Genomic DNA, 230686 nt, shown 5'->3' with positions numbered 1-230686 from the left:
TATTGTAAATCCCCAAAGTGGTAATTTGGGAGGAATTGATAGTTCCAATACTATTTTTGTAACGGACTTTGCTCCTAACGTAAAGCGCATTTATGATGTAGTAAAGTTAATGGACCAACCTGGTATTGATAAGCAACTGCGTGTGGTAAAATTGAAGTACGGTAATGCGCAAGAGCTCGTTACCCAATTGAACGAACTTGCAGCACAAGATAAAAAAACACGTAGAGGAATAGGTCCAAACCTCGAAGATGCAAAACTGGCCGCTGATGTACGTTTGAATGCCGTGATCATTCAGGCATATCCTTCGAAGATCGAACAACTGACGACGATTATAAAAAGTCTGGATTCGAATATTTTCAATGAGCCAGCGAAGTTTCACTATGTGCAGATTAAGAATATTGATGCGAGTACATTACAAGAAACACTAAGTAAGCTTGTTAAAAAACAAAATATTCAAGAAGGTGAGATACCGGTTGCCATAGAAACGGATACGCAGAACAACGCTTTGATTGTCCAGGCAGACGAAAATACATGGTCGCAAATAGCGGCGCTTATCGAAGTCGCTGATGTGCGTAAACCTCAAGTGCAAATAGAAGCAGCATTGGTGGAGGTAAACCCTAACGATGTTTTAGGACTAGGTGTTGAGTTGTTTTATGCCGAAAACTCCGAGGATGGCAAAACAACTATTGGTGGTGGATCTAACTTTGGTTTTACAAATTTAGTGGCGGTGAATGGTAATACAGCTGTACCTATTAACCAAAACCAAGCAATTACCGCGGAAAAATTTGGTAAACTACCCATCGTTCCTGCTCGTGACCCCTTTCAACGCTCGGGTACTTTTTTTGCAAATTACGATGACCTATTCACACTACCTATTTTACTCAACGCTATTCAAACACAAACCGATACACGTGTTGTTTTTCTACCGAGTATTGTGGTTAATGAGAATGCAACGGCGCAACTAAAAGTCGCTGATTTTCAACCATCTCTTGAAACAAAAATAGATGATTCGGGAGCTTTCATAGATTCTTTTGGAGACTTTCAAGAAGCAGGTACTACATTAATTGTGACACCTCATATTAGTAGCGAAAATAACTACTTACGTCTTGATATTAGTCAAACAGTCGAAGCCTTTGATCGAGCTTCTCTTGCCGCAGGAGGTGTCCAGGCGAAGACCACGCGGCAATTGGTTTCTTCTGTGAGTATACCCGATGGTCATACAGTCGCTGTAGGTGGTCTTACGTTTGATCAAGATGTCTTAACTGTAGAGAAAATTCCGTTACTGGGGGATTTACCTCTCATTGGATTTTTATTTCAAACGCGTGTTGTCACACACCAACGTCAAAATGTTTTTCTGTTTGTGACGGCCAAAATTTTGAAAGATGAAAATTTTGAAGATTACAAAAAACTATCTCATGAAGTTAAATTAGAAACGAGTTCCTTTGGGGTTGATATGGATTTAATTGATAAGTCGTTTCGTCGCTATCAACAAAAGTATGGACTCTCCAAAGAAGAACCTGAGCCACTGTATATGTTGGAATACCAAAGTCCGAATAAAAACTAAGGGATTTTGCAGGCAAATATAAATCCGCAATTTTCTTTTTAAAAGCAATATTAATTTATATAATATTGTCTTTGATAAACTCTAAGATTATTTACATGGGACCTTTAATATGAATAACAAAAACTTTGTTGAAACCATAAAAGTCATATGCATTGTATTCGCATTGTCTTTTGCTTCGCTGTTAACAGCACAAAACGAAGATGAATATACCATCAACTTTGTAGGTGATGAGCTCGAACTGTTTATAAAAACAGTAGGAGAAGTGACAGGCAAAAACTTTATTATCTACGATCAAACGGTCAAAACAAAAAAAATCTACCTTGTCTCATCAAAACCAGTCTCCAAAGAACTTCTATACAAAATATTTCTTTCTGTAATGGAATACAACGGCTACATCCTTGAGACAGTAGGTAGCGGTGAAAATGAAATTATTAAGATCAAACGTAACATCCAGGGCCCATGGACACCAACTGTTACGATATTTGATGAAAGCGAATTAAAGAAATACGAAGAAAAAGATTTCTTTATTACAATGGTGATTAAATTGAAGTATATCTCCGCCCGTGAAGTTCAAACCACTTTGCGCGCTTTGCGAATTGTAAACCCGCAAGGAGGTAACTTGGCAGGTATTGAAGGTTCAAATACCATTCTTATCACTGACTTTGCGCCTAACGTAAAACGTATTTATGATGTAATTCAAATCATGGACCGTCCTGGACCTGAAAAAGAATTGCGTATATTTAAAATGCAATACGCTGATGCAACGTCTCTCGTGGATACTCTAAACGAACTTACTGTAAAACAAACGCGCTCATCGGGAATCGGATTAGGTCCAAACCTAGATGATGTAAAGATTGTGGCAGATCCACGTTTGGGTGCTCTTATCGTTCAAGCATATCCAGGACGCATGGCAAGACTAGCGCCTATTATTGAAGAACTCGACAAAAAATTAGACACCGAGCCTTCCAATTTTCACTACATCCGTCTGAAACACGCCGATGCAAGTACACTGCAAGAAACATTGGCGAAACTAATAGAAGAAGGAGGTTTTAGCGGACAAAGTGGTGCACGTCCTGCAGGTTCCAAGGTCTCTTCTGGAGGAAGAGATGAAGATGAAAAACCAGCGATTGAAACCGATACACAAAATAACGCACTTATCGTAAAAGCATCACCACGTGAGTGGAACGAAATTTTAAATATCATTCGTCAAGTCGATGTTCGCAGACCTCAGGTACAAATCGAGGCAGCTCTTGTTGAAGTAAGTCCTCAAGACATACTTGGTTTGGGAATTGAATTGTTTTTTGCCGAGAATGCGGAAGACGGCCAAGCCACAATCGGTGGTGGAACCAACTTTGGCTTCACAAACCTAGTGGCGGTGAACAACAATACCGCGGTTCCTATTAACCAAAACCAAGCCATTACTGCACAAAAGTTTGGTAAATTACCGATTATCCCTTTTCGTGATCCATTCCAACGTTCGGGAACCTTTTTTGCAAACTACGACGATCTATTTACATTGCCTATTTTGTTAAATGCTATTCAAACACAGATCGATACAAAAGTTGTCTCTTTACCAAGCATTGTGACAAACGATAACCAACAAGCGCAACTAAAAGTGGCAGATGCGCAACCGTCGCTTGTGAACAATGTTGATGATGCTGGTGGGGTTCGTGAATCGTTTGGTGACTTCCAAGAGGCGGGAACCACTTTACTTGTCACACCGCACATCAGTGGTGAGAAAAATTATTTGCGTCTGGATTTAAGTCAGACAATCGAAGCTTTTGACCGTGCTTCTTTGGCTGTGGGTGGTGTTCAAGCCAAAACTTCACGCCAAATTGTGACTTCTGTAACCATTCCTGATGGTCACACCGTGGCGATTGGTGGTTTAACTTTTGATTCTCGTACCATTAGTGTGGAGAAAATTCCTTTATTAGGTGACCTACCTCTTATTGGATTTTTATTCCAAACACGTATTGTGACACACAATAAACAAAACATTTATCTCTTCGTAACCCCACGAATTTTGCGCGATGAGAATTTTCAAGATTTTAAGAAGTTTTCTCACGAAGTTAAGGTGGAGACGAGTAAGTTTGGAGTCGATATGAATTTGATTGATCCGTCATTTGCACGCTATCAGCAAAAATACGGTCTATCCAATGAGGAGCCAGAGCCACTCTATATGCTCGAATATCAAAGTCCCAACTCCAACAAGTAGTAGTGTTTTACCTCAAGAGCATTTAGCTCTAATTAAAACAAAAATTGATAGGCGAGCTCGCAGACCAGCGGTTCGCCTTTTATTTTGAATTTGCGAGGAGACGGTATGCAAAACTTAAAAGATTTAATGTCTATTTTTGTTGAAAAAGAACTGATTGATGAGAGCAAAGTCGAAGAAGTGATCAAACTGACGGAAGAAGAAAATCTTACGTTAGATCAATGTTTGGTTCAACATCGTTATATACCAGAAATGCCGCTATTACAAGCAATGAGTGATTATCTTGGATATGAATTACGCGAAAAGCTCGAAGGTATTAAAGTGCCCAAAAGTTTTTGTGAAAAAGTGCCCATTAATTTTGCGCGTAACTCCTCTTTGATTGCGATAGATGAAAAACATGGTTTTTACTATATTGCTACTTGTACGCCTCTATTGACATACCCTCTCGATGAACTTGCAAGTTTACTCGATAGTGAAGTCGAGATTATCTTGGCACCGCGAACCGAAATTTTAGCTCTTATCAACCAAGCATATCAACAGCACATGTCCGATGGCAACGCCGTTGATGAAATGGAAGAAGATTTTGATTTAGATGGTATTGGTGAATTTGAAGAACGTTTTGACATTGCTGAATCGCAGAACAAACCTCCGGTAATTCGCACGGTGAATAATATTCTCTTGCAGGCACTGCGCAAAAAAGTAAGTGATATCCATCTACAACCATACGAGGAAAAGTTACAAGTACGTTATCGCATTGACGGTATTTTGTACGACGTCCAGAGTATACCTAAACGCTATCAGGACGCAGTTGTGAGTAGAATTAAGGTAATGGGGCGTATGGATATCGCAGAGAAGCGTTTGCCCCAAGATGGTCGTACTTCTATTGTTATGGGAACTAAGGAAGTGGATTTGCGTATTTCGTCGTTACCAGTTGTTTCCGGAGAGCGTATCGTAATGCGTATTTTGGATAAGTCGAACAAAGTATTTCGCCTCGACGATATTGGTTTAGACGAACGCGATCTAAAAGTTCTCAACCACTTCATCCAATATAATCACGGAATTATTCTTGTGACGGGACCAACAGGTAGTGGTAAGTCGACGACGCTGTATGCTTGTCTCGCGGGTTTAAATGCCGTTGAGAAAAATATTGTCACCGTAGAAAATCCAGTAGAATACCAAATGCGTGGTATTAGCCAAACTCAAGTGGCGGTGAAAAAAGGTTTGACGTTTGCCAAAACTCTCAAGACGTTACTTCGCCAAGACCCTGATGTTATTATGATTGGGGAGATCCGCGATGAAGAAACAGGAAGAATTGCGATTCAAGCGGCACAAACAGGACACTTAGTACTTTCTACCATCCACACCAACGATTCAGCAAGTACGATTACACGTCTTTTGGATATTGGGATCGAGCCATACATGGTATCGTCTTCTCTGGTGTGTGCTATGGCGCAAAGACTTATGCGACGTATCTGCGATGACTGCAAAACCGAGTACAAACCTAGTGAAGCCAAACTTAAGTCTGTGGGACTTGATTTTAACGATTTACCGCATGGCGTTTTGTGGCAAGGTAAGGGTTGTGAGCAATGTATGGGAAGTGGATATAAAGGACGTTGTGGGGTTTACGAAGTATTGCCGATTACCGAAAAGATTAAGGCCAAGATCGTAGAACGCGCAAGTGCCAGTGAGATAAAACAAGAATGCGTAGAGCGCGGTTTACGCACCTTGCGTATGGACGGTGCGGCAAAAGCAGCCAAAGGTTGGACCACAATCGACGAAGTACTGCGTGTGACACAAATGGATTTGTTCTAGAGGACGAAAGGTAAAAGAAAATGTCCTATGATTTTCTACCACTACAATTCACCGAGTACTCTGCGGAGAATATGGTTAGGCGTTCGCGAGAGTTTTATGAAAATGTACAAAAACGTCGCACGGTACGTCATTTTTCCGAACGCAAAATACCACGCGAAGTCATTGAAAATTGTTTGTTGGCTGCGGGAACAGCTCCCAACGGTGCTAACTTACAACCATGGCATTTTGTGGTGGTAGAAGATACAAAAATCAAAAGAGAAATTCGCCTGGCTGCGGAAACAGAGGAGCGTGAATTTTACGAAAACCGCGCTCCCGATGATTGGCTAGAAGCTCTTGCCCCACTTGGTACAGATGCTAACAAACCGTTTTTAGAGACCGCGCCATACTTGATTGCCATTTTTGCGCAAAGCTATGGTTTAGATGAGAATGGCAATAAGAAAAAACATTACTATGTACAAGAGTCGGTGGGCATCGCTACAGGAATTTTGATTACCGCTATTCACAATGCGGGACTCGTGTCACTCACTCATACTCCAAGTCCGATGAATTTTTTGAATAAAATTTTACAACGCCCCACCAATGAACGACCCTATCTCATTCTAGTTGTTGGTTACCCGCAGCAGGATACTCAGGTACCGGACATTCAAAAAAAATCATTAGCGGCGACAACTACTTTTATGTAGGGGAATGGATTGAGCGAGTTGACATTTACCATTGAAAACAAACAATACCAAGTGACAGTTGATGCAAAGGAGGCTATTCTCGATGTCCTCCTAGAAAACGGTTACAATATCCCCTACTCTTGTCGTTCGGGATTTTGCACGGAATGTAAGGCAAAACTACTTTCTGGATCTGTTGACTTAGAAGTAAAAACAGGTCTTGATGAGCAAGATATAAAAGAGAATTACATCTTGACCTGCCAAGCATATCCCACATCGCAAAAATTAGAGATTACATATGATGGAATTCCCCTTCCCCCAGAGTTTTTAGATTAGGATTTGTCTATGTTCGCCAAAATCAAAATTGCTTTGAAAATACTCTTTGGACTATTTTTTATCGCCGCAGGTATCGGGCACTTTGTGAACACCGCGTTTTTTATGAGTATCATGCCTCCATACTTACCTTGGCATCTAGCGTTGGTTTACATTAGTGGAGTTATTGAAATCATCCTAGGGGTGTCACTGATGATTAAGCGATTTCAAGCCTTGGCTGCCTGGGGGATTGTCGCACTGTTGATTGCTGTTTCTCCCGCCAACATCCACATGGCAATGAACCCCGAACTTTTTCCTCAGTTTGGCGTTACAGCTTTGTATGTGCGTTTAGTGATACAAGTCGGTTTGATTCTTTGGGCATACGCGTATACAAGAAAAGCTCAATAGCCCATTTGCATCGCTTTAGAGGAGTGGGCAGATAGTACCCACTCTCTAAAGATTTGTATTACAACCGTTTCTTTCCGTGCTTCTCACTCCGCCACTACTGGCACATCTATGATAAAAGGTCCTTTTCCCGGCACTACGGTGACCGTTGTGGTAAAGGGTTTGTAACCTTGACATTTTATTTCTACTTGTAACTTCTGCCCCGGAGAATAGCGATCATTAAACGATGCTTGTTTTGCGTTGACCATAACGGCTTTGGCCAAAACCATTTTTTTGGTTTTGCTATTGTGGATATGGAAGGATAATTGTCTTTTCTTCGCTTGCATGGCAAAAACTGTCTTTGCTAGTTTTTTGACAAACTTTTTTTGTGGATAATATCCGGGATGCTGCACGCTTATATCGAAAGGGGCCGTAAACTGGAGACGCATAGTATATTGGTTATTTTCTTTTTTTTGTAAAGCGTAGCGATCGCTTTCTGTTATTTTACTTTGAGGATCTTTATGCGTGATAATTACAGTGAACTTCTGATTCTCAACAGGAGGATGATCGTAAGTAAATTGTAGTGGTAACTCGTATATTTCGTTCGATGTTGAGCGGTACTTATCTTCGTGATCAATAACAATAATCGAATTTTGGTAGTGGTAACGACAGTCGATGAGAGAACAAGCGATTTGTAAGATGTTTTTTGCCGATACATTTCTCAAACTTAGATTAATTTTTTTCCCTTGTGCTTCTTTGGTAAGAACAATGTTTAGATCAAGCGTTTTTGCGAAAAAATTGAAAAAATCTTGCGAAGGTGTCTCTAAGAAATCGACATTTAATAAGTTATTTTGCAAATAGTCTTCTTTTTCTTTTGTTGTCGCAGGTACGCTGTCTGAAGTACTATCGATCCTCCACTCTACCGGCAAGTTTCCAATAATGATAATTCCATTCCAGACTTTATAGGATACACCGGTGATACTCGGTAAAATATCCAACAGAGCTTTCACGGAAACCTTTTTGACTTTTAGCGTTATAGGTATTTGCATTCCTTCTACAACTAAAATGTTAATATCCGCAGTTTTTGCCAAAAAGCGTATGAAATCTTCCAGAGGTGCTTCTTTAAAATCCACTGTGATTGTGGTGGTTTTTATTTTATCCAAAAGTGATGCCGAAGAATCTGCGGCACCGTAGTACTCCTTTAGTTTTTTTTGTACTTGCTGGCAAATTTCTTTTTGTTGTGCAAAGTTTTTGAGTATTTTTTGGTAGGTTAATTTCGCCTGTTTATTTTTGTTTGTTTTGCGATAAATTTCAGCGATACGTAAGTGGCATCGCGCGGCCAAATCGTCTTCGGGATTGAGAGCTAAAACCGCTTCATAGACCGTAAATGATTTTTGTAGATCTCGCTGCGCTGTTTCTAAAAAGTAGGCTTTTTCGTACAAGTTTTCGAGGTCTAGTTGTTGATTTTGCGCGAATAAAATACTTGTAAAACATAAAGTGATAAATATTAATTTTTTCATAGTGTAGCTCTTTCAAAATATAGTAAGATAATAATCTTATAAACTAGGTTCCATTTCGAACAATGAAAATTTCATTTTTTATAGGTTATTCCTGACTTCGGTATCTAAGAATAGCAAAACGAATTTGGCTGTTTGTCATTACCAAGTAAAAAAATGTAAAAAAATGTAAAAAAGTCTAAAGCAACTTGAGTCTGGGAAGGAGATGCGGAGTATTCTGGGAATGTTATTCCGTTAGATGATGAAAACAATTTTATTGGTGGAAGATGAGAAGGTAATTCGCACAGTACTTAAAATCCTTTTGGAAGAAAAAGGGCATGAAGTGTATGAAGTGGATAACGGAAAAAAAGCGCTATCTATACTCGAAGATAAGGATTTTGACTTAATTCTGATGGATTTACACATGCCGGTGATGAGTGGTTTTAAGGCAATACGAAAACTACGTGAGAACAACTGTCATACACAGGCAATTGCGATTACAGCATCAATGACAGAAGAAGATAAAAATAAAGCCGTTGAAGCAGGATTCAATGATTGTATTGTGAAGGATTTTAATGCGACGTTTAATGAAAGTATCGAGCGCTTTTTACAATAAAAGGCTTCTTAGACAAAACTAAGAAGCCTTTTTTTTATTCTAGATAAGCAATCGTAATTTGGGTTACTAATTGCTTGTGATAAGATGATATAGGCTTACGATAGATGTGGCTAAGGTGTTGCTTTAAACTAGTTATATCCTGTACATCTTCTGAGCTACCTATAAAATCTTTTTGGGAAAGTTCTTCTATATTTTTTACTTGGATTTCCGCGATTTTTATCTTTAATTTAATGTCATTAAATGTCGGTGGTATTTTTTTTGCATCATCACCTACTTTTTCAATAACACGCAAGGTAACAACTTCACCCGGTTTATAACCACGCCAGTTTGGATAAATCCTATTTCCTGGACGAAAAATGGTCGTGAGTTTTCGTTGCAATACTAGTCCTTGGTATTGTTTACGGAAAGCCATTTCATCACGTGGTAGATTCATTTTACAACGCCGCTCTCATAATCCTTTCCAATTCTTCATCTGCTTTATCTAGCTTTGTCATGATCTTAAACGCGGGAACAGCTTGGAATAAGTTCATATGTTGACCATTGTGTACTCGGTTTCCGTGTTCTTTCGCCATTTTCAAAGTAAGAGTTTCGTCTTCGAGTAAAATGTCCGCAATAATTGCAGAATTTGATAGGTTGGATAGGTTGCTTAAACTTACTTGCATATCTTTTTCTGGGTCCCCAGTCATTGGGCCAAAAGCAGAGTATTTTTCATTGGGTTGCGCACCTTTATTAGAGGTGTTAATGACGAGCTCCGCGTCTTTAAACTCCTTGCCAATTTCTTGTTCACCTGCACCATAAGCGGCACAATATCCGCCGATGAGGTTTGCAATTTTTTGGGCTTTGGCAACGGTGCGATTGCAAATCACAATGAGACTAGGTTTCTTCTTCGCTAACTCATATGCAATGGGGAGAGCGGTTCCGCCAGCACCAAGAATGACCACTTTCTTTCCTTCGATACAGCCAGGGTATTCGGAAAGTAATCCATTGACAAAACCAATACCGTCGGTATTGTAACCAATGAGTTTACCATCTTCTTTGGCAACGACATTCACACTACCAATTACTTTGGCGGAGTCATCAAGGCCGTCTAAGAAAGGGGCTACTTTGTCTTTAAATCCAGAACCTACACCACCACCCACATAACGCGAATCTTTGCGGAATGTTGACATAATTGTTTCCGCGTTTGCAGGGTCTCCTACAACAAAGCTTGTTCGATAAGGTAAATTATGGTGCTCAAAAACAGCATTGTGCATCGCTGCGGAACCACCTGGGTAATCATGATCAATGGGGATTAGTAATAGATTTTGTCCTTCACAATTCTTTATGTCCAGGGCATTGTTTTTTGGTTGCGCGGCTATTTTTACAAGGTTTTGTTCGAATAGTTTATCTATGTGTTTTTCCGAATCTGTACTCGCGGTAGCTGCCGCAGGTGTGGCAGAGGCTGGTGGACCGTATAGCGCCTCACGCATGATGTTTTCGATGTCTTTATCTGGAGTATCAATACCCGTCATTATTTTAATGGCAGGAATGGCCTGATACAGGTTCATGTGTCGTCCACTGTGTGTACGATTGCCGTGGTTGCGTGCCATTTGTAAAGTAAGAGTATCGTTTTCTAGAAGTATATCTGCAACAATTGCCGTTTCCGGCATACGGCCAACATTTGACAAAGCAACCTGCATATCTGCGTCAGGGTTACCGGTCATTGGCGCATAAGCCGAATACATTTCATTTGGTTGGGCACCTTTATTTGAAGTGTTGATGACTACGTCGGCGTCTTGTAGCTCTTTACCAATCGCATCTTCTCCACCAAAACGCGAATTTGCATAACGTGTAATGAGCTTGGCAATTTTTTCTGCTTTCGCAACGGTGCGGTTCAGAATAACAATCTCTCCCGTATCTACAATTTCTGTGGAACTATGTTGTGAAAGTTCATATGCGATAGGTAGCGCGGTCCCACCTGCACCAAGAATCACAACTTTTTTTCCAGAAATGCAATCAGGATATTCTGCTAACAAACCGTTAACAAAACCAATACCATCGGTGTTGTAACCAATGAGTTTTCCATCGCGTTTGGCGACGACGTTTACACTGCCAATTGCTTTTGCTGATTCATCTAGATCGTCTAAAAATGGAGCCACTTTATCTTTAAAGCCTGAGCCCATCCCGCCACCAACGTAAAGTGGGTCTTCGCGGAAAGCATTGACAATGGCCTCTGCGTTTGCTGGATCAGCAACGACAAAACTACTGCGGAAGGGAAGATTGAATTTAGAAAATACCGCATTGTGCATAGATGCTGAACCGCCTGGGTAGTCGTGATCTATAGGTAAAAGAAGAACGCGTTTGTCTCCCAAGTTATCGATGTCGAGTGCGTTGTCTTTTGGTTGCGATGCTACTTTGATAATGCCTTGAGAAAACAACTCTTTTATCATCATGGATCATTTTCCTTTCTGAAATTGTATGCGCAAATCAACATAACAATGTTGATTTGCAAGAACCTATGATGCAAAATTGTAACAGCATTTTTTACAACAATCAATTTGCAAATTTTTAAAAATTTATATTTGTAAAAGATCACCAAAAATACCATGGAATTTTACTCCATTATTTTTGACTTTGAGATCTATTTACAATGTTGAATTATATGCTATGATAGTAAAAACTTGGAGGTCAAGTTTTTGTTGGGCATGTAAAACCAATTTTATTGCTACAAGAAAGTTATGATTAATGAAGATACTTAGATATATACCTCTTTTACTACTCAGTGTCTTAACCCTGAATGCCGAAACCGAAAAATATCGCCTCATATGGAATGGTGATCCGGCAACGACGATGACAATTGCCTGGAACCAAGCTAAAGGTGAAACAGCTGCTGTTTACTATGGACAAAAAAAAGACAAGTCCGATTGGGTTATGCATAAAGTAGATCGCGAAATCGCATATCGAGGTATGCAAAACAAATTTGTACGTTTAAAAAAATTACAACCAAATACCGCTTACTATTTTGAAATACGCGACAACAGCAGTGATAGTGGTGTTATGTGGTTCCAAACAGCCCCAGATAAGCCGCAACCCTTTACTTTTATTGCTGGTGGTGATTCACGCACCAATAAAGAGCCGCGAGTGAATGGTAACAAACTTATCGCCAAAATACGTCCGCTGTTCATTGCTCATGGTGGAGACTATCTGAGTGATGGAACTGCGGAAGAGTGGCAGATGTGGCTTGATGAGTGGCAACTGACAAAAAGTGCCGATGGACGTATGTATCCGATTATGCCTGCACACGGAAATCATGAAAATGATGATCGTTATATGATATATAATCTTTTTGATATACCACATAAGGATGCTTATTTCGCATGCAATGTTGCTGGTAACTTACTGCGCGTCTATACACTAAACACAGAGTTAGAGCCGGGTGTTGGTTACGGTGCTTTTGCCGATCAAGACGACAAAATTTGGAAAGAACAAAATAAGTGGTTTGTCGAAGATCTACAAAAAAATCATGATAAAGTGACATGGAAAATCGCAAATTACCATCGTCCTTTACGTCCACATACTTCTGCAAAGACCGAAGGTTTGGGACGCATCGCGGCATGGGCCGATCACTTTTATAAATACGGAATACATGTGGCGGTAGAGTGTGACACTCACATGGTGAAATACACATACCCACTACGTCCGTCTGCTGAAGGCTTTGAAAGTTTTGTGCGCGACGATGCCAAAGGAACGATGTTTATCGGCGAAGGTAGTTGGGGAGCTCCCACAAGACCAACAGATGACGATAAGCCATGGACGTTAGCAAGTGATTCGTTTTGGCAATACAAATTGCTACATGTCACACCGCAAAATATAAAAATTCACACCGTAAGATATGGCAAACTCGAAGAAGTAAAACGCGGTATTCACTATAATCCCGATGAAGTTACTGCTTTGACGCAAGAACAACAAAATGCAAATCCTCTGGCAATGCCACAGGGACTTACTTTGTGGACACCTTTAAGTGGTCAAGCCGTACAAATTCCTTTTGTAAAACAAAATGTCGATCACAACACGTACATTCATCTAAAAAGTACATGGAAATACGCGACAAAGGACGCGGAGAATTGGTCGCAACTCAGTTTTGATGACTCTGGCTGGGAAGCAGCAACTGCGGATAAACTTCCACAACACAAAGTACTGTTTTTACGTAAAAAATTTAGTGTAGCGCACGACAAATATCGCACACTACGTCTAAATTTAAGGACGCTATGTAGTGATGGAGCCGTTATCTATTGTAATGGCAAAGAAATCGCACGTTATAATGTTACGAATGACAATCCCGCACAGGCTTTACGTCACATTGAAGATGTGGAGATTGTGGATATACCGCTTTCGCTCGATATACTACAGCAAGGAGATAATTGCTTGGGAGTTATGTTGGTGCAGTTTGGCGAAAATAACGGTAAGTGGGAGGCGGATTTGAGTGGAATTGTTTCGATTCAAGATAAACTCAACCCACCGAAAATGCCGCAGAACGTTTCTGCAAGTGTCGTTTCTGACAAAGAGATACATATTCACTGGGATAAAGTGGACACCGCAAACTACTATCAATTAGAAAGACGTGTTCGTGGTGGAATTTGGGAAGTGATCCAACAACGTATTATGATTACTTCTTATGAAGATCGTGGTCTTGTGGGAGATACAGCGTATCAATATCGTATTTGTGGTATAAATAACTATGGTGTTTCTAATGCGAACTTTATTAAAGTAACTACGCACAAGACACCAGAGAATGTTATGCTGCAAGAAAGTTTTACCAAAGGATTGGGGAAATTCAATGCGGTAAGTGTTGCCAGCAATGCGAAGTGGCAGGCACAATTTAAGGCCGACCGTCTTTGTGCCCTAATCTCTGGTTATGGTGCCGATAGCGATAGCGATGACTGGTTGATTTCTCCGGAAATGGATTTACGTAACCGTAAGGCTCCGCAATTGACGTTTGATATTTATTGTAAATACTCTGGTGGTAAGCTATTACTGAAAAAAACGTGTAATTACAACGAAAAACAACCGCAAAAGTCGGTATGGAAGGTACTCGAAGTTCAACTTCCCGAGCAGGATTCGCGTAAATGGACGACATGCTCTGTTGATTTGACAGAGTTTAATGACAGCAAAATTCGCTTTGCTTTTCACTACACTTCGGGAACGACCGGAGGAAATGCTGCCAGGTGGTGCGTGACAAGTATTGAAGTCCGTGATGGTGAAAGGCAGGACTTTCCCCAAAAGAAAGTTGAGCCACAACAATCATCATTGTTTCCAAAGTCAAAAGGAGACTTACGTGTCGCCACATTCAATGTCTCTTTGTATCGCAAGTCCGATGGTATGCTAAGCAAAGACTTGGAAACTTCAGCACATCCGCAAATCAAAAATATAGCGGAGGTCATTCAACGTGCTAGGGCTGATGTCATATTACTCAATGAATTCGATTATGTGGCCGATGGTTCTGCGATCGAAAATTTTAAGAAAAACTATCTGCAAGTGTCGCATAATGGTTCGGAAACTATCGACTATCCATACCACTATATCGCACCGTCGAATACTGGTGTGGACTCTGGTCATGACCTGAATAACGATGGAAATTTAGGCGGACCAGATGACGCTTTTGGTTATGGCGAATATCCTGGCCAGTATAGCATGGCGGTTCTGTCAAAATATCCTATCGATCATGATAAGATACGCACTTTTCAAAAGTTTCTATGGAAAGATATGCCCAAAGCGCTGTTACCTATCGATCCGCAAACCAAGAAACCGTGGTATAGTGAAGACGAAGTCAAGGTATTGCGTCTTTCCTCAAAAAACCACTGCGATGTACCTGTCAATGTAAATGGCGAATTTGTTCACTTACTTATTAGTCATCCAACGCCACCAGTTTTCGATGGTGAAGAGGATCGCAATGGAAAAAGAAACCATGACGAGGTGCGTTTTTGGCACGATTATGTTCACTCTGATCTTGCGGAATACATATACGACGACAACGGAACCAAAGGTGGGTTGTTAGACAAACGATTTGTGGTGATGGGAGATTTAAACGCAAGTCCGACAGAACGCGACGCCCTCAAAGCTATGATCAACAAACTCATTTCTTGTGATAAAACTCATAATTTTGTTCCGAAAAGTCAAGGTGGTGAAGAAAACGACCCGCAAAATAAATACTCCCCTTCACATACCGCTGGCTGGAAACTTCGCGTTGATTATGTTTTACCATCTTCTCTTGGGTTTAAGGTGCAAAATGGACAAGTATTTTGGCCTACAATACAAGATAAGTACTATCGTTTAGTTAGTTCTCCCGAACTGAGTTCTGATCATCGTTTGGTATATGTAGATCTGAGCATTGAAGCTATCAAATAGAACGAACAGTGTTCTCTGAAACTAGTGGGTCATTCGATTTGCCTATGTATATTAATTTGTCATTCTGAACCTGATTCAGAATCACTTATTTTTGTAGACTCCTGATCAAGTCAGGAGTGACACTCAGTGTAAAAAATGTCATTTAAAGTCGGATGGCCCACTAGTATATCCCGATTTTTAGTTTTAGAGAACTATCTACGACATTCTTCATAAATCGCATCATTTGCTATTTAGGAATTTACTATGTCCAAGGAAAAACAAGCTCAAAACAATTATCTTTTGTACAATTATTTGCGTAACAAGGGTTTAATTGATGAAAAAATCTTGATGTCTTTTGCTCAAAGATGCAATCAAGACGGAAGTAACCTTGGGCATACACTCGTACAAAATCGTTTGTTATCCATGAACGATCTCTCCACTTTTTTTCAACACATTTCGACAAACCTCCACAATATGAAGTCAACCTCTCTCGATTTAAAGGTAGGGGTTAATGGAAAAGACTTTGGTAAGTATGTACTTGTAGAAGAAATTGCGCGTGGTGGTATGGGTATTGTATATAAAGCCATGCAAAAAGATATCAAAAGAGTAGTGGCTCTAAAGGTGATGATGGATAGTGAAAAGCTCCAGCCGCGCTTTCTTCGCGAAGCGCAAGTCTGTGCAACTCTAAATCACCCGCACATTGTTCCTATATATGAGATTGGCACTTTTAATAACGTTCAATTTTTTTCGATGCAGTATATCGAAGGAATTACTTTGGCCGATGTTTTAAAAGAAAAAGAAGTCATCGAAAAAACGACGCGTAATGTTGAGTGGCTGGTTAAAATTGCCGAAGCTTTATTTCACTCTCATGAAAAGGGAATTATTCACCGTGATATTAAACCTTCAAATATATTGATTGATAAAAGTGGTTGTCCTTTTCTTGCGGATTTTGGTTTAGCAAAAATGAATAGAAGTGACAGCTACAAATTGACAAAAACCGGAGAGGTGATCGGTACACCTTTTTTCATGTCGCCGGAGCAAGTCAATGGTCACAAACTCGACGCACGTACGGATATTTATTCCTTAGGGGTCATTTTATACCAAGTTCTAACAAGCCAACTTCCGTTTTCGGGAAATAATCTTTCGCAACTGTATCGTAAAATACTTCGAGAAAGGCCTGTTCCGCCCAAGGTTTTTGGAGCGCTAGCGTCGTTGAGTAGTATATGTTTAAAAGCCTTAGAAAAAGATCCGCAGTTGCGCTATCAAAAAGCAGACAAATTTGCCCAGGATTTGCAGTCGGCGTTGGCGGGGGAATACCGTGAAAAGCGCATAGATAAAATCAAAAAGGTGTATCATCTTGGCAAAAAAAATATGCTGTTTGTTGGCATCACATTACTATCGATGTTGATTGCCGTGAGCATGTACTTTTTATGGGATACTTTTCAATTCGCAGCGCAAAAAGAATTACAACACGTTGAACATCTCATCGCGGAGCATCAATACAATGATGCAAAAATACAGGTAGAAAATTTACTAAAGAAGTCGCCTAACAATGCGGAAATACATGCCAAACTAGCACAAGTTTACTTTCTCTTAAAAGACACTTCCCATGCAATCGAGAGTATCTCTACAGCGATTAAGTTGCAGCCAGATATAGGGTATAGGTTGCTAAAAGCTAGGTGGCTACGAGAAAAAAATCTCCATAAAGAAGCGTTGGCGATCTATCAATCGTTGTCGAAAGATACACCGCAAGTCGAGTTTGAAATTGCGCATACATTGTTTGCGATGAAAAAATATGATGAAGCACGCAACATATACACCATACTCCTAAAAAAGACAAACAACGCGCAGATAAAATTGCAGCTTGGAAAAATTTACTTTTTCAAAAACGATTTCGCCACAAGTTTAAACTATCTACAAGAAGTAGAAAAATCCCACGAAGTTTTACCCATAGTCTTAGAAGAAACATTTTATTATCTGGGAAAGATATACACAAAACAGCAGCTAACATCCCAAGCAATTACGATGTTTAAAAGAGTTGAAAAAAGTCGCGAAAAATTTACTGATATCAACTTATTGATCGGCTTCGCTCTGGCAAAACAACAAGAATTTTCCGAGGCTATATCGTATTTAGAGCTGGAAAATGAATATTACAAAAGTACCAAATTCTATCGCACATTAGCTTCGTGTTACCAACAAGTCAAAAACTATACAAAAGCCATTGAGTTTTATAGCAAATGCATAAAGCGCGAACCATGGCAATTTGAATTTTACACTATGCGCGGTTTGTGTTATGGAAAAATAGACAAGATGGACGAAAGCGGAGAAGACTTTCTCAAAGCAAGTATGCTTGGACCTAACAACGTAGACAGTTTAGCCAATTTATATCAAAATGTATTTCGTTATCGCTCTTTAGAGAAACGTTATGAATTAGAAAAACGTATTTCTCATTTACTTTTAATGCGTTATAAAAATCAATCGACAAATCTTTTTGACATTGAATATCAAAGGCTTGCACAGAAGTATATGGACGAATACGATAATATTGTTCTTGCTCCCATTCCACAGCCAAAGCAAATAGAACGTTTTATTACTTTGGCGATGAAAAAAAAATCGGAAATTAAACAAATTGCAACGAGTGCTTTGCATAAGTTATATCACAGTAAAAAAGTTTTATATCAAGTAGCAAAATTTGAAGTACTACAAGATTTACATAAAGCCATGTCCTTGCAATATGAAGAGTTACAACGCAAGTATGCGCGGCAACTTCTGGTTCGGTACTACATCATAAACGATGAAAGTGCTTTGAATACTTTACATAGCAGTTATATTGAAATTCTTAAAGATATTGCTGTGCGTGATAGCGAACACAATATTATGCGTTTTTTTGCATTGAAAACGCTTGTGCATATGCGTGAAGTAAACACTCATCATTTTATATTGCGTTATGTGAGATCATCACAAAATGCTATGCGTTTGATGTCATGCGCGGCACTAGTGAGTGAAAACATAAGCAGTATGGCTTTTGATCGTAGGTTCAAAAAAGAACGCGATCCTTTTTTACGGATGTTGCAAGTAAAGTATTTATTAGAGGAGCGTGGACAACTACGTTTTTTCTTACAAGATGAAAATATTGCTGTGCGTCTAACTGCGGCAAATAAATTGTGGCAAGCCGGGTATCTTGATGCCGAAAAAGTATTTATTACGGGTTTTTCACACCATAGTGCCGCGGTACGTGCTTTTGCGTGTAGCCATTTTTGGAACTTTAGATCGGAAAGACTGAGACAATACACAAAAGATAAATACTTACCTTTGTTGGCAAAAACATTACAAGACCCAGATGCGAAGGTACAGCGAATTGCGATACTGCGTATGTCTCAATTACCGAAAATAAAGGTGCTCGATTTTTTAAAGCCACTTTTGGATAGCCAAAACAATTTTGTAAAATTACAGGCCCTTATCGCCATTGGGGTGCGTGGTGATTTATCTACCGTAGTAGACTTTATCGAAGATAATGATGAGGCATATTTACAAGCGTCGTTATTTGCCATCACTAAGTTGACTTCCGAAAGAAAAATGCGCAGCTTGAGTTTGATTAGTCTTATTAGCAACGCTATTGAAAATAATAGCAGTGCTCATTTTACGATTTTTCTTTTAAAAGCAATCGGTCGTGCACAAAAAACCGGTGCGCGGTATATTTACAAATATATAGATCATCCTCGCGAATCAGTGCGTTTGGGGACCATTTTGGGTTTGTATCGCTACGGAGATGTGTCGATGTTACCAAAAATAGCACCATTTTTAGATAGCAAAATCCCCATTATTCAGGACGCGGCGGCGTTTACTACGATGTCGATTGTTTCGCGTGAAGGAAATAGCAAGTTGATGGAGAAATATCAAAAGATAATTCGCGAAAAAAAATTGCTACTAAATGGTTCTTACGCTTATGTACGCGATTTGCACATAAAAACAGAACTCGGGAGCGTTATTCGCTATCATAAATCTATCGAATGGGATGTATTGTATCCTTTATATTTCCGTAAATTGTACGCAAAGATTTTTGAGAACCAAGAGCGACGCGCCAATTTCATTGTTCGTAAAATTCATCTATTAAAAAAAGCGTTAAATCTGTCTCCTCAACACCATCGCTATTTGTTTTTTATCGCACTTCTTTACCATGCAAATCAGAACTATGGAAAAGCACGCGAATGTTTACAAAAAGCCATCACCATAAAACCTCTGACCGTTTATCACTACTGGTTAGCATTGGCACATTATGCAGAAGGCAATTATGATGCGTCGCTAGAGGCAATACTAAAATACCAAAAGTATTACTTTTTGGATATATACGCTGTACAGCTACAATTGAATATCTACCGCGCGAAAAACAATCAAGAGCAAGTGCAAAAAATATGGCAAAGACTGGAAATAATGAAATTGAAATAATATGAAAAAAATTGTACGTATCATCGACCGTTTAAATATAGGCGGTCCAACAATCCATGTTTCCTTGCTTTCAGCGAAATTAGACAACTACACAACGACATTGGTGAGTGGTTATGTGTGCAAAGAAGAAGGGGATATGAGCTATGTCACTCTAGATTACGGTGTGGAACCTGTGTATGTGCCACAATTAAGTCGTGAAATTCGCTTGGTGAAAGATGCGGTGGCGTTATGGAAAATATATCGCTTATTGCGACGCGAAAAACCACATATTGTACATACCCACAAATCTAAAGCGGGGTTTATTGGACGTATGGCAGCCATTTTAGCGGGCGTACCTATTGTCATTCACACATTCCACGGGCACGTTTTTCACGGCTACTTTTCCCCGCGAAAAACACGGCTATTTTTACGTATTGAACGCTTTTTAGCGAGGTTTACCGACAAAATTGTAGTAATTAGCCCGCAACAACAAAGCGAAATTTGCGATAAGTACCGCATTGCACGAAAAAATAAATTTGCCATTATACCTTTAGGATTTGATTTCGCTTGCCCGCAAATTGTAATGAAAGAACGCGGCTGGCTGCGCGAAAGACATCAATGGAAAGAGCAAGATGTTGTCGTCGGAATTATCGGTCGCCTTGCCGCGATAAAAAATCACGAAATGTTCTTAGACGTTGCGGAACGCGTGGCTAAGGAGCATATGCATATCAAGTTTGCGATCATAGGCGATGGAGAACTACGCTCTCAATTAGAAGAATCTGTAAAAAAGCGTAACTTACAACAACACGTAGTATTTAGTGGGTGGGTCAAAGAAACTGCGCAAATTTACAGTGATATCGACATCGTAGCGTTGACATCACGCAATGAAGGAACACCAGTTGTGGCCATAGAAGGGATGTACTACTCTAAACCCGTGGTGGCAACAAATGTCGGAGGGGTGAGCGATGTTGTGGATGAAGATAGTGGATTTCTTTGTGAGGTCGGCGACGTGGAAAGTTTTACGGCAAATGTATTGCGCTTGGCAAACAATACCCAGTTGCGCGAGCAACTAGGTAAGTCTGCTCATGAGAGATCTAAAAAGATGTTTTGTTATACGCGTTTGGTGGGGGATATCGAGAACCTATACGCGTCGTTGTAGTATTATTTGTTTTGAATGAGTTGAACCTGTTGTTGTTCATCGTCGAGATAAGTAATCGCAGGAGCATAAGATTTGACCATTTTCTTGGCTCTCTTTCGTCCAACTCTCACAATTTTCTCTCGCAGTATTTCGGCTCTTGGGTTAATTTTAACTAACTTCCATCCAGGAGTAAAATCGGTATGCAAACCACTCCCTGGAACCTTAACATGCAGCGCTTCGATCATTTCGCCTTCACGGATGACACATGTTGTTTTCATGTACTTTCCGTTGTAGTATTTACGTAATAGAATCATCGCAGAACAACTACCAGCACCAAGTAACTTTATTTCGTAGGCAGGCATAATCCGCAATTGTTTGCTGCGCAAAGTTTTGCTGGCAATCACTTCTTTACCAAGAATCGTTTTCGCAACACCACCAGTGGCTTTTGTGTTATATGTAAAGCTACGTAGTTGATAATTGTAGTCTGTTTTGAAAGCGATCTGTGTATCGAGATATTCAGTTCTGTCGTTAGTAAAGTGAAAGGTTTTTTGTTGCCGCTTACCTTTCGCATCTCGCCACTCTTTCACGAGTTGATAACCATCGTACTGCATATTGTATTTGCCATTATTCTTTGATTGCGGTTGTTTCCAACGCAGCTGAATATTTTTCTTGGCAATTTTCGCATAAAATTGTCGCGGCACGGCAATTTTGTACTGTTCCTCAACAAAAACAATTGTGACATTCGCCGATGGATAAATGTGTTCATAGCTTGGCGCTTGAGAAGCGCTTGTGCTCACATTCCAATTTTTACTAACCTGTTCGTAGAATGTTTGGTTCGATTTTGCTGTATCGTTGTATCGTTGTCTAGCTTCAAACATTCTGACTCTGCTAGTGGTTATAATTTTACGCTGCGTTGAGCATATTTCTTCTACTAAGTTCTCGGCATCGCTGTTTCCAGATGTTGAAAACCAGTAGGCGTTAAAAGTCACACATAAAACAAAAGCAACCTGGCATCCGTATTTGATGAGTATTTTTCGATAATCAGTCATACTTCCTCTCTTTCTTTGTAAATTTGACCGCAAAAATAATTTATTACAGGTATTACTAGATTAAGAGGTACGGTATGTTGTTGAGTAACAATACCTTACTGATATACATCATAGCATAATGGTTGCGTTTTTTGCAAGGGGGAGTTTGTTTATATTTTTTTGGTTGGGTTTTGAATTGGTATAGGTATAGGTATAGGTATAGGTATAGGTATAGGTATAGGTAATAGGTATAGGTATAGGTATAGGTATAGGTTTAGCACTTCCATGTTGGTGCCCTCACCATCGAATTTAAGGTTTTAGCTTCGCTAAAAGCCTTAATTCTCATGCCTCTCCCACGGGGAGAGGCGTAATGCGTCTGAGTTGATGTTTTTGATTTTTGGTGTGTGGTCTTTTTTTAGTTAGGTCTTTGTTTTTGAATTGGTTTAGGTATAGGTTTAGCACTTCCATGTTGGTGCCCTCACCATCGAATTAAAGGTTTCAGCTTCGCTGAAAGCCTTTATTCTCATGCCTCTCCCACGGGAGAGGCGTAATGCGTCAGTATTGACGTTTTTGATTTTTGGTTTGCGGTCTTTTCGAGTTTGATTTTCGTTTTTGAATTGGTTTAGGTATAGGTTTAGCACTTCCATGTTGGTGCCCTCACCATCGAATTAAAGGTTTCAGCTTCGCTGAAAGCCTTTATTCTCATGCCTCTCCCACGGGAGAGGCGTAATGCGTCAGTATTGACGTTTTTGATTTTTGGTTTGCGGTCTTTTCGAGTTATATCTTTGTATGTCGGTATTATCTCATGTTGTCATAGTTATGCGTATAATGGAAGCATTCACATTTTCATTATATGAAGGAATACATATGTCTAAATTAGAGAAATATAACTATACAACATCTGAAGATTTTTTATGGAAGAGACTTCGTAACAGACAAGTAAACGGATTTAAATTTCGCAGACAACATCTAATAGGTTGTTATGTGGTAGATTTTTTCTGTTTTTCTAAAAAGTTAGCTATTGAAGTTGATGGTTTGATACATAAAAATTATGAATCGCAAGATAAAAAACGCGAGATATATCTTGCTCAAAAAGGAATTTCTATATTGCGGTTTTCCAATTATGCAATCTACAACCATATAGATAAGGTCTTAGAAGAAATAGTAAAAGAACTACAAATGGAAACAAAGACCAATTAAAAAAGACCGCAAACAAAAAAACAAAAACATCAATGTAGACGCATTACGCCTCTCCCGTGGGAGAGGCATGAGAATAAAGGATTTCAGCGAAGCTGAAACCTTTAATTCGATGGTGAGGGCACCAACATGGAAGTGCTACATCTAAACCTATACCAAAACCCGACCGCAAACAAAAAAACAAAAACATCAATGTAGACGCATTACGCCTCTCCCCGTGGGAGAGGCATGAGAATAAAGGCTTTCAGCGAAGCTGAAACCTTTAATTCGATGGTGAGGGCACCAACATGGAAGTGCTAAACCTACACCTAAACCTACACCGATTATCTAAAATAAAACGTACAAATATTTTGAGACCTTCATTTTGAAGGTCTCAAAAGTCTTTTATTAACAATAGCTTACGGATTATCACTTCCTTTGTGAACCAGTGGCGCATCTCCCTCATGCCATTGTGGGTATTTTGTCATGACGCTCTTAAACAGTTCACTTTCTTCATGGTACTTCAACCACTGTTGCAATTCACTGTAAGGCAGTGCACCAAACGCCTTAATATCCACTTTGGAAAACTGGCGCACAAAGGGAAAAATGGCAATGTCAGCGAGTGATATACGTTGCGCAAATAGAAAACGATTTTGCTTTAGCTTGGTGTTTAACGTTTCGAGAAACGCGCAGCATTTCGCAAAATAAGGCTTTTCGTCTTCGATGTCATAGCGCTGTGGATACTTATAACGATCCAGATTAAATTTAAACTCTCCATCATTGTGTGTAATGAGTTTGTGTATCTCTTGCTGCATATTGTCAGTAAAATGTAACCAGCCAATATTGGTGCCATCAATCGCCCAATGCATAATCTCTAAACTCTCTTCGATTATCTTGTCAGGGCAAACCAGTACCGGTACGGTGCCCTTCGGTGACGCTTTGAGTAATTGTGGAGGTTTATCTTTTAATACAACTTCGCGAATTTCAAAACTGCGCCCGGCGGCGAAGAGAGCCATACGTGCGCGGATTGCGTACGGGCAACGGCGAAATGTATATAAAATTGTATCAGACATATATTGAGACCTCATATTTTTGTTATAATACATTTACGTTTATTTTATGAATTGTACCACATAAACATAAATAGAAAGCAAAAACGATGTCAAAATTACAATTTTCTCGCGAAGAAATGAAAAAGATGGGTTACCAGGTGATCGATATGTTGGTGGACCATTGGGATAATCTCCCACAAAAAAGAACGGCAATAACCGCTACACGTCAAGAAATGCGCGATAAAATTTCGCAGCCCTTTGTTTCAGAACCTGGTAACTTCGATGATATCTTAAAAATGCTGCGTGAAGATGTATTTGGCCATGCTCTTAATGTGATGCATCCGCGATTTTTTGCGTACATTCCCGGACCTAGTAACTTTGTCAGCGTTCTCGCGGACACTATGGCCGCAGGATACAATACGTTTGCGGGAACATGGCTCGCTGCCGCAGGACCGAGTCAGATTGAGTGGGATACCATTCACTTTTTATGTGAACAATTGGGACTGGGGCAAGAAGCAGGTGGAATATTTGTCAGTGGTGGTTCTATGGCAAATTTAACGGCACTTGCTGTTGCGCGCAAGCAAGTATTGGATGATCGTTTGCATAACGCTACGGTCTATTTTAGTGATCAGACACATACGGCAACGGACCGCGCGTTAATTATCCTTGGATTTCATCGCGAAAACATTCGTAAAATACCAAGCAATGACAACTTTGTTATGTGTACAGATGAACTTAGGTCACAAATACAGAAAGACAAACAAAATGGCCAACGCCCCTTTTGTGTTATTGCCAATTCAGGGACGACAAACACCGGAGCGATAGAACCACTCAACGATATTGCCGACATATGCGAAGAAGAAAACATGTGGTTTCACGTAGATGGTGCCTACGGAGCGGCGGCAGTGTTGAGTGAAAGGGGAAAAAAACAACTGCAAGGCATAGAACGTGCGGATTCTATTGCTCTTGACCCCCATAAATGGTTATTTCAACCTTTTGAAATTGGTTGTACAATTGTTCGCAATACCGAGCATCTAAGAGACACCTTCCAAATTCTACCTGAATTCTTACAGGATGCACACCAACACGATCGCGAAATTAATTTTTGCGATCATGGTATACAACTCAGTCGCAGTTTTCGCGCACTAAAGCTGTGGTTGTCATTTAAAGTATTTGGTTTAAAGGCATTTAGTGATGCCATTGATATGGGTTTTGATTTGGCGGAATTTGCTGCACAGCAAGTGGAAAAAAATTCACATTTGCAACTCGTCACGCCTGCGCAAATGGCACTTTTGAGTTTTCGTTACTATGATGAAGGTTGCGATGAGGAGGCACTAAATCACATAAACAACAATATTGTAAAACAAGTGATCAAGGAAGGTTTTGCAATGATGAGTAGTACTGTACTGAAAGGCAAAACTGTATTACGACTATGTACCATTAATCCACGTTCTACGGAAGACGATGTGTGTCAGACATTGATGAAGGTTGTGGAATACGGCCAAGGGATACAAAAAAAAATGTAGTTTGAGTACAAGTTTCGACTCGAAACTTATGTACTTTTGTTTGTATAAAACGAAAGTGTAAAGCCTCTCTGTTACCGGAGAGGCTTTAAAATGTGAACTCTACACAATGGAAAATTGAGCCATTAAATACACTCTAGGACAATATTGTTTGCAAGTCCTGTGAAGCATTTCCGATTCCCATTAGGTTGTATTTCTCTTGCAAAACTTTTAGAACGTTTGGCGTAATGAAGGCTGGAAGTGCAGGGCCAATACGTATGTCTTGAATGCCAAGATAAAGTAGTGTTAGCAATATACACACGGCTTTTTGTTCGAACCATGATATAATGAGAGACAACGGTAATTTATTGACATCGGTTTTGAATACTTGTGCTAGGGCAACGGCGACTTGAATCGCGGAGTAGGCATCGTTGCATTGTCCCATGTCTAAAAGTCTTGGTATTCCTCCGATATCACCGAATTGCAATTTGTTAAAACGGTATTTTCCGCATCCTAGTGTTAGAATCGCACAATCTTCGGGAACTTCTTCGGCGAAGTCGGTGTAGTAATTACGTACGGACTCAGCACCATCGCATCCACCGATTAAAAATAGGTGGCGTAGGTGCCCTCCTTGAATGGCTTCTACTACTTTATCAGCAACACCCATTACCGTATCATGTCCAAAACCCACCAATATCTTTTCATCGGTACTATCTTCTGTAAAACCAGGTAGTGCTAAAGCAGAGTCAATTAAAGCCGCGAAGTCTCTGTTTTCTACGTGTTGTACACCAGGCCATCCCACAACTCCGCTAGTGAATAGTCTACCCTGGTAAGATTCCTTCGGTTTTTGTATACAGTTTGTGGTCATCAAAATAGATCCAGGGAATTCGGCAAATTCTTTGCGCTGTTCCATCCACGCCCCACCAAAGTTTCCAACTAAATGCGAAAATTTCTTTAGCTCTGGGTATGAGTGTGCGGGTAGCATTTCGCCGTGGGTATAGACATTAACACCTTTGCCTTCCGTCTGTTTTAGTAGTTCTAAGAGATCTTTTAAGTCATGACCTGAAACTAGAATTGCCTTTCCTTTGACAGGGTGAATTCTTACTTCAGTAGGTTCCGGCTTTCCGAAATTTTGTATATGACCGCGATCCAAAAGTTCTAAAACTTTGTAATTGATTTCGCCGACAGCAAGAGCATTTGCGAGTAGTTCGTCTACAGCAAATTCTTCGTTCGTTAGAAAATCCATTATCTCAAGTACTTTGTCGTAGACTTGCTGATCTTCGGCACCTAAAATTTTTGCGTGATGCGCGTAGGCCACCGTTCCTTTGAGTCCATACATAATGAGTTCTTTAAGACCTGCAATATCGGCACCGTGTTTTTGTATTTGCAAGCGCACTGATGCTTGAATGCCTTGTTCAATTAAACCATCGATGCTATCTGCCATTTGCCATGTGGCGGGACCACCTAAATTTTCGGGAGTTGCTTGCTGCTGTTGGCAGGTTTGTAAGTAAGTATTGCGAGCGTTTTGTAATTCTAAGTGTTGTTTCTTTATCATCGCGGCAAGTCGCTTGGGATCAAAGTTTACATTGGTAACTGTGGCAAACAAAGATTCCATAATTAAGTTGTTTATTTCTGGAGTATCTACTCCCAATTTTCTTAGTCTATGACCATACATTGCTAAACCGCTACTTGCATAAACGATTAAATCTTGCAAGGCGGCAACGTCAGGGTCTTTTCCACAAACACCAAAGTTTGTGCATCCTGTGTTATGGGATGTTTGTTCACATTGATAACAAAACATGCTCATGAGTTTCTCCTTTTTTTGTATTATTGTTAGGTATTGGGTTTGTTAGTGCAAAATGTATACCTGATAGAGGGATTTAGGAAAGAATATTTAGATGCCAATAAGTATGAGGCTTGTAGAGTTTTTTTAGGGGACGTATGAAGGTTAACAGTGTTCAATTTTATATGATGTTATAAATTAAACAAGAAGGACAAAAGCAAAAAGGCACAAAGCGACTCCAAATGTAAGGCGGACTTTTTTGTGCCCGCCCGTTTCTACAAATGTGCACTTTTAACGCAGGTCGCTAACGCGAACGGCTTTTCCGCCTTCGCATCTTGGTATAGACCCTGGAGACATTAATTTTATGTGAGCGTTGAGTCCTAGTTCTTCACGTAAAGAGTGTGCTATTTTTGCGGTGAGGGTTTCTGTAATTTGTTCGCTGATTTCTATCTGTGGTTGTACCTCAACTTGTACCTCTAGTGTATCTAGACGTTGTTTTTTGTCGACGATTAATTGATAATGTGGGGCAATCTCCGGCATGGAAACCAACGCCGATTCAATTTGCGAGGGAAAAACGTTGACGCCACGAATAATTAGCATGTCGTCATTGCGTCCGATCACACGCGACATTCGCGCATGAGTGCGTCCGCAAATACATGGTTCTTTGGTCACGGAAGCGATATCTCGTGTACGGTAGCGAATGAGAGGCGAGGCTTCTTTCGTTATGGTGGTAAACACTAATTCACCCGTCTCTCCTTCTGGTAGAACGTCTCCACTATCTGGGTCGATCACTTCTACGATAAAGTGATCCTCAAAAATATGTGCGCCGTTTTTCGCTTGATGACATTCGCAAGAAACACCTGGACCAATGATCTCACTTAGTCCGTAAATGTTTATGGCATTTACGTTTAGCTTGTTTTCGATTTCGTCACGCATAGCTTCTGTCCATGGTTCGGCCCCTAAAATTAGTGTTTTAAGAGCTAAATTTGTCACTTGTTGTTTCTGTAGTGAATCTATCAAGGTTAGGGCGTATGAGGGAGTACAAGCAAGTACTTGTGGACCAAAGTCTTGTAAGAGTAAAATTTGTCGCGCAGTATTACCTCCTGAGATGGGAATAACAGCCATGCCCAGTTTTTCCGCCCCATAATGCATGCCCAGTCCACCGGTGAACAATCCGTATCCATACGCGTTTTGAAAAATTTGTCCTGGTTTTGCACCGCTCATGACTAAAGAGCGCGCACAAACTTCTGCCCAGGTTTCTAGATCTTGTTTTGTGTAACCGACGACTGTAGGTTTACCTGTTGTGCCAGAAGAGGCGTGGATACGATGTACTTCGCTGGTGCTTACCGCAAACATCGCAAATGGATAATGGTCACGTAGGTCGGATTTTGTGGTAAATGGTAGTGAGGATAGGTCTTCTAGGTGTTTTATGTCGTCAATTTTTTGCAACTGTTGTTGATAAAAAGGAACGGCCTTCTTTACTTTAGCAATGGTTGTTTGTAATCTTTGTAGTTGTAGTTTTTCTATTTCTATGCGTGGAAGGGTTTCTTGATGTTTGTTGTATATCATTTTGCCACCTCGGTTTTTTGCAAGATTTTTTTGTTGTAATGAGAGCCTGTTTATAATTATAAAATAATCACTGTAAAAAGGAAAAGATTTGACGGGGAAAGTTGTGAAGATTTTAAAAAAAACGATTACGACAACACTGGAAAGTGGCGTTTTTTATAACGGTTGCGCTATTTACACCTCCGAGCAGAGCGTGTTGGAAAATACTAAGTTCGAGAATTGTAGTTTTCGTAACTCTATTGCGATGAAGCAAGTGTCTCAATGTGAATTTACCAATTGCCATTTTCGCGAGTTACAGGTGGGAATTATGCAAAATACTCAATTCTATGGTGGATATATCGACTTTTTTGACCTTCATAAAGGAAAAGTCGATTACCTAGTTGTTAACACTACGATACAACGGTTACGTATCTATCAAGTATATGAATTTTTACTAAGTAATGTCGATACCTTGCGGGTAAATATCATTGGCCGGATAACGCCTGCCAACGTAAGAGGGTTGGTTAGTGTGTTGTATGACAATTTAGACCACAGAACCGCTAAAGTGAAAATTTATACAAAATTTTCCGAGCAACTAATGAGCTTGGAAGCCTTTTTAGATGTATATGAATTTTATAAAGAGAGAGAACGCGATATTGACTTTGTTGTTGATGAGTAACACGTTATTTGTTTTACACTTACATTTTTTAGACATGTGAAAAGAGAAAATATATTGCCTGTATAGATGTAAAGTGGCATCAAATTTGCTTCGTAACTCGAATGCCATCGCAAATGGTTTTTGCGAAAATGTCTAGAGAAAGAATGATAGTTGTATGCGCTGGTTTGACTGCGAATTATTAAATATAGCTTCTTGTAGTGAAGGATTAATTTGTTATAATCAGCATATGAACAATGTTATTTTGATTATTTCACAGTTTCGAGCTTATTCATGGAAAAAGTAAAGCAACATTATGAAAAAATAGCCTCCCAATATGATACCTCCTTACAAAAGTGGGGCTACAAAGATGTAATAGAGGAATATATTACACAGGCGAATATAACGCTTCCCGAAAATCCTCATATACTCGATGTAGGATGTGGAACAGGAATTGCACTAACTAAGTTAAAGGAGATGTATCCAGATGCCAAAATCACAGGCCTCGATATATCTGCCAGTATGTTGGGGTTATGCAAGACAAAAATTTCGGATGTAAGATTGATACAGGGGGACTACAATAAACAGGAGTTCTATGATTTTGAGAGTGGGGAAGAATTTACTTTTGAGCCACACTCTTTTGATTTGATTATCAGTACCGGATCTTTGACTGAGTACGGCAATTTGAAAATAGTACTTCCTTTTTTATTTTCCTTGTTAAAACCCAAAGGTTATCTTGCAAATATTGGGCACCAAAAGGGAATTATTAATTGGATTGTCCTATTATTTTGGAAGGGAAAAAGCACAAGTAAAAAAGAGTTTATCAACAAGTGCATTCATTGTGGATTTGAATCTGCGCATTCCGTACCTATGTCTTTAGGAAAAAATATCTGGGCATGGCGAAAATATTGTGCCGTAGCTAGAACACCTGAAAAAACGAAAGTGGAGAACTTTAAGCTAGATTCTAATTCTGCGCATTCGGAACAAAAATTAGAAACATCAGTTAGCTAAAGTGTTGTGGTTTTGCACATAGCAATAAAAAATACGCTCGTGTCTAACGTGAGCGTATTTTTTAATACTTTAGATATACAACATGCCATTACTTTTTCAACTATTTATTGTCTGCATGGTCCCCATTGTTAATTTTTATCAAAAGACACACCTCTTTCTTCTAGAATTTTTTGTACACGTGGACCATACAAGTATACATTTACTTCATTCGTGGCTTTGTAATCAGGATTTTTGTGATAACCTAAAATGGTTGTAATGCGTTTCTTTTTGCCATAAGTACAACGCACACGATGTAAAGAATTGATTCCCTGAAACAATACTAGAGTTCCCGCTTGCTGTTTCATAATTTGTAAATGGGAACTAGACCCATTGTAAACCTTCGCGACATCATCGTAGTTTTCTTCTCCAGCGTCTTTATTACGAAGATTAGCGGCATACTCAAATTCACCACCGGAAAGAGGCTCTTGTAGTAGTAAAGTGACTACAAAATCATTGAGATCGTAGTGCCAAGAAAGCTGATCACCGTCGCCCATGTACGTTACATTCAAAGCTTGAAACTCATCGGCAAAACGATAGATTTTCTCTAACCCTAAAGCTGCGGCAATAAATTCTGTTAAGGCATTGCAGTTGTAAAGTATGTAGATCTTATCCTCTGTAGGAATTTGGTCGTAAGCAACCGTGCATAAACTAGATGGAAACCAACGGCGACGTGGGTGATTTTCAGGGAGAGAAGTGTCGTCATCGTTGGTGTAAGTATTTAAAAACCACAGAGAACGTCTTGATTTAGAGGCTAGTTTTTCACTTTCTTCGACCATGGAATCCATAACACTTTTCTTGAGAAAACCCGGCAAAGCACAGGCTCCATTTTTTTGTAGTTGCGAACGACAATTCTCGATGACTTTTTTTGCTAAGTCACTTTGTAAATCGTCAATAGGATAGCGTTCTAAATTTACCAGATCCAATGCTCGAATACTCATTATTTCGCCTCTTGTAAATAACGGTTTGTGAGATCCATTAGACAGCAATAATTACTGTCATCGTAGTGGAACTCGCAAATATATTATGGTTTTAGTTTAAAAAATCTACTTTTTTAAATTGGTGTTGTGGAAGAATTTTTTGTAGATTATTGTTTCCCAAATGTGTCCCCACGACTTCGGCAAGTACGTCGCGAAAATCTATGGTGTGTTTTAAGTCTCGGCCTTGGTATAACTGTTCTGGCGCTAAACCAGGCCAGTTGGCAATAATTGGTTTTTTCTGCTTTTTTACACCGCCACCCATAACAAACATGCAGTTTGCCCAGCCATGATCCGTTCCCCGAGTTCCATTCTCTCTTGCCGTGCGTCCAAAATCGCTTATGGTAATGACCAATACATCATCCAATTTGCTTTGTAAATCTTTTGCAAAAGAAGAAATGCTTTGGCTAAGGTTTTGTACCATATTCGCGTAGCGACCGTTTACTCCGCCTTGTTGACGATGAGTATCCCAGCCTCCATAGTCTATCTCAACCACCTCAATGCCAATATTGGCCTTAATGAGTTGTGCTGTTTGTTGTAGCTTTTTTCCCAAAGGTGTGTTCGGATATGTTACTTTTGGATTGTAGGGATTATTGGCTACCTTTTGTAGTATTTCGATACTATCTAAAGTTTCTTTGCCCGCTTGAGAGAGTTGATACGCGGCGTTGTTTTTATCTGTGGGTGAAGAATAGGCGCTTTCCAAAGCGGCCATCATTTGCGATTCTTGGAGTTCTTTGGGTATGGCGAGATTATCCAAACCTCGGATAGAGTACGCCGGGGCTTTGCCACGTAATATGCGCGGAAGATTATCACCGATAGAAATCGCACGTATAGGGCCGTGGCCTTCGGAAGTGAGTAGATGTCGATTTAACCAACCATCCGAGTTTACAGTGTTACCAATAACACCGGTTTCCCATACATCTTGCTCTTCAAAATGTGAACGTGTGTTTTGCGAATATCCCACAGCGTGTAAAGCCACTGCTGAACCCTCAGCAAAGAAAGGAGCTAAAGAGGCGGCTTTCGGATGTAAGCCAAAGAAACCATCGAGATCAAGAGCGGCATTTTCGCCGCTTTTGGGAATCGCTAAAGAGTTACGCAGTTGATAGTAATGAGGATCGTTATAAGGGACGATGAAGTTCAGACCGTCCATACCCCCGCGTAAAAAAATGACAACGAGGGTTTTATTACGTGTGACTTTGACATCTTCTATGTCAGCAAGTATAGGACTCAACCCACAGTAAAGACTTAGTAGTCCTGCTGACTTTAAAAAGTAGCGACGTGTCATTTTCATGGCGTTACTCCTTTTTCATTGTTTGATTTAACTTAAGTATCTTTGGTAGCTAATAGTTTTTCCAGTATATCTTTATCCGGAATAATGACTAAGTTTTTTTTGCTGGATAAGTACACCAAACCTGGTTTGGATTTTTTTGGCTTGGAGACATTTTTGCGTTTTGTGTATGAAATGGAAACTTTTGGATGATTCTTGGCCTTGCTATAGTACACCGCTAGTTGCGCAGCGTCGAATAGTGTGCGCTGGGGAGGTTCCTTTTTTTCACGATTGAGTACGACGACATGCGCACCTGGGTAATCCTCGGTGTGTAGCCAAATATCGTTACCTTTAGCTACCTGGAAAGTTAGTTGATCATTATCCCTGCTTCCACGACCCACTAATATTGTGACGTTGTCTTGCGAGGTAAATTTATAGTAACAATCGCGTTGTTTTTGTGGAATATTTTGTGGAGAACTTTTCGTTGAAGACTTTTGTAGCTGACGTTGCCATTTAGGAGGAAGTTGTGATATTGATGGTATGTTACCTTTTTGTAGTTCTTCGAGTCGTTTGTTGTTGATCTCTTTTTCTCGTTGTGCTTTTTCTATTTGTTTTTTTAGAAAAGGTAGGCCATCTTGTAGTTTGCGATAGCGTTTAAAATACTGTTGCATATTTTCTTTGGCATCTTTGCGTTCGTCGAGTTCTATTTGCAAAAAATCGTTGGGATTTTCTGCAAAGTAATTGATCACTTTGATATTTTTTGTACCGCGCTTTGCTAAATGCATATTACTTTTTAATAATTCGCCTTTTACGCGCAAGTCATCGCTATTTTTGGCATCTTGTAAACTATTTTGTAATTTTGTAATTTTATTTTTTAATTTCTTTTGTTCCTTGTTAATCAAAGATGTGAGTAGCTGTATTTGTCTACTTTTCTTTTGTTCTTCTAGATGTCGGGAAAAAAAATAGTCCGCCGCTTCATTCCAAGGAAACTGTGCTTGTTGTGTACAGTACTCTTCTAAAAAATTCTTTTTAGGTGTCGTCTTTGTCGATTTGGGTTGTTCGTCCATAACGGCGAAATAGTCTCGAGGCTTTTTGTTGGGATAAAGAGACCCCAAGATGTTTTTACTCTCATTGAGCAGATAAGCATTACCACTACGTCCCCACATTTCACATAGGAGAAAATGCACATGCAAATTTTCTTCGCGGCGCGTTTGGACTTTTATGGTCAACAAACGATCATTCTCCGCAAGGGAAAATTCGGTAATACGCCCGTTGAGGATGTATTTGCGCAGTAGTTGGCAAAAGAAAGGTGGAGAAGAGGGATTTTGCCATGATTTATTTGTGAGATAAAAAGCGATATTTTGTTGTTCAAAAGAAAAAAACAAGCGATGGTTGATTTGTGGTTTGCGAATTTGCAGTAGCAAAAATTCTTTCTGTGGCTGATGTATTTTCTGAATCATTCCATCGGTAATCACATCGCTATTTTCTTTGTGTATGAGTGAAAGCTGTTGATAGCTCAGACTAGGCATTTTGTTCCTTGTCCATAAAAGCCGTTTTTATCACAACTGTATTTGCCCAAAAATACTCAAGTCCGGAATAAAGAGTGATCACGGTTGTCATCATCATGAGTGAATAGTTAATTGTTGTGAGATGAGGGACAGGAGTCCAGTCGTTTATGGTCACTAAAAGAATAATAAAAAAAGTGGCGGCTGCTTGAGAAAGAGCTTTTAATTTTCCACTTAGGCGTGCCGCAAGAATTTGATTTTGAGAAGCAGCAATGGTGCGTAGCCATGAAACGATCGCGTCGCGATAGAAAAATATTGCCACCATCCATATTTCCGCATATCCTTGTACGAGAAAACATAAGAAGATAGAAAAACGAAATAATCTATCGGCAAGAGGATCTAGTAGTTTACCAACATCGGTAACTAGCTTGTATTTACGCGCTAGGTAACCGTCTAGTAAATCTGTCCATTCTGACACAAAGACAATAGATAGCGCTATAATTCTTGTTGTAGGAGTGCCCCACAAGAAAAATACCATAAATATTGGACTTAGCGCTATGCGAAAAATTGTAAGCATATTTGGTAGGTTCATGTAAAATATCCATAAAAAAACGATAGGGCACTATTGTGCCCTAATGTGTTATTGAGTCAGATTATTCGAGTCTTTTTTTACCAGTTTACCGTGCTCTAGTTGATATACATCGTGTGCTCTGCGCGCTATATTTAGGTCATGAGTCACGATGATAAATGTTTGCTGAAATTGTTCGTTCAGTTCCCAGAGAAGATCTTGAATGGATTTGGAGTTTTCTTCATCAAGGTTTCCGGTTGGTTCATCGCACAAAACGATTTGCGGATTGTTGACAAGCGCTCTGGCAATAGCCACTCGTTGACGTTCTCCACCAGAAAGTTGATTTGGTAAGTGATTTAAACGATTTTCCAAACCGAATTGGGTGAGTAGTTTTACTGCTTCTTCTGTCTTTTTCTTCTTCACCATCGGCCATGAAAACATGTCGTTGCTTACCATCGTGGCAAGAAGAACATTTTCCAATGCCGTAAATTCAGGAAATAAGTGATAAAATTGGAAAATAAAACCAATTTTACCATTGAGAATCTTACAGCGTTGTTTTTGTGATAGAGAGTCTAGGTTGATTCCATCAAGATAAATTTGTCCTGATGTGGGATCATCTAATAATCCTATCAAGTGTAACAAAGTACTTTTTCCAGCACCAGAAGGTCCAATGATTGCAGAAATTTTACCTGGGGCAAACTCGATATCGAGGTCATTTAAGATATGTAAGTTTTGTGAACCCATCATATATTCTTTGTTGAGTTCCTTTGTCGATAAAACACCATCTTTTATGGTTGTCAAACTTTGCAATACGCGTGGGGTGTTTTTTCGCGAACTTTTTTCGCGTTTGCGATCAGCTAAAGCTTCTACGGGCGTCATTCGCGAGGCAAAAAATGCAGGAATAGCACAAAAAATTAGCGAAGCAAATAGTGTGGGAAATACAATCCACAATACACTCGCTAGATTTAATTCGGAGGGAATTTCGTCGAGATAGTAAACATCTCGTGGAAAGACTCTAAATCCTGTATATTCAAATATAATATCGGCAATGTGATTGACATTGCTACTAATAAAGGTTCCTAAACCGCAACCTATCAGCGCTCCTAAGAAACTAATGAGGACTCCGTTAAACAAGAAAATCCACATAATGTCGTATGTGGAGGCCCCCATCGATCTTAAAATACCGATGTCTTTGGTTTTCTCTTTTACTAACAGTACTAGTATGATCATTAACATGGTAATGGCAAGTATTACGATAAAGAACAAAATAAAATACATGACGCGTCGTTCCATCTGAATGGCTGATAGAAATGTACGACGTCTGTCTTCCCATCTTTCCACGCTAAACGCAGCACGTAGACTGCTTTTGTTGAGCATATCGTAAATTTCATACTTGGTTTGCTCGGCAAGTGAAGGGTCTTTTAAAGCAACACAGACTTCCTTGACATCATTGGGCCAATCTATAAAACCATGGAGGTCTGAGCGGCGTGTATAACACATGCGCGCATCAATTTCTTGCCAACCAGAACGGAAAGAACCTACAACGACAAATTTACGCGTAATGGGTTTGAGCTCATTTTGCTCTTCATCGCGTTTTCCGGTCATTAAACCGATTTCGTCCCCGCGTTTTAGTTGCAGGTTTTTCATCAATTCATGACCCATAATCACAGGTCGGACACCTTCTTCTTCTGTAGAAAAAGGATTTTGTGGATCTACGGCACCTAACATTTCACCATTATGAGTACGTAGGTTTTCATCAAAGTGCGCTAGATATTGTAGTAACTCGCGTTTACGGAAGTGTTTTGCCATATTGTTGAAAAGTTGTTGCCATTTTTGTCGTCCTTCGTCGGATAGCCTGGCGGCGTCTTCCAGTTCATCTAGAGGAAGATCGTCTTCAATGAAAATAATTTTATTTTGTTTGTTAAATGTGTAAGCGACTAAACTCGTCGAGGGGCGTGTTTCTTTAGAGCCTTTAGGATCTTTATTTACAAATTTGACAACTTTTTCACAAATGATACGTGTACCTGCTGGATAGATACCGTCTTCGGCGACGACACTTCCTGCTTGTACAACCCAATTGACATGCATTTCATAGGAGCGCTTGACATTGTCCTCAAATATTTTTTCGCTGCGTAGTTTTTGCGATTTATACGAGGTAACCAAATAGTCGCGCAATTTTCCGACTTTATATTCTTTTTCGTAGTCGATACCGAGAACGATTCCCCCTGCATAAAAACGTCCTGTTCCTATGAGGACCAAACCGTCTAGGTGTGGAGAACATGAGCGAACATTGGGATGTTTTTTTACCACATCTTCTATTTGGTAGTAATTCATTTGCGGAGTGCGTACCGTTACGATGACATCAGATAAAGCACCTTGTAGTCTAGATTTAAATTCCTTGATAAAACCATCCATTACTGAGATAACAACCAGGAGTACCATTACTCCAACAGCGATGCCTGCTATGGCAAACCGCGTGACCTTTCGCGTTTTTATGTAGCGTAAGCTAATAAAATGCACAAACTTTTTAAACATCATACAACTCCAAACATAATGTAAACGATGAAGGAAATTCTTGGTGGATTAATCTACAGGATCATATCCCCCTTCGCAAAAAGGATTGCAACGCAGTATGCGGTAACACCCCAGGCAAAAACCTTTGAATAAACCTTTGCGCTGAAGTGCTTCGATAAAGTAACTTGAACAAGTAGGTTGAAATCTACAGCAGCCCGGAAATAACGGGCTGATAAATTTTTGATATATACGTATCATCAATATAAATGTGTAGCGTATCATGACTTTTTATCGCCTAGTTGTCGATAACTTTTTTCTAACAATTTGAACATGTCTTTTGCTAAATCTTCGTATTTTAGGCTCTTGTTTCTTCTGTTAGGTAAAACGACAATATCCATGGAAACCCCGCGATTTTTATATAAACGGAATGTTTCGCGGATGATGCGTTTAAACCTGTTGCGTTCGTATGCTTTTCCGTATTTTCTACTTACTACAATACCAAGCCGTGCCGTGGAAAGCGAGTTTTTTCTATAGTAACAGCGTAAAAAACGAGCTGCATGGGACTTTTTTGCGGCAAATACGGCAGAAAATTCTGATTTTGCACGTAAACGGCTTTGTTGTGGAAATGATTTGTCGACCACTTTTTTTACTTTCGTTTAAAGGGAAATTCCATCTTTTTCATGGGGTTGTCTATTTTCTCTTTTACCGTAATCGTGTCTCTATTACAGCCAGAACCCACTTTGCCATGATAAACGATTTCCAATTCTTCAAACTGGGCTTCAAATGAAAATTTACGCCAAATGTAATTGCCTATTTTATTTACTTCACTTTTTAAATCTGTATCGTTATTTATACTGGATTGGATAAGCACTCGACAGCGATGCTCCGCTTGATAAATAGAAACAAACTCTAAGTTTTGGTCGAATTTTATTTGGTTGGACATATCCACTATTTTTTTTATTTCCGGAGAGCTTTCCAGAGTGAACAACATCATGATAACAAGTAAAAATGTTGTGAAAATTCCCAAAATCGCAATAGCGTTAATACTTTTCATGAGGCATCATCCATATCTTTTTAGAGGTTGACCGAGGTGTGGTAAGGTGAGAATACACAGAATTGCAAAGGTTCTATTCCTGGCTTGACCAGGAATTTACAGAGTAAAAACAGTAAAAAATTTTTATCTGTATCCCTGCATTTGCAGGGATAAAATCGATATTTTAGACGTTCTAGTTTAGAACAACTTATTTGATTCGCGAGTTGAATTTGATCACTACTAAGGTCAAGTCGTCTCTTTGGGCAGCCCCTTGGCAAAAATTGGTTACCGCGTTGTAACATTCGCGGATGATTTGGTTTGCAGATTTTTGGACGTTATTTATGATTACCTGCTCAAATCTTTCTTGGCCAAATTGTTCGCCTTCTGGATTCATTGCCTCTGTAATTCCATCGGTGGACATGATAAGTACGTCACCTTTGTTGATCGCGATAGTTTCTTCTTCGTATTCTTCCTCATCATCAATTCCAAGAGGCATACCTGTTGCTTCCAACTCTTCGAATTGTTTTTGCGCCACACGATACAATAGGGGATTGTCGTGTCCAGCGTTGGCAAATGTTAACTGCATTGTTTTTGGATCGAACTCTCCGTAGAATAGAGTCATAAACTTGTCATCATCCATGTCTTTTTCTAAAAGAAAATTGAGTTCGTTTATTAAATTTGTCACATTATCTGCTTTTATCGCCAGTGCTTTCAAAAATGCGCGCGCTGTTGCCATAAGTAGTGCAGCGCCAATACCGTGGCCAGTGACATCTCCTACAGTAATTGCCAATCTATTGCTAGGTAGTTCAAAAAAGTCGTAGTAGTCGCCGCCTGTTTCATCACAGGTCTTATTCCAACCAACTAAATCGTATTCAAAACTATCAGGGACGCAGTCGGGCAGCATGCTACGTTGGATATTTTGTGCAATTTCCATCGCTTGATGCAATTTTTCTTTTTCCACAGCCGATTCTGATAAGATGGCACGTTCGATGGCGACACCTGCTTGAACTCCCACAGCTGTGAGTAGGTCTAAATCAGACTTGTTAAATCGGTTTGTACTTGCTACCGAGTCTATGTATATGGCTCCCAGTATTTTACTTTGGGATTCTAGAGGTACGCACATCACCGACTTTATCTTTTGTACGACAATGCTCATTCCGCCAGCTAAATCTCCGTCCATTGCCGCGTTTCCTGATCTTACAGAAACGCCATCTAGTATAGCTTTGGATAAAATTGTTTTAGATATCTTGCGCTGGTCGCCGATCGTATCTCTTTCAACAGCAACGTGGAAGGGATTTTCTTCTTCTTTTTTGTAAAGTATAATGTAGGCGCGGTCAGGTTTAAATACATCCATAATTTTTTCGAGAATCGCATCGAACATTTTCATCTGCGTTTGTTCTTTGTTGATTAAGTTACTTAACTCGTATATGGTCGATAAGTAATTCGCTGCAGAGTTTGCGTTCGTACTGGCGCTGGCGCCACCTGTCTGTTGTCGTAGATCTTGTAGAGAAACACCGCATAGTGAGTTTCCTACATCTATTTTTTCAACAATACTATTGGCGGGAAGAAATTCGTCAATCATTCCCACTGAACTTGGCGCTACCTTTGTCTCGGTTTCTGGTTCAACAACGCGATATAGCAGTTCCGTTTGTCCTATTTTTATGATATCTCCATCAGCAAGTATTTTCGAGATGATGGTTTTGTCATTTACAAAAGTACCATTTGTACTTCCAAGGTCTACGAGAAGAAAGTGATCTCCCTTAAATTCGATGAGGGAGTGGTTGCGAGATGCCCCTTTGTCTAGAACTTGGATGTTACAGTTAGTTTCTCGCCCAATAATTTTCTTTTCGTGCTTAGATAGTGGAAAAACTTTATTTGCTTGTTTACCGTTTCTGATAATTACCTGAGCTGATGTCACGTTTAACCCAACTTTATATAAAGAAGTTCTATTTAAACCACATTAACTATTCACGATAGTACATAATTTTGACGAACTTTTCAAGCCGGATTATAAATTTTTCGCAGATTTCTCTTGCATTACACTAAATATTTTTTTTTGATGTTTTAAAATTTAGCACTTGTAACTGCTTTTGCCCTTACTCTATATTAAAGCTATCAAACATGATCAAAAAAATATCGCCTTTACTCATTATTCTTGCAGCGTTGTTGTGGAGCTTAGATGGCATTCTACGCCGTGAGCTACGTACAATTCCTGCCGCAACACTTGTTATGCTCGAGCACAGTGTTGGTTTACTTTTGTTTTTACCCTTTGCACCACTCACCATTCCCAAGTTACGCAATATTTCTCGCAAAGAGTGGGCGATATTGTTTGCAGTTTCGATTATTGGTGGGGTTTTAGGTACTTGTTTTTATACGATTGCGTTATCCAAAGTCCAGTATATCCAATACACTGTTGTGGTGTTATTGCAACAAACACAACCAATTTTTGCGATTGTGTTGGCGCATTTTCTACTCAAAGAGGGGATTACCAAGAACTATATTATTCTCGCATCTATGGGAATTCTCGCTGCGTACTTTTTGTCTTTTCCACGCTATGTACCGCAGATTATTGGAAACAAAGAAGAAATTTTTGCGGCTCTTTTTGCTTTAGGCGCTGCCGCCTCTTGGGGATCTGCTACAGCTCTTAGCAAACTTATTTTAACCAAAATAGATTTTCTAACGGCCACAATCGTGCGTTTTATTATTGTTATCCCTTTTTCTTACTTAATGGGCCTTATCATGGGAGATTATATTCCATTAAGCGAAGTTTTTAGTGTGATTACATATACTCAATGGCTGTACTTGTTAGGGATTGCTTGTACTGCGGGGGCCGTGGCGATGTCCATTTACTACAAAGGCTTGCAGCATACACCTGCTCAGACCTCGACCATTCTCGAATTAGTGTATCCGTTATCGGCAGTGTTTATCGGTTACCAATTTTTGAATGAACGTTTATTTTGGGGACAAATAATAGCTGGTGTGGTCTTACTATTTGTTATTTTTAAACTCGCTTGGACTCAGATAAAAAATTATGAAAACCAAAAATTATCGTAAAGCCGTTCAATCGCTTTTAAGTCAGTTTAATGAAGACGAAAAGGCTCCGATTACCCATTCTATTTTCACAAAAGCCCACGCTGCCGACATTGCTGAGATTATATCCAATGTAGCAGAAGATCGCCAGTTGAAGGTTTTTCAAGCATTGGATGAAAAACAGCGTGGAGATGTTTTTGTCGAGTTACCCGAAGATCTACAGACGGAATTTATTGAAGAGACGGACGATAATCGTTTATTAACTCTTTTCAATGAATTAGAGCCTGACGAAGCCGCTGACTTTCTGAGCTTGTTACCAAAAAATCGCCAGGAACAGTTGTTAAATAAACTACCCCGAAAACTCCAGCACAAATTTCGTACGTTGCTACTCTATGGGGAAGAAAGTGCTGGGGGGATTATGACCCCTATTTTATTGGCGGTTCGCGTGGGGGATACCGTTGATGCTGTTATTGATCAAATTCGCAAATACCAATCCGATGAAGTGATTATAAACGTATACATTGTCGACTTTGAAGATAAGTTGATAGGCTCTATTCCTTTACAAGATATTATCATTTCCGCTGGAAATGCAAAAGTGGAAGATATCATGGAAGTGCATCCTATTACCGTAAATGTAAACGATGACCAGGAAATTGTGGGACAAACGGTACGTAAATACAATCTTTTAGCCATTCCAGTTGTGGATGGAGAAGGTAAACTTCTCGGGCGTATTACTATGGACGACGTCATTGATGTTGTTCACGAAGAAGCTGACGAAGACGTTTTTCGGATGGCGGGTGTAGACTCGGATGAGTCGCATGTAGACTCTGGGTTTTCTGTTGCGCGTATGCGTTTGCCATGGTTGTGTATTTGTCTTGGTGGTAGTATGGTTTCTGCTTTTGTTTTGCAGAGTTTTGAATCTACGTTAGCTAAATCAACAATGTTGATTGCTTTTCTTCCTGCCATTTGCGCTATGGGAGGTAACAGTGGTTTACAAACGTCCACGGTCACCATTCGCAACCTCACTTATGAGGCCGTATTTCACAGTAATCGTCGCAAGCTGGCGCGTCGCGAACTACTCTCAGGCATACTGATCGGTATTACATGTGGATTTTTGGTGAGTATGGTATCTCTGTTATGGTTGGGGAATATAATTTACGGAGTTATTATCGGTTCTTCGATGCTGCTGACGATATTTTTTTCCACATGTACAGGGTTTTTTGTCCCTATTTTTTTTACCAAACTAAAGATAGACCCTGCTATCGCTTCTGGACCGCTCATTACCACACTTAATGATGCAATGAGTGCTTTGATTTATTTGACAATGGCGTCTATACAGTTAAAGTATTTTGGTTTACTATAATTTTCGATCTACGAGGTTTGCGATGACAAAAGTAAAAGGTTTATTGGTTCTCGTTGTTCTGGTGGGTATTTCGTTGTTTATGTACCACAAAAATAAAAAACCAAAGATAGACAAATCGTACCAACAAGAACTGACGATGCGTATCAACTTTGCCTTGAAACAAAACCGTATCAAAGAGGCAATTGATGCAATCAAAGAAATGCAACGTTTGTATAGTAACCATCCCGAAGTGCAACGTTTTAATTACATCTTAGCGCAGTTGTATTTAACGCGAGACGAGTTTGACAAGGCGATGCAGGCTATGGACGCTGTCATGAAACAGGATGAACGACCAGAGTATTTGTTACTAAAGGGTCGCATTTACCAACAACAACAGCAATACCAAGCGGCGCTCGATGTTTATGAAGATCTTCGCAATAAGGGATACATCCCCGGAATGTTGGCAAGTGCGGATATTTACATTGCGCAGTATGAGATAGATAAAGCGCAGCAAGTTATTGAAAAAATTCCCGAAGATAAACGTGGTAAATACGGTGACTTGGTGTTTATGGCGGGCAAAATAGAAATGACGAAGGGAAATTACGCGAAAGCAGAAGAGCTTTTTCATTCGTTTTTAGTTGGTCGCCCATATGTAATACCAGCTCACATATTATATATACGTGTTTTAAGTGTACAAGGTAAGTTAAATGAGGCACGTACTTTTTATGCGCGTTTTACCGAGAATGCGAAGAAATCAGATTATTCGTTTTACAAGTCGATGTCTGCAATGACGGTTTCGCCCTCTTCTGCAAACGAAATATATGCAACTCTTACAAATAAGTCTACGTTAGATCTCTATCATTCTTTACGGAATAAATTCTTATTGCAGCAATATACGGATGTCGTTGAAATGGGCGAAAAACTGTTGCGCAGAGTACACCGTGGTAAGATTCGTACAAGAATTCAGTCTCTAGTGGCAAAATCCTATGCAAATAACGGGGAATTTGATAAAGCCAATTTGGCTATCTCGGAAAAAGCGCAAGTCGCTGTGCGTGTAAAAATGTCATTGCTGAGGAAAGATGTTACAAAAGCCAAAAATATTTGTCGCCAAGTACAGGCGGCAAGCAAGAAACAACTTTTTCGTCTGCAAATTGCACGCAACATCGTGTCGCGCTACGAAGAAAATAACGCAGAAGTTGTGGAGAAAACCACAGCTTTAGAGAAGGACATGCTTGCGGGAATGAGCGAGTATGGGTTGTTGCTGCAAGACATTGCCCAGGCATTTCTCGCAGAAAAAAAATACGCAGAAGCGGGAGAATATTTTCGCAAAATTTACGCCACAAACACTAGCATACCACAATTACTATTGACTAGCCAACTATGGCACGGTGTATGTGAGTACCTACAAGGGAATAAAGACAATGCCAGAGTGATTTGGGAAAAGGCATCGCAAGTGCCATGGCAAAATTATATTGTCGATGAGCGTACGGTGCAACTACTTGACAGTATACTGCGTGGAAAGCCAAGCAATTGCGAGTTTGATTTACAAAACGATGCATTGTTTTTTCGCGGTATCTACTATATGGACAAAGAGGCAACTCAGTCACAAAAGTTTTTCCAACAAGCGCAGGAAAAATCTGTTGCGCGCGAATTTCCGTATGCCATTGCAAAGATGCTACAGGAGTAATTAATACTTTGTCGTCATCATTCACGATAGTTGAGGCAAGCTCGATTTTCGTTGTGCATGATTGTTTTACATTAGGGCGGTTATGAGTCCGCCCTAAGATTTATGCCTCATCTATGGGAATTTTACACACAATTGTGACAAAGTCTTTTTCAATCGATAAATCAAAATCCGCATTCGTTTCATAGCGAATACGAGAGAAACCGAGCCTACTGACTTCGGGGTTTTGTGCAACGCGGGCTAAATTTTTCAAGTACGCTTCTTGAGGGGGTAGTGAGTTAACTTGATCTAATTCTTGCTTCAGTATACCAGTATTCTTCTCTTCGCTGTAGTTACTCACACTGATATTTACACTGCGTGTTTGTGGAACTATTTCCATTCGAAAACTCACATCTTCGCGACAACTGTACTTTACCGCATTTTCTAATAGCTCACTGGCAACAATCATGATTTTGTCTGAGATACTATCTGAAAGTTGGCTATTCATACAAAAGTTTTTCACAAAGTCGCGAATGTTTTGTACGTAAGCCCAACGTGGAGAGTAGCTAATTTTCACATAGCTGCTTAAAATTTCCGTCATAATATTTCCTTACTTTACGATAACGATTTCTGGAGCCATCAACGATAAAACATTAATGCTAGAGCGCTGCCATGTGTATTGCTGGTTCGTAACAAGGGTTACTTTATATTGCTGTTCTTTGCTCGATGACTTTATTTTTAAAATCCAATTGACAATACTTTTTATTCCATTGGAGTTTAGAAATTCTAATTTTTCTAGATTACATACGGCATTGTGGATTTTATCTGTTAAGGCTTTGTTATGTAACGCCAAAAAGTAAGGATCTAAACTTTTATCTGGGTTTGGCGTATCAATTTTTCCAATAAATTCCAATTCCGCGTTATCTTGTGTAAAATGACATTTTACTTGGAAACGTTCTTCATTTAATTCCATTTCTATCCTCATTCTCAATATTACAATCGAATTTACTGTCTACTTTAGGACGTGTCATCAATTAATTTTAATGGATGACACGCCCTAGGTATTTTTTTACTTTGACGAATAGATTTGTTTGCTGTATTTGTAAAAGTAACCTATCGAAATCTAGAGGTTTTGTAATGTAAGATATGCAGCCAGCTTCGAAGGCTTTTTTCTGTAAACTTTTTATGGTAAAAGCACTACAGGCAACAACGGGAATGTCATTGCGACATTTCATGTGTGTCATTGTCTCAAAGCCATCCATATCTGGCATGGCGAGATCCATTAACACTAAATCGATATCGATGTTTTCCATCAAGTTAAGTGCTTGTTGTCCGCTATTTGCTAAGTGTACCTTTAAGTGTGATTCTTGCAGTGTTCGTTCCACTAAGTCCAGGTTATTTATGTGATCATCCACGACGAGTATATTTTGCCAATTTTTACCTGGCAACAAAGATAACCATGTGGTGACAATATTTTCTTTTGTGATTGTCATTAGGTCGGTTTTTTGTGGTGAGGAGTCGTTGTCTGTGCAAACAAAAAGAAAGCTTTGTGGATGACTTTTTTGAATTTCCTCACATAAATCTCGTTGTTGTGAGGTGAGAAAAAAAGCAAAAATTTCTTGTTGTTTATCTGCCGGAAACTCACACATTTTAAAAGAAAAATCATGCAACGAAGTTTTGACAGAATCATAAATTTCACTCGCGACACAAATGAGAGGTTTTTTTTCCCACGCAGGCATTATAAGCGCGCTAGTTTTTATTCGCGAAGTATTTTTGACACTGTGATTTTTGCTATACTTTAGTGGAATACTCAATGAAAAAATGGTACCGCTTGTTTTTCCTGGACCTACGTCTATGGTAATACCTAAGATATTGCAAATTTTTTTGCTAATTGTCAACCCCAATCCTGTTCCACCAAACTGTTTTTTTGTGGAATCGTCTACCTGGGAAAAGGAGTCATATATCACCTGTAGTTTTTCCTTTGGTATGCCGCATCCTGTGTCTTCGACTTGAACAATAACTATGTCATTTTCGGTGTAAGCGTGAACGGCAACATACCCTTTTTTGGTAAATTTTGTGGCGTTACTAAGTAAATTTTTTACCACTTGTTTTAATAGCATGAAATCAGTGGTTACCTTGGGGAGGTCTTCTTGAATATCGCAGGTTTTTATTACCACGTCTTTTTCGACAATAAGTCCCTCCGCTTCTTTACAACAGTCTGACAGCATATTTTTTAGCGAAATTTCTTCGATGTAGACACTCATTTTTCCGGCTTCTATTTTTGAGAGGTCGAGAATGTTATTGATGAGCTCTAGTAAGTCTTTTGCCGACTTTTGTGCGCGTTTTAGCAGTTTATGTGGCTTTGTTTCTCGTTCTAAGTATTTTTTAAGAACGAGAGAGAGATAGCCAATCACTGAGTTTAATGGTGTGCGCAGTTCGTGACTCATATTCGCTAAAAATTGACTTTTGGCTTGGTAGGCTTTTTCGGCTGTTTCTTTGGAGCTTTGCAACTCTTGTTGAATTTGTTCGCTCTCTAAAATTTTTTGTTGTAGAGTGTAGTTGGTTTTTTGTAATTCGCGTGTTCTTTCTTGTACACGATGCTCTAGTTGTTTGTTGATTTCAATTAAACGTTCCGCTTGCAGCCAACGGTCTATCGCTAAGGCCATGTGTACCGTGAAAGTGACGGCCATTTCTATATCTTCTATTTGGAAATGATCTTTGTTTTTCGCCGCAAAAGCCATGGCACCTATTGTGGTATTGCTAATTTGTAGCGGTAACGACAACACCGATGGCAGCAGGGACTGCGAAAACAAAAGACTGTCCTGCTGTGCTTGGCAGTCACCCGATAAATACATCAATTGGTTTTCAATCACCCAACCACAAATACCAGTTGATAACAATATTTCTTTAGGGTATTTGATATCATTTTTGGCAACGTCAAACAATAGTTGTAAGTTGTAAGTTTGCGATTCGTCATTGACAAGCGCCAGCCAACAGCGATCAAATTTAAATACATGGTAAATCTTTTCTACGGCTTCGGAGAGCAAAGTTTCCAAATTTTTTGCACGCGAAACAGCGAGAATAATTTCTGATAGCCGGTTATGGCGGTCTACTTCTTGTTGTAGAGACGTTTGGTTCATGAGAGTACTTTCGCGTTTAATGTTTTCTTGATTTCAGCTATGGAATTTATACAAATGTTTATTTCTTCGCTGGTCGTATATTTCCCAAAACTAAAACGCAGAGAATTACGTGCCTGTGATTGTGAAATTCCCAAAGACAACAATGTGGCAGATGGCTCCTGAGATTTGGAATTGCATGCTGCGCCACGGGAGACAATAACTCCTTTTTCGTCCAGCATCATCATTAGTGTATCTCCGTCGATTTCCGGAAAGGAAATGTTTAACGTTGTGGGGAGAGAAGTCGGTAGTTGATGATTTAACTTGAAAGTGATTTGCTTTTGAGCGAGCTGTTGCAAAAAATGTTGACGCATTGTATGGAAATGGCAGCTATTTTTTTCCATTTCGCGAAGAGCAATTTGGCATGCTTCTCCCATGCCGATAATTCCCGGGACGTTTTGTGTTCCCGCGCGCAGTTGATATTCTTGACTCCCACCCCATATAATCGGAGATATGTTTACTTGCTCGTTGACATAAAGTGCTCCGATGCCTTTAGGACCATAAATTTTGTGTGCGGAAATAGATAGTAAATCTACATGGATTTTTTGCACATCTATTGGTATTTTACCTAAGGCTTGAACGGCATCTATGTGCAGAAGTGCAGGTGAATTTCGTACAATTTGTCCTATTTTCTCTACAGGCTGTATTGTTCCCACTTCGTTGTTTACGTGCATTAAGGTGACGAGTAAGGTTTGTTCATCAAGATATTCTTCTAAAGCAGAGAGTGATACTATGCCATTTTCAAGAGGTAAGTATTTGATCTTAAAACCCTGGCTTTGTAAAAAAGCACACGTTTTTAATGTCGCGCTGTGTTCTGTTGCCGCAGTAATAATGGTATTGCGCTTTTGACTATTTTTTTCGTGGCGCACAACACCCAACAATGCCATATTAATGCTTTCCGTACCCCCAGAGGTAAAAATCAATTCGTGTGGAGAGCACGCGATGATTTTTGCTACTTTACTACGCGCTTTTTGTAGTTCGTCATTTACTTTTTGTCCTAGTGAGTGCGCGCTGTGGGGGTTGGCATACAAGTTTTGTAAAAAAGGCATTATTTTTTGTAATACTCTTGGATCGAGAGGGGTTGTGGCGTTGTAATCGAAGTATATTTTTTCTGCCAGATTTTCTTTTGCCTCTATGCCCAGATCTATGTCCAGTTTTTCCTCGTGTTTTTGCCAATGTTCGTTTTTGTAAGATACGCTAAACTGATAGCCATCTATAATTCCTTGGATCAAAAATTGGTGTGGAACATTGACCTTATATGTTTTTAATAATGGAAATGTTTCGACTTTTGCGTATTTTTCAAAACGCATGATCATATGCGAAGACATGGGAGTAGTGCTGTAATATTTTACAACTCTACGCTTCATACAATCGGTTTGCACAACTTTGCGAAACACACCTGTTCTCCGTATTTAAAATTTTCGTATTACCATAAGGGACATATCATCTTGTGGTTCCAAGGTGAAATTAGCCACGTCTTGTAAAATTAGATTGCGCAGGTCTGTAACTTCCAGCTGCGCATTGTTTTCTATCAGAGCCACAAGGCGATCGATGTCATACATTTCTCCTTGTGCGTTTTGCACCTCGATAATTCCATCTGTAATAAGTACCAAAACATCATTTTTATCGAGATGGAACGTTTGTTCTTTTGTCGTGCCTTCGATATCGGGAATGATTCCGAGCCACACTCCCTCTGTTTGTAGTAGCTCACATTTTTTTTGTTTGTCGCGATAGACGATGAGATCTATGTGTGCGCCCACATAGTGAAAATCTCCTTGTTGGTTACTTACCAAAAGAGATAGCGTCATGTAGTGACTTTTCTGCATTCTTTCGCGGATGTTGGTGTAAAGTACTGTATTTAATTTGCTATACATGTCTCGTGGGGATATATCGGGAGACAATACCGTTGTTGTCATGACCGCAACTTGTGCCATCATCATGATAAGCCCCGATGTCAATCCATGACCGCTCACATCACCAATGGTAAACCAATAGCGACCATTTTTAGAAAAAATAAAGTCGTAGTAGTCACCTCCGACTTCGTCTGAAGGGATCATTTGTGCACTTATGTCAAAGTACTCTTTTGCATCCGCGAGCACCTCTTCCGGAGGTAGAAGTGTTGTTTGTATGCGCTTGGCGATTTCAACTTCTTTTTGCATGGCCTCTACACGGAACTTTTCGGCCTCGATTTCTTTGGTAATATCGTGAAGTAAAAATGCAATTCCAACAAATTCATCGTGAGCGGTAAATATAGGAGAGTAGGTAATTTGTAAAACGAAGTTGTTGTTTTCCAACTTGCAGCGACATAACGCTTCTGGATGTGTGGTAAAGTTTTCTATGTCAGCGCTAATTTTTGTATAAAGGTCTTCGGGAAAACAAATTTTTATATTTTGACCAATGATTCCCTCATGTGACATGACAACTCCATGAGATGTTCGTAGGTCGAGAAATTCCATGGCTTTTTTACTGATTAAGGTTATTTGGTTTTGTGGATTACAAACGATAACTCCATCACCGAGGTACGTTAAGATTGTCTCTAGTTTTTTCTTTTCGTTGTGCACTTTTTCTAAAAGTTCCGCTTTTTCCGAGGCGTCTTCTACGGCACAAACTTTATAGCCTTTTTCTTGGTGGATATTGAACCAAATTTTGACTTCTTTCGGACCATCTTTTTTGGTGTTGATTTGTATTTCTTGGGTAAAACTTACATTACCTAGAGTGTTTTTTTTGTTGTGAAATAGAAATAAACGCTTTTTATCTTGTTTGTAAAAAAATGCATCAATGCTTCTTCCCTGCACTTCTTCCAGCGAGTACCCGGTAATCTGCTCAAATTTCTGATTCGTGTGGATAATTTTACCTTTTGAATCAGTAATGAATTGGGCTGTATGGTGGTATTTAAAAACTTGATCGTAATGAATTTCTTCCATAAAAGACATCTCAACAACCTCGAAGGAGTTATAATTTTTCCACGATAAATTCGCAATAAGGATCGCCCTTGGTAATGCACTTGTTTTCGCGCGACTGGTACTTTCCAAATTTATCTTCTAAAGTTCCCGAACTGTAGATAAGCTCCATAAGTCCAGCGCTTACACCTGTTAACATGTAACAACGTGGAACTTCTGAAATGCCAAACATTTTGCGATATCCCAGTGCTTCGTAACCGTTGTAGGAGCGAAGAACTAGCTTCTTCCCTGGTTGTAGGTCGACGACATGCCAATTTCCCCAACCAAAAGCATTGGTAATTGCAATTAACGCAAATATATTATCTTCGCGGTTTTGTATCATCGGTGCGACTAAACTTTCCCATTCTTGGGATGCCATAATACCATGGAAGGTATGTAAACCACAAACTTCTCCACCAAATACCAGGAGAGAACGGGCACTTTCTTCGGCATCTTTACCTTCTTTCGCCATTTGCTGCTCGTAGGAGTATGAAATTTGATTATAATAATCTGCGGGCACATTTGTGGCATAAATGCCAAACATGGGAATGAGTCCCTGTTCATCTCCATATACGGGAATACTGGCAATAGCCTCTATAATGGCTTGTTCATCGACATTTTCACTTTTTATAATGTCGGGATCTTCTAAAAAGGGAGTGAAGTTTAATGTATTTTTCTGTAAAACGGTTTCTTTTCTCTCTTCATCGGTAATTTCAAAAACACATTTATCTTCGCCCATAGCCATGCAATTTGTTTCGTTGATTTGCACTTTCTGCGAAGTAATGGTGTCGTAAGCCGTTTCTAAAAAACCACATGTTAATGAACAACGCGGTTGATGAGAAACACCAAACTTGGCTTTCCATCCTTCGGCGAAATGCGAAGAGGTCGATGTAATTTTTTTATCGGCAACGTTGGAATAGTCGAATGTGCCAAATCCATGCGTTTGGTACATTTTAAGTGCAAGTTGCCACTTTTCTTCGTCAGTATCTAGAGCATTTTTTTGCAAATAATGCGTGAATTCTTTGCCAAATATATCGTTGGCAGAGTCTTTGAGAAGACGTGGGCCATCGATAAATTGGCTAGATTCAATACAGCTTTGTAGTTGGCAATTGTAATGATGGCAATGAATTACAACTTCTGTTTCTTCTAAAAGTCTGCGATTATGAAGCGCATCAAAAGTAATCTCTAAATTTTTCACTTTTTACCTCTACAAATACATTTAAAATAGTTAAATACATAGTACACTTTTTATTTTAATAAATATGAGCAGAAACCTCAAACTTGTTTTAGTTGTGGATCGGTATTTTATAAAAATCTTCTGTAGATAGGATGGGTAAATGAGATATTTATTGTTATTGCTTTGTCTTTGTTCTATTGGCGCACAGCAGTTGGCAGAACCATTTTTTATTCGCCATGGTTATTTCAAGGATCGTATCAAGCATTTAGAGAGAGCTTATTACGAGAAAAATCAACAGCATTTGAGTTTGTTATTGTCGTGTTTGACAGATGCAGATGACTCGATTCGCTATCATGCCATAAAAGCGATACAACAGCTTTCCATTGGTGAAAAGCATATACCGCTTTTGGTCCGGTCTGTCTACGACACGTCGCGTAGTGTTGCTGAAATTGCTTGTGAGACTTTGGAAAAGTTTGCGGAATATTCACCGTCGCATATCGCAGATGTTTGGAAATTGGTTCATACAAACGATCGCTATTATGCGTTGCGTGGCTTTTTAGCTCATAAACAAAATATAGTGTTTTTGCAGGAGATATTGGAGGATACACAGCGTAGTGTAGAGGAAAAAAATTGTGCCTTGAGTATTCTCGGACGGTTAGGGAAAGAAGCGCTCACCATTATCTTACCATACCTAGAAGATGATCGATACTATCGAACTGTGTTTCTGGCTTTGAAAAGTTCGAAATTAGGTGTGGAACCTCTTTTAGAGTTACTGATGTTAAATAACAAGGATTTTGGCGATTTACGCACGTTGTGTCGTGCCGTAGGTCCACAATCACTCGACATCTTGGTGGCAAAATCTACTTTTTATAGTGTGGAACAGTACGTGCAAGTTTTACGCATTATTTCACGTATTTCCCCGACAACACAAATGGATTTTTTACTGGAGAGTTTACAGCACCCCCATGTCAAAATTTGTCGCGAAGCACTTTATATTTTAAGGCAGTTGAAAGATAAGCGCATTGTTCCACAAATAATGAAAGTGATGAAAACGCGTACGGATGTTACAGAAAATGCTGTTGTGGCACTAACTGCTTTGCGGGGGAAAGAAGCGATACCTGTTGTTGTCAAGTTATTGGGAGATAGTGATCAACAAATTTGTCGACAGGTAATTGTATTTATCGCGAGTTTACACCAAAAACAATATTGCGCAGAGATTGAAAAATTTATCGAAGAGCCATCGCTAAAATCTCAAGCAATACTTGCGTTATATCATATGAAGCCTGAAAAATACCAAAAGATGTGCGACGATTTATTTGTAGGCAAAAAATCATGGGAAATTTTTGATATTGCGGATAGTTGCGAATTTATGGTGTATAAACCCTTGGTTTCTCTACTAGGAGATTCCAGTATTCACGTACGCCGCAATGCGGCGAGTTATATATACGGAAAAAATAGTCATAAAGCATTACTTGAGGGTATGTATAGTAAAAATGACGTTCAGGCAAATAATTGTATTGCCGTTTTACAACGCGAAGCTGTGTTTCCCGGTGAATCCTTAGCGATTCTTTTGCGGATTGTGAAAAAACATCCTAGCGCGGTGTCTTTGTTGCTAAATGGTATTCAAAATAACGTTAGCGCGGCTGTAGATCTACTGGAAAAACATCCACATATTTGGAGAGACTTTTTACTGGTAGATAAGGAAAAAGTGGCGGTACATTTAGATAAAATTATACCGTACTGCATACAAGGCTTGCAGAATAATGAACGTGGGCCAAATTCTTTTACGATTACGGGTGCGTTAGCACGTTGGGAGGCCGTTGCTGCTATTGATGATTTAGTTGCCATACTTCCCAAAGTCAAAGGCTATGTAGCAGAAAATATTATAGAACTTTTAGATGCACTGTCCGCGAAACAAACATTAGACGAAATAGTAAAGTTAACGAAACACAAAGAGCAAAGTGTACGCAAGGCCGCCATTGCACTCGTAAGTAAGTGGTCACCACAACATCCGCAAATAGCACTTGTGGCGCTAAACGATGAACATGATGAGGCCCGTACAAAAGCAATCGAGTGCTTACATGGTTATGAGGAAGATAAAGCCATTGCTATACTGGGAAAATGTCTACAGCAAAAAAATGGTCGTGTAAAGGTAGCCGCAGTAAAGGCTTTAGGAAAATACTCCGCCGAAAAAACTGTGGATTTGTTACGAGGAGCGCTTGTTGATTATCAAACGATCAGTGGTTTTTTTCGCTCGGATCGCTATAGTGTCAGTAGTTTTGCTTCAAGCGTCTTGGCCGAAAAGGGTAATGCTGCGAAAAAAGCAATACCGGAGTTACTGCAAGTGGTGAGTAGTGCAAGATTACCTTATACTAGACGTGTGGCGGCGATAGCGTTGGGAAAAATTGTCGTTGAGAGTGAGTCGTCAGTAAAGGTGTTGATCGAAGCTCTTGATGATGGAACAAGTGAACACAACGCCGCAGTTTTTGCTCTGGCACGCGCTGGTAAAATAGCAGTAGCGCAGTTGACTGAAGCGCTAGAGAATGAGAACGATCTTATTGCCCGAGGAGCATGCATTGCATTGGGGGAAATGAAAACCCGTAGTAATGTCATCATAAATGCGTTGTTGAAGTGCGCGCAAAAAGAGGAATGTCGCTGGTCAGCATTATGGGCATTGTGTGAATTAGGAATTACGGAGGAGTTAGCGCCAAAAATTATACGTTTTCGCGATGACAAAAATTGGCACACTCGTTATTTGGTTTTGCAAATAGTGGAACCATTTGCAACATCGGATACACTCAAGCAATTTGTCGCTGATGAAAATTGGTGTGTAAGCGAGACGGCAAAGATGTTGCAGCGAAAACGAGAGAGTGATAAGTAGTTTTTTAGAACATTCAACCCAAGTTGTTACTCCTACGAAAGTACATATGGTGTTCTCTGGAGCTACAAAACTACCATCGGAGTGTCATCCCTGACTTGATCAGGGATCCACGAACAGAAGTCGACTTTATATTGCTGGGTCCCGCATCTATCCAAAAATCTATGATTTTTGGGTGCGGGATGACAGGTCTTGTAAGCCTTTTTTTCAGTACTTTACTTCTTAGCTTGGCACACATGTGCTTTTACAGGAATGACACTCCGGGAAGTTTTTTGTACATGATATTATTTTATCCACTTCATCGCGCGAAAACCTGATGTCGGCCATGCACTTGTTGGCCGTTTGAGGTCGGCAATATCTAATGGTCGGATTTCGTATATATAAGAATATGCTCCTCCACCGCGCAGTACCGGTGTTTTTGCGCGCCATATTCCCTGGCAAATTTCGTGGGCGTTTCCTGATACATTATACAAACGAAAAGGGTTTGGTGGAAAACTGTCAATAGATTTTAAGGTAGACACTTTCATAAAATCTTTGTAGCTCACGAATGCATCGCGTTGTGTGGAGGTCATGATACGTTTACGATAAAAATTAGCAATGCCATTGCACATACCTGGTCGCCATCCAAGTATGTCTTTTCTCTCGCCCCAATAAAAGTGCCCTGTTGTTCCACCACGTGCGGCATATTCCCAGCTTATTTCATCGGGAACTTGCAAATGGGTTTGTTTACAAAACCGTTTGGCATCGTTAAAGCTAATGTGCACCACTGGTAAATGATCACCTCTATACCTTGGATGAGTTTTTTTGGGAATTTTTCCCATGACTTGCTTCCATAACTGTTGCGAAGTTTCGTATTTCGCTATCCAAAACGGATTTCGTATGGTGGCAACGTGCTTTTCGGATGGTTTACCGCGCCACTCTCCCAGTTGTATTTTTCCTGGGGGAATGAGCACCATTTTCATTGTTGTGCTCGTCTGTATTTGGTAATCCTTCTCAAGGGGGAGTTGGTGATTTTTGGCATACCAGATTTGGTATTGCTTCGCACGAGACGCTTGCATGTAGGTGGGAAGCTTGTTCCAGTTAGGGTGAGTAAAGTCAACATACGATCCATTCCAGCAGACACTCCATAACTGTTGTGGCCATTCGTTCGGTATATCTTTCTTTTGAGGGCTTGACGGGTTATTTTTATTCTGCGTATTTTTAGGTGGCGTATTTTTCACAACGTTTTTTGGTGAAGAAGATTTTTGGGGCTTACGCTGTTGTTTACGAGGCGGTTTTTGATTGCTTGCCACGGAGGAATTGTTGGAGTTGTTTGTGGAGGTGTATACCGCGATAAGAGCAACCGCAACGCAACAAAAACCAATGATCGAATAAAGCATCGCCGGAGATTTTTTGCTTTTTTTCGCATTACCACGGATGACTTGTTGTAAATCTTTCGCCATTGCTGCTGCCGAAGAATAGCGATTTTCCTTTTTTTTGTGTAGGGCTTTTTTACAGATAGCGTCAATCTCTTTGGGAATACGCGGATTTACCTTACTCGGCGGTGTAGGGTTTTTCTGGGTAATCTCAGCAAGAAGTATTAGAGTGTTACTTCCTTGAAATGCTCGTTTACCGGAAGCCAACTCGTAGAGAATGGCTCCGAGAGAAAAAATATCACTGCGCGCATCGATTTGTCTGTGTTTTCCGCCTGCTTGTTCCGGAGACATGTAGCGCAATGTTCCCATCACCATTCCGGTTTTCGATAGTCCTTGGTCGCGGTGAAGTATTTTGGCAAGACCGAAATCCATAATATACGGATTTCCCGCTTGGTCCACCATGATGTTTTCTGGTTTCAAATCACGGTGTACAATATTTTGTTGGTGTGCGTAGTTCATGGCTTCTAGCACTTTTAGGAGTAACGCCATACCCTTACGAAAGCTGATTTTTTTGCGTGCGAGAAGTTCTTTTAACGAACTTCCCTCGATGAAATCCATGGTAAAGTAGTGCGTGTCACTAATAGAGCTGATTTCGTACACATTGATAATATTTGGATGTCTGAGATGAGCGACGGCTTGTGCCTCTAAAATAAAGCGTTTAATCTGCTCCTGTGAAGCTTTTTCTTTCGCAAGTAGAACTTTTAGGGCCACAATACGGTTTAGTTTTGTGTCAAGAGCTTTGTATACTGTTCCCATACCCCCTTCCCCTAAAATACAAAGTATTTGGTAATGACCAAACATTTGTGGTGGATTGTTCGAGGGGGATTGTGGTTGTGTATGGTCCATCATACATTCCTTTGGCAAAAATACAAAATGTGAAAGATTTATAATATCGTAAATAAAACGAACAGATAAATCAAGTACGTAGATATTCACTCATGGCGAAGGATAATTATCTTGTGCTGAGAGTTGTTTTCGGTTATTTTAATAACTACATCCAATATCAACAATTGTATAGGGAGAGGGAGAAATGATGAAAAATTTATGGGTGTTTTTTTTGGTACTACCTTTGTGTTTTGCACAAGATGTTTCGCAATTGAAAAGAGTACCGGGTAAGCTCATACAAATTTCTTCGGGAAAAACCGCCTGGGGAGTGAATGAAAACAATAAGGTATTTTGTTGGTACAATAGTTATTGGCAAAAAATGCCAGGTTCTTTTACACAAGTAGCCACTGGTCGAGATGGTACGGTTTGTGCTCTAGGTACAGATAATCGCGTGCACATCTGGAGGAATAAATATTACGCATGGGAGTTGTTGTCCGACGAAGAGGTCACCTTTATTGCCGTGGGTGGTAAGAAGCACATCTGGGCGATTTCTAAAAGTAACTCTGCCTTAGAGTGGGACGCGTCGCAAAATATGTGGATCGAATATCCCATCGCTGTAAATTCTATTTCTGTTGGTTCCGATGGCTTTGTGTGGGCAAGTGCTATTCAAGAAGGGTCTCTTTTTCTACAAGATGGTGCATGGCAACAAATACGTGCCGATTTCCGTGAAATTATCGTTGATGATGGACGCAATTTATGGGCGCTTGATGAGGAAAACGGTGTATTTCGTTTACAAAACGGCAGCTGGATACAAATTTTCCCTCCAGCACTAGAGTGTTTATCGGTGGCAAATGGAAAAGCATGGGGAATTAGTTCTAGCGGCGAGATATATCGCTTTCGTTCACCTGTTTTTATGGCCGAATCAGATGAATCGATTACTCCTATTGAGCAAACCCCATGGACATGGGAAGAGCTAAACGAAGTTGCCAATAGATATTTACCGTACTTGCATATGTGTACGGAAGACCCTTTTCATCCTTCTTCTGTCGCGTGGCTTTTAGATCGTGTGTCACTTGTCAAAAAACAAAATAATACCGAGACCACTGTTGCACAGCCGCCATACACAAAAGAAGAACTGGCAAAAATAACCAAAGTGCAAAAAGGCGCGCTGTACTATCCGCAAATTAATGGTACTGACGCCAAATCCGGTGATATTTCGAGCGCAAAAATATACGTCAATGCCAAAAGAATGAATTCCTTCCAAGATTACACCGATATCCAGTACTGGTTTTTCTATCCATACAATGGTAGTGGTACGCTCACTATATTTGGGGAAATCGTTCCGGTTTCACTCTTTGGTGCGCACCAAGGTGATTGGGAACACATTACCGTTCGCGTTCACAATACCACGCGAAAAGTGAAAGCGGTTTATTTTTCTCAGCATGCAGGAGGAGAATGGATTTTTGATCTAAACAAAATCACATGGCGCGATGGACGTCCTGTGGTGTTTTCCTCGAAACATGGACACGCCAGCTATCCCAAAGTGGGTCTCAATAAACAAGCGTTTTTGGACGTAGGCCTTGTAAATAAAACCAACCGTGGTCCACTTTTAGATGCCTCGGGACGCATGGAAATTATCGGGGTATGGAATGAGTTACAAGCACATGTCGTAGAACCCGAATGGTTAGATTTCCCTTACGATTGGGGAGCGCCGCGCCCGCCATACAGTAAAGAATTGCTCTACGAAAGTTTTCCACAGGTTCCGAAGTGGAGTATCGATCTGGTAGCACCGATTCTCAAAGAAGTGTGGACAAAAATTGTTTCCGGTGGACCAAGCGGACCAAAACAAAAAGGAAGCTGGTCAGGAGCAGAATAAACTCATTCACTCAAAGAGCAAAAAAGAACATAGGGCGGACATTTGTCCGCCTTTTGTGTTATATCATCATAACCAAAAACAAATAATGCACATGTATTATAAACAGGAATATTTATGTTTCGCGACCAAGAACTTTCGAAATTTTTACGTTCCACATTATGGGTTACCGTCGGCTTATTTTCTTGTGTTATGGTTTTTCACATTATTCACAGTTTTATCCACCTTGGCAAATTAACGTTTGAAACACATTTTATCTCAGAAAAACTCGATATAAATAACGTACGTAATGCTTTTTCTTCTGCCTCACGCGTGGCAACATTACTCCTTGCCATGTTAATAAGTGGTATGGCAATTGCCGTTCCTCTTGCAGCGAACAATTTTACTCCGCGTCTGATTAAGATGTTCCGCGAAGATGTGACCAATCTATGTATTTTTGCTCTGCTCCTTTGCTTCGGAACACTTACTATGTGGTTGTGTTTTGTGATTGATGAGCATTCGAATTTAAAATTCTACCTGCATGTGTGTTTTATATTGTTTATCATTTCTTTGTCGTCGATCGTTCCATATTTATCGCATCTTTTTAGCTTCCTCAATCCCAATAGTCTCATTTTTCGCTTGCGTATGAGTGCGCAGTATAAAATTATCCAAGCAATGCGTCCTGGGCATTCGCAAAAAGAGTTGACGCATCTTAAGCACCAAGTCGTCGAATATATGGATAGTTTGGCAAATATTGCCCTCAAAGCTTTAGAAAGAAACGACCGACAGAGCTTTACTGCGGCGATGAGAAATATTCAACTACTGGCGATTCATTATTGTAAATTAAAGCCGTATTTATCCCCGAAGTGGCATCATCTCGACAACATGGAAATTGGTATATTTATGGGGATTTTACCTCTGGCACGCAATGAAATTCAAAAACAGAAAGTTACATTGGAGTTACATATCTGCCAATTTTTATTAGAATTTTTTGAATGTGTGGAGGTGCGTACACGTGACGCTGCGGATTCGGTGGCGTTTACCATCTACAAAATTTCCAGTCAGTACATATACAACCAAGACCGTCACGCGATTGATATGTACAGTTCACTGTTTAACAGTGCGCTGCGTTTGGGCATTAACAATTCGAATATTCGCATGGTATACAATATTGCCTCTCATTACAGTAATTTGGCCATCGACATGATGTCAACAATGCCTGATCTTTCTCTGAAAATCACTCAAAAAATGTACTACTACAGTGACTTGGCGTATTGCCGTAAGGAATCATTGGTTTTTGTGGTCGAAGTGATGTCTTATGAAATACGCAAAACAATCGAAATGGCTGTGAATAAACTGGGGGCTGATGACAAGATGGTGGAAAAGATGATCAAAATACTTTTAGAAATTCCTTGTGAAAGTCGACAGCAACGACCTTTGGTGGGAGTTCTGAAGTCGCGTTTGGCACTCAGTTCGATTTTAGATAGATGTCCAAAATTACAGTACTACACACAAATACTATGTGAACCGCTGGAAAAAGTGGATATGCAAGTTATTGATTCTATTTACAACAGTTTACTGGAAAATAACCCGTTGTTGTATTGGGAGATTACACCGCGGCAAGTGAACCTTGATTATGTGCATGTGGAGAATCGCAATTATATCTACGATAAGATCACGGAAATTAAGCAAAAAATAGCTACTGCGGAATCGCAACCGTAAAGGTTGTATGGCAATTTTGGCAGGTGTACTGGCTATATCCCGAAAGATGGTTTGATCCGCAGAATGGACAGTAGATGACTTGCTGCATGTTTTTTTCCTTTGAAAAATAAACATTAGGAATTGCGGTGGAAATGTAGGGGCGGACCTAGTGTCCGCCCGTTCCCACAAATCCAGCTAGATGTGCGTTTGCGAGCTTGTAAAAATTCTCACTTCACCTAATTGGCAATGCCGTATTTCTTCAACAAAGCGTCTTGTTGCGGACGTCTTCCTCTAAATCTTTCATAGAGTACGAATGGGTTTTCACTTCCACCTTTTTCCAAAATATTCTGACGGAAACTTCGGCCAATTTCGCGGTTGAAGATACCTTTTTCTCTAAATAGCTCAAAAGCGTCTGCTTCCCAAACTTCTGCCCATTTGTAGGAGAAGTATCCGGCGCTATAACCACCAGCAAAGATATGATTGAATGCCGCGAGAAATAGAGTGTCTGGCAAGAGAGGAAAGAACGACATTTTGTTGTGTATTTCTTCGGAAAACTCGAAAAGTGGTTTGCCGTCGTAGTCGTAGTGTAGGTGCATATCCATTAAACCAAATTCTAACTGACGACGAATTTGTGTTGCACGATGAAAGTTGCGCGAGGCAATGAGCTTGTCGCATAAGTCATCGGGAATTTCTTCACCGGTTTCGTAATGGTGAGCGAACATCTTTAGTGCGTCCTTGTTCCATGCCCAATTTTCTAGAAATTGCGATGGAAGTTCCACCACATCCCAGGGAACACCGTTAATACCTGCTACACTATATTCATTGCACTTCGTAAAAAGAAATTGCGACATGTGTCCAAACTCGTGAAATAATGTCACAACTTCACGATGATCTAGAAGAGCGGGGGTATCTTCAGTGGCTCGTGTCGCGTTACCGCCAATGAGACCTATGGGTTTTTCGTAACCGTTTTCATTTCTTGAACGTCCCACCACATCCTGCATCCATGCTCCGCCGCGTTTATTCTTACGTGGGTGATAGTCGAGAAAGAATTCGCCTAGCATCTCTCCATCACTATGCGCGCGGAAATAACGAACTTCAGAACTCCAGCACTGGGGTGCCTCGACTTCTTTGACTTCAACTTCATATATTTTTTCGACGATTTCAAAAAGCCCCTTAAGAACGGAGTCAATAGAGAAATACGGCCGTAGATCTTCTTCACTGAAGTCGAGTTGTTGTTTGCGCAATTTTTCTAAATAGTAAGAGTAGTCCCAATGGTGCAATTCACCGCCCGTGGTTTGTTTCTTAAATTCGGAAAGTTCTGCGAATTCTTTTTTGGCGGGTTCGCTGGTTTTTTCTTCAAGGGAGTATAAAAATTCAAGTACCTCTTCGGGAGATTCCGCGGTTTTTTTGGCCAGTGACAGATGAGCATAGGTTTCAAATCCCAGTAAAGAAGCTAGTTCTTTACGTAGAGTAAGAATTTCTTTGATCAATGGTCGGTTGTCACGCCCTTCTTCTAGAGCACGTTTACTATGCGCCATGTATATTTGCTTGCGGATATTTTCGTCATCTACGTATTTGAGGATGGCGTTTACCACAGGCATCTGCAATGTACACAGATATCCTTCTTGGCCACTTTTTTGTGCTTCTTCCTTGAGGGATGCTTTGATCGATTGTGGTAGACCTGCCAGTTCGTTTTCATCTTTTACTAACAGCTGAAAACTGGCCGTGGAATCCAACACATTTTCACCAAAGGTCGATTGTAAGTTACTCAGTTCGAGAACGATTTCTTTGTAGCGTTCTTTTGCGCTATCTTGTAACGATGCTCCGTGTAGACGAAAATCGCGGGTATAATTTTCGAGCACTGTTTGTTGTTCTGTATTCAGTGAATCTTTCGAAAAGTTTTCTAGATGATTGTATATCATAGAGTTAGAACGCAAAACAGTTTCAAACTGTGTGAGCAGTTGACGTCCTTCGTTATACGCTGTACGAATTTCTGGAGAATTGGCTAGAAAGTTTAGCATCGTAACCGGAGACCACAAACGGTCGATTTTCAAACTCATGATGTCGAGCTGAGCAACGAGAGTTTCATAATTGTGGTTTTCGGTAGCGGTTATTTTTTCCATGATTTGTGTACAATCTTGAATTGTTTTTTCTACGGCAGGAACGACATGTTCTGCTTTTAACAACGAAAAATCGACACAACCATGTTCGATTAAAAGGGGGTTATTGTTCATAAATTTTCAATTCTAGGTTTTATCTAACAAAATATTTTGCTAAGTTATGTTCTATATCTGGCGTGTTTATGGCACGCTACTTTTCCCTCATGATATATTTTATTTGAAAAAGATACAACGGAAATCTGCGGTTTACAATTTATGGTAGCCCTACTACCAAATTGCAATGGTCTTACAGATGGGAGAAATTATGTTTTATTATCGTAATATATTGTTAGTTATTTTGTGTTTATGCGTCATTGGCTGCAATCCCAAGCCTGAAAATACTCCAGACAAGTCGCAAAATAATGAAAACAATACACAACAAGACAACAATACACAGGAGAAAAAAGTGGAGTTTACAACTATTTCTCAAGGTGCCAATTGTGGGCACAACGAAAAAAAAGACTATGTGATCACCAACGAAGATGAATGGAAAAAACTCTGGGCTCAAGTTCATGCCAATATGGAACCTAAGCCAGAACTACCAAAAATAGATTTTGAGAAAGAAACTGTTATTGCTGTATTCAAAGGGCAACAGTCAAGCGGCGGACATAGTATTAATGTTGCGGAAGTGATGATAAAAGGCGATGCGTGCACAACGCAAGTAAAAGAGGTAAACCCTGATCCGGGGGGAATGATGTCTATGGGATTTTGTCAGCCATATCACATCGTAAAAGTTCCAAAGATGGAAGCTAAGGTATCGTTTAAGCGTAAGTAATCCGCCGCGTTGTTGAATGAATTGGGCTGTTATCTCTTTATTTGGTAGGGATAACAGCCTTTTTTTAATGATCGATGTCAAAAGCCCTATAGTGAGCCTGTGATAAATTGCGCAATATGGTCGTAAAATTTTTGCAAAGAATTTTCATTAATGTAGTACATATGTCCTGCCTCATAAGCGTGATAGGCGATATTGGCATGACGTGAAGCATCTAAACGCATATGTGACAATGTATAATCCATGGCGAAGTATGGCGTTGCCAAATCGTAATATCCTATACCTACGTACAGTTTCATATGTGGATTAAGACTCATGGCTTTTTGTAAGGCCTGGCTCGTATCTGCATGTCCATTTTCCCATTTCCATGAAGTAACACCTGTTAAATTTTGATACGTCAGGTCGCTTTTGTATCCCAATTCCTCGGCGACGTATTGATAAAAACAGCTGTTGAAAGGTGGGATGATACTTGCAAGACTAGGGTCACCTGTTAAACTACCGACAACACTTTCGTAGGCGTTTAAACCCACGAAACGCGTATCTAAACGTCCGACAACCGTATTTTCTGGCTTCATGAGATTGTGACAAAATTCTTGAAGAGTAACACGCAGATCGACTTCACGAACTTTTTGTGGTTGTAATCCTGTGTACATGCATAGTTTGTCAACAATATTGTCGTAGTTTTCGGTCGTTAGTTCATTGCCTTCCATAAGAGCAAGTGTGTATTCGGTTTTGGCCCACTTTTCCACTTCTTGCAACACATCCTTTAAATCGCGTTTTTGTAGGTCGTCTGAAAGCTTTTTATGGTACCAAGCGGCAGCTGTGTAGGACGGAAGAATGAGTACGAACGGTAGGTCGTGTAAGCGATAATCTGGACCGATGTGTAGAGTATAAAAATTCAAAGCTCCAGAGATGAGCATGACACCATTAAACGTAATGCCTCGATGAAAAAGGTGGCCAGCAAGACCTGCAACGCGAAATGCCCCATAACTTTCCCCCGCAAGAAATAGTGGGGAAGACCAACGTTCAAATCTCGTTAAAAACAAACGGATAAATTCCCCCATTGATTCTATATCCCCATTGGGGCTAAAAAACTTCTCTTGAGTTTTTTCGTCTTTTGCCTCGCTATAACCACACCCTACGGGATCTATAAATACTAGATCTGTTTCATTTAGCCATGAGTGGCTATTGTCGACCATTTTAAACGGAAGTTGTGGAAAAAACCCTTCTGCGGTCATCTGTACTTTTTTTGGCCCTAATGCACCTAAATGAAGCCAGATGGCTGGTGAGCCTGGTCCACCATTGAATGCAAATGTTAGCGGACGTTGCTTGTCACTGGGAGTTTTTTGATAGTAGGTAAAAAATATTTGCGCATCAATTTCCTGGTCTTTGTTTTTTAAAGGTAAGCGTCCAGTTGTTGCTTGATAGCGCAATATTTGTGATCGAAAATCAATTTGTTTTTCCTGGCAGACAAGCTCTTCCTCTTGGAATTTTGGTGGCTTGTTTTCATTATCTTGTTTATCTGTCATGTCCTAAGTTACCTAATATAGAGTGTGTCACAAAGCATACAAAACCAATAAGAAGTAGTATGTATACTATTGTTTTTTTATCTGTAATTTTTAGATTTTTTTTATCGGTACTCGCGAATAAAATCGTTTCGGTATTCTCACTGTTCTGCAATATTTCTGTTGTGGAATTTAGGTGCAAAGTATTGTATGTTTTCTCAGAAATAAAGCGTGTGATATGCCGTGTTTGCTTTTTGTATTTTACCGCTACCGTATAGGTTTTATAACCTAAGAAAGAGTTACAGCTTTTTTCGACAACAGTTGCCGTTATTTTTTTGCCGTGCTCTTTGAAACGGTATAAAGTACGCGCATTGTTTTGTGTATAAAAAAACAACACAAACATCATTAAAAATGCACCAATTCCCACTATCAACAGCATTGTTTGAAAAATTTTTTTGCATTTTTGCATATTACTACCACAATAATAAGGTCATATATTCCTCAAAGTCCTGCCGCACTTTTTCGGCAATTTGTAAATACTCGTAGGGATTGCGTTCTTTGAATTCCTTTGCGATTTGCATCATGCTCTCGGCATATTGAATATCGCGTTCTATTATTTGCTGAAACAATCCGTCGCGAATCATCTGAAAACATTGGATGCGAATGCATCTTTTACAAACGTTATCAACAAAAGTTACCGGGATTATTTCGTCGCTAACACCACAATATAGGCATTGTTTTGCCATGCAACCTTCTTTCTAAGATGGAACATGCGAAGGATTTACTGATCTTCACATGACATTTGTTGTATTGGTAATTTAACAAATACTGTTGTTCCAACACCTTCTTTGCTCTCTATACTAATTTCACCATTCATGTTCTCTATAGATCTTTTTGTGATTGCCAATCCTAGACCACTGCCGTAACTCTTCGTGGAAAAGTTAGGCTCAAATAAATGTGGTTTTACATGTTCCGGAACACCACAACCGTTATCTCTCACCTCTACAACAACGTATGTCTGTGGTGAAGAGTAATTGCATATAATGTTGATATGTCCCTCGTCTTCTTTGTCCTCCATTGCATGTATTGCGTTGGTGACAAGATTGATAAATACACGTTTCACTTGATGTGGATCGACAAAGACATGAGGAATTTCATTTTCGATGTGCAGTTGAGTCGTGATATCCTTTTCTTTGTATTCTTCGAATAAATTCACACATGTGAGTAAAATATCCTCAAGGTTACATACTTCTAAATTTGGTTTGGTAAACTTGGCAAACTCTGAGAAGCTCGTCGCTGTCTTTGCCAGAGAGTCTATTGCTTCAATAATATTAGATATGCCTCTTTGTAAAATAACGGGAAATTGTCGTGCTTGATCTTCATATGCTCGCAAAATGTGTTGTGCAGACAAACGCATCGGTGTCAACGGGTTTTTGATTTCATGAGCAATTTGCCGTGACATTTCGCGCCATGCAGCGTTTTTCTCTGCTTGCACCAGCTTATGGCGACTCACTTCCAAATCTTTGGTCATGCGGTTAAAAGCAGCGATAAGTTGACCTATTTCATCGTTAGATGTTCGCGGAATTTCTACGGCTAAATCACCTGTCGAAACGCGATTGATTCCTGTGATGAGCTGTTTTAAAGGACGAACGATGTGGTTAATGAGCAAAAACGCCGCGACAATAATAATGAGGAGGCATATTACGTATATCGTGATAATATTGACTAAGATACTGGTGATTTCACTTTCCACACGGGATTTTTCATAAACCATGGGAATGGAAAGAATAAGATTTTGTACGCGTGCGTTGTCATGGAAGAAAGCGGCTTTGTAGCCCACGATAAAGCCGGTATCTTGAATATGTATAAACGTATCTCTTTTTAGCAAAATTAGATTGTAATATATCTCGCCAGGAAGTCTTTCACTCAACAACTCTGTTTGGAAAAAATCTCTCCCGTTGGAAACAAAAATTTTGTTACGCATGTACACGTTGAGAATTTGCCGGTTTTCTTTGTGCCACTGTTCGCAAAATTTTGTACCCAAATTATACGAAATGATGTTACCGTTTTCTGCGAAAGGCTGTAGTAGGTAGTCCTCTTCCTCCATCGCAGTATAAGCCCCTTCGAGGTAATTTGTCAATGTGTGACGATAATTTTCATGTACTTTTTGTACAGCATGTTCGCGGCTATAAATGGCAAGTAGCAGTACGGGAATTGCCGAGATTGTAAAAAAGCTGATGAGTAATTTGCGTTCAAAAGACAAGTTGCTAATTTTATTTTCGCGAATGATGGTGTGGGCACCATTCCACAAAAAGTTGGGTACAATGACACATAAAAGTCCCGCAAAAAATAGCTGTAAAAAGTAGAAGATCATAAAAATAGTCGATGGAACAGGGTAACCTATCAAACCTATGATTTTGCGAACTTGGTATTTAGGAAGTTTGTCATCGTTCTCATCATAATACGGCAATTGAATTTCATGAGGGAAATAAAAACAATCGTACGGGACGTTTTCAATATTTTGCGTTAGCCATACGCTGGTGTTACCTTTGCCGACATTTTCCAAAACCACCGGAGGTGGACTAAATGTTTTGGTCATGTAAGGAATACTTGTTTCGATAAGTTTTTCTTTATCAAAATAAGCACGAAGTAGTGAATCGCGTATACTTTCTTGGGAGAATCCGTATGCGAGATAATTGGTGTGCATTTGGCTAATTTTTTCATACATGGTCAAAATAGCAACATAACCAATGATCTCTTCTCCCTTAAAAATCGGCTTTCCTCCTAGAGTCAAAAGCGATTTCTTTTCTTGGGTCGAATATCCGTAGCCACTTACTCCCGCAAGAACAAACAAGCGATCGTGTGGTAAGTCTTTTTTTATCATCGCTTCATACCACTGTTCTTTCGCAACTCCAGAAGAAAAAGATGACAATTCGTAGTAAATTTCGTCGTCTCCCCAATAGAAAAAACGATTGGCATCTAATCCGAGAGGTAGTGGTTGTGGGACTTTGACATACACAGAGATGTATATGTTGCGAAAATAGCTATTGAGTATAGTATTATTGGCCCACAGCAAAAATGCCGCGTCGTCATTGAAGGATTCAAGTGACTTAATCAACTCTTTGTTAAACCACAATTGGTTGTCGAGTATTTGTTCGATAAAATCTTTACTTTTGTAGTTGGAGGCAATTTCTGCTTTTTCTTCCTGTTTACTCGAAATATTGTCGCGTATTTTCGCCTTACTTTCGTAGTACATAATCGGATAGATTGTCAGACATACAAAAAATAAAATGACCGTTCGGCGAATGGTTTGTACCTTAGGAAAATAAAAAACAAGAAGTGATATGGCCCAGCAAAAGCAGACGGCACCAGCCATGCACGACATCAATAAGTAAAAATTATTTGTCTCCGGCAACACACTATAATAGCAAACAAAAGGTAGAGGCACGAATAAATAGTATTTGTCCCATCCTTCGTATAGCCGTATGCAGTAACGGATGACTTGTGCGTTAAGGAGCACTAGGGCTAGGCCCAAAAAAATGACCGCAAGCATAAGAATAATTTGTGGCGAAGAGGGAATGATCTCATCATTGATGACAAATTTGACGCTGGAATCTTCGACAATAGAACGCGTTGCGGTGTGTAAAAAATAATAAGATAAGGTGAAGGCCAGACAAAATACACACAACATTCCTATTTTGAACGCACTAGTTTGTGTAAAACGGTTGCGGTTAATTTTTCCCACACCGTATTCTTGCAATAAGCGACATCCTAGAAATAAGAATAAATTTGTTAGTAGAAAATCTATGGGAGTACCGCTTAGTTCAAAATGATATATTTGCGAAGCAAAAATCATTGTGGATTCTGAGCAAAATTCTATGGGTAAATTCAAAAGTTCAAATAGTTCAATGGGAAAGGAAATGATAATAAAAATATAACGCGCTGCGATAAGAATACCGATAGACAGGAACAGCTTTGTTGTGTTGCGAAATGTACTACAATATATATTATATAAGAATAATATCAATAGTACAAAGCCAAAGACTCCCCATGTCGCGTTGCGTATGACACGGCCATTTTTATATATATTTTCAAGAACTGTTTCCTTGCTCTTGGAAACGAGAATCACCCACCCCATATGCTCCATGTTTAGGTTGAAAAAGGGTTGTTGTAAGCCATCCTCAAAAAAATCATTTTTTTGTGTAAAGTGAATCGCAATTTCCTGGATGTGTCTAGCCGATAGTTCTTTTTCTAAATCATTTTCTGTAAAATATTGCGTTTTAATATAGCGATGTGAAAGTAAATAGCGCGTGTTGAGGCGTGTGGATATGGCAAATGTTCCCAAGCATTTGCCGTTGTCGAAAATCGGTACAAAACAGCATAGCATGGTGTAAATTTTTTCTTGGCTATTCAATATGTAAGATGTGCGTACGCCTGACAGGGCTTCGTTGAGAACCGAAAATGGTAAGTCAATGGACCAGTTTTTCCACGCGATGAGTGGAGTATTTTTGTACGAGGCGAAAACGGCAATTCCATATGGTTCTATGACTTTACTGACATCTTTGCGGAATAGTTGCTCAAACAGAGCTGTCTTTGTCGTCTCTCTTTGACGTTGTGAGCGCGCTTTTAGGTGTTTGCGAAAACACGATTGTAACTCCGTTGTATTTATTAGATAATCTAACTTATGGCGCAATTGCTTTTCCAAAGAAAAGAAGCGCTGTTGCACATCAAATAAGCCGTCGTATAAAAAATTTTGGCGATAACTCTCCCAGTTTTTATCGACATAGGAAATACGGTAGCTATAAAAAATATAACTTAGTGTGGTTGTAATACACAGAAAAACAATTACAAGTCGCAGTTTTTTCCAACGCATAAAAATACTCACAAATGAAAGGACATCATCAATTAAAATTTTTCATGACACGCAGGTGTCTTATTAATTAATGACACACTCTATAGGCTCAAGTATGTAAATACTTTGAAATGTAGGGAACAGATCTCGTATCTGTTTCCAAAATACAGTTGATGCACGCTTGTTTTATGAACCATCGCGAAAGAAAAAAAAAGAGTAACTGTATCAACACAGTTACTCTTTTGTGAAACAAAGTATAACTTACTCTTTTGTCAATTCAATATCTAAAACAGTTGCGGCGAATTCACCTTCTTGTACTTTCACTCCGCGTACAGTTTTTGATTGGTATCCTGGAGCAGAAAATCGTAGGTCATAAGTTCCCGGTAAAAGAACGCGATAGTAATCTCCGTGAAGAGCACCACTTTTAATGGTAGAGTTTAAACCAGTTACCGACACAGAAGCGCGAAGTTTTTCACCTGTTGCTGCGTCGCGAACGGTTCCCTTAATACCTTTGTGTGTTTGTGACATATACCATAGTAAGGATTCTTTGTTATCTGCCCAATATCCCGCTAGTTTGTCGGCGTTTGGCCATTTGACATCTGAAACTTCTAATGTCAATTCTAAAGTGCCATACCAATGGTAGTTCCAGTCTTGCATACCACCGTTAATTTCGTACCAATTGTATCCATTGACAATACCTTGAGGAAAGGAGCCATTTTCGTACATTGGTTTATTGCGTGAAGAGTAGCCAAGGCTTAAATATTTGACCAACTCAATGTAAGGTGCATCGCCTGACTTGGTGTCCCAGGGATAGTTGACGACAAGAGCACCACCATGAAAGTTAATGGACAAAACAAAGTTGTGCTCTTCATTAAAACGCATCATGAGTTGTGTTTCTGTTGCACGACCGTCAGGTGTATTCTTTTTGTCATCTTCCAGATCGGGAAAATTACGGTTTAGATCTACCCAGTCGGCATTGTAACGTCTTTGTGCCTCTGTGCCATCGGGGTTCATACTTGGCATAATCCATATTTGTGTTTCGTTAATGAGGCGTGTAATATCATCGCGTTTGCCATAGTTTGTCAGAAGTTCATTGATCAAGTACATCATCATTTCTTTACCAACAACTTCATCACCATGCATACTTGAGATATACTTAAACTCTGGCTCTGCTTCGTTTTGCTCAACGTTATCAGAGATTTTGATGATCCACAATTCGCGACCTTCTACACTTTTGCCAATAGTGTGCAGTTGTGCTATATCACTATAGTCGTTCGCGAGTTTTTGTAGCTCTGCGGTTAGTGTAGCATATGTATGGTATGACGCATCACGCGTATTTTTACCGATAATAACAGGGTTAGCAACAACTTTATAACCTTTGTTTTTTAGTAAGTTTACTTGGTAAGGTGTTGCGTATACTTGCAGCTCATTATTGCGACAAGTGGCGCAATCTAGCTCTATACCTTCACCGACAATTTTTTTGATATCTTTGTTATTGTGAATGGTAACGGCATATCTTTCCTTTAGACTGTTGATATGCACATTATTATTGTCATCGGCGAAAACAAAAGCAATAACTGTAAAAAACAGTATAAGCCCTTTATACATAAATTTTGACCTCCTTTAAGGATAGTAAATTATCTTCTTTATGATAGCAAGATTTTGCCGCCAAAACCAGGTTTATTTATCTGTAAAGTGGAAAATTTGACGGTTGTATTTTGTGGCGTGGAACGTCCGTAAAATACAATCTTGCCAAGAAAGTGATTTTTACTTACAATTTATTAGCAGGTTAAAAAAACATTTTTCACAACTATTTTCTTATCGAGTAATTATATGAGCAAAAAATTTGCACTTATGCGTGACCTTACAACAAAAGCAAAGGAATCGAAGTTTTATTTGTCGATTCTCAACAAGTTGATGTGGACGGCGATACCATTTAATAAGCCGCATCGTTTTACGATCTCAATGATCAAAGACGATGAAGTAAGAGTCACGGCAAAGTACCGTAAAAAAAACTTAAACCATTTACGTGGAATACACGCATGTGCGATTGCAACTATTGGCGAATATGCCTCGGGGATTCTACTCATTTCCAATTTAGATCCCGCGGAGTATCGACTGATTATGGCAAAAATAGAAATCGATTACGTCTATCAAGCCAAAAGTTCCATCACTGCCGTGGCAAGTCTTTCCGAAGAAGAAAAACAAAAAAATATCCTTGAACCGCTACAAAAGGAAGAAGCTGTTTTCACCACAATGGAAGTTCCCATTCACGATATGCAAGACAATCTGATCGCGACAGTTAAAGTAAAATGGCAAATAAAACTATGGAAATCTGTGCGTACAAAATAGGAGGTCACTATGGAATTTTTGGACACCGTACAAAAAGTATGGGAAATTGTTTTGCAGTACAAATGGTTAACTTTTTTAGTTGCTTTTGGTGCAGTGAGCTTTCTCATATATCGTATTGTCGATTTTTTGCAGTACATGCATGTCAACAAGTTTACTAAGCCTGATGACATCACCATGAACGAAGATGTATTTAAGAAAAAACGTCAGAGAAAAGGTAGTCGTTCCATGAAACTTTTGTGGAAAGGGACATCGTCTTGGGGAGCGCAATTGGTCTTTATCGCCTCTATTCCTTTTCTCGTATATTGGTTCAACCAGAAGGGAATTTCTGACGGATACGTATACATGATACTTATCGGTCTTAGTTTTGTTCTAAACTTGACGTTATCTAAACTTTTTCCTCTTTGGACTCCAGCACGTCCGTATGCATGTCGTGCATTTCAACATGAAAAAGCCATCCAACCTGGAAATATGGCTTTTCACTTTTGGGGGGTTGTTTCGTGGAGTGTTCCCGCGTATTTCTTTTGGGAGTATTTCCAAGTAAACGGTTGGATTGGTAGTGTATTTTTCATTATCATTTCGCAATTGATCCAAGTGGTTATATTTATTTATTCGATCAAAAAATCAGCGATTCCCTACCTGGAATATCCTGGACTGAGTGACAATTTTAAGAAGAATATGCAAAAATACTTAAAAGAACATGGGATGAAAGATAGTGAAGTAGGTGTTTTGCGTATGAATATGGGGCCCAACGCTTTTGCAACGAGTTTAGCGGGTTACAAGCAAATCGTGATTACCGAAGAGCTAATACAAGGTTATAAAGATCCTACAAATCCTGACTTTACATTAAAACTGAGTGAAGATACCATTGAGGCGATTACTTCGCATGAAGTGGGGCATATTCGCCATCATCACGTAGAAAAAGGTATTGCGATGGGGATTCTTATTTCTTCGGCGGTGACTATCGCGGTATATCATTTGTTTTCGGCAGATCCTTCCAACTATGTTCTTTTTAAAGAAGGAACTTCACAACAGTTGTTGTTGTATTGGGGACAGTGTATCTTTAATACAATGCTTGTGTATCCGATAACGTTTATCACGCTTTTGGTTAGTCGCCGTAAGGAGACGCAAGCGGATACTTATCTGCTCAACACCAATGGTTGCAAAAATGGTAAAGATTTCTTTCACCAAATTCGTCATATCGCACCGGTGAATAACTTGGGGCTGTGGCATAGTTGCAATGGAACTCACCCTGCGGCACACGAACGTGAACAACGCATGCTAGAGTGGGAAAAAGAGCATTGTAAATAAGACGTAAAGAAAAAGGCTAGCCTAGCCTTTTTCTTTGTTACAAGACGATGCATTTTACATTTGTTAGGTGAACAATGACTCCGCAAGAAAAACTTTTTATTCAAATAGCTTTTAACAAAAAATATATTGATGAAGCGGCTATACAACAGGCCATACTGTGGCAAAATCAATATTCACAACGTGGGCTATCGGTATCTTTACCTCAGGTATTGTTACAGAGCAAGTTGTTGTCACCTGAACAAATGCAAGATATACAAACCGAGTACACATTTCGTACTTCGACCATTCCACCGTTGTCAGCTGTGGAAAAAGACAAACCAGCGCTTGGTCCTGTGAGTGCCATTGGTTCTAACGATCCTGTGAGTGCCATTGGTTCTAACGATCCTGTGAGTGCCATCGGATCGAACAAATATCCCACAAATCAATCGCGAGAAAGTGGCATTCATCGTTCTTCACAAGCATCTGCGACCTCAAAGACATTTAAGCCGGGAGATAAAGTCTTTAATCATTACACGGTGGGGAAAGAACTGGGGCGCGGAGGAATGGGGATTGTTTACAAGGCTTACGACACGAAGTTAAAGCGTACGGTGGCCCTTAAGTTATTATTAAGTCAACAAGTCTCCCCTGTACAGCAAGAACGCTTTACTCGTGAAGCGGAAGCGATGGCACAACTCAATCATCCAAATATCATCAAAATACACGAAATCGGACACTCTCCACAATCGTTTTTCACGATGGAATATATCCCTGGAAAGACTTTTTCGCAGCATATCATCGAAAACGACATGGATCTGCAAAAGCGTTTATGTATTGTTCGTGACGCTGCTTTGGCGATTCACTACATTCACAAAAAAGGATATGTACATCGCGATATAAAACCCGCCAATATCATGATCGATGAAAACAAAGAGCCCAAGGTGATGGATTTTGGTTTGGTGAAGTTTGATGACAGTAATCTTTCTCAAGCTTCCGATGTTTTAGGTACACCTGTTTTTATGCCTCCGGAGCAATTAGGAGCGGGAGAAGTAGACCGTCGTTCGGATGTATACTCGCTAGGCGCGACTTTGTACCAAGCCTTGACCGAACGTCCTCCTTTTCAAGGAGATACACCATTTAATATTATGTTTCAAGTCACCACGAAAGAACCTATTCCCCTACGTCAGCTCAACCCCGATATTCCGGTACAGCTTGAAGCTATTTGCCTGAGGTGTTTGGAGAAGAAAAAACACCACCGCTACAACACCGCAAAAGAATTGGCGAGTGATTTAGACAATTACTTGAATGGCAAACCGATTATTGCACGTCCACCAACGCAAATGGATCTAGCGCGTAAGTGGGTATGGCAAAATAAAGTGAAAACCTCTATTTTTCTTGTGATTTTGAGTCTATGTATTTTTTCAGGATATTATTGGCAGCAAGCAGCACAGAGTGCCAAACAAGCAGATGTGAATAGGAAGGATGCCGAAAAGAAGGCGATAGAAGCAAAAGAACAGAGAGATTTGGCAGAATTAAGAGCCGAAGAAGCACGCGAAAGTAGTTATTATTTAGCCGTTACGTTGTCCAATGAGTATTTAAAAGAAAACAACCTTGCCGGTATTGGTACTTATATGGATAAATTTCACAATGAAGACTTTGCACATTTAAAAAATTGGGAATGGGGATGGATTTCTGATTCTGTGAACCTTTCGCAAAGTAAAACAATTTTAGAGGATGCAGGGCATCGTTATTGTGTTTTTAGCTCAGGGATCTATCAACACTACGTTGCTATATGTGGTTCTGGTTATATGAATCTTCTTAACATCCATACAAAAAAGTCTCATTTTTTGGATGTACAAAAAGGTAATTCAAAAAATCCTAAAGAGCAAATAGAGAAGGTAAAACACTGCCACTTCAACTCCGACGGAAGTTTATTGGTTTACTCTAGCGAGCATGGAATTATTCGTTTGTATTCGGTGAAAACGAAAAAACTATTGAGGACTTTTCGCCATGGGGTTGTTTCCGACGAGAATGAAATCAGTTGCTGTCGATTTTCGCGTAACAGCAAATGGCTTGTTTCGGGAGATCACAACCACGTGGTAAAAGTTTGGAACATCCGTACTGGGAAGTCAGTGAATACTCTTGTTGTGAAAAAGCGCGTGATGTATTGTTGTTTTATCGACAACGATACAAAAGTTTTGTGTTTAGAGCGAGACGGAATCATCACCATTTGGGACTTTAAAAAAGACAAGAAATTAAAAGGAGATATAGGGATTGTCGAGTGCGAGTTTAACGACTTGGGTTATTTTAAAGGGCAACAAATTCTTGCCACATGTACCGCTAAGCAAGTGAATATTTGGAATGTTCGCGATTTGCTATCTCGAAAACCACAGGCTATTTTTGCCAAAAATGCTAATCGTGAATTTTTAGATATCAAGTTGTACAAGGACAAAATATTTGTTGTCGATAATAATGTTATCAAAAGATTTGACATAAAATCGGGAAAGTTAGACAAAGTATTGCGCGACGGTCGAAATTTTTCTTGTATTGCACCCCATACAAATGGTCGTTATTTAATTTCTTGTCAAGCAGGGGAAAAAAAATCATTCACCTCTCTATGGGATTTACAAAAAGAACATCCTGTTGCGATAAAAAAGCGTGATCAAGTTTGTTTTGCAAAATTTTCTACGCAGGGGAACAAATTTATTGTGGGCAATAAAAGATGTGAATTAGAAGTCTATGATTTCGACAAAAAATTTGTAGATACAAGAAACCGCATAACTCGCGGGGAAAGTTTTAAGCATACTACTCTATCGTTGGAAGGACTTTCTGATGGAATAATGTCAGAGAAATATGTCGTTTTAGCGGTAAAAAAACTTTTTGGACGTAGTAAAGATTTATTAAACGTGTACGATCGCAAAAGTAGAGAACTAGTTTATGCGATTAGAAAACCTCGTGGTGTCGACAATACGAAGAACAAAGTCGAAATTGTCAACTGTTTGTTATCTCCCACCAATGAGAGCCAACTGGCTGTTGTGAGTAACGAATATTTCTTGATGTGGGACATATCGCAGAAGAAAGAAATATTCCATAAAGCCATCGCTAGCTTAGTAAAAAAACAAGGGGGGGCCAATCCTGAGTCTCTCCATTTAGCGTATCGACCGGATGGAAAACAAATCGCTATTGTTGGTGAATTTCGCGATATACTCTTTATCAATTGCGAAGAACAAATTCCAAGTTGGGAGTATTCTTTGCTTGTAAATGAGCGTGTGAACATCAAGCCGCGTATTACGCATTGTACGTACAGCCCTGATGGGAAACTTTTGGCGGTATGTTCGGAAAAAAAGACGGTAAGGATCTATTTCTTAAATCCTGAAACAAAACGCTTTGATCAAGGCAATTGTATTGTTCTGCAAGGGCATGATCGCGAAGTTCTGTGTTGTGCCTTCAGTCCCGATGGCAAAAGACTTATTTCGGGAGGTAAAGATCAAACTCTTTTGTTGTGGAATACCGACTTTAAATACGATGCGCCAGGTAAAGTACAAAAAGCTTCGCATCATTATTTACCGCTTCTTGCACTTGAAGCCCACGAGAAACCCATTATAAATTGCGAATTTGACAAAAAAGGCACACGCATTCTCTCCGCAGACGAAGATAGTGTTTATTTTTGGGACATTACAACGCAAAATGCTAATGATCGTTAGATCTGTTTTTCTTAAATTGAGAGACAATAGCGGACCCTAGAACCGTAATACCTGCCAACACGAGTAGCAATCCCTGTAATATACCATGATCGACACCGAACTTTATAATATACACCAAAATATCTAGTATGAGGAACGTACTGGCAAAATAAATGTAAAAGTTTTTGTTGAAGATAAAACCTACCATTACACCTAAAAAGGCAATTCCTGCGAGAACCACGGCATAGGTGGGGTCTTGCAGTTGTAAGAATACCTGAATTAAAGAAGAGCCATAAATAAGAGACATGCCGCATATGCGTAGAGAAAGCAATTGCTTTGCCGAAACTTCGTTGCGATGAAATTCACTGATCCCCAATAAGGTAATACCAAGCGGAATGCCGTAAAATTGCGGGTCTACAATCATTTTTATTTGCCAGTAGTGATATAGAGCAACGTCGAGGAATACCAGAGAAGTAATCAACTGCCACATGCGTTTTTCACCTCTGTACATAAAGGCAAAATGTACCGCGAGTAGTATATATAAAACGCAGGCATTCATACCTAGTCGCCATGGTTCGTAGAGAAAAACAGTGAGAGGTAAAATACCGGCAAAAATGCGAAAAGCACGGAGTTCTTGTTTTTCTGTTAATAAGCCTATGTGTAAAAAAGTAATAGAGAAAATAAGGAGAACGTGTGGATCGTATCCATGTAAGAAATGTAGCCACTGTGTATAGTATTGAACAGAAAAATACAATGCCACAACGAGAATTTGTGCACAGTAATAGAAAAAGCTACGTTGCGTTTTGCTTCCTAAAAGAAAAGAGGTGCATGTGAGGCACGTCAGAGCGAGAATCGGAGGTTGTTCTGCCCAAATTTGCAATATTTCTAGCGCAGCAATAACACTTAGGATCATAGATGCTTGGATAAGAATCGGTCTGTTGTCGGGGTGAAGGCGTTTGTGGATGACGAAAACCGCAATACTGGCAAAGGCAGTGCTAAGTGAAAATAAATCCCACATTTGTATGCGATTTTGCGGATAAAAGTATAGCACGACAAAATATAAACTACACACAAAACTGATGATCGAAACGGGTAACCATGTTTTTTGTGTTTCGCGATTACTACGCAGCGTGTGAACAGTAAAATATATCGTGGCAAGGGCAAAGCAAATAAATGTAGCGCTATTGGAATAATTAAATTCCGTGCTCAGTAGGGCGATCCATAGGCAGTAAAAACTATAGAGACGTGTGGTGGGCAATAGGTAAAAAACGCAAGCCGTAAGCACCCACTCTAGAGAAGGTATGCTTCCCATACTTGGAAAAAAGTAAGCTAGCGGTGTACTCAATGCTATACCTACCATCGTGCTCATCACCAACAATAATGATGAACTTTTTTGCATACGGTATTGTGATATCTTGATGGCTAAAATGGCAACGACTGTTGTTGAAAACCATAAAAAGCGATACTCACTGGCGAGTGTTTGTGCCGTGGCGCTTGCTCCTGTCGAGGAGTTGACAAACAGCGTAACTCCACAAGCAATCACAATGTGCATCGTATGTTTTAACAATAGATGGCTCACTTGAACAATTTGCTGGTGTATTTTCGATTTATGTGTCGAAAGGAATAACAGAGAGCTTAGAAGCGAAATTGCGATGAGAGGAAACCATACAATTTCAACGGCACACCATTCGTGAAGCGCTAGTAAAATACATATGAGTAAAGACGCTTGTGTGTAATACAACGGCTTTTCGTCGCGATGGCGTATGTAATCAAGGGAAAAGCCGGCTGCTATAATACCCGCAGTGTAGCACAACCACTTTAAATCCGTTGTCACAGTGATGGCATATACGGAAATAACCGTCACGGCAAAACTGAGAGTTTGCACAAGACTGCTCAGATTTTCTTGGGAAAGAAAACGTTGTGCTGTGAGCGGAACATAGATGCTCGCAACAAGCGTTACCAGTGCTAAGTAGATTAAGTATGTACCCAGAAGCTGAACCGAATATGTGGAGGCGACAACCCATATAAATATGCATACCGCTGTTACCAAGGAGAAGTTTCCGATGGCCCTCTGCAATCGTTGTTGACGAATCAATGTGGTGAGCAGTGCGGGAAACAACGCTATGCAAACAAAAAAGTACATGTATGGGTTGGCAAAATTTAACCAGTTGCTATTAAATGACACAAAAACATGTATCATTGCCAACAAAAACAATCCGATATAGTATGCATAGAGGCTAGTTTGCCTCGCTCCCATGTAAAAACAAGCACTTGAACATAGAAGTAAGCTTAAAATACCTGTAATTACCATCATCGTAGTGCAGTAAGAGCTAAGTGACAAAGTGAGAAGTAGTGTCAGAGTAATTACTATGCAAAAATAAACCGCGTCGTAAACTTTTTTGTAACGCTTAACTAGGGCTAAACAGCTGGAGATACCAGCAAAAAATATGGCCCACATCGAAAGATCTACTTGAGTTGTTATTTGCTGCGGTGCATGATAGACAAACAAACCACAAGCGGCAAAGAGTAAAGCAAAAGTGCCGAGGCGCAACCATATATATTCATATACCATAAAAGCAAAGAGTATCGTACCAGCAGAAATACAAAGTGCAAAAATCGACGCCAATTGTGTGGAACTAGCCAGGGCTGCAATAACACTCATTGAAGTAAAAAGAGTTCCCCAATAGGAATAAAGTTTCTTCTGCATATAGTAGCCAAGCGCAATGTAAAAGCCACCGTATACAGCCCAATCGCTACTGGGGTAAATATAATTTTCTGTGAATAAGGATGTAACGACAGCATATTTGTGAAAAATAATGCCACCGATGAGGGCACAAAGACTTACGGCGATGTTTGCGCGCCATGATGTTTTTGTCGTGTACAGCAAATAGATGCTGTAAGCCCAAGCGATCAGACTTGTCCATAGAAATTCTGTATTCAGTATGGGAAATCTAAAAAGAGGCGCTAAATAAGAGAACAAGAACACTGCTAAAATCGCCAATGATGCGTCGATAGACGAAGAAATGATTATTTGTAGGCGACGAATAGCTTGTAAGATCAATAATATTAGCCACGATGCGACGATAAACGTGAGGATATACCATTGTGGTGTAAAATATATTTTTGCCACACAGCAAAACAGTGTTGTGTAAAAATATCCAAGGGATAAATAGCTAAAAAAGCGTTGTTGTGAATTGATAAACTTCATTGTAAAAGTTAGCGATAAAACAATGAGCCCGGTTCCGAGTACAATGTGGTAGCGATACAGTAACCAATAGTTGCTGTAGTTTTGCACATAAAAGTATGCAAAAATACCACTCGCAATTAACGCCGCAACATTGGCAGCATAATGGGCAACGACACTTTGCGGCAGCTTTTTAATTGGTAGAATTGTATATAGTATTGCCAAATAAGAAGAAGCGATGCCATAGTATATGAATGGATATTGTAAATAATCCACCAATAACACTGCGCATATCCCGCCACTGACGAATGAAAAAGCCAGAGCAAATGTACTTTTGGTGTTTAGATATATGTAAACATAAGAAACACCGCAAAGTAAGACAGGCAAGTATGAGGTAAGCGTCCACATGCTATAATCATGAAGCAAATGGAAACGTCCTAAAATGACGGCAATCGTGATACTGCTCAGAACAGTTAAGCTGTAACTGTACAATTGTGGAGCTTTGTAATGTCGTGCGACCCACAGTACGAAAAAAATGCCGCACACAAAATGACTCAGTATATGTTGGAATACAATGACATTATTAAATAGCAGTATGACAAAAGCCATCTGATGTATCAAAAAAGCAAAAATCCATACAAAGATTCTACTGTGTATACGAAATGCAAGAATGGAAGCATATGTTGTTACGAATCCTAGGGCAATGAAGGCTATGATATCTAATTGCCAAAATCCAAAAATGACTTTAGCACAAAGTGCGTAAATTACCATAGTGAGAATTGCGGAGTAAGTCACAAAACTTTTCATCGGTGCGAGTAGTAGTCGCTGTAAACGCCACCAAACAAAAGAGCATACTGCCAGCCCCAATGCGTGGATTTGCCACATGGTAGGAAAAAAGTATTCGCATGACAAAGTGATTGTCATGGCAATACACAAAAAAAATAAGAAAACTACGCCATTTTCGCGGTGCCGTAAATAGTGCAGAAAAGCCCATATGGTCGTTGCAAAAGAGGTGATGATGAATACGGCAGAACTGTGAAAATTTTGCACAAGAAGAGTTGACATACCAGCAAGACTTACCGCCCCCATTGCAAAACTGTACGTTTGAAAACAATAGTTGCTGTTTTTTTCTTTCACAAAGAAACACAACGTTGCATACAAGAGCGCTAGAGAAACAGCAGCAACCAGCATTACCTCATAAGAGAGGCCGCAGTAAACCATAAAGCGATACACCGAATACACTGTGGCAAAAGAACCTAAATATAAAGGGGGGATATTGTGCAGCGCAAAAGCAATACAAGCAAATAATATACTACCAAGGCAAAATGTGACGACTCCATACCACCATAAATTGACGCAAGCGGGTAAAGCGAAAAATACAAACAGTAGTTGCGTTAGCCATGTCAAAGTAACGGGAAAGTTAAAAGCAGAAGGAATTACCAGTGTCAAAATGCTCATCGACAGAAAGGTAACCATCACCCCAAAACTAGGTTGTAGAAAAGCTTTTTCGACTACGAGAATAACAAGAGAGGCTAATAACGGCATGGGAATTAAATACAAAAGTGGACGTGTGAGAACGTCGGTGGATACACGCCGAGATAAGCGCACTACGCGATTTTGAAACCATTGTAGTTTTGTATCGGCTAGTTTAATGATGCCACCAATACATGCCAAAACGTAACCCCAAATAGCAAAAGCATAGGCAAAATTATATATGGAGTTGGGGGTTTGAGGAAATTGATCAACTAAAGCATATACACCAAAGGAACTAGCTGCAAAAGAAGGAATCCATAACCATTTGTTTTGGTAGATCAATACGCACAAACTGATAAAGATTCCATTGATAATGAGTCCTATACTGTCATAGACGCCGAAATGAGCGCTTTGCGTTTGATAGAACGCGCAGAAAAATACTAATAACGTGTATATGTCCAACAAACACTTACGCATTGCATATCGTTTTTTAGGCAAAATGATCGCAATAAAAAGCCACAACGTAGCGATGCCAAGTAAACTATAAACGGCGACGGCGGGAGCATCTATCAAATAGTTGATAACATCATATCCCCAAATACTAAGGGCTGTAAAAATTAAATACGCAGCAAAAGGTAAGCGTAAAAATCTTGAAGAGAGTACATATAGCATTGTATACAGAGGTAAAGAAATGGCCGCGAGCGCAAAATCTCCCTCACTGAGTTTTACTAAACATAGTAAACCTACAGATACCAAGGTAAACCATAATTGTATAGGTCGCAACATATTCGGGATGAATTTTCCTATAACACACACCGCGACCAAATAGGGAACAAATGCTAAAGCACTGTAAGAAACAGGGAGCTTTTCGTAACCTAACTGTTCACCAAGCCAATGGTGAATTGCATGGGAAAATTCGGGAACTATCGTTGGCAGTAGTAAATAACCTACGCCAGACAAAACAAGTGCGATGAATAACAAATACTGTTTGCGAAACGCATATGTATACAAAGACACAAGAACAAAACTACTACAAACGCAACAGAAAAGTACTTGCGGATGCGAAGTGGAAATTGTTAAACCTAAAATACACAGCATTAGTCCAGATAACGGTAACACATTGAGTGGTAAGGGCGAACGAATGACAAATCGATCCAGCATGAAAGGAAAGTAAGCATAAAAACATAATAGTGGTGCGCAAAAGACAAAGACAGCTTCTCGTGTATAAGACAAATGATATAGCCAATGTCCAGCAAGAGAAAAAATCGCCACAAAGCTCAAAAACAAAGATGTCATCACAAAATAAGTGGAAGCGGTACGCAATTTCCAAAATCGATAAGCATAAACGACAATAGAACCATATACTATCGGCATCCACAAATATTGCACTGAAGAGCTGAATATTAAATGCATCGCACTTGTTGCGATAAAACTATTGACAAAGTGTTGCCCATGATCCTTGTCAATAAAACTTCCCACGCGACGCCCCATAATCCAAAATATAGCTAAAGTAGCTACAAAAATACCGATTTGCCAAGCCAAAGATGGGATATATAGAACGACAACAAAAGTACAAGGCATTAACAATAACGAAAGTAAGTATAAAAAGATACCCCCTTTTTCCACGCGCAATTTGTGAACGGTAATATCGCCAATAAAAAAGAAAAATATGCTAGAAGAAAAAACCAATAGATAGCTGCTAAACATTCGCATTTGGCCCGATAAATCGGCCCAAAAGTTAGCAACTAAAAATATTTCTCCTGCCATAATTAGAAACAAACCCAAAAATAGCAATAAGTTATCTTTAAAGTGGTTGTATTTAGCAACTACATTTTTTTTTGCAATAAATGAGTCTGATACCGTTGGTGAGTCTGACACCAGTGGTGCGTCTGACACCGTTGGTGAGTCTGGCACTTGTGGTTGTGTACTTTCTTTCTCAAAAAGTGAGTCTGACACCGGTGGTGAGTCTGACACTTGTGGTTGTGCACTTTCTTTCTCAAAAAGTGAGTCTGGCACCAGTGGTGAGTCAAAAAGTGAGTCTGACACCAGTGGCGATTCTGACACCAGTGGCGAGTCTGACACCGGTGGTGAGTCCAGTGGTGAGTCTGGCACTTTTGGTTGTGTACTTTCTTTCTCAAAAAGTGAGTCTGATACCGATGGTGAGTCTGACACCGGTGGTTGTGCACTTTCTTTCTCAAAAAGTGAGTCTGACACCGATGGTGGGTCTGACACCAGTGGTGAGTCTGACACTGGTGGTGAGTCTGACACCGGTGGTGAGTCTGACACCAGTGGTTGTGCATTTTCTTTCTCAAAAAGTGAGTCTGACACCGATGGTGAGTCTGACACCGGTGGTGAGTCTGACACCAGTGGTTGTGCATTTTCTTTCTCAAAAAGTGCGTCTGGCACCTCTGGTATTTTAGGTGTTTTTACTTCTGGTATTTCAAAAATTTGGTCAGTAGGTTGTACACTTTCTTCCTCAAAAAGTGCGTCTGGCACCAGTGGTTGTGTACTTTTTTTCTCGTTAGATATGAATGGTGTTTTTGGGAGGTTATTTTCTTGGATGGGTAGGTCGAGTTTATTATTAAATAAAAGAACTGATAGACTGTCGTCACAGATCATCTTTATTTGTTGGTATTGCGATGGACTTATCGTTTTTTGTTCTAGGCATTTTTGCGCTATTTTATTTAATTCTTTTATGTTTCGTGCTTTACTGCGTTCTTTTTCCCGTTTATTGTAATGGGATTCCCATATCATTATGGCAACTAGTACAATAAGTACACTAATAAAAAACTCCACCTTTTACTCCATTATGTTATTACCAGTTAATTTTTTGTCCATCGTATGCAAAAAAAGTTCCGCTGTCATTTATCGTTGCTTCACGGATAACTTTACGCATACCTTCTATACTTTCTTTTGGTTTTAGGAGAGCGTTAGGGCCTCCCATGTCTGTTTCTACCCAACCGGGGTGTAGTAGTAATACTGTGATACCTTTTTCTTTCAAATCACGACTCATGCTGACACCTGCCATGTTGACAGCCGACTTACTCGAACGGTATACATAACTTCCCCCACTGGTGTTATCTGAAATACTTCCCATTTTACTGGTAACAATCACGATGGTTTTTTTGTCACTTGCGGCCACATTATCTATTAGCGCTTCGCTTAGTTTTATGGGTGCAATGGTGTTTACTTTTAGTGTGTGAATCCATGAGTCTACATCAATACTTCCAAAACCGGATTTGCTGCCGTAAACTCCTGCATTGTGAATCAGTATGTCAATCGAGGTTTCACCCATTTGTTGTTTTAGATTGTCGATGTCTTCTGTTGCTGTGACATCTAGCTTGTGAGTAGAAACATTTTCTTTTTCTAATGTTTGTGGATTGCGTGAACAAGCAAATATACGATTTTGACTGTTTTCAGCGTATTGTTGTACAAATTCCAGCCCTAGACCTCTATTTGCTCCTGTGATTAAAATATTCATTCAAAACTCCTCTTTGCAACTTATTGTTATTGTTGTTATCATAGCGAAGATGCCGTTTATACTTGAGAAAAGTCTTTATCTTTCTGTGTTAGAGATTACTTTTCGCTTATAACGGTTACAATTATAAACTGTAATAACTAGCTTTCAATAAAATAATCATTTGGGGATTTTTAGATGGTTGATTTACTTATACGCAATATCGGGCAGCTTTTATCGGTTCCTTTAAAACCCAAAGGAAATGAGCCTTGCGATAAAATTGGTATGATCAAAAATGGTGCTTTGGCGATAAAGAATGGAAAAATTGAGTGGATGGGAGCGGATTGTGATGTCGCGAAGAATATTAGTGGCTCTCCACGAGAAATTGATGCCAAGAACCACGTAGTCTGTCCAGCTTTTATCGACGCACATACGCATATTAGCGGTTACCCTTATGGTCGCGCCGATGATTTTGAAGTGCGTATATTTGGGGAAGAAAGCTACGCGGGAATTGCGCGCAAAGGTGGGGGAATTCGCACGACGATTCAGTGTACACAGCAAGCCAGTGATGCTGAATTGCAACGAGTTTCTGGTACGATTCTCGATGAGTTTATGCGTCACGGTGTCGGTACTCTCGAAGCAAAGAGCGGTTATGGTTTGGAAAAAGAACACGAAATGCGCCAAATTAAGCTCATTAATGAGTTAGCATCTTCGCACGCGATGACAATTATTCCTACATATCTCGCGCATGTCTTGCACAGTAGCATTTCGCGTGAAGAATACGTGGCACAGATCGTAAAAGACTTTATTCCCCATTTTGCTGCTCATGTAAAATGTGTTGACGTTTTTTGCGACGCCATCGCATTTTCCGTTACCGAAACACAGCAAATTATTACCGCAGCGCTAGATAAACACAAATTTGTCTCGATACATGCCGATCAAACATCGCCATTTGCCGCGGCGGAAGCTTTGGCACCTATGGGAGTTTCCAGTCTCAGCCACCTGGAGAATATCAGCGACGCAGGGATTCGTGCTATGAAAGAAAACGATACCATTGCCATAGTTTTTCCCACATGTTCTGTACACTTGAATGCTCCATACTCTCCATATGAAAAGTTTGTAGAGGCAGGAATCCGTGTTGCCCTGTCTACGGACTGGAATCCCGGTTCTTCTCCTTGTTCAAATATTTTGTTGGTGGGATATTTTGCCGCAAAGTATTTACGTATGCCTTTGCATGAAGTATTACGCTCTATTACCGTTCATCCTGCCTGTGCACTTCATCTTGAATCGCATTTGGGGTCTTTGGAAGTAGGTAAGGAGGGAGATTTTTGTATCTTTGAATTGCAAGATTGGCGAGATTTATTCACCCAATGCGGAAATACACCGCGGATCACTTTGTACAAAAAGGGAGAAGTTGCTTTTTGCAGTTAAAACTTTCTGCCCATTGCCTCATGATAGAACAATGGGCTTTTATCATTTCTTAGACGATTTTTGACGCGAACGAGATACTTTTTTTGCCACTTCAGTCTTACGTTTTTTTGTTGTTGCTGGGGATTTTGTTTTCTTTTCAACACGTTTTTGGCCAAAGTCACATTCTTTTAATAAAATACACGAATTACAATCGTATCCAGTAGATACGCACACATCCTCTCCATACAAAGATAAATACACATTGAGCTGTGTCAGGTATTTTTCTGTATTTTTGTTTATGTTTTTATTGAGAGATGAAGGTGTTGTTTCATTCCACAAGCCAATTCTTTTACCTACTCTTACGCAGGTTTGTTGTACGGTTACGTACTCTGAATTTGTTGCGATATGAAGTAAAAGGGTTGCCAACAATTTATAATTTGAATCTATTTGAAGAAGTTGTTTATGCACATCAATAAACTCTTGCTCCAGCAAAAATGCTAGTTGTAGAGTATTGAACACATAAAATATTTCGCCCAGAACCTCTGTAATAGTTACCGCTTTCTGGTAAGTGTTGCCTTTGAGGGTATCTTTAAGTGCTTCCTCTATTTCTCGCGGATGGGTAACACGTACTTCATTCCAGTCGACAAATTCTTCCTTGAGCTTGTTTAAAGCCTTGTCGGTGTTTTTTTTCGTCTCCCCTTCGTTGAGGGTAGCATAAATTATGAGCTCTGTGAGCGTTAATTTAGATTTAACGGTAACACAGTCATATTTTTTTTGTAGAAGAGTAATTATTTTTGGGATTTTTTGTGTTTTTTTTGTTGTCATCACGCCTCCCAAAGGATTCCAAAAAAAAAGCAGCAAGAATATAAAGTTCTTGCTGCAAAAAACGTTTTAAGATTTCTTTTGTTTCTTTGCTTTTTTACCTTTTGGTTTTGCAGCTTTTTCTTTCTTTGCTTTTGCAGCTTTCGGCTTGTGTAATACAACACCAGCTTTTTTCAGGAGAATACCTGTTTTATGTGTTGGTAGAGCACCTACAGATAACCAATGTTGAACGCGCTCTAGTTTTACGCGAAGTTGGTTATCTTCGTCACCATTACAAGGGTTGTACCAACCTAAAAACTCTAGGCATTTTCCGTTGCGTGGAGCTCTAGAATCATAGGCTCCGATTCTGTAAAAAGGTGCGTCTTTACGCCCTATTCTTGTTAATCTTATCCTTACAGCCATATTTCATTTGTAGTATCTTGTTAAGAAACTACGTCCTCCGTTGACTAAAAACTTTTATAACATCTCCGGGATTGTAGGTCCCGTTACAAACATTTGACAATATTATTTCTTTTTTCTTTTTTTCTTTTTGCGCCGCGAACGTTGCTTGGCACCACCCATACCTGGCATCATTCCACCAAGACCTCCAAGTCCGCCGCCCATACCTGACATCATGTTGCCAAACATACCGCTTTTGCTCATATTTTGCATCATCTTGCGCATTTCACGGAATTGATTTAGTAGTTGGTTTACCTCTTGCACTTTAGTTCCACTACCTTTAGATATCCGTAGTTTGCGACTACCATTTATGATGTCGGGCATATCGCGCTCTTGTGGAGTCATGGAATGAATGATTGCTTCTATGCGTGAAAATATCGATTCGTCAATATCGACATTTTGCATTTGCACTCCAAGTCCACCGGGAAGCATTCCCATCAAATCGCGCAAGTTTCCCATTTTTTTAATCATCTGGAATTGATCGAGAAGATCATGCATGGTAAAGGAGGCATCTACCATTTTTTGGTACATTTCCTCGGCTTTTTCTTCGTCCATGAGTTGTTCCGCTTTGTCAACAAGCGTCACTATGTCTCCCATGCCGAGAATGCGATTTGCCATGCGGTCGGCGTGAAATTCTTCTAGGGCATCGAGTTTTTCACCTACACCGACAAACTTGACGGGTTTACCTGTTACTTCTTTTATCGAAAGAGCAGCGCCACCTTTTGCGTCACTGTCTAACTTGGTTAATACTACGCCGTCAATGTTGATTTGTTCATTAAATATTTTTGCGGAATCGAAAGCGTTTTGCCCTGTCATGGAGTCCATCACAAAAAACACATGGTCAGGTTTGGTTTTTTTGCGAATGCTAAGCAGTTCATCCATAAGAGCATCGTCAATGTGCAGACGTCCCGCAGTGTCGAGAATCACAATATCATTATTGTTTTCTTTTGCTATCGGGATGGCATCTTTACAAATTTTGGGTGGAGGATCTTGTGGAGCACTGTAAACAGGGACTTCAAAGTCTTCCCCTCTCTCTTCCGAAATTTGTTCCCCTAGTGTTTTTCCCAACACTTTTAGTTGCTCGATCGCCGCAGGGCGCTGTGTGTCTGCTGCTACAAGCAAAGGACGATGTCCTTTTTTGATGAGATAGCGAGCTAGTTTACCGCAGGTAGTGGTTTTTCCACTTCCTTGCAAACCAACCATCATGATGACGGTAAGGTCTTTGGTGATGGGTAGCCTTTCCTCATCATCACTTTTCATCAATTCCACAAGCTCATAGTGGACAATTTGTACAAATTGGTCCCCTGGTTTTACGCTTTTGATTAGTTCTTCGCCAAGAGCTTTTTCCTTAACTCTTTTCACTAAACCTTTGACAACGCGAAAGTTGACGTCAGCGTTAATTAGAGCTTCTTCAATGGCTTTAATACCATCTTGGATGTTTTTCTCGTTTATTTTTCCCGAGGAAAAAAAGTTGTTCTTTATATCATAAAATTTGTTGGAAAGAGTTTTAAACATAGGTCTCTCAGTAATTAATGTTTTGAGGGGGAAACACTAACAGCCGTGCAATGTTAACATTTTAAACTTGCTATTTCAATGTTTTTTTTGTAGAGGACGAATTTTGTGCGATATTATTGGAAATGATGTTTGGTGGTTGCCGCTATCCATTTTTCGATATAGGGAAAAACTTTACTTGGAGCCCGAAGCCCCATACACAAATCATTGTGTCCAAATTTATCGAAACATTGATATTTTTTTTGCGCACTTCCCATTTTCAAAAAGCCTTCGCGATACAAAACCGATGGTTTGGCTATTTTGTCTTGTTCTCCAGCAATGATTAAAAGTGGCAATGTAATGGCGGAAAAGTGTTCGCTGTAAATATGGGGTTTTTCATTGCCGTTGGGGAAAGAGCGAAATGTACGATGTTCTATCCAGTCGGCAAATTGTTCGAGAACTTGGGAACAGATATCGTTGAGAGATTCTCTCATCAAAGTCTGTACTAGATGGCGGTTCATGTTGGGAGGATACCAAAATAACGAGAAAATTTTTGTGGTTCCTATTTGGGCAATGGGAAAGTGAATCATTTTTTGAAACCACTTACCGCACATTTTTTCCACAACATCTAAAGTGGAGAAAACCGGAAGATAGGGAAGTTTATTGAGAGAACTACGTAAGAATTTACGATTGCTTAAAAATGAAAACACATGTAGCTCTTGCCATAATGGATGGTTGATAACCTTGGCGAGAAAAGGATCATGCGACCAAGTCATGGCCACAGGGGAACCAACAGTGATAAGTCCGTTGAGCTGAGCATTGCGCTCATCGGCTTTTTCTTTGCAGGCAACTACATGCGCACTGTGAACGTTTTTGTACTCGACGTGACCATCGATTTTGATACATTCTTTGGCAACGACGCGTCGTGTGTAAAGAGCCCCCTGTAAATACATGTATGCGAGAGTTCCTCCCATACTGTGACCAACCCAAAAAGGTTTTTGACTTGTCATCTGTAGTACTTTTTGAATAATAGCTGGAACATCGTAGATCGCTAGATCGTCGATATTCCAGCTCCAGTCGGATTTATTGTCGCTATGGAGTGCTCCGCGACCATGACCACGTAAGCAGGGTAGCCATACATCATAACCTTTGTCAAATAGATAACGCGCAAAACTGTGATTTTTTACAGGGAAATCCCAAAAAAAACTGTTTTGTGCCAATCCATGAGCAAGTATGACAGGTAAGCCGCCAGGGTTTTTATAGCGAGCTAGCGCAAGACGCACATTATCTTGGGTGTATGTATATTCTATTTGTTGCATTCAACGAACCACTATTTTCTTTTAGACTTTTTACGCTGTTTTTTTTCGCGAAAATCAAATATTTGTACATCAATGAAGTCTTGTCGACTTGTCGAACGCCTTCGGTTATTCAGTACAAATGCTTTGAAAAATTCGCTACTTGAAGTCACTTTGTTTGTAAAGCTCTTAAAAGTATTTTTGCGTATTGTAATATCATTGCGACTGGCTAAAAAAGAACGAAAACGTCGTGGGTTTTTAAAAACGACGTCCTTACCCTCTATTTTATCTAGTAAGAGAAAGTCCATCTTGTAAAAATTCATACCCACTTGACGCTTGCGTGCATGCACCAAAACATGCTTGAAATTTCCATTGCAAAAAATAATTAGAGCTTTCAATTCTGTTTCTACGACCACAACAACATCTTTTGTTTCTTCTGCAATCTGTTTGGCTTTGGAAATTTGTCTTTCGACAAAGAAGTTGTTATTGGCGCTATTCTGTGCACAAATACTGACACAAAGAATTAAAAAACAAGAAATTCTGATAAACATAGTCAATCCTATTCTTGTGTATATTCAATGCGAGTAATCTTGTAACCTTTTGCCTCTAGCAATTTAATTACTCCATTGTCTCCCACAAAGTGTGCGGCTCCCACAGCAATAAATACGTTGCCTTTTGCGATGTATTTTTCAATAGCAGGAATCCATTTTTTATTACGGTTTACCATCACATGTTCGATCATACCTGGAGCTTCTTTTGCTTCTTCGGACTCAAGAGCCATCTTTTTTATTTTGCCTAAGTCTCCGCTACGGTAAGCATTGAGAAGATCTAAAGTTTCTTTACGTGCCCCTTCTGTATCATCCAACATGCGTTTGATACTCTTTACATGCTCTTCTTCTGGAACAGAGTCGATAGCCTCTAGTTGGTCATCCATTGTCTCCAAAGCTTCTATTTTAATACCGCTTTTATTGGCTTTTTCCATAAGCGTCATTTCCACGGCAGGAGTTAACGGCATAAACTTTTGTGCAGCGATACTTTGGACAACCCATGGTTTAAAACCTTTGAATAAGGCTGCCGGTTGAGGTTTAACAAATTCTTGAAACTTCGACCAATAGTCGGCACCTAAAAGTTGATCTAAGGTTTTGCCCGGAGGTAACTGCATTTTCGTCATCATAGCAAATTGATTGACGTTGGACATATCGATTTCCAAAACAAGTGTTTTGCACTTTTGTAAATTTTCCCATACTTCCGCAGGGAATTCTTTTGCTGCATCAACTCCAAGATGAATGGTACCAAGTAAGTAAACTGGTTTTTCAGCCTCTATTTTCCAAAAAATTGGTGTGGCCTTGGAAGCTTCCTGGCAAACAATAGCGACGATAAAAATCGCTAGTAAAACAATTTTTTTCATAATGAAACTTTCTGTGTAAATGGTAAGTCACAACTTCACGTCAAAAACTGTATAGCAAACTTCTTGATAAATGACAAGAAACATTCTATTATTAGGGGAATCAATAGAATACTTGCAATATCCTTCCATCAAAATTCAGTATATTATACTAGAAAGGATGGGCGAGACCAAACTACTTTCTCATATCTTATGTGAGATACACAAATAAATAGGATTTATAAGCCTCTGAGCATTGTTTTTAAGAAAACACTATTTAAGGTAATTGTCCTTATTTATGTAGCTCGCCGCATAAATATCATGAAACCCGATTTCACTAAAGTCGAATATAAAGTTGAAAATATAAACAAATACCTAGAAAAATCTAACAGTGTCGATGTCGGTCAGTCATGGCAAACACCAGAGAAAATCGAAGTGAAAAAGCTCTTTTCCCAAGATGATATAGCCCATGTAGAACACTTAGATTTCGCCGCAGGTCTCCCTCCTTTTTTGCGTGGACCATATGCCTCGATGTATACCGTGCGTCCATGGACGATACGTCAATACGCGGGGTTTTCTACCGCCGAAGAGTCCAACGCTTTCTACAGACGTAACTTAAAGGCCGGACAGAAAGGTCTGTCTGTGGCATTTGATTTACCTACGCATCGCGGCTACGATTCTGATCACCAGCGTGTTGAGGGCGATGTGGGAAAAGCCGGTGTTGCTGTAGACTCCATTTTGGACATGGAAATATTGTTTTCGCAAATACCGCTGGATAAGATTTCTGTGTCGATGACAATGAATGGAGCGGTTTTACCGATACTCGCTTTCTACATTGTTGCCGCTGAGGAACAAGGCGTTTCCCAGGAGAAGTTGCGCGGAACTATTCAAAATGACATATTGAAAGAATTCATGGTGCGCAATACATACATTTATCCTCCGGATCCTTCTATGCGCATTATTGGTGACATTTTTTCTTATATGGCGCAAAATATGCCAAAGTTTAACTCCATTAGTGTAAGTGGTTACCATATGCATGAAGCAGGAGCCACAGCAGATATTGAGGTGGCTTATACACTCGCAGACGCTCTTGAGTACCTGAGACTTGGACTAAATGCGGGCATTGATATCGATTTGTTTGCGCCACGCATTTCCTTTTTCTGGGCCATAGGCATGAATCATTTTACCGAAATAGCCAAGATGCGCGCTGCGCGTATGTTGTGGGCAAAACTCGTCAAACAATTTGATCCCAAAAATCCTAAATCAATGGCTCTGCGTGTACACTGTCAGACCTCAGGGTGGAGTCTCACCGAACAAGATCCATTTAATAATGTTGCTCGTACCTGTATTGAAGCAATGGCAGCAGTGTGTGGGCACACACAATCTTTACATACCAATGCGCTAGACGAGGCTTTGGCACTTCCCACTGATTTCTCGGCACGCATAGCACGCAATACACAACTTGTGATTCAAGAAGAAACGAATGTCACGAAAAATATTGATCCGTGGGGCGGATCATACTACGTGGAAAAATTAACCCACGATATCGCACATCGCGCTTGGGAACTTATCGAAGAAGTAGAAAAAATGGGTGGAATGTCAAAAGCTATTGCGGCAGGGCTACCTAAAAAGCGTATTGAGGAAGCTGCGGCGCGTAAACAAGCGCGTATTGATAGTCGACAGGACATTATCGTCGGGGTGAATAAATATCAAGTCGATGAAAAAAGCGATTTGCAAATTCTCGAAGTGGACAACTCCACTGTACGCCAAAAACAATTGGAACGGCTCAAGGAGTTAAAACAACAACGCAACAGTGACGAAGTACAAAAGACCTTGGACGCCATAACGGAAAGTGCTTCTAGCGGAAAAGGAAACCTTCTTGCTTTGGCAGTGGAAGCTGCGAGAAAAAGAGCCACTCTTGGCGAAATTTCTGCGGCTTGCGAAAAAGTGTTTGGGCGCTATGAAGCTCATAGTCAGACAATAAGTGGCGTTTATGCACGCGAAATTGCCAACGATGAAGATTTCATAAAAGCACAACAACTCACCGATGAATTTGCAAAACTAGAAGGTCGCCGTCCGCGAATTATGGTGGCGAAGGTTGGTCAAGACGGTCATGATCGCGGCTCAAAAGTCGTGGCGACGAGTTTTGCCGATATCGGTTTTGATGTAGATATAGGACCTCTATTTCAAACACCACAAGAGGCGGTAAAACAAGCAGCGGAAAATGACGTTCACATTCTTGGGGTTTCTACTCTGGCCGGAGGACATAAAACGCTTGTGCCACAAATTGTCGCAGAGTTGCAAAAAATAGAACGCGAAGATATCCTTGTGGTCGCAGGAGGGACAATTCCTCCTCAAGATTACGATTATTTGTACGAGAAAGGTGTTGTGGGTATTTTTGGACCGGGAACAGTGATCGCTCGTGCAGCACAAGAAATTCTCCATTTGTTGTTGGATACCCTAAAGGAAGAAGAGAACGGTGGATCGTAAAAAACTTAGTGGTTGGCAAAAGTCTGTACGTGCACGGCGCAGAAAGCGCAGTGCACACGAGTACATTGCAAAAATCGCCGCAGGGGATCGCTATGTCCTTAGCCAAGCAATTACCTTAGTCGAAAGTGACAGTCCTCGGCATAAGAACTTGGCTGATGAGATTGTGAGCGGGTGTTTAAAAATACCGCAACATAACACAATGCGTATTGGTATAACCGGGACACCCGGTGTTGGCAAAAGCACTTTTATCGATAATTTTGGTTTGCACCTAGTCGATAAAGGCTACAAAATCGCGGTTCTCGCTGTAGACCCCACTAGTCAACACACCAAGGGAAGTATTCTCGGAGATAAAACGCGTATGGAGAAGCTGTCGCGCAGTGATAACGCCTATATTCGCCCTTCTCCCGCTGGTGATTCACTAGGAGGTGTAACGCGTAAAACGCGTGAGTCTATCATTTTGTGTGAGGCGTGTAAATTTGATATCATCATTGTGGAAACTGTAGGTGTTGGGCAATCGGAAACAGCAGTGCATGGTATGGTGGATTTTTTTTTACTGTTGCTTCTTGCCAACTCAGGAGACGAACTACAGGGAATTAAGCGTGGTATCATGGAAATGGCCGATGCCATAGCTATTAACAAAGCCGACGGCGAAAACAAGGCGGCTTCCGAGTTCGCGGCGACTAGGTTCCAAAGTAGCTTAGACTTATTTCCGCAACAATACAAATGGCGACCACAAGTAACTACGTGCTCTGCATTGACGAATTCAGGTATTGATAATATTTGGCATATCATCGAAGAACACAAAGAACTTATGCGCCGCCATAATTTTTTTCACCACAAAAGGCACTTGCAAGAAAAAAAATGGTTACACAATTTAATTGTGCAGAAACTCAAAGATGATTTTTATCAACACGACAAAATTAAAGATATACTTCCCGATATGGAAAGAAAAGTTTGTGATGGAAATCTTCTCGTTACAACAGCAGCCAAAAAGCTCGTTGATTTACATAAGACAAACTAGGCGAAACATCAATGCCGCATAAGAATTCTCATAAGTCTGTTGTTAAGTTTTTGTGGTAATCAAGTTAAATTTTGTTATCATAATCGAGCTAAAACAAGGCAGTGTTACACTCGCTGGTGGAAGTTTTTATCATTACGATGAAGGTATAAAAAGTGAAAGATGGCAATCTTTATATCAGTAAAAATAATAGTATAAAAAACGCGATAAAGAAGTTAGATGAGACAGGAAAAAAAATATTAGTCGTTGTCGAAGAAGACAGGTTAATCGGTGTTGTTACCGATGGAGACATTCGACGTTGGATTTTACAAAATGAGTCACTGAACGACAAAGTCGAAAAAATCATGAATCGTTCTCCTAAATATTTACATCAAAACGAAATCGATAATGCAAATGATTTTATGATAGAAAATGGCATAGACGCGGTACCGATAGTTGACGATCACCACCAAGTTGTTGATATGTACTTTTTGAGTAAATATTTAAACGAAAACTTCCACAAAGAAAATTTGGTTTCTTATAAAGTTATTGTTATGGCTGGTGGGAAAGGAACGCGTTTAAAACCGTATACAAATATCCTTCCAAAACCTCTTATACCCATAGGAAATATTACTATTCTTGAAAGAGTGATGAACGCCTTTCATAGCCATGGGTGCCAAGACTTTTATTTAACAATCAACCATAAAGCCAACATGATCCGTGCATACCTAAGTGAAGTAACAAAGTCTTACAACATTCACTATGTTGAGGAAGACAAGCCTCTTGGGACAGCGGGAAGTCTGTCATTAATTCCCAAAGAAGATTTCCAAGAAACTTTTTTTATCAGTAATTGCGATATTTTGGTCAAAGGTAACTATTCAAGCATGCTCAAATATCACAAAGACAATAAAAACAAAATTACTTTGATCACTTCACTAAAACATTTCACTATTCCCTATGGTGTTATCAACATATCTAATGATGGTGATGTGAAAGAAATCATTGAAAAACCCGAGTACGATTTTCTTGTAAATACAGGTATGTACATTGTCGAGCCAGAGTGCCTAAATGAAATTCCACGCGATACTTTTTTCCACATTACCGATTTAATTCAGCGATGTTTAGATATTGGATATCGAATTGGTACTTATCCCGTGAGTGAAAAATCTTGGCTGGACATGGGGCAAATGAAAGAAATGGAAAATATGTTAAAGTCTTTATCTCTAAATTTAGATTAAGGGGCAGAACAATTAATAAGAAAATTCTAGTCACAGGAGCGGACGGATTTATTGGATCTCACTTAACAGAGAAACTGGTTGCTTCCGGATACAAAGTGAAGGCCTTTGTTTACTATAACTCGTTTAACTTTTGGGGATGGTTAGAGGATCTACCACAGGATATTTTAAACGAAATCGAAATATTCACCGGGGATATACGTGATCCACATGGTGTTAAAAAGGCAATGGAAGGTTGTAGTGAGGTATTTCACTTGGCCGCATTGATTGCGATTCCCTATTCGTATCATTCCCCGCATACATATGTTGATACGAACGTCAAAGGAACACTGAACGTACTACAAGCGGCTCGTGAGTTAGAGCTAGAAAAAATTATACACACTTCCACCAGTGAGGTCTACGGAACAGCGCGTTTTGTGCCTATCACCGAAGAGCATCCTTTACAAGGACAATCTCCTTACTCTGCTTCTAAAATCGCGGCAGACCAGTTGGCGTATTCATTTTATTGTTCTTTTTCAAGCCCAGTTGTTATCGCTAGGCCTTTTAATACCTATGGGCCAAGGCAATCAGCGCGAGCTGTAATTCCTACGATCATTACCCAGCTAAGTCGCGATATTGACTACTTGGAGCTAGGAGCATTGTCGCCAACAAGAGATTTTAATTATGTGCAAGATACGGTAGATGGTTTTATCGCCTTGAGCAAATCTTCCGCAGCGATTGGAGAAGTTGTTAATATTGGTAGCAACTATGAAATCTCGATCGGTGATACAGCAAAGACGATTGCCAAACTCATGAATAGAGATGTGGAAATCAAATTAGCGAAAGAGCGTTTACGCCCTAAAAATTCAGAAGTCGAAAGGCTGTGGGCGGAAAATAAGAAAATCAAAGAGTTGACAAACTGGCAACCAGCATATGGTGATAAAGACGGTTTTGAGAATGGCCTACGTGAAACAATTTCATGGTTTAGCGATGGCGAAAACTTAAAAAAATATAAATCTCACATCTATAACATTTAGTGAAACAATATGGAAAAAATACTTCAGTTTATAAAAGAAATATATCCCAATAGAGATTTCATCCCGCTCCATGAGAGTAAATTTCTTGGAAACGAAAAAGAGTATCTTTGCAAGTGTATCGATATTAATTTTGTTTCTTCTGTGGGAAAATTTGTCGACGAATTTGAAGATCGTGTGGCGTCTTTTTGCGGTACTAAATATGCCGTGGCTGTCGTCAATGGAACCTGTGCACTGCAAGTGGCTCTTCGAGTGTGTGGTGTCAAAAACGACGAAGAGGTGTTGATACCAGCACTTACTTTTATCGCGACAGCGAATGCTGTTCACTATTTGGGAGCAAAACCAATATTCGTTGATAGTGAACGCAGATATTTGGGGATGTGCCCGTCTACACTACAGCAATTTTTGCAAGAAAACACTTATATAAAAGACCAACAGTGTTTTAATAAAAATACAAATAGGCGTATCGCGGCATGTGTGCCTATGCATGTTTTCGGACACAGTGTCGAAATTGAATCTATTGTGGAAATATGCCAACGCCATCACATCGTTGTCGTGGAAGATGCCGCCGAATCCTTAGGTAGTTTATATAAAAGTCAAGTAACGGGTACATTTGGTAAAGTGGGAGTTTTTAGTTTTAATGGCAATAAAATAATTACTTGCGGCGGTGGTGGTGCCATTATTACCAACGACGGTGACTTAGCGAAACATGCAAAGCATATTACAACGACAGCTAAAAAACCTCACTGTTGGGACTATGAACATGATGAAGTCGGTTATAATTACCGTTTACCTAATATCAATGCTGCCCTCGCTTGTGCTCAACTAGAACTTCTTCCCGATTTTCTAGAAGATAAAAGAAAAACAGCGCAATTATATTGCGATTTTTTTCGCAAGGAAAATGTTTCTTTTGTGTCGGAAGGTCCTGATCGTAAGTCAAATTATTGGCTAAATGCGATTATTTTAAACGATCAAAACCAACGCGATCAGTTTTTGAAGTATACCAATGAAAACAAGGTAATGACGCGTCCCATTTGGAAATTACTGAGTAGTCTCCCTATGTATGCAGATTGTGAAACAACGTCTTTGGAAAATGCCAAGTGGTTGGAAGAAAGAGTTGTAAATATACCGAGTAGTGTGCGTTTACATCAACAAATAAAAGGTGGGGAATGACAAATAGAGTTTTTATCATCGCAGAAGCAGGGGTTAATCACAATGGTGATATGAGCATGGCGAAAAAGTTAATTGATGCTGCGGTCCAAACCGGAGCAGATGCTGTAAAATTCCAAACTTTCAAAGCCAAAAGTCTCGTAACCAGAAATGCTGACAAAGCACAATATCAAAAAGAAACGACAAATCAAGATGAATCACAATTCGAGATGATTCGCAAACTAGAATTAAGCCATGAAGATCATGTAGAGCTTTACGAATATGCGCGAAATAATAATATTATGTTTTTGTCTTCGCCATTCGATATTGACAGCACAAATTTTTTAGTGCAGCTTGGCATAAACACCTTGAAAATACCTTCGGGAGAAATTACAAACTACCCTTACTTAAAACACATGGCTTCGTTGGGGAAAGACATCATTTTGTCTACGGGTATGGCAAATTTGACCGAGATAGAATTTGCGATGAATACTCTGACAAGTTGTGGCGCGACAAGGTCACGTATAACCCTCTTGCACTGCAATACCGAATATCCTACGCCGATGCAGGATGTGAACTTAACGGCAATGATAACTCTTCGCGAAGCTTTTAAGGTAAACATTGGTTATTCGGACCACACGCTGGGAATTGAAATTCCTATCGCCGCAGTGGCTCTTGGGGCAAAGGTGATCGAAAAGCATTTTACTTTAGACAATGACTTACCGGGACCTGACCACAAAGCATCTTTGTGTCCCAAAGAATTTACCGAAATGGTACGTTGTATCCGTAATATTGAAGTAGCTCTTGGAACAGGTTTAAAGCAGCCCTCTGCGTCAGAAGAAAAAAATAAACCCATTGCGCGTAAAAGTATCGTCGCGCGACAAGAAATAAAAAAAGGGGACATTTTTACGGAGCAAAATATTACAACCAAAAGACCTGGGACCGGTATTAGTCCGATGTCTTGGAGGGATGTTCTTGGAAAAACAGCCAAAAAAAGTTTTGTTGTGGATGAGATGATTGAAATATGAAAAAGAAAATATGTGTGATCACCGGTACTAGAGCGGAGTATTGTTTACTCACTAGATTGATCAAAAATCTCGACGAATCAACACAACACACATTACAAATTATAGCGACAGGAATGCATCTGTCCCCAGAGTTTGGTTTAACCTATCGTGATATAGAAAAAGACGGTTTCTGTATAAACAAAAAAATTGAAATTTTACTATCTTCCGATACTCATGTGGGGACCTCAAAGTCTGTTGCATTAGCCACAATTAGTTTTGCCGAAGCTTATGAAGAATTGTCCCCCGATCTTATTGTTGTATTGGGAGATCGTTATGAAATACTGGCGGCAGTGACTGCCGCTTTATTCGCGCAAATTCCCGTTGCCCACATTCACGGTGGCGAAGTTACCGAAGGGGCATTTGATGATTCGATACGACATTGTATTACCAAAATGAGTCATTTGCATTTTGCAGCAGCAGAAGAATATAAGAATCGCATTATTCAAATGGGAGAAAATCCCCAACATGTTTTTAACGTTGGCGGATTGGGGATTGATAATATTGTGAACACCGAGTTGATGTCTGCATCGCAACTAGAAGATAACTTAGGTTGCAAGTGGCAAAAGAAAAATTTTTTGGTTACTTTCCACCCTGTAACACTTAATCAATATGGAGAGTCCACGCAACAACTTCAAAATCTATTGGCAGCTCTAGATCAACAGCAAGACTGTTTCACTATTCTCACCAAATGTAACTCCGACCCTGAAGGTAGAAAATTAAACGCTATTGCTTCTAAATATGCGCAAGATAAACCTCTCAAAGCAAAATATTTTGATAATCTAGGATTAGTGCGTTATCTTTCTGTGTTAAAACATGTAGATGCTGTGATTGGTAACTCTTCAAGCGGTATTTTAGAAGCGCCTTATTTCAAAACAGCCACAATCAATATCGGTGAGCGACAAAAAGGAAGAATTTTGGCTGATAGCGTTATACAATGTGATGCCAGTGAAGAATCGATACGGAAAAGTATTTGTTACGTTTTTAGTGAAGATTTCAAAAAAATACTGTCGTCCTCTCAAAACCCTTATGGTAATGGTGGTGCAATAAAAAGAGTTATGGATGTATTAAATAGTTGTGATAATTTAGAGATAAAGAAGAAGTTTTTTGACATTGCGTTAGGGGTTTTTTGATGAAAGATCTATTGATTGAAAAAATAAACCACTTTGAGGCATGTGTGGGGGTTGTAGGTCTTGGTTATGTAGGATTGCCGTTGGTTTTACGCTTTCTAGAAGCTGGTTTTGCGGTAATTGGGTTTGATATCGATGAAAAGAAAACACAGGCTCTGCGCAAGGGCGAAAGTTATATCAAACACATTGATGCAACATTCATTGCCACAAAATACCAGGAAGAGAAGTTCGAAGCTACAACGGATTTTTCTCGTATAAAAGACGTCGATGCCATTATCATTTGTTTGCCAACACCGCTTTCTAAGCATCGCGAACCAGATTTGTCCTATATTACCAATTCCGCAGATGTCATGATTCCACATATGAAAAAAGGACAGGTTTTATCTCTGGAAAGTACCACGTATCCAGGAACCACCGATGAATTATTGAAGCCCAAGCTACAAGAGGCCGGTTTTACAATAGGTGAAGATACTTTTCTTATCTATTCTCCTGAGCGCGAAGATCCGGGAAATCCCAAATATAGCACGCGCACCATTCCTAAAATTTGTGGTGGAGCAACAACAAATTGTTTGGAAGTGGGAAAAACGCTTTATGAAGCCGTGATTGACGAGGTTATTCCCGTATCATCGACACATGTCGCTGAATTTGTTAAGATTTTGGAAAACACTTACCGTGCGGTGAATATAGCTCTCGTGAACGAATTAAAAATATTGACAGACCGTATGAATCTCAATATTTTTGAAATTATCAATGCCGCATCGACAAAACCATTCGGTTTTAGTCCTTTTTACCCAGGGCCAGGACTAGGGGGGCACTGTTTACCCATAGACCCTTTTTATTTAACATGGAAAGCGAAAGAGTTTGAATTCAATACGCGGTTTATTGAGCTTGCTGGTGAAGTCAACTCCTCTATGCCAAATTATGTGGTTCAAAAGGTCGGCTTGGCTCTTAATAGTCGCGAAAAAGCGATTAAGGGATCGAGCATTTTAATTTTGGGCATAGCGTATAAAAAGAATGTGGATGATACCCGTGAATCTCCTGCGGTGGTGCTCATTGACAAATTACAAAAGCTCGGTGCTAATGTTCAATATTCCGATCCATATATTCCTAAATTCCCCGATCTGCGCAAGTATCATTTCGAAATGACAAGCGTGGAACTGACCGCCGAAAATGTTGGTACGTTTGATTGTGTACTCATTGTGACAGATCATGATACATTTGATTGGCAGTTGATTCAAGAATCGGCACAGTTAGTCGTTGATACGCGCGGTGTCTTACCATGTGATAACGAAAATATTTTTCTCGCTTAGGGTGCTTTCATGTAAAACGGTAACCTGCGAAATAAAACTAGCTTTGCCAATAGGTATCGCGAATGCGTATACAATAGTCTTCTAAACAACTAAATTTCTTAGCGTACTCAGGTAGAGGACCTGGAACTGGTGACCATAAAATGGTGATAAAAAAACCGTACAATGTACAATCAATACTACGCGGTTTTTCGCCAAAAAAGTAAGTTTTATTTCCCAAGAATTCTATGATAGATCGTAAATTTTTGTTGCCTATGTGGTAAATTTCATCACGGGAATGACGTCCCATTCCCTGAAAATGCGCTTGGCGCAGTAAACGTTTGCGAATAATATGAATAATTCCTTTGCCTATAACGGGTGGTAAGAGAGGTGTTATTTCTTTTTTGATTTCGCGCCAGCCGTTTTCGTCTCCCCAACGAGAATAAAGTAACACCCAGTACAAGCTTTCTTCAATAAGACGTTGAAAGGCAAGCATAACGGCTTGCTGTTCTGCGGACATATTTGCGTCTAGGTTAGGGGTATAGTTTTGTTGCAGATATTCCATAATAAAAGACGAATCGCTTATCGTTTTTTCGCCGTCTTGGATAAAAGGCATTTTCCCTTTTGGTCCACGCCCTGGATTATTTTCCCATACGTTTGTATACGCAATTCCAGCCATACGTAAATAGGTTTCTACTTTTATGCAAAAAGGACTGGAGCTGGGAAGTCCCCATGAACCAGGGTATTGATGCAATGCAATCATTTTTTCTTCCGTAGTGAAAAGAGTATTTTCGGATATATTAGTGAATGTGCAGGCTTTGTCATGTGCAGTACTTCGAGAAAAGCTTGGTGAACACTTGGTTTTTGTGTCGCTGTGTGTAGAACGCGATCAAAAAAAGAGTGAATGACCTTAGAAGAAAAAGACTTGTTGTTTGCGGCAATGCGATTGTCTTCACTACTGGCAATTAACCATGGCATAAAGTTTGCTCTGTGCAGCTTTTTGTAAAAAGATTTGCTTAACTGGGTACTCTGTGAAAAGTTCTTACGCAAGCAATTGTCTAATTCTTGCACTGCAAGAGCACTCACTGTCATACCTTGTCCATACACGGGGTTAAAGGCACAAACACTGTCACCTAAACACACTAAGTTTCCCGGGAGTTTTTTTAGCTGGGTGAAGTGACGTAGCCTACTTTCGGTATTGCGATAACAATAGATTCGGCTTAGTGGCTGTGCATCGCGTATGGCCTCGTAAAACATTGGATTGCGTAAGCTTTTTGCGAAATGGAGAAAGGCCGTATCTTCTCCCGGGGGATAGTCCTTATTTGCTCCAATCAATGTTGCAATCCAGCGATTTTCTTCTATAGGCTGTAAGACACCACCACGAAAAGAATGTGGGGGATTCATTTGGATATAAAGTTGTTTCCAGTCTCTTTTACCCTCTGGAATTTGGTAGTGGCGACTCGCATACCCTAAATGCGAGTTTATTCGCGATTCACGAGGTGCTGGAAATCCATACTTTTCTAGAAGTTTAATGGTTTTACTATTTTTTCCTGTCGTATCGACAACAAAATCTCCGTGCACATCTTGTAATTCTTTTTTACCGCGATACGTACACCGCATACTTCACCGTTGTCGATGATTAGATCTTTATACTCGGCGTGGGGTTCAATTTTTACTTGAGGAATGGCCATGACTCTTTGACGAACGGTATGTTCTAACATCCATCGTGAAAATGTATAACTAACGACTTGAGAAGTAAAGCGCGGAGTCCAACCATATGGATTCAACCACAATGTATCTTTTCCCCAATCCATAGTAACCGCACCCTTGGCGATGAGATCTTTTTCGATTTCAGGGAAAAGTTTTTGTAAAATAAACAGTCCACGGCGCAACAATACATGTAGATGCATTGCTTGTGGAACACCTTTTCGCGGGCACACTTCTGTGGGAAAAGAGTCTTTGTCAATAAGCGTTACTTTAGTGAAATGTTCCGCAAGAACTCGTGCGCTTAATAACCCTGCTATTCCGGCGCCGAGAACGATGGCGTGATTTTTGGGTAAGTTCATATGTCACCTCGCATACTTGTATGGAGTTCATGGCGGTGGATCTCCATCACTATTCCGTGGCGCGGACGCGCAGTAATGGTCGTTTCTACTTCGATTTTTTGATGGGGAACAACTGTAAATCTATGGTTTTGCAAAAACATCGCAAGAATAATAACTCCTTCGATCATCGATAAACGCGCGCCGCTACAAATGCGCGGGCCGGCTCCAAACGGCAAAAAGGAAAAACGATGACGTTTTTTGCTATTTTGCGGAGAGAAACGCTGTGGATTAAATTTATGCGGTTCATCCCAAAATTCAGGGTGACGGTGTATTTCCCATATACTAAGTAGAATGTTGCAGTTCTTGGGAATTTTTTTGCCGTCAATTTCATCGGCGGCCAAGGGCTGTCGTGCAAGAATCCATGCTGGAGGATACAGGCGCAAAGCTTCTTGGTATACCATGGTGACATACTCTAATTTTGCGATGTCGGCATATTGTGGATTGCGTTTTCCGAGCACTTCTTTAATTTCCGCACGCATTTTTTTTTCGACTTGTGGGTGTTGACTTATTAAATAAAAACACCATGTTAGCGAGCATGCTGTTGTTTCGTGACCTGCAAACAAAAAAGTCATCATGTGATCGCGAAGTTGTAAATTGCTCATGGGTTCGCCAGTGTCTTCATCGTGCTCGGCCATCAAAGTTCCGAGCATATCATCGCCGAAATTCTGCTGTTTGCGGCGTTCATTGATCATCGCATAAGCAAATGTATCGAGTTTTTTCACCGCACTTTTAAACCTAAGATTGTTTGGGGAGGGTATGGGAGTGGGAAGGTGCACAATTGATTTGATGCGTTTACCACAACAACGATTTGCTTGCAGAAAAGCGGCGGTAATTTTTGCGACTTCGTCCTGTGTTTCTAAGCTAAACAACATACGCATCGCTGTTTTGAGAACCAAATCTGTCATTTCATCACACATTTCGAATTTCTTTTTGTTTTGCAGTGCTGTAAGAGATTGGTGTGTAATTTCAACAATGAGCGGTACAAAAGACTCCAGTGGTTGCGGTTTAAAACTTACGTTGGTAATCTTGCGGTGCTTTTTCCACTTTTCCCCTTCCAACTGCACAAGTCCTTTTGCGCCTGTAAGAGGAATGAGCTTATCAAAGATTAGCCGACTGTGTACATAGTTTTTTTGATTGGTTTGCAATATATGTTGTATATAATCAGGGTGAAAAACGAAAAAAAATCGCAACGGTCCCATCCACATTTGTACAAAATCTCCGTACTTGTCCTGCGACTTTCTCATTAGAGAAATGGGGTTGGTGGCAAAGCGAACCACATTACTCATCGCATGTAAAATACTTGGTCCTGGTATACCGGGCATAATGCCTCCTGCGTTAAAATGGTGGTTTGATCGTGAGGAAACCAATCACCCTCTTTCGTTTTCCACCTGTCCTAGAAATTTTACAAATAAAAAGCAACACCTGCTTGATTATAACCAACGCCAGAACCTATCAAAACCACCAAATCACCTTGTTTGGCTTTTTTTTCTTCTAAGGCATCGTGTAAGGCCATCGGAATACAAGCCGAACCGGTGTAACCCCACTTCTCCATCACACAATGCGTTTTTTCCCATGGAATTTCTAGCTTTTGCATGACTTTTTCGATGGTTCTCTTACGCACTTGAGTAAAAATAAATAGGTCAACATCACCAATCGAAAACTTACCGCGTTCGCATACATCATGTACTAGTTTTGGCCAGCCGTCTTCGTTAACAGATGGTGGGTACTTGTTGAGCATTTTTACTTGAGTGCGTCCGGCGGCGATGGCGTCGTTGTTGGCGGGCTCTACCGTTCCTCCGGCATAAATTCCCCAATCTTTTGCGTAACTTCCATCGGCCAATAGTGCCGAAGATACAAAGCCGGGTTTGTCTTTGGCTTCTAGTACCACAGCTCCTGCACCATCACCATAGAAAAACGACATTAGGTCACTTTCGTCTGCCAAACGGCTCATTAAATAGGCACCTATGACTAGAATATATCGATAACTTTCGTTTGTGGCCATCAGACCGCTAGCGATAGAAAACGCTGTGGGAAAAGAAGAACAAGCGCAACCAACATCAAATGTCCCCGCATTTGTTGCACCTATCTTATGTGCGGTGATCACACTTGTTGAAGGTGTAATGTAGTCAGGAGAATCTGTTCCTACGATGACAACGCTAATGTCTTGTGGTTTTAAACCCGCTGCGGCAATGGCTTTTTCGCCCGCTTTCGCTGCTAGGTCAGATGTCGCCATATTTGCGGCGGCACGCCATCTCGTTTGAATACCGGACTTCGCGGCCATTTTTTCTACGAATTCTGGGTCGTCTGGAAAACGTTGTTGTAAAACAGAATTGGGCAATTCTTGTTCGGGAACATATACCGCAGAACTTTTGAGTGATGCATATTTCATAGTTAAATCTTCCTAAATTGTTTCTCTAAAGGGTGTCAATAATGATCTTTGCCAACAACGGGCGGTTGTTTTATTTAGATGAAAACACTATAAACTTTTACAAATTTAAACTTGGCGTAGTGGTTTGTTTACAATAGAATGAACGAAAATCATCTTTGAAATTTCACTTTAAGGAAACTTGACATGGACATGATACCGGTCATTTTTAAATACTTCTTTATGCTGCTATATGTTGGTTCTACTTTTTATCTTTCCTACATTGGTATGAAAAAAACCAAAGATCTAAAAGGTTTTGCGATTGGAAATAAAGATATGAGCCCTCTTTTAGTGGGTGTTACCATGGCGGCTTCGATATCTTCTACGGCAACTTTTGTTATTAATCCTGGTTTTGTATACAACCACGGGCTTTCCGCATACCTGCACTATGGTGTCGCGGCAACTCTCGGAATTATCGCTGCACTTGTTACTCTCAGCAAAGGATTCCGCAAGTTAGGGGCCGAGAGTGGAAGTTTAACAATACCAGACTGGATTCGTCACCGTTATGGCAGTAAGATGCTTGCCCTTTTTTTTGCAATACTGAATTTATTTAGTATTGCGTTTATTGTGTTAATTCTTATCGGATGTGCAAGTATCACCGCGCAGTTATTTGGCATTTCCAAAACTCTTGCGTTGACATTGGGCTTAGTATTTACATTTTCCTATGTTCTCATGGGAGGAACATACGCCCATGCCTATACAAACTCTTTACAGGGTATTCTAATGATTGTGGTTGCCTGTATACTTTTTGTCAGTGGCTGGGAGTACTGGCAAAGTGGTTTCGTAAACGAACTGAAATCCGTAGGCGAGAATTTTGCTAGTATGTATAACCCTGAACCTTTTAACGACAAGACACCACTTTATTATAGCTTTTTTTCGGTATTTGCAAGTGGTTTTATCATTACTTTTGCTTTGATGTTTCAACCTCATATTTTGACTAAGGTGTTGTACATCAAGGAAGAAAAAGATGTGAACAAGTTTTTGATAACGACGTTAGTGGTTGGATTTACATTTTCCCTGGTACTTTTCGTCGGTTTTTATGCGCGTTTTGCTGGCTTGGAGATTAGCAATCAGGATGACACGGTGGGGATTTATATCACTCAGATTTATAGCCAAAGTCTCGGTGGGAAGTGTTTGTTGGCATTTGTCGCTGTAACTTTACTGGCCGCGGGTATGTCGACGCTGGACGGTATTCTCGTTTCATTGTCGGCGATGGTCGTGAATGACATTTATATGCCGTTTACCAATAGCCAGGATGGTATGTCAAAGTTTGGACTTGCACTATCGCGTTATGTTTTGATTGGTATTGGTTTAGTCGCTTTTATCCTGGCGTTAAACCCACCACCTTTAGTAGGAATTTTTGCACAACAGGGTGTATACGCCTTGGCCGCTGCGAGTTTTGCCCCGATCGTAATTGGTGTACTATCGAAAAGAAAAATACACTACTCGATTATGTTCACCGCCGCGTTTCTTGCTGTGGGAATTCACTTCTACCTCAACTTATTCGCTGGCGTAACCAACCCAAGTGTTTCTTCGAGTATTGCAATGCTTATCAGTATGGGAGTGACTCTGGTATTGTTGGCGGCTACGCACAAGAAAAGTGAAGCGTAAACTTACTCTGACACCATTATTTCACAATATAGTTATCCCGATTTTATGCGGGATAACTGTACGTTTCTTTACTTTTTCGATACACTTTTAATGCCAAATCAAAATTCTACATTTCAAATCACCTTTTTCTGTTTCAAAGCCAATAGTATTGCGTAAAGGTTTATTATTATGTAATGCAAAGGAAAACAACCATGAAATATTTGCTATATTTATTCTTACTATGTAATACTTTGTTTGCCGTAAACCATGAAGATGTGATTGAGGCTGCCAAGCATGTGCAAGAACAGGTAAAAAAATACGATGTCTTGCGTAAACAAGTTCTAGAAAAGTTTATTAATAAAGAGAAAGTTGTTCATCTAACGGCGCAGTTAGGAGCATTGGAAGGTAATATCAGTGCTGCGATCAAAAGTTACACGACAAAGCGCAAGATTTATTTGAACTCCATAAAAGGTTTGTTAGAGCTACGTAGTCAAGCTATTCTTGTGCAAGGTGAGGCAGAAAAAGCGAAGGCAGAAGAATACGGATTATTGGTGTTAAATGCCGTAAATTTAGATTTACCTAAGTTAGATCCGGCACACAATAGTTTTGTTCTTATACTAATGAACGACTTGAAAACAAAAAGTATCGTCGAGGAAGGACTCAACGGATGGCGTAAGAAGTTGACGCGTCTTCGTGAAAAAATGAACATTGAGGAGAGAGCCAAAACTACTTTTCAAGAGTTGATAAAAACCGATGTGTTTTTAGATGAGTATGTAAAAGAACACGTTATTGGAAATCTGGTTTCCAAGTTTAAAGATCGGTTGCCAAGGTTGAAAAAAGCGTTGAAAAAATTGGCTGATGTCGATGATAAAATTGGGCAAGTACTTGATACTGTAGAATTCATTGATGCGATGAAGACGCTTGGTAAGTTTGAGTTGAACATCGAGACCTTAAAAGTGGTTGCCAGTTTTTGGGCAAAGGTTGCGGCAAGTGTACCTGGTGGACAACTGGTTGAGGCGTACATTGACGATTTCGTTTTGCAAGCATTGGACGCTGTGGGGAATACGGTGGCTATTTTAGAATTTGCGGCTTCAAAGAAGAATCTTGCTAAATTGTTTGTGTACCTCGGGAACAAGAGTGTTTCTCCTCGCAGTACCAGAGGTTTTAGTGAGAAAAAAGGCCTTTTTTATTTGGCGATTCCACCCGCAAAGCTGATATTAAAAACACTTCCTAAATCAGGGAGTCGCTATGAAATGAACACTTTTATCGATGTGAAGTACAAAATTCCTTTTGAAATTCCCGAAAGAACGACAATGTACATAGATCTTGTTGCCTCGGAGATTGCGCATGGAAATGTTGCGGTAAATCGCGCGAACAGTTTACAACGATTTTTTTTGGAAAAGCGAGAAGGTATTCTGAAGAAAAAATTCAAAACACCTGCGCGTCCAGGAAAGTATGACTTACGACTACACGGCATATTTTCCCGAGAAATCACACACGTGAGTTTTGAAGTTCAGGCCGAAGGTCGTGGCGTTTTGCTATTAGCAAAGAAGGAGTTTGTCGCAGGAGAGAAAATAGTTGTCTCCTATCAACTTCCCAAATGGTATTCCAAAGAGACACAAGTCGTCATTTCTCCTGGAGGAGAAAGTAAGAGCGTTTCCTCTATGCCCAATGGTTCGGTGATTTTTGACACGCCACAACCTGGGAATTATGAATTTCACTTGGCCAATACTTTTTCTGGGGAAGATGAATACATCACTTTCATCGATGATCGTGTCAATTTTATCGTTTTAGAAAAGTTGCCTTGGGAACCTCTCATTGGCAATTGGTCGATAGAGTACAACGACAGTAAACACGAAAAAATCAAAGGATTTATGTTTATCACGAAAAATGGACCACACGGATATTTAGAGGTGTCGGGAAAAAGACAGGAACTCACACACTTTAAAGAAAACCTTCACTATACCACAAACGGAATCAAGGGAAGTTATATACAAAATGCGACGGCCACAAGACCTGTTTTTGTGAACCTGAAAATCACAAAGAATTTGCAAGAAATCTCCGGTAGCTGGCGTATTCGCGAGCGAATGAAGAAGCCATTTGCACTTCCACCATTACGCCACGCACAGCGCGAGTTTTTGGATGAAGAAAATGATTCTTATGCAATGAAAGGTAATGAAGTGTGGCGGCGTTTACCTACTCCGAAAATCGTTAGTGCTAGAGTAAAGAACAAAATACCAGAAAATATCATCAAAGGCCTGTGGAAACTTGGATACAAACACCGTGTTACACTGCAAGTAAAACTGAAGAAGGAAAGATTGTCTATGTTCCAAAAATCCGGAGGGAAGCATTACTTGTCCATCAAATTTGCGGACGTTCATTTACAAAAAGTCGGCGCTGTTATGGTGACGAAAAATGGTTTGGAATTTGACGTGTTTTTGCTACCAGGTGCTAAAGAAGGCGTGAAAGAAATAATCGTGAACAATAGTGTTTCTGCGTGGATGCTACGATTTGAAAGGTAAACAGGAGAAAGCTATTCTCCTGTTTACTGTCTAGCTCGTTTATTTAACACCGTCGTGCAAGTAGTACTCTGGTATGCGCTGTAGTAAATGTTTATCTATTTTTCCCCAACTTGCATGTGATTTTTGTAGGAAATCTTTGTTTTCTAAAATCAAATCAAATACTTTTTTGATCATCGTCGAGGATTGCGAACGATGGGTGATTAACAACGATAATGTATTGAGAACTACGGTATCTTTTGTTAGCCACGGATATGTTCCTGCGGCAATGACGGTTGTTCCGTATATACCTGTTGACTTTTTTTGAATACTCGCGATAAAATCAGGGCTTATTTCTAAAAGTGCAATGTGGTCGCGATAGCTTTGATCAATGTTTTTGAAAAGTTCTGCGGGGGCGCCTACGGTATAAAACATGGCATCAATTTCCCCAGACAGCAACTTTTCTACCGCTTTTTGTGGAGAAGAATAATCGGCGGTGATCGAGTTTATATCGACGCCAGCCATGTTGAGTAGTATTCCTGCGGTAATTGATGTTCCCGAAGTATCTGCTCCAAGGTGTACGGTTTTGTCTTGTAGATCTTGGAGCCGTTGTACTTTGGCGTCTTTGCGTACTAAAATATGAATTTCCTCTGTTCCCACAGGTGTGATGATGGCGACCTGTTCTATTTTCTTCTTGAGTTGTTTATCAATTGCCGTGGCCAACCAACTATCGAATTGTGTAAAGGCGATGTCCACTTCATTGTTGGCAATGCTCAGTAAGTTGCGAAACGCTCCTGGAGATTCGCGAAGTACAACCTCTATTTGATCTTTTGCCAAGAGTTGTTGAATCGAAAGACCTTTTTGGTAATAAGTTCCTTGGGCACTACCTACGGCCAAGTGTAATTGGGTTTTTGGTGCAACGGGTTTTGTTGCCTTGGTTTGTTGTAGGTTATATATTTTGAGATACACAAAGCGTACATGGGCATATTTAATAAAGGGAACCAAAAATACTTGCGTGTATTCTTTGGTTTCTCCTGGTTGGATCGTTTCTTTTGGATCGATAAAGACCACTTTTATGGTTTTTTTTGCTTGGTTTTGTAAATTGGCGTTGATTTTTATTTTGGTAACCGCCACGCTATTGTTGTTTGTAAAACGGAAGTCTACATACCACTTATTGTTTTTTGGATAAAATTTCATGGCCTTGACTACGCAATTTTTTAGCAAATGATCGTTGATTTTTACACGACTTTTTATTTGGGGACGAATGGGTAGCCATTTGTTTTTGGCGCGTAGTAACAAAGCATTGTAAATATCAACCGGGAGCTTAGCGGACATTTTGTATATTTGCTCGTTGCTGTAGGTAAAATTTAGATTTGCCACCATAATAATTCTCGCCACAACACGCGCAGGTTGGGTGAAGATGAGTTTGTTGAGCAGCGGTACGGATAGCGGTTCTAATTTTTTCCCCTGCAAAAACTTCTTGAGCACCTTGTCTTTGGGATTCGTCGCAAACGCTAAACAGTAGTAAGCATCACTGTAAGCATACTGTTTTGTTTTGAGGTATACATTACCAAGCCCAACATATGTATCAAATTTACCATCGTTGTCTACTTCTAATGACAAACGTGCGATGTACGCATTGAGAGCTATATTGTATTCCTGAAGGCTGTAAGCTAATTGCGCGATAGCTCTTAGCACATAAAGATCAGGAGTCATTTTACGCTTTTTATATATGGCCAATACTTGCTGGTAATGTCGTAGCGCTTTGGCTTTGTTTTTTTTGTGTGCATAGTAAAACTTCGCCACTTCGAGTTCCATTTGCACATTTTCAGGGTATTTTTTCAATAATAATGAATATTCCGCTTCGGCGGTTGTGTATGCGCGGGTGTATAAATAATAAGCAACTCTACCCAAATCCGCTGTGATAAATCGTTGATTTATGGCAAGAGCCTTTTTATATTGTTCCTGGCCTTCCACAAATTTCTGTTGTAGATAGTAAATTTTTCCCAAAAGAGCATGTGGCTCTGGGCTTTCGTGCAGTTCTAGAGCAATTTTGGCATCGTGTATGGCTTCTTTATAACGCTGTGCTTCGACAAGTAGTTTCGCGCGGTGAATATATGCATTGGCATTTTTGGGATAAAAATGAATTAAGTGATTGTAGTGCAAGAATGCATTTTTATTGTCTTTTTCGTTTGCGTAGTATTTTCCAAGAGTCTCTAACGCAATACGATTTTTCGCATTGATTTCCAAGGCTTTTTTTAAATACGCGACCGCTTTTACCTTATTTTTTAGCACGGCATTTTTTAATGAAGTTTGGCCTAAAAGCGCCCAGAATAAGTCATTTTTGGGTTGTAGACGTGTTAGGTGAAAAAATTCTCGTGATGCTCCGCGATACCATTTTCGTGATGCATAGTATGAGGCCAACTTATAATGATCTGCCATTTGTAATTTACGGTTACTAGGGTAAAAAACTTCGGGGAATTCTTCGACAGCTATAGAGACCGGTAATGTAATGTTATAACCATGCAAACTACCGGTGTGGATTGCGGTATTAATTCCAATAACGCCACCTAAATTGAGATCATAGCAAGGGCCTCCGGAATTACCTGAGGTGATTTGTGCATCTATGTAAATGACGTCTAGTTTACCATATGGATTTTCTACAAGACGAATAATCGTACCTTCAGTAATTGTGATGTCACTACTACCAAAAACATCTGTGCGGGGAAATCCGAGAGTGAGAATGCGGTCACTTTCTATGGTGTTTTGTGGATTGGCCATTGGCAAATACGGGTAGTTGCCACCTTCTATTTTTAGTAAAGCAATATCCTTATGCACCGGCTTTTCTTGGTACCACGCCGCGACTAATTTTGCACGTACTTTTTGATTGGCAACACCCGAATCCCAGGAAATGTGCAACTCTTTTGCTTGTTTGTAATCGTCTTTGTGGTCGAAACATACATGGTGATTGGTAATTATGTACCCTGCGGGGTGAATAAACCATCCGGTTCCCGTTCCGCGTTTTTTGCCATAGTTGGCGTGGACGAGTACAGTCGCTTTCTTAGCTAGTTTCACGACATCCGCCGTTGACATCGGTGTATCTTTGCGCTTTGCGATAAACTTTTCTGGAAAAAAACGCAGTGTTTTGCGTAAATGATGCCATATGTGTTCGTGCTCTGCGGTTAAATTGACACGTATGAAAAATTGTACGGCATTTTGTTTGTAAAAGAGTGCCCGCCAATTTTGTGCTTTATCTTCTGTGGTAAAATGACCAACAACTAGCTGTGTGTCGTTCCACGATTCGACGCGATGTGATTTTTCTCTAGAAAGAGGAGCGTTATTTAAAAAAGAGGGGAGTTTTCTTTTGTATTCCTCAAGAACAGATGTTGCTGTTTCGTCACCAAGCGTAACATGTACTTCAATACTCTCCATTTTTTTTGCTTGAAATTTTGTGGAAAAAGCCGAAGGCATTATGTCGTTGGTTACTGACCAACTATGGGGATATTGCAGTTCGAATAAACTGGTGATATCGCGGTAAGGAGTATATTTATGGAATTCGTTTGTGGCATTTTCAGAAGAGAACTCCACGACATCGCGATGTAGATCTTTTATTTCATCAATTCCATATTTTTCTCCAAGTAGTTGATATTGTTTGATGACTTCCTGCAAGTCCTTGATTTCGCGTTTGTATTTTTGAATGAGCTTATTCTTTGCGGCAAGTTGTTCCTCGTAGGCCTGTATTTTTAATCGTTGTTTTCGCGAATAGGCGTCTCGATCTTCATCGTCTTTGTAAGGTAGTGTGTGGTAAACAAGCTTAGTTACCCTTCCAAAAGATAAAGTTTGTTCTTTACCGGACAATACTTCCGCATCTACTACGAATTCATGGCGACCCACGAGGTCATTCTTTTGCAAGTCATTGTCAAAAACTTCCATACGAATTTTTTGTTTTGCGGCGATAGAAATTCTCGTGGGAAACCCCTTTTGTACGGCAAAGGTATCTTTGAATTTTTTGCTTTCAAAAATAGTAAGCCATTGACTATTTTGCCACACGGAAATGGATAACAAAATATCAGGTTTGCCATAGAAGCCATCCCAAGACTTTCCCGCGGCATTTTTTTTTGTAATTTCGATACTTTGTATGTAAACGTAGCGTTCACTTGCGAAAAGCATGGGTAATAACAACAACAGAGTCATCATTCTCTTCATAGCGATCATCCTTGCGTCAGGTAAAAATTTTCACCAAGAATAGAGGTGTTTCATCGAGATAAAACAATACGGAATCAATAAGTGGTGACCAAATTTGTAAAAGCCGATTTTTAATTTTATCAAAAACTACGCCAGAATAGCAATATATGTGTCAAATGTGCTACACTCAACAGCCAATATATAAACCAATGTAACGTTTTTTTTACGCTGTAAAGGCCGTTTTTCCTATGGAAAGAACTTTTGCAGTAAATGTTTCCATGCGCGTGGCATTTTTTTTGCTGAATATAATAAACGTATGTTGTATCGCTCGCCTACTTTGTGCGACACCTATTATCAAGTAATTGGAGATGGCCATGAGTGCAGATAAGAAAAATGAAAATGAATTTGTTGCGGACCAAGAACAGATAGAAAAAAATAGCGCACACAAAGAGCAAGAAAACACAACACCAAATCATGATATTCCACAAAATGACACGAATGAAAATCTTTCTAACACACCACCAATGTGCATAGAAAATACCGTATCGCAGGAAATAGACGCAAAAGAAATAGAAATAGACGCAAAAGAAATAGAAATAGACGCAAAAGAAATAGAAATAGACGCAAAAGAAGCGGACGCAGAAGAAATCGATGAAATACAAGATATAGAGCTAGATGCAGACGTAAAAGAAAACGAAAATGAAGAAAATGTTGATACGGTAAAAGATGAAAATGATGTAAGTGAAGAAAACACGGCAAATGACTTAGATGAAGATGATGAGCAAAGTTCTTCAAATGATCAACTTATCGTTGCGTCGGAAATTTTGCCGCAAACAATGCCGATTATACCTATTTTAGATATACCTCTATTCCCCAAAATGTTGATACCTTTAGTGATTAGCGATGTGTCATTACAGGAAACAATTGATTTGATCGATAAAAAAGAACGACCTGTTGTTGGTATTGTTTTGGCAAAAGACTCTCAAAAAGATTTATTGGAATCTGAGTTGTATGAATATGGCACCGCAGCACGCGTTCATAAAATATCTAGCGTAGATGAAGAACATATCCAGATTATGCTTGAAGGATTATGTCGTATACGTAAAAAGAAAGAGATAACCACTACACCTGTTATTCATTGGGATGTGGAGCATATCTACGATACGAAAGGTACCCCTGACGATGAATTAAAAGCGCATACCATGGCTATTATTTCTTCGGTGAAAGAACTTCTGAAATTAAACCCGTTGTTTCAAGAACAATTAAAGTTGTTTATTTCTCACATTTCATATGATGACCCAGGTCCTATTATGGATTTAGTGTCTTCGATGACTACGGCAACTCCGGAGAAACGTCAAGAACTACTCGAAACCCTTGACCTAACAAAACGCGCGCAAAAGTTACTCATACTACTACAAGAAGAAATTCAACTTGCGCAACTACAAGAAAAAATACGTAAAAGTATCGAAAATAAAATATCACAACAACAAAAAGAATTTTTCTTACGCGAACAACTCAAAGCCATTAAAAAAGAGCTTGGTTTGGAAAAAGATGACAAAACCGCGGATGTGGAAAAATTTGAAAAGCGTTTGGAAAAACTAACTCTTTCGCAAGAAGCACGTGAAGTCTACGATGAGGAGTTGGATAAGTTTAAAACTCTGGAACGTAGTTCACCAGAATATCATGTGTGTCGTAACTATCTAGATTGGATGACTCTACTTCCGTGGGGCGTTTCTTGTGCGGATAATTTAGATATCAAAAAAGCCGAGGATATTTTAAATGCTGATCACTATGGCTTAGAGGATGCGAAGGAAAGAATTCTTGAATTTTTGAGTTTGATTATTAAAACCAAAAAAGTAAATGGCGGGATATTGTGTTTTGTCGGTCCTCCTGGGGTAGGAAAAACATCTATTGGTAAATCTATTGCCAAAGCTCTTGGGCGAAAATTTTATCGTTTCTCCGTGGGGGGAATGCGCGATGAGGCCGAAATAAAAGGTCATCGGCGTACTTATATTGGCGCTATGCCTGGTAAAATAATTCAGTGTCTAAAAACACTGCATACCAATAACCCGGTGATTATGCTCGATGAGATTGACAAAATAGGCACAAGTTTTCGCGGAGACCCGGCGTCTGCTCTTCTCGAAGTATTAGACCCTGAACAAAACCAAGAATTTTTAGATCATTTTTTAGATGTGCGCTTTGATTTGTCAAGCATACTGTTTATTACTACCGCCAATCAATTAGATACGATACCCGCACCTCTTTTAGACCGCATGGAAATTATCAATTTGTCTGGTTACATACTTGATGAAAAATTAAACATTGCCCGCGATTTTCTCATCAAAAAGCAATTAGATAAGCACGGATTACAAACCGCAGATGTAAGTATTGGTGATGACATGTTACGTTTTATCATCGATGGTTATGCTCGTGAGGCGGGTGTGCGTAATTTGGAAAAAAATATTACCAAAATTATGCGTAAAGTCATTCGCAAACACGCGGAAGGTGATACCAGTTCGGTACAAATCAAAGATAAAGAAGATGTGATTAAATATCTCAAGCAACCACCTTTCACCGAAGAAGAGTTGTATAACAAAGATGTGGCTGGTGTTGCGTTGGGGCTAGCGTGGACGAGTTTAGGTGGAAAAACTCTGTATATCGAGGCCTCGGCAAAGGTTTCCAAGAGTGGCGGTTACAAGCAAACCGGGCAGCTAGGAAAAGTGATGGAAGAATCTTCGCATATTGCCTACTCTTATATTTGCTCACAAGCCGATAAGTGGGGAATTAATACGCGATATTTTGACAATCACTTCATTCATCTACACGTTCCCGCAGGTGCAACTCCCAAAGATGGACCATCCGCGGGTATCACCATGGCAACGGCTTTGTATTCGTTAGTAAAACAAAAGCCGGTTCGCTCTGATATTGCCATGACCGGAGAACTAACTTTGACCGGAAAAGTTCTGCCCATCGGTGGAGTAAAAGAAAAGGTGATCGCTGCTAAACGCGTAGGTATTACCCAGGTGATCTTGCCACTGGAGAACAAAAAAGACTACGATGAACTTCCACAAAACGTAAAAGATGGCGTTAGTTGCCACTTCGCGGACTACTTTAGCGATGTTTTACAGGTAGCTTTTGCTGAATAGATTTTGCTAGGTAAGATTTTGACCTGTCAAAATCTTACCTAGCAAAAGTTACTTACTGTATTCAACAATACGCGTTTCGCGTGTTAGGGATACTTTTATTTCTCCGGAGTACACCACTTCACTACTAATGCGATTGGCGATTTCGCGTGCCAGGATATAGGCTTTTTCTTCGGTTATGTTGTCAGCAGTGACCACACAGCGCAATTCACGCCCAGAATCTACGGCGTATGCCTTATCGACATCTTCAAATGACAACGCTACTTTTTCTAAATGAATAAGACGTTTTAGATGCTTTTCTAGCGAATCTTTGCGTCCTTCGGGACGTGAAAAAATAATGCTGTGTACAATCTGTAATACAACAGCATACAACGTTTTCGGATCGCCGTCTTGTGAAAGAATCGTTTCTACGACAATGTCGGATTCTAAATATTTTTTGGCGGTGTCACCACCAACAACAGCGGTATTGCCTTCTAGATTATCTTCCACAACACACCCTATATCGTGGAGTAAGGCGCAGCGCTTGGCCACATCGAGGTTTAAATTTAATTCTCCGGCAATTAAGGCTGCCAAATGTACGACTTCTAGAGTATGCTGTAATAGACTTTGTCCCATTGTTAGGTGGAATTTCATTTTACCGATGAGTTCGATCAAATGACTGTTGATATTCACCACATTGACATCACAACAAACTTGTTTTCCCGTCTTTATGATGGATTTTTGCATTTCTTCCCGTGTTTGTTCCACAACTTCTTCTATTCGTGAAGGATGAATGCGACCATCTAAAATTAATTTCTCCATGGTAATCTTTGCCACTTCACGACGTAGAGGATTAAAAGCCGACAGTACCACGGCGTTTGGGGTGTCATCAATAATAACGTCTACACCAGTTGCTTTTTCAAAAGTACGGATGTTGCGTCCTTCGCGTCCTATGATGCGGCCCTTCATTTCTTCATTGGGTAACTCTACTGTGGTAATGACATTTTCCGCGGTGTGTTCGACAGCACAACGTTGCATCGCTAATAGTAAAATATCACGTGCTTGGCGATTGATTTCTTGTTTGTAGCTAGATATATGTTTTTGTACCACGTCGGAGATTTCAAACTCTAGTTCTTTTTCGAGCTTTTCGACCAAACGAGTTTTCGCTTCTTCTTCAGAAATAGAAGCGACCTCTTGAAGCATTTTTTTCTCTTTGGAAATCAAGTTGTTGAGGTTTTGAATTTTTTTTTCTACGCCCAATTTTTCTTCGATAAGTTGTTTCTCCTGGGAGATCAACAATCCCTCTTTTTCGTTTAAGAAATGCAAACGTTTTTCTAGATCTTTCTTTTTTTCGCGAACGGCTAAGTCAGTTTGGGTCAACTCCTCTTTGATCGCCAACACCTCTTTTTCATACATGTCTTTTTTATAGCTAAACTCTTCTTGAATTTGCTTCTCTGCTTTTTGCAGTAAATGTCCCGCTTCTTTTTGCGCTTCTTCAATGATTTTTTGTGAATTTGATTTTCCTGTACTCTCCGAAAATCGAAAATAAATTTCGTGAAGCACAAAGCCTAGGATAACTCCTGCCAGAGATATTGCAATGTTAATTAAAATATCCATTTGCTTACCGTTTCTAATTTTGCTGCGAATTGTTATAATTGCTCTTGATTTATCACCCGGAATTATTTATTTTGAATGGATGAAGTTTTCCACCCCATCCAATTATTTTAATAAGGCACAAACATGGAAATACCTCGTAAATTTGGAAAGTATAACATTTTATCCGTCATCGGCCAAGGTTCCATGGGAACTGTTTGCAAAGCAGAACAAGATGTCATAAGGCGCATAGTTGCTATAAAAGTACTTCCCCTAGAGCTGGCGAAGGAAGACAAACGCAAAGAATTGCGCTTTGAGTACGAAGCTAAATCTGCTGCAAGGTTATTTCACCCGCATATTATTACTATATTCGAAATAGGAAAGCTATCCGTTCCTCCTGATGACATACATTATTTTGTCATGCAGTACTTTAAGGGGGAATCCCTCGCAAATTTAATCGAAGGTAAAAAGCTCCCTTTAATGACAGCGTTATCTATATTTGAACAAATTGCGAGTGCCCTTGATCATGCTCACACCAAAGAAGTGATTCATCGCGATATAAAGCCTTCTAATATTATAGTAAGTTCTGATTGGAAAGCCAAATTATTAGACTTTGGTATTGCGAAAATTATTAAGGAATCTCCACAATTAACAAAGCCAGGATATGTAATTGGAAGTGCCCCTTATATGTCTCCCGAACAAGCACGCGGAGAAACGGTGGATGGACGGAGTGATATTTTTTCACTTGGTGTCGTTGTTTACGAAGCCTTTACTGGTCAGAGAGCTTTTTTTGCCAAAAACAAAAGAGACATGATTCTCAATCGACAGAAGATGGACAAGCTTCCGAAGAAAAAACTTCCCACGCGTATGCGTCTTATTAATCCTGAAATTCCCACGTATTTGGAAGAAATTGTCCATAAATGTATGGAAGGGAATCCCGCAAATCGCTACCAAACAGCGCGAGAATTACTTGAAGATATTACAAAATGCAAATTACTGATACTCTCTGAAAGAAAATTTTACAATTTAGTTCCCAAGTATTACTATCTACCAAAGAAAAAACATTATTTAACTTTATTATCTATTTCGGCAGTTGCGGGTGTGATTATCTTTATTGCAGGTACTATTGCTATTTTATAACAGTGGATGACGAATTATGGCTATATTACGAATTGAAAAAGGTCCAGGTGCAGGAAATACTTTTTTCCTAAAAGAAAAGGAATTTATTGGTCGTGATGCTGCGCAAGCATCTATACACATACCAGATAATAAAGTATCGAGTTGCCATGCTCTGGTTTTAAAAAGAAATGAAAGTTATTACCTTGAGGATCAAAATAGTAAAAACCATACTTTTATCAATGGTCGTCCGGTAGAAAGCAAAGTTCGTTTAGAATCCGGAGATTATATAAACGTAGGTTCCACATGGTTGTGTTTCGAAGAAGAAGAAGAAGTAGAAAGAATTGCCAAAGAACTCAAAACTTATGAGGTGATTCAACAACTAAAAAAAATAGGTGGAATTGGGCATCATTACAAAGTGCGCCAAACAAAACTAGATCGTATTGTCGCTTTGCAATTGTTACCGCCAAATATTATCAAAGCACACCCTGATTTAAAAAAGAAATTTCGACTGCAAGCAAAGTCTCTGGCAAAATTAAACCATGAAAATGTCGCGATCATTCTCGACTTTGAAGCGAAAGAGTCACACCTATACTACACAACGGAGTATGTAGAGGGCGAGACGATTTCCAGCATGGTGGAAAAAGATCAGCCTCTCGAACTCGATCAGGCATTAGAAATAGGAATGGGTGTTGCCTACGGACTAGCCCACGCGCATAGCCAAGGGGTCATACACCAGGATATAAATCCAAATAACATCGTACTGAGTGGCGAACGAGTAATTTTAACAGGATTCGGTCTAGGAGCTATATTTTCAGACATCCAAGAACGTTTTTCCTCTCTTGTGGGTAACATCGAATATTTTTCGCCAGAGAAACTTTCGGGGAGAGACGTCGACTATAGAAGTGATATATACTCGTTTGGTATATTATTATACAAGTTGTTAACAGGACACGCCCCTTTTGTGGGAGAGACAATAGACGAAATCGTCGAGTCACAATTACACGACATTCCAGCGCTTACTAACTTCAATACAAATATTCCTGCTGAGGTGGAAAAATTAGTGTATCAATGTCTGGAAAGAGGTAAAGAAGCACGACCCCAAGATGTTGCCGCCGTAGCAAATACACTGGAAAATATACTATATAAGCACAGAGCCATTTCTCTTGCACAGTATGAAGACATATACACATCTTTGTGGAAATACGCCGTCACGAAGACATTTTATCACCCACTATTTACTGTGCTTGTGGGGCCTTTGATTGCAGGGTTATTGTTGTTGTTAATACACTTGTCGAAGTAGTGTAGCTGGTGATTTTGTATTTGGGGTAGGAACCTATAATATAAAGTTGAATTGTTCGTCAAGCTAAAAGTAGTTGCTTATTAAGACAACGCTATACCAGGTGTCATTCCTGCGAGTCAGGGATGACAACCTGATTTAGTTATGAGATTTACAATTTAGGAGAGAAAATTTTTCGCTTCTTCGTTGTTTGGATCTAAGGCGAGTATAGATTCATAGCTGCGTTTCGCTTCGTCAAAGTTACGCTTTTTGATGAGAGTTTTTGCATACATCGATAGTGTTTCGACAGCGTCTTGCACTTTACCTAAAGAAACGGCTAGCTCAACGTATTCACCTATGGATGCCTTATCCAGCGGATTTTGCTCTATTTTCATCGCTAGCTGTGACATTTTTCTTTTCGCGTTAGGAGGAGGACTGGCAACAGCGCCATCGGCAAAGTCATCAAACAAAGAAAGAGCATTGTCTATCTCTTCTTTATGGGCTGGCTGGGACGCGGGAGCGGGATCTTCTCCAAAAACGGCAGATAGTGCAGAGTCGATTTCATTGCCATCATCTGCGGGTGGATCTTCCCCAAAAACATTGGTCAAAGCAGAGTCAATTTCATTTTCTACTGGTGGAGCATCTTCTGGAAAAACAGATGATAGAGCCGTATTTATTTCATTACCGAGAGGAGACTTTTCTCGTTGTTGGGTTCCTTGTAAGGGAGACGTCTCACGATGTTGTGTCTTGATAATTTCCGACATAATTTCATTATCAGCTTTATCAAAAATAGTTTCCCAAACATCTGTTGTACCGATTTGTTGTGCGGATTTACTCTCACTGCTTGGTGTAGCAACGTTATTGATATGTTTTTCAATATTACTTAGTAAGTCAACGAAGAAGAATAGATCACAAGACTTGGTATTTTCTAGTTCTTGTATCATTTCTAATCTTGGTGGAGAAGTAATGGCAAGTGTGAGTGCTTCTCCAGACTCAATAACGGGGAAACACAAATAGCGTTTCATTATTGCCTGTGGGATACTACGTGCAACTTCTGGAGAAATATCGATGTTGTCTAATTGTAAAAATGGTAGACCAAGGCTTTTACAAGTAATTCTCGCAAGAGTTTCTTCATTGATTAGTCCATGATCCATTAAAATTTTTTCGATAGGAACATTGCGTTGTGAACTTTGAATAGACAACTTTTTTAATTTAGAAGTGTCGATAATACTTTTCTCCAGCAACAACTCTTCTAAATTTTTCTTTGTTAATTTTTCTAAATATTTCATATTTTATAAACCATATCAGCAAGGAATGCAATACGTGTAAAGGATTGATTGATAGTAACCTGTTTTTAATATTTTGTCAAATCAAAAAACTACGAGGGTATTTTGCAAAATATTTTTAAGAAAGTATCGACATGAATCAACTAGACATTTTAAAAGAAATCAAAAACGATCCCACAAACTGGTCTTTGTGGCACCAATATGGAACATTAACGGCACAAAACCAAGATTGGAAAACTTGTATTAGTGCGTATCTCGCAGCATTGCGACTAAATCCACAGCCAGATATTCTACAACAGTGCGTGGCGGCGTACCAAAATTATGTGAATTCACTGACAAAAGACTTTAGTTTTCGCTTTTTACAACTACCCAAAAAAACATTGGTTGTTGACATGTATGGACTGATGAATATGGATGTGACGGAGTTTGAACAACAAGTAAAGTCTCTATTGGCAAAAAAATATCAAGTCATCTTTTTGCATTTTACGTTTGTGCGCAATTTAACTGGCTTAGGTCCATCTACTATCAAAAAAATCATCAAGTGGAGCGGAGAAAAGAATATAGACATTGCGGCAGTAGCTGTGCACGATCAATTACGTACAACCTTTAACCTCAAAAAAATTGAAGTCCAAGAGTACAGCGATTTACTTCAAGCTTTTCAGAATAAATAGGGATAAATATGGATTCGCTACATTTACTTTTTGCAACAAGGCATAAGGAAGTAAGCAGACAAGTGAAAACGGCTATGGAGTCGCGATTTCGCACCTATACCGTTACTATTTGTGCAACGCTATTTTGGGTCGGTCTTTTTAGTTTCTTCCTACGTGGTTTTTACTTTTTTGCTTCTTACATACCAAATAGCTTTTACACGATTATCATCGACTACATTTTTTCCATTTTTTACTTTGCACTGTTCACCATGCTGCTCTTTTCTTCACTACTTATAGCGGTTTCGTTATTTTTTAAAAATAACGAAACGAAGTTTCTAATGACAAAGCCAATTCCTCACGAAGATATATTTTTATACAAGTTATCCGAAACTTTTCTTTTTGCTTCATGGGCGGTTTTCTTCCTGGGAATTCCCGTGGCTCTTGCCTACGGAATCCAACAAGGTGTTAATCTATGGTTTTATCCCTTGGTTATCATCAGTTTTGTACCGTACATAATTATACCATGTACCCTAGGAGCATTATTGTCATTCATTATCGTTCTGTATATTGCCAAATTCAAAAAAATACTCGGAGTGTTATTTGCGATTGTCCTGTCTGTAGGAATTGCTTACTTGATATACTCGATTTCTGCAGAAAAGGAAAACGCTCCCTCGTATTCCGCCGTGTGGCTGTTTAATGTTCTCGACTATTTTCAATTTACGAAATGGGCATTTTCTCCATCTTTTTGGATGTCGCAATGCATGTTATCTGTTGCCCATTTAGAATTTGCAGAATTTTTCTTTTACTTTCTGCTACTATTGTCGACCTCTTTGGCATTGGTATTTTTTAGCTACATGTTCGCGGTATCAAACTACTCGATTGCTTGGTCAAAAGTATATAGCGATCTGAGTTCGAAAAAACTGTGGAAACTTTCTCCCATTCGCAAAATACTCAATTTGCTAGTATTTGTTAGTAGCAGAGCTAAATTATTTTTAGAAAAAGATTTGAAAATATTTATTCGCGATCCAGTGCAATGGTCACAATTTGCCATTTTATTGGGATTACTACTGCTATATATATTAAATTTGCGTACTTTGAAATACGATCAGAAATCTACATTTTGGCGCGAAATTATTGCAAATTTAAATCTAATGGCAATATCTTTAACCGCATGTACTTTTGCAAGTAGATTTATTTTTCCGATGTTATCACTAGAGGGAAAACGATTTTGGACCTTGGGAGTTATGCCTATCAAACGTTGGTCGATTATTACCGCTAAATTTATTTTCGCAATGGTGGTTTTGACCTTGATGACGCAAACCTTGGTGTTGTTATCTGCGATTATGTTGAAGTTTCCTTGGACGTTGATGGTGTACCATGCGTTTGTAGCACTACTCTTAACGAGCGGAATTGCAGGGCTTTCTGTGGGATTAGGAGCTATTTACCCTAATTTTAGAGAGGATAGTCCATCGAAGATTGTTTCTGGTTTTGGTGGTACTTTGAACTTAGTGGTGAGTTTAGTGTATGTTTTTATTATTATATTTGCGCAAATTCTACCAAGTCACTTACTACTAGAGTCAACTCTTTCGATTTCTTTCTATGTTTTAACACTTGTGGTGATCTTGATTAGTGTTATCGTTACGTTACTGCCACTACTTATTGGCATTCGCAAGTTCAACAATATTGAAATTTAATATGTATCTATGTCGCAACTGTTTTACAGTTGCGACATGAAACAAGAGGTTTTATTCACATTGGACCTTTACAAGAGCGACTGTAATGTTGTCCGAACCTCCCGCCTCGTTTGCTGCATCAATTAGGTTATCAACAGTTTGTTGTAACCCCTCACTTTCGAGCACTACTTTTAATATGGCATCGTTTTCAACGAGATCACTCAATCCATCTGTACACAGTAAAAAAAGGTCGTCATGTTCTAATTTGTGTACTTTGGTATCGACCGTTACATTTTGCCCCATTCCCAAGGCGCGTGTAATGATATTTTTGTTCTGTAAGAACATTAAATCTTTTTCATGAATAATATTGTGTCTTAGCAATTCACCTACCAAAGAATGGTCCTCGGTAATTTGCTCTATTTCGTCGTTTCTAATGCGATAAATACGGCTGTCTCCGACACATGCCGTAATTGAGTGACCACAATGAGTAATTTGTAATCCGACAACCGTGGTTCCCATACTTTCGAGAGAGAACACTCCCTGGTTTTTTTCGAATATTTTAAAATTGGCTTGTTCTATGCTTTCGGCAAGAAATCTTTCTTGATTTTCAACTTTTTCCTCGTTGTCGCTTACTTTTTCCCCGTATAGGTTTTCATAACGTTCATTAAGTGTTTCTGTAACAATACGGCTGGCAACATCTCCGTCAACATGTCCGCCCATACCATCAGCAACAATCGCAAGTGAAAATTTTTCCAATACAATAAAGTTATCTTCATTACGAAAACGCTGTCGCCCGACATTTGTGTTGGCGACAATTTCACATTTTACATCCATAACAGCGTATATCCTAGCATATCTCTCGACTCTGTTGAGAAATTTTATTCATCTTCATCTTCCTCTTCGTCTTCGTCTTCTTCTTCGTAAAACTCCTCTATGTCATAAAGAAGATTTTTAGCTTTATTATAAGAAACCGAATTCACAAGTGTAAAGTTCTGTTTTAAATTTTTCTCTTTTCTGTTTTTCCATGTATTGATTGCTTCTGTTAGTAAGCTCTCAAATAAGGGCTTGTCAGAATAAAATCTTGCCAATGTTTTTGCATACTCTACGTGGATTAATAGTAATTTTCGCTGCGATATTTTAAGCGCCTTTTCAAAATAGCTTTTTGCAGCTTTGTTTTTGGAGTTGAGTTTACCTAAAAACATGAAAGGTATACCATTTTGGTATTTTTCATCCCAAGCAATCACTTTTTTCATTAAAGCTTCGACAAAGGGCAGTTCATCTAAAAGGGCAATACTCTCTGTATTGACGGAGATCCAACTTCCCCAAGTCATCGCTAACCAAAAAACCGCCTCGATGTCTTCTGGATTTAATCGATTTAACCGATTATTAAAACTTTGTTTGTTTACTTTAGAGGAAAAGTCGCATGCTTTGGCGGCATATTCTCTCGCTTGTTTGTAGTGCATACCTGCCCACGAAGAATTCTCTTCATTATCAATAAAAAGAGCAGCATAGGTGAAGTGCATTTGAGCACCCTGTAACAACAAAAATTGATCTTCGGGGTTTTCGGCAATGAAAGAATCTAGCATTAATAACATGGATGGAGTTGCTTTTTCAACGACGAAGAAGTTTTCCGTTTGTTGAACGTGTTGCTGTGTTTTTTTTATGTTATTGACAAATTGTTCTTTGGCAATTGCGTCGAAATTACATCCCGCAATCAAGAGGCAAAACATAGGTATAACTACAAGAGACTTCATTTTCCCAAATCTTTCTATTACTAAAAAAAGTGGCGTTTGAACGCCACTTTTTTTACAGGGTTAATACAAATGTGCTAGATCTTACCATTCTTCGTCGTCACCAGCGTCATCACCAGCATCGTCGTCGCCCCAGTCTTCGTCACCAGCGTCATCGCCACCAGCATCGTCGCCCCAGTCGTCTCCACCAGCGTCATCGCCAGCTTCTTCAGCAGCGTCACCAGCATCATCACCCCATTCGTCGTCGCCACCAGCTTCATCAGCGCGTTCTTCGCCACTGTCAGCGTCACCAGCGTCATCACCCCAGTCATCGCCCGCTTCTTCAGCAGCGTCGCCAGCTTCATCCATAGCTTCTTCACCAGCGTCCATAGCTTCGTCAGCAGCGTCACCAGCGTCATCACCCCAGTCATCGCCCGCTTCTTCAGCAGCGTCGCCAGTTTCATCCATAGCTTCTTCACCAGCGTCCATAGCTTCGTCAGCAGCGTCACCAGCGTCATCACCCCAGTCATCGCCCGCTTCTTCAGCAGCGTCGCCAGCTTCATCCATAGCTTCTTCACCAGCGTCCATAGCTTCGTCAGCAGCGTCACCAGCGTCATCACCCCAGTCATCACCAGAAGCTTCAGCATCATCCATAGCTGCTTCGGCATCGTCCATGGTTTCATCCATAGCTGCTTCACCAGCATCCATAGCTTCATCCATACCAGCTTCGGCATCTTCCATTGCATCTTCAGCTTCATCAACTGCTGCATCAGAAGCATCCATAGCTTCGTCCATGATGGCATCGCTTCCACCCATGTCGCCGCCCATGTCACTACCGCTGTTCATGTTGTTATTTCCGGTAGGATTTGCCGCAGGTGCAGAAGTAGAATAGCTACTTGCGTTTTCTGCAACCCAAACCGCGCCTAGGTCAGACCAGTCAGACTTTGTCCAATCGCTAACTGCAGCGTTGTTAACACCAGCAAAACCAGCATTGTACATAGCAGATACTTTTTGAGTAGTTGAGTGTGAAGAATCTGAGTGACTCGCACTATGATCAGTGCTTGTTGAATCACTTGTGTTTTGATTACTTACTGTTTGTTGCGTATCGCTCTTACTATTGTTCGTTTTTTGCGAACTAGAGCATGCAATCATTGCTGTGGCAACGATAAAACATAAAAATATTCTTAGCATTAAAAATCCCTTCCACAAAACAAGAAGGCGATTACGCACACACAATTGTAAGTCTTACATATGGTACGTGCGCATTTCCCTCTTGGTTGATATATAAATCTCATCTCGGCATTACACCGAGATGAGAAAACCATTTACAATTTCGTAAAAGGCGTAAACAATAGCAAAAGCTTACTTGTAGACACTTGTACCTTCTTCGTCGATAATAGGCTTGTCAAATTCAGCATATTTTAGACGAGCGGTGTTTTTCGCAGAACCTTCTGCAATTGCACGACAAACGACTTTAAATGTCAATTTATCACCTGGTTGCAGGATGGCTACAGCTGCGAAATTAACAGCACGAGTGGTTTCATCGAATTCAAATTCACCTGGTCCCTCAGCTTTTACAAATTCCATTTCTTCTGGAATTGTATTTTTGAGTTCTACGCTTGTACAAGCACTTGTACCTTCGTTGCGCGCTGTAATAACGTAAACGGTTTGTTGTCCTACTTCAACCGGATCGTCTGTGTCATATGTAGACAAGTGCATCGCAGATACCCCTTGGATTCTCAAGGCGGCCTGGTCTTCAACTTCTCTACCTTCACTTGTCACTTTTACAGTGTTTATACAACGAGGAACTTGTGCGATACCACGCGCTGTAACTTTGATATCAATGCTTTCGCCTGCGCCTAGTTTCGGGAACTGCCATCTTACTGTGGCAAGTTGTTCGCCTCTAGCAGGGCGGAAAGAACCTTGAGGCTCTGAAGAGATGTACTCTAGCTGTGAAGGAAGAGTATCAACAACATCTACACCTCGTGCATCACCACTACCTTCGTTTTTCACGGTGATAGTGAATACTACTGTTTTATTCAGGAATATTACACGTCCGCTAGCACGTTTTTTCACAGTAATGTTTGGGTTAACAACTTTAGTTGTGAAGCGTGCTTCGTGAACTACCTTACCGCCTGAGACCGCTTGAGCAACGTTTACAAAATCACCTTCTTGTTGAGTTTGTAGTACATAGTCAAAAGAACGCTCTTCATTGCGTTGTAGAGTTCCTACATTCCATTTTAAAGCAAATTTACCTGTGTCGCGTCCACGATACTTGAACCCTGCAGGTATTTGGTCTTTTACAATTACATTGCGTGCAGGTGCACTACCGCGGTTTTTGATGGTGATTCTATATGCAGGAGATTCACCCAATCTCGCCAACGCTTGACCGGTTTTTACAATGTAAAGTTCAGGAGCACCAATGAGTGTTTCCGCAGTGGCAGCTGGTCCTTCGCCGCGATCAGTTCTAACTTGCGCTTTGTTAACTTGTTTGCCTGTTTTCTTTGCCTTGACAACTAAGTTAATTTGCTTACTTTCGTTAGAAGCTAGCGTACCTAAATTCCAACGAACTTTGTTTCCTCTTACAGCCGCTGGTTCAGGTTGTGCGCTTTCGAACGCGAGGCCTGATGGAAGAGTATCTAAAACTTTTACATCGCGAGCTTCACCTTCACCAGAGTTTGTTACCGTAATGGTGTAACTAACATTTTCGTTTAAAATGCCTTCTGCTGGTCCAGTTTTTACGATACTCATTTGTGGTGAAATCCAGCGTTTGGTCACTTTGCGTACTGCGAGAAGTTTACCATCTGGATCGCGGAGTTCAATTTCAATATCGTTTTGTCCTGGATCAGGGTTGATTTGCGTTAAAGTAACTTTTGCTTCACCTTCTTCATTTGTTTGTACTTCAACTTCTTTATTTTCTTCGCTATCGTTTAGATATGCAGGAACGCCACCTTCGACGAGTTTCCAGCGTACGCGATAACCAGGAAGAGGTGTACGGGAAGAAGCTTTAATGAGTTTGAAGGTAAAAGTGTGAGGATCACCAACGCGGTTGATAGCGTTTACTGGCCATTGAATGTCAGCGTCAATCCAATATTTAACGGCATAAACTTTGTGTTGGCTTGCATCTTTTATTCCTGGACAGAAAGCGATGACATGAGTTTCCCCTTCGATAGGAGAAGTAATTGTGCACCATGTCTGTCCGACGGTTAGGTTTAAATCGTCATTGGGATTGTCATTACCGAAATCCAATGTTTTTGGTCCGTCGTTGGTGTATGTTACCGAATAGTGGTTCGATATTTTGTCAACTTTTTGACCATCGACAATTGCCCCTTTGTCATCGTGTTCAACGATGTCACCAACACAGATGTTACCGCGTGATAAAATCCACTCGACTTTTTGTCCACCAAGAGGATTTCCGTTTTCATCGTATACAGTAACGACGAAAGTGTGTTGTGTTTTTACAGGGTTGACAGCAGCTACAGGATCTATGGTTATTCTAGTGGGCTGCTGTGCAAATAACGCCACAGAAAAAACCATGAGAAGCGCACTAACTATTCGCTTCATTAAAATCTCCTCCATAAACTATGATGTTTATGCAATTTACATCTCAGTGCGTACAACGTACGTCCGAGGAGCGCTTAAAATCATTCAATCTTAGTTCGTAAGTGATTTAAGAATATAAGTTTAAATGACTTTAGCGCCCGAGTCTTAAATGCATATAATATCCAACTTTGTACATTAAGAAAAGTTTTCGTTCTATCTATCTTTGAGCTTGTGGAACACAGTATTTATGATGTCACCACTTTAGGTTCAGTGAAGAGTGAACAAAAACAATCCAATTCTTATCTTAATACTAAATTGTTATAAAACTTTTCTTTTTTAGAGGTAAATAGGTGGGGGGTAACCTCTTAGTAGTTTAAATATAACGATTGGCACTACTTAAGACAAGAATTTGCAAGCGTTGCGAGTATAGCAAAAAGAACTATCCTTTGCAAGTGATTCCAATAATTATTTTTCCATAATTATCAATACTTTCAAGATAAAATGTTTTTCGATTTAGATGGTAGAAAAAGCTTGAGACAAACGCGATCTCACGCTATGATGGGAGAAAGGTTTATTCATGATTCTAAAACAATGGAAAAAACAAAATGAGTGACAAAAAAATTCTCGCGGTAGTTGGTATGGCTGGCTCAGGAAAATCAACGGCTGTTGACTTGTTGGTTCAGAAATACCAAATGCCATATATTTATTTTGGTGACATTACCTTACAAGAAATGAAAAATCGTGGCTTGGAGCCTGGGCAAGACAATGAAAAAAAAACCCGCGTTGCATTGAGAGAGCAACATGGCATGGGGGCATATGCGAAACTATCACTGCCAAAAATTAATGAGCACTTGGAGACAAACAACTATGTACTTTTAGATGGTTTGTACAGTTGGAGTGAATATACTTTTTTGCGACAAAATACCAACGTACCACTAATTCTTTTGGCCGTTATCGCGAAGAGAGGCGTACGCTATGAACGTTTGCAAAATCGTCCTACACGTCCCTTGTCAGCTGAAGAATCTGAAAAAAGAGATTTTGCCGAGATCGAACAAATCGAAAAGGGCGGTCCTATAGCTCTCTGCGATTATTACATAACAAATGATGGCACATTAGAGAATTTTCAAACTCAACTAGAACAATTGACGCAAGAATTAGGCATTGTCGTTGGCTAAAAAAATCTACTCTTGACTATTACTGTTTTGTACACAAAAATTTACAGTGCGCAGTTTATTACAATCAATACAATCTCCGCAGTGTTGAACTTTTCGTCAACGCAAAAATGGCGGAGTACTTTATCACAAAATAATAACCCGTTTAACTCTACAAATAAAGGGTAATATAGTTAAGGAAATCTCTATGATCAAGAAATTAGTACTCATATTATCAACAGTACTTGCCTTCCATACGATTGCAGCTCAAGAAGCCGATACTCTATTTGTCATGCCCTTGAGTTTGGAGAGTAAAGTACAAAACGCCTATCATCGTAGTATTACGACAAATTTAAATAAAAATTTACTCAAAGCCGCTTATCAAACAAAAACATATACGGTCAAGCCACCAAAACAGGCGGCGGAAGAATTAAAAGCGCAAAAACTTTCTCCGAAGAAGTTGAGAAATATAAAATATCGAACAAAACACACTGCAAAAATATCCAAACTGTTTAGTTTTATTTTACAAGGAGAAATCGTTTTTCCTGTGGAAAACGAATTGGCCATAAGTGTGCGTTTAATCCAAACAGACAATAACGCCATTCTTAAGTCAACTGCTCTTCGTGGACGTGTGGACACATTAGAGAAATTGGCGAATGACATTGTCGCGAAAATACTTCCCTCTCAAGATGAGGTTCTCGAGAATATCACTAAGCGCTACCGAAAAGCTTTTAAGCAAAAAAAATTCGACAAAGCGGAATCTTTATGCAATTGGGCTTTAAAAATACGTCCGCTAAATCCTAGCTTTTTATATTTGAAAGCGCGTGTGTTGGAAAAACAACAAAATTACTTGAACGCGCAAAAGTATTATAAAGATGCGCGAAGAATGCGTTACAGTAAACCTCAGGACATTAACAAAGCTCTACTACGAATTCGTCCCTATGTACAAAAATCGAAACGTGGATATCGCGAAGAGTTGCAAAGTCTTTTTGATGAGTTTGATCAATTTGAAAAAGTAAATTATGCACGTTATATTGCTAGGGCGGCCGCGCGTATCCAATTAAACGTGAAAAAAGTAATGCCTTTGCAGAAAATTATTGACCGCGCTACGGCTTTGCAAAAAGACACCAAAGATTTTGTGGTGCTGATGAATAAATTGCACGGGAGTACTTTTTCGGATAAAAGACGCGAACAGATCAGCAACATGCGCCAGCATATTAAGAATTTTCGTCAAACACAGCAAGAAATGATCAAAGAGTTACAAAAATATGCGAAATACAATCGCATCTTTCTCGACAAGTGTGTTGAACTACAAAGTAAAAAGCAGTACGACAAAGCATTATTCCAAGCAGAATTGTCCATTCTGGTGGATGCCAAAGACCCGAAAGGCTATTATTATCGTGGTATTAGTTTGGGGAAAAAGTATAAGCATCAGCAAGCGGTGAAATCTTTTTCGTATGCCATCGAACGAAATCCAAAGTACTGGGAAGCTTTCTACAACCGAGGCGCTACTTATCTTGCCCTAGGCAATTCTGCAAAAGCGGCAGAGGATTTTCAGCGCGTACTCAAGATAAAAAAACACGCACCCACATACTACGAACTCGGGAAAATATACAACCAACAAAAAAAGACGAAAAAGGCATATGAGTTTTTTAGCAAAGCCATAAAAGAAGACCCGACACTTGCAGGGGCCTACTACGAGCGTGGAAAAATACACGACAAGAGAAATAATTTTATTGAAGCAAGCGAGGACTACAAAAAGGCGATGACTTTAGATCGAGCGCTTGCTCCTAAAGTTAGCGCATTATATGATAAGAGTAATTCTTACATCTCGCAGCAAGCGTATATCTATCTTGAAATGGGGCAAGACTATCAACAATATGGTGAGTTGCAAGAAGCAATGAACTTTTATAAAAAATCTTTGATTTTAAACCCGAAATTGTATCTGGCTTTTTTGTACCAAGGACAAATTTTGCATATACAAAAAAAATATAAAAAAGCGATAGAGAGTTACAAAAAAGCCATCGTGGTAGCTCCGGAAAAGTCAGAGATATACAAATATCGTTGCATTAGTTACCTTAAACTCAAAGCTTTTGAAAAGGCTATTGAAGATGTGGAATCGGCGTTGAAATATGATCCCGGTTTATCGGACGTCTATTTACTGAAAGGGCGTGCTTACGAAGGCTTGCATAAAAAGACCAAAAATCCATCGTATATCCGTCTTGCGTTGCAGAGTTATGATTTAGCGGTAAAGTTACTGCCAAGTAAATCTCATTACTATATACAACGCGCCAAGATATACCGAAAATTAAAACGTGATGAGGAAGCAGTACAAGACGAAATATATGCCCGAAATCTCAAAAAGTAAAGGTAACTATGGACCCTGCACAACTCCAGCACCATGCTTATAATTTATTAGAACAAAATTACCAACACCAAGAGTGGTTCATCAGGTTTAGCGCATGTGAAGCTTTTGCTCATGTTTGCGATGACAGAGGATTAGATACTGTTGTCGAAGGACTACAACATCAAAGTGCTCTAATTCGCGAACGTGCGGTAAAAGCGATTGCCGCGTCACAAAAAGCCGAATTTTGTTCCGTTATTGATAAATATGCTTCTCAAGATAGCGATGCCCACACTCGTGGGCAGGCTATACTTGCTTTTGCCCAACTAAACTCTGGTGAATATTTTACTCAAATAGCAAACGCCCTGCGTGACAAGAGTGATTATGTGAAAAAATGCGCAGTGGAGTCACTACCTATTTGTGGCAATAAAAAGGCGGTAGGCGAACTGAAAAAAATAGCAAATGGTGATTACGAATTGCCGTATTTACTCCGTTTAGAAGGGGCTTACCATTTGGCACGCAAGCATCAACAAGGCTATAAGTTTCTCTATGAGATGTTAGATTGTGCTGATGCTTGGGTGCAATTTCTTACCGCACAAAAACTCGCAGAACTTGGAAAACGCGAGGCTTTACCTGTGTTACAGAATATGATCGTCAGCGGTGACTGGGATCACAAACTCGCAGCGATTGAAAGTATACTCAAACTGGGAGAAAGCGCTATTTCCCCCACGGAGTTATTGAAACCTACCGAAACACCAGATATACGTACAAAAATTACGGCGACACTGATTTTATATAATCAGCATCCTGAAGCAGCGCAAAAAATAGTAAGCAATGCTCTAAACGCCAAAGACGAAGAACTACAGCTACATGTTGTCGAACAAATTTCACAACGCCAACACTATTCTCTATTACGCTTTGCGGAACCTCTGCTACAGTATGGTCGGGAAAATGTACGGGCGGCGATTGTGGTTGCTGTGGAAAAATCGCGACAGCCACAATTGGTGTATTTACTAGAGCCTGTATTACTTCGTTCTCACTGGATATTAGGTTTGCAAGCGGCAAAAGCGACTTTAAAGATTTTATTATGCAAATAAAAACGGCTATTATACTCGTTAACTGGAATGGTTGGCAAGACACAGTAGAGTGTGTAAAATCTTGTCAAAAATTACAAGACACCTCTTTCCATATGGTTGTTGTTGACAACAACTCTTCGGATCAGTCATATGAGATCTTGATGGAGAATTTTGGCGACGCTCCTGACGTTACGATCCTGCAAAGTGGTGATAATCTCGGCTTTGCGGGGGGCAATAACTTTGGCATTCGCTATGCACAAGAAAAATATAACTGTCAGTACTTTTGGCTACTAAACAATGATACGGTAATAGAACCGCTTACGCTCCGTGCTCTTATTGACACCGCGGAAAGTGATCCGCGAATTGGTATCGTTGGATCGAAAATTTATTACTATGATTCAAATAAACTGTGGTTTGCCGGAGGAAAGTTTCTTCAACGTACGGGTTACACACAACATATTGGTATGTTACAAGAAGATGGTCCACAATTTTCACAACAACAAGATGTGGATTTTATTTCCGGTTGCAGTTTATTGATTAGCGCAGAAGCCATTGCCAAAGTAGGTTTAATGCCCGAAGAGTATTTTTTATATTTTGAAGACAGCGATTGGAATTTCGCAGTACAACGTTGTGGATTAAGAGTTGTTTATGAACCGCGTTCGCGTGTGTGGCATAAGATATCGCAAAGTGTGGGGCAACAGTCGAAAATCTACTACTATTATATGTTTCGCAACTCTCTTGTCTTCATTCAAAAGTATCGTTGGTATCTCCTTCCTTACATTTTTGCCTTCAGAAGTTTGGAAATTTTACAATTGTTCTTGAAAGGTAATTCCACAATGGCACGTGTTTCACTCAAAGGTCTATGGCATTTTTTTAAAAAAAAGAAAGGAAAATTGTGATACTTCGCTTTTCTCACGTTATAATATAAAATGCCGATAAAGGTGCTACGATGTAGAATTTTGTGCTACTTTACAAACAGAGCAAAATTGTACGGTTTTAAATACCACTTTTAAACTTTATGAGGATAAAATACGAATGGCAAAAAAAAAGACAGAAAAAGTTGAAGAAAATCAAGATCCCGAGATAGAAAAAGCACAAAACACGAAGAAATCTTCCTCAAAAAAAACCACACGCAAATCAACCTCCAAAACCAAAAAGGCATCTAAAGTAGAAGATGAAGTTGAAGAGGAAAAGCCCAAAAAGAAAACTACACGTAAGAAATCTACCGCGAAGGCGAAGACCACAAAAAAAACAACAGAAGAAGATGCGGATTCTGTAGAAGAAGAAAAGCCGAAAAAGAAAACCACGCGTAAAAAATCTACCGCAAAGACGAAAACCACAAAAAAAGCGAAAGAAGAAGATGCGGATTCTGTAGAAGAAGAAAAGCCGAAAAAGAAAACCACGCGTAAAAAATCTACCGCAAAGGCGAAGACCACAAAAAAAGCGAAAGAAGAAGATGCGGATTCTGTAGAAGAAGAAAAGCCGAAAAAGAAAACTACACGTAAAAAATCTACCGCAAAGGCGAAGACCACAAAAAAAACAACAGAAGAAGATGCGGATTCTGTAGAAGAAGAAAAGCCGAAAAAGAAAACTACACGTAAAAAATCTACCGCAAAGACGAAAACCACAAAAAAAGCGAAAGAAGAAGATGCGGATTCTGTAGAAGAAGAAAAGCCGAAAAAGAAAACTACGCGTAAAAAATCTACTGCGAAAACAACAAAAGCTGCTGACAAGGATACACAGACCAAACCGAAAAAGAAAACTACACGTAAGAAGGCAGCAAAAGCAGAAATCATCGAAGTCACTGCTCTTGTTAAGCACAGTGACGTAAAGAAAAAACGTTTGAGCACACCTCTGATTTTTACTTTAATCATTATGGTCGCGATGATACCGCTTTCTGTATTTATGATGGAAACCACAACTGTTGACATTCCTTCTATTAGTATCTCGAACAAGGCAATGCAAATACTGACGATTTTTCCCATTTTAATCTTTGTGGTATTGACGTTAGTCTTTGCAAAATTTATCTATGAAAAAACCTATTCTTTTTCTTTAAAAGAGCAGCTCACCGAAGAAGACAACCCTGCGGTTGGTATTAGCCTAGCGGGTTACATGATTGGAATATCTTTAGCAATTATTGGTTCCGTCTCTCATGTGGCAAAAGATAACTTACTGGATAGTTTACCAAGTATCATGAGTAATTTGATTCCCGGTATATTAATTAGTATTGTGCTATTGGTTATTTCGCAAAAAGTGCTCGACAAGCTAATTTTATATCGTTTTTCCATTGAAAAAGAATTGGCCACGGATCGCAATTTAGGAACGGCAGCTATTTGCTGCGGTGGTTTTATCGCTACGGGTCTTATTTTGATGAACAGTTTCAGTTCTAGAATAGAACAAGGAGCTATTGAGTATATACTCGCCATTACCTCTGCTTTTATCGTAGGACAAATTATATTTGTTGTCAGCGGCTGGATCTTCACTAAAGTATCGCGTTTTGATTTTCATTACGAAGTAGAAATGCGCGATAATGTGTCTGCTGGAATTTTATTTGGTGGTTTTCTTGTCGGAGTAGGATTGGTAATCGCTGCCTCTATCTCCAATATTGAATGGAAAAACCCGCCTATTTTTGTTGCAGAACACAAGATGGAGGAAGACTTTTCGCAAAATGATATTAGTAATCAAATGATTGAGTTATTCGAAAACAAAGGCTGCCCTCTCAGTCCAAAAGCGATGGTGAAATCAGAGCAGCCAAATGTATGGGTCATTAAAAATCCTGGCTACTACATACAATATGTTATTAAAAGTAATGGAGATTCGATAGAGGTTTACAACAATAACCTACTGTTGATAACAGCGCACAAAGCAACTACGGCTCTTATTGCAGGGTTTTTGGCAATCATTCTTCTATTATTCATGGGATTATGGGCGTCAAGAATGTTGTTTTTTCGCATATCCATTACTCAGGAAGTGGAACAAAAAAATCCCGCGGTAACGTTAGTAATTATTTGTGTATACATAGTTACTGGTCTAGTGATACAAACGCTACTATAAATTTTTGATAAGGCGTGTACATGTGACACGCCTTATTGTTTGGTTTTGCCAAACGTGATTTTTTTGGATACAAATATGGATAAGAAAAAACTGCAGCAACGGTGGAAAAAATTAGAAGAGCAGGAGCAACAAGACCCTGGAAGTACCTATAAATCTCACGCTGTCCCCCCAAAAGCCAAGTCTTCTCTTCCTGCAATTACATTTTCTCAACAGGAAATGGACGAGCTATTTTCTGATCAGAAAATTGAAGAGCAAAACACTGTTATTGATCCCAACGTTTTTTCTTACAACTCCGACGCAAAACCTTCAAATGTAAATTATGACATTTCTGAGGAAATTGCTCGTGGGGGAATGGGCGTTATTTACAAAGCAAAGCAAATTAGTTTGCAAAGAGAAATTGCTATCAAAAAGCTCATCGACAACGATAGCGTTCCGCATTTAAAAGAAAAGTTTATCAACGAAGCGGTGGTGACCGCTTTTCTCGACCATCCTAATATCGTTCCCGTACACGAACTTGGCCAAAGTGAAAATGGCGATGTTATTTTGGCGATGAAATTAGTGGGGGGAACTTCGTGGCATAACATTCTGCTGAGTCCTGAGTACGATTTAAACGATCATTTACAAATACTTCTTAGTGTGTGCAATGCCATGGCTTTTGCCCATAGTAAGCAAATCATCCATAATGATCTCAAGCCGGAAAATATCATGATCGGCGAGTTTGGCGAAGTTTTAGTTATGGATTGGGGAATTGCCGTTGATATTAGTGAAGTGCCTGATGTACAGAAAAAAACACTATCGAAACATAAAATTGAATCTCCGATGGGAACGCCTCATTATATGCCGATTGAACTAGCGCAGGGCAAAGGTAAGAATATCGGGCCATGGACAGACATTTATTTGCTGGGAGGAATCTTATACGAAATTATTACCGGAGATCCTCCGCATATGGGGAAAGATGTTTGGGAGGTGGTGTCTTGTGTTCTCGAAGGACCTAAATTGCAATTTCCCCCCAAAACACCGTTAGAACTACAGGAAATTTGCCACAAAGCACTCAGTAAAGAGTTTCATCAGCGCTATCAATGTGTTCATGAGTTTAAAAAGGCCATTGAAAATTTTATCAAGCACCGCGAAAGCAATACCATCTCCAATAAGGCCTGTGAAATATTGGCCGCATGTGAGAAAAAAGTGGTGAAGGTGACATCTGCACAGCTTATTCTGCAAAAAGGCGAGCGCAGTCAACTCTACGATCAATTCGCGCAATCCATTGCGCGTTTTCAACAAGCGATCGAATTGTGGAAAGGGAATGAAATCGCTCGCGATGCGATGCAAAGTGCACGCCTGTTGTATGCTAAAATCGCCTTACACAATGGAGATATTGGACTGGCAGAGGCACAAATTTCGAAGATCACCACTCCACAAGTGAAAGAACTACGCAAAAAAATAAATCAGCAAAAAATTAGCAAGTTGCGCCAGATAAAAACCACAAATAATTTACGCCTAAGTTTAAAAGTATCGGTGATTTTTATCATCATAGGTTTAGCGGCCAGTACTGTTTTAATCGGCCGCGAACACTTACGCGCGCAACAAAAAGCCGTCGAGGCAATACGTCTACAGCAACAGAAAGCAAAAGATGCGCGCAAATCGCGCATCAAATTAGCCAAAATATCGATGAGCAAAGCGCGCGAAGCCCAAAAAAGGCAAGAGTGGGACAAGTTAGGGGCTTATGCGGCTGAGGCGTTAGAATTTATAAAAGATACCGACGGTGCAAACTCACAGATAGAAAACATTCAGCGCACCGCGCGTGGCCTAATCGCTACGGCAATAAAGAAAAACTTTGTGTTGTGGAAAAGCCCGGCCCCTCAAAATATTTTATCGCAACAAATATCCAAACTAATGGTTTGCGGTAAATACATTGTTTGTGCGGTTGAGGAGCATTGCTATATTTGTGATCTCCGTGGAAAGATTGTGCTGCATTTGCCTGAATGTCCTGAGAGCATACGTGACATTTCCATGACCAGTGATTTTGTGGCCATCGTTCTTGAAAGCGGAAGTATACAAATATGGAACTTGTCTATGGCGAAGCTACAACTTCATTTTGCGATAGAGACAGACCGCGTTTTTGCACAATTTGCGGCAAAGGATCTTTTGGTATACAATACGGCGACAACAGTAAACACCTGGGATTTAAAAAGCAATACGCACAACATTCTCTATTACCAAGAGAACATCGATGCCCTAAGTGTTTCGCAAAGTATTGTTGCATCCAACGCAAAAGACGGGATGATAACATATGATTTACAAACAGCGACAACCACAAATCACGAATATCGTGCCGAACACATCGCGGTGTATGAAAAATTTGTTTTCGCCGCACTTGATGCGCAAACGGCAAAGTTGTGGTCAGGGGCAACATTACTACACTCGTTGCACGACGAAAATGTAAAAATCAATGCCATTGCGCTCAATGCAACGTGGTTGGTGACTGTCTTTGCAAACCGTTCCATTGGGCTATGGGATATACAAACCGGAAAACAGCTATCCACGACACCACTTGACTTTGATGTACACAAAGTTAAGTTTCTCGACGAGAAGAATGTCATCATCATTACCAAAGACCAACAATTAAAAATATGGAATTGTGAGCATCAATTACCCAACTCGATATTTCCTGGGCATACACAAAAAATCAACGCATTGGAGTTTAGTGGTGACGGCGAAACCATCGCTTCTGTTTCTGACGACAATACCATGCGTCTATGGCAAACATCCACAGGGAAATTGCAAAAAACTTTGATTGGCCACAGCGCAGGTGTCAATTGCGTGGCTTTTTCCGCAAACGCGACCCTACTAGTTTCTGGATCTAAAAACAAAGACTCTACCTCTAAACTATGGAACCTCGAAGAGAATACGTCACACACTCTTTTCCAACATAATAACCAAGATATTTATAGCGTGGCATTTAGCGAGGACGATAAAATGGCCGCAGTGGGATCTGCCGAAACAGCGGCAACGATTTGGGACGTATCCACACGTAGCTCTTTAGCCATACTTTCTCATCCTGCGGCGATACGTAAGTTATTTTTTGTCAAAGAGCAACTTGTCACTGTATGTGGGGATTTTGACAATAAAATTCGTTGGTGGGACACCAAAACGCATCGCACAAGTTTTGAGGTATCCATTCCGGGAAATGTAACGGCAATTGCACTGTGCAAAAGTAACAAAATGCTGGCGTTAGTCGTGGACCATAATAAAATATATCTATGGGATACCTATCGCAAAACACTCGCGAATACTTTAGGGCCATATACCTACGCAATCAGCACGTTATCTATTTCGCAAGACATGATCGCCATATGCACCTCTAAATCGACGATGGAGCTTTTGTCGTTAAAAACAGGGTACCCTATCAAAACAATACCGACAACGACACCGATGGATTGTATTGCTCTGTCTCCTAAAGACCATGTGATTGCCGCGACAGCAAATGAACAGTTGCAACTATGGCGTATTCCAGCACGCGCACACCAAAGTCAGCCAGGCAAGAGAATACTGGTAAATTCCAGCAAGAAATACATCGTCTCTTCCCTACAAAACGATGTGTTGATTTATGACAATACATTGACAAAGCGGGCACGAAAAAGCACATCTGTTACTGTGGAGATGTTCCAACCACACAAAAATGCGGTGATTGCCAATGATGATAAGCAAGTGGTGATTTGGGATTTAGATGAAGATGAGCCGCAACAAACCAATATCTTCGGTAAGTTTATGAGTGTAAGCCCAAGTGGTAATATTATGGCGATCAACTATGGAGATGCCGATATTGGATTTTTTGATGTACGTGCGAACCAAGATCTCGGTAAAATTCGGCTCAACGCCCATTCACCTCAGCAAATATTGGTAAAGTTCGTAGATGAAAAAAACAGTGTCGTCGCCACACAAGATACTTTTTTCTTATATGATACAAGCGCAAATCAAGATATTCAGACTTTAATGAAAGACGCTCGTGCGATAAAGTTCACCGCAAATATTCGTAGTATCAAGGTATTTGAGGGAGACATTTTTGTGGCCACGCAAAATCATATCTATCGACTGGATAAAACGCTAATGACCACCCGTACAATCACCGCTGCGAAAGAAATCAGTCATTTCGCCGTAGGAACACAAAACATCATTCTCGCCGGGACAAATGGATCTATATATGTGTGGAATCGGAAAGATCAACAGTTTACGCATAGCTTTAACGCTAGTTACGGTGAAATAGACGATGTGTGTCTCTTGGACGACCACACCGCAGTTATTTCGGCCAATAATTACATAACGCGCTGGAGTATATCTCCCGCGAAAGCAGTGGTGTATTCCACAACGTGGACAAATGCACTCAAGAGCAAATTTCACAAAGAAAATCAGCACTGGGTTTTAGAAACACATCTAGACTTTTCACCGAAGGCAACGGCACAAAATCTCTTTGGTTTTAGTATTTCGGATAATCTTTCGACAAAGAAGGTTTCTGCGAAAAAATATATTTTTCCATAACCCGACTCCGTTCCCAATGTTGCTTATAAACACCTTGATAACTACGGATAAATAAAGTATGATAAAAATCAAAATATAAGCGATTTCCCATAGCCATAGACATGGAGTATCATGAGAGAAAAATTCCTATCCATTGGTCACACACAAGTGCGACTGATGTCGGCAAATGATTCGTTCTGGAATTTTGCCGATCGCCGTTACAAAAATTTTTATATCAATGGCTCAGATTTTGACGAAACAATAGAAGTGCAAGCTGTGGATCAAGTGGATATCCCAATACAACTGGAAAAAAAACTGATCCATACAGAGGGAGATGAAATTTATCTAAAAAGAGGTCGTGCGATCGCCATTTGGAATAAAAAGCGCGGTCATTGTGTTGTAAAACAAGCTTTGTCCGATTTTGCTCCCACACAAAAATACTCTGATTATGCTTGTGATTCTTTTTTGCGAATGGTTATGTCCTTCCGACTTTTGTCAAAAAACGGTGCATTGATTCATTCTGCTGGATGCCGTACTATCACCGTTTTATCCCACAAATATATTGGTTTTGTAAAACAATAAAGCGACTACGTTATGCTAACATTAAACGCCGACTCGCTCGACTTATCCGTAATCCATGAGCTGATAGAGCGACCGATAGAAAAGCGTCTCTTACCATGGCTACATCTCAAAACGCGACACAGATCTGATCTCACCCGCGAACAACACGAATACTTACGACAAAATTATCTCAAATGTTTACGCAAGAATATGCTGCTATTTCAAGAGTTACAAAAACTTTTGTCGTTATTTGCTGCGGCGGATATCGAAGTGATGCCCTTAAAGGGGTTACTGCTTACGGCGCGTTTGTATGAAAACCTTGGGAGCGCGTCCGTCCGCTGATATGGACTTATTTGTGAAACCACAAAAGTTTACCGCCGCACAATCACTTCTCGAAAGTCATGGATATAGTACTCAGGGAGCAACCAGTGGATATGCAGTACTATATATAAAACAGTCCCCTTTTGGGAATTTCAACATTGAATTACATCGGCAACTCATGGGGATTCCTTTTGGACAAAATTTTTATCCTTTCGGATTGAAAAGTGCCAGTGGTTTGGGCGTAAATATCTGGAGTCGCGCAAAACTGATTTGCGAAGACAATTCATACTGGCAAATGGATGTAAATGACGAGTTTTTATATTTATGTTTGCATCTAGCTAAACATATTCCGCGTTACCGAGCACAAGCAAAACGCAAAAATTGTTTGCCAAATCAAGGTATTATGTTGTGTTTAGATATCGCCCAAGCTGCGAAAATTTGGAAACAAGTGGATTGGGAACTATGTCAGCAACGAGCTGATGAGCTTGGTTTGCTACCTCACTTGGCAGTCGCCATTGCTTATGTTAGGGATTGGCTAGGTTATTTACCTATGCCTTTGCCAAAACTTTCCAAAAATATTGAAGTTCGTATAGAACGTTACCATAAAAAACAACAAAAACGATTTTCGTTAATCCACTATCTTCCATTTAAAATGTATTTGTTGCATTATCACTGGACACTTGCTTGTAATTTTCAGGCTCGCTGGGGAATATTTGTTTTGTCACTCCGTAAAATTTATCAGCGTATAAAAAGTAACATCACATCTAAAATTTTATTTCAAAATAATTCATGATAAAAAAAATGATTACGCACTTACACAGATATGTACTCATCGGAAAGCGTTTTTTTTACGGTTCTCTGGGAGAGAAAGAGCTAATCAGCAAAGTTATGTGTTCGCATGATGTCGAGGATTTGCTATGTTTCTTTGGCGAAGAGAATACTGTGGATACGCGCAAACGTTACTCGCATTCACTAGAAGATATTGACGGTTTTTGTCTGGGAGTATATTTGCACGATCAACTAGCTGCAGTTGTGTGGCTTGGTGAACAATGGCAACATTTCGGCATTGGTGGTCATTGGTTGGGCGGAATTAAAGTACTTCCCCGACTGAGGTGTCGTGGCATTGGTCGATATGCTACGAAAGAAGCTATATTAGAAGGACGACAAAGAAACATTTCGGAGTTTTATGTGAATGTTCGTTATGACAATACTCCTTCGTTAAAGCTTCTTGAAGCATTGCGTTTTCAAAAAGTCCATGATGCGCAGTGGCAACAAAAATTGGATACATATTACAAAGTACGACAAGTTATTTTGGTTTTCCGAAGAGAGGCCTAACGTAGTTTGTGGGAACGGGCGGACACAAGGTCCGCCCCTACAATGTATGTTGTTAAAAGAAGATAAATGTTAAACGTTATATTTGTTTCAGGCTTAGCAAATTGCCGACATCCCCGGCACCAGGTACTATGTAACCGTTGGCGGTTAATCCTTTTTCCTGTTGAACATGGCTTCCTAGTTTTGTCGCTAAAATTTCTTTTGTCGAAAGTCCGCGATCCAAGCGATGGCTGAAGATTTTTGTCTGTGGCCATTTGGCGGCCATGTTGGTAATGAATTCTGGCGTGACAATTAAATACAATCCCCAAATTTCATCGAAAAACTCCAAGCCACCCTGCTGTTGGTATTTTTCCTGATAAAAAGAGAGAATGGCATCCGTCGTGCTCGCGGTAGCGCCCATTGGTTCAGGAATGATCAGAATACGCCTTTGTTCGTCTTGGGTCATTTCTTTGGAACTCAGTTTGCAACCGCTTATTGCTGTTCCACTAATCGCACCGTCTTGCTGTGTAACGCGTTCTGCAACAACATAATCATTGTATACGCCTACGTTGGGTGAAAGCGCAAGGGTGTCACTAATGATCATCGCTGGTATATTTCCCGCACGTAATACCGACACGACAACAGCATTGCTGTTTTGCAATGTAGAGCTACTATTAAATCCACGCTCTTTTTCATAGACGTGCATTCTCGTTGCCGTGCATTGTGTCGTTACTGGAAGAGTACTTGTCGCTGCGAATAACAGTGAGTTGTATAAAGACGGTAAAAAACTCTGAGCTTGGCCGTAAGCGACTTTTTCATTACAAAATGCATGTAGCATACTAAGTGCGAAGGTAGAATGAAGAATATGAACTTGATTTTTGTAGTTTTCTGGATATAGCTGCGCATACTCATGCTCAACTTCGCATCCACAACTTGTTGTTTTTATATATTGATACTGGCAATCAACGCAATCCACAATAGCCCCTTCTGTAGAGATTTGCAATGGTTTGTATTTTTATAAATTTGTATATTCTATTATAACAACAATGCATAAACTTTCATTATCTTTATGTGTTTTGTTTGGTGTACTTGTAGTTATTTATTGTAATTTACATCACTTTTTTGTAAATTTTTTTATGTTTTCGCAGACATGAACAACTTGTGACCACTCTTTATAGTTTACCAAAAAACCATATAAAAACTTCTCATAAGGCGAATGAAATGAGTAGCGTACAACAAATGCAGCAACACATTTATCGTTTGTTACAGCAACAACAATGGACAGAAGTCGAAAAATGTGCTCTACAATATCTATCGACGTATCCTCAGGATGTGAATGTTCGTTATTATCTTGCTTTTGCGAGAAGTCGCTTAAATAAAATGGCAGAAGTACAACAAGACCTAGAGGCGATATTAACGATTTCTCCTGACCATGATCTTGCCAAAAATATGTTACGTCAGTTACGTGAAGTATCTGGGGTAAAACAAGACACTCAAGCCCCACCACGTTCCACAAAGTCAGGTGCAAATGCCCCACAACACTCCCATGGCAATTCACGCAAAATTTTGGGAAACCGTTATGAGGTGATCTGTAAACTCGGACAAGGTGGAATGGGAACGGTTTACAAAGTGCACGATCTACAATTGGATCGGACCGTGGCACTAAAAACGCTTATCGCCGAAACAGACAGCGAGGAGCAAATAAGTCGTTTTATTAAAGAAGCCAAAGCCACTGCCGCTCTTGATCACCCTAATATCGTTCGCGTTCATGACATCGGCGTTTTTGAGAAAACACCTTATTTCACCATGGACTTAGTTGCGGGGTCTTCTCTCAAAGAGTTTTTAAAAATGACTGAGGTGGAAACATCGCAAATTGTCGACATTATGCGAAAAGTGGTTGATGCGGTGCATTATGCACATGGCAAGGGAATTATCCATCGCGATATAAAGCCAGCCAATATTATGATCAGTGAAGATTTACAGCCAAAAATTATGGACTTTGGTTTGGCAAAAGTGGTGGGTTCACAGGACAATATATCCAAGACCGGGGACGTTGTGGGAACCCCGGCGTATATGTCTCCGGAACAAGCGCGCGGGGATAAAAAAGTCAATCGTCGTGCGGATGTTTATTCTCTAGGAGCAACTTTGTACCAAGCGATTACGGGGCGTGCTCCTTTTGAAGGCGTTACTTATATCAATATCATCCAGCAAGTATGGAACGATGAACCGATACATCCTCGTTCCCTGAATCCAGAGGCTTCTGTGGAGTTAGAGGCGATTATCTTAAAGTGTTTGGAAAAAGATCCCAAAAAACGCTATAAAAGCGCCGCGATGTTGGCAAAAGACCTCAGTAACTTCCTCGAACATCGTCCGATCATTGCCAAACCGCCTACCACATGGACGCGTTTGCAAAAACTAGCGCGCCGCCACCGTAGTGTATTTATGGCAGCCAGCGCTGTTTTGTTGAGTGTACTCGTCGGGAGTGCTATTTCTGTTTGGCAATGGCGTATTGCTGTTGAGGCGCGGCAAAAAGCCGAAGAGCAAAAGACAATCGCCGAGGACCAAAGAGAGAAAGCGCAACAAGCGCGTGGTGAAGCGATTACCGCAAGGCAAAAGGCAGAAAAAGACGCCAAGGCAAATGCCGTTCGCCTTTCGAAAATTGTGTTGGTAAAAGCAGAAGAGGCATATGAAAAGGGTAATTGGCGCGAGTGCGGTGTTTTCGCGGGCATGGGGTTGGAGGTGATCAAGAACATGCCCAAAGAAGAGGTGGCGCGTGAGAGGGAAAAAGGCAAGGCTTTGGTGCAAGCGGCGATGCACCGTTATCCACTGATTCGCAAAGTTTTTCCACAAGACAAAGAGGCATGGATGGGAAAAACTACGTGGCACCCCGACCACAAGACACTCGCTTTTTTTTCTTCCAGTAACAGTATCAGTCGCATTTTTATTTGGAATATCGATAGCAATCAACAAATCGCGCTACTCACGCAGCAAGGGCGCATCAACTCTATTGAGTGGTCGGGAGATGGGAAATTTTTGCTCGCGATTTCCACAAACATGATACGCGTTTGGGACATCGCCAAACGCGCCATCGCGAAGTCTCACCCTGGTGCCGCATTTTACAAGTGGTATAGCAGCAAACATATCATTACATCTTTAGAACCACTTACTGCCTTAGATATTTTTAGCGGGGCAAAAAAAGTTTTGCTACCCCTGACACAAGTCGCCAAAGCAGAGATGAGTCGCAATCGTAAATACGCCGCAGTTCTGAGGCAAAACGAAAAAGATATCGACATATGGAACATTCGCACGAAAAAGAAAATAAAAACCCTAAAAAATGCCACACATCGTGAGATTCCAGTGATGGGGAACGGAAAAAGTTATAAATCGGCGATCAATTTTTTGTCGTTGAGTCCCAATGGCAAGTTTCTCCTATGTTATTTCTACGAGGATGTGACGACATTGTGGAACGTACAAAGTGGACAAAAGAGAAATCTCAGTGGGCACGCAAAATACACCACGACAGGTGCTCAGTGGAGCAACAATAGCCAATATGTCGCGACGATTGCCCGCGACAAAACTATTCGCATATGGGATGCTAGTGGCAAAGGACAAATTGCACTTCTTCGCAGTCCAAATAAGCATGCGTTCGTCGCGGCGAAATGGAGCCCTGACGACCGTTTTTTAGCGACATCATCTTTCGATACCGTCATACGTTTGTGGGATGTCAGAGAGCAGCAACAGATTTCGACCTTTACCGGCCACAAAAAAATAGCTCATGGTGAATGGAGCGGGGATGGGGGAGCGTTTGCCTCATATTCCGCAGAAAAAGTTGTGATTTGGGATGTCGCGACGCCTAAATCTTTAGAGAAAATACCGGCACAAGAAGAGGGAACTATTAATACGATCTCTTGGAATAACAGCGGTACGCAAGTATTACATTCGGTGAATAACAATATATACATCACCACGAAAAGTGGAAAACAAGTGGCGAAATTTGTGGGACACAGTGATTTGCCTGTTTTTTTAGAGTGGAATCCGCAAGACACGATTCTCGCTTCGTCTTCGTATGACAAAACAGTTCGTTTGTGGCGTATGGGCTCACCGTCGTCCATAAGTACCTTGCCACATCAAAGTAAAGTCCTTGCTGCGGTGTGGAGTCCTGATGGTAAAATACTCGCTTCTCTGGCCTCGAAAGTTCACTTTTGGGATTGGCAACGCCAAACAAAAATAAAAACAATACAAGCCAGTGGTATACATTGGAGTAGTGATGGTGAACGCTTTATGACAACCCAGGGCAATGAAATAGATGTGTGGCGCAAAAAAGACTGGCAAAAAATCACCACGCTGCGCGGGCATAAAAATCCCGTGGGCGGAGGTGCGGTGTGGAGTCCCAATGGCAAATTCTTGAGTTCTCGGGCAAAAAATAGTGGCTTTGTGCGTATTTGGGATATGACAAAATACCAAATGATGGGGAAGTTGGTGCTGGATGGGACGAATTTTAATACCTTGGCGTGGAGACCCGATAGTCGTGTCATTGCTACGGGAGGTTTTGAGAAAACGATCTATTTATGGGATGTATTCAGCCAAAAGAAAATTGCAAAATTGCAAGCGGATTCGCCGGTGTATGCATTGCGTTGGCATAAAGATGGAAAAATTCTCGCCGCCAATACCGTACGCAATATTTCTATGTGGGAAGTTGATATAAGGAAAGCCACTTTAGGGGCAAAAATTTCGCAGGATTTTACTGGTATTGAGGAATTGCCCAAGTGGTATACGAAGATTATTGCGGATGTGCCGCGACATTTAGAAAAACCAATGTCTTCGCCTTTTGATTTACATCTCAAGATACCAGGACGTTTTATTGAGTACGCCATGGAAAGGCAGCCGCAAAAAACCACCCAGGAGTTATTTGAGGCAAAGGTGACCGAGGCGTTTGGTTTTGAGGAAACGGAAGTGTATACACCCACGGGTAGTGTGACAATCAAAATGCCGCCAGGTTTTGGACAGAAAAAATAGGTATCGTATTTAAAATAATCTACCTTTAACAAAGTGCGTTGTAGGGGCGGACCTAGTGTCCGCCCTTTCGCTCAAATACAGTTGGATGCACTTCTACTAAATACGAACCCACGAGCCACGAGCCATGAGCCACGAGCCACGAGCCATGAGCCACGAGCCACGAGCCATGAGCCATGAGCCACGAGCCACGAGCCATGAGCCATGAGCCACGAAATACGAGTCACTACTTTTCGCGCTTTTGCAAACCGACAAATTTGATCATTGCTTTGTCCAGCACACGTGTTGGTAGAAGTCTGGGAATAATCCAACCACTGATTGGACGGTCTGGTAAGGCGTAACGTGCTTTGGGCTTTTTCTTACGTAGAATTTTAACGACTTTACGGCTTATGTAGTCCGGTTCTAAGGCACCAGCGACGATTTTGTCGACTAGTTTTTGGAAAGAGTTGATGTTTTGCGCATAGTGTGTGTTGTCGTAGATACTTAAATCGTAACCACTGGATTTTTCCCATATGGGGGTTTTGATGGCTCCGGGTTCGATGATGACGACATGAATGCCATAAATATTTAGCTCAATACGCAAGACATCGGACATACACTCCAAGGCATGTTTGGAAGAATTGTAGGCCCCGATAAATGGGTTAAATAGCTTGCCGCCTACCGAACTGACATTGATGATTTTTCCCGGTGGAAATTTTTGCGGGAGTTCTGCTCCTAGCAGGGGAAGAAAAGCTTGTGTCACATCTAAAACGCCAAAGACGTTTACGTCAAATTGACGACGAAATTCGTCCACAGGGATGTGCATAAGTGGTCCGGGAATGGCAATTCCTGCGTTGTTGATTAAGCAAAAAAGACCGTTGTCGCCTACAATGTTTTGCACTTCCTTGACCGCTTTTTCGACATCTTCGCGGTTTGTCACGTCAAATACGAGTGGTGAAAAGCGCTGTGGAAATTCTTCGCTTAGTTTTTCTGCATCTTGCGCACGGCGTACACTGCCAAAGACAAAATACCCTTCGGCAATTAAGTGCTGACACAAATTCTTACCTATCCCGGTGGAGGCACCGGTAACGACAATGTACTTCACTTTACCTCTCCTACATGTTATTTGTTTTAATTTGTTGTGCAAGCCATTGTAGTGTATATGAACGACTCCAACCCACATACGCCGCTATTTGTTGTAGATATATTTGCGCATTTTTATTCTGTTTTTGAACAATGAGAATCAAAACTTTGCGTAGATGGTCTTCCAAAGTGTTGGCGCGAACTTTCAATGTTTGTAGATTTTGCATGGCTTGTTGATGATTATCTGTAGCAATTAAACATAGAGCATAGACCAATTTTTGTGCACTCTCTAATGGCTGGCTGAGACTCGCTTTAATGAGTTTTGTTGCACGAGAGTATTGGCGCTTCTCGTACATACAAATACCTTTGAAATACTGCGCCTTGATATCCTGAGGGTTATTGCGCAGTATCCTGTCAAAATAGTCATGGGCCTTTATTCTATCTATTTGTAACCAGTACGCCCCTAAAGCTTGTAGCAACACCTGATCGTCGTAAAGGTAAACCAAACCGCGATTTATTTCGCGAATGGCGTCGTGGTATGTGTAAATTGCTGATGTTTTTGCTGCGGCAGCGGCCAATACTTTTTGGCGATAAGTGTCCGCGATTTTTGTATAACTGCGATGCTTTTGTGAACTGTATTTGGCAATGAGTTTCATCCACCGATCTATTTCTTCGGGATGTTGCATAAACTTATGGTGGCGATAGGCCCGATACAAATGCTCTTCACGTTGCGCTTTTTTTACTGCGGCGGGGAGAATTTTCATGATCGAATCGATCGTCGCATCGTTTAGCAAATAATCAAAACGCTGCCATGCGTTTTCGAAGTCAACGATGGACTCTTGTAGAAGTGCCACCATACTCTGCCGTGCTTTCTTCGTTTTTTGAGTATTCCAATCACATAACATTAAGGCAAATTTGGCGGTGAAATGGTTTGGGTTATTGTTGATAAATCTCTGCAAGTACCTTTGCGCTTTTTCCCACTCTTTGTTTACGAAATAAGACATGGCACAGTGAAAAGAAAAGCGACTTGTTTGTTGCTGATATGTAAAAGCTCTTTTCTTTAGAGCGGTATGGTTTTGTAAACGCAACAACATATTTAAGTGAAGTTCTTTATTTACATTGTCGGCTTCATTGAATGGATATTGTGGTAATTGTAAACCTCTTTCTACATACGCGCGCCATTTTTGAATCCTTACGATATGACCAACTGTATTGATAAAGAAGATATCACAATCATTTTTGTCGCGCGATATCAGTCTGTTTTTTATAATTCCCAGCGCGTTACTGTATCCTAGAAGTCGTCCGTCGTCTCCACTGGTGACCACATAGCTATGATATGGTGAAGAACATACGATATCGCGTACTCCGTCGTTATTGTAGTCGTTCACGTAAGTTATTATTCCGCCATAAATGTCGTGTTGTATCCATTTGAGTTCTCCTTGACGAATGTCGACACATAATAACTTATAATCTTTTGTTCTTGCGACAATTTCTTTGTTGCCATCACCGTCAAAGTCATCTAGTAAATAGGGGGCAAGAAGCCCTGAAGAAGCATAGCGTTTGCTCCATACCATACGCCCGCTACCGCTCAAACAGTGTAGTGTACCTGCAACTCCACCAACAATAATTTCTTTTTGCCCATCGCCATTGATGTCGGTGAGGGTTAAATCTGATGATTCGGCGTGTTGTATCACGGTGGTTTTCCATTTCGCCTGCCCCGTTTGTGCATCGAAACAAACGACATAGCTGTCATTGTTTTGCATTTGCATGCCGTTTATCATCACTAACTCAGGTTTTTGATCTCCGTCGATATCGGCAAAAAGTGGAGCGGCAAATATGCGATCTACTTTGGCGCGCCATAGTAGAGCACCTTGTTCCTTATAGCAATATATATAACCATTGCGTGGAGAGACAACAATGATTTCTTCGTTGCCATCGTTGTCAACATCATAAAATATAGGAGCGATACTTGTTGTGAGACGTTCCGCGGCAACAATACGTTTTTGTTCTTTGCCGTAGAGGTCTAAAAAAACAATGTCGCGATTGCTTAAAACAACGATTCTGTCACCAACGACATTTACATGTAAATATTCATTGTTGATGTTAACTTGCCACAAAGTGTTACCATTTTTACCGTCAATACAGTGTAGATCTCCTTGGGATGTGGATGCCAACAACTCAATAACATTGTCATTTGTTAAGTCTTGAGAGCCGACGACATTACGAAAGGATTTGCGGGTAACTGTACGTACACTAGGATGATTCTGATACCGGTAACAATATAAATTGGTGGCTGATAAACAAATAATCTCCTGAAAACCGTCGTGATCTATATCTATAGTACGGCATTGTTTTAGACCAGCCACTTCAAAATGACTGATGTCTTCTCCTTTGTGATTTAGTATCCATACATCTTGATTGTTGTATAGAACTACTTCATGTAGGCCGTCGAAGTCGAGATCTGTGGTGAAAATTTTTGATTGTGGCGGGAACTTTTTTTTCCACAGTAGGCGCTTTGTCTTTACATCAAAACAATGTAGGCTATCAAATAATATCAGTATTTCTGGTCGAGAGTCTTCGTCGAGATCGGTCCATACCGGAGGCGTCATATGTGGAGAATCATCGTTCCACGACCATTTTAATTTGCCACTCGCGGTGTCAAAGATCTCCATACCGTGTTGTGGGATATGTACCGCCACCATTCCTAATGGTTTGTGCGCGGAAATCAGCGGTATATTTTTACTTTGACCTTGGTTCCAGGGGACTATCTTGCCTGATGACAAGTAGAGTAACATAAGGGAATTGTTCTTATTCGGTGTATTGGCGACAAACAGAGCTTTGTCGTGCGATATTTTTTGTACGGTATTCTTGATACTAGGGTTGTTGTACGGGATTTCCCATACGGTACGTTTACGGCGTATATCATGGCACTTGATACCGCGGTAGGTGGAAAATGTGATGATTTCTTTATGAGAGTCACCGTCTACATCGTGAAGTAGAAAGTGATATCCCCACCAGTTTAGTCGTTCGAACAACAGTGTATGCGTCTTGCCATCTATTACTTTAAAATGATAGTGGTGGCTATAGATGATATCGGCGGCTCCATCTGCATTGATGTCGTGTTGCTCCATTTTGCCGGAAGAAAAAGTCGTGTCTCCTGGTATTTCCCACAAACGTTTTTGCTGTTCAAGGTCAAGGCTCAAAACGCCACCGTTTCTTGCCGTATACACCACTTCACTATTTCCATCGCGATTGCTATCCACAAGAACCATGGTGTCCGCTTGTGGCTCTTGGAATAGTTTGATATTCCATATTTCCATCGCGGTCAACTCAATGTGTAAATTTGTTTCTTCGTTCGCCTGCACTGTAATATTGTGTTGCTCAGAAAAGTGATTTTTCTTACGGGCAATCACTTTGTAACGGCCGGTTTTTATCTTTAGTTTGTGAATAGGCGCCACGAAAACGGAGTGTTGGTCGTTGTCTAGGTTATATAAATGAACACTTAAACTCGACAAACTGGAATGAATATTGATAATACCTGTTTGTGGTTGTAACTCTTTTTCTAAAGAGACCTCTTGGTTCGGTAATATGCGAACAATAAACTCTTGCGCTTCGTAGTGAGGGGCGGATAAGAGAACTTTGTGGTAACCATTGGCAATGTGTATAGGGCGATTACTCTGAAAATGCATTTTGTTATCAACAGTTATATTGCAACGTATGGGTTGTAAATTTTGTTGTGCATCTCGTATCACCGTTTTTAAATGGATGACTCCGGGAGCTAAAAAGAATTGGTATATGAGTAGAACCACGGCAACGAATAAGCCACAAATCGCCGCAGAAAAAATTTTGTTACGCATGATCATTTGTTGCGTTTTGGTGATCGGCCCCACAGGTTTTGCTTTAATGTTGTCCCCGTTCAGGTAGCGTTCTATATCAAGCTCTAGTGCTTTGGCGTTTGTGTAGCGCTTTTTGGGTTTTTTTTGCAAACAACGCATACAAATCGTATTGATATCACTGGGTAAATCTTTGATTAACTTTTTAGGAGCGAGGGCTTCGTGGGTTAAAATAGCGACAAAAATAGCTTGTACGCTATTGGCGGTAAAAGGAGTTCTTCCGGTGATCATCTCATAGAGAACAACCCCCAGACTGTAAACATCGGCAGGTTTTCCGGTATTTTTAATATCGTCAATTTGCTCCGGAGGCATATATGCCGGTGTACCAATCCGCGCTCCGGTCATTGTCAAATCGTTTCCGGTGCGTACATGCTTTGCCAATCCAAAATCCATCAAGTACGGAGTGTGATTGCTGTCAACGATAATGTTACTCGGTTTAATATCGCGGTGGATAATATTCTTGCTGTGCGCAAAACTCACCGAGGCGACAATGGGCAACAATAACTTCATAATTTGCTCAGGATTCAATTGAAATTTACGCACGTACTCACTCAGGGACATACCTTCGACATACTCCATGGTGAAATAGCAAATTTTTCCTGCATTTCCCACTTCGTAAACAGAAACAATATTGGGGTGACTGAGCGATGCGGCAAGTTTTGCTTCGCGCATAAAGCGTTGCGTTTCACGTTCGTTGTTCATTGCCGACAAAACTTTTAACGCAACGATGCGTGACAAATTCGTATCACGTGCTAGATAAACCACTCCCATACCACCGCGGCCTAATTCTTTTAAAATTTCATAGTGCGCAATTTTGAAATCGGTCTTTTTTACGATTCTTTTATTTTGCAATTCTAAAATAGGCGCTTGTTTTACAAATTGTGTTTGTTCTTGTGCAGATGTATTTTTTAAGTAATCGCGAATGTTCATGCATTGTTCGACCGACAAGATCTTTCGCTCGGATAACAATTCAATCATTTGTTTGGCCACAGGCATGGTTGTACAGTTTTGTAGCACAACGTTTACTTCATCCAAAGTGACAATTCCTTGGATGAACAGTTTCTTTATGACAGCCAAAAAGGCAACATACTGCATTGTATTCTCGGCAGGTAGGTCAATGGTTGTCGTCAAAAAACTTTCGTATACATTTTGTACTTTTGTGGTATCCCATTGTAACTTTTCGCCTATGGTTTCCCATAAAGGTCTATTTATACCTGCGTTGGAAATGTGCTTCATGATCATTTGCACTTGTTGCGTATTTAGGATTTTTTTTTGCAAACAATATTGCAAAAATTTTTGATTGGTATTGTCCGACACGTTAGCTCCCATTACTCTGAAAATTTTATACGAATTTTGTCATTGGTATTCACCATCTTTTCCTGCAAAATATTATTCAAATAATACTCATTGCCGTGTCAATTGAGGTGTTCTTTCTATCCTGTTCTGTTATAATGATGGAGAATTCATTTCTCCATCATACTACAATTAGTAGACTATAATTATTGTACTGTCGTGGGCATAAAAAACAATGAAAATAAAACAACATGACGGCTGGTGGGAATTTAGTGAAAAAGAAAAAATACTGGCCCAATACCACTATCAACAAAAACATTTGTATAAAGTCGTGGATTCTTTTGTGTGGGCATGTGAAAAAGACGTTTCTGGCGGTGCACAATTGGTCACCTCAGTTGCAGATATATACGCGGAAGAGTCCCTTGATTTTGCCGAAGAGTATTTGCTCCTACATGGCGAAGACGAAAAAACTTTTTTTTGGGAAGCCTAAGAAATGGAAATTTTACAACAGCTTTTTGCCGTATTTGGTGGAATAGCGTTGCTACTCTTTATTTTGTATAAATTAGAAGTATGGACAACGCGAAGATTGACGAATAAACTGGGATGGAATGCGGTATTGTTAACCGGAATAATCGGTACGCCACTTCATGAGATCGGTCATGTTATTTTTTGCATTGTTTTTGGTTATAAAATCAATGAAGTAAAATTGTTTTCTCCCGATCGGCAAACGGGAACACTTGGGTACGTAAAATATTCCTACAACAGCAAAAGTCTGTACCAGAGAATAGGAACTCTGTTTGTGGGACTGGCACCTTTTGTAACAGGAATTACCGCGTTATTAATGCTGAGTTATTGGATGTTTCCTGAGTTTGCGATCGAATGGCAATTGTCTTCGTTTTCCAACATTATGGAAGCGAAGTTCTCCATATTTTGGGAAGAATTCTCCCATAACTTTTCGACGTTTATCCATGAACTCTTCACCAAAGAAAATATGCAACGTTGGCAGTTTTGGCTTTATTTATACATATGTTTGTCGATTGCGTCGCACATGGCACCAAGTTCCTCTGACTTAAAAGGCGCGTGGCCAGGTATTTTTCTAGTGCTTATCATGATTGCCTTCATCGCCATCATTTCCCACTACACACAATTTCTCCTAAGTAGAGAACAAATGCATACGATGAGAACATGGAGCCAGCCTCTCCTTTCGCATTTGATGTTTGCGGCCATTTTGTCGATTGTCAATATGATATTGACATATGTGGTGACCTTCTTTGTACGCCGGTGAAATAAATGATATAAACCGCGGTGGAAATGTAGGGGCGGACCTAGCGTCCGCCCGTTCCCTCAAATACAGTTGGATATAGGCTTACGAATCGGTATGGTTTTGAATTGATACATGTTTATTTTTTATTTCCTTCTTTAATGGCGGCCTGTATTTGAAGGATTTTTTTCTTGATAAAATTCTGTTGAGGAGAAGGCATTTTTGCTGCGTTTTCCCAGCATTGTAACGCTTTTTTTGAATCTCCCTTTATCCAATAACAATTACCTAAATCAAGATATGGACCAACACGATAAGGACTTATTTCGATCGCCTTTTTTAAATACCTCATTCCTTGGTCGTATTTTTGTAAAACGCAGTAACATGAACCAATGCGCGCATACACATCGAAATTGTTTTGTGTTAAGGGCATTGCTTTTTTTAGATAAGAAATGGCTAGTTGGAATTTTTGCTGTTGAATCAATGCCGTTGCGATGGAGACATAGCCTGTTTCTTTTCGGGGAAAATACGTTGTATATTGTTTGTAGTGGGATATTGCTTTCGCAAACTGTTTTTGATAGTGATAGTAATCTCCCCAAAACAAATATTTTTCTTTCTTACCAGAGATGGAAATTAGCTTGAGGAGATCTTCCTTCCACCTGACATCTTGAAGTTTCCAGTAAAGTTCCGCACGCCGATGATACACAAGTTTTGTTTCGTAATTTACTTTAATCAAAAAAGAGTAATCTTCTATTGCGTTTTTGTAGTCATAAATATTTTCTAATATTTGTGCTCTGTACAAATAAGCTTGCATATTTTGCGGTCTATTTTTTATCACAGCATCGAAATCTTTCAACGCCTTTTGGTAAGATTTCGTATGGAAAAAAGCCAATCCTCTGTTGAAGTAAATATTATTACGGTCAAAATCATGGTGATTTATCTTTGAATTTGCCTCTTTCTCTATTTTCAAAGTCGCCGATAAATCGGCGATGGCTTTGAGATACTGTTTGACACGGATATAAGCAAAACCGCGATTATAGTAAGCAACGGACAACTTGTTTTGTAGAGAGATCGCTTTGGTGAAATCGCTAATTGCTTTGTCGAAATCTTTATGACGTAGATGAATGATACCCCGACTAGCATAAGCGCGTGCATCTGTGGGAAATTTACTCAAAAAGTGAGAATATGCTTCGAAACCTTTACTCCTTTCGTGTTTATTGTCACTCAAACTGTAAACGATCGCGTACAACCATAGAATTTCTTGCGATTTCTCGTCAGTTAAAGACAATGCATTTTGTCGTTCAAGCTCACCAAATAAGTTTTTTAAACTACGAACAAGATTTTTGTCTTTGCGCAGCAGTTCGTATTTCCAATATACTTTTTGTAAGAAAGCAAAAGTCATCTGCGCATTTTTCACCGCAGCATTTCTTTCGTATTGCAATTGTTTATTGTGTTCAGAGGTTATATGCAAAAAGTAACCAATTGTAAGTACCGCAAAAAATACCAAACAGGTAACGACAGCATACTTTACTTTATTGCGAACAATGTTTTTTATCCATTTTTGTACCTCGGTCATTTTACGCGCTGAAATGGGACGATTTTCTATATAATTTTGTAAATCCACAGCAATATGTCGTGCATATTGGTATCTTTTTTCTATTTTTTTGTCGAGGCATTTTAAGCATATTGCCTCTAGTTCTTTGGGGATATCGGCGCGAATTTGCGTGGGAAGAATAGGTTCTTTTTCTTGTAAGTCTAACATGATTTTATGTGGATGTTCACCTTGAAAGGGACAACAACCGGTAAGAACTTCGTAAAAGGAAGCTCCTAAAGAATATATGTCTGTGGAGTGTGTAACGGCTTCTCCTCTTGCTTGTTGCGGCGACATGTAAGAAGGTGTTCCGACAATACAGCCTGTGTGTGATATTTTTAAGGTGTCGTCCACGGCTTTTGCGATACCGAAATCCATAATGATGGGCTGTTGTTCGGGGGTGATGACGATATTATCTGGCTTAATGTCGCGATGGATAACACCGCGTTTATGCGCGTAATCAAGAGCTTCAGCTAGCTTTTGAAAAATTTTGATCATATCTAAAAATGAGGGATGTTCTTTGATGAACTTGTCGAGGGTTTTCCCTTGCACATAGCTCATGGCAATGTAGTAGGCCGGTTCCTCTCCAAACCCCAGTAAACGAACAATGTTTGGATGGTTGAGTTGGGCAATTGTTTGCACTTCACGTAAAAATCTGCGGCGGTCAATCGATATATTTTCCACTTTTTTTACCGCAACCACGCAACGCAGTTTCTGGTCCCATGTTTTGTAAACTCTCCCCATACCTCCGCGACCAATTTCGTGATAGATTTCATAATGCCCAAAAATATTTTTTGGTGTGTTGCTCACCAAGGGGAGATTCTTAGATTCTTTGGGACAAAAAGGCGCAAGTTTGTAAGGTAGAAATTGTGTGGCCGCTCGCAAAGGTTCGTTGCACTCTGCACAGTTCGAGTTTATTTGTTCTTTGTGTACGTTAAAAACAATGCGACAACTGTCGCATTTGACGACTATTTTTTTTTGCTTTGCCAAGATAGTGGTCACTTGTTCCCAGGTAAGAAGATTGAGTTCCACAAGCAGTGAGCCAAGAGGTTGGCGCTTTTGTTGGTGTTGATGAATAGCGAGTTGTAGTTGTTGATCCGTTAGGTAATTCATGTCTCGCGCGAGTTCACCAAATAGCTTTTGGCTACACTTGGGGCATGTTTCGCAATGAAAGGAATATATTTCGTTGCAAAGATTACATCTAAGATTCATCTTCTACGCTTTCGATACCATTTTCTTGTAGTTTGCGGTATAAAGTATTGCGACCAATACCAAGGATTTTCGCCGCCTGTGTTTTGTCTCCACGCGTTAGATCTAAAACATGTTTTATATGTTTTTGCTCCACCTGCTTTAAGCTCATGATTTGCCCCGAAGACGCAGGAGCTTGGATCCATGCTGGTAGATGCTCCATTTTAATCTCTTTGTCCTTTATGGCAGAGTAAAGGGCCATTTTTATGGCAAATTTTAATTCGCGAATATTTCCTGGCCAAGAATAACGGTGTAAAATTTGGATAACATCTTCGGACATGACAAAGTCTCTTTGGATTTCTTGACTGTAACGGTTAAAGAAAAGGCCAATAAGGTGTAGTAGGTCTTCTTGGCGTTCTCTAAGAGGAGGCACTTCTACGACAAGTGGCATGCGATAAAACAAATCGCTGCGAAAAATTTTTGGGTCGCGAAGCTCTTCGAGTTGTTTATTTGTCGCACAAATAATATGAATATCACTAGAAACGGCTTGGTCACTCCCCACAGGATAGAATTTTTTCTGCTCAATAAGGCGTAATAATTTGGCTTGTAGTTGCAATGAAATCTCGCCGATTTCATCCAAAAACAAAGTTCCACCATTTGCGGCCAGCGCCAAACCTTCCCTACGAGTATTTGCACCAGTGAAAGCTCCTTTTTCGTGCCCAAATATTTCACTTTCAAATAAATTCTCCGCTATTCCAGAACAAGTGACTTCAAAAAAAGCTTTGCGCTTTTTGGTATTGTGGATCGCTTGGGCCAGGATGTTCTTTCCCACACCCGTTTCGCCCATAATGAGAAGCGGGTCAGGTAGTTTTGATAAAGCACAGGCTTTGTCTAATACATCGCGCATTTTTTGATTTTTTGTCGTGGATTGTAGTAAATCAAAAGTAACTTTTGAATTTGAGTACAATAACGACAAACTACCACAATTATTTTCTTTCATAACAATACCCGCTTAATTTCTATTACAAATAATGACCAATGTAAAGTGTTCTACATCAAGTAGTTTTTTTTAAGACTTATGATAGCAAGAGTTTTGACAACAAGACAAGGGGTTTTTTGCCGCTATTTTGCGACGTTCTATTTTGGAACAGTTGTTCTATTCTAGAACAGCTATTTGGTTTTGGGTTTTAGAGTGGGTTTTTTAAGGTGTTGAAAATAAAAGCCTTAAGGCTTTTGTGGCATGTTTGGCATGGTATGTGCTTTACGATACACCATGTGTTTTTACCTTGCCCGATAAAAATTATTTAGGATGGATCATGATGAAATTTATATGCTTACTACTACTATCGTTTACTTGGGTTATCTCTGAAGTACAAAAAATGGATGAAATACTTTTAACGAAAATAGGTATAGACATTCAACAGATTATCAAGTGGGATGAAACAACTATTTTAGCCGTATCCGCAGACAAACTATACTGGATTGAAATTGAAAGCAAAAAGATGATACGCACACAGGAAAATAGCTTTCGCGGTAAGTTGGTTGTGAGTGATCAATATATCATTGACGCTATTACTACAGATGAAACCACATTGCAATTTGATGTTTATCATAGAGACTTTTCCTATTTCAATTCTATTCGGACGTATTTAGATTCCGGAAGTTATTACCAGATACTTGTCGCAGAAAAACATCTTTATTTCTTGGATAAAAGCGACAGCTACGCTTTTTTATACGCTGTGGATTTAGTACAGGGAAACACAATACCTCTCTACTCTAGTTGGGGAACCCCAATGATAAATATTGCAAAGGGAAAAGTGGAGGGGGGATTTATTATTGGGCTAACTGACGCAGTAAAGGACATCGCTTTCTTTGTGCAAGATAGTGATCTTAGTTCTCATGAAATTAAAGTATTTCGACCAACTAACATTCAATTTCATAAAGAGTATTTTTATATATCACTTGGTATAGCAACCGCTTCGTCCGTACTTAGAACAAACGGAATGCCCTTCGAAGGCATTAACTACTTAGCTATTCCAGGAGAAACAATGAATTTTGACATTCAAAACGATAAAATTATTACGATGTTTAGTGTTGGTATAAAAGACAATTTTTTTGTCACCGACCTCAAAACAAACGAACAAGTCTTCATAAATGAAAGTCTTATTTTTGAGTCCTATGATGATATCATGTACGCAACAAAAAATTTAGTTGTAAACTGTAGAAGTTTACGGATTGAAATACTCAACTATAAAACTCATCAGAGTTATGATTTAGAGTTTCAATACTCTGATCCCATAAAAATAAAAGATATTGTTGCATTTCTTGACACAAAGGAAAAGATGGTTGTTTTTATTGAGGTTCTAAATTGAAAATTACGTCGGAAAGTTTGTTGTTGCTGACACTTACCATGCAATTTTAGTACATTTTAAATTTATAGGTCGGTGGACTTTGTTTGTTTTGCATGGAGGTGTCTATCATTGGAAAAATATTCGCAGTAGTTATTCATAGCAGCTCTGATTATTCTTTACTGTGTAGAGATGACGATGGTTTTTCGCTACAATTCAGCTGAATCTAACAATGTTAAACAAAATCATATTGTTTAATACTGTTAATCGCCTTTCTATGTGATATTTACAACAATCCTAACAATTCATAGTGTTTTATCTTCAAACCGCAGCACATCATAAATTTGAATTTATTTTATTGAGTGCTTGCAATACAAGATTTGTAATGCTGTTCTCGCCTCCCATTTACAACTTAAATTATCAAGTGATAAACGACGTCTATTGTAAGATAAGACTACCAATTTTATTTCATTGTGTATGTCAACTTGGAACAAAATTTGCCCATGAAACTATAGATAGCATCACTCAAAATTGTAACATTTCATGGATGAGAGAGGTTGTAAAATGAAAATCAAAATAATGGGAACAGTTGTCGTCATAATCTCTATATTTTTATTGTTTTTTTTGAAGTGTGATTCTCAGGAAAAAGAAAAACAAAAATCAGATTTTGATTATTTTAAAACAAAGGCCAATGAACTCTCTTTTGATGCTGAAAAAATCAAAGAATTTATAAACAAAGATATAATCACCCTTTCCTACAATGGTGATGTAAAAGGGGCTCTGGGAACATTATGGGATGGGGCAGGATCAAAAGAGGAAAAAAACGCATTAGAAGAAAAACTTCTTGCGTACAGTGAGAAACAAAACCCAAAGGACAAATCACAAAGTAATACGAATGTAAAAAAATATAAAATGAAAATTGTCCATAGGCTTTTACTTCCTACTGGCAAAGGAAATAAAGATACGGAAGTGTTCACTGGTCATATAGGACGTTTTGTGGGGAATATCCATTCTGTTAAAGTACCACTGTGTGGAAAAACAGCGATCACCATTCGAGCAGAAAAGGAGTATACAACAGAATTTTCGACGATTGGCTCCATAGGGGAAGAAATTATATTTACTATATCCCAACCAAATGGCAAATCCATTGAGGTTCGAAGAGAACTTTGGAATGCCACCAATAATGTTGGTCCATGTATTCCTCTAAAAGGAGATCGCCATGATTTTGTTGTTCTTCCCTGCCGCATTTCAAATTATGTGCTAGAGAAAGAGTGTATGCGGCAAAAAGCGGCTGGTATGGAAAAAACAGAGACATATAAACACTACAAAGCTATTCTTGAATACGTAAACGTTTCTGATCGTATAACAGAAAAAATTGAAAAAGAGGAAAAGGTAAGGGCAACCTTTGTTCAACCTAAAATCATTTTTCTTTCAAAATATGCGATACCTAAAAAATGGGGAGGACCAGCATATTCTTTGGATTTGCGTTTAAATAAAGCTTGTTTTACGTCCGAGAAATCAATAAACGCTTACAAAGCAGAGCTAATGAGGTCGTTTTATGAATCTGGTGCCGAACATGCATTTTTGAAAGAGTGGACAGGGAGACCAGTGACATCCGCTTTTGATATTTTCACGCGCATTCGAGATGATTTTCCCAACCGTCCTGCTATTCGTTTAAAAACTATACATGAAGCGCTTACTCATTTTGCTAAAAATAATCAACAAGAAGGATTTATTGATTTTAAATCTCATCGCTTAGGTGACAATAAAACACTTTCACAAATAAAGGTTTCAAGAACAACAAATAATCACTGGCTAATTACAGGCGATAAACTCAATAAAGAGCTACTACAGATTCTCAAAAACGATGGCCAAGACATTCCTGTCAAGGAGGGAAAATTATTCGCCACGATGGGGCAAGTCAACCAAGCAGCTCTTATGATTGAAAATGCTTTATTGGCCGCTGATTTAGATGAGATTACTCCTCCTGATTATCTTCTTGAGACAGCAATGAATATTGGTAAAACAAAAATTTTTGTTCCCGGTACCATATACAAAATGCACAACAAAAAAACAGGGGGGCAAGGAATTTTTAAATTCAAGGAAACAGACAAAAAACTTTCTGTAGAATTTAAAGTTTGGGGTTCTAGAATTTCGATTCCAGGATCACTCGTTATTACAGAAAAAGCGAGAAAAGAGGCGATAGATTTTTGTTCTTATTGGTATAACGAACATAGAATCTATAACGACAAAGTAAGCCTCATTATTCCTGGTCCAATGTACAAAAATCTCAAAGAGAATAAGCGCGCAAAATATACCAAAAATTCGCAAAAAACTATGAATGAAGTCACACTCAAGGGAACAAAAACTATCGCTATAAAGGTAAATGGAAAAAATACCAAATTTCCGGTGTTGATTGCGAAAGCAAAAAATGCTGACATTATCATTTTAGATAATCCCCATCTACCTTTGATTAACTTCGATAGAGCGGAATACATTTCCACAACCTTAAAGTGTAAACTTACGGATAGTAAAGGTGTAGGGATAAAAAATGCGGAGATAAAGATGTCTGGTACAGGGATCACCGCAACGACAGCCGTTGATGGCACTTTCCTATTACCACCTGCTCCTAATAAGGTGTATGGCAAAGTCCAAATGCAAGTCACTTGCAATGGTGAAAACTATGGTAAGGTGATGGTCGATCTTTCGTCTCCTGGTCTCGAAACTGTAAAAATATCGATTCCAAGAAAACGCATAAAAATTGCCTGGCTTATGCCAAAGGAAAAAACCAAGGTCAACAATTTGAAAATATCAAAAGAAGTACGTAGGCATATTTTACATCATATGGCAGATGCACGATGTATTGCTGTGCCGGAACGTATGATTTCATCAGGCTTTGATAAAGAGATCGCATTCTTTTCTTTCGACGTAAAAACAGGTTATATGTGTGCTGTTTCAGAAAATGGTCTTCATCTCTCCACAACAAATGTCAAAGATGCAAGATCACAAATATTGAATCAGGTTCATGAAGCTTACTCTAAGATTAAAAACCTTCCTTCCCATACAGATGGGCTTAAGGAAAGTTTTAGAAAGAGCTCTGAAAAATTGCTCCAGGAATCTGGACTTTCTCCAGAGGCTGCTGATGCGGTAAATAGTGTAGTAGATATTGTTTTAGAAACAGAGTTAGAGGTAAGTACAATTGATACTCTCCACATGTATCGCGGTTCACTTGCCGCTAAATACTCTTATTCTGGGCACCGTGTAAATCAAGAGGATAAAACAGATCATAAACTTGCGATAAAAAATACACTTCGTGATATGGAAGTTTGGGCTCATGCTTGCGATCTATTTAGTGGGATCGATGATCCGACAGGTGGATTTGCCTCCGATTTTGTAGAAAATATCGTAAATAAAACTTTTGTTGGCCCAATCTCAGGAGAACGAGCACGAAAGATGTTTAAATATGGTTATTTGGCAGCTGTTCGTGGTTTAGATAAACATTTTGGCGATAAGTAGCCATAAACTGTTTAGTTATAAAACCTAAGGATTAAAAGCGCCGCAATACGGCGCTTTTTTCCCTTTTCACTCTATGACAGTGAAGGAATACCAGAGCTCTTGTATCGATATACGAATTTATGCGAATTTAGCTGCTTGTTCGTGCACAATACAGTGGCGTTCGACTAAATGATCCAGATCTTTATGGTAGCCGCCTCCGATGACAGTTGCCACGGGAATGTGGTGTTCGTGGCATGTTTTCATGACTAAATAATCGCGTGCGGCAATACCTTGCGATGTCATGGCGAGCTTTCCTAGGGCGTCATCTACATGGACATCGACACCCGCATCGTAAATAACTAAATCGGGTTCTATTTCTAACATCTTGTGTAGTGCAAGTTGTAATGCCTCTAAGTATTCGGCGTCGCCGATATCTTTTTCTAAGGGAATATCCAAATCACTTTCGGTTTTTTTTAGGGGAAAGTTATTGCGACAATGGATGGAGCAGGTAAAGATATTTGGATACTCTTGCAAAATTGTCGCCGTGCCATCCCCTTGGTGAACATCACAGTCCAAGATAAAAATCACATCCGCCAATTGTTTTTTTACGAGAGTTAAAGCCGCAATCGTTAAGTCGTTAAAAATGCAAAATCCCGAGCCAAAATCAAAATGAGAGTGGTGGGTACCTCCGGCTAGGTGGCAGGCAATTCCGTGTTGCAATGCCAACTCCGTGGTAAGTAGAGTACCTGCAATCGAGTACTTGGTACGCGCCGCTAACTGCTCACTCCATGGTAATCCAAGTTTTTTTGCACGAGTTTTATCTAGTTTATTATTGAAAAATGCATCAATATATTCTTTACTGTGAGAAATTTCGATTATATCTGCTGCCACAGGTTGTGGCTCCAAGACATTGTTTTTGTGGATAATATTTTTTTGCAATAGTTTTTCATATAGCAAACGAAATTTGGCCATACGAAAACGATGTTGTGCAGGAAATGGTACGCTATAAATGGGATGATATACAAAAGGAATAGACACTCAGCTCTCCATTCAAAAATTTCCAAATTCTTTATTCGTAAGGATAACAATATGAGTATACAAAAAATGACACTTGTTGTGTTAGTAATGAGTAGTTTTTTATTTGCCGATATTAAATTAAAGCGTGCAAACTACATTGCAAAAAACGCTGGCAAAGTCGTGGACATTGAGCTAGTTGTACCAATGCAGAATACGCGTCTTATGGTGATTTCTGTTATGAAACCCAACAATAAAAGACAAGCACGCGATGCGCGTTTTCGCAATGTGCAAGGCTATGAAAATATCATGCTTGGTCTGTTGAGCAATTTACACCACTGGGGTAAAGTGCAAATTCGTAGCGAAAAACTCATCGTACTCAAAAATATACGAATTGTTGATGGATTGACCGTTTATATTGGCGACGACAGTCTTGTTATTTACAAAAAGCCGCAAAAACCAGAGGGGTGGCGTAAAAGAGTACAAAAACTCGAAAGCATAATTGCCGCACAGAATGTGCGCATCCAAGCATTAGAAGATGCGAATGCGTCTATATTACAGAGGTTACAGAGACTCGAACAAAACCAACAGCCGACATACACGCGGCCAGTTGTATTTGATATTAGTTATGATACGCAGCCTGTAAACGATGGTTACAGCGTAACGGCGACAGAGGTAAATAACCCAAAAAGTACACGCGTCCTGAAGCAAAACGATACAATGACACCAGGTTTGTATTCTATTGTGATCTCGATGCCAGGTTACCATACGTTACAATATGATCTTCATGTAGAAGCGGTAGATTCTCCCATTACGATTCAACAACAACTGCAAGCAAAACTGCGAAAGTTAGCGTTTTCTATCACCGCAAGTAGCGGCCAGAAATTGAATGGTTGCCGTGTGACTCTGACACCAGTGAACTCTAAGTATTGGAGTGGGGTGAAAGAAGGCGAATCGGTAAAGCCTGGTTGGTATTTTCTCAATATCAAAAAAGATGGTTATCTGTTTGAAAAAAAGAAAATTCATATTGCTCCAGCAGAGGAGGCGTATGTAATTTCCGAGATGTTGTTTGGTGCTAAGCGCCAACTGGCATTTAATATTCGCGACAAAAGTAGTGGTGCCATTGTCAATCCGCATACAATTGTCGATCTGGGTACAAATAAACTGGTTAGCGTGAATACATGGTACCCTACCAATACAAAGGTGAAATTGCGTTTTACTTTCCAAGAGTATGGTTCTGTGGATAAAGACATCATTGTCGGATCTGGTAGTGGTCCATATGTGGTTGATTTATGGCTAAACAATCGTTGGCGCAAAATCGAGTTTACGGTTCGTTACCATGAGACGGAGATGAATGGTATCAAATACCAATACAGTTTTTATGCGGACGGTAATCTTCTCGAAGGCCACCATGTAGTGTCGCGCAATGTCAATGGCTACGAATATTATACCGTGATGGTGCCAAGCAACGCCACTCATTTTCGCGCACAACTAGGCTATAAATTTCTCCAGGTATCGATGGCCGAATTTGTTTCGGGAATGACCTTGGGACGTTTGCGACAAACAGATGTTACGTCGTTGATTTCTCATTTTCAGAGGCTACACAAAAATGGAAAAAATTACGAAGCAGCGATAAGTGCCCTAGAAGATATGTTACAAGGGCGTCGTTTTCGTCGTAGATGGCAAGGTATGAACTCTCAAGACAGACAAAAGTTTATGCAACATTTGTATTCATGGCGCACGAAAAACGGCCAGTGGCGTATTCGTCTACAAATCATTATCTATGCATTGAAAAAATCGTAAAATCATTAAGTGAGGCCGTTGTACGGTCTCACTTTCTTTGGATGACAATATGAAACCAAAAGTATTTTTACTACTCACCGATCTAGAAAACCCCAAGTATTTTGGCGGCATTCAGATGTACAATCGTTCACTCATTGGCACCCTGGAAAAACAAAATGTCGCACATGCATTTTTAACTCTCAACGACATAAACTCTTACGGTTGTGGAAAGAACAAAGTGCGATTTGTGGCACGTTTTTATCAAAAAGTTTTCGCCTATAAGCCCACTCTGATCATATGTGGGCATATCAATTTTGCTCTTTTGTGCTACAGTATATGCAAAATGCTAAATATACCTTACTACGTAACATGCCACGGAATAGATGCCATAGATATGTCGCGTAGTAAAATATACGCTCTACAACGCGCAAAGCGATTACTACACGTGAGTGAATACACCAAGAACAACGTGCAACAGCAAACGAAAAACAGCGACGATACTTTTTGTTTCCTACCGCCATGCATAGACAGCAACAAATTTACCCCAACCCCACGTCCGCAACATTTGATGAAAAAATGGAATTTAAACAAAGACGACAAAATCATCCTGACCATTTGTCGTTTGTCAAAAGAGGAAATGTACAAAGGCTATGACACCATTCTTTCGGTATTACACCGCGTAGCGCAAAAAGTGAAAAACGTACGCTACATTATCGGAGGGAGTGGTGATGATATAGGACGTATCAAAGACATCATCGTCACCGAAAATCTTCATGACAAAGTCATCACCACAGGCTTTATTCCCGACGAAGAAATCACTAACTACTACAATCTTTGCGACGTATTTGCCATGCCCTCAAAGAAAGAAGGCTTTGGCATCGTATTCACCGAAGCGTCTTGCTGCGGCAAACCAAATTTAGCAGGAAACAAAGATGGAAGTAGTGATGCGGTACTGTATGGTAAAACCGGTGTTCTTGTAGATCCTGATTCCTCAGAACAAGTCGAAGAAGCGCTAGTACAAATTTTAAGTAACAAAGCGCGCCCCCAACTTTATGATGGCGACTATTTGCGCAGTGAAGTCATCAATGCTTACAGTCACTCTGCATTCGAAAAGCGCTTAGCGGATATTTTGTCGCTCACTTAATCCTATTTAACTTTCTGCGCTAAGCGCTCCATAACAATTTTTTTCTGTGCAGTGTTTAACCCATAAGTCGCAGGAAAGATCATATCAGAACACCACAGCGCTTTTTTGTAAAAGGAAAAGGCCTCTTTACTTTCTCCCAAGGCATCTAGTATTTGTGCATGCACGAATAAAAAATAGCTACTCGTGGGATATAAGACCAAAGCCTTTTGTGAACATTGAGCCGCTTGGCGTAATGCTTGTTGTTGTTTGTCACTTTGCTGCAATTTTTCCCATATATCAGCCACTTCGCGGTAAAACAACTGCTGTGCGTTGAATATTTTTAACTTCGTCTCTTTTATGATGGTGATGTGTTGCTCTATTTCGATTATTTTTTGCGCGACTTTTGATAAACGAAGCTTGTGATGTGGGATATTACCTATTTGTATTTGCAATGATTTTATTAGAAGTAACGCCATGCGTACATGTGCATCGGCATTGTCACTGTTTGTGCGTAATTCGCGTTGCAAAAACTCGTAATACTTTTGTGATTTCTTGGTGAATACTTCGTTTGTCTGTTGTATTTTGACCAATTGTGCAAAATGATTTTGCTGAGAGTTTTGTGGGGAAAGTATTGTCAGGTATAGCACAAACAATAAGGCAATACTGAGACATAGCACGTACAAGTATTTGGGAATATGCTGACTCTTATGCGATATCCGCGCTGCGTATAGGCCGAAGACGATCCAAAAATGTTGGCTTAGGTTATAGGTGTAGAAATGTGTGTCAATACATGCATGTATCGCAAAAGCAAGTAAAGCCATGCGTAGGCCTACGATGGAAAGGGGTATCTTTTTTACCAAAATCGCGATATACAATAGCACAATGCCCACCGCAATCACGCCATAAAAAAGAGCGCGTAAAATCAACTCATTGCCGAACAAGTATTGTAAATACTCTTCTCCAGAGTTGCTCATGGCGAGAGACTGCGTTACAAATAAGTACAGACAGGCAACTAGTGCGCTACAAAAAAATAATCGCTTTGGAGTATGATCGTTTTGCGAGGTAGAGTCTGTTTGCTTGCTGCATAATGCCTTCACAAAAACAACGCCAAAAAGCAGTAATGATATGGTACCCATGATTCCTGTTTCTACGGCAAATTGTAGGTAAAAGTTATGGGCATTGTTGACCTCCTCTAGCCACAGTGGTTTGTACTGATAAAAGTGTTGAGAGAAATTGTCAACGCCGATGCCAAACAGACTATGTTGTGAGAACATTGGTATGGTTGTTTGCCAGTAACCCATGCGGCTTAAGAATGTCAAACTGTGATTGCCCACAACATCTAGGTAAGATGTTGTGGTCATCAAGAAATAGGCTACAATCGCCGCTACGCCTGTTAATGCACTTGCCAAGTAGAAGAGTTTTTTCTTGTGAGAGAAACTATATGCCAAAAACATAATTCCACCCACCGCAATCATCGCTAATATCGCTCCGCGTGACTTGGTGATGTAAATGTTGATGATGCAAATCGCGGCAAGGGAAAGAATTAGCACGATGTTGCGCTTTGTCTTTGCCACTTTGTAAAATAACCCCATGACGACGAAACTATACATCACTAAGTAAGTACCGTAGTTATTAGACAGCGGAAAATGGGCAAAGGCTTGTAGTGAAAGAATTCGAGCCTCTAAGAGCTGCTGCTTCCCTTCGTCTGCGCCCATGTGAAAAATGTTTTGTTCTATTTGCCATTTCAAAGCCGGTAGTTCAAAATAGTATTGGTAGAAGCCATAGGTAATTTCGACACAAAATACGCAAAGGATAGCGAAAAATAGAATACGCCAGTTTTGCTGTTGTTTTCCCCAAAAATAGCAACAAAAAAACGTACAGATGTCTGCTGTCCAAACCATCATTGTGGTTTGTGCCTGGTGCATATCGCGGCAAAAAAGCATGGAAAGGAGTACACTCATTACCAAAAGAGAAATCGTCACATGTAGCCATATATTTTTGCAAATGTACTGTTGTTGCAAGAGCAAATACATCACCAAAAAAGTAAATGCTGACCACGAAAAAATTAAACACAAGTGGACGTTGGCAAAACCTTGTGCGGAAACGAACGTTCGCAGTAAAATCACTTGTAACAAGAAAAATAGCGATATGTTTTGCGTAACGAGAAGCAGACGATCTTTATTCTTTAGATTTAGAGACATAAGCCGTGTGTTCCAATAGATGAATAACAAATAAAATAGCCACAAGCTGTACGACAATTACCATTGCTCCCAACCAGTCGTCTACTTGATAGAGTAGGGTGGCGTTAATTCCCGTGGCAAAAGTGATAAAATAAATAACAAGAACTGCTTGTTTGGTACTAAGACCCAATTTTTTGAGACGGTGTGAAAAATGATTGGTGTCTCCTTGAAAAATAGGACGACCTTCACGCCAACGATAGAGTGATACGGTTACGGTATCAAAAATAGGTATCGCAAATGCTAAAATGGGGAGTGCGACAGCGTAGTATGGAAAGTTCGTTTGGTAAAAGTCGGCATAAATGGTGAGTGAGGCAAGCGTGTAACCGATAAACAAACTACCACCATCCCCCATAAAAATGGAGGCCGGATGGAAATTGTATTTGAGAAAACCGAGAAGTGCTCCGAGTAGTGCGCATAGTATAAAAACGACTTGCCACTGGCCTAGAGGAACCATTACCCAAATGAGAATAAGCCCAACAATAAAAGCAGTACCCGCGGATAACCCATCCATATTGTCGAGTAGGTTGAAAGAGTTGGTGATAAGTGTTACCCAAAAAACGGTGATGACAAAAGAAAAGATTTCGTTATTGACAAAAACCGTTAGTTTTATGTCAAAGGCAAATAACGTGGCAGCTACGGCGACCTGGGCCAATAACTTCGTGCGTGGTTTTAGGCTGATGTAATCGTCTATGACACCCACTAAAAATATAAAAAAACCGCCGCCGAGAATACACATCATTTGTCTAGATACATCAAGAACTGTGTTCGAAAATATGTAGTGGTATAGAAAGCTAGTAAAAATTAAAGATAATATTATTGCAAAAAAGATGGCAATACCACCGCCAAGAGGCATCGTACGCGTGTGAATTTTTCGTTCTCCAGGAGGATCTACGAGGCGTAGTTTTACGGCGTATTTTTTGATTATATACACCAATACTAAGGATATTAAAAAAGAGATAAAAAACAAACTAATGCCAAAAAATACATTCCATTTTGTTTTATGCTGTAGTAAAAAAGTTATCATATGATTCCGTTGTAAAAAAAAATTGACAATTGCGAATGTCCAAGTTAACCTGAGTAAAAATTTACCTACTTATATTTAACTATTTTTAAAATGAAAAATCATGTCTCTTTCTCACGAAATTATGAAAAACATTTGTGGATATTCCCGCGCAAAATACTCCACATGGTTTTATTATCGTCCTGATCATATTCTTTTTGATGCAGGAGAAGGCGTTAGTCTTGCTTTGCGTAACATGATCTATGGTATAGATCATATCTTTATTTCTCACAATCACGGGGATCACATTGGCGGGTTACCCGGTTTAATCAAATCGCGAGCCTCTTCTATGGGAGATATTACCAAACCTTTGAGTATATACTATCCCGAAAAAGATTCGCAAATTTTACAATTTAAAGAATATCTAGACGTTTCGATTCCTAAATTGCCTTTCGTTTTGACATGGAAAGGTCTTCGTCCAGGAGATCAAATTTCTCTCAATGCCAATCGCTTTGTAGAAGCCTTTGCTTCCGACCATATGGGAACTCTATCGTTAGGGTATAAAATTATTGAGAAACGCAAACGTTTAAAGAGCGAGTATAAAGGTTTACCGCAACAAGAATTGATTGCTTGTATAAAAGATCTTGGACGCGAAGCCATCCACGAAGAGTACCACAAAAATCTTTTGGTGTATAGTGGGGATACAATGCCTCTTGACGTTTCTATCGTACAAAATGCAGAAGTTTTACTTCACGATGCCACTTTTGTGTTAGGTAGTGATCGCGAAGAAAATACGCATGCGACAGTGGAAGAAGCATGTGAATTGGCCATAAAGGCGCAAGTGGCTTGTCTCGCTTTATTTCACTTTTCTTCTCGTTACTCTCATCAACAAGTGAAAGATAAAATTTACGAAATAATTACCGCAAATAATGTTGAAATACCCATACATTACATTTACCCACACTTCTATCCTTCCGATTTCAAGCAAATCCAAATAGAAAATTAAAGGATAAAAACAATGAAAAAAATAGTATTGATATTGTGCATGTTGTCTTTTGTGTTTGGCGAAGATTTGTATTATAAAGTTAGCATAGGAGACAAGGCGTCGGCAGGTTACATACATGTGCGCTTTACCGAGTTAGACTATCAAGGAAAGCCGGCTTTTATCAATGAAAGTTGGTCGGTTTTCAACGTACAAGGGAATAAATACGTTATCGATGAAAAAACCATCACTAGCAAAAGTACCAATAAGGTTATGGCCTATTTACTTGAGTATCAAAGGAATTTGGCGGCCGAACAACAGCAGTATTTGTTTTCTGAAAATAGCGTAAAAATTTTGTCCAATTCTTCGAAGCCAGCAATCAATGTAGAGTTACCTGTTCGTAGCGGTGTTACCGTGGTCACTAACTATTTTTCATTGTTGCCTATATTCGCAAAGTGCGAACAATTTCCCATATCTACTTTTGTGGTAGAACCGCAAAGTATCAATCCGAAGTCTTCGAGTATACCTTCGACAAAAATGACCATTATTCCCCTTGGGATGCGCAATATCAAAATTGCGGGTAAACGCCACAAAAGTCACGTTTTTAAAATGGAAAAACCAAATGCCAGCAAACTCACTTTCTGGCTATCACAGGACAAAAAAAGAATTTTACGGATAAAACAACACCAAATTAATAGTACTGTCATAGAGCTTAGTGATGAAAAAGTAATGGTCGAAGAAGATGTGATTTCTTTGCCAAAGATTAGAGAATTTCCTTTTAAATCAGGGCAAATGTATCGCTATGTGACCAAAACCGCAGGAAAAAAAACGGGAATTACGGAATTTTTTGTACACTTTGACGCGCAAAAAAAAGTTTATCAAGTGACTGCTCTTGGCAATTTGCAAAGATCTTCTTTTACTTCAAAAACAGAATATGACGAAAATTTAAAACCGTTATCTTACGAACTAAAGCAGAAAAATGAAGAGGGGAAGGTCACTGTCCAGGCATCATGTGTTTTTAAGAAAAGTGGTGTAAAGGCTAGATTCCAAAAAGATACACACATCATTGAGCGTTTGATTCCTCTTGGGGTGGATTATCTCTTTCTCGATAACAATTCCTACCATCATTTTGCGGCATTTGCCTCGCAACTCCCCTTTTCTTTGAAAAACGAAATTAGTGTATACATATTTCATCCTCGGAGACTGCAACTTACCAAGGCGTTGTTCTCACCACTAAAAAAGCTCAAAGGTGGTACATATATTTACGAGCTAAAGACGCCGTTCTATAAAATCAATATGTGGGTAGATAAAGATGGGCATATGGTAAAATATGAACAGGGTAATTTAGTTGCAAGTTTACAGAAGAAAAAATAGATTTATGAAGTTTTGTGCGGTTGTTTTGGGTTTGAAATCTTTGGTAAGTGTGGCGAAGACGACGGGACTCGAACCCGCAACCACCGGATCGACAGTCCGGTACTCTAACCAATTGAGCTACGTCTCCAAGTATTTTTTGATTAAATTTGGTTGAAGTGCGAAGACGACGGGACTCGAACCCGCAACCACCGGATCGACAGTCCGGTACTCTAACCAATTGAGCTACGTCTCCAAAAAAAATGGGCGATAGTGGACTTGAACCACTGACCCCCTGCTTGTAAGGCAGGTGCTCTAGCCGACTGAGCTAATCGCCCCATTGAGGTTGGAATATACTATCACAAATTTTTAGAAAGTCAAGTATATTTATGAAAAAAATTTTTATTATTTTTATAGTATGCTGTAGTGCTTGTATTTCTAACGATAAAATAACAATAGACTACGGAAAAGTAGAAGAAAAATTCATTATTGATGGTCCACGTTCGCGAATTATTTATGAGTACTGGGAAAAATATTTACAAATAACAAACGGCAATGATTGCAAAAAGCATTTTATAGAAAACGCCGACAAGTGGAAACAATCTCCAAAAACATACGCCGCGCTACAAATCACATTTTCGATGTTTTGCAAAGTGCATAATATCGAATAAACAATCCTCGGTTCAAGATGGAGCAAACATAATTTTTATTATCCATTTTGTCGGAGCTCTTGTTACAATAACTCGATCATAAAACTCTCTTCATATCCATAGGAGTAACATCGACAATGAGCAAAGATATGTTAAGTGCTCACGCACAACAATTTTATCAAGAAATGTATAACGATATAGTTAATGATGATGATGGAGTTGAACTTTGGGATAAATCCAAAGATGTACTTGAGGCTTACATGCGTAAATGGGCGCAAGAAAAAGCGGTCATTTTACATGGCGAAGATGTGAAACAACAGGTAAAACTCACCGTAGAAAAAGGGCAACAGCAAATTGCGTTTATCAAAGAGGGCCTTAGCGATCGATTTAAAGCTACGGCTCTGAATCGTCTCATATCGCGTATTAAAGACGTTTTTGCGAAATATATTGTTCCACATTTGCTGTGGAGAAAATAATATGATTGTGATTCGCGATTTGTCTTTTAGCTATGGTAATGATTTTGCGATAGAGCTTACTCATTTAGAAATTGCAAGTGGACAAAAAGTGGCTTTTGTGGGAGAAAGTGGTTGTGGTAAAACAACTCTGTTATCACTGATCGCCGGCGTTTTACGCCCGCACAAAGGAGAGATTAACGTTTGCGAGCACAAAACGCATCTTCTATCAGAGAAAGAACTACGGTTATTTCGTCTACAAAATATTGGTTTTGTTTTCCAAAACTTTGCGCTTCTCGATTACCTAAATGTTCGCGAAAATATTTTGCTACCGTTTACACTACAATCTAAAAAGATTACGCAACAGACATTGGACAGATTGGAATACTTACTCAGCGCTGTTGGAATTCGCGATAAAAACAAACAAAAACCACAGCATCTTTCCCAAGGAGAAAAGCAACGCGTGGCAATTGCACGGGCTTTAATCCATAAACCATCTATCGTGATCGCCGACGAGCCCACGGGTAACCTTGATCCGAAGAACAGTCAAAAAATTATGAACTTGTTATGGCAGGAAATAGACAACACCACGTTTTTGATGATTACTCATGATCACTCTGTTCTCGATAAGTTTGACCGTACTGTGCGTTTTGATGCAAAAGGAATTGTTGCATGAGGTCCATACTATTTCTCGCTTATAAGTACATCTCTCATAACTACCTAAAGACAATTGTTCTGACCGTTTGTCTGCTACTGACAACCGTTGTCCCCCTCGCCGCGTATTTTATTATAAATGCATATGAACAGCATTTTGAGGAACGCGCTCATGGGATTACCTTAATCGCGGGACACCGCGGCAATGATTATGATATTTTATTACGCTCATTGTATTACAAAGGGGCGTATCCAGGTTCTTTGTCAATGCAAGATTTTGCAGATGTACAGCATGCCGGGCAGGCCATACCAATGTACTTGCCGTTCACAGGACACAAACTATATGCAGCGCAAGAGCAAAATGTTTACTACGAGAACGTACCTATTGTCGGTACGCGACTTGATTATTTTTCGATGCGCAATATCAAGCTAACAAAGGGACGTTGGCCTGTCATTTGGGGAGAAGCTGTTGTCGGCAGCCAAGTGGCGCGGCGTATGAATATACGTATAGGGGATTTTGTCCTTTCCGATCAAAAAAATCTATACGATATTACCGCATCGTATCCCCTTAAAATGAAGGTCGTGGGTATTTTGCAGCGCACACATTCTCCTGATGACGATGTTATTTTTGTCGATATAAAGACCACATGGATTATTGAAGGCATTTTTCACGGACATGATGATCTCAGCGACAAGGTGCAAAAAAATGTCGTGGTTTCTAAAGCAAAAATTCATGAATATCCAGAAATTACGCCGCAAAATTTACACCTATTTCATCACCATGGCAAGGCGAAAGATTTGCCCGTTACGGCGATTTTAATTCTTGCGAAAGATCATAAAAGTAAAACCATTTTACTTGGGGATTACCAGGGGAACGAGCGCGTCACTCTGATTCAACCGCTCAAGGTAATCACGCGACTCATGTCTCTTGTTTTGCGTGTGCATGCATTTTTTGAAGCATACTTTGTATTGGTAATTTTTACTGTAGTGCTTTTTATCATACTCGTAGTGATGCTTTCTTTACGCTTGCGTACAGAAGAATTTTCTATTTTGTATAAAATGGGTTGTCGTAAACAAACATTGTATGCAATGGTGTTTATGGAATTTTTTTTGGTGTTTGTTTTTAGCATGGTGCTGTCTGTGATTTGCGTGGCTTTGTTTGAGTGGATGATACCACCGCGTTATATATTGCAGCTTTTTGCGGGGTAATGTTTTTCGGCTACGGTCACGGTCACGGTGACGATTACGGTCAGGGCACGGTCACGGTGACGATTAGGGCTACGGTGACGATTGGGCTACGGTGAAAATATGAGAGATATGCAGCGAAATATTTATTTGATATATATCATTCGCACCATCCGCACGTTCTTACTTCTCGTTCCCATTTTAGTTCCGTTTTTTCAAGAAAATGGACTTACGCAAACCCAAATATATCTTGTGCAATCCATTTACGCGATTGTCATTGTCATTTTGGAAATACCCAGTGGTTATTTTGCGGATTATTTTGGTCGCAAGTACAGCATGTTGTTCGGTGTGACTTTTTCTACGATTGGGTGTGCCATTTATAGTGTCGCTTATGGTTTTGCGGCTATTCTCCCGGGGGCTATTACTCTTGGAGTCGCGTATAGTTTTATTTCCGGTGCGGATTCTGCATTGGCTTATGATAGTTTACTCGCGATGTCTGAGCAGAAAGAATATCGTAAATTTGAGGCGTACAGTTACAGTCTAACAGGGATTAGTGAAGCCGTCGCCAGTATTTTAGGGGGATTTTTGGCTTTGATTTCACTGCGCGCACCTGTGTACGCACAAACAATTGTATATTTGAGTCTCATTCCCTTGGTTATTTTGTTGAAAGAGCCGCCGCGTACTAAAAGAGAAATTAAAAACCCGTTTCGCGAGATATTAAATATTTCTAAGTATGCCTTGATTGATCATCAAGAAATAAGGTGGTTGATTTTCTACAGCGCCACTCTTGGAACTTTAACGTACACGATGGTATGGCTTACACAGCCTTACTATCAGCTTTTGAACATTCCTTTGGGATGGTTTGGAGTTTTGTGGGCGATACAACTGGGATTTATGGCGATTTTTGCTCGTGCCGCCAACTATTATGAAATGCGTATGGGCAAAAAAAATGCTTTTGTTTCTTTTACCGTAATTGGTGTGATTTCTTATATGGTAATGGGAATAGTACCTTCGTTAATAACATTACCTTTTATTTTGGGGTTTTACTTTGTACGTGGAGTACACACTCCTATTTTCCAAGATTATGTCAATGCCATCGTTTCTTCGGAAATACGTGCTACAGTACTATCCGTAAAAAATTTAGCTCAAAAATTGCAATATGCTATTTTGGGACCTATGATCGGGGTTGTTGTTGATATGTATTCTATACAGATGGCGTTGGTTTTTTCTGGTATTATCTATGGAGTCATGGGAGGAGTTACTTTGTGGAGAATGTATAAACTCGAAATGCTGTAACAATAAACCACTGAACAGAAATGTATTTAAATAAAGTAATTGCTTTATGGAAGCAGGAATTCACAATGTGAAACTAACTTGTGAATGCCTGGATTTCCTTGCTTGAACGCGAATTATGCTTGTTCTTCGGCACAGAAAATATTATATAAATTTTCCATGACTTTCAAAATTCGTTCATCGCAAATACGATAAAACACAAAATTTTGTTCTTTTTTAGAGGCAAGAAAGCCTTGCAAGCGCATTCTGGCTAAATGTTGAGAAATAACAGACTGTGAGATTCCACAAATTTTTTGCAATTCACCGACGGATTTTTCTCCTTCCACTAAATTACACAAAATCATTAATCGCTGCGGATTGGCTAAGGTTTTTAATATCGCAGCAACAGTTTCACATTTTTCTTTGGTCTGTTCAAGCGTCATATTTTGCATATTAATTCCTTTTTCTAAGCATTCAATTTATTGGTAAACTGAAAAATCAAACTTCCCATTACCATCGCGGCAAAGAAAACAATTACTTGTTTGTTGAGAAGAGTTATATTTACAATTGCGGGTCCTGGACAAAATCCTGCTAACCCCCATCCGCAACCGAATAAAATAGCACCAATTATGAGCTTTTTGTCAAGGTCCTTATTGGAAGGAATAGAGAATTTGTCGCCACATACAGGGGCTGTACGCGATACAATCCACCTATATGACAAGCTATAAACACCTATTGCTCCCACCATTACGAAAGCTAAACTGGGGTCCCATTTACCAAAAATATCAAGAAATGATAGAACTTTGTGTGGATTTGTCATGCCCGAGATTATTAATCCTGATGCGAAAAAAAATCCACAAAATAAAGCGACTATTTTTTGCATTTTTAACCTCCCACAACATGTTTAACAATATAAATGGTAACCATACCAGAAATCATAAAAACACACGTTGCAAGAATAGAGCGTTTTGAAAAACGCGACATACCGCAAACTCCATGTCCGCTTGTACATCCATTTCCTAAACGCGTACCATACCCTACCAGTAAACCTGCACATATTAGAACAGTGGTTGAAGCATCGCTAACAAAGGCTTTGGTTGTTGGGAATAAGGTGAAAGTTACGATTCCTCCACATACAAGCCCGGCAAAAAACATTGTCCGCCATAAAGTATCGTGCCGTTTAAACACTAATATATTTCCTGTAATACCACTTATACCACAAATTTTACCGTTGAACAACAATAACATTGCAGATGATAGTCCAATGATAACACCGCCAATCAAGGCGCTATATGGTGTAAAATTGCTATAATCAATCATAATACATTCCTATACTAATTTTTACAAGATAATGTATATGATAATATATAAATATGCTTTTTTTTGCAAGACAAATATCAGGATTTATTTAAAATATTGTAATTACTTGAAAAAGAATAGCATAGAGAAAATTCGACGCGAATGGATTTGGCGAAAAACGGAAATGTTCAACGGAGATGGTAACGCTCACGATTGTTGGAAAATGTTTATGAGTCACATTTTCGAAAAGCGTGAGCGCGAACGAGTGGTAGGAAAAAGCACTACCGTTTTAACGTGCGGCAGTGAATTTTTTATCCATAAGCACCAAAATAGAAAACATTTACAGTAATTTTTTGATGTCGGACTGCATGGCAAACAACGTTTGATAACGCTTTTTCTTATCTATTTCAATTGCCTTATTGACTATTTGTACAACTTCACCAGGAACTCCCGTGAGAAGAGCCGGCTTTCGATTTTGGATATAAGCAGTGGCAATTTCATACATATTGCGGCATTCAAAATAAGGTGGACGTCCTGAAAGCATGAAATACAAGCTAGCGCCGATATTGTATATATCAGAACGCTGATCTATTTTGTCGGGTGCTTGTATTTGTTCTAAAGACATATAAAAATACGCATCGTTGTCGTTAGATTTCATTTCTTGTTCATTTATAATGCGATCTAAACAAAAACCACCGAGTTTCGCCGATTTGTTGTCACTGGTAATGACAATATTATCGGGACGAACATTTCCGTGAGTAATGTTCTGAGTTTGGGCATGGCGTAGAGCATTGAGTGCATAGTAAATTATTTTTAATGCCAATGGCGATGTGAGTTTATTGTGTTTTCCAACCATCTGTTTTACCGTCGTGCCATCGACAAACTCCTTGATTAAAGCATACTGATGATACGAAGGATAAAAACCAAAGTCATAGGTGGCGATAATATTTTTGTGGTTCAATGTTTTTAGAATGTTCATTTTTTCGCGGAATTTTTTTACTAGGTCCATGCTTATATCGTATGAGAATAGTTGCATGGCGATTCCTTGGTTTTTTTCGTCTAAAGCTAAAAATTCGTCATCGGTTAGCTTTTTGACAATGTTGTATTCTTTGAGAATAAATTCTTTATTTTGTGGAACAATGGGGATGGGCGATGTTCTGCGTAATAAAGAAATGGTCTCTTCGCGGTCAAGTTGAATGTCATCTACGGTTTTGGGTAAGCGAGGAACAGACGAAAATTGTTTCGCGACGATGTCCAATATAAAGTCTTTGTCTTCAGGGGAAAGAATGGTACTTTTTACCAAAAAATTGACAATTCTCACCAACAATGGTGAACTGAGTTTATCACCGATTGCGGAGGCAATATCGGTCATATTTTCGTGAGCTAAAGCAAATTGACAATCGAGTAAATGGATATACTCTACACGCGAAATAAAATTCTTGTGCTCGGCAATTTTGAGTATCGATTTCAAAATAAATAAAAGACGTACTGTATAGAGCTGTTTTTCGCTCAATAGAGCATTGAGCTGTACTTCTATTGGTTGCGGGGACTTTAAGATTCTACGTGCCTGTTCTTTTTCAATAAATTTGAGCTTTGATGCAAGGTGTAATAGCATCCGCGGCTTAACATTTTCCGTACTCATTGTCTAAACTTTCTGCAAATATCACATTGAACTCTCACAACTTTGGCGTTTTCAATTCTAACAAAAACTTTAGTGTTTCATCAATTTTAATCGAAAATTTCATGCAATGGAATTTGGTAAAATAGGGGCCGCAATGCGACCCCTAAAGTTTATATTGCTAAAGAATGATGATTTTTATTCCACAAATTGTAGTAAAAACCTTGCTGTTCTATTAGTTGATGATGACTGCCATCCTCAACGATTTGTCCTTTGGAAATCACCAAAATGCGATCCGCGGACCGTATTGTCGATAGGCGGTGCGCTATGATAAAACATGTTCGCTGTGACAAGATACGCGATATTGCTTTTTGGATATAAAACTCAGTTTCTGTATCGATATTTGCCGTTGCTTCGTCCATGATGATGATACTTGGGTTCGTAATCATCGCTCTGGCAAAAGAGATCAGTTGTTTTTGTCCACATGACAATAGATTTCCTTCTTCACCAACTTCGGTCTCATACCCTTTCGGAAAATCGGTGATAAAGTTGTGTGCGTATACAAGCCTCGCGGCATCTTCAATTTCTTGTTGTGTCGCATCTAGTTTTCCGTAGCGAATGTTTTCGGCAATCGTTCCACTGAACAAATGTGGCGTTTGTAGTACGATACCAAGTTGTGACCGGTACCAATCGACAGGATAGTGCTGATAATTTTCGCCATCGACACGTATTTCTCCCTGACTTGGTTGGTAAAAGCGATTGATTAAACTGACAATTGTACTTTTTCCGCTACCGGTTTCGCCAACTAGCGCAATTACTTGGCCAGGTTTTACATGTAAATTAAAGTTTTGTAGTACTGCTTCACCTTGTTTGTATTGAAAGCTGGTGTTGCAAAACTGAACTTCTCCACGTAACTTCAATCCCGTAATACCCTTTGCGGCGTCGTCGGTAATTTCGACAGGGGTATTGAGCAGATTAAATATTTTCTCCGCTGCGGCCCGTGCATTTTGCATTTCAGCAAAAACGCGCGCAATGTGATTGATTGGCTCGAAAAATAACTTCACGTATGAAAAAAAAGCGACCAATGTTCCATAAGTAATTGCTCCGGCAACAACGCCATTACCACCAAAATAAATTGCTAAAGCACAGCCTGCCATGGCAATGATCTGTACAATGGGGAAAAACATTGCCGCGTAAATAGATGCGCGAAATGAGGAATTGTACATTTTATTGGTAAATTTTTGAAATTCCTCAAAGTTTTTCTCTTCGCGCACTAAAGTCTTTGTTGTATGAACCCCCACAATTCCTTCGTTAAATGCGGCGGTAATTTGCGCATTGTTTTCACGAACACCGCGATAGTTACGCAGTATCAATTTTTGAAAAAACACACTCACCACAACAAGTAACGGAACAACCGTCAATACAATGCACGCCAATTTAACGTTGAGTATTAGCATGGCAATGATGACAAAAACTAGAGTCAATAACCCCCATGCGATATCGACGAGTCCCCAAGCGATTATGGCACCCAAGCGTTCACAATCTGATGTCATTCGCGCCATAAGCCATCCGACACTATTGCGGTCGTAAAACGAACACGACAGATTTTGTAAGTGAGAAAAACTTTTGCGGCGTACATCGTGGGCAACAGATGTCTCAATTTTTCCGGCCAAACTAATAAAGAGCCATATATTTATTGTTTGCATGACTATAATCGCGAAATACACAATGGCAAATACATACACTTCATCGAAATTTTTGGTAACGATAAACTCGTCGATGACATATTTTGTCAAAAATGGAAAAATCGCATCCACTGCTCCGACGAGAATAATGATGATGACCAAAGCAATAAATTGTTTTTTGTAAGGCGCCAAAAAAGGCAGAATTTGCCGCCACAAAGATTTATTTTGCATAACTCCATTTCCTTATAACAACATGATAACGTCTTTCGTATATTGCTGAAAAACGTTGTTAAATTCCCGTAATGTGCGCGTTCTTTAGAACCCGCACAAGTTGTTGTTATACGCAAGGTGGTGCATGTTCACGTGGAATAATGTCAACCTCGTCATTGTGTTGCATTTTCCAAATACGCTGGTATGCGCCAGGCTCATTCATAAGTTGTTTATGGGTACCTTGCTGTACAATTTTTCCACGTTCGAGAAAGACAATCCAATCAGCGTTGATCACGGTACTCAAACGATGAGCGATAATGAGCGTTGTGGTTGCTTTCATTTTATTGCGCAACGATTGCAATATCGAACTTTCTGTATCGGTGTCCACGGCGCTAAAAGAATCGTCAAAAATAAGTATCGGAGTTTCACGAAGTAATGTACGCGCAATGGCAGTGCGTTGCTTTTGTCCTCCGGAGAGGGTTACTCCACGTTCTCCTAGTTGTGTTTGATAACCGTCGGCGAAATTTTGAATCGTGTTGTGTATCGCTGCGGTTTCCGCGGCCTTGTACACATTATCTTCGCTAGCGTGTAAATTTCCCCACAGTAGGTTTTCATAAATCGTTTTTGAGTACAAAAATGGATTTTGCAACACAATACCGATTTGTTCACGCAGTGCTTTGCGTTGCACTGTTTTTATATCTACACCACCAATGGTGATTCTTCCGTTGTTACAGTCATACAAACGCATTAATAGTTTCACAACCGTACTTTTTCCTGCCCCCGTGGCACCTAGAAGTGCTACCGTTTTTCCTTTATTGACGCGAAAGGAGATGTTCTGCAAAGCAGGTCTACCTTCTTCATAGCCAAATGAGACGTTTTCAAAACAAACGTCACCTTCGGGAATCTCAATGTTGCTGTATTCACCTTGCTCCTGCGTCTCGTTGAGGACATGGGCGATTCGTTGTGCTGCGACGGTTGTTTTTCCGAAATCCGCCAAAATTCTTCCCATATGGCGAACCGGCCACAACAACATGGTTTCATAGGTGACAAATGTCACAAAAACTCCTAGGCTTATATGACCAGCTACTGTCCACAAACTACCAAAAAATAGCACCGCCGCTATCTGTATCAAACAAATGAAATCAGATATTGACCAATACCAAGCAATTAAACAGATTACTCGATAATGATGATCGCGGTATGTGGCATTTTTTTGCGAAAATTTTTCTATTTCGTAATTCTTACGTGCAAAGGCACGTACCACGCGACTCGCCGTTAAATTTTCTTGTATTGTTGTTGTCATACTTGCTTCTGCTTCGTCGGCAATTTTAAAAGCCTTTTGCATCTTACGAAAGAATACCAAGGTGAACAAAAAAACAATAGGAATGGTAATTGTTGCAATTATTGTCATTGCTCCGCTTAAAGATAGCATGATCGGAATGACTGCGATTACCATAATGCAAGAACGTGCTATTTCAGGTACGTGCATTGCCAAAAAACGACGAATTGTTTCCACGTCTGAAGTAGAACGCTGTACCAAATCACCGGTCTCATTAGCATTGTGAAAAGTACAGCGTAAATGCTGCATGTGGTCGTATAGTTTTTCGCGAATATCACGAACAATTCCTTCGGCAGCACGTTGCGCTAAATGACTGCGCGTGTAGCTAAAAATTCCCTCAGCTATTGCGAAGCACACCAGACTAATTGCCACAAGCCACAATCCGTAGTGTAGGAAAAACTGCTGCAATTGGCTCCAGTCTGTTGGTTTTTGTGCAATAACATGATCAATAACAAAACCGATTAACAGCGGTGTGGCGTATGCAAAGGCTGTGGCGACAACTGTCATTACAAAAGCTCCGATGTACAGTTTTCGGTAGCCATGCGTAAAAAACCACAAGTTATTTCTTTTCATAAAAAACTCACTTTACATAAAAAAAGCCATGTCATTTGACATGGCTAATTAAGTATTACGATACTAAAATAAAAAAAGCCACGAAATGGGGGGACACTTCGTGGCTTTTCTATTAGCCACAGAGTCTAACTCTGTGACCTATTTACTGATAACTTACTCTTTGATCACAGACAGACTTTTCCCTGTTTTGCCGAACATCGGTGTGTTTTTATAAGAGATAATCATAATTCTGTGCTCCAAAAATAAACTATCAACAGTTAAAATTTTTTTTGGGTATGCATGAAATTTTAGTTTTGCGTTTAACAACATATTAAACTTTTGTATAAGGTATTTTCAATGCGCGACGAATGTAACATATTTAAATCTTTTTGCAATACTTTTTTTATATTTTTTTATATTATATAAGATAGAGCGCGTCATCAATTAGCTAAGGACACTAAATGTATATAAAATATACACGGTGTCATTCCTGGCTTGACCAGGAATCTACAAATAAAAGTACAAAACCCAATAAAAATAAGACTTTCTTTTATTGTTTTTTCTCTTAAAAAACGTGGATCCCGCATCAAGTGCGGGATGACACAGTAAAGGAAATATTTCTTTAATTGATGACAATACCTATTATAACGTGTGTTACAGAAACGAATGCGGTTTATAAAAAAGTAAGCAACACTTTTAAGGAGGCTAGCTATGAGTGAATATATACCTTCCTGGCAAATTCGTGCACAATTTTGTAAATATTTGTCAGATTTATACGCAAAAGAAGTACCTTTGTATAACAAGCTTGCCTCGATGGTGCGGCAAATCAACAAAGAGGTTATTGTCAAACATCCCGAGTTAGGACTTAATATTCGCGATGTGGATGTCATTAGTGCGGAGCGGCATGGGGCAATACGTTTGGGAAAACCGCAAGAGTTGCACATGATGGCAAAAGTTTTTCGTGTAATGGCCATGTTCCCCGTCGATTTTTATGATCTAACAAAATCAGGTGCGAAAAGACAGCCTGTTATCTCAACGTCTTTCCGACCGATCTCCCTTAACGAAATTGAAAAGTCATCATTTCGCATGTTTGTGTCTCTCCTGCAACCAGATGACCGCAGCTTTTTTTCTGCGGAAGTCGGAGAACAAATTAAGAAGAACATCGAAAACCGCGATTTTTTTTCCAAAAAGCTTCGCGAATTACTCACTGAATATGAGGCTCAAGGCGGTTTTACACAACAACAAGTGGACACTTTTATACAAGAAGCGGCCAAAATATTTACATGGTCTCAGCAAGCCACAAATCGCAAATTGTACAACCATCTAATGGATAATGGTTTGGCTATCGCAGCTGACATTGCTTGTTTTGCGAATCCTCATCTCAATCACCTAACTCCGAATTCCTTGGATATTTCGAAATTATACGATTTTATGGCTGAGGAAATTCCCGAAAATTTAAAAGACAGTATTGAAGGTCCACCACTACGCAAAACACGTATTTTATTGCGACAAACGTCTTATAAAGCCGTTGTCGAAGAGGTACTGTTTATCGACGAGAGCGGAGAAAAAGCCAAGGCATTTCACAAAGCGCGTTTTGGCGAAATAGAAGAACGCGGTATGGCGATGACCATAAAAGGCAAAGAGCTATATGAAAAGGCTTTGAAAAAATACATGGAGAATGGTAATCAGGACGAATTTGCGATTATTCCAGACTCTTATGACGATTTATACAAAGAAAAATTGGGATATTACATGTATAACGCTGCGTCGCAGGCAAAAGACAATATGAGTTGCGACATTGATGAACTTGTGGCCAGTGGTGACGTGCATATTACACCTATTCGCTACGAAGATTTTTTACCGGTAAGCGCTGCGGGGATTTTTGCCTCAAATCTCGGCAATTACGGTGTGGAAAAAATTAACCAAGAAGAAACAGTGTACACGAAAGAGCAATTACAAGACATCATTGGTTCGAAGATACACAACTCTTTCGCCATTTACGAGCAGCAAAGCACACAGTCTCTTATCAATACATACAAAGAATTGGGAATTTGGGATAAGATTGACAACAAAGAAGAACTCGAAGCAAAAACAAACTATATCGAAACCTAAGGCGCGAAAAATATATAGAATTTCGTGATGAGACAAGGTCCACTTCGGTGGGCCTTTTTTTATGGTTTAAAAAACGAGAAAAATGTTACAAAAGTTTTATGAAAAATGATTAACGACAGAGGAGTTGTCGGGAATATTTTGCGGGTGGATAGAACTGAACATGAGAACTTTGGAGCAGAAATGGACAGAAAAGTAGTCAAAGGTAAGTCGTTACAAAAAGTAGAGCCGAATACCAAATACATGGGATGTAGTTTCTATTTGGACTATGTAGATGGCGAAGACCTGGAGGGAACAGAGTTCGACAACTGCTCTTTTCGCGGAGAATTTCGCGATTGGGGCAGAGATGAATATGGATTGTGGATGGCAATCACTTACAAAAATGTACGTCAGGTGATGCGCTGGATAAAACCGGGAACGTTTATCATGGGGTCTCCACAGACAGAAGAGGGGAGGGAGGGAGATGAAGTGCAGCATCAGGTAACGCTGAGTCAAGGATTTTGGCTGGCAGAAACGGCGTGCACGCAAGAGTTGTGGAAAGTGGTGATGTCAGAGAATCCAAGTTATTTTAAAGGTAATCAGCGTCCTGTGGAGCGTGTAAATTGGGATGATTGCCAGGTATTCCTGGATAAATGGAACAAGGAGATAACAGGAGGCGAATTGAGCTTGCTAACAGAGGCACAGTGGGAATACGCATGTCGTGCGGGAACAACAACAGCATTTAGTTTTGGGGAAACTGTTATACCAGAACAAGAAGTAAGTTACGTTGTATATGAAACAGTGGAAGTAAAGTCACTACCGTGCAACAGTTGGGGATTGTACGAGATGCATGGGAATGTGCTAGAATGGTGTAGTGATTGGTATGGTGAGTATAGTGACTCAAAAACGACAGATCCTGTTGGGGCTGTTAGTGGTACGTACCGCGTCCTTCGCGGCGGTTGCTGGTTCTACTCATCCAGCTACGTACGCTCTGCGTCCCGCGACCACCTCGAGCCTGACGACCGCGATGACTATCGCTGCGACAGTATTGGTTTCCGGTTTTGCTTGAGGTCACAGAAGTAAAGAGCGGAGCTATGGGTTTGGAAATGTAAAGGAGGTAGCGGAGCTGTCAGGGCAAGCCCATTGACTTAAGCGTAAGTATATAGTATAAAATAATTTAAAACAGTAAAAGAAGAGATTATGAAAAAAAAGAGTAATAGATAAAAGTAAAGAACTATTAGAGTCAGAGCGTTTCAAAAAAATGCATCGTAAAAACGAAAAAGACTTTACAAGAGAAAGAAAACTACCTTTTTCAAGATTAATGGTATTCATGATACGTAAAAGCATAAAATCAATACAAAATAGGCTAAACGAATTCGTAAAAGACTTGCTTACAAATTTTACAACGGTAACCTCAGGAGCATATACAAAAGCAAGGAAAAAGCTGAATTATACAGCCTTTATAGAGTTAAATAAGCAAGCAGTAGTTGAAACATTGTATGAAGATGAAGACTACAGAAAATACAAAGGTTTTCGTCTATGTGCAATAGACGGATCAAAAGTAAGACTTCCAAATGAAAAAGAGATAGAAGAACATTTTGGCACAATAAGATATAAAAATAAAAACATAAGTGTAGAAGGATCACACGCATTTGCAACAGTGTCAGTACTTTATGATCTACTAAACGAAATCGCAATTGATAGCGAAATAGGACACTGTAAAAAAGATGAAGAGCTATTTGCTTACAAACACTTTCAACATGCAAATGAAAATGATCTCATTCTCTTCGACAGAGGTTATTGTTCATATACCCTGTTAGCACATTTATGTAAAAAAGGTATCAATTTTGTAGTTAGATGTCCTGTTAATTCTTTCTATCAAGCAAACAAAATGTTTAAGCAGAAAATTGAGAGCTGTATTACAACTATTGAACCTCCTGACGATAAAAAGAAATTAGTTAATGACCAGTCTCTACCATCGAAAATTTCTGTACGTTTTGTTCGTGTTATGCTTGATACAGGTGATGTTGAAGTCCTTGTTTCTTCCTTAGTGGATGAACAATTGTACCCCACTGATGATTTTAAAGAGCTTTATTGGTTTAGATGGGGTATAGAAACTTTCTTTGATCGCATTAAAAACCGTCTTGACCTTGAGAATTTCACTGGCAAAACTACTCTATCTGTTCAACAAGATTTCTATGCTACTATTTACATTAGTGGTCTTGAATCTATTCTTATTGAAGATGCTCAAGATATTCTTGATCAGAAAACTTCTAGCAATAAGTATCCTCAGCAGGTCAATAAATCCGTTTCTTTTAATACCATTAAAAACTACGCTCTTGATTTACTTTTTGAAAATGACTCTGATTTACTTTTTGAAAAACTTACTCAACTTTTTCTTTCTTCTCCTACTTGCATTCGAAAAGATCGCCCTCGACCCCGAGTTAAATCTCCTCGAAAACAAGTTAATTACTATAAAAGAAAACGAAAACCTACTTACTAGATTTTCTTAAGTCAATGGGCTTGAGCTGTCAGGGATACATTTCACAGATGGATAGAACTGATACCATCTTTCCAGTTTTTTTCTATAACGGAATGTCAATGATCTTTGGTGATTTCGTCAAGAAATTTAATTGATTTTTTGCTTAAAAAATTGCTAAAATTTACAACACGGATTTTTAGTTTCATTGAGCTTTGATGCAGGGAAATTGATAATTCAGAAATAAACTTTTCAATTGTATCCTGGATAGATATTTTTTTGGGTTTATTGTGATGAGGCTCAATTCATGCTGTCGTCTTATTTGCTCTTCCCATATCGAAATCTAAACTACTATGCAAAAATTTTCTACTTACAACACCTACTTGGCCAAAAAACTGAAAGAACAAGATTGCGTTGCGATGAATCTTTTGGTGGAGGGATTGCGCTATTGTAACGAACATGAGCGCAATTTGGGTGAGTATATACTCGACAAAAAGTGGGTTACGGTGCTTGAGTATGTGGAAATTATGCACAGTTTACACGAGTATATCCCCTCACAAATGAAATTCGACAAGTATTTTATTGTTCGCGAGCTAGGACGTGGCGGTATGGGAGTGGTCTACTTGGTGGTTCGTGAAGATTCTACGCGTCTTTTAGTTCTCAAAACCTTACTACACTGCGACCGCGATTACATCAGACGTTTTTATAAAGAAGCGCGCGGTGTATCGACATTACAACATGCGAATATCGTTCCTATCTATGATTTTGGACAACAAAAAGGTATTCCATATTTTACGATGAAGTATATAGAAGGTATTGATTTTGAGCAATTTCTCAAAGCAAATCGCGATAAAATAGATGTATGCATTGATATACTCGTGACAATCTCCAAGGCGGTTGATTACATACACCAAAAAAATATAGTTCATCGCGACATTAAGCCCGCAAATATACTTCTCGATAAAAATTTTACTCCATACCTTGCAGACTTTGGCTTGGTAAAGCTTCCTGGGCAAGCTACTCTTACAAAGGATGGCGACATTTTAGGAACAATTCACTATACCTCTCCTGAACAAGCGCGCGGGGTAAAAAATCTCTCTTCCAAAGCCGATGTGTATAGTTTGGGTGTGCTGTTGTATGAGGTACTCACGGGGAAAACTCCTTTTGCAGATCATAATATGATCGCTGCCTATCGCAAGGTGATCAAAAGTATACCTCCTGAACCACAAAAGTATGCAAGCTCGATTCCCGATGCGTTGAATCAAATTTGCGTACGCGCGATGAATAGAAATCCTCAAAAGCGTTTTAATGCCATGGAATTTGCAACGGCTTTACAGAAATACAAAGACACTCCTAACCTGCCTAAATACCTCAAGTACTTGTATCGTGGTCAGCGTTGGTTCTTTTCCAAAGGGTGGCTTATTATCAGTAGTGTCGTTGTTATTTTTAGTGCGGTATTTTTGGGATGGCAGCAGTATTCTCCATCACCGCAGTGGTATAATGAGTATATTACAGATAGTTTAGAAGATGCAAAGCGCGGTAAAAAATTATTGTCGGAAGCAAAAAAACTTGTGGAGCACAACGATTTTGCACAAGCGTATCCGATTTTGCAACAAGCTCAAAAACTAGATCCTAACAATGTGGATGTTCCGTATTACTTGGCTTTGTGTTTGGAAAAACAACAAAAATACTCACAGTCGATCGAATATTTGACACAATGCATTGCTTTTGTTCCTTGGGAAGCAAAGTATTTCAAAAAAAGAGGTGAAGTTTTTCAGAAAGCAAAACGGCATGATGAGGGGATATATGATTTTTTGCGCTGTATTGAATTAGATCCACTCAATATATTTGCTGTCGAAAATATTTATGACATGGCCTTGAGCGGTACATCACCAAAGTTATTGTTCACGGTCAAGCAAGTCTTCAAAGAACGTTCATTTCTACAATATACAAGACGGCGTGTCGATTTATTTCAGCAGCAAAAAAATAAGCTGTGCACGGAAATAATGCAAAATAAATTTTTGCACTACGCGCAACAGCCTACGACAAAATCGCAAATCAAAAAATTTATCGACCGATTTTTCGAACAACACGATCCAGAGCCAAAAAAGAGTGCCTTTAAAGCAATGTTACTTCACCCCAAGACGTCGATTGCATACATTGACGATTTGTTGGCGACCACGCACAAAGTACCCACAAAAAAATTGCTACGACTGCGCGAGGATCTTCGTAAGCATTACATTGAAAATATGCGCGTTTTTATTTTGCGCACTATCGTGACCTATGTCCAATTACAAAGAAAGCATGGCCTCCGTAAATTGTACTCTTGGAGAAAAGATGTCTTTGGTATTTTACGCGAAATTATCTGCGATAAAAATGAAAATGAGATCATTCGTTACTATGCAGCGGAAATATTTTTTGAATTGGATTTAGTCAAGGCCTTTACATTCACCACGACAGTTTTGCATAGCGATGATTTGAATGTGGTTTTCATTTTAAAATCACTTGCGCGCGAGTATCAAAATAAACTGCTGCAGCTAGAGGATTCCTCGGTTACAGTGCGAGAAAGTAAATTGTACGTGAACGAGCAAGAGATCGCGGTGGACATCGGTGAAGAAATAATTGCTGCGCAAGTTATGCCATTTATCAAAGTAAAAGCAATCAAGTGCGTACACTCGCAAAGCATACTGCAACAACTGATCGCACCAGCACAAAGTCCGTTTGTACGACTCCACGCACTTGCGAAGATGAACGTCAACACCGACCAAAAAGCGTATGAGATATTGTCTTATTTTTTGAACTGTGACGACGAGCATCAACGAGGTTTTGCCTTAAATTTACTCACCCCACAAATGCCTTCTTACGAACTTAAATTATTGCGTGCGATGCAAGACCGTTCTTCTCTTGTCAGGTCTGTGGCCATAAGCGGTATTACAGCAGACTGCTCTCCTAAGATTTTTGTAAAACTTCGTGAGTACCTAAAAGAGGAATCAGATCTTTTTTTGCGTTTACAGTGTGTGCTGAGACTATCACCAGATCATTTTCTAAAGGATATTCTCGTCAATGCTAACGAAAATATCATCGTGCGTTTTGCAACTATGTTTTATTTTTCTAAAAAGAAGAATTTTAAAACGAAAGATTTAGGAGTGTTACAGCATTTAATGAGTGACGATAATAAAATTATGCGTTTTTTTATTACCTTTTCTTTGATGCGTCGCAAGTTTGGTGCAATGACTCCCATGGTATTGGCTTTCATGAACAATAAAGACTATTACAGTCGTCTTGGGATTGCGATGAGCACGAGTCCTGACCTTGTTAGTCGGTTAAGATCGTATGCACTTCACGCTCCCGAAAAGCGCGTTCGCGATGTTGCTTTAGTGTCGCTAGTGACCATTTATATCAACAATGGTTTTCATCGCATACAAAATCGCATGAAAAAAACCGGTTCTCTCGATCTTTCCAATGCAGAAAGATTTTTTCCCGAGCTGAATGAATTGCACAATATTTGTGAAAAGAAAAATGAGAAAGAGTGGCTATCCTTTGGATATCGCCATTTTTTATACGATGAAAATTACGAGATCGAAAAAATCCATGCCTCCATGCGCGACGAATTCAATGCCGATCATGCTGCTTATTTGCAGAGGCTATTAAATAAGGTGCTAATCGAAGACCAATTGACCGTTTTTCGGATTAATTTTTTAAGTTTTCGGGCGATGATTGTAGACGATGGTAGTTTGCGTAAACTAGAAAGAAGTGCTCTTGCATATGGTATTTTTAAAAGGGCCCCGTCACCAAAGCAATACCAAGAATGTCTCGATATCTTGAGAGGAATTGAGCATTTACAACCAATACAAAGATATTGGCTGGCAGATTTACATTTTAGCCAAAAAGAATATGCTGCGGCAAAAAAAGCTATTGATAGAGCTATCGCAGATGAACCGTGGAATGTACAATTTTTGAGATTGCGTAATGAGGTAAATAGACAAAACAACTAGTTTTAGTTGGATGGATTTTCGTCTTCTTCAAGTTCTTCGTTTAAGCGAAGAATGATTTCTTCTTGGGCCTCGATTTTTTCTCGTAGGTATGCATTTTCTTGCTTCAGATTTTCTAGTTCTTGTTGTGTTTCTTCTGAAGTATTATCTAGATAAAAAGGAGAGGAACCGTTGTTATTTTGACTTTGATTTTGGGTCTGGGCAATGAGTTTTGTTGTTTGTCCAAGTAAGTTGACAAACATGTGGCGAATACCCTCACACTCTTTGCGAATTGTCTCGTTTTCTTGTCTTAATAAGTCTATTTGTTGTTGTTGCAACGCAATTTTTTTATCAAGATTGTCTTCTAGATTTTCAATTGTTTTTAACCACGGAAAAATCATACGGCCTCCTGTAATGTATATTATATATATAATAGAATAACACGCTTATCAAAAAATACAACTGCAAAATTGCGTTTTTCAAAAAATAATAACTTTGTCTACCGCAAAATTCATAAAGACTTCGTCACCCTTTTCTGCTATTTTTTCATGACAGAAAACCATCAGTCGTTGCGCCTGTGTACGTACGTAAAATAAAAATCCTAGCCCATGAAATTCTATATCATCAACAATTCCCAAAACTCCCTGATGTTCAAGCGTAATGTGCTGCGCGCGTATGGCTAGAGTTATCTGGCCATTGGTCAAGTTCGTTGGAATTGCGGTTTGCTGGTTATCTATCTTTAATAGGCTGTTTTCCACTTGCGCATTGATAATATTCATTGGCGGGTCTCCCAGGAAAGACGCGACTTCTAATGTTTTGGGAAAATTGTACACGTTATGTGGAGTATCCAGTTGCTGTAATTGACCTGATAGTAAAATCGCCAATTTATCTCCCATCGCTAATGCTTCTTGTTGATTGTGAGTTACATAGACTACGGGAATTTTTAAGTCACGACATATTTGTTTTACTTTACTGCGTAAAGCGTATTGGGTTTTCACATCAAGATGTGCAAAAGGCTCATCGAGTAGCATTAGAGACGGTTTGCGGATGAGTACGCGTCCGAGAGCTGCACGTTGTACTTCGCCCCCTGATAGGTTTTGTGGATAACGATATCGCAAATTCTCTAAACGAAGGTCTTTGATAACTTTGACGATTTCCGCATTCTGTTTTTGGGGGGAATACTTCTTGGCACGACAAACAAAACGCAAATTTTCCTCTACGGTTAAATGGGGAAGTAAGGTAGATTCTTGAAATAACAAGCCTATATTACGTTGATGTACAGGCACGTGGGCCATATCCTTACTTTGAAAAATTACTGATCCACAATCGACATTCTGTAGACCAGCGATGATATGTAGCAAGGTAGTTTTTCCTGCGGCAGATGGTCCTAGCAACATTAAGATTTCGCCTTCGGAAACACTCAATGAAATGTTGTTAAGGACTTTTTTGCTTGCGAAGGTTTTGCTGATATTTTTTAATTCCAGAGACATGACTTCTTCTTACATCAAGTTGAAATGACACGACCTTTGAGAGTGCGTTTTAAATTCTTTTCCTGTAGAGTTAAAGCTGGGCGTAATTGTCGCAGTACTTTTCCTTTAGCTATCCCACTTTGCTGTTTCAGGATAATACCTTCCACATAGGAGTTGATGGCACCCAAAGAATCTTTTTTTATCACAAAATCTTTGGCGAAAATTTTGTGTTTGCGCGCTAAATAACCGCGCCAATCTTGCACGCGTTTACACAACATGTCAAAAAATGAATGACCAAACGGACGATCGTCGTCGTGGAACAAACTCCAGAAGCATTCTTCTACGCGCCAATAGTTTGTGGCAATTTGGTAACTGCTTGCTTGCGAAGATAACGATCGCTCTAAAACTTCTTTGCGTCGTTTGATTTCATCGATTATTTTTTGACGGTTTTCTACTGAGACCGGTACCGCTTTATTGCGATAAATACTTTCAATGGCACAACTCGTTTGTGGTTGCATACGAGCATGGATCGTCAAAAGCTCTACTTCCCCTAAAATCCCCCGCCAGTGTGTGGCAAAATTTTTTGCTTTGTGGTAATCGGGAAATGGAGTGTTACTCGGTAGTATGACCGTTGTCACCGGAGGCAAAAGGAGTTTTCCGCGTTTTTTTAGCCCTGGTACGACTAGAATCATTTTTTTGGCTTGGGCACGAGGAGAGCAGCAATAAATCACTTTCCCCACTTCTTTGGTTAAATTTCCCATTTGTTGCGGATGTAGAACATAACCAGCTTTTTTTAATTCGTTTAACCATCCGCCCCAACACTTTTGAAAAACTTGCATTTTTTCCTTGGGCAATTTCCCAAGGTTTAGTGCCGCAACTAAGTTACTGCGCACCGCCGAAATTGTTTTGACAAAAGAAATGGCGTCTTTGCTAGAACTAAGGTTGTACTTCGTTTGTATTTTGTGCCACACATCGGCTTCGCGATTCCAGTTATGTAACATGTTTACATCCTACTTTAAATTTTTTTCGAAAAGCTGAAAAATACGCTGATATTCATCACGCCAACTCTTTGGTTCGACAAAACTATGTCCTTCTAGTGGGTATACCGCGAGTTCCCAGTTGTCTTTTTCTAACTCTATGAGGCGTTGCGCTAAACGTACCACATCTTGAAATTGAACGTTACGATCTAGCATTCCATGACATATAAGAAGCGCTCCTTTGAGGCCTTCTGCGAAGTAAATGGGAGAGCTACGCTTGTAGGCTTTCTCATCTTCCGCCGGCGTGTTTAAAATATTGGAAGTATAAGGATGGTTGTAATGCGCCCAATCTGTTACCGAACGAAGAGCTGCTCCGGCTTTAAACGTATTTGCTTCTTTAAACATCGCCATGAGTGTGATAAAACCACCATACGAACCACCATAAATGCCAATGTTTTTTGGGTCTACATTACATTGTGCGATCAAAAATTGCGCGCCATCTACTTGATCGGTTAGATCATCTCCGCCCATGTGACGATATATTGCGGTACGCCAATCGCGACCGTATCCTGCGCTCCCACTGTAATCGATATCGAGAACTGTGTACCCATTGTCCACTAAGAAGTTGTGAAACATGTACTCGCGAAAATACGTACTCCACCATTTATGTGCATTTTGTAAATAGCCAGCACCATGAACAAAAATGACACCTGGCTTTGGGTTGGTATTTTTTGTATCGCGGTATAGTCGCGCGTAAACTTTTTTGCCGTGGCGATTTGGGAAAGTAACTATCTGTGGAACACGCCACTTATAACGACGAAATTGTTCCGAGGTCGAGTGTGTAACCTGTCGTGCGTTACTACCGGGTTTATTTTCCATGACAAATAATTCCCATGGTTTGTTACAGAAGGAATTGCGGATGGCAATTTTTGTTTCATCAGGCGAAATATATGTTTCGTTATTTCCTGGCATGGACGTCATTTGCGTCATCTCACCGCCCATTATTGGCATGCGAAAGAGGTGGCGTTCTCCAGGATGGGTTTTATTTGCGGTAAAATACCAATGTTTGCCATTTGCTGATATTTTGGGGGAGTAAATCTCAAACTTTCCCGATGTGAGTTGTGTTTTTGTGTTTTTTTGCAGATCGTAAATATAAAGATGTGAGTAGCCTGTTTTTTCTGACTGAAACCATAAATGGGAACTGTCAGGAAGAAAACCAATGTTGCCACTGCTCCAACGCCACCCACCGACACCTGGTCCTCCAATCCACGCTTCATCTGTCTGGCGATCGATGAGCGATAATTTACCATTGCTAAGGTCTAGCTTCATGATCCAACGATCTTTATTGTCGTGGGCGAGAACGACCACTACACAGTCGTTGGTTTTTGCAGACCAAAATGGACCATGTATAATAACATCTCTAGGGGCCTTTTTATTGCGTACATGCGATGGGTGATCTTTGATACCTGGAATATCCGATGTATCAACGAAGTACACTTTATTTTTTTCGCGGTCAAAAATCCCCATTTTACTCGTGTCTTTTACGGTACCTACTTTGCTACGTGCATTCATATTTTGCGTGTAGCCGGAGGTGGTGGTGTAATTGGGCACAATGGTTGATTTTGCTTTGCCCGTTTTAGATAAGCGAAAGGTTACATGTTGTTCATCGGGACTGAGTTTTACATTTTGTAGAGTATTATTTTCGGTGTAGATCTTGCAAGGTGTTTTTTCTTTTGAAGTCGATGTCTCTTTTTTGTCTTGGTTACGTTTGCGTAGAGTTTCTATCAACTCCAACTGTTGCTTTTCTAGCCATTGCGACGCCTCATCGTTACTTTGTTTTTCTGGTGGTTTATGTCCTTTGACAAAGTTGGTAATCTGCTCATAACAATGATTCTTTAAAGACCACAAGTAAAGGTTCTGTTCTTTTGTAAAAACAATACCACTATCAGAAAAGTAGGCCCCTGCCTCTCGTGCGAGTGTTTTTGTGAGACGTTGCGTTGTATTTTTTTGTATATCAATGAAATATATGTCACCGTTTTCTATGTATACTTTTGCGGTTTTTGCTTTGTTGGTACGCGCCGTTGGTTCCATTTTATCCACAGCTGTTATCTCTAAGGATTGTGCATCTACGCGATACAGATTATTGTCATTTACTTTTTTACCACGAAAGTAAATGGCACTACTGTCGCTTGACCAACGAATGGCCGATGGTAAAGTTCCTACAGATGTTTGTGGATCCGCCATAATTTTTTTGATGGAAAGTGACATTGTCGTGTTTTTGTCGTCCGCGAAAAGCAAACCATAAACAAACATAGAAAATAGAATTATACGCAACATGATTATCTCACTTTCCATTTAGGCTATTGTAAGCAAATGCTTTTGCACATTGCTTTTTGAGAACTTGTAGACTTTTATCGAAGGTTTTACTTGCTTCTTGATTTTTGACTAGTTGTATGTTGTCAATCGTTTTTTGAATCTTCTTTTGTAAAGATTGCGGAAGTGATAAACGACGAAAAGCCAATTGTAGTGGAGCGTAGTCCCCTACCCAAACTTTGGTATCGTTGTTGGCCAATTGTAGACGGCGCATAAATTCGAATATGTATAGTGTTGGGTTTTTGGCGATGTCTCTTCGGGTAAAATCTTCGATATTTTTGAATGAGTTTAGGTTGTCTTGTAGACTTTGATAGGCCTGACGTATTTCTTTTTGTTTCATGGCAAAAATTAACTGAGCGGCCTTTTGTACTACCGCTATTTGCCGTTTTGAGAGTGCAAAATTTGTCGGTAGTCCCTCTAACTCTTTCATGAAACTCTCTACATCAGAACCCACAGTTTCATTACACTGCTTGTTGAAGTTTCCCCACCATTCCTGTGATTTTTTAAACCATTCGTCTAAAAAGTGCTGTGTTGCTTGTAAATTAGTTGCGTGAATTCCACGATCTAATTGTTGTTGCAATTTGTCAAGCGTCTCCTGGCGTTGTTGTGGATTTTGTTGTGCTAGGTGCCAAATACCAATCAACTCTCCTAAGCTAAAACGTACAAACTTTAATGGTATACGTATTTCACCACTTAAATTGACCTGATCGCGCAAGAAGCGATCAAAGTAAATTTGCATGCGCTTCTCGTACACTTCTGTTGTGTGTAAAATCATATCGAGTTCTGAGGGAGAATCTACGCGTTCTTTTGCTGGTAGTGAGGCGTCGATTACAAAGACGAGTCCACCAAAAATGCGCATTTGTAAACCATTGTAGTAATTGTCTATCTTTTGCTTAAATAATTGCAAAACCGTTTCAATGCCGTGGTTGTCGTAAATTCCTCCGTCGCTTAAATGTAGATTGATACTTTGTTGTCCTTGGTAACCAGTAATGGTCACAGGTGGTAGACCAACGGGAAAAGCGCTTGAGGCAGCGACCGCGGTCGAAATAGGACAGTTTACACTACTTAATTGAAATTCATCCAAAGTGATTGCTGCGGTGGGGAATGGATCTAAATTGGTAAATAAGGATGGATAAATCTCTAACATATCATTAAAGTTAGATTTGGAAAGTGTGGTAAATACGAATTTTTTGCCGAGATTATATGAAGTGGAGTTTACTAACAATCGTGGGCGCAGAGCAAGATCACCCATTTTTTTGTTTTCCACAACGTAATCGTTCCACACCTTTTCCATTATATTGGTTCGATCGCGATGTGTTAGAGCAATTTCTCCAAAATAAAGAGGGTTTGCCAAATACTGATAGAGTTTGTGTTGGAAAGGAATTTGTAGCGATTTTTTGTATTTTTCCCAGCCAGCGGTAGATTCCCATGGCCTTTGTATGCATAGACTCGCGGCAGCAATACTACCACCAGAAACGCTACTGATGAAGTCAAAGGAGTTTAAGATGTTGGTGCTTTTTTTTGTTTTGTTTTGAAAAGCATTTTCCGGATCTTTAATATCGTTAATTGTATTTAACAAGTAAAGCGTTTCTCCTGCGAAAATCGCCGAGCGACTTCCTCCACCACTTACACAGCAGGCAACAAACATTTTTCCTGTAGAATCTATTTCAATGGCTTTTTCAATTTGTTGTGTGTCATAAGAGGTACTGGATTTTATGAAACCTGGGTCACCCAGTAGTGTAAAAATTCCCCAGGAGATAATACCGTACGCAACGACAGACAACAACATGACGGAAAAATAGAGGTTTACAATCAACATTGGTAACCATAAAACTACCCCCAAATAGTATTTGGGAGACGAAAATATTTTCTTCAGCCATTTAAAATAATTTTTCCAAATAAATATACGCATAACAATTCCTTTGTGAACTACGTAAGGTGCATTTTCTCTGAATATAATCCCAATAAACTCTGAGTAGTTAACATACTATAATCTAGCAAAAATGACTATTAAAAAGTTTTATTAGCATGCAATTTTGTGTATAATGGCGACATACTATTTTTCAAAGGGAGGTTTTATGAAAAATTTATTATGGATTGTTATCGCGACAACAACTATTTTTGCTCAAAGCATCTGTATTGATGCGGGACATGGTGGAAGTGATCCCGGAGCAGTTGGTTGGGGATTGCAAGAAAAAACTATCAATCTCGATGTTTCCCAACGTTTATACAACTTAATGAGACAAAGTGGTTGGAAAGCTTACCTTGTACGTAGTTCAGACAAGACTGTCAGTTTGTCAGGACGTACAAGCTATGCAAATAGTTTAGGAGTAAAGCGCTTTGTAAGTATTCACTGTAATGCATTTAATAAAAGCGCCAATGGTACAGAAACATTCGCTTATACAAAGGGAAGTAGTACATCTTTTTCTATGCGCAATAGCGTACACCCTCGCCTTGTTAGAGCAATGCGTACCAAAGACCGCGGAACAAAGACCGCTAATTTCTATGTAATAAAACATACGAATATGCCGGCTATTTTATGTGAATTAGCTTTCATTGACGAGAAAAGCGACTCTTCCAAACTAGGAGATTCTTATTATCGCCAAAAAGCTGCGGAAGCAATCCATGCAGGAATTGTTTCTACTCTTACCGCTCTAGATGAAGAAATTAGAACTTCTGACTCTTATATGGCTCCCAAATGGTCTCCAGATGGAACGGCGTTGTTGATAACACACCCAGGTTACAATGGTGTTCGTGTTATGAAAATGGATGATTACAGTATCCATAACGTTTCTTCTGCAAACACCTATAATGCCAAATGGATTTCTAGCCATGAAATCGTTTGCGGAGCAAAAGACGAAACAAAGCTATTAGATACTGTTACTGGTAAAACAGTAAGTACTTTTGCAGGGCTTGATATGCCAATCGCAGTTGTCAAAGACGGAACGCTAACTGTTGCAGAACATGTAATTTCATTGGAAAATGATGTTATTTTTAATGCAGTTGCTTCTCCTGATAACAAATTTGTTGCATATGAAAGCCTCAAAAATGGTATCCATGTAGTAAACGTCGAAAGTGGTAAATCTGTACGCATTGGGCAAGGTAATAATCCGGCCTGGATGCCTGACAGTACAGGGATCGTTTTTGATAGAGCATTAGATAATGGTCACGAAATTACACAAAGCAATATTTTTCTTGCGAGTGTTGATGGCCAAAATGTTGTAAATCTTACACAGAATCTATCTCTTATCGCGCAAAGACCTTCTGTTTCACCTGATGGACAGAAAATAGCCTTTGACGCACAAGGAAGTATTTTTATTGCTGCTTTTGCAGAGCAAAAAATACAACAAATTCTACAAGTTACAAAATAACTATCGTCCCCAGCGTATGCTGGGGAAATCATTTAGTAAGGTATGTAATGACTTATATACTAGGAATTTCTGGATACTATCACGACAGTGCCGCAGCGCTTATCAAAGATGGAGAAATTGTAGCTGCCGCACAAGAAGAAAGGTTTACCCGAAAAAAACACGATGAAGCGTTCCCAGAAAACGCCATCAAGTATTGTTTGTCTGAAGCGGGAATTGACGCCTCCAAGTTAGACGCCATAGGCTTTTATGATAAGCCCATCGTCAAATTCCACCGTTTGCTAGAAACATACTTCGCTTTTGCTCCTGCAGGATTTTTATCTTTTTGCAAGGCGATGCCTCTGTGGTTAGGGTTAAAACTTTTTATTCCACGCGAAATTCGCAAACATCTACCAAAGTTTCAAGGACCTATCCTTTACGCTGACCACCACGAAAGCCATGCTGCTTCCGCTTTTTTTCCTTCTCCATTTACTAGAGCAGCTATTCTAACTATCGATGGTGTGGGGGAATGGACAACCTCTTCTTTTGGTGTAGGGAACGGTAACAAGATTGAAATAACAAAACACCTGCGTTTCCCTCATTCTTTGGGACTATTGTACTCGGCATTTACATATTACACTGGTTTCAAGGTAAATTCTGGTGAGTATAAAGTAATGGGACTCGCTCCTTACGGAGATAAAGACAACGCAAAAAAATATGCGCAATTAATCTATGATAACATCATTGATTTAAAAGAAGATGGTAGCTTTCGTCTTAACCTAGACTATTTTAATTATTGCCAAGGTTTAACGATGACCAACAGTCGTTTTGCGAATCTATTTGGCGGTCCTCCGCGAAAAGCGGAAAAAGAAATCACCCAACGCGAGATGGATCTTGCCGCTGCTGTACAGGATGTTGTAGAAGAAGCGATGTTACGCATGGCAAGACACATACGCAAAGAGACAGGTGAAAAAAATCTGTGTATGGCGGGGGGTGTAGCACTTAACTGTGTCGGAAACGGTAAAATTATCAAAGAAGGTATCTTTGATAAATATTTCATTCAACCCGCAGCAGGTGACGCAGGAGGGGCTTTGGGAACCGCATTATTTTTATGGCACCAAATTCTCGACAAGAAACGCGAAGTTAATGAAAAAGACGATTTGCAAAAAGGGTCTCTTCTTGGCCCACAGTTTTCCGATCGCGAAGTACGGCGTTATTTAGACGGTATAGGCGCAAAGTACACAAGCTATGACAATTGGGATGATCAAATTGAGCGTCTTGTGGAGCTTTTGGAACAAGGTAAAGTGATTGGCTTTTTCGAAGGACGGATGGAATTTGGTCCTCGTGCTCTTGGTTCACGCTCCATTATTGGTGATGCGCGCAGCAAAAAGATGCAAAGCATTATGAATTTAAAAATCAAATTTCGTGAATCTTTTCGTCCTTTCGCTCCGATTGTTATGGAGGAGCATGCGCAAGAATATTTTGACCTCGTAGATCCTAGTCCGTATATGTTACGCGTGGGACATGTTGTCGAAAATAAGAGACGCAAGTTAACAGAAGAAGAGCAAAAGTTGTGGGGAATTGAAAAACTCAATATACCAAGATCAGATATTCCCGCCGTTACACATGTCGATTACAGTGCGCGTGTACAAACTGTGGATAAAGTTCGTCACCCAGTGCTGCACAAGCTCATGGCGAAGTTCCGTGAAAAAACGGGGTGTGCTGTTTTGGTGAACACTAGTTTTAATGTTCGTGGAGAACCGATCGTGTGCAACCCTAACGATGCTTTTCAGTGTTTTATCAATACCGGAATGGATGTTCTTGTTCTTGAGAAACAGATTCTACTTAAAGAAGAACAAACCGTGGAACAAAAAACTAAAGATTACTTAGCTCAGTTTGCATTGGATTAACAATGGATTTTCGTCACCCTAAAGAAATATGGAAAGATCCGCGTCAAGCGGTGGTAGATTTCGGTCGCATTTTTGGTATGGGAGTATTTGTCATTGGTGGAGTTTTGCAATGGCACAAAAGCGACTGGAGTTTATCTTTAGAAACATTTATTAACGAACCTAAATCTCTTATCCTATGGTGGATGGTTGCGGGTGTAGTCCTTACTCTATCAACTTTGACTTCGTGGCTCATGCGTCCTGTGTATTTTTTATGGATGCTATTGGGCCAATCTATAGGATGGGTAGTACAAAAAATAATATTAGGCGCTATTTTTTATTTACTGTTCACCCCTGTAGGTTTACTTTATCGCCGATGGTGTAATGTCATCACCAAAGGACCGGATAAAAAATTGGATAGTTATTGGGAAACAAAGGAAATAGTGAAGAACTATTATCGTCAGTATTAAGGAAATAAATATGGCGGAAGAAAAAAAAGAGGTTGGCTTTGAAGACAATCAAGATATGAATATTTTTCAAGAATTTTTTACTTTTCTTTGGCAAAATAAACTGTGGTGGATGATTCCTATCGCCATTGTTCTTGCATTGTTGATCGCCATTATTGCTCTTGGGGCTCAAGCAGGTAGTGGTGCTCCATTTATTTACACATTGTTTTAAAAATAACATTTTCCGCTCCGCAAAACTACGGGGCGGAACATATCTTACTCTTTTGTCTGCTTTACGGCAAAGCAAGTACCTCTCTTTGACTTTTCAACAAAAGAAACAAAGTGATCAACAAATTCTTTGCTTTCGCTAAAATCTTCTTCGTTAATCCCGTCTAACATTTTTTGTCGTGAACCTGTTTGTGTAAACAAGCTATACAATTTACGCAGATCGCGTATTTGTTGTTTGGAAAAACCAGCTCTTTTGAGTCCCACAATATTGACACCCCAGGTTTGATTGCGTTCACCTGCAATTAAAAAAGGAGGAACGTCCATGTTTATGCGACAATTACCCGATAAAATAGCCATTTTACCGATACGTACAAACTGGTGAACCATAGATCCACCGGATAAAATAGCGCCATCCTCAATTTCGACATATCCGGCAATACCAGACATATTTGCCATAATAACGTTATTACCCACTTGGCAATCGTGGGCAATGTGAGCACCACCCATAATCAAACAACCATTACCTATTTTTGTTGTGCTTTCTGGCTCTGTTCCTCGGTGAATGGTTACATATTCGCGGAAGGTATTGTTGTCTCCTACAACCAAGAAAGTCTTGCTATCTTTTTTAAATGCCTTGTCTTGTGGAAAGTGTCCAATAACAGCTCCCATGTGTATCTCATTATTATTACCAATTGTGGTATTCTCACCAATAAAGGCGTGTGGATAAATATGATTATTATCACCGATTACCGCGTTCCCCTCGATAATAACGTAGGGACCTATTTCATTTCCTTTTCCTATTTTCGCATTTTTATCTACGATAGCTGTTGGGTGAATGGCCATCTAAATTCCTTTATGTGCAAAATGTCGTTTTCTTTTAAACATAGACAATACTTAGGTTTCAGAGTGTAGCAGAATATATTATTCCCGTCAAGAACTTTTATAAGGCTAAGGCAAGGTAAAAGTAGTAGTTGTGGCAAAAATGTCTTTTTTTTTCGCTGAATTTTCGCTAAACTCGTAAATATTATGAGGAAGTTATAATTGTATGCGTAGGTCTATCGTTATTTTGAGGGACGGGCGGACACGGGTCTGCCCCTACAACGCACGGTGTTAAAGTTCGATTCTTTTATGTGCGTTTATGCTATAGTCACAACTGTATTTTATAAATAAAACAAAATTGAGGTGATAAATGGACAACACAGATATTCCACGATTGACGACTTTGTCTCATGGGGCAGGCTGAGCGTGTAAAATAGGGTCGAAAGACTTGACGGAGGTTCTCCGTTACTTACCTATTATCCAAGATCCCAATGTACTCGTCGCCGCAGAAACGGCCGATGATGGTGGTGTCTACAAAATTACCCCAGAAATCGCTTTGGTTGTTACTCTAGATTACTTTACACCGATTGTCGACGATCCTTACAGTTTTGGAATGATCGCAGCGGCAAATGCACTAAGTGATGTGTACGCTATGGGGGGAACACCGATTACCATGCTGAATATGATTGGTTTTCCTAAGAATACTTTGCCATTTTCTGTGTTGGGCGAAATTGTCAAAGGAGGAGCCGAAAAAGCTCAGGAGGCAGGAGTAAACATTATTGGGGGGCACTCTATTGACGACAGTGAACCCAAGTTTGGTTTTGTTGCCATTGGTACAATACATCCACAAAAAATATTACGTAACTCCACGGCACAAGTGGGAGATACTTTAGTACTGACTAAACCTTTGGGAACAGGCATTGTGAGTACGGCCATTAAACGGCAAAAGATTAGTGATGAGATGATCGCTAAGTCTGTGAACATCATGGCAACGCTGAATAAAGCGGCATCTGAAGCGATGCAAGAAGCCGGAGCGAATGCTTGTACAGATGTTACCGGATATGGTCTTCTTGGACACTTGAACGAAATGGTGAAAGGCAGTAAGGTGGCCGCAAAAATTTATTTAGACGCCATACCTTTCATTGACGGGGTGCGCGAACTTGCGGAAGATGGATTTATCCCTGGAGGAACGAGACGCAATTTAGAGGCAGTGATGAGCGATGTTAACTGGGAAGAAGATATCAACGCTATTTCGCAATTACTACTCGCCGACGCACAAACTTCGGGTGGCCTCCTCATTTCGGTGAACCAGGATCACCTTCCCAAACTACGCGAAGGTTTACAAAAACGTAACGTGTCATTTGCGGAAATAGGTGAAATCGTCGCGGGAAGTGATATTCATGTGATGAAGGGGAAATAAGTAGAGAGGTATGCTAGTTTGCGATGCCCCCACCGGGGGAGCCGAATACATGCATATGCAAGCCCTATGTCAGCATTTATAAACATAACTAAAATGGAGCAACAAATGAATAAGAAAATCATTAGTGCGATCGCAATAGTACTCGTGTGTGTGGCGAGTTTTTGTGTATATCAGCAAAATACATATGCGCAAAGTTCTCCGACTACTCTATCCACATTAGATGTGCTTGAGGAATTGGTGGGGCAGAAAATTATTTTGCGTAGTGGTAGCAAAAGACGACCGATGACATTCCATGCAATCGGTAGTCGTCCAGAAGTTGGAATAAATCTCGTTTTCATAAGTGGTATTGGGGAAACAATATACGTACCATTTTCGCAAATAAGAAGTGTGAGTATTTCTAGCGTAAAAATGGTGGCGGTGGCGGAAGGTGTTATTCACTAACTGTTGTCATATGAATATCTGTAGATTTTAGATTTTCCAATCCAGGTATTGTCTGTGTATTGGCATTATATAATGTCAATACGCGCAAATTTTGTAACTTTTTTAAACACGAAAAATCGACCTGAGAACAAAATTTAATCGATAAACACTGTAATTTTGTAAAACTTGTCAACGCCTCTATGTTACTCAGATTATGACACGCTTCTAACCGAAGCGTTTGTATACTGCTGTTTTCCCACAATCCACCCAAATCACTCATGGTACCTCCACGAATGGACAAAGTCGTCAAGTTTTCTAGTTCGGGTATGACACGAAAATATGCTTCGGTAGAGCCGCTTTCAATATGTAAGCTACGGATATGGCGCCACGCGTCAAAAATGCTGCGGTTAATAAAATGACAATGATGCAAATGTACGGCTATGATGCTGGTTGGTAGAGAAGAAAAATCATCTAGTGTGCAGTACCGTAAACGCAACTCACGCAAATTTTTGAGATTATCTATACCACAAACTCTTCCATCCACATCCAAACATTCTACATTCGCACTTTGTAGTACTTCTCGAATGTTGTTTTCACTTTCTAAATAAATTTTGTTCAGTCGCAAACTTCGCACATGTGATAATTTGCAAAAATCAAAGTTGTCTAACACATTGCTGCCAATATGTAGTTCTTTTAAGTTACTAAGTTGATCGGTGTTTTTGACTTGTGCAATCGAAGTACAATCTATGATATTGCAGTGCTCTATGGTTGATGGTAGAGATAATGTGTGATTTTTTTGCGCTTTACAATACTGTGTATCTAGATGACGTAAGTTGTGCAATTTGTTTAAAAAATCAAGATTGTCGAGGTTATGGCAATCTCTGAGTGTCAAATAGCGAAGTTTTTCGCAATCAATGTCGATGTTGCGTAATGCGGAGCAGCGTTCTAATTTGAGTGTTTTTAGATGTGGAAGATGTAAATGTAATTCATCTATTGCTATTGACGATACGTTTAGATATTCTAGTTTTGTAAGAAAAAGAAAAAAAGAAGTTTCTGCATTATGAATACCTCTCACATTACTACAGTCGAGGAATTTTAGATTGTGTAAATTTTTCAAAACATCTACATCGCCAGCAAAATTTCCACCGCTAATATCTAAATAAGACAAACGCGGCATACTGCTAAAAATGTCATAATTACAAAATGGAACGTTTTTAAGAGAGAGCCTTTCCAAATTTTTTAGGATGTGCAACTGTGGCGAAAATAAATTCACCGAATTTAGATTCAGCTCTGTAATTTGCGGTGCGTATTGTACCCAATTTTGATCTACCCAATAGCACTCTTTCAAATTGAGAAATCGCAGACTATCAAGATTTTCAATGCCATTTAACATGCGTAAATCACTACATCCCGAAACATCCAGTTCGATGAGATTTTGCAATTCGACAATATTCGAAGGAAGAGATGTTATCTGTGGATCGTAGATTCTTAGCCTCTCAACATGTGGTAGCATAAAACACCATTCCGGTATTTGTTTATCGCCCAAAAATTGGATCCTAACGCCTACCGTTCCTGAAAAACTACAGTTTTCAAAAGTGCAATTTTTCATATTGCCAATCGTCATATCTCCACGGAAACTGCAATTGTAAAAATGTACGTTTTCCCAATACTGTGTGACATTTTTATCGAGATAAAATATATGTCCGCGGTAGGTCTCGTTATTGTGGATGACTTGTGTTTGTTGTATGTGTTTCATTCGTATTGCTTCAACATTCGCGCATACTCACGCAATTGTTCGCTCTCGGCAAAAGAAACATTTTCCAGGCGCAATATGCGATACGCGTATTCTAAGACTTTTTTGGCTTGCGCGTATTTTTGTCGTTTTATATAGCGGGCAATAGTACGGTTACAATCTTTAACAGATAAAGGAAAGGTGTAATAATCAGGGTCTACTTTTTCACGTAAGCCATTTATAAAACCCGACACCGAAAGCAATTGCGTGTTTTTTACATTGCGCATCACTTTTAAAGCGTCTTCGCGCAATTGTTGGTCTTTAAATTTGCGTGCTAAGATGTAGTTCTCACAGCTAAAGATAAGATCGTGCTGTGCTAAAACATTTTGTTGTTTGTATTGCTCAAATAGGTCGTAAATTTTTTGTAATGCTTCATCGGTACGTGAGAAAACAATGCCTTGCAAAAACGCATTGGGAAATTTTTGTAGCAGTTGTTGTATGTCTTGGTATCTCTTGTGGATAATCGCATGGCGTATGATATCTGTAGAAAAGGTTTCGATATCTGGGCTGCTGATCATGTCCGCATAAGAAATGTTGGCATTTTGATAGTTTAAAACAAGGGGTAATATTTCGGTGCGCTCGTCGCGTTTTGCGTTGGCGGCGATATAGCGATTTAACAAATAAAGAAGGCTTTGCAACTGTTTGATAAAAGGGTTTTTTTGTATCAGTGGTTGTTGGGTTAGATAGGAAAAGTACCAGTTTACATGTAAAGAGAATTTCATTTGTTCACGTAGAGGCATTTGACGAATGAGTTCAGCCCACGGAAAACCAGGAAAAATTTGTGGACGTAGTAATGTCGCCTGTATGGTGTGCTGTGCCATTTGAGTTGGTGTTTTTGCGGAGAATTGCGCTTTATACACGTGGCTAAAGTGCCACTCAGGTACGATAGAGTATAGGTAGTCGACATATCTTTTGCGTAAATTTCCATTTGTGCCTAGAATGCATTGGTAGAGAGTACCCTTTATCTGAGCTGTGCTGTTGCTCCCGTAAATTGTGCGATCGATCTTTTGTAAATCGGGAAAATTTCCCAAGAAAAATTGTGTGGGAAGGTATGACGGATACATTTGGGTGAAGCTCTTTATATCTCTTTTTATCGCAGTTAGATCATCTTGCATTTCAAATTTTAGCGATAAAAGCATGTTGCAAATAAAAAGACTTTGCTGTTGTAAATTGCGTTTTAAAACTCTTCTTTCTATGCCCGTGATAAATTCTTTTCTTTTTTCTACATTCAAGTCTACCATATCGTACGAAACTTTTTTGATGAGTTGAAAAACATCGGGAAAAATAGAAGACTGTAGTTGTGGTGCGACGACATAATGTTGCCATTTACCTCTCTTCTTAAACCCCTTTAAAATGGTAATATCCCAAAGTAAGTTGTATATTTGTTTTTCTCGCACAACTAAAGGAGAAGGCGTCCAATTTTTTAGAATTTCGAAGCTCTTTTTACGCGTGCGCATTGCGATCAGCAAACAGGGGTGATCAAGTTCTGTAAAGAGCTCTGCAAATTTAAAGCGAAAATGTTCGGCATACCAAGTGGCAATGTTGAACTCACCACTGCATAACAATAAACGCACCGCATAAAACATTCCAAGAGGTTGAGTGTTATCGTCTAAAAATTTCCCCGCGATTTTCTTTGTGTCATTGTCCCATTTTTGCAAATAAAAATTGCTGATAAGTTTTTCGATATCGCTGTTTTTGGACGATGTAAAAAATTTTTTGTCTCTCATCGCGTCTAGTTGATGAATCGTATTATTGAAATGCAGCACCGAGTTTGTGTTTGCTTGTTGAATGTATGAAGCAAGTGTTGGCGAAGAGGACGATGTATTCCAAAAGAGCAGTGCTCCCAAAAGTAATACGGTGGGCAACACCCATAATAATATGTTGCGTGAATTTTTTTCTTTTGGCAGGTGTCGTCGTGGGGGGCGGCGTTCCATCATGTCTAGTAACTTTTGTGCCGACACAATGCGCTGTTGCGGATCTTTTTGCAAAGCTTGGGTGATCACGTCGGAAATATATTTTTGATGCGCGGTCGGATTTGGGAGCATAGATACCAAAGGCGGTGGATCAAAATTTACCACTTTATTAAAAGTAGATACGGTGTGCCCCGCATAAAACGGAGAGTGTTCACTCCAGGAAAAGAATTGATAAAAAACAACACCCAATAAAAATACATCGAGATTTTCTTGGGGTTCAATCTGATCGTCAATCTGTTCTGGGCTCATATATTGTGGTGTGCCGATGATATTGTTGGCTTTAGTGATGGTTTGCAGTTGTCCACTTGTGGACTTTGCAATTCCCAAATCGAGTAGCTTGGGCTGCATATCTGGGGTTAGCATTATATTTGTTGGCTTGATATCGCGATGAATAACTTTGTTTTCGTTGAGTACAGCCACTGCACGGCATATTCCTCGGGCAATTTCTAGCTGTTTGTGAAATGGGATCGAATGAGGGGACTTGGTGATTACATCGTGAAGCGTTACACCTTCAATATATTCTAGAACCAAGAAATAACGTTTTTGGGAGTGAAAAAAATCAATGGCTTTCACCAAGTTGTCGTGATGCAACTGTTGTAGAAAATAGTATTCGCGCTTTAAGCGTTCCGCATCTTGTACAATACACTCTTTGACAGCCACAGATTGCCTTGTCAATTGGTCGTAAGCCAAAAAAACACGACCCATTCCACCATGACCGATTATTTTTTGTAAGGTATACCGATTATTTATTTGCTGCATTTTGCTCCGGCAATGTGCGCAGCAAGTACTGCGCACATTTGCTTCTTATGCTAAGGCGTACTGTGAAAAACGCGTTTTATCTGTTGCTTTGAGATAAGCTTCTTCACCTGAGATTTTACCGTTGTTGAGCTCTTTTTGAATGGCATCATCCATGAGTTGCATGCCCATGCCTTTTCCTCCTTGGATGATATTGCGAATGTTACCGATATTCCCTTCGCGTATCGACGAAGCGAGAGCCGTTGTGCCAATAAGAATTTCATTGCACGCAACACGACCCTTTTTGTCTTTTGTCTTTAAAAGAAGTTGTGCGCAAACACCTTTTAAACAATCGCTCAACATTGTGCGAATTTGTGCTTGTTGATCGGCTGGGAAAGCGTCGATGATACGGTCAACGGTTTTTATCGCTGAATTGGTGTGTAGTGTTCCAAATACCAATGTTCCCGAGGCCGCTGCTGTGACGGCAAGAGAAATGGTTTCATAGTCACGCATCTCTCCTACGAGAATAACATCGCAGTCTTGGCGCAAGCCGTTCTTTAAACCATCGGCGAATGAGTTGGTGTCAATCCCCACTTCGCGCTGGCAAATAATGGATCTTTTGTTGGGATGCACGAATTCAATAGGCTCTTCAATCGTAATGATATGTCGTGCGGTTTTTGCGTTAATCTCATTGATCATCGCCGACAAAGTGGTCGATTTACCAGATCCAGTGGGACCAGTGACAAGTACAAGTCCCGAGTTCATGTAGCAAAAACTGCGTAGAACTTTGGGAAGATTCAAATCGTCTAGTGATTTTATTTCGGAAGGAATGACGCGAAACACAGCCCCCATACCATTTTCTTGGAAGAAATAATTGGCACGAAAACGCGCCTTATCTCCCAGGCCGTAGGCAAAGTCTAAATCTTTTACTTCGATAAAATGTTGCCAACGATCTGCGCTGCAAATTTCCTGTAGATATTGTTCCATGTGTTGTCGTGTAAGAACAGGGTGATCTAGATTGCTAATACGTCCATGAGCTCTTACTTTAGGTGGTTGCCCTTCACTTAAGTGTAAATCAGATGCGTCTTTGTTTAACATTACTTCAAACAAACTGTCAATTTTAGCCATAACCAGTCCTTCCTAAAAGTCTTTTTTCGGTGCCCACTCTTGAAATCTACTCTTATCAACCGCAGCATAATATGCTACTTGACCATCAATTACGCCATCTTTTACCAATTGGTATAGTGAATGATCCAATGTTACCATGCCTTGCTTTTTCCCCATTTGCATTACCGAACCCAACTGGAACAACTTGCGTTCACGTATGAGATTTGCCACCGCGTTGGTATTAAACATAATCTCTAAAGCAAGAGCACGTCCGCTACCATCTTTACGCGGTATTAACTGTTGGCAAATAATGCCTTTGATGGATTCTGAGATCATTGTACGCACTTGGCTTTGTTGGTCGGGAGGAAATACATCAATAATTTGTTCAATTGTCCGTCCTGCTGAAGTGGTGTGTAGCGTACCAAATACCAAGTGCCCTGTTTCCGAAGCACTGATCGCGAGAGAAGTTGTTTCTAGATCGCGTAATTCCCCAATCATAATTACGTCGGGATCTTCACGAAGTGCGGCACGTAGAGCCGCGGAAAAACTTGCGGTATGCTTGCCAACTTGACGTTGATTGATATGTGAAGTTTTAGGAGAGAACACATATTCGACAGGGTCTTCTATTGTAATAATATGATCTTCGCGCTGTTGGTTAATTAGGTCAACTAAACTGGCCAAAGTGGTGGTTTTTCCACTTCCCTTAGGCCCGGTAACGAGAACAAGTCCTTGGTGGTATTCGACAAGGCGCTTTAAATTTTCGGGAAGTCCCAGTTCTTCGCAGGTCGGTGGGGTTCTACGGATAATACGAAAGGCGCCATTCCACCCCGTACGTTGTTTTACGATACAGGCACGATAGCGATTTCCCTGTTGGTCTATATAGCTAAAGTCGAGACCTTTTTTTTCTTGAATTTGTTGCTGTTGTTCCGGAGTCAGTGCCGAAAATAAAAGTTGATGTGCTTTTTCGGCAGAAAAGATGCTTCCCCCTAGTTCTATGAGACTTCCGTGTAAACGCATCAGTGGTTTACAGTCTGTATTTAGGTGTATATCCGAGGCGTTCTTTCCGCGTGCATGAAGCAAGTATTCTTCCAAGGAAGAGAATGAGCCACCACTGTGACTAACACTAATTTGCGGTTGAGGAGCAGGACTTGGAGCTGGTGCAGGAGTAGGTGTGGGAGCTGGTGTATGAGTAGGTGCTCCGCCACCATGAAAATCATCGAGAAAAGCGGGACCTGCGTTTATTGGAGAACTTTCTTGAGGCTGATTGACACTTTTCTTCTTAAGACGCTTCTTTTCATAGAGCTTTAAAATAGATTTCGCTTGTTCTTTGCTAATGAACTTTACATGGACGATAACCTGAATAAGGCTTTTTCCCGGGTTCGCCTCTAGTATTTTTTTGGCCTTTTGTAGTTGTTTTTCGGTGGCAAACTCATTGCGAAGCACTACTTTTTCAACAAATTTATCTTGTTCGGTCAATGTTTCTCCCCTAATATTAGCACCTAATTATCGGCAAATACTTTGCTTAATTGACGTGCTCTTTCTTCGTTAATACTGTCTTCTATCAAAACGGCAATTTGATAATGTAGATTATTTGGAAGCACAATTTTTGTTCGTGCGGCATCACGATAAAACATAGATATTGTATTGCTTAACTCGTATCCTGTCAATGTTGATCCATCACTTGTCAAGTTTACGCTACCATATACCCTCAGTAAGTCGATAAGAGGTCGACGTAAACTTAAGACTTTTTCACTGGTCAATGTCATTAATTCTTCATAAAAATTTTGTAAATTTTTTTCTTTTTTCTTATGCTGTTGCGAATGTTTTTCAATGATGAGTTCTTTCAATTCAAGCGAAACATCTTCACCATGAAATTCATGCTCCACAACTTTGCGGATATCCCCTTCGCTACTTTCTATTTTGCGCAAAATAGCGAGCAAGTCATCAGGCGAATATCCGAAAACCTTGATTTTCGCACCTTCGAATTGCGAATTTTGTAGTAGTTGTAATAATTTTTTCCACTTGCGTTCCATCGAAATATTTTGTGAAAGAAAAGTTTCCATTTTGTAATCGACATCGTTTTGTAACTTACGACTGATAATGCGGATGGCGTGATTGCGCAAATTATTTGGGGTAAAATTAAGGCTAATTTCCAAGTCGCGGAACGATATTTTTTTCCCTCCGCGCAAGAAAGTGACCACCAACTGAAAAATCGTAGAAGCCATCTTTTCCGTTTCTGGTATTTCCTTCAATTGTTTTAGGCATTGGAAAAACTGATATGTTGATTGCGCTTTGCGCATAGCATCCCAAATCTTGTTTGTTACAGGGCTTTCAAAAAGTGATACATAAAGTGCTTTTTTGATATTCGCTTCGGTATTCCCCAAGAACTTGTTAGCGATTGTTTCGAAATCTTTGCCCTTGTCGACACCATGGCATATTTGCTTTATGCTATCAATAATGTGTAGATCAAATTCTTCGATATATGTTTTATTCTTCAAAGGATACTGCGCCATCAATTCATAAAGATCATGGCGATCGTAACATGATTCTATCGCGCGACGAAATTGAGTTTTATGTCGTGTCAGTAAATCTTTTAAGATAGTAAGGAAGTATTCATAGAATACCGCATTGATTTTTTTATCGGTGGTGATATTGGCGGCTTGTTTTAACAAATCGATGCCTGAGTTACCGTAGTTGATGACCACCATTAAGTTGCGCGGTTTTTCGACAAGTTTTTGGTGAGTCAAGAGCGCATGTTTCACACGCATTAAAGCATACTTCTCCTCTTTGTCTTTTAAATGGCGCATAAATCCTTCGATAAATTTCAGTAGATGCGGATATGGCTTTTCCGGTAGTTCTTTGCGCAATGCCTTTGCAAAAGCCTTACAATTTATGGGATTCACCTGCCACTTTTTCAATACTTTCCAGTCGTTTTCAATTTGCAAAGATTTTTCTTTTTGAATTTCGGCGATGGAACGACGCGTATTGGTACTGGGGGTTAAATAATCAATTTTTTCCTGTTTTGTCTTTTGCAATCGCCGTGAGCGTTTTTTGGTTGCGTGTTTCTCGGTTGTGGGTTTGTCTTTTTTTTGCGTCACCACTACGGTATTGTCACGCACACTGTTTTCCGCTTGATTTTCTTGTACTTCAGGTTTGGGAGGATTACGCATAATAAAGTCGTTGCGCGACAAATTATCAAAAGACAAAACCTTGAGTAAAATTTCTACTGATGGTTGAAAAGCAACATCTGGAAAGCATTGTAAACGCTCTTGTACACAGTTAAGACGCTGTTTTTTAGAAAATGCATACAGACGCTTTGCAATAAAACGTTTTACCGACAATTCTATTTCTTCTTCGTAGAATTCTGCTTCTTTTAGCAAAAAACTTTTTGCTGGCGAATCGCCGAGTGTTTGCGCAATCGAAACTAGATGATTCATATATTGGAGAATTGGATAACAACTGTGTGGAAAATTTTCCAGGTAGGTTTCGAGGGTTTGCATACATTTTACACAATCGGACATGTAAATCTCCTACTATATATGAACCTTTGCCAATGGCTGGTAAACTACTTTTTTACTTTTTCCGTTGCGAATAAATTGGCTTTCATATAAAGTTAAGGCTTCTATTTGGCACTTTGTGGTGTAAGACTTTTCATGGGCGCGAAATACCGGAAAAAAGTTTTCAGGAAGTTCTTTGATTCGTCCAAGTGTTATATGAGGATTAAACCCGGAATACTTGGTTTCTTTGGCGAAGCCCAAATCCTCAAGTTTATTTTCTAAGTCGTCATATGTTCCTTGTAATAAGTCTTTTGCACCGTCAATTCCAAGCCACAGTACACGTGGTTTTCTCTTTCCGGGAAAAATTCCCAACTCTTTGAGTTCGATTTCCTGCGGAGTTTTATCGACAACAACAGATTTCATTATTTCCGTGATTTTTGGGATTAACATTTGATCTGTATCTCCCAGAAATTTTACGGTAACATGAAAACTCTGCTTTTCTACCCACTTAATACCTTGAGGCATTTGGTTGCGTAGGACACTTTGCAATTGTGCTATTTTGTTTTTTACTTCATCATGAAAAGGAAAAGCAATAAACATTCTTTTGCTACTCATGCTTTATACACCTGAATAAAGAAACTTGATTCACGATATTGAAAATGCTATTATGCGAAATGCTTTCATCTCTCGAAGACGTGTCTAAAAAGAACACGCCCTATTATCTACATGATAACAAAATCTAAAGCGTACGTCTATCTATGTTTGAAATCCCTTGGAGGAAAAATATGGAACAAAAACTACAACAATTTATAGAGAAATACGTCGACAGCGTTCGACCGCTTTTAAAAGAGCTGTACACGCTGCATTGGGAATACGATACTACAGGAGATAGTTCTCTTGTGGAACGCAAAATAGAAATAGAAAAGCAGTACAAGCAAATAGTTGCCAATAAAGAGTCTCTTGGGCAGTTACAAGAATTCAAAAAGTCGGGGATGATTCACGATACCGTCCTACAACGCCAGCTAGATTGTCTACTAAATGAGTTTGGTATGAGTCAGGGAGAACCTGAAAACATCAAGCGCATTATTCAACTAGAATCTGAAATAAATACAAGCTACAACCAGTATCGTGGTAAAATAGACGAACGCGAGCTAAACGACAATGAAATAAAAAAAATGTTGCACGATGAACTCGATTTAGAGATGAGAAAGAAAGCATGGGAAGCAAGTAAGCAAATTGGTCAAGAGGTAGCGCAAAAAGTCATTGAAGTGGTAAAACTACGCAATGAAAATGCGCAAAAAGCAGGATATTCCGATTACTATACTATGGCTCTAAGCCACAAAGACCTTGATGAAGAGAAAATGTTTTATACTTTAAATCGCCTCGCGGAGTTGAGCGACGAACCTTTTCGTAAACTCAAGGCCAAAATGGATGAAGAGTTATCACAAAAATTTGGTATCGCTGTAGAGGATATGCGTCCATGGCACTATGCAGACCCATTTTTTCAACAGCCACCTCCGCATAAAACTCTTGATGTGGATCAATTTTATCAAGATATCGACATTGAGCAGTTGATGATCGACACATACGACAGTATTGACATGGATATCCGCGACATTCTCGAAAGGTCAGATCTATATCCTAAAGACAAAAAATGTCAACACGCTTACTGTACTTTCATTGATCGCGAAGCAAAAGATGTACGTATACTATGCAATATTGCTCCTACAGAGCAGTGGACAAGTACTACGTTGCACGAATTCGGTCACGCGGTGTATGACAAATATATCGATTCTGATTTACCGTATATACTCATTGACACGCCACACACTCTGTCCACAGAAGCGATTGCAATGATGATGGACACGCTGTCAAAAAATCCCAAATGGCTAACTGATTTCGTCAAAATAGATGCGGAAAAAGTAACTCCTATACACGATGAGCTCATCCAAGAAGAACGTCTAACGCAATTTGTGTTTATTCGTTGGGGACTCGTAATGGTCAATTTCGAGAGAGAGCTATACAAAAATCCCGACCAAGATTTAAATAAACTGTGGTGGGATTATGTAGAAAAATACCAATGCGTAACGCGTCCGGAAAACCGTGATAAACCTGATTGGGCTTCCAAGATTCACTTAGCGTTGTGTCCGGTATATTATCAAAACTACATATACGGAGAATTGGTATCTGCACAACTACAAGATCACATCAAAAAGGAAGTCGGAAATGGTGAGTTATTTGGCAATAAAGATTTAGGGACATACCTAAAAGATAAATATTTTGCCAGCGGTGCCAAGTACGATTGGAATGAAACACTAAAAAATGCCACTGGAGCTAAGTTAGATCCTAAGCATTTTGTGGAGCATTCTCTAGGTATACCGTTGACATAAGATTTTGCAAAAAATTTATGTTAACGTAGGGCGGTTTCGTACCGCCCTCTGTCCTAAAACACGTCCTGGTGAATTACGTGTCCTATTTACGCTGTATCAAATCCCACAAATTGCCATACAAATCGGCAAAAACAGCGACCGTACCATAAGGTTCTTCTTTTGGCTCACGAACAAAGGTAATTCCCTTGGCACGCATGTCATTGTAATCACGCCAAAAATCATCGCTATGCAAAAACAAAAATACACGTCCACCTGTTTGATTGCCAATAAAATTTTCTTGCTGTGGTGTCGAGGCTCGTGCCAAAAGTAACGTAGCTTCGCTCGATCCTGGAGGGGCAATGACCACCCAACGTTTATCCTGTGCTGGTTGATAGGTGTCTTCGACAATGGTAAAATGTAGTTTATTGGTATAAAAATCCAAAGCCTCATCGTAATCTCTTACGACAAGAGCAATATGTAGAATAGATTGTTTCATTTGCATACTTTCTGTGTAATGGATGATGCCCCTAGGAGCTATTATGAAGGATAAATTTTCTTTTGATGACAGCATCAATCGCCGCGTTGTACCAGCGCTGAAAACTCACCCTAAAATATTAAAAGACAGTAGTAAAAATTTATTTGCCGCTGGTGTTGCCGATATGGATTTTCGGGTATCCCCTGTAATTCTAAGTGCATTACAAAAACGTTTAGATCATGGAGTTTTTGGATACGAAATGTTAGCAGATGGTTTGCTACCGGCATTAATACAGTGGTTACACCACCACCATAAATGGGTGGTAAAAAAAGAACACATTTTGCGCTCGCCAAATATTTTAAATGCGCTGGCGATAGCTGCGTCTTTGTTTACAGAGCCTGGAGATGGAGTGATTGTTCAGCCTCCAGTTTTTTTTGATTTTTTTGATATACTACGCGAGAACAATCGCAACTTAATTACAAACCCTCTGATTTTACGGGATGGCTGTTATTATATAGATTTTGACGATCTAGAGCAAAAAGCCGCTGTTCCCAGCACCAAGATGATATATTTATGTAATCCACATAACCCTGTCGGTCGTGTTTGGACTGAACAAGAGTTGCAACAACTAGGTGATATTTGCGCAAAACATAATGTTCTCGTCGTTTCTGATGAGATGCATGGAGATTTAGCTTTTCGTGGGCATACATATATTCCCTTTGCATCCATGGGGGAAAAATACGATGCGAATTGTATTACTTGCCTATCTCCTGCAAAAACTTTCAACATCGCTTCTTGTTGTTGTGCCTTTACAGTGATCTCTGACGACAACAAACGCAAGGCTTTTCAAGTGGAAAATAGTCGTTTAACCGTGAATAAGAACAATGCTTTTGCGAATGTGGCGATGGAGGCCGCGTATAAAGATGGCGAAGAATGGCTAAAAGAGGCTCTTTTTTATTTGGAGAAAAACGTAAACTTGACCAGAGAATATCTCAAGGATATTCGAGGAGTTACATTGATTGAACCACAAGGCACATTTTTGTTGTGGGTAGATTTTCGAGAGCTAGGCTTTTCTACAAGTGATCTGACAACTTTTTTGAGAAATCAGGCCAAGTGGGCGGTGACAAGAGGTGAAGCTTTTGGAGAAGAAGGTGCAGGTTTTATGCGTGTAAACATTGCCTGCACACATGCTACCTTGGAGTCGGCGCTTGACCGATTAAAAAACGCCATGAATCGTTTATATTCACGATGATTGTTAGTGCCATTGACTTAAGGAAACTCGCAATGTAAAGTCGACTTGTAAACGCTGGATCCCTGCTTTCGCAGGGATGACACGATAAGGTTTTATATCTTAGCTTGACAGCCATGCGCGGAAGCGGGAAACCAGCAATGTAAAGTCGACGCTATTTTTTTGCAGTAGCTTTCTTGGTCGCAGTCTTCTTGGCTGCCGTTTTCTTGGTAGTAGTCGTCTTCTTAGCAGCAGCTTTCTTGGTAGTAGTCGTCTTCTTAGCGGCAGCCTTTTTTGTAGTGGTCGTCTTCTTAGCGGCAGCTTTCTTCGTAGTAGTCTTTTTAGCAGCAGCTTTTTTGGTCGTAGCCGTCTTCTTAGTAGCCGTTTTCTTAGTCGTAGTTTTCTTAGCAGCAGTTTTCTTGGTAGTTTTCTTAGCGGCAGCTTTCTTCGTAGTCTTTTTCGTTCTCGCTTTTTTCTCTGGAGCTTCTTCTATAATTTTGAGACAGTCTTTTGCTGTTAGCTTTTCTGGATCTTCGCCTTTGGGGATTTTATAATTTCTCTTGTTGTAAGAAATATAAGGTCCATATGGTCCGTTGAGTACGCGAATACCTTCCTCGGTAAATTCGTGAATGGTTTTTTTCGCATCTAACTCTATTTTTTCTTTGATAAGAGTAATCGCTTCTTCAAGAGTTACCTTAAGAGGATCATGTTCTTTCAACGACACAAATTTGTTATTGTGTTTAATGTACGGTCCATAACGTCCTTCGGCTGCGATGACTTCTTCGCCATCGTACTCCCCAATATGACGTGGAAGTTTAAACAGTTCGAGAGCTTCTTCCAGGGTAATTGTCGCTAAATGTTGATTTGGTCGCAATTTGGCAAATTTGGGTTTTTCTTCGTCGTCGACATGGCCGATTTGTGCCATTGGCCCATAACGACCAATTTTAACGTACACGTCTTTATTGGTTTTGGGATCTAGTCCTAGCTTTCTTTCTCCCGTTACTTGTCCCGCTTCTTTGAGAGCTAATTCTACGTCGTCGTGGAAGGGTTCATAAAAATTGTGGATCACATCATTCCATACTTTTTCACCTTGGGCAATTTCATCAAACTCTTTTTCGATCTGTGCCGTAAAGTCGTATTGTAAAACTTGTTGGAAATATTCAATTAAAAAATCATTTACCACGATTCCGATATCTGTGGGGACTAATTTTCCACGGTCTGATCCGTATTTTTCTTCGCACAACTCTTCGTTAATTTTACTGTTTTTTAATGTTAGTAATTGATATTTGCGTTCTTTTCCGGGCGTTTCACCTTTGGTCACGTAACCACGTTTTTGGATGACGCTCATGGTTGGTGCATATGTTGATGGACGTCCAATGCCCAATTCTTCTAGTTTTTTGACCAATGAAGCTTCGGTGTAACGTGCAGGGGCACGTGTAAAGCGCTGTGTTGCTTTCATTTCTTCTAGATCTAGTACTTGTCCAACTTCTAGAGGCGGAAGAATTTCGGAATCTTCGGTGATTTCGTCGTCTGTGGAAACTTCATATACACGTAAAAATCCATCAAACTTAATCACCTCTCCATGTGCAGTGAGCTGATCTTTCAATGTGGATATCTGAATTTTTACCGTGGTTTTTTCTAACTTTGCATTACTCATTTGCGAAGAAATTGCACGCTTCCATATGAGGCTGTAGAGCTTTTTTTCATCGCTCGTGCCATCGACTTGTTCATTTTCAAAATACGTGGGACGAATGGCCTCGTGTGCTTCTTGTGCATTACGTGCTTTGCTACGATATTGTTTAGGATTCGAATATTCTTTGCCATATAGACTTTTAATGGCTTTTTCTGCCGAAGCGATGGCCACTTTCGAGAGATTGACGGAATCGGTACGCATGTAGGTAATCTTTCCCGACTCATATAAACCTTGAGCAACGCGCATGGTTCGTGCAACCGAAAATCCTAGCTTACGACTCGCCTCTTGTTGCAGAGTTGATGTTGTGAATGGTGCGCTCGGAGATTTTTGCGACGGTTTCACTTTTACGTCCGCAACAGAAAATTCTGCTTCGGTGCATTTTTCCAAAAACGAACGCGCTTCTTCATGATCGGCTAACTTCCGCGAGAGTTCCGCTTTGATTTTGTATGTTTTTTTATTACTTTTTGCCTTAAACAGCGAGTTTAGCCTGAAAAATGGTTGTGGAGTAAAGTCTAAAATATTACGCTCTTTTTCCACTAAAATTCTCACGGCAACAGATTGCACTCTACCAGCAGAAAGAGACGACTTTAAGCGAATTTTTTTCCATAGTAGTGGTGAAAGTTCGAACCCCACTAAACGGTCTAGTATTCTGCGTGCTTGTTGTGCATTTACTAAGCTTTGATTTAGAAAACGCGGTTTCTTTATGGCTTCAAGAATGGCAGGCTTTGTAATCTCGTGAAAAACGATTCTTTTCGCTTCTTCAGGATTAATCCCCAATACATGGCAGAGATGCCATGAGATCGCCTCTCCCTCGCGGTCTTCATCAGTAGCAAGCCAAATTTCTTTGGAGTCTTTTGCTAATTTTTTTAACTGTGTAACAATCTTTTTTTTGTCGGTGGGTACTTCATATGTAGGGGTGTACTTTTTCTCAACGTCAACTGCTAATTTTTCCCGTGGCAAATCTCGAATACATCCGTAGCATGACTCAACAGTGAAATCTTTCCCTAAAAATTTTTCTATTGTTTTGGCCTTAGCAGGTGATTCTACAATCATTAAATTTTTTGGCATATTTTATAACTCTTTGAATGGGTTACTAAGGCGTGTCTCACGCCCCGATTCTAACCAACAATGTAAGTTGCCGTTGCAATGGCAATTAAATCTTCTTTTTCGTTATGAAGTTTCATTTGCGTAACAGCAACCTTATTTCCAAGACGTAATAGTAATCCGGTGGCAAAAAAACTTTGACCTAAACCGGGTCTTAAATAATCAACTCTGAGATCTATTGTTCCAAACTGCTGAAAAATATCTTGTACTTTGCGCTCCCAAGTGTCAGGCTCTAGTGTTTTTAAAATTCCAACAAAAGCGGTGATTCCACCCGTAACATCCAATATTGTTGAAATAACACCACCATGTAGACTTTTGTGCACAGGGTTCCCCACAAGTAGATCATTCATCGGGAGTTTTAAACACACATTGTTTTCATCTACAAAGTCCAGTGTAATGCCTAGAACCTTATTAAAAGTTATTTTTTCGTCAATAATAGTCGAAACAATATCGTGTAATTTCAAATTCATAGTATTTTTTGTAATATTTGGTTCTCTATTTTTTACATAATAAAAAACAGAAAGCAAGTTGAATCAAAAATTTTCAGACAAAAATGTTAAGGACGAGCTCTGTTGTCTGCACAGAACTCGTCCCCTAATCCCTATTGTCCAAGCCACAACTAAAATTTAGGCAAGGACCTTGGCTATTTTTTCCATTGCGGCATCGATATCCTCTTTGGTGATAATGAGAGGAGGTGCGAAACGAATGATGTTGTAGTGCGTTTCTTTGCAAAGTATACCTAATTGTTGTAATTTTTCGCAGAAAGGTCGTGCGCTTTTAGCTTCTTCATTGAGCTCAACCCCAATAAGAAGTCCGCGGCCTCTTACCTCTTTTACAAAACGACTATTCATCGCCACTAACTTTTCGCGGAAATATTTACCATTTTCGTAGGCATTTCCAATGAGATTTTCTTCCACTAAAATCTTGAGAGATTCTCTTGCTACGGCCATTCCTAAAGGATTTCCGCCAAAAGTTGATCCGTGTTGCCCTGGTTGGAAAACACCTAGTATTTCGGCGTTAGATAACATCGCAGATACTGGATAAAAACCTCCAGAGAGAGCTTTACCAACAATGGTAACGTCGGGTTTGATATTTTCATAATCGCTAGCGAATAAGCGTCCCGTTCTTCCAAGACCTGTTTGGATTTCGTCGGACATGAACAAAATATTGTTTTCTTTGCACAAATTGTAGAGGTCTTCTAAGTAGCCTTGCGGAGGCATTATAATCCCTGCTTCACCTTGGATAGGTTCAATAAGAATCGCTGCGGTCTTGTCTGTAATGGCTTGTTTGGCGGCTTCAATATTTCCATACTCTGCGAGAGTGAATCCTGGCGTAAAAGGCCCAAAATGCGTTTTGTAGTCTTCTTCGGAGGAAAAGGAAATGATTGTCGTTGTTCTACCATGAAAGTTTCCTGTGAAAACGATAATCTCTGCTTCATTTTCTGGAATTCCTTTTTTGGTGTAGCCCCATTTTCTTGCCGCTTTAATCGCTGTTTCTACTGCCTCAGCACCACTATTCATTGGCAAAACCATCTCATATTTTGTCAACTCGCAAATCTCTTTGCAAAATAAGGATAGTTGGTTGTTGCGAAATGCTCTTGAGGTTAGCGTCAGCTTTTCAATTTGTTCTTTTGCCGTTTTTACTAAGCGTGGATGACAATGTCCTTGATTTACTGCCGAATAAGCACTCAAACAATCAAGGTATTTGTTTCCTTCTACATCATACACCCAAATTCCTTCACCTTTTTCTAGTACGACATCCAGAGGGTGATAATTACGCGCGGCGTATTTATTTTCTAAATCAACAAACTGTTGATTGTTTAATTTTGGTGTAGAAGAATTTAATTGCTGGTTCATAAAAACCTCCCTAGTTTCCATTTGTATTTTGTTTTTGCGGTGTCTTTGTTGTCTTTGTTTTTTTCTGTGGTATCTTACGCGATACCAAGATGGGAACAGTACGGCGGAACAAGCGCACTTCTTCGCCTTGTTTTATACCCAAAGTTATTTCGACAGCTTGTGGCAGTTGTTTTTTTTCTTTACTATTCCACACCGAAGAGATTTTTCCCTCATCGTAAAACCGCAATTCAAAACTCATTACTTCATCGTACAGTTTTATTCCCGTGCCACCAGAGAATGGATCTTCATCGATAAAAAAATCTTCACGGCGAATAATGCGAAATGTATCATCGCGGTTCTTTTTTAACAAGTAACCGATTTCGCACAAGTCACTATGATTTCCTCCAGGGGCTAATAATATACTATCTGTATTTGAAATAAAGTCAACACGTGTATTTTTTCCCTGCTTGCGCGCGAAAAAATAACGATTGTCTTCAACTTGGTACATATATGCACCTTGTATATCTTTACTAATAAAATTGAGTAATCTATTCCCCACTCTTTCTGTATGGGCGCGTGCCTCAATAAAATTTCGCGAATTTAAGGTTGTGATAAGTATCGAGTACGCCATCGTCAGTATAATAGAAAGTATCGTTGTTGCAATAAGTACTTCGATCAACGTAAAACCAGTATTATTTTTTTTCTTCATTATCTGGTCTTTCTGCTAAAATTTCTGCTTGCAAAACGTATTTTTCCTCTTCATTTTCTGTATGATAAACGCTGACGGTGATTTCATTAATCTTTACCGAAAATTCCTTTTGCGTTTCGGGAGATTTTGTGGATAAGACCTTTTGACGCTTTTTGACATCCCACTCATAGTATTCAAAACCTTCTTTGCGAAAGTCTCCTCCTCGACGTCTTTCTACACCGCTGATTACTTCGGTCATTTTTTGTTCGAGTAAGTTTTGCAATTGACGAAACTGTACGGCTTTTATTGACTCTTCCACTGCTTCGTTGCGAATAACAAGTAGTGTTGAAACAGCAATGGATAAAATGGCGAGTGCCACCATAACTTCAAGTAATGTAAAACCACTTTTTCTCTTTATCATTATATTTACTTCTTTAAACGTTCCCATAGCAAATTTAGTACAAAATACGCAGAGTGCTTCTTGTGTTCTACTCGTGGTCTGCGAATCACTTTATCGCGTACAACACAATGGTCACTGTCTGCATAGGCGACGTACACCAATCCCAAAGGTTTATTTGGCGTTGCTCCTGTGGGACCAGAAATACCCGTTGTGGCAATTCCAATGTCGGTTCCCATCACTTTGCGAACCCCTTGCGCCATCTCACGGGCACACTCCGGGCTAACAGCTCCATGTGCTGTGATGGTCTGCGGATCCACACCTAGGATTTTTATCTTTGCTTCGTTGCTGTAGGAAACAACCGCATATTGTAAATAAGCAGAGCTTCCAGAAACATTTGTGAGTAAGTGTGTGGTAAAGCCACCGCTACATGACTCGGCAACAGCAATTGTTTTTTTCTGATCGATGAGAAGCTTTGCAATTGTTTCTTCTAAAGAGGAACCATTTTCGCTGTAAATATACTTTTGCAATTGTGCACGGGCTTCATCAACAAACGCGTTGATTTCGTTGCGGCTTTTCACCACTATATCAACACCGTTGTATTGCGGTAAAAGACTTATGTCTACCTGTGATCTACCTTGTATCTTTTCCAGTATTTTTTGTACTTTTGATTCGTACATTCCACTGAGACGTAGGGTATGACTATGATATTTTTGGGCCATTTTTTTTAGTAAGGGTAGCACTTCTTCCTGAAACATCCCCTCGGCTTCGGAGGGGACACCTGGCAGGACAAATATATGGCAACCATTTGCCTCAACGTAGAAACCCGGAGCGTGTCCTACCGGGTTTTTCAGGAGCTGTGCATGTGCATGGACAGAGGATATTTCTCTGTTTTTTGCATATTTTTTGATGATGCAATACCATTCATCTTTTTCTAGGAAATCATCGAAGTTTTTATGGCAAAACGCATACAGAGCTTCATGAGTAATGTCGTCGTGTGTGGGGCCTAATCCACCTGTTGTGATGACTACCGTGTCTTTTTGCGCACTCAAAAGTTCGGTGATTTCCTGGATGTCGTCTCCGATTGTTGTAATTCGTGAAACACCAATGCCCAATTGTTGTGTTTGCTGTGCTAAAAATGTTGCGTTGGTGTTGACAACTCTTCCTTCTGTTAATTCTGCTCCGATGGATAAAATGTGTGCGATCATGCTTTCCTCATTAACATACAATCTGTCACAGCATGCTGAAATACCCAAACGCGGTTGTTCGCAAGGTTTAACATAATATCGTAAGGAGTTGCCCATAAAATCGTACCTCTTAGTATTTCTCCTTCGTGGAGCGAGAGTATGACTTCATTACCTTTTTGCAGCATCTCTTCGGGAAATTTAAAGCGACCTTCGCGACCATGGGTTGGTTTTAGGCGCTTTCTTTGAATGTCTTTGTCTACCATTACGAATTTTTTTAGGGTCTTTTGTACGGCACGTTCGTACATATACTTTATTTCTAGACGATGAATTTTTTCAATGTTGTCTTTGCGATCCGCAGCAAAAAATTCATATGGAGTGAAATCTTTTATACGTACGGTTTGATACTTGTTTTTATATTTCTCGATAACTAGTATTGTGTCTTTTTCTGTGTATTTTGTCAATTGCTCAAATGCGGCTTTTTGCGCATCATCGCTTTGCATCTTTTTTTTCTTCTGCATTTCTTTATCGAGTCTTTTTTGTTCCAAGACGCGTTTTTGTTCTTTGTATTTTTCTATGGAGATGTTTTCTTTGACTAAAGAACATGCCAGTGCTAGTGTGATATCAGGGTAGGCTTCACATATTTTTTGTGCTTCTTCTTTGCGCGCTTCTTTTTCTTTTTTTTGAGCAATGGCGTCTTCTAGAGATATTTTTTCGCGATGGACAGACAATGCAGTATAAATCCCCAAACCGTGCTTGGTTGCTATCTCTTTCACTTCGGTCGGAATTCGTGTTTTTTTCTTTTTATTGTTGTCAAAACGTTTTTTGCCTTTGTGTTTTGAAAAACGGCCTTTGGGTTTCGAAGATTTGAAATTTTTTTTAGGAGATGACACTTTTCTTTCCATTTTTTTATCTCGCTATAATAGTTTCGTGGAATGATAGTTTTTTATCGAGAGTGCTATAAACACGGCAACTTGTGGTTACCAAAGCAGTTGCTACATGTGTTATTTTCACCACCCGCTATTCAAATAATATTACGAGTTCACCATAATGTCAAGTGCAGCACAAATTCCACTGAAAAATTATTTTTTAATTGATTCTTTAAAACCAAGTGTTTACTATATGTAATTCGCAAAACACAACACCTCTAAGTAGACGTAAAAGCAAGAAAGGACTTGTACATGTACGCTATAATTGCAGATGGCGGTAAAAATTATAAAGTGTCACCTGGCCAGGTAGTAGAATTAGAAAAAAAAGATGTTGCTTCGGGAAAAGAAATAGATCTTTCTGATGTTCTGTATTTTAAATCAGACAAAGAAGTTTTGGTTGGAACTCCCAAAGTAGAAGGTGTAAAAGTTACAGGAGTTGTTGAAGGCGACACTAAGGCACCTAAAGTAACCATCCTAAAATCTAAGCGCCGCAAAAACTATCGTAAGAAACAAGGTCATAGACAA

At 39.8% G+C, this 230686-nt stretch carries 160 protein-coding genes and 3 tRNA genes (2 of these 163 cut by a window edge); 77 read left to right on the top strand and 86 right to left on the bottom strand.

Annotated elements, in window-relative coordinates; genetic code table 11:
• The 6 genes from UABAM_RS30700 to UABAM_RS30675 all read left to right on the top strand — a co-directional run.
• A protein-coding gene (locus tag UABAM_RS30700; RefSeq protein WP_151971805.1) for a secretin N-terminal domain-containing protein crosses the window boundary here: on the top strand, window positions 1–1564 show its 3' portion. Its footprint begins 449 nt before the window's first position; 1564 of the gene's 2013 nt are visible here — the last part of the coding sequence; the start codon falls outside the window, past its left edge; it ends in the stop codon at window positions 1562–1564.
• A 109-nt stretch (window positions 1565–1673) separates the two neighbouring features.
• Window positions 1674–3779 (top strand): type II secretion system secretin GspD, encoded by a 2106-nt coding sequence (gene gspD / locus UABAM_RS30695; RefSeq protein ID WP_151971804.1) that lies wholly within the window; start codon window positions 1674–1676, stop codon window positions 3777–3779.
• Window positions 3780–3884: 105 nt separating this feature from the next.
• The gene (locus UABAM_RS30690; RefSeq protein WP_151971803.1) at window positions 3885–5588 is read left to right on the top strand and encodes a GspE/PulE family protein; all 1704 of its coding nucleotides are present in this window, start codon (window positions 3885–3887) and stop codon (window positions 5586–5588) included.
• Window positions 5589–5608: 20 nt separating this feature from the next.
• Window positions 5609–6271 (top strand): nitroreductase family protein, encoded by a 663-nt coding sequence (locus tag UABAM_RS30685; protein WP_151971802.1) that lies wholly within the window; start codon window positions 5609–5611, stop codon window positions 6269–6271.
• A gap of 9 nt (window positions 6272–6280) precedes the next feature.
• Complete coding sequence (locus tag UABAM_RS30680) at window positions 6281–6583, top strand: 2Fe-2S iron-sulfur cluster-binding protein (RefSeq protein ID WP_151971801.1); 303 nt, start codon at window positions 6281–6283, stop codon at window positions 6581–6583.
• A gap of 9 nt (window positions 6584–6592) precedes the next feature.
• Window positions 6593–6967, top strand: coding sequence for a DoxX family protein (locus tag UABAM_RS30675; RefSeq protein WP_151971800.1), 375 nt, complete (start codon window positions 6593–6595; stop codon window positions 6965–6967).
• Between the two features lie 83 nt (window positions 6968–7050).
• Here the strand turns inward: UABAM_RS30675 and UABAM_RS30670 are convergent, their stop codons facing one another.
• Window positions 7051–8463, bottom strand: a complete 1413-nt coding sequence (locus UABAM_RS30670; protein ID WP_151971799.1) for a tetratricopeptide repeat protein — start codon at window positions 8461–8463, stop codon at window positions 7051–7053.
• Between the two features lie 235 nt (window positions 8464–8698).
• Between UABAM_RS30670 and UABAM_RS30665 the strand changes: the two genes are divergently transcribed.
• On the top strand, window positions 8699–9055 hold the full coding sequence (locus tag UABAM_RS30665; RefSeq protein ID WP_151971798.1) for a response regulator: 357 nt from the start codon (window positions 8699–8701) through the stop codon (window positions 9053–9055).
• A 34-nt stretch (window positions 9056–9089) separates the two neighbouring features.
• Here UABAM_RS30665 and UABAM_RS30660 read toward each other — a convergent pair whose 3' ends face one another.
• Both UABAM_RS30660 and UABAM_RS30655 read right to left on the bottom strand, forming a co-directional pair.
• A complete protein-coding gene (locus UABAM_RS30660; RefSeq protein WP_151971797.1) occupies window positions 9090–9488 on the bottom strand; it encodes a hypothetical protein in 399 nt (132 codons plus the stop codon).
• Window position 9489: 1 nt separating this feature from the next.
• Entirely contained in the window at window positions 9490–11487 is a 1998-nt protein-coding gene (locus UABAM_RS30655) for a shikimate dehydrogenase family protein (RefSeq protein ID WP_151971796.1), read from the bottom strand.
• Between the two features lie 292 nt (window positions 11488–11779).
• On the opposite strand from UABAM_RS30655, the gene UABAM_RS30650 reads away from it, so the two are divergent.
• The 3 genes from UABAM_RS30650 (at window position 11780) to UABAM_RS30640 (ending at window position 21002) form a co-directional block, all read left to right on the top strand.
• The gene (locus UABAM_RS30650; protein ID WP_151971795.1) at window positions 11780–15439 is read left to right on the top strand and encodes an endonuclease/exonuclease/phosphatase family protein; all 3660 of its coding nucleotides are present in this window, start codon (window positions 11780–11782) and stop codon (window positions 15437–15439) included.
• A gap of 243 nt (window positions 15440–15682) precedes the next feature.
• Complete coding sequence (locus tag UABAM_RS30645; protein WP_151971794.1) at window positions 15683–19864, top strand: serine/threonine-protein kinase; 4182 nt, start codon at window positions 15683–15685, stop codon at window positions 19862–19864.
• Window position 19865: 1 nt separating this feature from the next.
• Window positions 19866–21002, top strand: a complete 1137-nt coding sequence (locus UABAM_RS30640; protein ID WP_151971793.1) for a glycosyltransferase — start codon at window positions 19866–19868, stop codon at window positions 21000–21002.
• A gap of 2 nt (window positions 21003–21004) precedes the next feature.
• On the opposite strand, the gene UABAM_RS30635 is transcribed toward UABAM_RS30640, so the two are convergent.
• Window positions 21005–22030 carry a hypothetical protein gene (locus UABAM_RS30635; RefSeq protein ID WP_151971792.1) on the bottom strand — a complete coding sequence of 342 codons (1026 nt, stop codon included), beginning with the start codon at window positions 22028–22030 and terminating at the stop codon, window positions 21005–21007.
• An 846-nt stretch (window positions 22031–22876) separates the two neighbouring features.
• Between UABAM_RS30635 and UABAM_RS30630 the strand changes: the two genes are divergently transcribed.
• Entirely contained in the window at window positions 22877–23209 is a 333-nt protein-coding gene (locus UABAM_RS30630; protein ID WP_173013666.1) for an endonuclease domain-containing protein, read from the top strand.
• 395 nt (window positions 23210–23604) lie between these two features.
• Here the strand turns inward: UABAM_RS30630 and UABAM_RS30625 are convergent, their stop codons facing one another.
• Window positions 23605–24258 carry a glutathione S-transferase gene (locus UABAM_RS30625; RefSeq protein ID WP_151971790.1) on the bottom strand — a complete coding sequence of 218 codons (654 nt, stop codon included), beginning with the start codon at window positions 24256–24258 and terminating at the stop codon, window positions 23605–23607.
• An 86-nt stretch (window positions 24259–24344) separates the two neighbouring features.
• Between UABAM_RS30625 and UABAM_RS30620 the strand changes: the two genes are divergently transcribed.
• Window positions 24345–25763 carry a pyridoxal phosphate-dependent decarboxylase family protein gene (locus tag UABAM_RS30620; RefSeq protein WP_151971789.1) on the top strand — a complete coding sequence of 473 codons (1419 nt, stop codon included), beginning with the start codon at window positions 24345–24347 and terminating at the stop codon, window positions 25761–25763.
• A gap of 133 nt (window positions 25764–25896) precedes the next feature.
• Here the strand turns inward: UABAM_RS30620 and hcp are convergent, their stop codons facing one another.
• A complete protein-coding gene (gene hcp, locus UABAM_RS30615) occupies window positions 25897–27540 on the bottom strand; it encodes a hydroxylamine reductase (protein ID WP_152022084.1) in 1644 nt (547 codons plus the stop codon).
• A 273-nt stretch (window positions 27541–27813) separates the two neighbouring features.
• A complete protein-coding gene (locus UABAM_RS30610; RefSeq protein WP_151971788.1) occupies window positions 27814–29091 on the bottom strand; it encodes a phenylacetate--CoA ligase family protein in 1278 nt (425 codons plus the stop codon).
• A gap of 103 nt (window positions 29092–29194) precedes the next feature.
• On the opposite strand from UABAM_RS30610, the gene UABAM_RS30605 reads away from it, so the two are divergent.
• Both UABAM_RS30605 and UABAM_RS30600 read left to right on the top strand, forming a co-directional pair.
• Complete coding sequence (locus UABAM_RS30605; RefSeq protein ID WP_151971787.1) at window positions 29195–29746, top strand: hypothetical protein; 552 nt, start codon at window positions 29195–29197, stop codon at window positions 29744–29746.
• A 270-nt stretch (window positions 29747–30016) separates the two neighbouring features.
• On the top strand, window positions 30017–30733 hold the full coding sequence (locus UABAM_RS30600; protein ID WP_151971786.1) for a class I SAM-dependent DNA methyltransferase: 717 nt from the start codon (window positions 30017–30019) through the stop codon (window positions 30731–30733).
• A 128-nt stretch (window positions 30734–30861) separates the two neighbouring features.
• Here UABAM_RS30600 and UABAM_RS30595 read toward each other — a convergent pair whose 3' ends face one another.
• The 9 genes from UABAM_RS30595 to UABAM_RS30555 all read right to left on the bottom strand — a co-directional run bounded on the left by UABAM_RS30595 (window position 30862) and on the right by UABAM_RS30555 (window position 40551).
• Complete coding sequence (locus UABAM_RS30595) at window positions 30862–31710, bottom strand: HalD/BesD family halogenase (protein ID WP_151971785.1); 849 nt, start codon at window positions 31708–31710, stop codon at window positions 30862–30864.
• A 91-nt stretch (window positions 31711–31801) separates the two neighbouring features.
• Window positions 31802–33037, bottom strand: coding sequence for a DUF1501 domain-containing protein (locus UABAM_RS30590; protein WP_151971784.1), 1236 nt, complete (start codon window positions 33035–33037; stop codon window positions 31802–31804).
• A gap of 32 nt (window positions 33038–33069) precedes the next feature.
• Window positions 33070–34542: an Rqc2 family fibronectin-binding protein gene (locus UABAM_RS30585; protein WP_151971783.1), complete on the bottom strand. Its 1473-nt coding sequence runs from the start codon at window positions 34540–34542 to the stop codon at window positions 33070–33072.
• Complete coding sequence (gene pgsA / locus UABAM_RS30580) at window positions 34535–35110, bottom strand: CDP-diacylglycerol--glycerol-3-phosphate 3-phosphatidyltransferase (protein WP_151971782.1); 576 nt, start codon at window positions 35108–35110, stop codon at window positions 34535–34537. Before pgsA ends, UABAM_RS30585 begins: the two co-directional genes overlap by 8 nt.
• A gap of 48 nt (window positions 35111–35158) precedes the next feature.
• A complete protein-coding gene (locus UABAM_RS30575) occupies window positions 35159–37624 on the bottom strand; it encodes an ATP-binding cassette domain-containing protein (protein WP_151971781.1) in 2466 nt (821 codons plus the stop codon).
• 45 nt (window positions 37625–37669) lie between these two features.
• On the bottom strand, window positions 37670–37882 hold the full coding sequence (gene yidD / locus UABAM_RS30570) for a membrane protein insertion efficiency factor YidD (RefSeq protein ID WP_261343938.1): 213 nt from the start codon (window positions 37880–37882) through the stop codon (window positions 37670–37672).
• On the bottom strand, window positions 37879–38241 hold the full coding sequence (gene rnpA / locus UABAM_RS30565) for a ribonuclease P protein component (RefSeq protein ID WP_151971780.1): 363 nt from the start codon (window positions 38239–38241) through the stop codon (window positions 37879–37881). Before rnpA ends, yidD begins: the two co-directional genes overlap by 4 nt.
• A gap of 5 nt (window positions 38242–38246) precedes the next feature.
• On the bottom strand, window positions 38247–38654 hold the full coding sequence (locus tag UABAM_RS30560; protein ID WP_151971779.1) for a hypothetical protein: 408 nt from the start codon (window positions 38652–38654) through the stop codon (window positions 38247–38249).
• Between the two features lie 187 nt (window positions 38655–38841).
• Window positions 38842–40551, bottom strand: coding sequence for a SpoIIE family protein phosphatase (locus tag UABAM_RS30555; RefSeq protein WP_151971778.1), 1710 nt, complete (start codon window positions 40549–40551; stop codon window positions 38842–38844).
• Window positions 40552–40754: 203 nt separating this feature from the next.
• Between UABAM_RS30555 and UABAM_RS30550 the strand changes: the two genes are divergently transcribed.
• The 3 genes from UABAM_RS30550 to UABAM_RS30540 are packed head-to-tail and all read left to right on the top strand — an operon-like array spanning window position 40755 to window position 44692.
• On the top strand, window positions 40755–41687 hold the full coding sequence (locus tag UABAM_RS30550; RefSeq protein WP_151971777.1) for a DMT family transporter: 933 nt from the start codon (window positions 40755–40757) through the stop codon (window positions 41685–41687).
• Window positions 41665–43026 carry a magnesium transporter gene (gene mgtE / locus UABAM_RS30545; RefSeq protein ID WP_151971776.1) on the top strand — a complete coding sequence of 454 codons (1362 nt, stop codon included), beginning with the start codon at window positions 41665–41667 and terminating at the stop codon, window positions 43024–43026. The genes UABAM_RS30550 and mgtE overlap by 23 nt, the downstream gene beginning before the upstream one ends.
• A 22-nt stretch (window positions 43027–43048) precedes the next feature.
• On the top strand, window positions 43049–44692 hold the full coding sequence (locus UABAM_RS30540; protein ID WP_151971775.1) for a tetratricopeptide repeat protein: 1644 nt from the start codon (window positions 43049–43051) through the stop codon (window positions 44690–44692).
• A 100-nt stretch (window positions 44693–44792) separates the two neighbouring features.
• On the opposite strand, the gene UABAM_RS30535 is transcribed toward UABAM_RS30540, so the two are convergent.
• From UABAM_RS30535 to UABAM_RS30510, 6 genes are all read right to left on the bottom strand, one after another.
• Window positions 44793–45269 carry an ATP-binding protein gene (locus UABAM_RS30535; RefSeq protein WP_151971774.1) on the bottom strand — a complete coding sequence of 159 codons (477 nt, stop codon included), beginning with the start codon at window positions 45267–45269 and terminating at the stop codon, window positions 44793–44795.
• A gap of 9 nt (window positions 45270–45278) precedes the next feature.
• The gene (locus tag UABAM_RS30530; protein WP_151971773.1) at window positions 45279–45641 is read right to left on the bottom strand and encodes a hypothetical protein; all 363 of its coding nucleotides are present in this window, start codon (window positions 45639–45641) and stop codon (window positions 45279–45281) included.
• A 67-nt stretch (window positions 45642–45708) separates the two neighbouring features.
• On the bottom strand, window positions 45709–47808 hold the full coding sequence (locus tag UABAM_RS30525; RefSeq protein WP_151971772.1) for a hybrid sensor histidine kinase/response regulator: 2100 nt from the start codon (window positions 47806–47808) through the stop codon (window positions 45709–45711).
• On the bottom strand, window positions 47805–49241 hold the full coding sequence (locus tag UABAM_RS30520; protein WP_151971771.1) for a cysteine desulfurase family protein: 1437 nt from the start codon (window positions 49239–49241) through the stop codon (window positions 47805–47807). The genes UABAM_RS30525 and UABAM_RS30520 overlap by 4 nt, the downstream gene beginning before the upstream one ends.
• Before the next feature lie 15 nt (window positions 49242–49256).
• A complete protein-coding gene (locus tag UABAM_RS30515; protein WP_151971770.1) occupies window positions 49257–50876 on the bottom strand; it encodes a SpoIIE family protein phosphatase in 1620 nt (539 codons plus the stop codon).
• Window positions 50797–51981: a V4R domain-containing protein gene (locus UABAM_RS30510; protein ID WP_151971769.1), complete on the bottom strand. Its 1185-nt coding sequence runs from the start codon at window positions 51979–51981 to the stop codon at window positions 50797–50799. The genes UABAM_RS30515 and UABAM_RS30510 overlap by 80 nt, the downstream gene beginning before the upstream one ends.
• 139 nt (window positions 51982–52120) lie before the next feature.
• Between UABAM_RS30510 and UABAM_RS30505 the strand changes: the two genes are divergently transcribed.
• Window positions 52121–54841, top strand: a complete 2721-nt coding sequence (locus UABAM_RS30505; RefSeq protein WP_151971768.1) for a HEAT repeat domain-containing protein — start codon at window positions 52121–52123, stop codon at window positions 54839–54841.
• A gap of 281 nt (window positions 54842–55122) precedes the next feature.
• Here the strand turns inward: UABAM_RS30505 and UABAM_RS30500 are convergent, their stop codons facing one another.
• Window positions 55123–57102: a bifunctional serine/threonine-protein kinase/formylglycine-generating enzyme family protein gene (locus UABAM_RS30500; protein ID WP_151971767.1), complete on the bottom strand. Its 1980-nt coding sequence runs from the start codon at window positions 57100–57102 to the stop codon at window positions 55123–55125.
• A gap of 181 nt (window positions 57103–57283) precedes the next feature.
• Here UABAM_RS30500 and UABAM_RS30495 point away from each other — a divergent pair, with 181 nt between their 5' ends.
• Window positions 57284–58954: a Vps62-related protein gene (locus UABAM_RS30495; RefSeq protein WP_151971766.1), complete on the top strand. Its 1671-nt coding sequence runs from the start codon at window positions 57284–57286 to the stop codon at window positions 58952–58954.
• A 114-nt stretch (window positions 58955–59068) separates the two neighbouring features.
• Complete coding sequence (locus tag UABAM_RS30490) at window positions 59069–60652, top strand: DUF2254 domain-containing protein (protein ID WP_151971765.1); 1584 nt, start codon at window positions 59069–59071, stop codon at window positions 60650–60652.
• Between the two features lie 215 nt (window positions 60653–60867).
• On the opposite strand, the gene UABAM_RS30485 is transcribed toward UABAM_RS30490, so the two are convergent.
• Window positions 60868–62865, bottom strand: a complete 1998-nt coding sequence (locus tag UABAM_RS30485; protein WP_151971764.1) for a M3 family metallopeptidase — start codon at window positions 62863–62865, stop codon at window positions 60868–60870.
• A 190-nt stretch (window positions 62866–63055) separates the two neighbouring features.
• Between UABAM_RS30485 and UABAM_RS30480 the strand changes: the two genes are divergently transcribed.
• The gene (locus tag UABAM_RS30480) at window positions 63056–63565 is read left to right on the top strand and encodes a protease complex subunit PrcB family protein (RefSeq protein ID WP_173013664.1); all 510 of its coding nucleotides are present in this window, start codon (window positions 63056–63058) and stop codon (window positions 63563–63565) included.
• Between the two features lie 86 nt (window positions 63566–63651).
• Here UABAM_RS30480 and UABAM_RS30475 read toward each other — a convergent pair whose 3' ends face one another.
• From UABAM_RS30475 to UABAM_RS30455, 5 genes are all read right to left on the bottom strand, one after another.
• Window positions 63652–65091, bottom strand: coding sequence for a S10 family peptidase (locus UABAM_RS30475; RefSeq protein ID WP_151971762.1), 1440 nt, complete (start codon window positions 65089–65091; stop codon window positions 63652–63654).
• Window positions 65081–65536 carry a hypothetical protein gene (locus tag UABAM_RS30470; protein ID WP_151971761.1) on the bottom strand — a complete coding sequence of 152 codons (456 nt, stop codon included), beginning with the start codon at window positions 65534–65536 and terminating at the stop codon, window positions 65081–65083. Before UABAM_RS30470 ends, UABAM_RS30475 begins: the two co-directional genes overlap by 11 nt.
• A gap of 4 nt (window positions 65537–65540) precedes the next feature.
• Window positions 65541–65813 (bottom strand): hypothetical protein, encoded by a 273-nt coding sequence (locus UABAM_RS30465; RefSeq protein WP_151971760.1) that lies wholly within the window; start codon window positions 65811–65813, stop codon window positions 65541–65543.
• A gap of 35 nt (window positions 65814–65848) precedes the next feature.
• Complete coding sequence (locus UABAM_RS30460) at window positions 65849–69940, bottom strand: sensor histidine kinase (RefSeq protein ID WP_151971759.1); 4092 nt, start codon at window positions 69938–69940, stop codon at window positions 65849–65851.
• 240 nt (window positions 69941–70180) lie between these two features.
• Entirely contained in the window at window positions 70181–71527 is a 1347-nt protein-coding gene (locus UABAM_RS30455; RefSeq protein WP_151971758.1) for a DUF2817 domain-containing protein, read from the bottom strand.
• A gap of 225 nt (window positions 71528–71752) precedes the next feature.
• On the opposite strand from UABAM_RS30455, the gene UABAM_RS30450 reads away from it, so the two are divergent.
• The 3 genes from UABAM_RS30450 to UABAM_RS30440 all read left to right on the top strand — a co-directional run bounded on the left by UABAM_RS30450 (window position 71753) and on the right by UABAM_RS30440 (window position 77259).
• The gene (locus tag UABAM_RS30450) at window positions 71753–72271 is read left to right on the top strand and encodes a DUF4442 domain-containing protein (RefSeq protein WP_151971757.1); all 519 of its coding nucleotides are present in this window, start codon (window positions 71753–71755) and stop codon (window positions 72269–72271) included.
• A gap of 9 nt (window positions 72272–72280) precedes the next feature.
• Window positions 72281–73579, top strand: a complete 1299-nt coding sequence (locus tag UABAM_RS30445) for a M48 family metallopeptidase (protein WP_151971756.1) — start codon at window positions 72281–72283, stop codon at window positions 73577–73579.
• A 74-nt stretch (window positions 73580–73653) separates the two neighbouring features.
• Window positions 73654–77259 carry a serine/threonine-protein kinase gene (locus tag UABAM_RS30440; protein WP_151971755.1) on the top strand — a complete coding sequence of 1202 codons (3606 nt, stop codon included), beginning with the start codon at window positions 73654–73656 and terminating at the stop codon, window positions 77257–77259.
• On the opposite strand, the gene UABAM_RS30435 is transcribed toward UABAM_RS30440, so the two are convergent.
• Together UABAM_RS30435 and UABAM_RS30430 are read right to left on the bottom strand one after the other, a co-directional pair.
• On the bottom strand, window positions 77246–84691 hold the full coding sequence (locus tag UABAM_RS30435) for a hypothetical protein (protein WP_151971754.1): 7446 nt from the start codon (window positions 84689–84691) through the stop codon (window positions 77246–77248). The genes UABAM_RS30440 and UABAM_RS30435 overlap by 14 nt on opposite strands.
• Window positions 84692–84710: 19 nt before the next feature.
• Window positions 84711–85376, bottom strand: a complete 666-nt coding sequence (locus tag UABAM_RS30430) for an SDR family oxidoreductase (protein ID WP_151971753.1) — start codon at window positions 85374–85376, stop codon at window positions 84711–84713.
• Between the two features lie 174 nt (window positions 85377–85550).
• Here UABAM_RS30430 and hutI point away from each other — a divergent pair, with 174 nt between their 5' ends.
• Window positions 85551–86783, top strand: coding sequence for an imidazolonepropionase (gene hutI / locus UABAM_RS30425; protein ID WP_151971752.1), 1233 nt, complete (start codon window positions 85551–85553; stop codon window positions 86781–86783).
• 42 nt (window positions 86784–86825) lie between these two features.
• Here the strand turns inward: hutI and UABAM_RS30420 are convergent, their stop codons facing one another.
• The 6 genes from UABAM_RS30420 to UABAM_RS30395 form a co-directional block, all read right to left on the bottom strand.
• Window positions 86826–87587, bottom strand: a complete 762-nt coding sequence (locus UABAM_RS30420; RefSeq protein WP_151971751.1) for a hypothetical protein — start codon at window positions 87585–87587, stop codon at window positions 86826–86828.
• A gap of 66 nt (window positions 87588–87653) precedes the next feature.
• A complete protein-coding gene (gene rpsP, locus UABAM_RS30415) occupies window positions 87654–87986 on the bottom strand; it encodes a 30S ribosomal protein S16 (protein ID WP_151971750.1) in 333 nt (110 codons plus the stop codon).
• Window positions 87987–88088: 102 nt separating this feature from the next.
• Window positions 88089–89537 carry a signal recognition particle protein gene (gene ffh / locus UABAM_RS30410; RefSeq protein WP_151971749.1) on the bottom strand — a complete coding sequence of 483 codons (1449 nt, stop codon included), beginning with the start codon at window positions 89535–89537 and terminating at the stop codon, window positions 88089–88091.
• Window positions 89538–89650: 113 nt separating this feature from the next.
• Entirely contained in the window at window positions 89651–90832 is a 1182-nt protein-coding gene (locus tag UABAM_RS30405) for an alpha/beta fold hydrolase (protein WP_151971748.1), read from the bottom strand.
• A gap of 11 nt (window positions 90833–90843) precedes the next feature.
• Window positions 90844–91359, bottom strand: coding sequence for a hypothetical protein (locus tag UABAM_RS30400; RefSeq protein ID WP_151971747.1), 516 nt, complete (start codon window positions 91357–91359; stop codon window positions 90844–90846).
• 8 nt (window positions 91360–91367) lie between these two features.
• Window positions 91368–92216 carry a TraB/GumN family protein gene (locus UABAM_RS30395; protein ID WP_151971746.1) on the bottom strand — a complete coding sequence of 283 codons (849 nt, stop codon included), beginning with the start codon at window positions 92214–92216 and terminating at the stop codon, window positions 91368–91370.
• Window positions 92217–92513: 297 nt separating this feature from the next.
• Between UABAM_RS30395 and scpA the strand changes: the two genes are divergently transcribed.
• From scpA to UABAM_RS30355, 8 genes are all read left to right on the top strand, one after another.
• Window positions 92514–94682 carry a methylmalonyl-CoA mutase gene (gene scpA / locus UABAM_RS30390; RefSeq protein WP_151971745.1) on the top strand — a complete coding sequence of 723 codons (2169 nt, stop codon included), beginning with the start codon at window positions 92514–92516 and terminating at the stop codon, window positions 94680–94682.
• Window positions 94672–95703 (top strand): methylmalonyl Co-A mutase-associated GTPase MeaB, encoded by a 1032-nt coding sequence (meaB, locus tag UABAM_RS30385; protein WP_151971744.1) that lies wholly within the window; start codon window positions 94672–94674, stop codon window positions 95701–95703. The genes scpA and meaB overlap by 11 nt, the downstream gene beginning before the upstream one ends.
• Before the next feature lie 152 nt (window positions 95704–95855).
• Entirely contained in the window at window positions 95856–96917 is a 1062-nt protein-coding gene (locus tag UABAM_RS30380; RefSeq protein WP_151971743.1) for a nucleotidyltransferase family protein, read from the top strand.
• Window positions 96918–96928: 11 nt separating this feature from the next.
• Window positions 96929–97930 (top strand): NAD-dependent 4,6-dehydratase LegB, encoded by a 1002-nt coding sequence (locus tag UABAM_RS30375; protein ID WP_152022082.1) that lies wholly within the window; start codon window positions 96929–96931, stop codon window positions 97928–97930.
• A 9-nt stretch (window positions 97931–97939) separates the two neighbouring features.
• Window positions 97940–99100 (top strand): LegC family aminotransferase, encoded by a 1161-nt coding sequence (locus tag UABAM_RS30370; protein ID WP_151971742.1) that lies wholly within the window; start codon window positions 97940–97942, stop codon window positions 99098–99100.
• Complete coding sequence (gene neuB / locus UABAM_RS30365; protein ID WP_151971741.1) at window positions 99097–100104, top strand: N-acetylneuraminate synthase; 1008 nt, start codon at window positions 99097–99099, stop codon at window positions 100102–100104. The genes UABAM_RS30370 and neuB overlap by 4 nt, the downstream gene beginning before the upstream one ends.
• On the top strand, window positions 100101–101273 hold the full coding sequence (gene neuC / locus UABAM_RS30360; protein ID WP_151971740.1) for a UDP-N-acetylglucosamine 2-epimerase: 1173 nt from the start codon (window positions 100101–100103) through the stop codon (window positions 101271–101273). Before neuB ends, neuC begins: the two co-directional genes overlap by 4 nt.
• Complete coding sequence (locus UABAM_RS30355; RefSeq protein WP_151971739.1) at window positions 101273–102580, top strand: nucleotide sugar dehydrogenase; 1308 nt, start codon at window positions 101273–101275, stop codon at window positions 102578–102580. Before neuC ends, UABAM_RS30355 begins: the two co-directional genes overlap by 1 nt.
• Window positions 102581–102617: 37 nt before the next feature.
• On the opposite strand, the gene UABAM_RS30350 is transcribed toward UABAM_RS30355, so the two are convergent.
• From UABAM_RS30350 to UABAM_RS30330, 5 genes are all read right to left on the bottom strand, one after another.
• The gene (locus UABAM_RS30350; protein WP_151971738.1) at window positions 102618–103319 is read right to left on the bottom strand and encodes a glutathione S-transferase family protein; all 702 of its coding nucleotides are present in this window, start codon (window positions 103317–103319) and stop codon (window positions 102618–102620) included.
• The gene (locus UABAM_RS30345) at window positions 103316–104176 is read right to left on the bottom strand and encodes a hypothetical protein (protein ID WP_151971737.1); all 861 of its coding nucleotides are present in this window, start codon (window positions 104174–104176) and stop codon (window positions 103316–103318) included. The genes UABAM_RS30350 and UABAM_RS30345 overlap by 4 nt, the downstream gene beginning before the upstream one ends.
• Entirely contained in the window at window positions 104077–104622 is a 546-nt protein-coding gene (locus UABAM_RS30340) for an FAD-dependent oxidoreductase (protein WP_151971736.1), read from the bottom strand. Before UABAM_RS30340 ends, UABAM_RS30345 begins: the two co-directional genes overlap by 100 nt.
• Window positions 104619–105983, bottom strand: coding sequence for a cytochrome P450 (locus tag UABAM_RS30335; protein ID WP_151971735.1), 1365 nt, complete (start codon window positions 105981–105983; stop codon window positions 104619–104621). Before UABAM_RS30335 ends, UABAM_RS30340 begins: the two co-directional genes overlap by 4 nt.
• Before the next feature lie 80 nt (window positions 105984–106063).
• Window positions 106064–107050 (bottom strand): 3-oxoacyl-ACP synthase III family protein, encoded by a 987-nt coding sequence (locus UABAM_RS30330; RefSeq protein ID WP_151971734.1) that lies wholly within the window; start codon window positions 107048–107050, stop codon window positions 106064–106066.
• A 183-nt stretch (window positions 107051–107233) separates the two neighbouring features.
• Here UABAM_RS30330 and UABAM_RS30325 point away from each other — a divergent pair, with 183 nt between their 5' ends.
• Window positions 107234–108697, top strand: coding sequence for a sodium:solute symporter family protein (locus tag UABAM_RS30325; RefSeq protein ID WP_229759331.1), 1464 nt, complete (start codon window positions 107234–107236; stop codon window positions 108695–108697).
• A 191-nt stretch (window positions 108698–108888) separates the two neighbouring features.
• Window positions 108889–111198 carry a hypothetical protein gene (locus UABAM_RS30320; RefSeq protein ID WP_151971733.1) on the top strand — a complete coding sequence of 770 codons (2310 nt, stop codon included), beginning with the start codon at window positions 108889–108891 and terminating at the stop codon, window positions 111196–111198.
• A 39-nt stretch (window positions 111199–111237) separates the two neighbouring features.
• On the opposite strand, the gene UABAM_RS30315 is transcribed toward UABAM_RS30320, so the two are convergent.
• Complete coding sequence (locus tag UABAM_RS30315; protein WP_173013663.1) at window positions 111238–115380, bottom strand: TAXI family TRAP transporter solute-binding subunit; 4143 nt, start codon at window positions 115378–115380, stop codon at window positions 111238–111240.
• Window positions 115381–115733: 353 nt separating this feature from the next.
• Between UABAM_RS30315 and lon the strand changes: the two genes are divergently transcribed.
• Entirely contained in the window at window positions 115734–118505 is a 2772-nt protein-coding gene (lon, locus tag UABAM_RS30310) for an endopeptidase La (protein ID WP_229759330.1), read from the top strand.
• Between the two features lie 48 nt (window positions 118506–118553).
• Here lon and rny read toward each other — a convergent pair whose 3' ends face one another.
• Complete coding sequence (gene rny, locus UABAM_RS30305; RefSeq protein WP_151971731.1) at window positions 118554–120098, bottom strand: ribonuclease Y; 1545 nt, start codon at window positions 120096–120098, stop codon at window positions 118554–118556.
• 123 nt (window positions 120099–120221) lie between these two features.
• Here rny and UABAM_RS30300 point away from each other — a divergent pair, with 123 nt between their 5' ends.
• Window positions 120222–121214, top strand: a complete 993-nt coding sequence (locus UABAM_RS30300; protein ID WP_151971730.1) for a serine/threonine protein kinase — start codon at window positions 120222–120224, stop codon at window positions 121212–121214.
• Window positions 121215–121230: 16 nt separating this feature from the next.
• Entirely contained in the window at window positions 121231–122493 is a 1263-nt protein-coding gene (locus UABAM_RS30295) for an FHA domain-containing serine/threonine-protein kinase (protein WP_151971729.1), read from the top strand.
• 155 nt (window positions 122494–122648) lie between these two features.
• On the opposite strand, the gene UABAM_RS30290 is transcribed toward UABAM_RS30295, so the two are convergent.
• On the bottom strand, window positions 122649–123758 hold the full coding sequence (locus UABAM_RS30290; RefSeq protein WP_151971728.1) for a GspE/PulE/PilB domain-containing protein: 1110 nt from the start codon (window positions 123756–123758) through the stop codon (window positions 122649–122651).
• Between the two features lie 131 nt (window positions 123759–123889).
• On the opposite strand from UABAM_RS30290, the gene UABAM_RS30285 reads away from it, so the two are divergent.
• Window positions 123890–124426 carry a hypothetical protein gene (locus UABAM_RS30285; RefSeq protein ID WP_151971727.1) on the top strand — a complete coding sequence of 179 codons (537 nt, stop codon included), beginning with the start codon at window positions 123890–123892 and terminating at the stop codon, window positions 124424–124426.
• Between the two features lie 8 nt (window positions 124427–124434).
• Window positions 124435–126099 carry a putative ABC transporter permease subunit gene (locus UABAM_RS30280; RefSeq protein ID WP_151971726.1) on the top strand — a complete coding sequence of 555 codons (1665 nt, stop codon included), beginning with the start codon at window positions 124435–124437 and terminating at the stop codon, window positions 126097–126099.
• A gap of 51 nt (window positions 126100–126150) precedes the next feature.
• On the opposite strand, the gene UABAM_RS30275 is transcribed toward UABAM_RS30280, so the two are convergent.
• The 4 genes from UABAM_RS30275 to UABAM_RS30260 all read right to left on the bottom strand — a co-directional run bounded on the left by UABAM_RS30275 (window position 126151) and on the right by UABAM_RS30260 (window position 131372).
• A complete protein-coding gene (locus UABAM_RS30275) occupies window positions 126151–126912 on the bottom strand; it encodes a Stp1/IreP family PP2C-type Ser/Thr phosphatase (protein WP_151971725.1) in 762 nt (253 codons plus the stop codon).
• A 44-nt stretch (window positions 126913–126956) separates the two neighbouring features.
• The gene (locus UABAM_RS30270) at window positions 126957–127832 is read right to left on the bottom strand and encodes a TRAP transporter TatT component family protein (RefSeq protein ID WP_151971724.1); all 876 of its coding nucleotides are present in this window, start codon (window positions 127830–127832) and stop codon (window positions 126957–126959) included.
• Between the two features lie 81 nt (window positions 127833–127913).
• Window positions 127914–128999, bottom strand: a complete 1086-nt coding sequence (locus tag UABAM_RS30265; RefSeq protein ID WP_151971723.1) for a hypothetical protein — start codon at window positions 128997–128999, stop codon at window positions 127914–127916.
• A gap of 171 nt (window positions 129000–129170) precedes the next feature.
• Window positions 129171–131372, bottom strand: coding sequence for a DUF11 domain-containing protein (locus UABAM_RS30260; protein WP_173013662.1), 2202 nt, complete (start codon window positions 131370–131372; stop codon window positions 129171–129173).
• A gap of 584 nt (window positions 131373–131956) precedes the next feature.
• On the opposite strand from UABAM_RS30260, the gene UABAM_RS30255 reads away from it, so the two are divergent.
• The 10 genes from UABAM_RS30255 (at window position 131957) to UABAM_RS30210 (ending at window position 145708) form a co-directional block, all read left to right on the top strand.
• On the top strand, window positions 131957–132526 hold the full coding sequence (locus UABAM_RS30255) for an AAA family ATPase (protein WP_151971721.1): 570 nt from the start codon (window positions 131957–131959) through the stop codon (window positions 132524–132526).
• Between the two features lie 184 nt (window positions 132527–132710).
• Window positions 132711–134870: a tetratricopeptide repeat protein gene (locus UABAM_RS30250; protein ID WP_151971720.1), complete on the top strand. Its 2160-nt coding sequence runs from the start codon at window positions 132711–132713 to the stop codon at window positions 134868–134870.
• Window positions 134871–134878: 8 nt separating this feature from the next.
• Window positions 134879–135943, top strand: coding sequence for a HEAT repeat domain-containing protein (locus tag UABAM_RS30245; protein WP_151971719.1), 1065 nt, complete (start codon window positions 134879–134881; stop codon window positions 135941–135943).
• Window positions 135934–136821, top strand: a complete 888-nt coding sequence (locus UABAM_RS30240) for a glycosyltransferase family 2 protein (protein WP_151971718.1) — start codon at window positions 135934–135936, stop codon at window positions 136819–136821. Before UABAM_RS30245 ends, UABAM_RS30240 begins: the two co-directional genes overlap by 10 nt.
• Before the next feature lie 136 nt (window positions 136822–136957).
• Window positions 136958–138976, top strand: coding sequence for a DUF350 domain-containing protein (locus UABAM_RS30235; RefSeq protein WP_151971717.1), 2019 nt, complete (start codon window positions 136958–136960; stop codon window positions 138974–138976).
• A 75-nt stretch (window positions 138977–139051) separates the two neighbouring features.
• Window positions 139052–143512 (top strand): WD40 repeat domain-containing serine/threonine-protein kinase, encoded by a 4461-nt coding sequence (locus tag UABAM_RS30230; protein ID WP_151971716.1) that lies wholly within the window; start codon window positions 139052–139054, stop codon window positions 143510–143512.
• A gap of 111 nt (window positions 143513–143623) precedes the next feature.
• Window positions 143624–144073: a hypothetical protein gene (locus UABAM_RS30225; RefSeq protein WP_151971715.1), complete on the top strand. Its 450-nt coding sequence runs from the start codon at window positions 143624–143626 to the stop codon at window positions 144071–144073.
• A 12-nt stretch (window positions 144074–144085) separates the two neighbouring features.
• Window positions 144086–144394: a nucleotidyltransferase family protein gene (locus UABAM_RS30220; RefSeq protein WP_151971714.1), complete on the top strand. Its 309-nt coding sequence runs from the start codon at window positions 144086–144088 to the stop codon at window positions 144392–144394.
• Window positions 144363–145166: a nucleotidyltransferase family protein gene (locus tag UABAM_RS30215; RefSeq protein ID WP_151971713.1), complete on the top strand. Its 804-nt coding sequence runs from the start codon at window positions 144363–144365 to the stop codon at window positions 145164–145166. Before UABAM_RS30220 ends, UABAM_RS30215 begins: the two co-directional genes overlap by 32 nt.
• Before the next feature lie 8 nt (window positions 145167–145174).
• The gene (locus UABAM_RS30210; RefSeq protein WP_173013661.1) at window positions 145175–145708 is read left to right on the top strand and encodes a GNAT family N-acetyltransferase; all 534 of its coding nucleotides are present in this window, start codon (window positions 145175–145177) and stop codon (window positions 145706–145708) included.
• A 76-nt stretch (window positions 145709–145784) separates the two neighbouring features.
• Here the strand turns inward: UABAM_RS30210 and UABAM_RS30205 are convergent, their stop codons facing one another.
• Complete coding sequence (locus tag UABAM_RS30205; RefSeq protein ID WP_151971711.1) at window positions 145785–146660, bottom strand: uracil phosphoribosyltransferase; 876 nt, start codon at window positions 146658–146660, stop codon at window positions 145785–145787.
• A 245-nt stretch (window positions 146661–146905) separates the two neighbouring features.
• Here UABAM_RS30205 and UABAM_RS30200 point away from each other — a divergent pair, with 245 nt between their 5' ends.
• Window positions 146906–150700, top strand: a complete 3795-nt coding sequence (locus tag UABAM_RS30200) for a protein kinase domain-containing protein (RefSeq protein WP_151971710.1) — start codon at window positions 146906–146908, stop codon at window positions 150698–150700.
• 223 nt (window positions 150701–150923) lie between these two features.
• Here the strand turns inward: UABAM_RS30200 and UABAM_RS30195 are convergent, their stop codons facing one another.
• Together UABAM_RS30195 and UABAM_RS30190 are read right to left on the bottom strand one after the other, a co-directional pair.
• A complete protein-coding gene (locus UABAM_RS30195; protein ID WP_151971709.1) occupies window positions 150924–151781 on the bottom strand; it encodes an SDR family oxidoreductase in 858 nt (285 codons plus the stop codon).
• A 10-nt stretch (window positions 151782–151791) separates the two neighbouring features.
• Window positions 151792–156969, bottom strand: a complete 5178-nt coding sequence (locus tag UABAM_RS30190) for a serine/threonine protein kinase (protein WP_173013660.1) — start codon at window positions 156967–156969, stop codon at window positions 151792–151794.
• 211 nt (window positions 156970–157180) lie between these two features.
• On the opposite strand from UABAM_RS30190, the gene UABAM_RS30185 reads away from it, so the two are divergent.
• Both UABAM_RS30185 and UABAM_RS30180 read left to right on the top strand, forming a co-directional pair.
• Window positions 157181–157435 carry a hypothetical protein gene (locus tag UABAM_RS30185; RefSeq protein ID WP_151971707.1) on the top strand — a complete coding sequence of 85 codons (255 nt, stop codon included), beginning with the start codon at window positions 157181–157183 and terminating at the stop codon, window positions 157433–157435.
• A 3-nt stretch (window positions 157436–157438) separates the two neighbouring features.
• Entirely contained in the window at window positions 157439–158230 is a 792-nt protein-coding gene (locus UABAM_RS30180) for a metalloprotease family protein (RefSeq protein WP_151971706.1), read from the top strand.
• Window positions 158231–158345: 115 nt separating this feature from the next.
• Here the strand turns inward: UABAM_RS30180 and UABAM_RS30175 are convergent, their stop codons facing one another.
• Both UABAM_RS30175 and UABAM_RS30170 read right to left on the bottom strand, forming a co-directional pair.
• Window positions 158346–161006, bottom strand: coding sequence for a serine/threonine-protein kinase (locus UABAM_RS30175; RefSeq protein ID WP_151971705.1), 2661 nt, complete (start codon window positions 161004–161006; stop codon window positions 158346–158348).
• A complete protein-coding gene (locus UABAM_RS30170) occupies window positions 160996–161982 on the bottom strand; it encodes a sigma 54-interacting transcriptional regulator (protein WP_151971704.1) in 987 nt (328 codons plus the stop codon). Before UABAM_RS30170 ends, UABAM_RS30175 begins: the two co-directional genes overlap by 11 nt.
• Before the next feature lie 316 nt (window positions 161983–162298).
• On the opposite strand from UABAM_RS30170, the gene UABAM_RS30165 reads away from it, so the two are divergent.
• On the top strand, window positions 162299–163354 hold the full coding sequence (locus UABAM_RS30165) for a hypothetical protein (protein WP_151971703.1): 1056 nt from the start codon (window positions 162299–162301) through the stop codon (window positions 163352–163354).
• 540 nt (window positions 163355–163894) lie between these two features.
• Window positions 163895–166846, top strand: a complete 2952-nt coding sequence (locus UABAM_RS30160) for a hypothetical protein (RefSeq protein WP_151971702.1) — start codon at window positions 163895–163897, stop codon at window positions 166844–166846.
• Window positions 166847–166963: 117 nt separating this feature from the next.
• On the opposite strand, the gene UABAM_RS30155 is transcribed toward UABAM_RS30160, so the two are convergent.
• The gene (locus tag UABAM_RS30155; RefSeq protein WP_151971701.1) at window positions 166964–167863 is read right to left on the bottom strand and encodes a histone deacetylase family protein; all 900 of its coding nucleotides are present in this window, start codon (window positions 167861–167863) and stop codon (window positions 166964–166966) included.
• A gap of 51 nt (window positions 167864–167914) precedes the next feature.
• Here UABAM_RS30155 and UABAM_RS30150 point away from each other — a divergent pair, with 51 nt between their 5' ends.
• On the top strand, window positions 167915–169642 hold the full coding sequence (locus tag UABAM_RS30150) for a hypothetical protein (protein ID WP_151971700.1): 1728 nt from the start codon (window positions 167915–167917) through the stop codon (window positions 169640–169642).
• A 49-nt stretch (window positions 169643–169691) separates the two neighbouring features.
• Window positions 169692–170765 (top strand): glycosyltransferase family 4 protein, encoded by a 1074-nt coding sequence (locus UABAM_RS30145; RefSeq protein ID WP_151971699.1) that lies wholly within the window; start codon window positions 169692–169694, stop codon window positions 170763–170765.
• 2 nt (window positions 170766–170767) lie between these two features.
• On the opposite strand, the gene UABAM_RS30140 is transcribed toward UABAM_RS30145, so the two are convergent.
• Together UABAM_RS30140 and UABAM_RS30135 are read right to left on the bottom strand one after the other, a co-directional pair.
• The gene (locus UABAM_RS30140; RefSeq protein WP_151971698.1) at window positions 170768–172945 is read right to left on the bottom strand and encodes an O-antigen ligase family protein; all 2178 of its coding nucleotides are present in this window, start codon (window positions 172943–172945) and stop codon (window positions 170768–170770) included.
• Window positions 172923–174008, bottom strand: coding sequence for a glycosyltransferase family 4 protein (locus UABAM_RS30135; protein ID WP_151971697.1), 1086 nt, complete (start codon window positions 174006–174008; stop codon window positions 172923–172925). Before UABAM_RS30135 ends, UABAM_RS30140 begins: the two co-directional genes overlap by 23 nt.
• Before the next feature lie 100 nt (window positions 174009–174108).
• On the opposite strand from UABAM_RS30135, the gene UABAM_RS30130 reads away from it, so the two are divergent.
• Both UABAM_RS30130 and UABAM_RS30125 read left to right on the top strand, forming a co-directional pair.
• A complete protein-coding gene (locus UABAM_RS30130; RefSeq protein WP_151971696.1) occupies window positions 174109–174990 on the top strand; it encodes an MBL fold metallo-hydrolase in 882 nt (293 codons plus the stop codon).
• A 12-nt stretch (window positions 174991–175002) separates the two neighbouring features.
• The gene (locus UABAM_RS30125) at window positions 175003–176340 is read left to right on the top strand and encodes a hypothetical protein (RefSeq protein WP_151971695.1); all 1338 of its coding nucleotides are present in this window, start codon (window positions 175003–175005) and stop codon (window positions 176338–176340) included.
• Window positions 176341–176390: 50 nt separating this feature from the next.
• Here UABAM_RS30125 and UABAM_RS30120 read toward each other — a convergent pair.
• The 3 genes from UABAM_RS30120 to UABAM_RS30110 all read right to left on the bottom strand — a co-directional run bounded on the left by UABAM_RS30120 (window position 176391) and on the right by UABAM_RS30110 (window position 176654).
• Window positions 176391–176467 (bottom strand) — tRNA-Asp (locus UABAM_RS30120).
• Window positions 176468–176498: 31 nt separating this feature from the next.
• A tRNA-Asp gene (locus UABAM_RS30115) sits at window positions 176499–176572 on the bottom strand.
• A gap of 8 nt (window positions 176573–176580) precedes the next feature.
• Window positions 176581–176654: transfer RNA gene (locus tag UABAM_RS30110), tRNA-Val, on the bottom strand.
• Between the two features lie 51 nt (window positions 176655–176705).
• Between UABAM_RS30110 and UABAM_RS30105 the strand changes: the two genes are divergently transcribed.
• The 5 genes from UABAM_RS30105 (at window position 176706) to UABAM_RS30085 (ending at window position 180553) form a co-directional block, all read left to right on the top strand.
• Window positions 176706–176987, top strand: a complete 282-nt coding sequence (locus tag UABAM_RS30105) for a hypothetical protein (RefSeq protein WP_151971694.1) — start codon at window positions 176706–176708, stop codon at window positions 176985–176987.
• 116 nt (window positions 176988–177103) lie between these two features.
• Window positions 177104–177442 carry a hypothetical protein gene (locus tag UABAM_RS30100; RefSeq protein ID WP_151971693.1) on the top strand — a complete coding sequence of 113 codons (339 nt, stop codon included), beginning with the start codon at window positions 177104–177106 and terminating at the stop codon, window positions 177440–177442.
• A 1-nt stretch (window position 177443) separates the two neighbouring features.
• Entirely contained in the window at window positions 177444–178094 is a 651-nt protein-coding gene (locus tag UABAM_RS30095; protein ID WP_151971692.1) for an ABC transporter ATP-binding protein, read from the top strand.
• Entirely contained in the window at window positions 178091–179281 is a 1191-nt protein-coding gene (locus tag UABAM_RS30090; RefSeq protein ID WP_151971691.1) for an FtsX-like permease family protein, read from the top strand. Before UABAM_RS30095 ends, UABAM_RS30090 begins: the two co-directional genes overlap by 4 nt.
• A gap of 99 nt (window positions 179282–179380) precedes the next feature.
• The gene (locus tag UABAM_RS30085) at window positions 179381–180553 is read left to right on the top strand and encodes an MFS transporter (RefSeq protein ID WP_151971690.1); all 1173 of its coding nucleotides are present in this window, start codon (window positions 179381–179383) and stop codon (window positions 180551–180553) included.
• Between the two features lie 113 nt (window positions 180554–180666).
• On the opposite strand, the gene UABAM_RS30080 is transcribed toward UABAM_RS30085, so the two are convergent.
• The 6 genes from UABAM_RS30080 to UABAM_RS30055 all read right to left on the bottom strand — a co-directional run bounded on the left by UABAM_RS30080 (window position 180667) and on the right by UABAM_RS30055 (window position 187253).
• On the bottom strand, window positions 180667–180981 hold the full coding sequence (locus UABAM_RS30080) for an ArsR/SmtB family transcription factor (protein ID WP_151971689.1): 315 nt from the start codon (window positions 180979–180981) through the stop codon (window positions 180667–180669).
• A 14-nt stretch (window positions 180982–180995) separates the two neighbouring features.
• On the bottom strand, window positions 180996–181412 hold the full coding sequence (locus tag UABAM_RS30075; RefSeq protein WP_151971688.1) for a DUF6691 family protein: 417 nt from the start codon (window positions 181410–181412) through the stop codon (window positions 180996–180998).
• 2 nt (window positions 181413–181414) lie between these two features.
• The gene (locus UABAM_RS30070; protein WP_151971687.1) at window positions 181415–181852 is read right to left on the bottom strand and encodes a YeeE/YedE family protein; all 438 of its coding nucleotides are present in this window, start codon (window positions 181850–181852) and stop codon (window positions 181415–181417) included.
• Window positions 181853–182168: 316 nt separating this feature from the next.
• Window positions 182169–183470 carry a serine/threonine protein kinase gene (locus tag UABAM_RS30065; protein ID WP_151971686.1) on the bottom strand — a complete coding sequence of 434 codons (1302 nt, stop codon included), beginning with the start codon at window positions 183468–183470 and terminating at the stop codon, window positions 182169–182171.
• 149 nt (window positions 183471–183619) lie between these two features.
• The gene (locus UABAM_RS30060; RefSeq protein ID WP_151971685.1) at window positions 183620–185362 is read right to left on the bottom strand and encodes an ABC transporter ATP-binding protein; all 1743 of its coding nucleotides are present in this window, start codon (window positions 185360–185362) and stop codon (window positions 183620–183622) included.
• Window positions 185363–185468: 106 nt separating this feature from the next.
• A complete protein-coding gene (locus UABAM_RS30055) occupies window positions 185469–187253 on the bottom strand; it encodes an ABC transporter ATP-binding protein (protein WP_151971684.1) in 1785 nt (594 codons plus the stop codon).
• A gap of 690 nt (window positions 187254–187943) precedes the next feature.
• Between UABAM_RS30055 and UABAM_RS30050 the strand changes: the two genes are divergently transcribed.
• From UABAM_RS30050 to UABAM_RS30035, 4 genes are all read left to right on the top strand, one after another.
• Window positions 187944–189344, top strand: a complete 1401-nt coding sequence (locus UABAM_RS30050) for a 2-oxoadipate dioxygenase/decarboxylase family protein (RefSeq protein WP_151971683.1) — start codon at window positions 187944–187946, stop codon at window positions 189342–189344.
• 180 nt (window positions 189345–189524) lie between these two features.
• The gene (locus tag UABAM_RS30045; RefSeq protein ID WP_173013659.1) at window positions 189525–190403 is read left to right on the top strand and encodes a formylglycine-generating enzyme family protein; all 879 of its coding nucleotides are present in this window, start codon (window positions 189525–189527) and stop codon (window positions 190401–190403) included.
• A gap of 133 nt (window positions 190404–190536) precedes the next feature.
• Window positions 190537–191823, top strand: a complete 1287-nt coding sequence (locus UABAM_RS30040; RefSeq protein WP_261344000.1) for an IS4 family transposase — start codon at window positions 190537–190539, stop codon at window positions 191821–191823.
• Window positions 191824–192152: 329 nt separating this feature from the next.
• Window positions 192153–195794 carry a serine/threonine protein kinase gene (locus tag UABAM_RS30035; RefSeq protein ID WP_151971681.1) on the top strand — a complete coding sequence of 1214 codons (3642 nt, stop codon included), beginning with the start codon at window positions 192153–192155 and terminating at the stop codon, window positions 195792–195794.
• A 2-nt stretch (window positions 195795–195796) separates the two neighbouring features.
• Here the strand turns inward: UABAM_RS30035 and UABAM_RS30030 are convergent, their stop codons facing one another.
• The 5 genes from UABAM_RS30030 to UABAM_RS30010 all read right to left on the bottom strand — a co-directional run bounded on the left by UABAM_RS30030 (window position 195797) and on the right by UABAM_RS30010 (window position 202501).
• A complete protein-coding gene (locus UABAM_RS30030; RefSeq protein ID WP_151971680.1) occupies window positions 195797–196171 on the bottom strand; it encodes a hypothetical protein in 375 nt (124 codons plus the stop codon).
• A gap of 78 nt (window positions 196172–196249) precedes the next feature.
• The gene (locus UABAM_RS30025) at window positions 196250–197260 is read right to left on the bottom strand and encodes an ABC transporter ATP-binding protein (RefSeq protein WP_151971679.1); all 1011 of its coding nucleotides are present in this window, start codon (window positions 197258–197260) and stop codon (window positions 196250–196252) included.
• 14 nt (window positions 197261–197274) lie between these two features.
• Window positions 197275–198240, bottom strand: a complete 966-nt coding sequence (locus UABAM_RS30020) for a hypothetical protein (RefSeq protein WP_151971678.1) — start codon at window positions 198238–198240, stop codon at window positions 197275–197277.
• 9 nt (window positions 198241–198249) lie between these two features.
• Window positions 198250–200553, bottom strand: coding sequence for a S9 family peptidase (locus UABAM_RS30015; RefSeq protein ID WP_151971677.1), 2304 nt, complete (start codon window positions 200551–200553; stop codon window positions 198250–198252).
• Between the two features lie 7 nt (window positions 200554–200560).
• Window positions 200561–202501, bottom strand: coding sequence for a patatin-like phospholipase family protein (locus UABAM_RS30010; RefSeq protein ID WP_151971676.1), 1941 nt, complete (start codon window positions 202499–202501; stop codon window positions 200561–200563).
• Between the two features lie 166 nt (window positions 202502–202667).
• Between UABAM_RS30010 and UABAM_RS30005 the strand changes: the two genes are divergently transcribed.
• From UABAM_RS30005 to UABAM_RS29990, 4 genes are read left to right on the top strand one after another with little or no spacing between them, the layout of a single operon-like run.
• Window positions 202668–203960 carry an N-acetylmuramoyl-L-alanine amidase family protein gene (locus UABAM_RS30005; RefSeq protein WP_173013658.1) on the top strand — a complete coding sequence of 431 codons (1293 nt, stop codon included), beginning with the start codon at window positions 202668–202670 and terminating at the stop codon, window positions 203958–203960.
• A 47-nt stretch (window positions 203961–204007) separates the two neighbouring features.
• Complete coding sequence (locus UABAM_RS30000) at window positions 204008–205846, top strand: carbamoyltransferase family protein (protein WP_151971674.1); 1839 nt, start codon at window positions 204008–204010, stop codon at window positions 205844–205846.
• 2 nt (window positions 205847–205848) lie between these two features.
• Window positions 205849–206292, top strand: coding sequence for an SxtJ family membrane protein (locus tag UABAM_RS29995; RefSeq protein ID WP_151971673.1), 444 nt, complete (start codon window positions 205849–205851; stop codon window positions 206290–206292).
• Window positions 206293–206302: 10 nt separating this feature from the next.
• Window positions 206303–206500, top strand: a complete 198-nt coding sequence (locus tag UABAM_RS29990) for a DUF5989 family protein (protein ID WP_151971672.1) — start codon at window positions 206303–206305, stop codon at window positions 206498–206500.
• Between the two features lie 44 nt (window positions 206501–206544).
• Here UABAM_RS29990 and lpxA read toward each other — a convergent pair whose 3' ends face one another.
• On the bottom strand, window positions 206545–207339 hold the full coding sequence (lpxA, locus tag UABAM_RS29985; protein WP_151971671.1) for an acyl-ACP--UDP-N-acetylglucosamine O-acyltransferase: 795 nt from the start codon (window positions 207337–207339) through the stop codon (window positions 206545–206547).
• A gap of 346 nt (window positions 207340–207685) precedes the next feature.
• Between lpxA and selD the strand changes: the two genes are divergently transcribed.
• The gene (selD, locus tag UABAM_RS29980) at window positions 207686–208735 is read left to right on the top strand and encodes a selenide, water dikinase SelD (protein ID WP_151971670.1); all 1050 of its coding nucleotides are present in this window, start codon (window positions 207686–207688) and stop codon (window positions 208733–208735) included.
• 105 nt (window positions 208736–208840) lie between these two features.
• Complete coding sequence (locus tag UABAM_RS29975) at window positions 208841–209176, top strand: hypothetical protein (protein WP_151971669.1); 336 nt, start codon at window positions 208841–208843, stop codon at window positions 209174–209176.
• On the opposite strand, the gene UABAM_RS29970 is transcribed toward UABAM_RS29975, so the two are convergent.
• The 6 genes from UABAM_RS29970 to thpR are packed head-to-tail and all read right to left on the bottom strand — an operon-like array spanning window position 209166 to window position 218874.
• Window positions 209166–210911, bottom strand: a complete 1746-nt coding sequence (locus UABAM_RS29970) for a leucine-rich repeat domain-containing protein (RefSeq protein ID WP_151971668.1) — start codon at window positions 210909–210911, stop codon at window positions 209166–209168. The genes UABAM_RS29975 and UABAM_RS29970 overlap by 11 nt on opposite strands.
• Window positions 210908–213679: a serine/threonine-protein kinase gene (locus UABAM_RS29965; protein ID WP_151971667.1), complete on the bottom strand. Its 2772-nt coding sequence runs from the start codon at window positions 213677–213679 to the stop codon at window positions 210908–210910. The genes UABAM_RS29970 and UABAM_RS29965 overlap by 4 nt, the downstream gene beginning before the upstream one ends.
• 45 nt (window positions 213680–213724) lie before the next feature.
• A complete protein-coding gene (locus UABAM_RS29960; protein WP_151971666.1) occupies window positions 213725–214783 on the bottom strand; it encodes a type IV pilus twitching motility protein PilT in 1059 nt (352 codons plus the stop codon).
• Between the two features lie 12 nt (window positions 214784–214795).
• The gene (locus UABAM_RS29955; RefSeq protein ID WP_261343933.1) at window positions 214796–216238 is read right to left on the bottom strand and encodes a type IV pilus twitching motility protein PilT; all 1443 of its coding nucleotides are present in this window, start codon (window positions 216236–216238) and stop codon (window positions 214796–214798) included.
• A gap of 23 nt (window positions 216239–216261) precedes the next feature.
• Window positions 216262–218283, bottom strand: coding sequence for a hypothetical protein (locus UABAM_RS29950; RefSeq protein WP_151971665.1), 2022 nt, complete (start codon window positions 218281–218283; stop codon window positions 216262–216264).
• A gap of 12 nt (window positions 218284–218295) precedes the next feature.
• Complete coding sequence (gene thpR / locus UABAM_RS29945) at window positions 218296–218874, bottom strand: RNA 2',3'-cyclic phosphodiesterase (protein WP_151971664.1); 579 nt, start codon at window positions 218872–218874, stop codon at window positions 218296–218298.
• Window positions 218875–219044: 170 nt separating this feature from the next.
• Between thpR and UABAM_RS29940 the strand changes: the two genes are divergently transcribed.
• Window positions 219045–220649, top strand: coding sequence for a M2 family metallopeptidase (locus UABAM_RS29940; RefSeq protein WP_173013657.1), 1605 nt, complete (start codon window positions 219045–219047; stop codon window positions 220647–220649).
• An 82-nt stretch (window positions 220650–220731) separates the two neighbouring features.
• On the opposite strand, the gene UABAM_RS29935 is transcribed toward UABAM_RS29940, so the two are convergent.
• The gene (locus tag UABAM_RS29935) at window positions 220732–221124 is read right to left on the bottom strand and encodes a VOC family protein (RefSeq protein WP_151971662.1); all 393 of its coding nucleotides are present in this window, start codon (window positions 221122–221124) and stop codon (window positions 220732–220734) included.
• A 43-nt stretch (window positions 221125–221167) separates the two neighbouring features.
• Here UABAM_RS29935 and UABAM_RS29930 point away from each other — a divergent pair, with 43 nt between their 5' ends.
• Window positions 221168–222355 (top strand): MalY/PatB family protein, encoded by a 1188-nt coding sequence (locus tag UABAM_RS29930; RefSeq protein ID WP_151971661.1) that lies wholly within the window; start codon window positions 221168–221170, stop codon window positions 222353–222355.
• Window positions 222356–222506: 151 nt separating this feature from the next.
• On the opposite strand, the gene topA is transcribed toward UABAM_RS29930, so the two are convergent.
• The 7 genes from topA to UABAM_RS29895 form a co-directional block, all read right to left on the bottom strand.
• Window positions 222507–225092 carry a type I DNA topoisomerase gene (topA, locus tag UABAM_RS29925; RefSeq protein ID WP_151971660.1) on the bottom strand — a complete coding sequence of 862 codons (2586 nt, stop codon included), beginning with the start codon at window positions 225090–225092 and terminating at the stop codon, window positions 222507–222509.
• Window positions 225093–225142: 50 nt separating this feature from the next.
• On the bottom strand, window positions 225143–225598 hold the full coding sequence (locus UABAM_RS29920) for a thioesterase family protein (protein WP_151971659.1): 456 nt from the start codon (window positions 225596–225598) through the stop codon (window positions 225143–225145).
• 156 nt (window positions 225599–225754) lie between these two features.
• Window positions 225755–226984, bottom strand: a complete 1230-nt coding sequence (gene rocD, locus UABAM_RS29915) for an ornithine--oxo-acid transaminase (RefSeq protein ID WP_151971658.1) — start codon at window positions 226982–226984, stop codon at window positions 225755–225757.
• Between the two features lie 10 nt (window positions 226985–226994).
• Window positions 226995–227672: a type II secretion system protein GspJ gene (locus UABAM_RS29910; protein ID WP_152022078.1), complete on the bottom strand. Its 678-nt coding sequence runs from the start codon at window positions 227670–227672 to the stop codon at window positions 226995–226997.
• On the bottom strand, window positions 227656–228072 hold the full coding sequence (locus tag UABAM_RS29905; protein ID WP_173013656.1) for a type II secretion system protein: 417 nt from the start codon (window positions 228070–228072) through the stop codon (window positions 227656–227658). The genes UABAM_RS29910 and UABAM_RS29905 overlap by 17 nt, the downstream gene beginning before the upstream one ends.
• 5 nt (window positions 228073–228077) lie before the next feature.
• Complete coding sequence (locus UABAM_RS29900) at window positions 228078–229256, bottom strand: CinA family nicotinamide mononucleotide deamidase-related protein (protein ID WP_173013655.1); 1179 nt, start codon at window positions 229254–229256, stop codon at window positions 228078–228080.
• Window positions 229253–230137, bottom strand: a complete 885-nt coding sequence (locus UABAM_RS29895) for a hypothetical protein (protein WP_151971655.1) — start codon at window positions 230135–230137, stop codon at window positions 229253–229255. Before UABAM_RS29895 ends, UABAM_RS29900 begins: the two co-directional genes overlap by 4 nt.
• Before the next feature lie 276 nt (window positions 230138–230413).
• On the opposite strand from UABAM_RS29895, the gene rplU reads away from it, so the two are divergent.
• Window positions 230414–230686, top strand: partial view of a 50S ribosomal protein L21 gene (gene rplU / locus UABAM_RS29890; RefSeq protein ID WP_151971654.1) — the 5' portion only. The gene runs 42 nt beyond the window's last position; the window shows 273 of its 315 coding nt (coding positions 1–273); the start codon lies at window positions 230414–230416; its stop codon lies off the right edge, out of view.

It is taken from the genome of Candidatus Uabimicrobium amorphum (genome assembly GCF_009002475.1).
Taxonomy (GTDB): Bacteria; Planctomycetota; Uabimicrobiia; order Uabimicrobiales; family Uabimicrobiaceae; genus Uabimicrobium; species Uabimicrobium amorphum.
The sequence above is the reverse complement of the archived record's forward strand: the minus strand, read 5'-3'. Positions and strand labels throughout refer to the sequence as shown.

Coding starts and splice junctions, on each gene's coding strand:
- gspD (WP_151971804.1), top strand. CDS start 1,674: ATGAATAACAAAAACTTTGTTGAAACCATAAAAGTCATATGCATTGTA.
- UABAM_RS30690 (WP_151971803.1), top strand. CDS start 3,885: ATGCAAAACTTAAAAGATTTAATGTCTATTTTTGTTGAAAAAGAACTG.
- UABAM_RS30685 (WP_151971802.1), top strand. CDS start 5,609: ATGTCCTATGATTTTCTACCACTACAATTCACCGAGTACTCTGCGGAG.
- UABAM_RS30675 (WP_151971800.1), top strand. CDS start 6,593: ATGTTCGCCAAAATCAAAATTGCTTTGAAAATACTCTTTGGACTATTT.
- UABAM_RS30670 (WP_151971799.1), bottom strand. CDS start 8,463: ATGAAAAAATTAATATTTATCACTTTATGTTTTACAAGTATTTTATTC.
- UABAM_RS30665 (WP_151971798.1), top strand. CDS start 8,699: ATGATGAAAACAATTTTATTGGTGGAAGATGAGAAGGTAATTCGCACA.
- UABAM_RS30660 (WP_151971797.1), bottom strand. CDS start 9,488: ATGAATCTACCACGTGATGAAATGGCTTTCCGTAAACAATACCAAGGA.
- UABAM_RS30655 (WP_151971796.1), bottom strand. CDS start 11,487: ATGATGATAAAAGAGTTGTTTTCTCAAGGCATTATCAAAGTAGCATCG.
- UABAM_RS30650 (WP_151971795.1), top strand. CDS start 11,780: ATGAAGATACTTAGATATATACCTCTTTTACTACTCAGTGTCTTAACC.
- UABAM_RS30645 (WP_151971794.1), top strand. CDS start 15,683: ATGTCCAAGGAAAAACAAGCTCAAAACAATTATCTTTTGTACAATTAT.
- UABAM_RS30640 (WP_151971793.1), top strand. CDS start 19,866: ATGAAAAAAATTGTACGTATCATCGACCGTTTAAATATAGGCGGTCCA.
- UABAM_RS30635 (WP_151971792.1), bottom strand. CDS start 22,030: ATGACTGATTATCGAAAAATACTCATCAAATACGGATGCCAGGTTGCT.
- UABAM_RS30630 (WP_173013666.1), top strand. CDS start 22,877: ATGTCTAAATTAGAGAAATATAACTATACAACATCTGAAGATTTTTTA.
- UABAM_RS30625 (WP_151971790.1), bottom strand. CDS start 24,258: ATGTCTGATACAATTTTATATACATTTCGCCGTTGCCCGTACGCAATC.
- UABAM_RS30620 (WP_151971789.1), top strand. CDS start 24,345: ATGTCAAAATTACAATTTTCTCGCGAAGAAATGAAAAAGATGGGTTAC.
- hcp (WP_152022084.1), bottom strand. CDS start 27,540: ATGTTTTGTTATCAATGTGAACAAACATCCCATAACACAGGATGCACA.
- UABAM_RS30610 (WP_151971788.1), bottom strand. CDS start 29,091: ATGATATACAACAAACATCAAGAAACCCTTCCACGCATAGAAATAGAA.
- UABAM_RS30600 (WP_151971786.1), top strand. CDS start 30,017: ATGGAAAAAGTAAAGCAACATTATGAAAAAATAGCCTCCCAATATGAT.
- UABAM_RS30595 (WP_151971785.1), bottom strand. CDS start 31,710: ATGAGTATTCGAGCATTGGATCTGGTAAATTTAGAACGCTATCCTATT.
- UABAM_RS30590 (WP_151971784.1), bottom strand. CDS start 33,037: ATGAAAATGACACGTCGCTACTTTTTAAAGTCAGCAGGACTACTAAGT.
- UABAM_RS30585 (WP_151971783.1), bottom strand. CDS start 34,542: ATGCCTAGTCTGAGCTATCAACAGCTTTCACTCATACACAAAGAAAAT.
- pgsA (WP_151971782.1), bottom strand. CDS start 35,110: ATGAACCTACCAAATATGCTTACAATTTTTCGCATAGCGCTAAGTCCA.
- UABAM_RS30575 (WP_151971781.1), bottom strand. CDS start 37,624: ATGATGTTTAAAAAGTTTGTGCATTTTATTAGCTTACGCTACATAAAA.
- yidD (WP_261343938.1), bottom strand. CDS start 37,882: ATGATACGCTACACATTTATATTGATGATACGTATATATCAAAAATTT.
- UABAM_RS30560 (WP_151971779.1), bottom strand. CDS start 38,654: ATGAAAAGTATTAACGCTATTGCGATTTTGGGAATTTTCACAACATTT.
- UABAM_RS30550 (WP_151971777.1), top strand. CDS start 40,755: ATGATCAAAAAAATATCGCCTTTACTCATTATTCTTGCAGCGTTGTTG.
- mgtE (WP_151971776.1), top strand. CDS start 41,665: ATGAAAACCAAAAATTATCGTAAAGCCGTTCAATCGCTTTTAAGTCAG.
- UABAM_RS30540 (WP_151971775.1), top strand. CDS start 43,049: ATGACAAAAGTAAAAGGTTTATTGGTTCTCGTTGTTCTGGTGGGTATT.
- UABAM_RS30535 (WP_151971774.1), bottom strand. CDS start 45,269: ATGACGGAAATTTTAAGCAGCTATGTGAAAATTAGCTACTCTCCACGT.
- UABAM_RS30530 (WP_151971773.1), bottom strand. CDS start 45,641: ATGGAATTAAATGAAGAACGTTTCCAAGTAAAATGTCATTTTACACAA.
- UABAM_RS30525 (WP_151971772.1), bottom strand. CDS start 47,808: ATGAACCAAACGTCTCTACAACAAGAAGTAGACCGCCATAACCGGCTA.
- UABAM_RS30505 (WP_151971768.1), top strand. CDS start 52,121: ATGAGATATTTATTGTTATTGCTTTGTCTTTGTTCTATTGGCGCACAG.
- UABAM_RS30500 (WP_151971767.1), bottom strand. CDS start 57,102: ATGATGGACCATACACAACCACAATCCCCCTCGAACAATCCACCACAA.
- UABAM_RS30495 (WP_151971766.1), top strand. CDS start 57,284: ATGATGAAAAATTTATGGGTGTTTTTTTTGGTACTACCTTTGTGTTTT.
- UABAM_RS30490 (WP_151971765.1), top strand. CDS start 59,069: ATGTTTCGCGACCAAGAACTTTCGAAATTTTTACGTTCCACATTATGG.
- UABAM_RS30485 (WP_151971764.1), bottom strand. CDS start 62,865: ATGAACAATAACCCCCTTTTAATCGAACATGGTTGTGTCGATTTTTCG.
- UABAM_RS30480 (WP_173013664.1), top strand. CDS start 63,056: ATGTTTTATTATCGTAATATATTGTTAGTTATTTTGTGTTTATGCGTC.
- UABAM_RS30475 (WP_151971762.1), bottom strand. CDS start 65,091: ATGACAGATAAACAAGATAATGAAAACAAGCCACCAAAATTCCAAGAG.
- UABAM_RS30470 (WP_151971761.1), bottom strand. CDS start 65,536: ATGCAAAAATGCAAAAAAATTTTTCAAACAATGCTGTTGATAGTGGGA.
- UABAM_RS30465 (WP_151971760.1), bottom strand. CDS start 65,813: ATGGCAAAACAATGCCTATATTGTGGTGTTAGCGACGAAATAATCCCG.
- UABAM_RS30460 (WP_151971759.1), bottom strand. CDS start 69,940: ATGCGTTGGAAAAAACTGCGACTTGTAATTGTTTTTCTGTGTATTACA.
- UABAM_RS30455 (WP_151971758.1), bottom strand. CDS start 71,527: ATGTATAAAGGGCTTATACTGTTTTTTACAGTTATTGCTTTTGTTTTC.
- UABAM_RS30450 (WP_151971757.1), top strand. CDS start 71,753: ATGAGCAAAAAATTTGCACTTATGCGTGACCTTACAACAAAAGCAAAG.
- UABAM_RS30445 (WP_151971756.1), top strand. CDS start 72,281: ATGGAATTTTTGGACACCGTACAAAAAGTATGGGAAATTGTTTTGCAG.
- UABAM_RS30440 (WP_151971755.1), top strand. CDS start 73,654: ATGACTCCGCAAGAAAAACTTTTTATTCAAATAGCTTTTAACAAAAAA.
- UABAM_RS30430 (WP_151971753.1), bottom strand. CDS start 85,376: ATGAATATTTTAATCACAGGAGCAAATAGAGGTCTAGGGCTGGAATTT.
- hutI (WP_151971752.1), top strand. CDS start 85,551: ATGGTTGATTTACTTATACGCAATATCGGGCAGCTTTTATCGGTTCCT.
- UABAM_RS30420 (WP_151971751.1), bottom strand. CDS start 87,587: ATGACAACAAAAAAAACACAAAAAATCCCAAAAATAATTACTCTTCTA.
- rpsP (WP_151971750.1), bottom strand. CDS start 87,986: ATGGCTGTAAGGATAAGATTAACAAGAATAGGGCGTAAAGACGCACCT.
- ffh (WP_151971749.1), bottom strand. CDS start 89,537: ATGTTTAAAACTCTTTCCAACAAATTTTATGATATAAAGAACAACTTT.
- UABAM_RS30405 (WP_151971748.1), bottom strand. CDS start 90,832: ATGCAACAAATAGAATATACATACACCCAAGATAATGTGCGTCTTGCG.
- UABAM_RS30400 (WP_151971747.1), bottom strand. CDS start 91,359: ATGTTTATCAGAATTTCTTGTTTTTTAATTCTTTGTGTCAGTATTTGT.
- UABAM_RS30395 (WP_151971746.1), bottom strand. CDS start 92,216: ATGAAAAAAATTGTTTTACTAGCGATTTTTATCGTCGCTATTGTTTGC.
- scpA (WP_151971745.1), top strand. CDS start 92,514: ATGAAACCCGATTTCACTAAAGTCGAATATAAAGTTGAAAATATAAAC.
- UABAM_RS30370 (WP_151971742.1), top strand. CDS start 97,940: ATGGAAAAAATACTTCAGTTTATAAAAGAAATATATCCCAATAGAGAT.
- neuB (WP_151971741.1), top strand. CDS start 99,097: ATGACAAATAGAGTTTTTATCATCGCAGAAGCAGGGGTTAATCACAAT.
- neuC (WP_151971740.1), top strand. CDS start 100,101: ATGAAAAAGAAAATATGTGTGATCACCGGTACTAGAGCGGAGTATTGT.
- UABAM_RS30355 (WP_151971739.1), top strand. CDS start 101,273: ATGAAAGATCTATTGATTGAAAAAATAAACCACTTTGAGGCATGTGTG.
- UABAM_RS30350 (WP_151971738.1), bottom strand. CDS start 103,319: ATGATTGCATTGCATCAATACCCTGGTTCATGGGGACTTCCCAGCTCC.
- UABAM_RS30345 (WP_151971737.1), bottom strand. CDS start 104,176: ATGCGGTGTACGTATCGCGGTAAAAAAGAATTACAAGATGTGCACGGA.
- UABAM_RS30340 (WP_151971736.1), bottom strand. CDS start 104,622: ATGAACTTACCCAAAAATCACGCCATCGTTCTCGGCGCCGGAATAGCA.
- UABAM_RS30335 (WP_151971735.1), bottom strand. CDS start 105,983: ATGCCCGGTATACCAGGACCAAGTATTTTACATGCGATGAGTAATGTG.
- UABAM_RS30330 (WP_151971734.1), bottom strand. CDS start 107,050: ATGAAATATGCATCACTCAAAAGTTCTGCGGTATATGTTCCCGAACAA.
- UABAM_RS30325 (WP_229759331.1), top strand. CDS start 107,234: ATGGACATGATACCGGTCATTTTTAAATACTTCTTTATGCTGCTATAT.
- UABAM_RS30320 (WP_151971733.1), top strand. CDS start 108,889: ATGAAATATTTGCTATATTTATTCTTACTATGTAATACTTTGTTTGCC.
- UABAM_RS30315 (WP_173013663.1), bottom strand. CDS start 115,380: ATGAAGAGAATGATGACTCTGTTGTTGTTATTACCCATGCTTTTCGCA.
- lon (WP_229759330.1), top strand. CDS start 115,734: ATGAGTGCAGATAAGAAAAATGAAAATGAATTTGTTGCGGACCAAGAA.
- rny (WP_151971731.1), bottom strand. CDS start 120,098: ATGGATATTTTAATTAACATTGCAATATCTCTGGCAGGAGTTATCCTA.
- UABAM_RS30300 (WP_151971730.1), top strand. CDS start 120,222: ATGGAAATACCTCGTAAATTTGGAAAGTATAACATTTTATCCGTCATC.
- UABAM_RS30295 (WP_151971729.1), top strand. CDS start 121,231: ATGGCTATATTACGAATTGAAAAAGGTCCAGGTGCAGGAAATACTTTT.
- UABAM_RS30290 (WP_151971728.1), bottom strand. CDS start 123,758: ATGAAATATTTAGAAAAATTAACAAAGAAAAATTTAGAAGAGTTGTTG.
- UABAM_RS30285 (WP_151971727.1), top strand. CDS start 123,890: ATGAATCAACTAGACATTTTAAAAGAAATCAAAAACGATCCCACAAAC.
- UABAM_RS30280 (WP_151971726.1), top strand. CDS start 124,435: ATGGATTCGCTACATTTACTTTTTGCAACAAGGCATAAGGAAGTAAGC.
- UABAM_RS30275 (WP_151971725.1), bottom strand. CDS start 126,912: ATGGATGTAAAATGTGAAATTGTCGCCAACACAAATGTCGGGCGACAG.
- UABAM_RS30270 (WP_151971724.1), bottom strand. CDS start 127,832: ATGAAGTCTCTTGTAGTTATACCTATGTTTTGCCTCTTGATTGCGGGA.
- UABAM_RS30265 (WP_151971723.1), bottom strand. CDS start 128,999: ATGCTAAGAATATTTTTATGTTTTATCGTTGCCACAGCAATGATTGCA.
- UABAM_RS30260 (WP_173013662.1), bottom strand. CDS start 131,372: ATGAAGCGAATAGTTAGTGCGCTTCTCATGGTTTTTTCTGTGGCGTTA.
- UABAM_RS30255 (WP_151971721.1), top strand. CDS start 131,957: ATGAGTGACAAAAAAATTCTCGCGGTAGTTGGTATGGCTGGCTCAGGA.
- UABAM_RS30250 (WP_151971720.1), top strand. CDS start 132,711: ATGATCAAGAAATTAGTACTCATATTATCAACAGTACTTGCCTTCCAT.
- UABAM_RS30245 (WP_151971719.1), top strand. CDS start 134,879: ATGGACCCTGCACAACTCCAGCACCATGCTTATAATTTATTAGAACAA.
- UABAM_RS30240 (WP_151971718.1), top strand. CDS start 135,934: ATGCAAATAAAAACGGCTATTATACTCGTTAACTGGAATGGTTGGCAA.
- UABAM_RS30235 (WP_151971717.1), top strand. CDS start 136,958: ATGGCAAAAAAAAAGACAGAAAAAGTTGAAGAAAATCAAGATCCCGAG.
- UABAM_RS30230 (WP_151971716.1), top strand. CDS start 139,052: ATGGATAAGAAAAAACTGCAGCAACGGTGGAAAAAATTAGAAGAGCAG.
- UABAM_RS30225 (WP_151971715.1), top strand. CDS start 143,624: ATGAGAGAAAAATTCCTATCCATTGGTCACACACAAGTGCGACTGATG.
- UABAM_RS30220 (WP_151971714.1), top strand. CDS start 144,086: ATGCTAACATTAAACGCCGACTCGCTCGACTTATCCGTAATCCATGAG.
- UABAM_RS30215 (WP_151971713.1), top strand. CDS start 144,363: ATGAAAACCTTGGGAGCGCGTCCGTCCGCTGATATGGACTTATTTGTG.
- UABAM_RS30210 (WP_173013661.1), top strand. CDS start 145,175: ATGATTACGCACTTACACAGATATGTACTCATCGGAAAGCGTTTTTTT.
- UABAM_RS30200 (WP_151971710.1), top strand. CDS start 146,906: ATGAGTAGCGTACAACAAATGCAGCAACACATTTATCGTTTGTTACAG.
- UABAM_RS30185 (WP_151971707.1), top strand. CDS start 157,181: ATGAAAATAAAACAACATGACGGCTGGTGGGAATTTAGTGAAAAAGAA.
- UABAM_RS30180 (WP_151971706.1), top strand. CDS start 157,439: ATGGAAATTTTACAACAGCTTTTTGCCGTATTTGGTGGAATAGCGTTG.
- UABAM_RS30175 (WP_151971705.1), bottom strand. CDS start 161,006: ATGAATCTTAGATGTAATCTTTGCAACGAAATATATTCCTTTCATTGC.
- UABAM_RS30170 (WP_151971704.1), bottom strand. CDS start 161,982: ATGAAAGAAAATAATTGTGGTAGTTTGTCGTTATTGTACTCAAATTCA.
- UABAM_RS30165 (WP_151971703.1), top strand. CDS start 162,299: ATGATGAAATTTATATGCTTACTACTACTATCGTTTACTTGGGTTATC.
- UABAM_RS30160 (WP_151971702.1), top strand. CDS start 163,895: ATGAAAATCAAAATAATGGGAACAGTTGTCGTCATAATCTCTATATTT.
- UABAM_RS30150 (WP_151971700.1), top strand. CDS start 167,915: ATGAGTATACAAAAAATGACACTTGTTGTGTTAGTAATGAGTAGTTTT.
- UABAM_RS30145 (WP_151971699.1), top strand. CDS start 169,692: ATGAAACCAAAAGTATTTTTACTACTCACCGATCTAGAAAACCCCAAG.
- UABAM_RS30140 (WP_151971698.1), bottom strand. CDS start 172,945: ATGTCTCTAAATCTAAAGAATAAAGATCGTCTGCTTCTCGTTACGCAA.
- UABAM_RS30135 (WP_151971697.1), bottom strand. CDS start 174,008: ATGATAACTTTTTTACTACAGCATAAAACAAAATGGAATGTATTTTTT.
- UABAM_RS30130 (WP_151971696.1), top strand. CDS start 174,109: ATGTCTCTTTCTCACGAAATTATGAAAAACATTTGTGGATATTCCCGC.
- UABAM_RS30125 (WP_151971695.1), top strand. CDS start 175,003: ATGAAAAAAATAGTATTGATATTGTGCATGTTGTCTTTTGTGTTTGGC.
- UABAM_RS30105 (WP_151971694.1), top strand. CDS start 176,706: ATGAAAAAAATTTTTATTATTTTTATAGTATGCTGTAGTGCTTGTATT.
- UABAM_RS30100 (WP_151971693.1), top strand. CDS start 177,104: ATGAGCAAAGATATGTTAAGTGCTCACGCACAACAATTTTATCAAGAA.
- UABAM_RS30095 (WP_151971692.1), top strand. CDS start 177,444: ATGATTGTGATTCGCGATTTGTCTTTTAGCTATGGTAATGATTTTGCG.
- UABAM_RS30090 (WP_151971691.1), top strand. CDS start 178,091: ATGAGGTCCATACTATTTCTCGCTTATAAGTACATCTCTCATAACTAC.
- UABAM_RS30085 (WP_151971690.1), top strand. CDS start 179,381: ATGAGAGATATGCAGCGAAATATTTATTTGATATATATCATTCGCACC.
- UABAM_RS30080 (WP_151971689.1), bottom strand. CDS start 180,981: ATGCAAAATATGACGCTTGAACAGACCAAAGAAAAATGTGAAACTGTT.
- UABAM_RS30075 (WP_151971688.1), bottom strand. CDS start 181,412: ATGCAAAAAATAGTCGCTTTATTTTGTGGATTTTTTTTCGCATCAGGA.
- UABAM_RS30065 (WP_151971686.1), bottom strand. CDS start 183,470: ATGAGTACGGAAAATGTTAAGCCGCGGATGCTATTACACCTTGCATCA.
- UABAM_RS30060 (WP_151971685.1), bottom strand. CDS start 185,362: ATGCAAAATAAATCTTTGTGGCGGCAAATTCTGCCTTTTTTGGCGCCT.
- UABAM_RS30055 (WP_151971684.1), bottom strand. CDS start 187,253: ATGAAAAGAAATAACTTGTGGTTTTTTACGCATGGCTACCGAAAACTG.
- UABAM_RS30050 (WP_151971683.1), top strand. CDS start 187,944: ATGAGTGAATATATACCTTCCTGGCAAATTCGTGCACAATTTTGTAAA.
- UABAM_RS30045 (WP_173013659.1), top strand. CDS start 189,525: ATGGACAGAAAAGTAGTCAAAGGTAAGTCGTTACAAAAAGTAGAGCCG.
- UABAM_RS30035 (WP_151971681.1), top strand. CDS start 192,153: ATGCAAAAATTTTCTACTTACAACACCTACTTGGCCAAAAAACTGAAA.
- UABAM_RS30030 (WP_151971680.1), bottom strand. CDS start 196,171: ATGATTTTTCCGTGGTTAAAAACAATTGAAAATCTAGAAGACAATCTT.
- UABAM_RS30025 (WP_151971679.1), bottom strand. CDS start 197,260: ATGTCTCTGGAATTAAAAAATATCAGCAAAACCTTCGCAAGCAAAAAA.
- UABAM_RS30020 (WP_151971678.1), bottom strand. CDS start 198,240: ATGTTACATAACTGGAATCGCGAAGCCGATGTGTGGCACAAAATACAA.
- UABAM_RS30015 (WP_151971677.1), bottom strand. CDS start 200,553: ATGTTGCGTATAATTCTATTTTCTATGTTTGTTTATGGTTTGCTTTTC.
- UABAM_RS30010 (WP_151971676.1), bottom strand. CDS start 202,501: ATGCGTATATTTATTTGGAAAAATTATTTTAAATGGCTGAAGAAAATA.
- UABAM_RS30005 (WP_173013658.1), top strand. CDS start 202,668: ATGAAAAATTTATTATGGATTGTTATCGCGACAACAACTATTTTTGCT.
- UABAM_RS30000 (WP_151971674.1), top strand. CDS start 204,008: ATGACTTATATACTAGGAATTTCTGGATACTATCACGACAGTGCCGCA.
- UABAM_RS29995 (WP_151971673.1), top strand. CDS start 205,849: ATGGATTTTCGTCACCCTAAAGAAATATGGAAAGATCCGCGTCAAGCG.
- UABAM_RS29990 (WP_151971672.1), top strand. CDS start 206,303: ATGGCGGAAGAAAAAAAAGAGGTTGGCTTTGAAGACAATCAAGATATG.
- lpxA (WP_151971671.1), bottom strand. CDS start 207,339: ATGGCCATTCACCCAACAGCTATCGTAGATAAAAATGCGAAAATAGGA.
- UABAM_RS29975 (WP_151971669.1), top strand. CDS start 208,841: ATGAATAAGAAAATCATTAGTGCGATCGCAATAGTACTCGTGTGTGTG.
- UABAM_RS29970 (WP_151971668.1), bottom strand. CDS start 210,911: ATGAAACACATACAACAAACACAAGTCATCCACAATAACGAGACCTAC.
- UABAM_RS29965 (WP_151971667.1), bottom strand. CDS start 213,679: ATGCAGCAAATAAATAATCGGTATACCTTACAAAAAATAATCGGTCAT.
- UABAM_RS29960 (WP_151971666.1), bottom strand. CDS start 214,783: ATGGCTAAAATTGACAGTTTGTTTGAAGTAATGTTAAACAAAGACGCA.
- UABAM_RS29950 (WP_151971665.1), bottom strand. CDS start 218,283: ATGTCCGATTGTGTAAAATGTATGCAAACCCTCGAAACCTACCTGGAA.
- thpR (WP_151971664.1), bottom strand. CDS start 218,874: ATGAGTAGCAAAAGAATGTTTATTGCTTTTCCTTTTCATGATGAAGTA.
- UABAM_RS29940 (WP_173013657.1), top strand. CDS start 219,045: ATGGAACAAAAACTACAACAATTTATAGAGAAATACGTCGACAGCGTT.
- UABAM_RS29935 (WP_151971662.1), bottom strand. CDS start 221,124: ATGAAACAATCTATTCTACATATTGCTCTTGTCGTAAGAGATTACGAT.
- UABAM_RS29930 (WP_151971661.1), top strand. CDS start 221,168: ATGAAGGATAAATTTTCTTTTGATGACAGCATCAATCGCCGCGTTGTA.
- topA (WP_151971660.1), bottom strand. CDS start 225,092: ATGCCAAAAAATTTAATGATTGTAGAATCACCTGCTAAGGCCAAAACA.
- UABAM_RS29920 (WP_151971659.1), bottom strand. CDS start 225,598: ATGAATTTGAAATTACACGATATTGTTTCGACTATTATTGACGAAAAA.
- rocD (WP_151971658.1), bottom strand. CDS start 226,984: ATGAACCAGCAATTAAATTCTTCTACACCAAAATTAAACAATCAACAG.
- UABAM_RS29910 (WP_152022078.1), bottom strand. CDS start 227,672: ATGAAGAAAAAAAATAATACTGGTTTTACGTTGATCGAAGTACTTATT.
- UABAM_RS29905 (WP_173013656.1), bottom strand. CDS start 228,072: ATGATAAAGAGAAAAAGTGGTTTTACATTACTTGAAGTTATGGTGGCA.
- UABAM_RS29900 (WP_173013655.1), bottom strand. CDS start 229,256: ATGATCGCACACATTTTATCCATCGGAGCAGAATTAACAGAAGGAAGA.
- UABAM_RS29895 (WP_151971655.1), bottom strand. CDS start 230,137: ATGGAAAGAAAAGTGTCATCTCCTAAAAAAAATTTCAAATCTTCGAAA.